The following is a 226920-nucleotide window of genomic DNA, read 5'->3' on the forward strand; positions in this document are numbered from 1 at the left end:
CGTCTCGTCGAGTTGATCGACGAGCGCATCGACGTCGTGATCCGCATCGGCATGCCGCGCGACTCCGACCTGATCATGCGCAAGCTGATCGACAATCACCGCATCATCGCGGCGTCACCGGGCTATGTCATGCGCCACGGCGCGCCAATCACGCCCGAGGATCTCACGCAGCACAATTGCCTGCTCTACAACGGAGGCGCGCAGACGCGGTGGAGGCTGATGCACGGCGACGGCCGCACCGCTGAGATCGAGGTGTCGTCGCGGCTGCGCTGCGACAATGGCGAGGTCGCGCATGACTGGGCGGTCGACGGCGCCGGCCTGATCATGAAGAGCTGGGTCGATGTCGCGCCCGATCTCGCATCCGGCCGCCTGGTGCAGGTGCTGCCGGAGTGGCGCAGCGATCCCGCGCCGGTCTGCGCGCTGTTCGCTCCGGGACGCCAGACGCCGACGCGCGTGCGGCTGTTCCTCGACGCCATCGCAAAGCGGATGGCCGCGTTTCAGGTAGCCGGCGGCGCGTAGCGCGCGGCCATCACGGCGTCGAACGCATTTGCCATCGCTTCATGCCGCGGCGTCATCCCGGTGAACAGCCTGAAGGCGTCGGCCGCGGCGTTGATCGCGAGGTCTCGCCCGGTCAGCACGCTGGCGCCCTTGGCCCTTGCCGCCGTGAGCAGCGGTGTCCAGAGCGGCGTGTAGACCGCGTCGGCGACCCACATCGAGGGATGCAGCAACGCATCCGGCACCGGCGTGTCGCGGCTCGGCAGCATGCCGACCGGCGTTGCGTTGACGAGACCTGCGGCGCCCTGCACCGCGGCGTCGACGCTGGCGGCGTGAACCGCGCGATGATCCTGCAATTGGTCCGCAAGCTGCGCAGCCTTTGCGGCATCGGCATCGAAGATCCTGATCTCGGCAACGCCGAGCCCCGCCAGCGCGAATGCGATCGCCTTGCCAACGCCGCCGGCACCGATCAACGCGATCGGGCCGCGCGGCGCTGACGCAAGCAGCGGTGCAATCGCGCGCACAAAACCTGATGCATCGGTGTTGTGCCCGACCAGACGCCCGCCACTGGCGACGATGGTGTTGACCGCGCCGATCGCGCGGGCATCCCGCGCGAGGTCATCGAGCAGATCGACCACCGCCTCCTTGTAAGGAAAGGTGACGTTGACGCCGGCAAAGCCGAGCCGCCTGATGCCCTCGAGCATCGCGCTGAGATCGTCGCGCCCCGCGCCCTTGACCTCGATGAGCTGGTAGTGCGCGTGAACGCCGAGGGCGGCGGCGGCCTGCTCGTGCATCGCCGGCGCCGCCGAATGCGCGATCGGATAGCCGATCAGACCGGTCAGGAAGCGGTCGCGCATCATCCCTCATGTCGGCAATGGTCAGCTCATGCGGTCGAGCCGAGCATAGCTGTCTTCCATGCCGTGCTCCATGCCGGTCGCGAGCATCGCCGCGCGGGTCTCCGCATCCGGCAGCGTCATCCGCATGGTCATCAGGGTGCCGTCACCGTCGGGCGCAAAGCGCGTCTCGACACGATTGTCCGGCGTCGGATCCGGCAGATGCATGCGCTCGACATGCACGATGCGGCTGAACGGTTCGAGCTCAAGATATTCGCCGGTCAGGTGAAAGCCGTCGCCCTTGCCGTCGGTCCATTCGTAACGGATCTTGCCGCCGGGCCTGAGCTCGCTGATGCAGACCGGCATGGTCCAGCCTTCCGGGCCGAGCAGCCACTTCTGCAACAGCTCAGGCTCGGTATGCGCGCGATACACCGCTTCGGGCGGCGCGCCGAAGCGCCTGGTCACGACGATGTAGCGGTCGCCTTCGGTCTTCAGCGTCAGCTTACTCATAGGGCACCTTTCACTTCTCAGGCTTCATGGCGGCCAGCACTCCGTCCAGCCGGTCGTAATTGGTTTCCAGCGCGCGGCGCAGCATGCCGAGCCATTGATCGATCTCGGCAACCGCCGTCGGCGCCAGCCGGCACGGCCGCTTGGTGCCTTCGACCCGCCGCACGATCAGGCCGGCGCCCTCGAGCACCTTGAGATGGCGGGAGATCGCCGGTTGGGTCAGCTCGAACGGCTCGACCAGCTCCATGACGGTCGCCTCGCCCAAAGCGAGACGCGCCAGGATCGCCCGGCGGGTCGGGTCGGCGAGCGCGGAGAAGGCGGCGTCGAGGTTGGCCATGCTTTATCTCATGTTTGTTATATAAACAGATTGTTATATAATGAGATGTAAATGGTCAAGCAAAATCCGCTGCGGCGGAGGCGCGCAGCGGATTCTGGTGGTTCCTTCAATGCTCGATTGGCGGTCAGCCGCTAGACGTCGAAGAACACCGTCTCGTTGTCGCCCTGCAGGTGGACATCAAAGGTGTAGGCGTTGCCGCCCGTCTTCTTGGCGATCAACGTCGCACGACGATCGGCCGGCACCAGTGCCAGCACGGAATCAGTCGCGTTGCCGGCCTCGTCGTCGAAATAGATCCGGGTGTAGAGGTGCAGCAGCATGCCGCGCGCGAACACCGCGAGCACGATGTGCGGCGCCTGCGGCTTGCCGTCGGCATCAGGCACCACGCCGGGCTTGATAGTGTCGAACGAATAGCCGCCGCTCTTGTCGGTGCCGCAACGGCCAAAACCCTTGAACGAGGAATTCGGCAGTGCCCGCTTGTCCTGCGGGTCGGAGAAGCGGCCCTGGCTGTCGGCCTGCCAGATCTCCAGCATGCAATCCGGGATCACGGCGCCGTCGCCGTCATAGACCTTGCCCTCGACGCGGATCCGTTCGCCGGATGTATCCGGCGTCAGCAGATTGTTGGTGAAGGCGTCGTTCCACTCATACTCGCCGTTCGGCGTCAGGCCGTATTTGAAATAGGGACCGACGGTCTGCGAGGGCGTGATTCCATCAGGACGTGACACTTACTTGGTCTCCATCGGCGTGGCGTTGCGCCCGCGCAGCACGATATCGAAGCGATAGCACAGCGCCCATTCCGGCTTGGTGTTCTCGAGATCGAACGAGGAGATCATCCGCGCCCGCGCCTTCTCATCCGTCACCGAGTTGAAGATCGGGTCGAACGGGAACAGGGGATCGCCGGGGAAATACATCTGCGTCACCAGACGCGAGATGAAGGAGTGGCCGAACACCGAGAAGTGGATATGGGCGGGCCGCCACGCATTGTGGTGATTGCCCCACGGATATGCGCCGGGCTTGATGGTGACGAACTTGTAGTAGCCGCTCGCATCCGATTGGGCGCGGCCGGCGCCGGTGAAGTTCGGATCGAGCGGCGCCGGGTGCTGGTCGACGACATGGATGTAGCGGCCGCAGGCATTGGCCTGCCAGATTTCGACCAGCGTGTTCGGCACGCCGCGGCCGTCCTCGTCGAGCACGTGGCCGTGCACGATGATGCGCTCGCCGAGCGGCTCGCCCTTGGCCTGGATGGTGAGGTCGCTGTCGTGCGCGCGCACCGTCTCGTGACCATAGACCGGACCGGTCAACTCCGAGAGCGTATGCCGCATCGGGATCAGCGGCTTTTGCGGCGCGCGCTTCACGGTGGAGCGATAGTCCGGCGACAGCCGCGCCGGATGAGCCGCAAGCGATTGCAGCGGATACAACAAGGTCATAGCGAAGTCCTCCGCGGCCCACGCGCCCGGTGAGCTCACGTCAGATCATTATAGTGCATAACCAAATTGGGGAAGGGCTGTTTTCAGCCCTTCCAAGCCACTGGACTAATTCAGCTTTTCGATGGCGACTGCGACGCCCTGGCCGACACCGACGCACATAGTTGCCAAGGCAAGCTTCCCGCCCCGCTTCTCCATGCCGTGCACGGCGGTCAGGACCAGCCGCGCGCCGCTCATGCCGAGCGGATGGCCGAGCGCAATCGCGCCGCCATGCGGATTGACGAAATCGGCGTCTTCCTTGACGCCGAGCTGGCGCAGGCAGGCGATGCCCTGCGAGGCGAAGGCCTCGTTGAGCTCGATCAGGTCGAAGTCCGACACCTTGATGCCGAGCCGCTCGACCAGCTTCCTGGTCGCCGGCACCGGGCCGATGCCCATGATGCGCGGCGGCACCGCGGCCGAGGCAAGGCCGAGGATCTTCGCGCGCGGCGTGAGGCCGTGCCGCTTCACGGCGGCTTCGGACGCGAGGATCATCGCAGCGGCGCCGTCGTTGACGCCCGATGCGTTGCCCGCGGTCACGGTGCCCGGATTGCGCACGATCGGCTTCAGCTTAGCGAGACCTTCGAGCGTGGTTTCGGGACGCGGATGCTCGTCCTTGTCGACGGTGATGGGACCGGCCTTGCCGCCGGGCACCTGGATCGGGATGATCTCCTCGGCGAAATAGCCCGACGCGATCGCCGCGCCTGCGCGCTGCTGCGAGCGGATCGCCATCGCATCCTGATCGGCGCGCGACACCTGGAATTCCTCGGCGACGTTCTCACCGGTTTCCGGCATCGCATCGACGCCGTACTGCGCCTTCATCAAGGGATTGATGAAGCGCCAGCCGATCGTGGTGTCATAGATCTCGGACGAGCGCGAGAACGCTTCCGAAGCCTTGCCCATCACGAACGGCGCGCGCGTCATCGATTCGACGCCGCCTGCGATCGCGAAATCGATCTCGCCGGCGCGGATGGCGCGGCCCGCGGCACCGACCGCATCGAGGCCCGAGGCGCAGAGCCGGTTCAGGGTCTGGCCGGGAACCGATTCCGGCATGCCGGCAAGCAGGAGCGCCATGCGCGCGACGTTGCGATTGTCCTCGCCGGCCTGGTTGGCGCAGCCGAAATAGACCTCTTCGACCTCGTTCCAGTTGAGCGTCGGGTGCTTGGCCATCAGCGCCTTGATCGGGGCTGCGGCGAGATCGTCGGCGCGCACCTTGGCGAGCGAACCACCGAAACGGCCGATCGGGGTCCGGACGGCATCGCAAATGAACACATCACGCATTGAATCTCTCCCTGAATGCCGCGACTTAGGCGCTGGATCGGCTGGAACTTGAGATGGGTTTTAGGAGCGTGCCCGCGGCAGGTCAATTGATGCGGCCGCGCGCCCTGCACGCGTTACCGTGAGGGCTGTCATAAAGGCACCGTGGACAGGGTGGAAAACCCCGGCTTCGCGGATAGGACCGCGCCGCGAAATTCTGTAGCTTCCCGGCCCTCATGACCATTCAGCAGCCGATCCCCGTTCCGCCCGAAGCCACTCCCGCCGAGGCGCCGTCGCGCGTCACGCCGATGATGGAACAGTATCTGGAGATCAAGGCCGCCCATCCCGGCCTGCTGCTGTTCTACCGGATGGGCGACTTCTACGAGCTGTTCTTCGAGGACGCCGAGATCGCCTCGAAGACGCTCGGCATCGTGCTGACCAAGCGCGGCAAGCATCAGGGCATGGACATCCCGATGTGCGGCGTGCCGGTCGAACGCTCCGAGGATTATCTGCATCGCCTGATCGGCGCCGGGCATCGCGTGGCGGTGTGCGAGCAGACGGAGAATCCCGCCGAGGCCAAGGCCCGCGGCAACAAGAGCGTGGTCCGCCGCGGCGTGGTGCGGCTGGTGACGCCGGGCACGCTGACCGAGGACACGCTGCTCGACGCCCGCACCAACAATTATCTGATCGCGATCGCGCGCGCCCGCGGCTCGGCCGGCGCCGACCGGCTCGGGCTAGCCTGGATCGACATCTCGACCTCCGAATTCATGGTGACGGAATGTGCGACCGCGGAGCTTGCGGCGACGCTGGCGCGGATCAATCCGAACGAGGCGATCGTCACCGACGCGCTCTATAGCGACAATGAACTCGCGCCGACCCTGCGCGAGTTGCCGTCGGTGACGCCGCTGACCCGCGACGTGTTCGACAGTGCCACCGCCGAGCGGCGGCTGTGCGACTATTTCGCGGTCGCGACCATGGACGGGCTCTCGGCGATGTCGCGGCTGGAGGCAACGGCCGCCGCTGCCGCGGTGACCTATATCGACCGCACCCAGGTCGGCAAGCGTCCGCCGCTGTCGCCGCCGGCGCGCGAAGCCGCCGGCACCACGATGGCGATCGATCCCGCGACCCGCGCCAACCTCGAACTGACGCGAACGCTTGCCGGCGAGCGGCGCGGCTCGCTGCTCGATGCGATCGACTGCACCGTCACCGCGGCAGGCTCGCGCCTGTTGGCGCAGCGGCTTGCCGCGCCCCTGACCGATGTTGCGGTGATCGCGCGGCGGCTCGATGCGGTCTCCGCCTTCGTCGCGGACAGCGCAGCACGCGAGGACATCCGGACCGTGCTGCGCGCGGCGCCCGACATGTCGCGTGCACTGGCGCGGCTTTCGGTCGGCCGCGGCGGTCCGCGCGATCTCGCCAGCCTGCGCGACGGCATCCTTGCCGCCGACCAGGCGCTGGACTTGCTGGCGCAGCTTGCGGATCCGCCGGCCGAGGTTTCGACCGTGATGGCGGCGCTGCGGCGCCCCTCGCGCGACCTGGCGCAGGAATTTTCGCGCGCACTGTCAGAGCAATTACCGCTGATCAAGCGCGACGGCGGCTTCGTCCGCGAGGGCTATGAGGCCGCGCTCGACGAAAGCCGTAATTTGCGCGATGCCTCGCGCCTCGTCGTCGCCGCGATGCAGGCGCGCTATGCCGAGGACACCGGTATCAAGACGCTGAAGATCCGGCACAACAATGTGCTCGGCTATTTCGTCGAGGTCACCGCGCAGCACGGCGACAAGCTGTTCGCACCGCCGCTGAATGCGACCTTCATCCATCGCCAGACGCTGGCCGGGCAGGTCCGCTTCACCACCGCAGAGCTCGGCGAGACCGAGGCCAAGATCGCCAATGCCGGCGAGCGCGCGCTCAATCTCGAGCTCGAGATCTTCGAACGGCTCAGCGCGCTGGCGCTCGCGGCGAGCGATGATCTGCGCAACGCCGCGCATGCCTTTGCGCTGCTCGACGTCGCTACATCGCTGGCGAAGCTTGCGATCGACGACAATTACGTGCGGCCCGATGTCGACGGCTCGCTCGGCTTTGCGATCGAGGGCGGCCGCCATCCGGTGGTCGAGCAGGCGCTGAAGCGCGATGGCCAGCCGTTCATCGCCAATGCATGCGATCTGTCGCCGGCGCCGGGCCAGAAATCCGGCCAGCTCTGGCTGATCACCGGCCCGAACATGGCCGGTAAATCGACCTTCCTGCGCCAGAATGCGCTGATCGCACTCCTTGCTCAGATCGGCAGCTATGTGCCGGCGTCGCGGGCGCGGCTCGGCATCGTCGATCGGCTGTTCTCGCGCGTCGGCGCCGCTGACGATCTGGCCCGCGGCCGCTCGACCTTCATGGTCGAGATGGTCGAGACCGCGGTGATCCTCAATCAGGCCAGCGAGCGGTCGCTCGTCATCCTGGACGAGATCGGCCGCGGCACCGCGACCTTCGACGGTCTGTCGATCGCCTGGGCCGCGATCGAGCACCTGCACGAGAGCAACCGCTGCCGCACGCTGTTTGCCACCCATTATCATGAGTTGACCGCGCTCTCGGCGAAACTGCCGCGGATGTTCAACGCCACGGTGCGGGTCAAGGAATGGCAGGGCGACGTCGTGTTCTTGCACGAGGTGCTGCCGGGCTCCGCCGACCGCTCTTATGGCATCCAGGTCGCCAAGCTCGCCGGCCTGCCGCCCGCCGTGATCACGCGCGCCAAATCGGTGCTGGCGAAACTGGAAGCGCAAGATCGCGGCCAGGCCGCCCGCGCTCTTGCAGACGACCTGCCGCTGTTCGCCGTCCCTTCCCGCGCCGCTGTCGAAGACAAGCCGCCGAGCGAGACTGATTTGCTGGTTGAGGCGGTGAAGGCGCTGCACCCCGACGAAATGTCGCCGCGCGAGGCGCTGGATGCGCTGTATGCATTGAGGGCGAAGCTGCCGAAGGAGTAGCTGCGTAGGATGGGTAGAGCGCAGCGAAACCCAGCGACTTTCCTCCGCACGGGGAGATGATGGGTTTCGCTGCGCTCCACCCATCCTACGCCTTCACTGCGTGCGGAGAGACCAGATCCCCGCTTTGCTCTGACGAGCAAAGCGACATCCCCTTTTTAAGGGGAGGTCTACGCCTTCGCGCTCTTTCTTCGCCCGAGCTGCCACAGCGCCAGATTCCAGATGATGCAGGTGGCGAGCGCACAGCAGAGGCCTACGGCAGAGCCGAATTGCAATACCGCGACATGCAGCACGGCGATGCCGAGGCCGAAGCCGAGCAGGCCCCAGGCGCTGTTGGCGAGCACGGCGGCGGTGGCGGGGCCGCCGATCCGCGGATGCAGGATCAGCATCATCGAGGAGAACACGATCGGGAATAGCGCGATCACGCCGGTGACCCGCGGACCAACCCAGGTCGAGGCGGTGACCACGGTGCCGACAAGGCTCGCGACCAGCGCGGCGCGCAAGGGAATGTCGTACCAGCGCCGCGCGATCAGCGGCATCTTGGCGACGTGGCGATAGGGCTTGAGCAGCGGAATGCAGATTGCGAACGCAATGGCGTTGAGGATCAGCCCGCCGGCCAGCGTCCAGGCGAACTGACGGATGATGGTGCCGAGCACGAGCCACAGCGCGATCGCGCTTCCCGCGCTGACCCACATGCTGAAGCGCTGCGCCAGCACGGCGTAGGTCAGGCCCATGAAGATCGTCGCCGCATTGACCGGCAGGCTCGACAGCGCGCCCTCGGCAATGAAGGCCGCGTCATGGTCGAGCGCAAGGAAGGTGTAGGACGGCCCGGCCGAGATCGGCAGGGTTGCGATCAGCGCACCGATCACCGGCCCCGACCGCTCCGTGATGATGGACGCTGAGACCACGAACGCGGCCGCTACCGCCATGCGCAGCACGAGGAGCAGGATGAAGTGGAGATCGGGGGACATTCTAAGTCGTCCCGGCGAAGGCCGGGACCCATAACCATGACTATTCGTGGGGAGCGAAAGCCGTTGGACAGCGAAGCTTGAGTCGAGAAGACACGGCGTATGGGTCCCGGCTTTCGTGCGCATTTGCACACCGGGCCGGGACGACACCGGTGAAAAGCGGCTACACCCGCTGCATCGTCACCGACACTTTCGGGCCGTTCTTGATGGTCTGATAAACCACGCAGTAACGCTCGGTGAGTTTCAGCAGCAGGTCGAGCTTGTCCTGCGGCGCGTCGGTGCCGACGTCGAAGCGCAGGCGGATCTCGCGGAAGCCGACCGGGGCCTCCTTGTCGACGCCGAGCGTGCCGCGGAAGTCGAGATCGCCCTCGGCGAACACGTTGCCGACCTTCAACGGCACCTCGATCGCGGTCGCGACCGATTTCAGCGTCACCCCGGCACAGGCGACCAGCGCTTCCAGCAGCATGTCACCGGAGCAAAGCTCGAGCCCGGAGCCGCCGGTGGCGGGATGCAGGCCGGCGACCGCGAGCGCGCGGCCGGTCTCGACCTTGCAGGACAGGCTTTCATTGTCGATCGTGCCCTTGGCCTTCAACGTGATCACGGCGGCCTGGGGGTCGGCCTTGTAACGCTCCTTGATCGGAGCCTGCATTGCGCGGAGTTCGGCGGAGTCCATGGGTCTGCTCCCGGCTGTTCTTCTTAGCCTTCGGATGTAAGGCCTTATGGCGCCGATGTCACCACCACATCGCCTCGCCGGCGCTCGATTTGTCCGTGACGTCACGCACCGAGCGATCCAGCGAGCGGTCGAGCGCGGTCAGCACGCGGCGCTTGAACGTGTCGAACAGTTCCGATTTGCGGTCGCGCGGCCGCGCCAGATTGATGGTGATCTGCTCGAACAGCCGCCCCGGTCGCGGCCGCATCACCAGCACGCGGTCGGCCAGCACCACGGCCTCGTCGACATCATGGGTGACCAGCACCAAAGTCGGCCGCGTGTCGGCCCAGAGATCCAGCAAATGATCCTGCAGATCGCGCCGCGTGAAGGCATCGAGTGCCGAGAACGGCTCGTCGAGCAGCAGAACTTCCGGCTGCGGCACCAGCGCACGGGCGATCGCGACCCGCTGCGCCTGCCCGCCGGACAGTTCGCGCGGCCAGGCCGCAGCCTTGTCGGTGAGGCCAACGCGGGCCAGCGCGGCTGCGATCCGCTCGCGCCTCGCCTGCGCCGAAAGGTCGGTGAGACCGAAGCCGATATTGTCGGCGACGCTGAGCCAAGGCAGCAGCCGTGGCTCCTGGAAGATGATGCCGATCTTGGCGTGCGGCGAGCTGATGACAGCATTGTCGAGCGTCACGTTGCCGGTGCTGGCGCGATCGAGGCCGGCGATGGCGCGCAGCAAGGTCGACTTGCCGCAACCGGAACCGCCGATGATGGCGATGATCTCACCGGGCGGGATTTCCGCCGAGAAGCGCTCCAGCGCGTGGACGCCATTCGGATAGGTCTTGCCGACTTCTTTCAGAGCGAGCATCAGGCCCCTCCCCGCGCACCGAACGCATCCTGCCAGCGCAATAGCGGCGCGGCCGCGACCTCGATCAGCCAGTCGGTGAGCTTGCCGAGGATCGCGAAGATCACGATCGCAGCAAGGATCTGCGCCGGCTTGCCGAGTTGCTGGCCGTCAAGCAGCAGATAGCCGAGACCTTCGGAGGCGCCGATCAATTCGGCCGCGACCACGAACATCCATCCCAGGCCAAGCCCGACCCGCAGCGCCACCACATAGGCCGGCAGCACCGCCGGCAACAGGATGCGGCGGATCATGGCCGGCCCGGACAGCCGGAACACACGGCCGACCTCGACGATCTTGCGATCGACCGACAGGATCGCGCCCATCACGCCGAGATAGATCGGAAAGAACACGCCGACCGCGATCAGCGCGACCTTCGAGGTCTCGAAGATGCCGAGCCAGAGCACGAACAGCGGCACCCAGGCGAGCGAGGGGATCGCGCGCAAGGCTTGCACCGTCGGATCAAGCAGCCGCTTGGCGAAATCCCAATAGCCGGAAATCGCCCCCATGATGGTGCCGGTGACGACGCCAAGCGCAAAGCCCGCGCCGACCCGCCACAAGGTCGCGAGGATATGGCGCGACAGCTCGCCGCTCCTGGCGAGCTCGACGATGGTCTGGAACACCTTTGACGGCGGCGGCACCAGCCGGCCGTTGGAGTAGCCGAGATAAACCACCAGCTCCCAGCCGAGCGCACACACCACCGGCACCAGAAGCCCGAGCGCGGGCCGCGCAAAGCGCGACCACCGCGCCGGCGCCGCACGCGGCGCGGCCGTCTGTTCCAGCGCGGGCAGGTCAACGCTCATGGCCATAGCAAAAACGACTCTTCAAGCGGGATTGCAAGGTGGAGGTGCCTCCGCTCTATCCCCCGTCGTCCCGGGCAAGCGAAGCGCGACCCGGGACCCATAACCAAGAAGCGTGGTGATGGAGCAGGCTGGAGCCACAGCGCCTTCCGGCAACAAGACCCTGTGGTTATGGGTCCCGGCCTTCGACGGGACGACGAGGGCAGTTTGTCGGCGCAGTTAGTTGGTGGGCAACGGGACCTGGTCGTCGATCAGCGAATCCAGCGCGGCCTTCACGTCGGTCTTGGCGTCGATCACGCCCGCCTGCTGCAGCGCGAGGCCGGCGGCGAGGATGGATTCGCGCTGCGGGGCACCGATGCGGCTGTGGGTCAGCTCGGTGCGCTCCTTGAGCTGCTTGTCGACCACGGCGTCGGGCAGCTTGGTGACGGCGATGAAGGTCTTCTTCAGCTCGTCATAGTTTGCCAGCGAATACTTCCGTGCTTCTTCATAGGTCGCGAGTACGCGGCGGACGATATCCGGATGCGCTTTCAGGAACTCCTCGCGGACGTTGAGAATGCCCCAGGTGTTGGCGTCGGCCTTGCGGTAGAACAGCTTGGCGCCCTCCTCGACCTCGGCCTGCGCCATCATCGGGTCGAGACCGGCCCAGGCATCGACATCGCCGCGGATCAGCGCGGTCTTGCCGTCGGCGTGCTGCAACAGCACCGGGGTGATGTCCTTCTCAGTCAAACCGGCGCCGAGCAGCGCGCGGACCAGGAAGATGTGCGGGTCGGTGCCGCGGGTCACCGCCACGCGCTTACCCTTGAGATCGGCGACCGAGGCGATCTTGGAGTCCTTGGTGGTGACCAGCGCGGTCCATTCGGGGCGCGAATAAACGTAGATCGACTTGATCGGGTTGCCGTTGATCCGGGCGACCAGAGCGGCCGAGCCCGCGGTCGAGCCGAGGTCGATCGACCCGGCGTTGAGGAATTCGAGCGCCTTGTTGGAGCCGGCCGACTGCACCCAGACGATGCTGATGCCGTCCTTGGCGAACTCCTTCTCCAGCAGGCCCTTCTGCTTCAGGACCATCGACACCGGATTGTAGGTCGCCCAGTCGATCCGGATCTCCTTCAGCGCGTCGGCGGCAAGCGCCGCGCCGGGCAGGAATGTCGAGACCGCGAGCAGCGCAGCGAACGCGCGCCGGGAAAATTTATGCATTCGTCGACCCCCTCGATCAGATTAAGAAACAATCTTTTATTTCAATGAGTTATCCTTGCGGTCAACGAGAAAATCTCTACCCTTTACGCGACGGCGCGAGAACGATCTTGCTCGAAGCGCCGCCAGGAAAGCATGGAGCTGCTGTCGTTATACTTTGGTCCGTGACAGCAACAGCTCCGTCCGATATCGGATGAACCTATGGACAGCGTCGTAGCCGAGGCCCGCCCTGAAGCGGACGATCGTTTCGAGACCGCGCGGATCACCGCGGCGGTCAATGCACTGGCCGAGCAGCATGCCGGCCGCGAGGACCAGTTCCGCGCCGCGATGGCGCAACTGCTCAAGGCCGAACTGATCGCGGCGCGCGCCACGGCGCAGGCGCTGCTGCTGAAGGACCGTCATGGCCGCCGCTGCGCCGAACGGCTCTGCTTCGTGCAGGACGAGATCATCCGCATCCTCTATGCGGCCGCGACCCGGCATCTCTACCACTCGCCGATCCCGTCGGGCGCCGAGCGCATGGCCGTGGTCGCGACCGGCGGCTATGGCCGCGGGCTGATGGCGCCGGAATCCGACATCGATCTGCTGTTCATCCTGCCCTACAAGCAGACCGCGTGGGGCGAGCAGGTCGCCGAAGCCATTCTCTATTGCCTGTGGGACATGGGGCTGAAGGTCGGCCACGCCACCCGCTCGGTCGATGAATCGATCCGCCAGGCGCGCGGCGACATGACGATCCGCACCGCGATCCTGGAGACCCGGTTCCTGACCGGAGACCAGCCACTCTATGACGAGCTGGTCGATCGTTTCGACAAGGAAGTGGTGCAGGGCACTGCGTCGGAATTCGTTACCGCCAAGCTCGCCGAGCGCGAGGAGCGGCATCGCCGCGCCGGCCAGTCGCGCTATCTGGTCGAGCCCAACGTCAAGGACGGCAAGGGCGGCCTGCGCGACCTGCATACGCTGTTCTGGATCGCCAAATACGTCTATCGCGTGCGCGAGACCGACGAACTGCTGGAACGCGGCGTGTTCGACGCACAGGAGTACCGCACCTTCCGCCGCTGCGCCGACTTCCTGTGGTCGGTGCGCTGCAATCTGCACTTCTTCGCCGGGCGCGCCGAGGAGCGGCTGTCGTTCGACATGCAGCGCGAGATCGCGGTTCGCCTCGGCTACACCTCGCATCCCGGCATGCAGGACGTCGAGCGCTTCATGAAGCACTACTTCCTGATCGCGAAGGACGTCGGCGACCTCACAGCGATCCTGTGCGCCAAGCTCGAGGAGGAGCACAACAAGCCGGCGCCGGTGCTGAGCCGGATGGTGGCGCGCTTCCGGCCCGGCACCAAGCGGCGGCGGGTCAACGGCAGCGACGATTTCATCGTCGACAACAACCGCATCAACCTCGCCGCGCCCGACGTGTTCAAGCACGATCCGGTCAATCTGATCCGGATCTTCCGTCTCGCGCAGCAGAACAACCTCGCCTTCCATCCCGACGCGATGCGCACGGTGACGCGCTCGCTGAAGCTGATCAACACCCAGCTCCGCGAGAACGACGAGGCCAATCGCCTGTTCATGGAGATCCTGACCTCCGACAATGCGGAGGTCGTGCTGCGGCGGATGAACGAGACCGGCGTGCTCGGCCAATTCATCCGCGCCTTCGGCAAGATCGTGTCGATGATGCAGTTCAACATGTACCACCACTATACGGTGGACGAGCACCTGCTGCGCTGCATCGGGTTCCTGCAGGACATCGAGCGCGGCGGCAACGAGGAGTTCACGGTCGCCAGCGACCTGTTCCGCAAGATCCGTCCCGAGCACCGTCCGGTGATCTACATCGCGACGCTGTTGCACGACATCGCCAAGGGCCGCCCCGAGGACCATTCGATCGCCGGCGCCAAGGTGGCGCGGCGGCTGTGCCCGCGGCTCGGCTTCTCCGCCGCCGACACCGAGCTGGTGGCCTGGCTGATCGAAGAGCATCTGACCATGTCCACGGTAGCGCAATCGCGCGATTTGTCGGACCGCAAGACCATCGAGAATTTCGCCGCCGTGGTGCAGTCGGTCGAGCAGATGAAACTGCTGACGATCCTGACCACCGCTGACATCCGCGGCGTCGGCCCCGGCGTCTGGAACGGCTGGAAGGCGCAGCTGTTGCGCACTCTGTATTACGAGACCGAGCCGGTCTTGACCGGCGGCTTCTCGGAAGTGAACCGCGCCCAGCGCATCGCGGTGGCGCAAGCCGAATTCCGCCGCGCCTTCACCGAATGGCCGGAGGCCGAGCTCAACGCCTATATCGGCCGGCATTACCCGGCCTACTGGCTCAAGGTCGAGCTGCCGCGCAAGATCCGCCAGGCGCGCTTTATCCGCGCCAGCGAGCAGGCCGGCCACAAGCTGGCGATCAATGTCGGCTTCGACGAGATCCGCGCCGTCACCGAGCTCACGATCCTGGCGACCGACCATCCCTGGCTGCTGTCGATCATCGCGGGCGCCTGCGCCTCCGCCGGCGCCAACATCGTCGACGCGCAGATCTACACCACGACCGACGGCCGCGCGCTCGACACCATCTCGATCTCGCGCGAATACGACCGCGACGAGGACGAGGGCCGCCGCGCCACAAGGATCGGCGAGATGATCGAGCACGTGCTGGAAGGCAAGCTCAGGCTGCCCGAGGCGGTGGCGAAGCGCGCGGTGCGCAGCAAGGCGCGACCGTTCATCGTCGAGCCCGAAGTGACCATCAACAACCAGTGGTCCGACCGCTACACCGTGATCGAGGTCTCCGGCCTCGACCGTCCCGGCCTGCTCTACCAGCTCACGACCGCAATCTCGAAGCTCAACCTCAACATCGCCTCCGCCCATGTCGCGACCTTCGGCGAACGCGCCCGCGACGTGTTCTATGTCACCGACCTGCTCGGCGCCCAGATCACCGCGCCGACCCGGCAGTCGGCGATCAAGAGCTCGCTGCTGCATCTGCTGTCGAGCGAGGACCAGGCGGCGAAGCCGGCGGCGTAGGGACTTTTTCCCCTCGTCATTCCGGGCTCGCGCTGCGCGCGCCCCGAATGACGGGGGATGGGACTGCAGCCTAACCAAACAGCCGCATCAGCAGCGCCTTGCCGACCGGCGCGGCACGCACGCCGTGGAAGGCGCGGACATATTCGCCGGCATAGAATGCGCGCACGACGTTGATCCGCGTCGCGACCGCGTCCTCGAAGCGGACGCCGAAGCCATCTCGGGTGCGACGGACCACGAGCGCGATGACATTCTGGCCGTAGACATTGCATTTGATCGAAACGCCGATCGCCGGCGGCGCCGGATCGATGAAGCGCGCGCCCGATATCGAGATGTCGGCCATCCGCACCAGCCGCGTCTCCGCACCTTCCTGAATCAGGATCGGCTCGTCGCGCTCGAAACGCTCGGCCTTGCGACGCCGCGGCTGCTCGATGCAGATGAAGCAGACGATCGCGAGCACGACGCAATTATACAGGCTCCAGGCGAGCGCCAGTCCGCCATAGGCGATATTCTCGCCGCGCAGATGCAGGATGAATGCGTAGGCGATCGCGAACAGCGTGATCAGCAAGGCAGTGCCATAGAGCCGCAGCAACGGCCACTCGATGAAGCGGCGGTTGCGGTCGCCCCCCTTCGCCGTCACCTTGAACTTGTGGCCCTGCGGCTTGGCGAGCCCGGTCACGACCGCCTTCAGCACCGCGGGGGCCGCGATGTATTGCGAGACGTCGGTCATGATCGCGAGCGAGCGGCCGCGCGAGATCCAGGCCATCGTGAAGGCGTGCCAGACATAGAACGGCATGAAGTATTTCAGGAGCTCGAACAGGTCGGCGTGAACCGCCTTGATGTCGAACAGCAGATAGAGCCATGGCACGATCAGGCCAAGCACCTTGGTGCCGTAGACCGCCGCCCAGCTCATGAAGGCATCGACCAGCGACAGCCGGTCCATGAAGGCAAGCTTCGACTGCCGCGAGAACGGCCCGCTGCGGCCCCTGAAGATCTGCATGAAGCCGAGGCACCAGCGCCCGCGCTGGGTGATGTATTCCTTCAATCCCTCCGGTGCGAGGCCGATGGTCAGGCGCTCGTTGAGATAGACGGTGCGCAGACCCTTCTCCTTCAGGCGCAGCGTGACAAGGTAATCCTCCGTCACGGAATCGGTCGGGAAGCCGCCGATCTGCATCAGGCCGGAGAAACGGATCAGCGACGAGGTGCCGCAGCAGAACGCGGTGTCCCAGGCGTCCTTGGCCGGCATCAGGATGTCGAAGAAGAAACGCTGCTCGTCAGGCCACACGTCGGTGGCGGCGAGATTGGTCTGGATCGGATCCGGGTTGATGAAGTGCTGCGGCGTCTGCACGACGCCGACGGTGCCGTCCTGCATCAGGCTCATGGCCCGGGTCAGGAACTCCGGCATCGGGACAAAATCCGCATCGAGGATCGAGACGAACTCCGGCCGGTCCGGCAGGGCGGACACGTACTGGAGCGCATGATTGATGTTGCCGGCCTTGGCATGGCGGTTGTCCGGACGGGTCAGATAATTGCAGCCGAGTTCCTGGGCGAGCCGGCGCAGCCACAGCCTTCGTCCATCGTCGAGCACCCAGACGCGATAATTCGGATAATTGAGCCCGGTCGCACCGATGATGGTGCGCTCGAGGATCGCCTTCTCTTCGTTGTAGGTGCAGATGAAGACGTCGACGAGCGGCGCATCCGTCGACGTTCTGGATCGGCGCAGGATGGCATTGACCTCGGGCGAGCGGTTGATGGTGCGACTGAGGAACAGCAGCGACAAGCACACTGCGATCATCGAGGCGGCCTCGGCCACCACGAAGGGATAGCCGACCAGCGCATCGGCGGTAAGTGCCAGCGGCGGCAGGGTCTGGGTCACCCGCCAGACGAAGTAATGCAGCAGCAGCAGGAACGACATGCCGGTCATCATGACGCGGGCCGGCGTCTGCTCGCGCCGGAGCAGGGGCAGGATCGCAAGGCAGGCGCCGAAGGCGACCAGCCCGGGCGCAAATGCCGCCATCATGGCTTTGCCGCATCCGTGTTGAACACCACCCGCCCGGTGCGGCCGACTGCGCATTCCTTGCCCGAGGTGTCGAGCTCCGGCATCGAGACCGTCACCCGATAAGGCTCCTTGTTCAGCGCATCCGGATTGATCGCGAGATTCGCGGGCGCGCCCGAGGCGCCGGTGAGGTTGACGATCTCACCCTTGACCGCGGCGCTGCCGTCGTTCGGCTCGAAGCTCGCCTGCTCGCCGAGCTTGAGGCGATTGTAGACGCCCTCGGTGACATTGGCGGTGACAACCGCGCCGCTGCAATCGAGCAGCTTGAGCAAGGGTTGCCCGGCCCGGACATCTTCGCCCGGCGACGTCATCATCTCCCAGATGCGCCCGGCGACCGGCGCCCTGATGTCGGCTTCGGCCCGGTTGATGTAGTGCAGCTGCTCGGAGGCGATCTCGTGGGTCAGCCAGTCGATCTCCGCATCGGCATGCGCCAGATCGGCGCGCAGGTCGCTGACGCGCTGGCGCATCTCCTCTTCACGTTGCACGGAGCTCGGCCGGTCATTGTAGCTGTCGCCAAGATAGGTCCCGTTCCTGGCGGCCGTGAGTTCGACCTTGGCGGCGTCGAGGCGGCGTTGCGCGCCGATCTCGGTCTGCTGGGCGATCGACTGCTCACGCGTCAGCCGGGCCATTTCGACCGTCGAGACGCTGCCGGATTTGATCAGCGACGAGGCGCGCTCGACCGCGGCCGTCGCCTCCTCCCGCCGCGCGGCCGCAGCCTCGATCGCGGTCTGGATTTCGGCGATGCGCGCCTCGAGTTGGAGGATGCGGCCGTCGCGGAACTGACCGGCCTGGCGGGCGAGGTCCTGTTGCGCGGTCTCGGCGGCGGCGAGCTTGGCGGCCAGGCTCGGGCGCTCATTCTCCAGCCGCGACATCTGCCGCCGGAGATCGTCGAGCCGTACCCGATCGCCACGTGCATTGACGACGTGCAGGATCGTATCGCCCTCATGGACCACGCTGAGCTGCGTTGAGCCTTGCTGCGGCTTCGCGCTCACGGTGCCGTCGATCGGCGAGCGCAGGGTCACGATCCTGGCATTGACCACGGCCTCGACACTCGAGGTCTGCAGCACCGCTTTCAGCGGCAGCCACCCGAACACGGCAACGATCGCAAGGCCGATGCCGACCTTGAGCAGGCGCCGAACCCACCGGCCCGAGCCTGCGGGCGCGTCGGCGTGCGGAGCGCTATCGCCGGCGGGCTCGCTGACCGGCTCGTCGTGCGCCGGCTGCAGCCGGTCCTGCAGATCGCGCTGCAATCCGCGTGCGCCCGCTTCCTCATCCCTGGTGACGGAAACATCGCCCTCGGAAGACGGCTTGTGCTGCTGTGCCTGATTCATGATGACCGGCCCCTGATCTGTCAGTGCGCGAACCAACGCACAGCTCACCGGAGCGATGCCGTTGCCGGACCGATCCAATAATCAGGTGCTTCAAAAGCGGCTAAAGCGAACGGAGCATCTTTCGGAAAACTTTCCGCAATTTGCGATGGCCGATAATCCGGCGCGGGGAAGGACGCCGCCGACCTGCCCGGTCCGTCATGCGGGACGCGCCCGAAGAGGCTGAGCCCGGAATCCATCAGGGCTAGAGGGGACTGGATTCCGGGCTCTCTCGGAGGCTGTTATCGGACCCGTCTTGCGCGACCCTGGCGTGAGCAGCCATCGCTCCGGTCCGGCAGCCTGCCGGGGCTAACTCCTGGGGCGGCCTAGGATCCTGGATCCGGCACGCCTGCCTGTGCCTGCAGCGCTGCCAAGCTCGCGCCCAGCAAGGCCAGGAAACTCGCTTGACAGATCACGACGCCCAAATCGAAGACGTCGAGCAGGTCGATCCAGGAACGATCCGACGAAGTGCTCGCGGCTTGCCTGCCACCATCGATAACGGTCGGCTGGAAGCTCCGCGCGGGCCTCTGACGCGCCGCCTCGTGTCCGGCATCCTCGGAGCAGAGGATCAAATGCAGGCGCCTGTTGGACATTTCAATCTCCCGTCTCTGATTGGCGATTGCCGAAGCCCGGAGAGCTCTACTGTCATCGAGTTACCCAATAAGCGTAGTCACCGCGAAGAAACGGGCCATTGAACGGAGGTTGATCCGGCCGTTACATTCGGGTGGGGAGGACCATACTTAGGTTTATCCGCAACCTGGACCTGAGTGCGCCGGCGCGCCTCGCGTTCTGCGCGATATCACGCGTGGATCGCCAAGGCCCGCATGATTTCGTCCCGACGCCGGTAAAGCTGCTAATATCAAGCCTGTTAGGAGGGCGACGTTGTCGCCGCTGATGATAGCGGTCACCTAGCGACGCAGCGCGGCCCGGACGGCCAAGTGCTGGTGCTGCCGATGATGCCGAATCCGACCACGAAGTCCTGGTCAGCCGAACAATGGCTGCTCGGCGGCATGGTGCTGGCCTTGGCCGCAACCTGCATCGGGCTGGTGCTTGGTCCGCAGCCCACAGCGTCCGCCCACCTGGTTGCCCTCGCGCTGCTCATCGCCTCGCTGATCGCTACACTGCTGATGATGCACCTGGTGGGCCGCAGCCACAGGCAGATGGAGGCCATGTTGCGCGGCCGGGCCAGCGGCGAAGAGCGCGCGATCGAGGCGCAACGCAACAGCGAAGCGCAATGGAAGGAGGTGTTCGAGCATAACCCCGTCATGTACTTCATGGTCGACGCAACGGGCCTCGTGCTGTCGGTCAACACGTTCGGCGCGGCACAACTCGGCTACACCGTCGACGAATTGCTCGGACAATCGGTGCTGCGGGTGTTTGACGCCGAAGACCACCCGATGGTTCGGCGCAATGTCGCGGCGTGTCTCGATAACATCGGCCTGACCCACAGCTGGGAAATCCGCAAGGTCCGCGAGGACGGATCAAGGCTTTGGGTCCGCGAGAATGCCAAGGCGGTGCGGCGGCTCGACGATCAGTTGATCGTCCTGATCGCCTGCGAGGATGTCACCGAGCGCAAGCATGCCGAGAATGCGCTGCAGCAGAGTGAAATGTACCTGAGCGAGGCCCAGCGACTGAGCCATACCGGCAGCTTCGGCTGGCATGTCTCCAGCGGCGAGATCATCTGGTCGGAAGAAACCTTCCGGATATTCGGGTTCGACCGAGTTCCATCCATCAAGCACGGTACGGTGCTTCAGCGCGTCCATCCCGATGACCGCGACCGCGTACAACGGACCATCGACCGTGCCTCGCTCGATCGCAAGGACTTCGAGCACGGCTACCGATTGCTGATGCCCGACGGCGCGATCAAATATGTCCACGCCCGGGCGCATGCGGTGACGAACGTTTCGGGCGACACTGAATTCGTCGGAGCGGTCACCGACGTGACCGCCCGCAAGCTGGCCGAGGCGCAACTGCATGAAGCGCAGACCAACCTCGCGCATGTCACGCGCGTGACGGCGCTCGGCGAGCTCGCCGCATCGATCGCCCATGAAGTGAACCAGCCGCTTGCCGCCGTGGTCACCAACGCCGCGGCCTGCCTGCGCTGGCTCGACCGGGCGGCGCCCGATCTGAATGAGGTGCGCGGCGCGGTGAGCTCGATCATCAGCGACGGCAACCGGGCGGGCGAGGTCATCCAGCGCGTCCGCGCGCTGGTGAACAAGACCACCGATCAGAAGGCGCCGCTCGACATCAATGAGGTCATCAACGAGATGATCGGCCTGGTGCAGCATGAAGTGCAGAGCCACCTGATATCGCTGCGGCTCGACCTCGCTCCCGCGCTCCCGCCCGTGGTCGCCGACCGTATCCAGTTGCAGCAGGTCATCCTCAACCTGGTCCTCAACGGCATCGAGGCGATGCAGCCGGTCACGGACCGGCCGCGGCAGCTCGTGATCCGGACCTGCCATGACGACGATGCCGAACAGATCCTGGTCACGGTCACCGATTGCGGCGTCGGGGTTGCGACCGCGAGTGCCGACCGGCTGTTCGACGCCTTCTACACCACCAAGGCCAGCGGTATGGGAATGGGCCTGTCGATCTGCCGCTCGATCGTCGAAGCCCATCGAGGCCGCCTGTCCCTGGTCGAGCATACCGGCCCCGGCGCGACACTCCAGTTCACCCTGCCATTGCGTCAGGAGGAAAATGCATGGTGACCGGGCGCACGGCATCGCCTGCCACGCGGGCAAACGCCGAAGATCCGATCGTCTTCGTCATCGACGACGACGCCTCGGTGCGGGACGCGCTGAGCAATCTGTTCCGGTCCGTCGGCCTGCGCACCGCAGCGTTCGGGTCGGCTCTCGAATTTCTGCAGCACAAGCCGGTGGATGTCCCGAGTTGCCTGATCCTGGACATCCGGCTGCCCCGGCTCAGCGGCCTCGACTTTCAGGCAGAGCTGACGAAGGCCGGCATTCATATTCCGATCATCTTCATGACCGGCCATGGCGATATCCCGATGACGGTCAGGGCCATGAAGGCCGGAGCGGTCGACTTCCTGACCAAGCCGTTCCGCGATCAGGACATGCTGGATGCGGTCACGACAGCGATCGAGCGCGACAGGAATCGTCGCGATGAGGCCAGGGTTCTTGCAAACCTGCGGGCCGCCTTCGCGACCCTGACCCCGCGCGAGCGCCAGGTGATGACACTCGTCACGGCCGGACTGATGAACAAGCAGGTCGCCGCCGAAATCGGCGTGGCCGAGATCACGGTGAAGATACACCGCGGCCAGATCATGCGGAAAATGACAGCGAAGTCGCTGCCCGATCTGGTCAGGATGGCCGAGATTCTCGGGATCGGACAGGCATCCGGCGGGCCGCAAACCTAAGTATGATTCTCCGACCCCGATTGGCGACGCACTGTGCGCCCGCAGCATCGCACAGACCGCGCCCTGACCGACCGCCTCCGGGAAGACCTCTTTGTCCAATCCGCCAGTGATATCAATCATCGACGATGACGTCTCGGTTCGCACCGCGACCCACAATCTCGTCAGGTCGCTGGGCTATGCGGTCGAGACCTACGCGTCGGCCGAGGAATTCCTGCACTCGCCCCGCCTGAATGACACATCGTGCGTGATCACGGATGTCAGGATGCCGGCGATGAGCGGGCTCGACCTGCAGAGTCACCTGATTGCCAACGGACGCCACCTTCCGTTCATTTTCATCACAGCCTTCTCCGTCGAAAACGATCGCGCCCGGGCCCTGAAGGCGGGAGCGATCTGCTTTCTGATCAAGCCCTTCGACGGCGACGTCCTGATCAAATGCCTCGATACCGCGCTCGGCCAGCGCGGCGCCGCGACGGGCGATTGAGTTCAAATCAGGCTGATCGGACCGGTATACGCAAGGATGATGCCGGCAAACATCTGGACAGATTGTGCGGGGACGATGGTGGCGCGAGATTTCGCACCGTCGTTCTTCGAGAAGACCGGCGGCAAGGACCACCTCAGACATTTTGAATGGCAAATGGCAATTCCTCGGAGGGAGGTCGCCATGCGTGCGGAACCGCGCTGCGCCCAGTGCGACAGCGAAGAACCCAAGATCATCTGTTTGCGAAATCCGGCGGGTGAACGCTATTGCGGACGCCTCTGCCTCTACCAAGGTCAGCAGAACTTCATTCGCTGGTTCACGCGTTCGAATGCCGAGGCCGCATCATGACGTGCCGCTGCGGAAATCCCGGATGCAAGCGGCCCTTCGGGTTGATCCGGCACAGCTGGCACTTCGAGCAATTTTGCTCGGTGAAGTGCCGCGAAATCTACAAGCGGCAATTGGAGCGCAACAGGGCCTATTGGAGGTGGCTGTATCCCTTCGCCAGAACCTCCGGCCCATCGAAGAAAATGATCTGACGGCGAGGGGCATTTGTTTTGACGCGCTCAAGGGAGATCCCATGACGACGGTCGATGCGATGCTGGTAGGAGCGATCCTCGCATGGATGCCTTCGCTGATCGTATTCCTCTACATCGTGCGCGATCTGCGAAACATGCCGCGCGAGGATCTCGACTGATCGCCTCACCGGCGGACAATTCGCCCGCTAGACCTCCACGCCCTCGTGGCGCAGCAGCCAGCGTTTGCGCTCGAGGCCGCCGCCATATTTGACCAGCGAGCCGTTGGCGCCGATCAGGCGATGACAGGGCACGACCACGCTGATCGGGTTGGAGCCGTTGGCGTGGCCGACCGCGCGCATCGCATTCGGCATTTTCAGCCTCGCCGCCAGCGCGCCGTAACTCATGGTGGTGCCTGGCGGGATCTTCGGCAGCGCGTGCCAGACCTTCTGCTGGAACGGCGTGCCTGCGACGCGCCATTCGACATCCGCGAGCCGATCGAGATCGCCGCTGAAGTAGTCGCCGAGCGCCTTGCGCATCGCGGCCGGGGCGCGGCCGTCCCGCAGCGTCACGGAGCCGTAGTGCAGCCGCAGCAGGTCGAGCATGCGTCCTTCGTAGTCGTCCCAGTCGAGCGCGCGCAGCACACCATCATCATCGGTCACCAGCAGCGCGGTGCCGATCGGCGTCTTGAGGCGATCGAGGTTGAAGGTCTGGGCGGTCTTGCGGTCGGCCATGGTCGTCGCTCTGGAAACGGGTCGCTCGGCATACAATTCACCGCCCGCGTGGTAGCGTCCACCCGAATTCCGGCAGGAGCGTTTTCGAGCGAGCCTATCCCGCGCTAGATGCGGGATGGACACCGGTTCGCGTGGAGAAAACGCGTCGGAACAAGATCTTGAGCTTCGGTTCTGATTAGATCAGAACCGAAGCTCTTGGGGGGACCGAATATGCTTGTGATTGCCAATTTTCTGGTCGCGGTGGTGGCCGCGCTGCACATCTACTTCCTAATCCTCGAGATGTTTCTGTGGACCAAGCCGCTCGGGCTGAAGACCTTCCGCAACTCGCTCGAGAAGGCAACCGACTCGGCCGTGCTCGCCGCCAATCAGGGGCTCTATAACGGCTTCCTCGCCGCCGGATTGATCTGGGGCCTGATACACGGCAATGCCGCCTTCGCATTCCAGATCAAGACATTCTTCCTGCTCTGCGTGATCGTCGCCGGCGCCTATGGCGCCGCCACCGTGAGCCGCCGCATCCTTTATGTGCAGGCGGCTCCCGCGGCGCTGGCGCTGATCCTGCTGTGGCTCGCCTGACGCGACATCGCGCGCAGGGCGCATCGTCTTGCAATGCCCCTGCCCTTCCTCCATCATCCCTGGCAACGGTGACATCCGCTGGCCCAACGCTTGCGGACAAGATCACCGGCAACATGGGAGGTCACGGACATGAGGAGCGTGCAATTGCTCGCTGCGACAGCGCTTGCCATCGCGTTGTCGGTTACATCGGCCGCCGCACAGAAGAAATACGACATCGGCGCGACCGACACCGAGATCAAGATCGGCCAGACCGTGCCGTTCTCGGGCCCGGCATCCGCCTATGCCGGCATCGGCAAGACCCAGGCGGCCTACCTCAAGATGATCAACGACCAGGGCGGCATCAACGGGCGCAAGTTGAACCTGATCCAGTATGACGACGCCTATTCGCCGCCGAAGGCGGTCGAGCAGGTGCGCAAGCTCGTCGAGGGCGACGAGGTGCTGTTCACCTTCCAGATCATCGGCACGCCGTCAAATGCCGCCGTGCAGAAATACCTGAATGCCAAGAAGGTACCGCAGCTGCTGGCCTCCACCGGAGCCTCGCGCTTCTCCGATCCACAGAACGCGCCGTGGACCATCGCGTTCAACCCGAACTACCAGTCCGAAGGGCGCATCTACGCCAAATACATCCTGGCCAACCACCCCAACGCCAAGATCGGCATCTTCTACCAGAACGACGATCTCGGCCGCGACTACATCACCGGCCTGAAGAGCGGGCTCGGCGACAAGGCCGCCAGCATGATCGTGGCCGAAGTGTCCTACGAGCTGACCGACCCGACCGTCGATTCCCAGATCGTCAAGCTGAAGGCCGCCGGCGTCGATCTAGTCTATGACGCCTCGACGCCGAAATTCGCCGCGCAGGCAATCCGCAAGATCGCCGACCTGGATTGGCACCCGGTCCACATCCTCGACATCAACGCGAGCCCGGTGTCGGCGACGTTGAAGCCGGCCGGCCTCGACATCTCCAAGGGCATCATCTCGACCAATTACGGCAAGGACCCCGCCGATCCGCAGTGGAAGGACGATCCCGGCGTGAAGGCCTATTTCGCCTTCATGGACAAGTATTACCCGGAGGGCGACAAGCTCAACACCGTCAACACCTACGGCTACTCGACGGCCGAGCTCTTGATCCAGGTGCTCAAGCAGTGCGGCGACGACCTCACCCGCGAGAACCTGATGAAGCAGGTGACCAGCCTGAAGAAGTTCGTGCCGTCTCTCGCGCTGCCGGGCATGTCGATCACGACAGGACCGAACGATTATCGCATCAACAAGCAGATGCAGATGATGAAGTTCAACGGCGAGCGCTGGGAGCTGTTCGGCCCGATCATCGAGGACACCGGACCGGCGGGCTAGCACCCGTAACTATCTCCGGCGGCAAGAGCCGGCGCAGCGCCCCCGCTGCGCCGGTCTCTTTTTGCGGTGCCCCCTACTTTGGTTGACTGAAATCGCTCACCTTTTCGGCATTGCTCGTCTTGCGTCGCAGCAAGCGTTCCGCCAGTATCCCGGCCCAGCGATGGCGACCGCGGACCTTGAACCCGCGGACAAGATCATCGGCCAACATCAGTCACGTGAGGGAAACAGCATTATGAGGAACGGGATTTTCCACCTGGTCACGGGAACGGCGCTCGCGATCGCGCTGTCGGCCACGTCGGCCTACGCGCAGAAGAAATACGATCCCGGCGCGACCGACACCGAAATCAAGATCGGCCAAACCGTCCCCTTCTCCGGCCCGGCCTCCGCCTATGCCTCGATCGGCAAGACCCAGGCGGCGTATTTCAAGATGATCAACGACCAGGGCGGCATTAACGGCCGCAAGATCAATCTGATCCAGTATGACGACGCCTATTCGCCGCCGAAGGCGGTCGAGCAGGTGCGCAAGCTCGTCGAGAGCGACGAGGTGCTCCTGACCTTCCAGATCGTCGGCACGCCGTCGAACGCCGCCGTGCAGAAATATCTCAACGCCAAGAAGGTGCCGCAGCTGTTCGCGGCCACCGGCGCCTCGAAGTTCACCGACCCGAAGAACTTCCCCTGGACGCTCGGCTTCAATCCGAACTACTTCGTCGAGGGCCGCATCTACGGCCAGTACATCCTGAAGGAGCACCCGAATGCCAAGGTCGGCGTGCTCTATCAGAACGACGACCTCGGCAAGGACTATCTCAACGGCATCAAGGCCGGCCTCGGCGACAAGGCCGCCAAGATGATCGTGGCCGAAGCCTCCTATGAGGTCTCCGACCCGACCATCGATTCCCAGGTGATCAAGATCAAGGATGCCGGCGCCGACCTGTTCTTCTCGGCCTCGACGCCGAAGCAGGCCGCGCAGGCGATCAAGAAGATCGCCGAGCTCGGCTGGCATCCGGTCCACATCGTCGACATCAACGCCACCTCGGTCGGCGCGGTGTTGCAGCCGGCCGGCCTCGAGGCCTCCAAGGGCCTGATCTCGACCAACTACGGCAAGGATCCGGCCGATCCGCAGTGGAAGGACGATCCGGGCATGAAGCGCTATTTCGACTTCATGGCCAAGTACTATCCCGACGGCGACAAGAACTCGAACTTCAACACCTACGGCTACTCCACCGCCCAGCTGATGGTGCATGTGCTGAAGCAGTGCGGCGACGAGCTGACCCGCGAGAACGTGCTGAAGCAGGCCACCAACCTGAAGAACGTCGACCTCGACATGGCGCTGCCCGGCATCAAGGGCAACACCACGCCGAACGACTATCGCGTCAACAAGCAGCTGCAGATGATGAAGTTCAACGGCGAGCGCTGGGAGCTGTTCGGCCCGATCCTCGAGGACAGCAGCCCGGCGGGCTAGCGGTTCGCGCAGGTTTGAAATGCAATCGGCGGCCTCCGGGCCGCCGATTTGTTTTGGGGAGCACACACTCCCTCACCGTCACCCTGAGGAGCCGCGAAGCGGCGTCTCGAAGGGTCGGCGGCCCGGCTGTGGCCAATTCATCCTTCGAGGCTCGCCCAGCGGCGCAATGCGCCGCAAGGCTCGCACCTCAGGATGACGGGACGAGCATCGCGCTCAACGTCGTGCACCTACTTCGGAATCTCGCCGAAGTTCTTGCCGACCGGCAGCACCGCATGTCGGATCAATCGCGAATCCTCCACCGCGGCCTGGCGGTGCTTGACCGCCTCGCGATAAACGGGATCGCGGATCATTTCGACGAAGGCGGCGACGCTCGGATATTCGGCGATGAAGCAGTGGTCCCAGCGCTCCTCTTGCGGGCCGATCAGCATAAGTTCGAAGCGGCCCTGCCAGACGATGCGGCCGCCGAGCCGCTCGAACACCGGGCCACTCTCGCGGCCATAGGCGGCATAGGCCTCTGCGCCGGTTGCCTTGCGGCCATCGGGATAGGCCGCCCACTCGCGCAAGCGCACCAGATTGAGCATGTGGATCGGGCCTGGCCGGTTGTTGTCCCGGAATTGCGCAAACACGTCCTTGGTCGGATCGATATGGCCCATACGGTGCTCCCTGCTTCTTGTTCCAGCGTCATATAGCAACGCGCCGCCTCACCTCCTAATCCCGCGTTAAGCTTTGCGTAACCGCCCCTTAAACCGGGAACGTTAGCGTGCGCCCCTGTCAGGGTGTGAGCGTTGCGGATGGCGTGGGGACGTAAAAAAGGCGGTGGACGCAAGGAGCCGCTGTTCGGGCTTCCGGCCGCGCTTGCCGACCTCAGGCTGTCGCCGTCCGATCGCATTCCCGGCGGCGGCGACGACGAAAAGCCCGCCAAATCGAAACCCAAGAACAGCGCCGACAAGAGCAGCGATTCCGGTAGCGAGAGACCGCGCCCGTCGCGCAGCGGCAGCAAGCGGCGCAGCAAGTCGCGCGGCTTCGGCATCGGCCGGCTGTTCTACTGGACCGCGGTGCTCGGCCTCTGGACGGGCATTGCGGTGATCGGTGTCGTGGTGTGGGTCGGTGCGCATCTGCCGCCGATCCAGTCGCTGGAAATTCCCAAGCGCCCGCCGACCATCCAGATCGTCGGCATCGACGGCTCAGTGCTGGCGCAGCGCGGCGAAATGGCCGGCGCCAACATCGCGTTGAAGGATCTGCCGTCCTATCTGCCGAAGGCGTTCATCGCGATCGAAGACCGCCGCTTCTATTCGCATTTCGGCGTCGACCCGGTCGGCATTTTGCGCGCAGCCATCACCAACCTGCTGCATCGCGGCGTATCGCAGGGCGGCTCGACCTTGACGCAGCAGCTCGCCAAGAACCTGTTCCTGACCCAGGAACGCACCATGCAGCGCAAGCTGCAGGAGGCCGAGCTCGCGCTGTGGCTGGAGCGCAAGCATTCCAAGAACGAGATCCTCGAGCTCTACCTCAACCGCGTCTATTTCGGCTCCGGCGCCTATGGCGTCGAGGCCGCCGCGCAACGCTATTTCGGCAAGTCGGCGAAGAACGTGACCTTGCCGGAAGCCGCGATGCTCGCAGGCCTCGTCAAGTCACCGTCGCGGCTGGCGCCGAACCGCAATCCCGAGGGTGCCGAGCAGCGCGCGCAGGTCGTGCTGGCGGCGATGGCCGACGCCAAGTTCATCACCGAGGCGCAAGCGAAAGCTTCGATCGGCCAGCCCTCGATCGCGGTGAAGCCGGCGGGCGCCGGCACCGTCAACTATGTCGCGGACTGGATCGGCGAGGTGCTCGACGATCTGGTCGGCCAGATCGACCAAGACATCGTGGTGCAGACCACGATCGATCCGAAGCTGCAAGCCGTCGCGGAAGCCGCCGTGATCGACGAGCTCGCCGCCAAGAGCGTGAAGTTCAATGTCAGCCAGGGCGCGCTGGTGGCAATGACGCCCGACGGCGCGGTGCGCGCCATGGTCGGCGGCCGGAACTATTCCGAGAGCCAGTACAACCGCGCGGTCACCGCGAAGCGGCAGCCGGGCTCGTCGTTCAAGCCGTTCGTCTATCTGACCGCGGTCGAGGCAGGGTTGACGCCGGATACGATCCGCACCGACGCGCCGCTCGACATCAAGGGCTGGAAGCCGGAGAACTACACCCACGAATATTTCGGCTCAGTGACGTTGACCCAGGCGCTGGCGATGTCGCTGAACACGGTCGCGGTGCGGCTCGGCGTCGAGGTCGGCGCCAAGAACGTGGTGCGCACCGCGCACCGGCTCGGCATCTCCTCCAAGCTCGAGCCCAACGTCTCGATCGCGCTCGGCACGTCGGAAGTGTCCGTGCTCGAATTGGTCGGCGCCTATGCGCCGTTCGCCAATGGCGGCTACGCCGTGTCGCCGCATGTGGTGACCAGGATCAAGACCAGCTCCGGCAAGCTGCTCTACGATCGCCCCACCGATCCGCCCAACCAGGTGATCGAGCCGCGCTATGACGCGATGATGAACAGCATGATGCGCGAGACACTGATCTCGGGCACCGCGCGCAAGGCCGAGATCCCCGGCTGGACCGCCGCCGGCAAGACCGGCACCAGCCAGGATTATCGCGACGCCTGGTTCATCGGCTACACCGCCAAGCTCGTCACCGGCGTCTGGCTCGGCAATGACGACAACTCGCCGACCAAGAAGGCGACCGGCGGCGGCCTGCCGGTGGAAGTGTGGAGCCGCTTCATGAAGGCGGCGCATCAGGGCGTGCCGGTCGCGGCGATCCCGAACTCGCAAGGCAGCTGGGCACCGGCGAACCTGATGCAGATCTCGTCGCAGATATCAGCGCCTTCCGCGCCGGCGGCACCGATGCAGATCCAACCGCCGATGCAGGCGCCGCCACCCGCGCCGGTGCCGTCCGGCGGCTATTATCGCCAGCCATCGCCGACACCGGCCCGCGCCGCGGCGCCGCCACCTAACCCCAACGCGCGGCCCGAGGCCGCAGCGGGGCTGGATGGCTGGCTGGCTGATCGGTTGTTTCGGTAGGCGTTAGGCGCACGGTCTCACCACAACGCCAACTGTCATCCCCCGCGAAAGCGGGCGATCCAGTACGCCGCGACTTATCCGTTGAAAACAAGCGCCTCTGGAATACTGGATCGCCCGCTTTCGCGGGCGATGACAGCAGAGGTAGCGGAGACAGCGGCCCGGATGGGTAGAGCGGAGCGACCGCCGCCTACTCCTGGATCCCGTAGCGGTGCAGGTCGTTGCCGTGGGTGTCGAGCCAGTTCTTGGCGCGCGTGACCGAGGCGCAGACCTTGTCGACCACCCGCCAGAACCGCGCCGAATGGTTCATCTCGACGAGATGCGCGACCTCGTGCGCGGCGAGATAATCGAGCACGAAGGGCGGCGCCAGGATCAGGCGCCACGAGAACGACAGCGACCCCGCCGACGTGCACGAGCCCCAGCGGCTCGACTGGTCGCGGATCGAAATCCGCCGCACCCGCACGCCGAGTTCCGCGGCGTGCAGTGTCGCCGCCTTTTGCAGATCCTTGCGCGCCTCGCGCTTGAGGAAGTCATGTACCCGGCGATCCATGTGCTCGACGCCGCCGGCGACGCAAAGGATCTTCTCGCCGCTGTCCCGCGTCTCGGTCCAGACCGTGCCGCGCTCGCCCGAGCGATGCACCAGCCGATGCGGCACGCCGCGCAACGGCACCACGGTGCCGGGCTGAAACGGTGCGGCCTTTGGCAAACGGCCGAGGCGCGCAGCGATCCAGCCGCCATGGACGTTGGCAAACTCCTTCGCCTCGACGATGGTCCCGCGCGGCGGCATGGTCAGGATCGCTTCGCGATCGGTCGGATGGATCCTGAGCGTATAGCGGCGCGCGCGCCGGTGCCGACGCAACCTGACGGTGAAAAACTGGGAGCCGTGTCTGACCAATACGGTCGCGGGTTCGGCAGGCCGCCGATAGAGGAGCGCGCGAGTAGCCATGTCTGAGAGTCCGGGGAGCAGGAGTTCGCCCGAACTTTGCCATATCCGCCGCCAGGGAAAGCGCTCGGCGCAAAAACAAATCATTTGCCCAATATACAGGGGTCGGGCGTTAATTGGCCTCTACCGGCAGGGGTCGGAACCGGAATTTTTCCGATGAATCAAAGTCGCGAAAAAGGCCCAAGAGATGAAATTAAATTCATCACTTGAGCCTTGCCCGATTTGAGATTCTTTTAGCTAAATCAGTGACTTGTGCGACCGCGAAAATCGCGGCCGGGTCGATACCTATTCGGCCGCGGCGACCAGGGAAAGCCGCGTATTGGCCGCCGAAACCATGAAATCGGAGATCCGCGGCACGATTTCGGAGCGGAAACGCGAGCCGTTGAACACGCCATAGTGCCCGACGCCCTTCTGCACGTAGTGGACGCGGCGGTGGTTCGGAATCGCGGTGCAGAGCGCATGCGTCGCCTCGGTCTGACCGAGGCCGGAGATGTCGTCCTTCTCGCCCTCGACCGTCATCAGAGCGACGCGGCGGATCTTCGACGGATCGACCGGCTTGCCGCGATGGGTCATCTCGCCCTTCGGCAGCGCGTGCTTGACGAAGACGAGGTCGACGGTCTGCAGGTAATACTCGGCGGTGAGGTCCATCACCGCGAGATATTCGTCATAGAACTCACGGTGCTTGTCGACGAGATCACCGTCGCCCTTCACCAGATTGGCGAACAGCGCCTTGTGCGCGTCCATGTGCCGATCCAGGTTCATGCTGATGAAGCCGTTGAGCTGCAGGAAGCCCGGATAGACGTCGCGCATCACGCCCGGATGCGGGAACGGCACCTTGGTGATGACATTGTTGCGGAACCAATCGATGCCGCGCTCCGCCGCCAGATCGTTGACAGCGGTCGGATTGCGCCTTGTATCGATCGGGCCGCCCATCAGCGTCATCGACAACGGCACGAACGGGTCGCTGTTGGCTTCCATGACGGAAACGGCTGCCACTACAGGCACCGAGGGCTGGCACACCGCTACAATATGCATGTTGCCGCCGAGCGCGTGCAGCATCTCGATCACGTAGTCGACGTAATCGTCGAGATCGAACCGCCCTTCCGCGAGCGGCACCATGCGCGCATCGGCCCAATCGGTGATGTAGACCTCATGCGTCGGCAGGAACGCCTCGACCGTGCCGCGCAGCAGCGTCGCATAATGGCCGGACATCGGCGCCACGATCAGCACGCGCGGCTGCGGCGCGCGCAGCGGGCGCGTCAGCTTGCGATCGAAATGCAGCAGGCGGCAGAACGGCTTTTCCCAGACGGTGCGAACCTCGACCGCCGTGCGGATGCCGTTGACCTCGGTGGTCGGCAGGTTCCAATCCGGCTTGCCGTAGCGGCGCGTGGTGCGCTCGAACAGCTCACAGCCGGCGGCGACCGACTTGCCGAACTCGGTGTGCGTCCACGGATTGAGCGGGTTCTGAAACAGGATCTTGGTGGCGTCGGTTACGGCGCGTACCGGATTGAGCGACGCATGCGCCATCTCGTACATCCAGTATAGCGGCGTCGTGAGTGCCGGGCTGCCTTCCGCCGCTAGTGGCGGGGCACCGCCAAATTCACCGATGGGCATTGTATCTTCAGACCCCTGTTTGCGCCGCAGCATACTGACCAATGCGTAACATTGCGTCAATGCGCCGCAAACCGAATCTGGGGTCGATATCGGGCTAAAACACCGGGAATCCACGTGAAAGTGACATTTATTCACCACCCCCGAGCAGCGATCCGTTGCGCTTGGCGCTCTGTAAAAGGGCAAGGAAGACCGCAAAAGAGGCAGCGAACAGGATGGCATTGATGACCAGCGCCCACGCCATCAGGTCGGCGCGGAAGACGTGGTCGATCAAGAGCGCGCGCATGCCTTCGAACACATAGGTCGGCGGCAGCGTCCAGGCGACCACTTGCAGCCAGGCCGGCAGCACCTCGACCGGATAGTAGATGCAGGCGAGCGGCATCACCGCGAACATCAGCGTCCAGACGATGCTCTCGGCCCCGAGCCCATTGCGCAGCACGAGGCCCGAGGCGAACACCCCGACCGACCAGCTCGTGAAGATCAGGTTGCAGAAGAACGCGATCAGCGGCAGCCCGATGGCGTAGAAGTTGAAACCGAAAAAGAACAGCGCCATCAGCGTCATCGGGATCACGCCGATGGCAAGCCGGATCAGGCTCATGATCATCAGCGAGAGCAGGAATTCGATCGGCTTCAGCGGGCTCATCATCAGGTTGCCGAGATTGCGCGCCCACATCTCTTCCAGGAACGAGATCGAGAAGCCGAGCTGGCCGCGGAACAGGATGTCCCACAGGATCACCGCGCCGATCAGCGTGCCGCCCGCCTTGGCGAAAAAGCCCGATGCCTGCGAGATGTAGTTCTGCAGGAAGCCCCAGGTGATGATCTGCAAGGCCGGCCAATAGATCAGCTCCAGGAGCCGCGGCCATGACGACATCAGGAGGTACCAATAGCGCAGCACCATCGCGTTGATGCGTTGCAGTGAAATGGCGCGCGGCTGATGGCTGACGATCTCGCTCATGGTGTCTCTTCCCGTACCCGGCCGCGCGCCACGTCGAGAAACACCTCCTCCAGCGTGTCGCGATTGTAGCGCGCCATGATCGCTTCCGGGCTGTCGTCGTCCTGGATCTTGCCGCGCTTCATGATGATGACGCGGTCGCAGAGCCGCTCGACCTCCAGCATGTTGTGCGACGCCAGCAGGATGGTCGCGTTATGGGTCTTGCGGTAGGTCTCGAGATGCTGTCGCACCCAGTCGGCAGTATCCGGGTCGAGCGAGGCGGTCGGCTCGTCGAGCAGCAGCAGGTCCGGCTCGTTGATCAGCGCCTTCGCCAGTGCGACGCGGGTCTTCTGCCCGGCCGAGAGCTTGCCGTTGGAGCGGTCCAAAAATTCCTTGAGATCGAGATCGGCGGCGAGCTGGTCGATCCGCTCGCGCAGCTGCTGCACGGCATAGAGACGGCCGAAAATCGTCAGGTTCTGCCGCACCGTGAGCCGCATCGGCATGTCGACATACGGGCTCTCGAAATTCATCCGGCCGAGCACGTCGTAGCGCTGCTCGGGGATTTTCGCGCCCAGCACGCTGACGCGGCCCGAGGTCGGCAGCACCAGCCCCATGATCATCGCGATCGTCGTGGTCTTGCCGGCGCCGTTGCCGCCGAGCAGGCCGGTGATGCTGCCGCGCGCGATGCGGAACGAGATATCGTCGACCGCGCGGGTGGTCTTGTAGACCTTGACCAGATGCGCAACGTCGATCGCGGCCGACCCGCCCTGATCGGCCGCAGGCGGCTGATTGGGCGCTTGCGCCTGACCTGTCCCGCGCTGTTGCATATGGGCGTCATTGAGCCATTGCGACAATAAGCGCAAGGCTTGGCCCGCATCCTTGCGCTAAGTCGCGAATTTGTGCGCCGCCCACGGCAAAGCTAAAGTCCCTGACATGACCGACGTCGTCTCCGATTTCCGCCAACCCCGCCGCTATGTCCGCCTGGATACGATCCTGCGGCTGCGCTGGCTCGCCGCGCTCGGCCAGCTCGTCGCGATCTTCGTCGTCGCCCAAGGGCTGGAATTCGACGTTCCGATCGTGCCCTGCGTCATCATCGTGACGTTCTCGGCGCTGCTCAATCTGGCGCTGCAGATCGCGTTCAATCCGATGCAGCGGCTGGAGCCGGCCTATGCCGCGGCCCTGCTCGCCTTCAACATCGTCGAGCTCGGTGGTCTCCTGTACTTCACCGGGGGCCTGCAGAACCCGTTCTCGTTCCTGTTCCTGGCGCCGGTGCTGATTTCCGCCACGGTGCTGCCGATCCGGCTGACGATCGCGCTCGGCTGCCTTGCGGTCGCCTGCGCCTCGGCGCTGTTCTTCTATCATCTGCCGCTGCCCTGGGACGGCGACGATCCCCTGGTGCTGCCGCCGATCTATCTGATCGGCGTCTGGCTTTCGATCCTGCTCGCGATCGGCGTCACCAGCCTCTATGCGTTCCAGGTGACCGAAGAGGCCCGCCAGCTCTCCGATGCGCTCGCCGCAACCGAGCTGGTGCTGACGCGCGAACAGCATCTGACCCAGCTCGACGGCCTCGCCGCCGCCGCCGCGCACGAACTCGGCACGCCGCTGTCGACGATCTTCCTGATCTCGCGCGAGCTCGAGAAGACGGTGCACGACCCGGCGATCGCCGGCGACCTCAAGACCGTTCGCGAACAGGCGCAGCGCTGCCGCGACATCCTGAGCAAGATTGCGCAATTGTCATCGAGCGGCGCGCCGTTCGACACCATGAAGCTGTCGACCCTGATCGAGGAGGCGGTGGCGCCGCATCGCGATTTCGGCATCAATATCAAGGTGCGGCTTGCTGTCGCAGCAACGCGCGAACCAGTCGCCGCGCGCAATCCCGCGATCCTCTACGGCGTCGGAAACATTCTCGAAAATGCGGTCGATTTCGCGCACCAGACGGTCGAGGTGAACGCGTGGTGGAACGCCGAAACCATCGAAATCGTCGTCTCCGACGATGGCCCGGGCATCGCGCCGGACATGCTGAAGCGGATCGGCGAGCCGTATCTGTCGCGCCGCCGGGGCGCCGATGAGGCCCAAAATGCACGTGGCGGCTTGGGCTTGGGGGTTTTCATCGCAAGGACATTGCTGGAACGCACCGGAGCCAAGGTCTCGTTTACCAATCGGCCCTTCCCCGATCACGGCGCCGTGGTGCAGATCGTCTGGCCGCGCGAGCGCTTCGAGGAAGCAGCGGGAGACACGGAGACGCCATCTTAAGAACGGTTCTTAATCGTACCTCTGGCATACCGGATGCAGCCACCGCGACTTTCGGCTGCCTTGGCAGCGCCCCAGTGCAACCCCATATTTAGCGGGTCTATCACAGGGAAAAATGGATCGTGAACGCAATCGCTGAACTGAATGACCATGCTGACAAATCGCTCCTCATCGTCGAGGACGACAAGCCGTTCCTGGAACGTCTGTCGCGCGCGATGGAGACGCGAGGCTTCTCAGTGAAGTCATGCGATACAGTGTCCGACGGCATCGCCGAGATCGGCCGCGCCGCCCCCGCATTCGCGGTCGTCGACCTCCGCCTCGGCGACGGCAACGGCCTCGACGTCGTCTCGGCCTTGAAGCGCAAGCGCCCCGAGGCGCGCGCCATCGTGCTGACCGGTTACGGCAACATCGCGACCGCCGTCACCGCAGTGAAGATGGGCGCCGTCGACTATCTCTCGAAGCCCGCCGATGCCGACGACGTCGTCGCCGCGCTGCTGGCGACCGGCACCGAGAAATCCGAGCTGCCGGCCAATCCGATGTCGGCGGACCGCGTGCGCTGGGAACACATCCAGCGCATCTACGAGATGTGCAACCGCAACGTCTCGGAGACCGCGCGCCGTCTCAACATGCACCGTCGCACCCTGCAGCGCATCCTCGCCAAGCGCGCGCCGCGCTAAGCGATCGCTTCATCTGTTTTCGCGATGGCCGGGCTCAGCCCCGGCCATTTGCTTTTGTAGGATGGGTAGAGCGCAGCGAAACCCATCAACTTTCCCCCGCACGGAGACATGATGGGTTTCGCTGCGCTCTACCCATCCTACTCGACCAACCGCAATGACGGATCGAGTGCTCGCATTTAAAACTCATGCCCCTGCGGATCGACGAGGCGGTTGATCCGCTGTGCCGCCGCCATCGCAAACCGTACGGTCATCGCCTTGCGGGTGGCCGCCGGCAGGCGGTGCTCCGGCGCCTCGCAGTGCAGATGCGCGCCATAGGCGTCGGCGATGATCAGGCCGGTGTCGACCGGGAATATCTCGCACGGCAGGTCCTGCGTGAAGGCGAAGAACAGCCGGTCGCAATGCATCCGGTAGTCCTGCCATTTCTGGTCGGCGCGCAGATCCTCGATCGATGACTTGATCTCGACGATCCAGATCTCGCCGCGTTCGTTCAGCGCGACCAGATCGGCCCTGCGGCCCGACGGCAGCGGCAATTCGCTGATGCAGGAAAATCCCAGCGATCGCAGAAGCCGCGCGGTGCCGCGGGCGATCGCAAGCGCGGTCTCCGACTGGCGTCGGTCGGGCGCGGGCACAAGTACGATCTGGCGGGCGGGTGACTCCATCCAAGAAGATTAGCCGATTCCATCATCCAGCGGCAGCGCCGGAATCGGCCGTAAATTCGCGAGGATCGCGCCTTGATTCCGGCCTCAAGCGACCGCGAAGCCGGTGGAACCTCGGTTCCGAGGGACGAAACACTGGAGGAGAGACCCATGCGGTCACGCATCACACTTCGCTCATTCGTCTTCGCTCTCGCAACCCTTCCGCTGTCAGCCGGACTGTCCTCGGCCATCGCCAAGCCCGTGGTCGAGGTCGCCTTCGTGCTCGATACCACGGGCTCGATGGGCGGATTGATCGAGGGCGCCAAGCGCAAGATCTGGTCGATCGCGACCGCGATCGTCGATTCCAATCCCGACGCCGACATCAGGATGGGCCTGGTCGCCTATCGCGACATCGGCGATGACTATGTGACGAAAAAGGTCGAGCTGACCCGCGACATCCAGGACCTCTACGCCAATCTGCTGGAATTGAAGGCGCGCGGCGGCGGCGACTGGCCGGAGAGCGTCAATGAGGCGCTCGACGTCGCCGTCAACAAGATGCAGTGGACCCAGGAACGCGACGGCACTCGCATCGTATTCCTGGTCGGCGACGCCCCGCCGCACATGGACTATGCCCAGGATACCAAGTACCCGGTGACGCTCGCGGTCGCGAAGCAGCGCGACATCATCGTCAACGCCGTGCTCGCCGGCAACGCACAGGATACCGAGCGCGTCTGGCGCGATATCGCGCAGAACGGCAACGGCGAGTTCATCCCGATCCCGCAGGACGGCGGCCAGATCGTCACCATCGAGACGCCGTTCGACGAGGACATCATCATCCTGCAGCGCGAGATCAACGGCACGGTGATCCCTTATGGCCCCCGCGCGCAGCAGAAGCGCACGGAATCCAAGACCCACCAGCTTGCGAGCGTCGCCGCGGCTTCGCCGGCGCGCGCCTCGGAGATGGCAAGCTTCATCAACAAGCGCGCCAAGGTGACGTCGGAGGCGGTCACCGGCGACGGCGACCTGGTTGCCGACATCGCGGCCGGCCGCAACGAGATCGCCAAGGTCAAGGACGAGGACCTGCCCGATAATCTCCGGGCCATGAAACCGGAGGCACGCAGCGCCGAGATCGACAAGCAGATCACCCAGCGCAAGGCGCTGAACGAGAAGCTCGCCGCCCTGGTCGCCAAGCGCGACAAATATGTCGTCGAGCACCGCAAGAGCGCGCCGAAGGCATCGTCGTTCGATCGCGTGGTCGAGGATACGCTGAAGGCGCAGATCAAGCGGTAGCAACAGGGCGAGGAGTGTGGTCCCGCAGCTTGCGGGACCACACTCTGGGCAGGAACCCGTCGCCGCCTCGCCGCTTATCTTCCGGCCCTCACGGGAGAGGATAAAGCCTGGTGATCGACGACCTCTGGTACAAGAACGGCGTGATCTATTGCCTGTCCGTTGGCACCTACATGGATGCCAACGGCGATGGCGTCGGCGACTTCAGCGGCCTCCTGCGGCGCCTGGATTACCTGGACGGGCTCGGCATCACCACGATCTGGTTGATGCCATTTCAGACTTCACCCAACAGGGACGGCGGCTACGACATTTCGGACTATTACGGCGTCGATCCGCGCTACGGCACGCTCGGCGATTTTGTCGAATTCACCCATGGCTGCCAGCAACGCGGCATTCGCGTGATCATCGATCTCGTCGTCAATCACACCTCGGATCAGCACGCCTGGTTCAAGTCGGCACGGAGTTCGAAGGACTCGCCCTTCCGCGACTGGTATGTCTGGTCGGACAGGAAGCCGGCCAACGCCAACACGGGCATGGTGTTTCCCGGCGTTCAGAAAACGACCTGGACGCACGACAAGCAGGCGGGCGCCTGGTACTTCCATCGCTTCTACGACTTCCAGCCGGACCTCAACACATCGAATCCGCACGTGCAGGCCGAGATCCTCAAGATCATGGGGTTCTGGATCCAGCTCGGCGTCTCGGGCTTCCGCATGGACGCCGTGCCATTCGTGATCGCGACCAAGGGCGCATCGGTGCGCAAGCCGGTCGAGCAATATGACATGCTGCGATCGTTTCGCGAATTCCTGCAATGGCGTCAGGGCAACGCGATCATCCTCGCTGAAGCCAATGTGCTGCCCGAGACCGATATGGAGTACTTCGGGCGCGACGGCGACCGCATGCAGATGATGTTCAACTTCCACGTCAATCAACATCTGTTCTACGCGCTGGCATCGGCCGATACGAAGCCGCTGGCGAAGGCGTTGACGGCGACCAAGCCACGGCCGGCGACCGCGCAATGGGGCTTGTTTCTGCGGAATCACGACGAGCTCGACCTCGGCCGCCTCACCAAGGCGCAGCGCGAGACGGTGTTCAAGGCGTTCGGTCCCGACAAGAGCATGCAGCTCTACGGCCGCGGCATCCGTCGGCGCCTTGCGCCCATGCTGGGCGGCGACAGGCGGCGCCTGGAGCTCGCTTACAGTCTGATGTGCACCCTTCCCGGCACGCCCGTGATCCGCTACGGCGATGAGCTAGGCATGGGCGATAATCTCGACTTGCCGGAGCGCACTTGCGCGCGCACGCCGATGCAATGGTCGACCGAGCCTCACGGCGGCTTTACCGAGAGCGACCGGCCATGTGTGCCCGTGATCGACGAGGGTCCCTATGGCTATGAACACGTCAACGCAGCCAAGCAGCGGCGCGATCCGAATTCAATGCTGAACTGGACCGAGCGCATCATCCGTATGCGCAAGGAAGTCCCCGAGATCGGCTGGGGAGACTTCAAGGTCATTAGTACCCGAAACCCTGCCGTGCTGGTCATTCGATACGACTGGCGCAACAACTCGGTATTGTTCGTGCACAATTTCGCGGAAAAGCCGCTCGAGATATCGTTCAACGTGGGGCTGCCTGACGACGCCGGCAAGCTGCGGGTCAATCTCCTGACCGAGGATCACAGCCGCGCCGATGATGGCGGTCGTCACAAGCTCCTGATCGAAGCCTACGGCTATCGCTGGTACAGGGTCGGCGGGCTCGACTACCTGCTCAAGCGCAGTGACATCGACACCAAGACGCCCCGCACGTCGCGCTAGACATCAGTCATCCTGATGCGGCCCGAGGATCATGCCCTCGTTGGCGCGCAGATCGAGGACGCCTTCGACCTTCTCGCCTTGCCGGTCCATGAAAGTCGACAGCAGCACCTCGTTGCTGAAGCCGATCGCACTGGAGGAGACCGACGCGGGAGCTGCGCCGAAATTCAGCGCGATCACGGCCACGCCCTCCGCGCTGCGGCGCCGGAACAGCAGCACATCGCCATGGGCCGCCACAGGCTCGTAGCTGCCATGGATGAGTTGCGGCAGCCTGCGCCGCAGCGCGATCAGCGCCTTGTAGAGGTTGAGGATCGAGCTCCGCTCCGCCTCCAGGCTTGCGACATTGTCACTTGCGAAATCCCGCGCGAGCGGCAGCCATGGCGTAGCCGTCGAGAACCCGGCGTGAGGCTCGGCGCTCCATTGCATTGGCGTGCGGCAGCCGTCGCGACCGACGCCGAGACCGGGCACGTTCTTCTCGAACGGATCGCGCACCTGGTCCGGCGCAATCGCCACCTGGTGCATGCCGATTTCGTCGCCGTAATACAGCGTCGGCGTGCCGCGCAGCGTCAGCAACAGCATCGCCGCCACCGGTGCCTGCGCCGGTCCCACCCGGCTCGCCACCCGTGGCCGGTCGTGATTGCCGAGCACCCAGTTCGGCCATGCACCGGGCGGCAGCGCCTTTTCGTAATCGGCGATGATCTGCTCGACCGCACGCGCGCTCCACAGGGTCGACAGCAGAGCGAAATTGAACGGCATCTGCGCGCCGCGCAGATCGTTGCCGTAATAGGCCACCAGCCGGTGCAGCGGCAGATAGATCTCGCCGATCAGCACGCGGTTGTCGAACTCCTCGGTGACGCGGCGCATCTCGGTGATGACGGCGTGCACTTCGAGCTGATCGGTCGAATATTGCGTCAGCACCTTCTCGTGCGGCGGCCGGCCCTCGCGGTAATGCGGGTTCGGCGGGTTGTCGCGGAATTCGGCGTCCTTGATCAGGTGCCAGATCACATCGACACGGAAGCCGTCGACGCCCTTGCGTAGCCAGACGCGCATCACGTCGTAGATCGCATCCCTGACCTCGCGATTGCGCCAATTCAGATCGGGCTGCTGCGCCAGGAAGGCGTGATAGTAATATTGGCCCGAGGCCTCGTCATAGGCCCAGGCGCTGCCGCCGAACTCCGACAGCCAGTTGTTCGGCGGACCGCCATCCGGCGCTCCATCGCGCCAGATGTACCAGTCGCGCTTCGGGTTGTCGCGCGAGCTCCTCGCCTCGATGAACCAGGGATGTTGGTCGGAGGTGTGGTTCGGCACGAGATCGAGGATCAGCTTGAGGCCGCTATCGTGCGCGGCCGCGACCAGCGCGTCGAAATCCTCCATCGTGCCGAACAGCGGATCGACGCCGGTGTAATCGGAGATGTCGTAGCCGAAATCGGCCATCGGCGAGGTGAAGATCGGCGACAGCCAGACCGCGTCGACGCCGAGCCGGGTCAGATAAGGCAGCCGCGAGATGATGCCCCTGAGATCGCCGACGCCGTCGCCATTGCTGTCCTGAAACGAGCGTGAATAGACCTGATAGAAGATGCCGCGCCGCCACCAGTCCCGCTCGTCCTGATCCATCCCATTCCCCCTCGCTCGTGGCCCCGTGTCCCCGGGGGTTGTCCGCGTTCAGGGATGACGCACAATTCGGGACAGAAAGATGGCGCTGCAGCGCGTCAGTGGCGGGCCATCGCCAGCTGATAGATGGTGATCAGCACCTCGAACAGGATCAGGAAGACGATGATCAGCTCCAGCCGCAGCGAGCGGCTGGTGTCGATGATATCGGTCAGCACCTGTGCGGTCTCGGCCACGACTGCGAGCTTGCGGTTCAGCGATTCCGCACGCTCCTTCAACTCGTACTCGTCCTCGAGCCGGGCATAGAGCCGCTCGAGCTGCGGCTTGTCCCAGAGGATGTCGGGCTTCTCCGAGACCTCGACCGGACCGGCCACGCGATGCCGCACCAGCAGCGCGTTGCCGATGTGCTTGAGGATCGCGACGCGGCCGCCATGCACACGGCCGCCCTTGGCGAGCTCGCGCGCAAGCGGCTCGGTGGTGTCGAAGACGGCGCGGACCTCGCGCTCGTGCCGCGCCAGCACCACGCTCTTGGCCAGCGCCTCGCCGACCAGGATCAAGCGCTCCGGCGACAGGCTTTGCAGATAGATCGGACCGCCCGGCGGTATCTGGTCTTCCCGTTCGGCGGCGAGCTCGATGATCGCGATCTCCTCTTCGCGCCGCGTGAACAGGCCGGTCATGCGCGATTGCAGGCTGCGGAGGAATTCATCCTCCTCCAGCGCATTGAGGCCGATCAGGACGACGACGCCGTAGCGGAACAGGATCGCCACACCATTTTCATTGACGCGAAACGCCAGCGGCGTCGTGGCCAGCACGTCGCCGCGCTCGAGGCCGGACGTGTTGATGCGGTCCGCGACGAAGAAGGCGCGGGCGGTGGTCCGGGGTCCGCCGAGCGGTGAGTTGGGAGCCTGGGTCATGAAATTCCGGACTGCGAGGACTTGACGCATGATCGAGAGCAGCCGCCGACCGGCCTGCTCACGATCCTGTTCTGCTGCGGGCGACCTTATCACGGTCCGTTTTGGGATCACACGCCGGGTCCGGCGCATTTCCCGTGCGTGTTGACGGCACTGCCCGGAAGCCTATGGTGCCCCCATGACCGAGACAACCGACACCAAACCGAAGGCCGGCGCGATCATCGTGCCGGTGACGCTGTTCGAACAGAACTGCACCATCATCTGGCACGAGCCGACCAAGAAGGCCGTGGTGATCGACCCAGGCGGCGACGTGCCGAAGATTCAGGCCGCGATCAAGCAGACCGGCGTGACGGTCGAGAAGATCTGGCTGACCCACGGCCATATCGACCATGTCGGCGGCGCCGCCGATCTGCGCGATGCGTTGCAGGTCAAGATCGAGGGCCCGCATATCGCCGACAAATATCTGCTCGACAACGTCGTCTCGAGCGGCGAGCGCTTCGGCATGACCGGGGTACGCAATTTCGGTCCGGACCGCTGGCTCGACGAGGGCGATCAGGTCTCGATCGGCGATCTGACTTTCGACATCCTGCACTGCCCCGGCCATTCGCCGGGCAGCGTGGTGTTCTTCAACAAGGAGCTCCGCTTCGCCCATGTCGGCGACGTGCTGTTCGCCGGCTCGGTCGGGCGCACCGACCTACCCGGCGGCAGCCACCCGACGCTGATCCAGTCGATCAAGCAGAAGCTGCTGCCGCTCGGCGACGATGTCGGCTTCATCTGCGGCCACGGCGCTGGATCGAGCATCGGCCAGGAGCGGATGACGAACCCGTTCCTGACCGGCGAGATGTAGCCGCGCGCTTCCTGTTTGAGCTTGATCTCAGGGCTGCTTCATCAGCCCCGCGGCGGTCAGCGCCCGCGTGATGACGCGGCTGATATTGACGCCGTTGCTCTGCGGCTTGCCCTGCTGCTTGGCTTGCCCCTTTCCCGGTCGGCCGCTGCTGCGAGCGCTTGCAGGCTCGGGTTTGTCCGCAGGCACGGGTATGGTCATCGAGATCGTGTCGGCGTTCTCGCGCGGCACTCCGGTCGGCGCGATCTGCGGCTGCCGGACCTTGTCGGTCAGGCCGAAGAAGCTCGCGATGTGATAGGACGAGGAGATCCCGGCCTCGATCAGGAACGCGCCCTCGACGCCGTAACGCTCATCATTGCCGGCGAGCCCGAGCGGCGTGCCGTGCGCCATGTCGGTGATCGAGTAGGATTCGACCAGCGTCTCGCCGTCGGCATTCCACCACACCTCGCGCGGATGGCCGTCGACGTCGGCTTTCGACATCGCCGCAAGCGGCAGGTCGTGCAGGTCGAGCCACTGCCGGACAATCGCATCGGCATTGCCCGGATGCACGGTGCGATCGGCGCTGCCGTGCCACACCGAGATCCTCGGCCAATCGCCCTTGTGACTGGACGCCGCGCGCACGAGGTCGCCGAGCTCCGGCGCCGACAATGCGCTTCCCTGCATCATGGCGCCGAGCGCCTCGCGCAGATTGCCGGCAGCGCCGAACGGCAGCCCGGCGATGACGGCGCCGGCCGCAAACACATCCGGATAGGTCGCGAGCATGACGGTCGCCATCGCGCCACCGGCGGAGAGGCCCGTCACGAAGATCCGGCGCGGATCGATCTTGTGCGCCCCGGCGATGTGACCGACCATCTCCCTGATCGATGCGGCTTCGCCCTGGCCGCGCGCGATGTCGTCCGGATCGAACCAGTTGAAGCAGGTGTTGGCGTTGTTGGCGGACTGCTGCTCCGCCATCAACAGCGCGAAGCCGTAATGCTTTGCCAATGTCGACCAGCCGGCGCCGAGATCGTACGACGCGGCGGTCTGGCCGCAGCCATGCAGCACGACGACGAGCGCGGGCGATCGCGCCAGCTGCTCGGGCACGTATGAGAACATCTTCAGCGCGCCGGGATTGGCGCCGAATTCGGTCGTCTCGACGAGCGGCGTCGGCACGGCCGGCGCAAGCGCACCGAGGCCGTTGAACGCGCTCATCTTCGGCAGATGACGCAGAAATTCGATGTTGTTGACCAGCGACAACAGCAACTCCTGAGGTGATTTATTCTTGGGTGTCACCCGATCAGATAATTGCTGCACTGCGAAATAAAAAGGCCGTGTGCTGTCTTTCCCCGCGGAATCCCGCGGAATAGTGAGATTCGGCGTTAACGCGCGATCGGAACCGGCCAAAGGTCCGGATCGCTCGAAATAGTTGCCTCAGCACCTTGTTTGAGCATGAACTTTTCGAAAATAGCGCACCGGCGCCTGCGGATTCATGCGCTGGCGCGGCGCATCCATGACAGAAATACGGCTGAAATTGATATCGACAGCACAAACAATGCGCATGCCGCAAACAACGCCAGATGTGCCGATCTCGCGCTCTCGATGGCGAAGAAAACCGCGCCGATCGCGGCTACGCCGGCCGCATTGCCGATCTGCGTCGTGGTGCCGTACATGCCGGAGCCGGCTCCGGCGCTCGCCGGCTTCACGCTCGACAGCACCGCGCTCGACAGCGGCGCCATCACCAGGCCCTGGCCGTAGCCGAAGATCATCAGCACCAGGGCGAGCAGCGGCGCCGACGGCGCTGCGATCGCCTGAACCGTCGCGACCAGCACGCCGAGACCGACGATCTGCAGCGCGCAGCCCTCGATCAGCACCAGAGTGCCGCGATGCCTGGCGCGCATGCCGCTGTGCCGCGAGGCAATCACGAAGGTCAGCGCCAGCGGCACGAACACCAGTCCGGCCTGCAAAGGCGGAATCTGCAGGCCCTTCTGCATGAACATGGTCATGACCAGGTAGAACGACAGGTTGGCGAAGAAGAAGAAAAACACCGCGACCAGCCCGCGCATGAAGGCAGCATCCGACAGCAGCGACAGGTCGATCAGCGGCATACCGCCGCGGCGCGCAACGCTGCGCTCGAGCTGCACGAAAGCCGCGATCACGGCGACACCCGCCGCCATCACCAGCCAGACCCACGCCGTCCAGTCGAGATCGTGACCGAACAGCAGCGGGCCGATCAGGCACAAGAGGCCCACGAACAGCACGATCGCGCCGGGAATATCGAGCCGCGTGCCGGCACGGCGCGGCATCGTCGGCATGATCCTCAGCGCAGCGGCGATGATGACGACGCCAAACGGCACGTTGACGAAGAACACCGCGCGCCAGCCGAGGCCGCCGAGATCGAGCGTCACCAGCACGCCGCCGAGCATGAATCCGGCGGCGCCGGCGAGCCCCAGCACGATGCCGTAGATTGCGAAGGCCCGCGCGCGGGCGGCGTCGGAGAACAACAGATGCAGCGTCGCCAGCACCTGCGGCACCATCAGCGCCGCGGTCGCGCCCTGCGCAAGCCGTGCGATGATCAGCTCGGGTCCGGACTGCGCCAGACCGCACCACAGCGACGTCACCGAGAAGCCCGCGACGCCGGCGACGAACACGTTCCTGGTGCCGTGGATATCGCCGAGCCGGCCGCCGGTGACCACCAGCGTGGCATAGGCGATCAGATAGATCGCGATGACGGCCTCGATCTGCGCCGGCGTTGCGTGCAGTTCGGCTGCGATCGTCGGGATCGCGACGTTGACGATGAAGGCATCGACGCCGAACATGAACTGGGCGGCGACGACGATCGCCAGCACCCACCAGCGGCGGGAGGTCTCCGCGCGCGTCGCAACGATCTGGTGCATGCCCTGTCCTGCCCGAAATGACGTTACGGCCGACATCAACAGATTCCGGTCATCCCTTCGATTACCTCGGACGTAAGCGTTGGTTCACGGGCGCGTCATCCATCGCCATCCCCCACCTGCCCGCGCTCCGCCGCGCAATTTGCGTTGATGCGCTGGGAAACATTCCGGAGCGCGGCAATCGCCACTGATTTGCGCAACAACCATGCGGGCGCCGCAGGCTCGGAGCATTGCGTTGCCCCGGGGCACCCCGTAGGTTGGCGGAAAGCCCCCGATAACAATAAGTTGGAGAGAACGACCTATGGCGCGCCTCAAGTTCGGAGCCTTCCTCGCCCCGCATCACCCGATCGGCGAGCATCCGATGCTGCAATTCCGCCGCGACCTCGATTTCGTCGAACAGCTCGACAACCTCGGCTATGACGAATTCTGGTGCGGCGAGCACCATTCCTCGGGCTGGGAGACGATCGCCTCGCCGGAAATGTTCCTGGCCGCCGCCGGCGAGCGCACCAAGCGCATCAAGCTCGGCACCGGCGTGATCTCGCTGCCCTATCACCATCCTTTCAACGTCGCGCAGCGCATGGTGCAGCTCGACCACATGACCGGCGGCCGCGCCATCTTCGGCTCGGGGCCCGGCGCGCTCGCCTCCGACGCCCATACGCTCGGCATCGACCCGATGACCCAGCGCGACCGCCAGGACGAGGCGATCGCGGTGATCCGCCGCCTGTTCAACGGCGAGCGCGTCACCGCCAAGACCGACTGGTTCGAGATGCACGACGCCGCATTGCAGATCCTGCCACTGCAGGAGGATATGCCGTTCGTGGTGGCCTCGCAGATCTCGCCGTCGGGCATGACGCTCGCCGGCAAATACGGCATCGGCATCATCTCGCTGGGCTCGATGTCGACCCAGGGCCTGATGGCGCTGCCGCAGCAGTGGCAGTTCGCCGAGGACGCCGCCGCGAAGGCCGGCACCACGGTGAGCCGCGCCAACTGGCGCGTGCTGCTGTCCTGGCACATCGCCGAGACCCGCGAGCAGGCGCGGCGCGAGGCCGGCGCCGGGCTGATGCGCTGGCACAACGAATATAACGTCGGCACCTTGATGCGACCGGGCCTGACTGCGTTCGGCTCGCCGGACGAGGCGGTCGACAAGACCGCCTTCATCGAGGGTGCGGCGTCCACCATCGGCACGCCGGATGACCTGATCAAGATGATCAAGAACCTGGTCGACGTCTCCGGCGGCGTCGGCTCGATCATCGGCTTCGCGCATGACTGGGCCAACATCGAAAACACCCGCCGCAGCTGGGACTTGGTCGCGCGCTACGTGATCCCGGAGATCAACGGCTATATCGACGGCCTGCGCAAGTCGCGCCAGTTCCTGATCGATAACCGCGCCGTGTTCGAACGCGCCGGCCAGGCCGTGATGGCCAAGATCATGCAGAACGACAAGGCCGCCGCCGCACTCCAGCATACCGGCACAGGCCGCGTCGCGATCCCGGCCGTGAACGCGCCTGATCTTGCGAAGGAAGCCGCGAAGCAGAAGGTGTAAGGCCAGGCGTATCTTGCGGCGTGATCGTCGCGCAGCTGTCGCATCCACGATCGTCGTCCTGGCGAAAGCCAGGACCCATAGCCACGACGCCCGATTTTGAACGGGATCGCGGCCACGGCATCGCACAACAATCGGGATTTGGGGTAATGGGTCCCGGCCTTCGCCGGGACGACGCTGAGGATTGCTCGCGCTTCAAGATATCAAATACGCGGTGTCATCACCCGCAAATGCGAATGCTGGATCGCCAGGCCGAGCAGACGCAGCTTTCGCACCCTTGGAAATTCAGCCGAGCAGCCAGTTCGCCTTCGCGAGTAGAGCGGACGAAGCTTGCACGGACTTCGATTGCAGCGGCCGGATCAGCGCCTCCCACAGCTCTGCCTTTGGAGCTTTGATAAACGCGAAACGCACTGCGATTACTTGTGACTTGAAGGAGTTGGCGATTTTGCTGCGCCAATGCAAAGTGTCGGCAAAACCAGAGTCCAGTTGAAAACGCAGCCCCGTCGCGGACTTTCCTCTCCCCAAACCACCGTCAGGGCTGATGTCCCTGATCTCCTTCCAAGGAATCAAATCGTCGGAGGCGAAGCTGTATCGGAACCCTTCAGGCGATATCGTCAGAGCAGGACCGCCTGCCTTTAGTGTCTTGAACAGACTCCCAAAGGCCGCGCACAGGCAAAGCAGGGCGGCACCGCAGATCACGGCCACCACGAAGAACATGGCAGATTCGCCGACGTGGCGCGGGAACTCCATAGCCAAGCCCAATGAAGCCGCGCCGCACGCCAGGAACATGAAAGCAAAAATCAGGATGGCGATCAGGAGCGCGGCCAGCGCGACGGTCGCCCAAAGACGATTTACCGCAAAGCTGCGATCCTGGCTCATTGGACAATCCCGAGCAATTTGCCCTGTCAATGCACTACATTGACACCATATCTCAAGGGTTGTCCGAATCCCAGTCATCAACCCGTCTGGCGGTTTGGCCTCCTCGGAGGTTGATCGGACATCCGCCGAAGGCGGAGACGGCGCCGCCGCTGCGCTTGCCAGGGCGACGAAAGGCTACGCCGCCGCGCCGATCCCGACGACGTCGATGCCGTCGACGCGGCCGCGGATCGGCAAGATGCCGAGATCGCTGACCGGAAACGGCGGCGGCGCGGCAAAGCGGGCCATCGCCGCGCGTGAGGCGAGGAAGCCGCCATCGACCTTGCGGCTCAACTCCTCCAGCCGCGCCGCGGTGTTCATGACATCGCCGTTGAACACGATCGCCGGCTTGACGTCGCCGATCTCACCGACGATCACCGAACCGAAATGCAGGCTGCCGCGGATCTGCGGCACCGCGCCGAATTCGCGCTCGAACTGCGACGCGGCCTTCTGCAGCGCGCTGCGCATCGCCACGAAGCAGCGCAGCGGCCGGCAATCGATCGCGCCACTGCGTTCCGGCCACGTCACGATGATTTCATCGCCGATATAGTTCAGCACCTCGCCGCGATGATCGACGACCGATTCGGTGAGCAGGCGAAAGGTGCGATCGAGAAAGCGATGAATGCCGATGCCGCCGAGCCGTTCGGCCAGCCCGGTCGAACCCGCGATGTCGACGAACAGCACGAAGCGGTTCTCCTCGACCGGGGAATGGTAGCGGCCGGTCACGAAATTCATGAAGACGCGCGGGCCGATCAAGATGGCGATGCTGAAGCCGAAATTCAGCACCAGCGAGATCACGGCGGAATAGGCGATGGAGCGCCAGAAGTCCTCATAGGAGACCTCGAGTGACAATCCTGCGAAGCGCTCGCCCGGCTGCAGCAGCTGGATCGCGATGATGATGACGGCGTAGACCGCACTGCGCACCGTCAGAAGGCCGGCAAAGGACAAGCGATTGAGGCGCTCCGACAGCGGGCCCTGAAACACGAACAACTCGATCCCGCCGAGCGCTACGCAGGATACGAATGCGTAAACAAACCCCACCAGGAACGCCGTCAGCGAATGACGGCCTTGTGCGACATTGATCACGACACTCGCGACGACACCGGCCACGATGACGGCGCCGAGAGTGCGCAGCTTCCGCTCGAGTTTGGCGTTCACGCGAGACTGCTCCTTCCCACGTCATTTGCGAGCCATCCGGTCGGCGCGAAGCGCCGCCGGATGATAGGCTCCTCAAAGCAATCCATCATGCCGCACGAAGGAAGGTGGCTTGCTTCGTCGCTATCGCTCTTCGCAATGACGCTGCAATACGAACTAGCCCCCCTGATCGAACGCCTTGCGCAGCGTGACGTAGCCGGCCTGCTGCTGGCTCCAGTTGCGGCCGCCGGTGATGGCGCCGTCGACGACGAGGTCATGGCCGTTGATGAAGCTCGATTCGTCGCTCGCCAGGAACACCGCGGCATGGGCGATGTCGTCGGGCAGGCCGGCGCGCGGGATCGGCTGCGCCGCCTTGTAGACTTCGCGCATCACGGAAGCGGTCTTCTCGGCCGCATCGGTCGACAACCCGAGCGCCTTGCCGAAAATGCCGGTGGCGATCGCGCCGGGCGAGATCGAGTTGACGCGAATACCGGACTCGCCGAGCTCCATCGCCACGCATTTGGTGAGATGAATCACCGCGGCCTTCGCCGCGCCATAGACCATCGACGAGGAAAAACCGGCGAGCCGTCCGGCAATGCTGCCATTGTTGATGATGCTGCCGGAGCCCTGTTTGCGCATGTACGGCGCCGCATGCTTCATGCCGAGCATGACGCTGCGCACCAGGGTTGCCATCGCGGCATCGAACCGCTCGACGTCGAGGCCCTCGATGCCGCCGGTCTGCGCCGGGCCGCCGGCATTGTTAAACAGGCAGTCGATGCGACCGAACTTCTCGACCGCGAGCGCGATCAGCGCCTGCATCTGCTCCTCGACCGTGACGTCGGTCTGCCGAAACAGGCAATTGCCGCCGAGCTGCTGCGCCAGCGCCTCGCCCTCCGCGGCGCGGCGTCCCGCGATCACGATCCGCGCGCCCTCCGCGACGAAGACCTCCGCCGTGTGTAACCCGATGCCGCTCGTCGCCCCGGTAATCACCGCGACCTTGCCGTCCAGCCGTCCCATGCCGGTCCCCTCAACTTACGTCTGATGTTGCGGATATTCCCCAGCCGCTCCCGACAACGCAAGCACGGGCGCGGTGACCATCCGGCGAGGTCCATATGTGGCCAGAAGGCCACAACTGCGGTTTTTCGGTCGCAGCGGCCTTATTTTGGTTCGCCTGTTCACGTGAACTGGAACGACCGATGGCGAAATGGATCGACGAATTCAGGGCGGGTTGGCGGGGTGATTCCCAGCCTTCGATGCGGCTTGCGGCGAGCTTCGCCGTGCTCTGTCTCGTTTTGGCCACGGCGGCGCGCTTCGGGCTCGCCCAGATCAGGCCGGATGTGTTCTTCACGCCCTATTTCCCAGCGGTGTTCTTCGCGACCGCCCTTGGCGGCTTCCGGATCGGGATCGCGACCGCGCTGGCCAGCGGCCTGCTCGGCGTCGTCATCAATTTCAGCAGCGGGCACGCCGATCCGGCGCGCTTTGCCCTGCTGATGATCTTCTGGGTGGTGTGCGGCATCGCGATCTGGGGCGTGGAGCACTACCGTTCCCTGGTCGCCCAGCAGCGCGAGGTGTCGAAGCGACTGATCGAGGAGGAGCAGTACCGCAAGATCGTGGTCGACGAATTGCAGCACCGGCTGAAGAACAAGTCCTCGACCATTCACGCCGTGCTGCATCAGGCGCTGCAGGACCGGCCCGATGTCTGGCAGCGCATCGACCATCGCATCCGCGCGCTCTCAGCGACCGACGATCTGATCGCGCGGGTCGACGGCTATGGCTGCGATATCAAGGATTTGCTGCGCTCGGAGCTCGGCCCCTACGGCCACGTGCGGTTCAATCTCAACGGCGAGCAATTGTTCCTGCCCGCCAAGCTCGCAGTCTCGTTGGCGCTGATCTTCCACGAGCTCGCAACCAACGCAGGAAAGTACGGCGCCTTCTCCTCGCCGCGCGGATTTCTGCAGGTGTCGTGGACGGTGGACGACGGACGTCTCAATGTGATCTGGGACGAAACCGAGGGACCGGTGGTCGAGGTACTCGGCGAACCCGGCTTCGGCACCAAGCTGTTGAAGTCGGCGCTGCGGCCGTTCGACGGCAAGACCGAGATCAGTTACCTGAAGACCGGCGTTCACTGCACCATGCAGTGCAAGCTTCCCAACTGTTGATAACTGGGCTTTCCGGCACAGGCGCGTTTTCCGGTGCAACCGCGCGCGCCGCAATCGCTTTCACCGGCAGCCGAATCCGTCATTGATACTCTGTTAATGACGATTGCCGCGACGGCTTGCGAAAGCAGCCCGGGTCTCATTCTGTCACGGCATTTCGCAAGTCCGCTTAACCAAAACTACAACGGACTTTGCCAAGGTCGGCACATGCATAGTTTCACCAAGAACGATTTTCAGGCGGGCGCGGCAGCGACCGGCCAAGACGACATTTTCGGAAATGAACTGCGCATCTTGCGCGATCTGCTCCAGCTGCTGCCGGCGGGCGTGACGGTCCAGGACGAGCAGGGCCAGTTCATCCTGGTGAACGAAGCGGCAGCGAGCCAGTTGCAACTGGCCGCGAACGCGAGCCAGCCGGCGCCGGTCGACGACCGCCATACCGCCAACCTTGACCTCCTGCGCAGCGGCCGTCCCGTCGTCCTCGAGGAGGTGCTCTCCTGCGGAGCAGCCAAATACGTGTTTCTCACCTCGCACCGGCCGGTCCAGATCGCCGGCCGCAACCTCCTGATCTCAACCTCGACCGACATCAGCGAGCAGAAGGCGTTCGAGGACCAGCTGTTCCGCTCGGCCTATTACGATGAACTCACCGGCCTGCCGACCCGGCGGGTGATCGAGCATCGGGTCAACGGCCTGATCCGCGACGCCGCGCAGAGCCATTTCGCGCTCGCCTTCCTCGACGTCGACAACTTCAAGCATATCAACGACTATTACGGCCACGCGATCGGCGATGCGCTGCTGGTCGAATTGTCCAAGCGGCTTGGCCACGCGCTGCGCGACACCGATATCCTGTCGCGGATCTCCGGCGACGAGTTCCTGCTGCTACTGAACCCGATCAGCAGCAATGACGAGGTTGCCGAATTCATCCACGTCATGCAAGAGCGGCTGAAGGCGCCGTTCTTCATCGAGGAATCCGAGATCTTCGCCTCGACCTCGATCGGCGTCAGCCTCTACCCGATGCACGGCAGGAGCTACGAGGCGCTGCGCCAGAATGCCGATATCGCGATGTACCGCGTCAAGAACAACGGCAAGGGCTCGACCGCGTTCTTCGACAACAGCATGGAGCGCGAGGCGCTGGCGCGGATGAAGATCGAGCAGTCGCTGCGGCTGGCGATCCTGGAAAAGCGCTTCTGCTGCGCGTTCCAGGCCAAGGTCGATATCCGCACCCACGAGGTCAAGGGCATCGAGGCATTGGTGCGGCTACGCGACGACGACGGCGTGATCCAGGCGCCCGGCACCTTCATCAACCTCGCCGTGGAGCTCGGCCTGATCGACGAGCTGACATTTTTGGTGCTGGCGGAAATCGTCAAGTCGATCGACCTGATCAACGACACGTTCGGCCCGACCGCGACGATCAGCATCAATGTCGCCGCCAAGCAGGCCGGCAATCTCGAATTCATGCGCCGCTTCGCGCGCGCACTCGAGGAAACCGGCTTCCCGAAGCGCTTCATGATCGAGGTTACCGAAGACGCCTTCGTGACCCGGTCGCATTTCCAGGACCAGATCTTGCCGATCCTGCGCGGCATCGGCGTCGGCATCTCGATCGACGATTTCGGCATCGGCTATTCGTCGCTGTCGGCGCTCGCCGACATCACCGCCGACGAGATCAAGATCGACCGATCCTTCATCACCGACATCCATCAACGGCCGCGCAGCCAGGGCATCCTGCGCGCGATCGAATCGCTGAGCGAGGCGCTCGGCATGACGGTGATCGCCGAGGGCATCGAGTCCTACGAGGAGCTCACCTATCTGCAGGCGGCGACCAAGATCCGTTATGCCCAGGGCTATTATTTCGCCAAGCCGATCTTCCTCGAGGACCTGAAGCCCGCGACGCCGGTCGCCAGCGAGAGCCGCGCCAGCATGGCGGCGCGCCCCTCCCAGGACAGCCGCCAGAGCTATTCGCGCGCCAACGGTTTTCGGCGGTAGGCAATCCTCATCCTCTTCACCTCGGCCACTTATGGCGGGGCTGTCGCAGATGGCCTGCCTGCGCAGGGACGCACTGCCAAAACATCGAAAACAACCCCATGCAAAGTAGCCGGCGGCGCGCCGGCCTTCGACATGGCACCTTGACATGTCGGGCAAATCAGCAATATAATTCTATTATTCCGAAATTGCGCGCGCGCCCAACCCTCTCTCCATCAGAACGGCGAGAGGGAGAAGTCCGTCTACTTCTCCAGCACCGGCAACGGCGCGACGCCGTTGTTCGCGGCTCCGGCCTGCATCGTGATCAACGTCATCGAGACCAGGTCGTAGTAGCCCATGATGCCGATGATATCCATGATGCCGCGTTCGCCGAACTTCTCCTGCGCGGCCTTGTAGACGGCGTCCGAGACCTTCCTGTCGCGATAGAGCGCGCTGCCGAGATCGTAGAGCGCGGCTTCGTCGTCCTTCATGCCCTCGGGCCGCGTGCCCTTGGCGATCGCGTCCGCGATCTTCGGATCGAGCCCGCCCTTCATCGCCAGCGGATAATGCGCCGACCATTCATATTGCGCGGTCCAGTGCCGCGCCGTGATCAGGATCGCCATCTCGCTGAGCCGCGCCGGCAGCGAGGTGTTCCAGCGCAGATATTCCGACAGGTTCGACAGCTTCGGCGCCAAATCGGGATTGCGGATATACGCCCGGTAGGGCGGTGCGGTGAATTTGGCGTTGCGCGGCGGCGCGCTGATCATGTCGGCCCAGGCCTTTTGCGGCGGCGACAGCTCCTCGGCCTTGAGTGGCGCGAAGCGCACGGCGTCATCGGCTCGCGCGGCCTGCACTGAAAATGCCAGCAACACCAAACTCCCAGCCGAAAGAATCCCTGCCCCAGATCTTTTTCTCATTGTCGTTCTCCCTTTGGGGCGCAACGCGCCCGGCCCCACCCTACCGCGGCGCCGCGCGCCGGCCTATATTGAGGCCGGTGTTACGCGAAGGTGTCAGCCATGCAGCCTGTGTCTATCCTCCTGAACATCCTCTGGATCCTGATCGGCGGCGCGTGGATGGCGTTCGGCTGGCTGGTCGCCGCTGTCATCATGGCGGTCACCATCATCGGACTGCCCTGGGCGCGCGCCGCCTTCAACATCGCGGTCTATACGCTGCTGCCGTTCGGCTCGCGTGCGGTGCGCCGCGATGAGGTCACCGGCATGTCCGACATCGGGACCGGGCCGCTCGGCGTGATCGGCAATCTGATCTGGCTCATCCTGGCGGGCTGGTGGCTCGCGATCGGCCACGTGATCACGGCCATCCTGCTGGCGGTGACCATCATCGGCATCCCCTTTGCCTGGGCGCATCTCAAGCTCGCCGGCATCGCGCTGTGGCCGATCGGCAAGGTGATCGTGCCGGCGTGACGCCGGCGCGCATTCGCCATCGTTTGCAGAGGCCTGCAAGACCACCTATTTGGCGATCGGCTTTCCAGGCGGCGGGGGCGGCGGATTGGAGATCGCAAATGTCAGCCAGGTATTCCACCCCTTGGGCCGATTTTCGGCGTCGAACTCCCAATAGCCTTTGGCGTTGAGAACGCCCTGCATCGTTCCGAGTGGAAACACGTAGCCGATCTGCGGGCCGATCGATTCGACGCGGGATCTGAACGGCCCGAGCCTGGCGCCAGATCCGCTGTCACCGGTGACCTGCTCGTAGGCGTAGCCGACCGCGCCGACGAACAGCTGCTTGGTCACGAACTGCGAGGTCGCCCAGTCGAGGTGAAAATCGATACCATTCTGATAGTCGGTGACGGTGTTCTTGAAGTTGTAGGTGAAGCCGGCGATCGCGGAAAATTCCGTGCCCGTCTTTGGATTGAAATAAGTGTAGCCGCCGCCGCCATCGATCGATCCGTGGCCGATACCGAGATTGATGATGCGCGTGCGCTCGTATGCGCCGACCGGCGCGTCGCCGCTCGCATACACCATCCAGTTGTTGACTCCCTGATTCCATTTCAGCGTCGCCATCGGATACAGGTCGCCCACACCGGTCACGGCGTCGTTGATCGAGTCGGAGCGGATCAAGGTGAACGGTGGTATCGATGCCGTCAGCGTCCCGTTCAGGCCGGCATTGGCGCGGCCGAAAACGCTTGTGAAGCCGACCGAGGCCTGGCCGCCCAGCACCGGCGTTGCAAAGGTGTAGGTCGGCGCCAGGAAGAAGAGATCGGCGTTGGCGTTCAGGCTGGCCGACAGGCTGGCGGTGGCGGTCGGGGTGAATCTCCCGATCTCGACCTCGCGCGCGGCGGCCACATTGGCGCCTGCATTGACCGACGTGTGATAGTAGACCGCAGCGGCCGACCATCCTGGCGCGGTCGGCACCGCCGACATCGATCCGAATGTGCCGGGAAGCCAGGCGCTGACACCGGCTTCGTCGGACCAGGCGGGTGTTCCGGCAAGCACGACGGCCCCGGCTATCAGCCACCATCCGCCGCGTCTGAAGTTCGCTGCCAGTCGGCTTCCGCTACCTGCCATCTGCGCCCCCGTAAGGTGATTGATTCGCCTAGAGATCGACTCGATCGATGGTCCACTCGATGCGAGGAAGATTCGGCATTTCGCGACCGTCATCGACCCCAATCTCCGCCTTGATCATGCGCTCCAGCTTGTCGCTCATGGTGGTGATCAGTTCGTCCTTGCCTGCCCTGTCGGCCGCCAGGTTCTTCATCTCGGCGGGATCTTCCTTGAGATCGAACAGCTCGACGTCGTTGTGTTTGTACAGATCGGCGAGGTTGACCGGACGATTGCGCTCTCCCGGAGCAAAATAGCGTGTGAACTTGTAACGTCCGTCGAATGTCGTGCGCAGGCTGCCGCGCTTTTTCATGTCGGGCTTGAAGCCCTTCTTGAGGATCGCGACGACCGGATTCTTGCCCGCTGCTCGCGCCTCTCCGACGACCTGCCAGAGGGTGCTGTCGTTGGCGCCGAGCCCGCTATAGGTGAAGAGGATCGCCTCGCGGATGGCGTGAACGTCGGCGGCGCCGGGATTTGTCAGCACCTTGGTCATGTCCTTGCCGGGCAGCGCGCGGCCGGCGATTTCGCTGGATTTCTCTGGCGGAACTCCCGCGATCGAGAGCAGCGTCGGCACAACGTCGATGTGTCCGCTCAGGGCCCGGCAGTCCTGCCCGCCGCGGACATCGGGGTGAACCACGTAGAACGGCAGATGCGTCGTTTCCTCGTAGGCAAACGGGCCCTTGCCGTGCAATCCGTGCGCTCCCGCCATTTCGCCGTGATCCGACGTGAAGCAGATCACGGTGTTGTCGGTCAGGCCGAGCGCATCGATCTCCTGCAGGATTCGGTCGACCTGCGAATCCACGGAACGGATGCAGTTGATGTAGTAGTCGTTGAAGCGCCGCCAGCGCTCCTCCTCGGGCGGGATGTGCCCAAGCACGTAATCCCAAACTTTCAGGAACTCACCATGAGCTGGCGGGCGCGCCGGACTGTCGAACGCCTCGGTGATATTCTTCGGAAGGGAAACGTCCCAGCTGGCTTTGAACAGCTGGTGCTCGGGCGCACGCGCTGCATGCTTGATCAGGCTTCCGGTGTCCTGCACTTTCTGCCCGGGGCGATCGGTGTTGAAGTACATCACGTCGTGCGGGTTGACTAGGCTGACGAACAGGGCCCACGGTTTCCCGTCGTCGCTGAGCGGACGCCCGTTGCGCCGCAGCCAGGTGATCGCGCTGCTGGCGATCAGCGGGTCGAATTGATAACCGCCGAGCGTATGACCGATGATGTCGCCCGGGGAGAAATAATCCGAGAAGCCGTACGCATCCATTTCCTTGGTGAACAGCCGGTCCGGATCCTCGCTGTCGAACTTGCGATTGAGGTGCCACTTGCCCTTGTAGGCCGTGTAGTATCCGGCCTTGCGCAGCATGTGACCAATGGTCGGGACCTTAGTGGACAGGCTCCTCACCCACGGGACGTCGCAGTTCTCGAACATCCGGTTGTCGGCTGTTTGCAGGCCGGTCAGAAGAACGGCGCGCGAGGACGTGCACATCACCGCTGGACAATAATGATTGTGCAATGTCACGCCCGTCTTCTGCAGGCGTTCATGGGCGGGCAGCGACAGGCCCTTCGGCCAGCTGGCCTGATAGCGTTCCTGGTCCGTGAAGATGAAGAGGATGTTGGGCTTTCGACTGCCAGGCGGCTTGCGGGGCAGATCGGCGGCCGGTCGTTGCTGCGCCGCGGCATGCCGTCCACCAAGGCCGAATGTCGGCGCGCCGATACTGGCGGCCGCCGCGGTCGTCAGCGCAAGAAACGCCCGCCGCGACCCGCCTCCTTCGCCCTTGTTGCCCCTATGCATTTCAGCAGCTCCGAACAAGGCGTGACGCGCCGCCTCCTCTGCATGGAACCAAACAGCCGATGGGCCGGCTACTCAAATAGCGCAAGCCTACCGGCGGCAGCTGACACGCCGGCTGGCTATTTTTCGAGATGCTGCCAGACGCCGTTCCAATCCGGCTGCGGCGGCGTCTTGCGCATGAGGCTGATGCGTTCGAGGAACAGCTTCGTCGGCCCGTCGTTCGGTGCGCAACGCTGACACTCCTCGAACCGGGCTTGGGCGTCGTCCCAATCCTGCCTCCGATAGGCTTCGAGCCCGTCGGCGAAGGCCGTTCGAAGCTCATTCTGCGAGGCATCGAGCTCTCCGGCAAACGCCATCAGCTCGTAGATCCGGACCGGCTCTGTCTTGCCTGCCACGATGATCTGGTCGACCTCGCGCGCCTCGACTGCGCCTTGTGCCAGGCGGTGGGTTTCCTCGGTGATCAGAATCAACGTCCCATAGACTTTGTTGATGCTCTCCAGACGCGAGGCGAGATTCACGGTATCGCCAATCACAGTATAAGAGCGCGCCGCTTCCGAGCCGATGGTTCCGACAATCGCTTCCCCCGTGGCGATGCCCATCCGGATCACGACGTCGGGTGTATTGCGCCTGATGCCGGTGATCTCGGGCAGATGTGCGCGCAGCGCTGCGATCGCCTGCTGCTGCGCCAGCGCGGCACGGCAGGCATCGCTAGCGTGATCGTCGCCGGCCGAAAACGGCGGCACCCAGAATGCCATGACGGCGTCACCGATATACTTGTCGATGATGCCACGATGGCGGTGAATGACGTCGGCGACGGCGCCGAAATAGTTGTTCAACAGATGGACCACTGCGCTCGCCGTCAGTTGCTCGCTGATGCCGGTGAACTGCTTGATGTCGGAGAAAAAGACGGTCAGGCTGCGCCGCTCGGCCTGATCGGCGCCGCTGGCAATCAGGCGGCTCACCAGCCTCGGATCGACAAACTTGCCGAACGTGTCCTTCAGGCGATCCCGCTCACGCAGTTCCTCCAGCATCCGGTTGAATGCAAGCGCAAGCTCGCCGACCTCGTCGCGGCTGCGGATCGAGACCGGCACGATATCCTTGCCGGATTCAATGGCCTTGGTGCTGGCAACCAGCTGGCGCAACCCCGACACCACGCGGGTCGACCCGATCGCGCTGACGCCGAGGCCGATGCCACAGGCGGCAATGAACAGGCCGAAGCTCAGATAGGTGTCCAGCTTCCGCCGGGCGAGAACGGAACGGGTCGATCGGCTGGTCAGATCGGCAAGCTCGTGACGGATTTGAGAGAGGTCCGAGCCGAACGCCTGCGCGAACTTGCCAAATCCGAACGATGCCTGACGCGCATCGTCGCGACGGCCATCGGCGAGCGCCGCAAGCGTCGACTCGCCGACTGCAATGAACTCCTCGAGATTGCGGCTTAGATACTGCAATACACCGGTGATCCGCGCGAGTTCGACGCGGTCCTCGGTTTCGTAGCCGGGGTCGCGGATCGCTCTTTGCAGAATCGTACGCCCTGCCCCCACCGTGTTGCGCAACTCGTCGGCCAGCGCCTTTGCGGCGCCAGCCGCAGCCCGACGGCTTGCCGCATCGTGATCCGACCGCACCTCGCGCAGGATCTCAAGCTCATATCTGTCGGTATTGACGTCAAAATCCGCGACCAACTGCATCAGGGGCAACTCGTATTCGTTGATGTTGGCGAGTTGGTCCCGATCGAGCTTCTGGACAAAAGCGAGCACTCCGACGACGGCACCGAACAGTCCGAGCAGAATGCCGGCAAGCAAAAAGAACTTCTTGCGGATTGTCATTGCCGGGACTCCATGCCCCTTGGGTGCGGGGAAATCCAACTATCTGACGGATATACCAACCATCTAATCGGGCAGCGGCCGCGTTTCGCTACTCAGTTTGCGCAATCGGCGCCCCCCCATCTCACGGACGGTTCGGATCGCAGCAGCGGACACGCGCCGCCGCGCGGCTGTCTTCGCAGCAGCCCCGAATTCAGTATTGTTCCGGAATGTACGGCCAACCCCGCCCACTCTAGTCTGAGAGACCGTTGCTCAAATTGCGCAATTGCAGCGGCGTTGAACTTTCCTGGAGCCGAGGGGGTCCATGGCAGGTCCTGCAACAGACTGTGACCGCACTCCGCTGCAATCGTTTCAGCACGTGCGAACCAGCCATGTCGGCGCACTGGAAGCGGCCGTTTGGCGGCACTACCCCGGCGCGAAGTTCGATATCAACGACCGCGACAGGACCCTCGACGCCGTCGCCAATCGCTGCCAGCTCGGCAGCATCGCGCTGGCCTATGCCAGGAATCGCGCACGATTGCGGATCGAAATCCCTTCGCTCGAAGTCTACGCCCTGCTGTTCGCGTTCAAGGGCAGCGCGCGAGGGGTGATCGGCCGCGGCAGCGTCGATATTGATGCCGATCGGGGCCTGATCGGCTCCCCCTTCGAGCGCGCCCATCTCGACTATGGTGCAGAATTTGAACACTTCCTCCTCAGCGTGAACCCCCGGGCGCTGTGCGCGAAGCTGGAAGCGTTGACCGGAGCCCCCTTGAAGGCTCCTCCGGTGTTTGCACCGGCTGCGGATTTCCAGCGTCCTGACACTGAGAATCTCCGAAGACTATTCACGTTTCTTGTCGACCAGCTCGACCGCGGCAATTACCCCCTTCATCCACTGGCATCGGCTGAATTCGAGCAGGCAATGATCGTGTCGTTCCTGATGGCGAACGATAGCAATTACAGCGTTCTGCTGCGTCGCAGTCTCCCGTCTGCGGCTTCCTGGCAAGTCCATCGCGCCGAGGCCTATATCGAGGCAAATTGGCAGCAGCCTCTGACGATCGAGGCACTTGCGGCGGTAACCGGCGTGAGCGCACGTACGTTATTCCATTCGTTCAGGAAGAGCCGCGGCTATTCGCCAATGGATTTCGTGAAGCGAGTTCGACTGAACCACGCCCGACGGATGCTGCAAGACACGCGCAACGCGACCTCGGTAACCGATGTCGCCTTCACATGCGGATTCGGCAATCTCGGCCACTTCTCCGGATACTATCGACGCGCATTCGGCGAGCCGCCATCAGCAACCCTGCGGCACGCATTGAGGGCGTAGCCCGGCGGCGGCCTGCCGTGGGTCGATCGCGTTGATGAGCAAAACGTGCCGGCGTAAGGCGGACCGGTCGGCGCGCGGAAAGCTAGAGCCAATCCTTGGTCGTCTGGGAGCAAGCCTGGTAGTCGCGCCGCCAGGCAAATCCATGGCCGCCGCACGGCGGACGTGGGCGCGTGGTGGCGGGACATTCGTTCCTGACCCGCGCACTGGTGCCCCAGCCGTCGATCACGCAGGCGCCTCCCGAGGTCCTGTGGCAGCCGTCGCCGCATCCCTCCGCGGCGTTGGCCGGAGTCAGGCCCAGGAACGCACCTGTCGTCAGAACCGCGAACAAACATGCTCTCATGATGATCTCCATCGAGCTTTTGGTCGTGATGCTTCATTCGCGACCTGAGCGTAGGCGATCTCGACGCGGCTTGCCACTGACCCGACTCACACATTCCGGTGTGCGTGATGCGATCATGATGCGTTTCCATGGCATCGCATCATGATCGCATCTCATTGTTTGAGCATGATCTCCGCGCAAACGCGTTCCGCGTTGGTCGCGAGGGAAAATCGGCTTCCACGTTTCCGGATCACGCTCAGCGCGCCACCGCGCAGCCGGGAATGTCGAACACCGCGGTCAGGCCGCAGGGCGAGTTGAGCATCTTGCCGCCCTGATGGCCGACGCCTTGCACGTCCCACACGCTGTGGTTCGGCGCGCCGTGGTCGCGGGCCTGCATCGCCGCGACGTAAGAATGCCCGCGCGCGTAGCGATACGGTCCTTCGGCTTCCGCCATGCAGGATTTGTCGAGCGCGGGATGATCGGGGTTGGTGTCGAGCGTGCCCAGCAGATAGATCACGCGGCGCGCGACGTAGGCCTGCTCCAGCGCAGCCGGCGAAGGCGCGGCGAGATAGGGCGGACGATCGTCCATGCCGAATTTCCAGCTGTTATAGCCTTCGCATGTCGCCGCGATCGCGGGCTCCGGCCGCTCCTTGGTGAAATAGGCGTAGGAGGACGGATTTGCGACCACATAGCGTACGCCGACGCCCTCGCGCAGCAGCACCTGATCGCCCTTCACCGCGATTGCATAGCGCTGCACCACCTGGCCGCCGCCGGAATGGCCGAACACGACGACCTGCTTCAGGTTCGGAAACAGCTTGCGGTCGGCGAGCTTCGCCAGGATAGCATCGAGCGCCTCGAACGAGCTCGCCGGATCGGGCGCGAGCGCGGGCTCGCCGCCCTGCCAGCCATAAAGGCTCCAGCGCAGCGTATCCGCCGGCAGCTTGAACGCCTCGACGTCGGGCTCGATCAGGAATTGCGGCGCGATCATCAGCGCGCTCTTGCCGGCGTCGCCGGCCGCAGCCTGTGCGCTCAGCGCCGCGCGAAAATAATCGTCGGCATTGCGCAGCACGCCATGCAGCACGAGCACCGCGCGGGTGACGTCAGGCAGCGGGTTGGACCAATCGGCCGAGAGGTAGACCGGAAAGGTCGCGCTGCCGACCGTGATCCTCCCGCTCGCGACCTGCTTGACCGGCTTCTTGTCACGCTCGATCTGCGCCTGCGTTGCCGCCGCGATCGGTGCGTGCGCGGCCGTCACGACGACCAACGCCAAGGTCGCAAGCCAGGCTCGATGATGCATGGTTCAACTCCGTTGGCGCCGCCGGCAGCGATGCGATCGGCCGCGATCATGGCGCGTTTCGCGTCGGTTCGAGCATGAATATTCGGTAAGCCCCCCCGTATCTTCCGGACGGCGCTCAAGCCGCGAGCCGTCCGCGATTATTCGCGGCAAGGATCGGGCGGATCAGGCGGCCGAACCGCTCGGCCTCCTCGTCGTGCAGATAGCCGGACAGGCAGAACGAGTGGCAGCCGGCGTCGATGAACTGCTGCAACGTCGCGGCGCACTGCTCGGGATTGCCGACCACGGCAATCCCGGCGCCGGGCCGCACCTTGGTGATTCCGGTCCACAGATGCGGCATCAAGAGATCGCCATAGTCGCGCGCGAGCTGCTGCACGCGCTGGTTGGCCTCCGACCTGACGTAGAGCGTCTTCATCTCCTGCTTCTGCCGCTCGGTGGCGTGGCGCACCAGCTGGTCGGCCGCCTCCCAGGCGTCCGCCTCGTTCTCGCGGCAGATCACCTGCAGCCGCATGCCGAAGCCGATCGCATCCTCGCGATCATGCGCCCGCGCCATCCGCCGGATCTCGGCGATATTCTCCGCGATCCGCTCCGGCAGGTCGCCCCAGAACAGATGGACGTCGGAATGCCTGGCCGAGACCTCCCAGGCCTGCCGCGAGCCGCCGCCGAGATAGAATTTCGGAAACGGCTGCTGCAACGGACGCGGCCGGATATGCGCGCCGGAGATGGTGTGAAACTTGCCCTGGAAGGTCACCGGCCCGCGCGTCGTCCACAGCGCCTTCAGGATCGAGACCTCCTCCTCCATCAGCGCGTAGCGTTCCTCTTTCGCGTAGCGCACGCCTTCGGCCTCGACCTCGCTCTCGTTCTGGCCGGCGATCAGGTTGATGCAGATCCGCCCGCCCGACATCTGGTCGAAGGTCGAGATCATCTTGGCCATCAGCACCGGGTTGATGTAGCCGGGCCTCGCTGCGATCAGCGGCTTGATCCGCGCCGAGCGCGCCGCCATGAAGGCACCCGTGATCCAGGCCTCCCAGCACACCGAGCCGACCGGGATCAGCAGATACTCGAAGCCGGCATCCTCGGCCGCCTGAACCACGCGCTCGCAGAGTTCCGGCGACCCGGCAACCTGCGCTTCCATCAGCCCATAGGCCGTGGTGTCGCCATGCGTGGGCAGATACCAGCCGAATTCCAGCGGACGCATGGGCAAACTCCCTCGAAAGACGGCCTTTTTGCTTGGACCTGTCATATTAACGCAGGCAGTTTACAGCCTGGCCCGGCCCCGCCAAGGCCGTTGCCGACAACGGACCAATCAGCTAAATCAACCCCTGCACGCACCCGTAGCTCAGCTGGATAGAGCGTTGCCCTCCGAAGGCAAAGGTCACACGTTCGAATCGTGTCGGGTGCGCCATTAAGACAAGGCCCGTTGAACGGGATCGACGACGATCGCTGATGACGCTCCCGCGGCCATCGCCATTCACAGGCGCCTAGAATTTCCGTCCGCTGGATTCCATTTTTTTGCATTCCCCGCTGATCGTCAGGGATTTCCCCCCCGACGAAAGGGTCTTGGTCGCCTTGCCCGACTGACGGGAAATGGTGATCGAAAGCGAAGCGGCTTGCTCCTTGCCATCGATCGTAACCTTGGTCGGGCCATCGAAGGCGAAGGAATCCTGGCTTACTTTCCAGCCTCCGGCTGTATCGATGTAATATTGCAGGGTCGACGCGGCCATGTTCCAATCGTCAGTTGAAGCAAGCGGAAAATCGCACTCCAGCGCGGCGACCGTGTTTTGTGCGTGACCTTCCAGGGTCAACGCTGCCAAGGCAAGAAGTGATAAAAACCCATTTCGTATGACTTGCACGTAATACCCCTCAAAGCTTCCAATGAGTGACCCCGCAACATAGCCGCTCGGCGCAACCGAGGCGAGCGGCCCACGAGGACGGAATGGCTTCCAAGGGTGACGCTCGTCCGGTGTTCTCTACCGTAAAATCACGGAAGCACCAGCCCGCCGGCCCCTCGCTTCCCCGCCCTCAGCTTCGGTTCAGCAGCTGCCAGGTCGATGTGGCGAACGCGATCGGCTCGCCGGTCGCGTTCGATGCCTCGGATTGGACGAAGAAGGTCTTGCGGCCGCGCTTCAGGAAGGTCGCATGGCAGGTCACGCGCCCTTCGCGGACCGCGGCGAGATATTGCACCTTCATCTCGAGCGTGGTGCCGGCGCCCGCGACATGGTTGACGAGATGCCCCATTGAAATATCGAGGGCGGTCGCGAGCACCCCGCCGTGCAGTGTGCCCTGCGGGTTGAACAGCGGTCGCACGACGTCAAAGGACACGGTGCACGCCTCGCCCTGGTAGACGACATCAAGTCCGAGGAAGCGCGACAGGAAGAACGATCCGAATTCCTGCCGCTCGTCCTCGACGGCGCGGCGCAGCATCTGCTCGGCAATATCTCTCATGACAACACTCACATGGGCGATCGCACGAAGCTCCGTCCATGATCTCCGAACGCGCCTTCGACCGCGAATCTCTCCAGCCGATCGTCGGTCCAGCCAAGCCATTCCGCAAGCACCTCGCGCGTGTGTTCGCCGAGCATTGGCGGCGGAGTCGACGGCGCCGGCGGTTCGTCGCCGAACCGCGTCGGCCTCGCGATGAACCTGACGTCACCCGCCGCCGGATGGCGGACGCTCTGGACCATGCCGCGCTGCGTCAGTTGCGGCGCTTCGCAGACTTCGCCGACCGACTTGATCGCGCCGCAGGGAATGCCGGCCGCGCCCAGTGCTTGCAGCCAATCGGCGCGGCTGCCTTGCGCGAAGATCGGGATGAGGATCGCGACCAGCTCTTTGCGGCTTGCCGCGCGCTTCGGGGCGGTTTCGAAGCGGACGTCTTCGCGCAGATCCGGACGGCCGATCACGTCGCAAAACGCCGCCCAGAACTTGTCGTTCGCGACGCCGACATTGATCCAGCCATCGCCGGTTTCGAACGTTTCATACGGACTGATGGTCGGATGGACGTTGCCGCGGCGCATCGGGCTTTGTCCCGTGGCGAAGTACATGCCGGCGTTGAACGTCAGGAGTGACGCCATCGCGTCGAGCATGGAGACGTCGACCCGGCCGCCCTCACCGGTCCGGCTCTTCCGCATCAAGGCCGCCAGCACCGAATGCGACGCGTAGAGACCGGTGACGAGATCGGCGATCGACGTGCCGACCTTGGTCGGCGGCCCCTTGGGATCGCCGGTGATGTCCATCACGCCGGACTCGCCCTGAAGGATCAGATCGTAGCCCGGGCGTCCGGCATCCGCACCGGTGCGGCCGAACCCGGTGATGCTGCACAGGATGATGTCAGGCCGGCGGGCTCGCAGCGCGTCGAAGCCGAGCCCCCATCTGTCGAGCGTGCCGGGACGGAAATTCTCGATCACGACGTCGGCGGCGGATGCGAGATCAAGCACCACGTCGCGTCCTGCCGGCGACTTCAGATCGACGGCGCAGCTGCGCTTGTTGCGGTTCACCGAGAGGAAATACGCGCTCTCGCCGCCGACGAAGGGCGGCCCATAGCGGCGGCTCTCGTCGCCTTGCCTGGGATCCTCGATCTTGACGATGTCGGCGCCGAGATCGCCAAGCTGCATCGTGGCAAAGGGACCCGAGACCACCCGGCAGAGATCGAGGACCCTGATGCCCGACAGCGGCTCGCGATCAGACGATCGCATCGGCGAGGTCTTTCATCGACGGCACCAGGATATCGGGCTGGTGCGGCGTGACGCCGAACGGACGGCTGCGGCGGTCGATGAAGGCCGTGCGCATGCCGGCGGACTTGGCACCGATGCAGTCGAAGGCATGATTGGCCACGAACAGCACCTGGTCGGGCTTCACGCCCATGATCTCGGCCGCCTTGGTGTAGGTCGCGACATGCGGCTTGAACGAATTGGCCTCTGCCACCGAGATCACGCGATCGAACGGGATCTTGTGGTACTGCTTCGCGGTCTCGAGCATGTCCGGATCGCCGTTCGACAGCACGACGAGCTTGTACTTGCTTTGCAGCCGCGCGAGCGCCTCCGGGACTTCCGGAAACGGCGCCAGCTTCTCGATCTCGCCGACGAGATAGCGTACGTCGTCCATCGTGTAGTCGATCTTGGCGCGGTCCATCACGTGGGCAACCGCGCGGTGCCCGATTTCGCGATAGGGCGTGTGCTCGCGATGCAGCAGCGCATCGATCATCGAGTTCTCGAAATGGGTGCGGCGCCACCAGGTGACGAAGGAATTCGGATCGCCCTTCCAGCCCTTGTTCTGAAGGAATGGTGCCGCGATTTTTGTCAGGCCGCCCTGCATGTCGACGACGGTCCCGTACTGATCGAACATGCAGACCTTCACGTCGCGCTTGATCGTCTCAAAGCTCATTGATGCCTCCTTGGTCGGATCGATTGATACGCCCTGCGCCGTCATGGATGAAATGGATTTGTGATCTTTCGGTATTCACGATATGAATGACCGATGAACCTTCGATCCATCGACCTCAACCTGCTCGTCGCGCTGGACGCACTGCTGGCCGAGCGTCACGTCACCAAGGCGGCGGACCGCGTCGGCCTCAGTCAACCGGCGATGAGCAACGCGCTCAACCGGTTGCGCGCGATGTTCGAGGACGAACTGCTGGTGCGGACGACGAGCGGCATGAAGCCGACGCCGCGCGCCACCGAACTGGCGGAGCCGCTGCGCCAGGTGCTGCGCCAGGTCGAGCGCGTGATGGCAAGCGATGCCGGCTTCGACCCGAGCCGGACGGAGCGCACCTTCACGATCAGGATGTCGGACATTCTCGCCTGCCTGCTGCTGCCGAGGCTCGCGGCGGCACGATCGCCGGACGCGCGGATCTCCTACAACGTCATCCACCTGCCGCCTGCGCTGACGATCGATGCGCTGGAGCGGGACGAGATCGACGTCGCGGTCAGTATGGGGCTCGACCATTCCGCATCGATCCGTTCGGAGACGCTGCTGCGCGACCGCATGGTCTGCCTGATGCGGAGCAGCCACCAGATCAAGCACGGACGGCTGACCTTCGAGCGCTTCATCGCGCAGGAGCACATGAAAGTCTCGATCAGCCCGGCCGATCTTCGTTTCGTCGACGACGTGCTCGCTGAGCGCGGCCACCGCAGACGCATCGCGCTGAATGTACCGCATTGGCTGGTGGTGCCGCATGTTCTGAAGCAGACCGATCTTCTCGCGGTGATGCCGAGGCATCTGGCCGCCGTGCTTATGGATGACGGCCTGCGGATGGAGGACCTGCCGTTCGAGTCCGCCCCGTTCGACTGGATGCTGTATTGGCATCGCCGATACGATCAGAGCAACGCAAACGGCTGGCTCCGCGACCGGATCAAGGCAGCCTGCTCCGGCCTGAGCTAAGCGCCGATATCCGCCGGCCTCCGCGCGATCGACGGCTGGCTTCCCGCTGTGGCTTCCGCGACGGCCGACGCATCCTCCAGCGAGCGTCCTTTGGTTTCGAATCCGAACATGAGGAAGACCACGGCCTGGAACACGAGGATGCCGGCCAGGGTCGTCAGCACGCCGGTCAATCCTTGCCAGGCGAAGATCGCGACCACGACGTACTGGACCAGCGCGGTCGCGATGCGGCCGGACGTGGCGCAGATCGCGGTGCCGCGAAGCCGATAGCGCGTCGGGAACAATTCGGGGACGTGCATCGCGAACCCGGTCGCCAGCATGACATAGATCGCCGTGACGAGCAGGAAGCCCACGCCGGCGAGCGCAGCACCATCCGGCATGTGTGGATAGGCGATACCGAGGATCGCAGCCGCAATCGACGAGCAGACGATCGACAGCCTGCGTCCGAGCCGGTCCGCCAGCACCAGCCCGATCAGCGATCCGACCGGCCCGCCCAGCGCCATCACGGTGGTGTAGCCCAGCGAGGACACCACGCTGTGGCCGCCCTTGACCATGAAGCTCGGCAGCCAGCCGATGAATCCGTAGAGACTGAACCCGACGACGATGTGCAGCAGGCTGCCGAGCAGCGTGCGCGCCAGATACGGCGGCTGGAACAAACGCCAGACCGAACCGGGAGGGTCCTGCGCCGGGGCGCCGGCGACGACAGCAGGCAGCGTCCCCTTGCGCGCGGCCTCCGCCTCGATCGCCGCCAGGATCTTCTCGGCTTCATCGGCGCGTCCGTTGGCGGCCAGCCAGCGCGGCGATTCCGGCATCGACTTGCGCAAGATCCAGACGATCATCGCAAGCAGGCCGACAAGGCCGAACATATAGCGCCATCCAAGCGTCGGGATCACCCACAGGCCGATCATGGAGGACGCGAACAGCGAGAAGTTGGTGATGACAGCCAAGAGCCCGATCCAGCGGCCACGCGATGATGCCGGCACGAACTCCGTCAAGGTCGCGTAGCCGACCACGATCTCCGCACCGAGCCCGATGCCGATGATGAAACGCAGGCCGATCAGCACCGTCATGCTGGGTGCGAAGGCCGCCGCGATCGACGCGAGGCCAAAGATCGCAAGGTTCATCTGGTAGGAGAAGCGGCGGCCGAAGCGGTCGCCGAGGATGCCGGAGAACCAGGCGCCGATCGTCATTCCGACAAAGGTCGCGGAGACGAAGGCAGCATTGAGCTCGAGCGTCGACCAGCCATCCTTCAGCACCGCACCCAGCACGCCGCCGGCCAGATAGATATCGAATGCGTCGAGGAACATGCCGGCACCGATCAGGGCCAGGATGCGCCAGTGGAATCCGCAGATCGGAAGCCGGTCGAGGCGTGCGCCCGCGTTGATGTCGATGTCGGCGGATCGCGCCATGCCAAACCTCCCTGTCGTCTTTGTGGGAACTCGATGCTCCGGTCACCGATTGATGATGCGCAGGGGGTCGCCGTCCAATTCAAAACGAGAATTCGACTATTTGGCGCAGTGATGAAGCGCGCGCCTTGCAGCCCACGATGTCCGCGCAATGTTGCTCAGCCGAGCGTCGAAGCTACGCAGCCTATCGGCAACGGCAACGAAGACACCGCGACGGCAGAGCACGAGGTAGACACGCGGAACTTGCATCTTTCGTGCGAGTCGCCTGGCTCACGTTCCCACTTCGACTGCACAATCGCGTTCCATCCTGACACCAAGCTGACTTGCATCCGTCGCCGTTAACGATCACGCGTCGCGCGATCTCGAAATCACGGTGTCGGCGCAAACATTCACAACGGGTTCATGTCGCCGCCACTATTCGACTCCACCGCTGGGGGAAGAAGATTGGAGTATGTGCCATGCGCCGCATCGCCGGACTGCCTCTCGCCTTAGCTCTCAGCCTCTGCTGTCTCTCGTCGCCCAACGCTGCACACGCACAGCTCGCCATCGGTGTCGGCATCGGCATCACCGTGAATGCGGCGCCGCCGCCATTGCCGGTCTATGTGCAGCCGCCGATGCCCGCGGTCGGCTACATCTGGACCCCGGGCTATTGGGCCTGGAGCGACGATATCGGCTACTACTGGGTGCCCGGCACATGGGTGCAGCCGCCCGCGCCCGAGCTGCTATGGACACCCGGCTATTGGGGCTGGAACGATGGCGTCTACGCTTTCCACGCCGGATATTGGGGAGCGACCGTCGGCTTCTACGGCGGCATCTCCTATGGCTTCGGCTACACCGGCGTCGGCTATGAGGGCGGCTACTGGCGCGGCGGCAGCTTCTTCTACAACAGCTCGGTCAACAACATCTCCAACGTCTCGGTCACCAACGTCTACAACAAGACCGTCATCAACAACACGACCAACGTCAGCTACAATGGCGGCACCGGCGGCACCACGGTGAGGCCGACGCCGCAGCAGGTCGCGGCCGCGAACGGGCACCACGTGGCTGCGACCGCCGAGCAGACGCGGCACGCGGAAGCGGCGATGAAAGATCCGGCGCTGACGCTCGCCAACAACCATGGTCATCCGGCGGTCGCCGCGACGGCACACGCCGCACAATTCAGCGGCGCTGGCGTGATCGCCGCGCGACCGGGCAAGCCGATCGCGGCGCCGCCGCCCCGGCATGCGCAGCCGACGGCCGAGCACGCTCTGCCGACGGGGAATGCCGTGCCGCCTGGACACGCTTTGCCGACCGGAAACGCGCTGCCGCCAGTGCATGCGCCACCCACGGAGCACGCTCAAACGACGGGTCACGCGCTGCCGTCAGGAAATGCTCTGCCGGCAGGACACACGCAACCGGCAGAGAACGCTCCGTCGGCAGGACACGCTCTGCCGACAGGAAACGCACTGCCGGCCGCGCACGCTGCACCGGCAGAACACGCTCAAGCGACAGGACATGCGTTGCCGACAGCCCACGCGCTGCCCGGCGCTGGCAACCACCCCTCGCCGGCGCCACATGCCGCCGCGGCAGCCGTGCATGCGCCAAGGCCGCAGGTCGCACAGCATGCACCGCCTGCGTCACGCCCGGCTGCGCATCCGCCGGCCCCGCACGTCGCGCAAGCGGCCGTACATCGTGCCCCGCCGCCCCGGCCTGCAGCGCCGCACGTGTCGCGGCCGGCCCCGCGGCCTCATCCTGCGCCACGGCCGCAGCATCCCGCTGCGCGACCCGCGCCACACAAACACGCGTGATCGCGCTCGTCGGCGTGCCTGCAAGGGCACGCCGATTTCACATGAGGGCCCATCGCGGACAAAGCGGCGGCGCGCGAGGTGCCGCCGTCAAGCCAACGCGTCGGCCGCATCCCTGATCGCGGCGTAGATTTCCTCAAGGTCCGCTTCCGTCGCGCAGTAAGGCGGCATGAGGTAGATCGTGTTGCCGAGCGGGCGCAGCAACAGATTTCGATGCGCGAAGAACGCTTGAAGTTTTGGGCCGATGCCGGCGAGATAACCGGCGTCACTTGCCTTCAGGTCGAGTGCGGTGATGGTCCCGGTGCGGCGGACGTTTTCGAAACGTGGATCGGCGCGGAACGGCGCAAGCATCCGCTCCTGCATCGCGGCGAGCGCGGCGACGCGCGCGTCCGCGCCGTGTTGCCAGAGCTCGAGGTTGGCCCTTGCGGCGGCGCAGGCGACCGGATTCGCCGTATAGGAACTGGAATGGAAGAAGGTTCGCGAACGATCGCTTGAATAGTGCGCGTCGTAGATCTCGGCGCGGCACAGCGTCACCGCGAGCGGCAGCGATCCGCCGGTGAGCCCCTTGGAGTAGCAGGCGATATCCGGCCTGACGTCGGCCTGCTCGCACGCGAACAAGGTGCCGGTGCGGCCCCAGCCGGTCATCACTTCGTCGGCAATGAACAGCACATCCGCCGCTTCGCAGATGCGCTTCATTTCCTTCAGCACCCAGGGCGAATACATCAGCATCCCGCCCGCGCCGAGGATCAGCGGCTCGACGATGAACGCTGCCGCGCTCTCGTCCTTGCACGCGGCTTCGAGCGCATCGAGCGTTGTCTGCTCGTGGCCAACAGCCGGAAACGGGATCGACACGACGTCGAACAGCAGCGGCTCGTAAGCCTTGTTGAAGACACCGCGCGCGCCGACCGACATCGTCCCTACGGTGTCGCCATGGTAGGAGTGCTCCATGACGATGATCCGCGTGCGCGGCACGCCGATATTGTGCCAATAGCCGAGCGCCATCTTCAGCGCCACTTCCACGCTGGTCGAGCCAGAGTCGGAAAAGAACACATGGTCCAGCCCATCCGGCGCAAGCTTGACGAGCTGCGCTGCGACCGCTTCGGCCGGTTCGTGGGTATGCCCGGCAAAAATGATCTGGTTGAGCTGCTCCGCCTGATCCTGGATCGCGCGCACGATGTGCGGATGGCAATGGCCATGTGTCACGACCCACCAGGACGCGATCGCATCGATGATGCGGCGATCATCCGCGGTGTAGAGATAGGCGCCCTCGCCGCGCACGATCCTCGTCATCTCGCCATGCAGCGCATGCTGCGTGAACGGGTGCCAGATCGGTGACTTGCGTGCGGGCATCATGGATTGAAATCTTCGCGCCGGAATGAATCCCTGAATGCCGCCTGCAGCGTGTCCGGCGCAAGCGGCGACAGCAGCGGCAACCGGCCCAGTCGGCGCACCTGCCCTAACGCGCAGATAGCGCGCTCGCTCTCGGGATTGCTCTCGCCGATGAAGGCCACTCCGACGATGTCGATCCGGCGCTTGCGCAGCGCCTCGACCGACAGCAGCGAATGATTGATGGTGCCAAGTGCCGTCCGGGCGCAGAGCACGACCGGCAACCGCCATCGCTCGAAGATGTCGATGTAAAGCGTGTCGTCATTCAGCGGCACCATCAGCCCGCCGGCGCCTTCGATCACCAGCGGCCGGTTCGAAGTCGCGGGCACATCGAGCGCGCCGGGATCGATGCGCACGCCGTCGATCGCGGCGGCCTGATGCGGCGATGCCGGCGTTCGAAGCCGGTAGCGTTCCGGCACGATGCGGTCGGCCGGGATGCCGCCTAGCCGAGCCACCAGTTGCGCGTCGGTCTCCTCGTCGAGGCCCGACTGAACCGGCTTCCAGTAGTTCGCGCCGAGGAAGCTGGAGAGACCCGCCGAGAAGACGGTCTTTCCAATTCCGGTATCGGTGCCGGTCACCACGATCGCGCTGCTCATTGTGGCCATCCGTTGGTCTCCGCGACCAGCGCGTCGAGCAGCGCGCGCACGTCGTCCTCGTCGACATTGAGGGTGATCGCAATCCGCAGGCGCGCGGTGCCCGCCGGCACGGTCGGCGGCCGGATGCCCCTGACGTCGAAGCCGCGTGACTGCAGTGCGGACGCAAGCTGCATCGCGCGTGCATTGTCGCCGACGATATAGGGCACGATCTGCGAGCGCGACGAACTGCGCCAGCCGCGCAGATCAAGCTCGCGATGGGTGAACGCGACCAGGTTTGCCAGACGCTGTTGATGCTGGGGCTCCTGTTGCAGGATCAGCAGCGCCTCGCGCACGGCAACCGCGGTCAGCGGCGATGGCGCGGTGGCGAAGATGAACGGGCGGCAGCGATTGACCATGAAGTCGCGCAGCACGGTCGGGGCCGTGACCAGCGCGCCCGCCGCGCCCAGCGCCTTGCCGCAGGTATGAACGATCACGAGGTTGTCGCGGCCCTCATAGGGCGCCGTCAGGCCGCGCCCCTGCTCGCCATAGACACCGGTGCCATGCGCCTCGTCCACCATCAGGAACGCGTCGTGCCGATCCGCGATGGCGACGAGATCGTCGAGCGGCGCGACGTCGCCATCCATGCTGTAGACACTCTCGACCACGATCCAGACCCGGCCCGTTCCGCCCTCGCCGCGCCAGCCGCGAATGGTATCCTCGACCGATTGCGGATCATTGTGGGCGCTGAACCTGAATTCCGCCCGGCCGGCCCGCGCACCCTCATGGATGCTCGCATGCACCAGGGCATCGAGCACCAGCAGATCGCCGCGCTGCGGCAGCGTCGTCAGCACGGCGAAATTGGCGACATAGCCGCCGCCGAAGAACAAGGCAGTCTCGGCACGGAAGAACGTGGCGGCTTCAGTCTCCAGCCACTCATGCTCCTCGCAATTGCCGCGCAAGAGCCGCGAGCCGCCGGCGCCGATCGGCGTGCCGGCTTCGAGCGCGGCCGCAACCGCCTGCTTGATGCGCGGCGCGGTCGCGAGCGCCAGATAGTCGTTCGAGACGAAATCGATGCCTGCGCGCGGCTTGAGGCCGCGCAGCCGATCGTCCTTGCTCAGGGCGTGCAAGGCCGCGGCGTAATCAGCGGCCTTGGCCGCATGGATTGCGCTCATGCTTCTCTCTCAGATGCAAGGTTGGTCACGCGCGGACTGTGGCCGCGCGCTCGCGGAAGATTGCGATCAGGCGAGGCGGGAGGTGATGCCGAGCCGATCCAGCAAATCGGCATCACGGTCGCGCTGCGGATTCTTGGTGGTCAGCAGCACATCGCCGATGAAGATCGAGTTCGCGCCGGCGAGGAAGCACATCGCCTGCAGCTCATCGGTCATGTATTGCCGCCCGGCCGACAGCCGCACCACGCTCTGCGGCATCATGATCCGCGCGGTTGCGACCAGCCGCACCAGCGCGATCGGATCGGGACGCTCCGCGGTGTCGTTGACCGGCACGCCCTTGACCTCGTTCCACAGATTGATCGGCACGCTTTCCGGATGGCTGGGGAGATTGGCGAGCAGCATCAGCATGCCGAGCCGGTCCTCGACCTGTTCACCCATGCCGATGATGCCGCCGCAGCAGACCTTGATGCCGGCGTCGCGCACATGCGCCAGCGTATCGATGCGCTCCTGCAAGGTGCGGGTGGTGATGATCTTGTCGTAGAATTCCGGCGAGGTATCGACATTGTGGTTGTAGAAATCGAGCCCGGCCTCGGAGAGGCGCTCGGCCTGCTTCGGCGTCAGCATGCCGAGCGTGACGCAGGTCTCCATGCCGAGCCCCTTCACCGCGCTGACCATGTCGCAGACCTGATCGAGATCGCGGTCCTTGGGACTGCGCCAGGCCGCGGCCATGCAGAAGCGGGTGGCGCCGGCGTCCTTGGCGCGCTGCGCGACCGCGACCACCTCATCGCGGGGCATCAGGCGGGTGGCTTTCAGGCCGGTACCGTAATGCGCGCTCTGGGAGCAGTAACCGCAGTCTTCCGGGCAGCCGCCGGTCTTGATGCTGAGCAGGCTCGCGGTTTCGACGTGGTTCGGATTGAAGTTGGCGCGATGGACGCCCTGCGCCTGAAACATCAGGTCCGCGAACGGCAGATTGTAGAGCGCCTCGGCCTCGGCGCGCTGCCAAGTCTTGCGCGGCGCCGCGCCGGCGCGGTCTTCGGTGCGTTCGATCTCAACGACATCAACCATCGTGCTAACCTTCTCGCTTGTTGTAAATCATAGATAATCTGGTATATTATCTATGATTTCGGACTTAGAATGATGCTAGCCGAGGCTCCGCGTGAGCGCACCCGTTTTTATGATAGATAATCTATGATGGACGAAGGCCAGAACACGACAACTGCCGGGCGCATCGCCGAGGCGATCGGCGAGCGCATCATCAGCGGCACATTGCCGCCGGATGCGCCGCTCCGGCAGGACCGTGTCGCGCACGAATTCCACTCCAGCCACGTCCCGGTGCGCGAGGCCTTCAGGCAGTTGGAGGCGCAGCATCTCGTCGTTGCGGTGCCGCGCCGCGGCGTGCGGGTGGCGCCGCTCGACACCAAATCGGTGAAGGAGATCGCCGAGATGCGCGCCGCGCTGGAGGTGGTCGCGTTGCGCAACGCGGCGCCGAAATTCACGTCGGCGCATCTGGCACGGATCGAGGTCGCGCTGGTCGAAGGCGACAATGCCGAGACGGTCGAGGAATTCGAGATGGCCAATCGCGCCTTTCATCACGCGCTGGTGGCGCCTTGCGCGATGCCGCGGCTGCTCGCCAGCCTCGACGGCCTGCAGCTGGCGAATTCACGCCTGGTATTCGCGATGGCGCGCAACGCCGGCTGGCGGCCGCGGCCGAGCCAGGATCATCGCGTGATCCTGCAGGCGCTGCGCGCCCGCAACATCGAGCAGGCCTGCAGTCTTCTGGCACGGCATATCCAGACGATCGAGCGGCTTGCGCTGCCGGCGGCGTGACAGAAATCTGCGATCCGCTACGCGATCGCCACGATCTCCAGCTCCTGATCGCCTGACCCGACGACGTCGCCCAGCGCCTTGCCCATCAGCGACCTTGCTACGGGCGAAACGAAGGAGATCGAGCCCGCCTTTGGATCGGCTTCGTCCTCACCGACGATGCGGTAGGTCTGCACGCGTCCGTCGGCGCGGCTGAAGGTCACCGTGCTGCCGAAGGCGACGGTTTCGGTCGAGGTCGGATCTGCGACGACCTGCGCGGTGCGGAGCCGCTCGGTGAGATAGCGCGTGTCACGCAACGGAACCGCCGACTGCCGCCGACGCTCGTTGACGTCCTCCAGCTGCTGCGCGGCCTCGTAGGCGGCGCGCGCCTCCTGAAGCTGGCGCTCCAGCGCCTTGCGTCCCGCTTCGGTCACCAGGTTGGGATGTGGCGAGATCGGACGATCCGGCAACAGCGTTTCGGACGCGGTCTCGGCACTTTCTTCCTTGGTGAAGGCAACGCTCAATCTGGAACTCCCTCGATGAGGCAGCCAGTATAGCGCCGCCTCACGCGCCCCGCTAATGCGCGATGGGATTAGGTTGAATCAATGCGACGCCGGCTGTTCCGCCTTGCTCCGCCTGCCGAAGCGGTTCTTCACGCCTTCGCGCCAGCCCTGGAAGGTGACAAAGAGCATCGGCACCAGGAAGATGCCGATCGAGCTCGCGGCCAGCATGCCGCCGAACACCGCGGTGCCGACCGCGCGGCGGCTGATCTCCGCAGCACCGGTCGCGACCACCAGCGGCACCAGGCCGAGGATGAAGGCGATCGAGGTCATCATGACGGCGCGGAAGCGCATCTGCGCGCCCGTCGTCGCGGCTTCGATGATCGGCTTGCCGGCCTCGCGCTGCTCCTTGGCGAATTCCACGATCAGGATGCCGTTCTTGGCGGCGAGCGCGATCAGCACCACGAGGCCGATCTGGCCGTAGAGATCGAGGTTGAGCCCTGCGAGCTTGATCGCGAGATAGGAGCCGAACACGCCGACCGTGACCGACAGCAGCACGGGAATCGGGATCGTCCAGCTCTCATACAGCGCCACCAGGAACAGATAGGCAAACAGCACCGCGAGCGCGAGGATGATGCCGGTCTGGCCGGAAGCAGCCTGCTCCTGATAGGCGGTGCCGGTCCATTCATACGAGTAGCCGGCTGGCAGCGTCGTCTTCGAGAGGTCGGCCATCGTCGCAATCGCGGTACCCGACGACACGCCCGCCGCCGGGCTGCCGTTCACCGTGACCGAGCGATAATTGTTGTAGCGCGTGATCACCTGCGGGCCGGTGACGATCCGCAAGCTTGCGATCGAGCGGATCGGCACCATCTCGCCGCCGGTATTGCGCACATAGATCTGCCAGATGTCGGGAATGTCGCGGCGGTCCGCCGCATCGCCCTGCACGTTGACCTGCCAGGTGCGGCCAAACAGGTTGAAGTTGTTGACATAGATGCCGCCGAGCGTGGCTTGCAGCGCGGTGAAGACGTCGGCCATGTTGAGGCCGAGCGCCTGCGCCTTGGCGCGATCGATGTCGAGATAGACGGACGGATTGGTCGCGGTGAAGGTCGAGAACACGCGGGCCAGGTTCGGATTGCGGTTCGCCGCACCGATCAATCCGCCCATCACGCTGCTGAGCGAAGCCGGGTCCTGCCCTTCCAGCGCCTCGAGCTGATACTCGAAGCCGCCTGACGTCGACAGCCCGATGATCGGCGGCAGGTTGAACGGCAGCACCGAGGCCTGACGGATCTGCGAACCTCCGACGAAGGTCTGCCCGATCGCGGCCTGCACCGAGTCGGTCGTGGCCTTGCGATCGGCGAACGCCTTCATGCGCGCCACCATGAAAGCGGAGTTCGGCTCGCTCGCACCGTCGAGCAGCGAGAAGCCGATGATCGACAGCACGTGGTCGACCGCCGGGTTCTTCTTCAGCAGCGCCTCGACCTGCTTGGTGACCTCGCTGGTGCGCGCCACCGACGCGCCGTCGGGCAATTGCACTGCGATGAAGAAGGCACCCTGGTCCTCCTCGGGCAGGAAGCCGGTCGGCGTGACCTTCGACACCCCGAACACCGCGCCGGCGAACACCAGCACCGCAACCAGCGACAGCACCGCAAGGCGGACCAGCCGCTGCACCACGCCGGCATAACCGTCGCGCACCCAGTCGATGCCGTCGAGCACCCGTCCCATGATGCCTCGCCGCGGTCCGCCATGGCGCAGGAACACCGCGCACAGCGCCGGCGACAAGGTCAGCGCATTCAGTGCCGAGATCACCATCGCAGCGCTGATCGTCACCGCGAACTGGCGGAACAGGGTGCCGGAAATGCCGGGGATGAACGCGATCGGCACGAACACCGAGAGCAGCACTAGCGAGATCGCGATGATCGGCGCCGTGATCTGCGTCATCGCCTTCTTGGTGGCGTCGGCCGGCGACAGCTCAGGCTCCTCCTCCATGACGCGTTCGACATTCTCGACCACGACGATGGCGTCGTCGACCACGATGCCGATCGCCAGCACCATCGCCAGCAGCGAGACCGTGTTGGCGGAATAGCCGAGCGCGAGCAGCACCGCGAAGGCACCGATCAGGCTGACCGGAACCGCGACCGCCGGAATCACGGTGGCGCGCAGATTGCCGAGGAACAGGAACACCACGACCACGACGAGCACGAAGGCCTCGCCGAGCGTCTTCATCACTTCCTTGATCGTATCGGAGACGAAGGTCGTGGAGTCGTACTGCACGAGATAGGTCAGGCCCGGCGGGAACCGCTCCGACAATTTGGCGAGCGTGGCCTGCACGGCCTTGGCCGTGGTCACGGCATTGGCGCCGGGCGCGAGATAGATGCCCATCGGCACGCCGGGATTGCCGTCGATCCGCGACTCCGAATCCATGTTCTGCGCGCCGATCTCGACGCGGGCGACATCCCTGATCCGCAGCACCGATCCGTCCGGATTGGCCCGCAGCACGATGTCGCCGAACTGTTTGGATGTCGTCAGGCGGCCCTGGGTCTGCACGTTGAACTGGAACTGCTGGTCGTTGCTGATCGGACGCGCGCCGATGCGGCCGACCGGCGCCTGCACACTCTGGGCGCGGATCGCCGCGATCACGTCCGACGGCGCCAGATTGAGGCTGGTCAGCCGCTGGGTATCGAACCAGATTCGCATCGAGTAGTTCAGCTTGGCGAACAGCGACGCCTGCCCGACGCCCGGCGTGCGCGAGATAGCGTCCAGCACGTTGATGATGGCGTAGTTGGTGATGAACAGCGGATCCTGCTCGCCGCTCTTGCTGTACAGCACGATGAATTGCAGCACGGCCGAGGACTTCTTCTGCACGGTGAGGCCCTGCGCCTGCACCTCGGTCGGCAATTGCGCGAGCGCGCTCTGCACCCGGTTGTTGACGTTGACGGTGTTGATATCGGGATCGGTGCCGAGCGCGAACGAGACCGTCAGCGTGTAGCTGCCGTCATTGCCGCTGGTCGACTTCATGTAGAGCATCTTGTCGACGCCGACGACCTGCGCTTCCAGCGGCTGGGCGACGCTCGATTCGACCACTTCGGCCGACGCGCCGGGGAACACGGCCGAGACCGTGACCTGCGGCGGCACGATGTCCGGGAACTGGGCGACCGGGATTTGCATCAGCGCCAGCGCGCCCGCGATCGTGATCACGAACGCGATGACGATCGCAAGCCGCGGACGATCGACGAAGACAGCGGAGATCATGGGTTGTTACCCGTCGATTTCGGCGCACCGCCGGCGCCGCCGTCCGCGGAGACCTTCATGCTCGACTGGATCAGCGCGCTGGCCGGCCCCGGCGCGACCGCCTCACCCGGCTTGACCTTCTGCAACCCCTCGACGATGACCTTGTCGCCAAGCGCGATGCCGCTCGTCACCGCCGCAATCGTCGACGTCGATTGCCCGAGCTGGATCCGCTTCTGCTCGGCCTTGTTGTCGGCGCCGACGACGTAGACATATTCGCCCTGCTGATCCGACAGCACCGCCGAGCGCGGGATCGCCAGCACCTCGACCGGCTGCACGCCTTCCAGCAGAACGGTCACGAATTCGTTGTCGGTGAGCTCGCGGACCGCGCCGCCGGCCGCAACGGAGGTGTAGGTCGACGGGTTGGGGATCGTGCCACGCAGCGAGATCGTGTCGGTGTTCTGCGCGATGGTGTTGTTGACGAAGTTCAGTTCGCCGACCTTGTCGTACAGCCGGCCGTCCGGCAGCCGCACGCGGATGACCACCGCCTTGAAGCCGCCGCGCGTCGCGTAGCGCTCGCGCAGATCGAGCGCCTCACGTACCGGTACCGGAAACGTGACATACATCGGGTCCTGGCTGACGATGGTCGTCAGGGTTCCCGAGCTCGGCGTCACGACGTTACCTTCGGTGACCGCGGTGCGACCGATCCTGCCGTCGATCGGCGAGCGGATCATGGTGTAGTCGAGATTGATCTGGGACAGGTCGACCTGCGCCTGCGCGGCCTGCACCTGTGCCTCGAGGCTCTGCTGGTTGGCGACCGCGGCATCGACACTCGATTGCTGCCCAGCCGGGCCACCGAGCAGGGATTTGGCACGGTCGGTGGTCAGCTTGGCGTTGACCAACGTCGCCTGCAGCTGCGCGACCTGCGCCTTCTTCGATGCGAGATCGGCCTCGAACGGGCCGCGCTCGAGTTGATACAAGAGGTCGCCGGCCTTGACCTCGGCGCCCTCGACGAAGTTCCGCTTGTCCAGGAACGCCGTGACACGCGCCACCACATTGACGCGGTTGGGGGCCTCGATGCGCCCCAGAAATTCACTGGTCTCGGTGACCGGCCGCTTCACCGCCTCGAACACGCCGACGGCAGGAGGCCCGGGTGGCCCCGCCTGGGCGTGCGCTGCTGAAATCCCACTGACCGCAAGTCCCGCCGATACCAGAACCCCTGCCAATCCACCGAGCATTCGTTCCGTACCACTCATGCGGTCCAACCCTTCGGCTATCAACAAGCTCTGCGAGACGGATATGACGTCGAGTTCCCTCAGACCGATAAGGCTAGGGATAGGCAAGGTGCGTGACAGGAGATCATAACGCGCCCAATCCGACAATCCTGTAACGTGATCGGCCGGTTGCATGCCACGGACGCCAACCGTTCCCACGAATGTGATGCGCGCAAACGAAGCTTCGTGATCGACGCCAGTCGCGGCTGCTAGCGGCGCAGACGCGCCGATGTATTGCAGCGGGAATAGCCCCCGCCGCTCACAACGCGATGGCGTTCTTCAAGCGCGACGTCTCTTGATAGAGCGGCGACGCCAGATGGCCGTACAGCCACGGCCTTGCACGCTTGCCGCTGACCTCGTGCACACCGTCGAAGACGTCCATCTCGATCAGATGCGGATGCGCCGACGCCGCGTAGACCGACTGCATTTCAGCGAACTTCTCGTCCCGCCCGAGCTCGATCGCGTTTGCACTATCGCGGCTGCCGATCTCGACGAACAGCGGGCAGGGAGAAAGCAGGTATGCCAGCTCCGCGCCGGTGTATTTGGCACGGCTGTTGGCGAAATGAAGATAGGCCGCAAGTTCGATGCCGAGGTTCTTGCTGATGGCGGGTGACATCAGAAATTTCTTCTCGTCACGCATGTATCCCGAGGCGACGGTCGGCCGCATCCGCCCCATCGCGGCCTCCAGATGCAGCGCGAGAAACGCGCCCGACGACACCCCGTAGACACCGATATTCAGACCGGACGCGCCGGTCAGCTTCCGGCAGACGGTTTCGCCGGCATCGAGCGATGCGCACGACACGTTGTGCGCGGAGACACCGTGGGATGCCAGCATCGCTGCGATGTTGTTCTGGCTTTCCTGATTTCCGATCTGGACGATGTAGGGGCACCAGACGACATAACCGTCCTGGCAAAGCCGTTTGCCGAGCGCGTTCATGTAGTCCTTGTCGGCATCATCGAAGCACCGCTCCGGCGTGCTCGCCATGCCGTGAGCGAGCAGGATCAAACCCTTGAACGTGCCGTCGGGGATCCCGAGACATCCGCGCACCGGCACGCCGCATTCCAGATCGAACTCGACCTTCACGACCGAAAATCCGTCCGCCGTGTCGCGCCAGAGAACCCGCATCTCGTCGCGCGATGGCCGATAGAGCCGCCGCGCCCGGAACAACGACCGCATCTCCCGCCGGATATCCGGGCCGGTTGCTGTCGAACGCAGTTTTCCTCTCGCCGCGATGTCGAAGAACGACCGGCAGAACGTATCGTAGCCTAGTGCTGGCAGATCGACATTCGCGCACGATCCCCGGCAATGCCCGAGCATCAGCGCGTTGCCGGCGACCGATGAGGGCCCGACCAGCGTCATCAGCAATCCGGAAAGCGCCCTGCGGCTGATCATCGGTCCTCCTCGAGCCGGCGCTGGCTCGACTGAATGTCACGAGTGACCGCCTAGCAGGCGCGACAAGTCGCGCGGATACAAATTAAAGGATGTCCATGGTCGAACGATCATGCGCAGCGTTGCAAACGAGTGACGCTGCCGGGCTAGGCGCTGCGGCAATTCATTGCGGCTACGTTTCGAGACGCTTCGGAAAGATGTCTGACTGTCACGCGGGTTCAATTTCGCGCGAAGTATTAGAGTAAAAAACTACTTCAAGTTGCACGTAAATTCGAGGCACGGATAGTGGCGGCGACCAAGCAAACGGCTTGGGCTCGATAACAACCGAGGAAGTCATGAAGAAATATATCGTCGCTGTCGCTCTCGCTTCGCCGGTGCCGTCGCGGCGATGGCGGCGCCCGATCGGTTCCGTGATCGCGCCGATCACGACCGCGGTCTCCGCGCTCAACGTCAACGCGCTTAACAACGTCAACGTGCTCGGTCGCGGCGTGAACGTCCTGAACGGCAACGAGACCAACGTCTCGGCCATCCTGCCGATCAGCCTCAAGAACACCAACATCCTGTCCGGGATCCTTGGCGGTGGTCGCACGGCTGCGGCTAAGTGCGGTTGTCGGGAGGGCATCAAGGTGCCCTCCCGACAGCTTTGCACGAAAGCTTTCTGCACTCGTCTCGCCGCTCGGCCAATTCGGCCGCTCCTAAATCCAGCCCTCCCAAGCTCCGGATCGCGTCACGGCCGTTGCCGGTGCGAAAATCGACCGCAAGACCGGCCAAACCCCAGAATTCATCGTGATCCGAGAGGTCGCACCGGAATAGCCCGGACTCGTGGGCCGGACTGAATTGCTCTAGGCAATAATTCCGCGATCGATGGGTTTATCTATTGGGCAACACCGCTTCTGGAATGGCCGATGGCGAACGACCTGCACGAGCATCTGATTGAGCTGGCCTACGAGGCCGCCGTCCTCCCCGAGTTGTGGCCGAACGTTCTGCATCAGGTCGGCAGCATCGCGCGAGCCCGCGGCGTCGTGTTGCTGACGGCAGCCCCCCACGACGTCCGCTGGGTCGCATCCCCCGACATGCACGACGACACGGTTGCCTATGTCGAAGGCGGCTGGCACGAGCGCAACGGGCGGTTGCCCCGCCTGCTCGCGGCCAATCATGCCGGCTTCCTGCGCGACATCGACGTGTTCGATACGCCCGAGGAAGTGCAGCAGGATTTCCAGATCCGCGAGTTCTTCCGTCCGCGCGGGCTCGGGTGGGGCGCCGGCACTGCGATCCCGGTGCCGAGCGGCGACGTGCTGATCTACAGTGTCGAGCGCGAATACCAGCACGGGCCAATCGAGCGCGAGGCGATCGAACAGCTCGATGCGCTGCGCCCGCATCTGGCGCGCGCCGCGCTGCTGTCGGCACGGCTCGGGATGGAGCGCGCGAGGGCGGCAACCGAATCGCTGGCGATGCTCGGCCTGCCCGCGGCGGTGCTGCGGCGCGGCGGCCGCCTGATGGCGGCCAACACGCTGTTCGACCGGCTGGTGCCCGACGTGATGCAGGATCGTACCGATCGCCTGACGCTGGCGGCGCCTGCCGCCGATGCGCTGTTCGCACAGGCCGTCGGCGCACTCGATCACGGCCTCATCAGCGTGGAGGTCCGCTCGGTCCCGATCGCGGCACAGAACGATCGCCCGCCGCTGATCGTGCATCTGGTCCCGATCCAGGGCGCGGCGCGCGACCTGTTCGACCGCGCGCTGGCGATCGTGATCGTGACGCCGGTGGTGCCGGCCGAGGTGCCGACTGCTGAAGTGCTGCAAGGCCTGTTCGACCTGACGCCGGCCGAGGCGCGCGTCGCGCGCGGCATCGGCGAGGGACGAACCGTCGAGGCGATCGCCGTCGCATTCGGGATCTCCCGCGAAACGGTGCGCAACCAGCTCAAGGCCGTGCTGGCGAAGACCGGGCTCGGCCGCCAGGTCGAACTCGCCGGACTGCTCGCCGGCGCCAAGGTGCCGCCGGGTTCGTCCGGGGACTAGGCTTCAAGCCGCGTTCAGACGAGCCTGGAAGAAACCGGTCACCCGGCTGACCGCGTCATTGGTCATCGGATCATTGTCCGCAAAGTCGAAGCCGTGCGCCTTGCCTGGATATCGCACGATCTCCGCCACGGCGCCGACCGATTTGCCGAGCCTGACAAGCTCCTCACCGCTGGCAAGCGGCACGTTGCGGTCAGCCTCACCGTGCAGCTCGATCAGCGGCGGCAGATGTTTCACCTGAGGCGCGATCTTGTCGGGCATGCCGCCATACAGCACCGCCAGCGCGGACACCCGCGCGTCCCGCGCCGCCGCGGCCGCGGCGACGTAACCGCCAAGCGAAAAGCCGAGCAGTCCGATCCGGCCGGAACTGTCCGCGCCCGCCAGCACGGCTGACAGCACCGATGAGACGCGCGCGGCCCAGGCGTCGAAACGCCCGGTCTCATAGGCCTCGCGGCGCTCGCGCGTGTGCAGCGTCTCGAATGCCTGCTCGTCGGCCGGCGTGTAGTAGCGCACGAAACAGGCATCGATGCCGTCCGCCGTCAGCGCATTGGCGTAGCGTTCATAGGCCTGCGGCCTGAGATCGAAGCCGCGCGAGCCGTGCAGGACAAGCACGGCCGGCCGCTTGCCGGTGCGCCCGGAGGCAAACCGGTTGAGCTTGACCGGACCTTCGGCGGCATCGACGCTCAGCGTCTCGGCGGCCAGCGAAGGCGATACCGAAAGCAGGGCAAGGCCGCCCAGCAGGCTGCGTCGGCTGATTGCTTGCATCGAACCCCCGATTGGATCGCGCCGGCTCTGGCCGGGCCGCGCCGCTATATCATGCCGAACCGCGCGCCCGGTAGAGCGCTCGACCGGGCGCGCCGGCCGCCGGCCGCAACGTCGCAAAGGATCGGCATGTTCAAACGGCGCCGGTTACGCTAGTGATAATTCCCCTCCCTGCGCCGCCAGGCGCATGTCCAGTCAATGAGTGTATCTGAATGGCCGAAGCCGACCTCGACGCCGTCATCCGGCAAACCGCAAGAGCGCAGACCAGGGCCGTGATGGCGGCGGCCAAGAAGCGCCAGGCCGTCTGGGTCGCGCGCGCGGCCAAGGCCAAGGACAAGGACACCAAGGCGCGCTTCCGCCACCTCGCCAAGAGCACGATTCTAAACGCGACCGCGACCGCCAAGCGGTTGCAGAATTCGGCCGAGAACGCCGCCGACGCCTATGCCCGTGCCATGAAGAAGGCGATGGAAGAGCCGCCGCCGGTCACGGAATCCAAGAAGAAATCCGAGCAGAAGCCTGAGAAGAAGGCGGCGAAGAAGAAAGCGGACGCCTGATGCGCTTCCATGGAAGCGCATCATGATCATTATTTTCGCATGATCGTTTCGGAAAACCGGTGTCCGCGTTTCTGGATCATGCTTCAGGAGCCTTCATGCTCACCGTTCATCATCTCGGCAAGTCGCAATCGGAGCGGATCGTCTGGCTGTGCGAGGAGCTGGAGATTCCCTACGAGCTGAAGTGCACCACGCGCGATCCGGTCACGATGCTGGCGCCGGCCGACTACAAGGCGCTGCATCCGATCGGCGCTGCGCCCGTCATCACCGACGGTGACCTGGTGCTGGCCGAATCCGGTGCCGTTGTCGAGTACATCGTCGCCAGATACGGCAATGGGCGGCTGACGCTGACATCAGATCATCCAGACTTCGCCCGGTTCCTGTACTGGCTTCACTTCGCCAACGGCACGCTGCAGGCACAGATGGGCCGCAGCATGATCCTGCACCGGCTCAACCTCGCGGCCGACAACCCGATTCTGGCCGCGACCAAAGCGAGGGTCGACCGTTCGTTCGACCTGATCGAGGCGCGGGTGCGCGACGCCCAGTATCTCGCGGGCGATACGTTCACGACCGCCGACATCATGATCGGCTTCTCGCTGACGACGATGCGCTATTTCCTGCCCTATGACCTCGGCGGCCGCCCCAACATCAGGGACTATCTCGGCCGCATCGCGGCACGCCCGGCCTATCAGCGCGCGATGCAGAAGGGCGATCCGGGCATGGCGCTGCTGCTGACGTGAGGCCGTGATGCCGCGCTACGTCGCCCTGTTGCGCGCGGTGAATGTCGGCGGCACCGGCAAGCTGTCGATGACCGAATTGAAGGCGATGTGCGTCGATGCGGGGTTTGCCGACGTCGAGACCTACATCGCCAGCGGCAACGTCGTGTTCTCCTCCAAGCTCGGCGCGGCTAAGGTCAAGGCCGCGCTGGAGCAGCGGCTGCAGGCCTATGGCGGCAAGCCGGTCGGCGTTGCGATCAGGAGCGCAGACGAGATCGCCGCGGTGCTGAAGGCCAATCCGTTTCCGAAAGCGCCGCCGAACTTCACAGTTGCGATCTTCCTCGACGAACCGCCGCCCAAGGACGCGTTGAAAGACGTCAAGGGGCAGCAGGACGAGCAGATGCGGCTCGGCAAGCGCGAGATCTATGTCGCCTATGGCAGCGGCATGGGCCGCTCGAAGCTGAAGATCCCCGCCGCCGCGAGCGGCACCGCACGCAACATCAACACCATCGCGAAGCTCGCCGAGTTGGCGGCGGGTGAGGATTAAGCCCAGTCGGCGAACCTAAGCCCGCGGACGAGTGCTACATTGCTAGCGCTCGTGCACGACAAATCCCTCGGCACCGAGCCTCGTCAGCACATCCTCCAGATGGGCGCGGTCGCGGGTTTCGATCACGAGCTCGAGCAGCGTCGCCTTCGCCGGCAGATCGGAGAAGGTGCGCTGGTGCGAGACCTCGATGATGTTGGCGCCGGCATCGGCAAGCAGGATCGACACCGCCGCGAGCTGTCCGGGCCGGTCGACGATGTCGAGCGCCAGCTGCGTCAACCGTCCCTCGCGCGCGAGCTCGCGGGTCAGGACCGAGGCGATCAGCCTGGTGTCGATATTGCCGCCGGTCAGCACCAGGCCGACGTTGCGGCCGGCAAAGCGCTCGGGCGCTGCGAGCACCGCGGCAAGGCCGGCGGCACCGGCACCCTCGACCACCGTCTTCTCGATCGAGATCAGGGTCGCGACCGCGCGCTCGATCTGATCCTCGCTGACCAGCACGATGTCGTCGACGAGTTCGCGGACGATTTTCGTGGTGATCTGCCCGGGCGCCTTGACTGCGATGCCTTCGGCGAGGGTGTCGCCGCGCATCGGCAGCTGCGTGCCTTTGACGGCATTGTACATCGACGGATAGAGCTGGGCCTGCACGCCGATGACCTGCACCGACGGCTTGATCGCCTTCGCGGCGGTCGCGATGCCTGAAATCAGCCCGCCGCCCCCGATCGGCACCACCAGGATATCGAGCTCCGGCACAGCCTCGAGCATTTCGAGCCCGATCGTGCCCTGGCCGGCGACGATCAGCGGATCGTCATAGGGATGGATCAGGATCAGGCCGCGCTCTGCGGCATGCGTGCCGACGAAGGCGAAGCATTCTTCCAGCGTCTGCCCGGTGATGATGACCTCGGCGCCGTGCCGCCTTGTGTTCTCGATCTTCACCATCGGCGTGCCGATTGGCATCACGATCGTGGCGGGGATGCCGAGCCGCTTGGCGTGATAGGCGACACCCTGGGCATGATTGCCGGCCGACATCGCGATCACCCCGCGCTTGCGCTCTTCGGCGGACAGCGCCCGCAGCCTGTTCAATGCGCCCCGCTCCTTGAAGGTCGAGGTGAATTGCAGGTTCTCGAATTTGAGGAACAGGCGGCAGCCGCAAATCTCGCCCAGCGTGCGGCTCTCGTTGCACGCCGTGACCATGACCGAATCCCTGATGGTTTCGGCGGCACGGCGCACATCGGCAAGCGTGACGCCGGCAGGCGGTACGGCGGTGGTATCGGATGGATGCGGCATCGGGTTTCGCTTTGGACCGTTTCGTCAGACGGAACCTAAAGCATGATCCGGAAAAGTGCGAAGCGGTTTTCCGAAAAGATCATGCTCAAACCACGACCCAAAGCGCCATCACGCTTCAAGTCAATCCCGTCGCGCCGGCCAGTTTCGGTACCGAAGACGACCGGCTATCGCGCGGTCAGCACCCGTTGCTCCGGCCGCGCCGGCGCGGGCAGCTGGGCCTCATCGCATTTGGGGCATACCAGCGCGGTCCGGAAATGCTTGTCGAGCACAATGGTTCGCGTCCTGCCACATTGGCAGCGCATCGGCTTATCCATGGAAGATCGGCCCGGGTTCGAGATGCAAGGAAAGCGTGCGCTTAGCTATCCCGGTCCGGTTAACCCAGTATGACTTGCAGCCGGAAAATCAGAAGAAACCCGCGCTGAGATCGAGGCCATAGCTCGCCCTGAGCACCGCGACGAACAGAACCGCGAAGCCGAACAGCAGGACATGCCGGGCGATGCTGCTCCGAATCGAATTGGCAGGAAACACCCGTGCGATCGATTGAGCCAATGCAGTCATTTGCGACCTCCAGAACCACGTCCCGAACGTAGGTCGCCAGCAACGCTGCGAGGTTCAACGCGGCTCGCGGGACGGCCGGCGACGCATTGATGCGCTCGGTTCCGCATCACGTTGCGGCCGCGTCCTGTTCCTGAAGCGATGACCGACCACGATCAACCTGCCCTCGGCGCGGACCGCGGCCTCGGCCACTGGCTCAGCCGGCAGATTGTCTTGCGTAACCGCTTCCAGCGCGCGCAGGAACTCACGTCCGGCCGGTGTGATCTCCCAGCCTTCGACGTCACGCAGCACATAACCATTGCTGAAGATGTCGAGTTCGGGAACCCGCGACGCCAGACGCTTGATCCGCGCATGCCAATCGTCGCCGCTCGACGAGAGTATAGCGAGGTCGTGCTTGAGGGAATCGAGTGTGGCTCTGCCGCTGACGTGACTGGCCAATATTTTTAGAATCGCAACCTGTATGCTCAACTCGCCGCCTCGACCGCCACGGTTCTTTTTGTTCTGCGCAGTCGATCCGGAAATTATCGCGCTGACGACTCAGGCGTCCAGTCGTCAGCGCCAGTTATCCAGAACCCGGCACGACGGTATCGATTTACGCAGCGCGCGATGTGCCGACGCTGCGCTCGGGCCGCTGCGATGACATCGCTTCTTCTTCACTATCCTGCGGCTCGCCCCAAAATTCCCGCACTGTCGGCCCGTTCTTCAGCCTGCGATCGCGCAGGAAACTGAGAATTTCGTGCGGCCAGACCCGGCGCCCCATCTGCGTGTACCAGCGCATCGCGTGACGAAGTCCGGCGTCGCGATGAAGCAGCACGCGGAGCAAGGCCTTTGGGCGGCATTGCAGCACCATCTCGGTGAACTTGAACCAAAGCAGCACCCGCCATGGCGGCATGTGCCGGGTCGCGAGCACCTGGTGCTTGTAGTCCCAGAGCCTGCGATCGGTCTGGATCACCCGCCGCTCTGCCGCGAGACGGAAATACGGCGTCCAGCGATGCGGCGTGACGTAGAGCATCTGGATCTGATCGGGATCGTAGGACAACAACTGCCGCAAGCCGCGCCAGTGATCGCGATCGGTCTCCTCCTCGAAGCCGACCACCCAGGTCGCCATCGACAGGATGCCGTGCCGGCGCATCAGACGGATGGCCTCGCGGTCGGTCGTGGTGGTCGCGCCCTTGCGGATCAGCTCCAGCTTCTTCTCGTCGGTGTTCTCCATGCCGAGCAGGAAGCGCTGCCAGCCGGCCTTCTTGTAGAGATGCAGGATGTCGGCATCGCGCACGATGTCGTCGGCGCGGGTCGAGCCGACCAGGATCAAATCGACATTCTCCGCGATCAGGGCCTCGAGGAAAGTGCGCCAGGCCTTCTTCGAGACCGTTGGGTTCTCGTCGGCGAAATTGATCACCTTGACGCCGTGCTGGCGATGCAGCCGCGCCAACTCCTTGGCGAAACGCACGGGATCGCGGTGCCGCCATCGTGTCCAGAAGCCGCGCTGGCCGCAATAATTGCAGAGATGCGGACAACCGCGCGAGAACTGCACCACGACGGCACGCAAGCCGCCCCAATAGCTGTAGCGCGCGTGATCGATCAGCTCCCAGCCGACGCGATAGGCATCGAGGTCACGGATGACGGGCGCAGGCGGCGTGACGCGCGGCCCGTAGTCATCGCGGAAGGCAATACCGTTGATGCTGCAGAGATCGTCGCCGGCCTCCAGCGCCCGCATCAGGCGCCGCGCGGTCTCTTCGCCCTCACCGCGCACGATCGCGGTGACGTAGCGTTCCTCGCGCAGGATGTCGCGCCAGTGATAGGTCGGAAACACCCCGCCATAGACGATCCGGACATTCGGCACCGCCTTGACGATGGCCTGCGCCACCTCGGTGATGACGGGATGGCCCGAGGTCGAACCGGAATGGCCGAACAGCACGGCATCCGGCGAAAACCGCGATGCCTCCGCCACGATGGCGGTGAGCGGCATCGGCCCAAACTCGGCATCAAGCAGACAAACGTGATGTCCGTCGTCGATCAGGGGACCGCCGATCGACAGCAGGCCGAGCGGCGGCAGATGGTCGTCAGGAATCCGGCTGCCTATCGCCGGATGCGGCACGTTGATGAGAAGAATGCGCATGGATGATCGCTCCCGCTTTGGTTGGCGTGATCGTTCGTCCCCGCATCTTGTGAAGGAGAGAGCCCAACCCCCCGGCCGGGCTTTTTGGTGTAGCTAGTGCAAGCTCTTTACTTGTTTGGGAATGACCCTTTCGGAAAACCGCTTCGCACTTCTCCGGATCATGCTCTAGAGATTCGCGACCTCCGCCGGTGCGATCGCGGTCAGCCCGCCGAAGCGGCGCTCGCGGCGATGGAACGAGGCGAGCGCGTCGGCGAGATCGTCGGCATCGAATTCGGGCCACATCCGCTCGGTGAAATGCAGCTCGGCATAGGCGCCTTCCCAGAGCAGGAAGTCCGACAGCCGCTTCTCGCCCGAGGTGCGGATGATCAGATCGACGTCGCGCAGACCGGCTTCGCCGGTGATGAGATCGGCGAAGCTCTCACGGCTCAGCTGGCCTGTGCCGGCGGCGCGCACCGCCGCGTTCAGGATCGCGTCGCGTGCCGAATAGTCGATCGCGATGCGCAGGTGCAGCGTGGTGCCGTCGCAGGTCTCGGCCTCGGCGCGGGTGATCGCGGCGGCGATGCCGTCGGGCAGCCGGTCGCGGCGGCCGATCACGGTGAGGCGGACGCCATTGCGCACCAGCGCTGCGATCTCGTTGGCGAGATAGAACCGCAACAGTGCCATCAGCGCCGTGACTTCGGCTTTCGGGCGGCGCCAATTGTCGCTCGAGAATGCATAGAGCGTCAGCGTGCCGACGCCCTGGTCCGGCGCGGCCTCGACGATGCGGCGGATCGCCTCGACGCCCGCTTCGTGTCCGCGCAGCCTCGACAGGCCGCGCCGCGTCGCCCAGCGGCCGTTGCCGTCCATGATGATGCCGACATGCAACCGGGCGTCGGCTTCCGGCTTGAGCGCAACATTGCTTTGCATCACAAAGTCTCCGGGCAAAAAACGGGATGATCAAACCGGCTGGATACCAAGGCCGCCAGACGCGCCTTCGTCCTTGCCGGCGGTCTTTTCAGCCTTGCCGGCCCTCTCGGCCGTGCCGGCCGCCTTGGCCGCGTCGCGCACCAATTGCTCGAGCACGGCGAGATAATCGAGGAAACGGCGGCGGCCGCTCCTGGTCAGACGGCAGGTGGTGTGCGGGCGATTGCCTTCATAGCCCTTGATGACGTCGACCAGGCCGGCCTCCTGCAGCACCTGCAGATGCCGGCTGAGATTGCCGTCGGTCAGGCCGCAGAGCTGCTTGAGGTCGGCGAAGGCGAGCCCCTTCGGATGCGCCATCAGCGAGGTGAGCAGACCGAGCCGCGCCTTCTCGTGGATGACGCGGTCGAGGCCATCATAGGCGAATGGCGCGGTGGTCACGTCAGTCTTCGGCATCATGGCCTCCGGAAGCGAAATACAACAGCGCTGCGAGCAGCAACTGGCCGATCGCGAATGGCAGTCCCATGGTCCAGGGCGACAGCGCGTGGCTCTGGCTTGCGATCAGGAGCACCGTGAAGCCCGACAGGAAATACCAGGCGCCGCCGAGCGCGATCGTGCGCGGCAGCAGGCGGACCGAGGCGAACACCGCGAGGCTGACCAGCACCTGCCACAGGCCCGGCAGCATCCACAGCGTCTCAGGCGCGAATTTCCATTGCAGGACTGCGAGCAACACGCCGGCGATGACGGCGGGAACGAACTGCTCGATCGCCTGCTGCACCATCGCGTCCGCAAGACCGGAATGATGCCGCCGCGAGCGCGCCTGCATCTCGATCCAGATCAGTACCGCCGACAGCAGGGCGGCCGCCGCCCAGCCTGCAAGGAACGCGATCGGATGAGCCGTGGGATCGTCGAGCCAGAGATATTGGGCAAGCGCGGTGACGAGCGCGATGCCGCTGGTGGCGGCGACGGTCGCCGGGCCGTAGCCGCGGAACGCCGTTCCCGCCGCAATCTGGCTGCGGATCGCGAGAATATCGGCCAAGGCCTTGTCGAGGTCGCGCATGGTTTGCCCGCACTTTGTATTGCAAAGTATACGGGATCACCAAGTAAACGCAAGCGGCATCGCGCCGCCTGCCGAGCGTGATGTTTAACGGCTTTCAATTACCCACAAATTCTCCTCCGACCATGGCGCCCAGCGCGATGTCGGTGAGGCGTGACAGCCCGCGCCACATGACAGTATTGCCGGGCGGCGGATCGCTGGCGCGGGCGAGATAACCGCCGAGCCGGGCGATCTTGATCAGATAGTGCGAGAGCGTTTTCTGTCTTGCTTTTGGTTTGTCGTTGACGAGGCGATCGAGCACGCCGATTTCAGTCGCAGTCAACGCGAGGGTTGGCGGCGCGTCTGGGGCGGAACGGTTGAGCATCGTCATCCAGAAGACCCGCCAACTCAGGATGCAAAAGAGCGAGATCAGATTGGTCAGACGCTGGGCGCTCCTGAGCTTCGACTCCTCAGCTTTGCAGCCCGATTTGAGGATCTTGTGGAACACCTCGATCTTCCATCTCAAAGCATACCATTCGAGCTTCTCAATGGCGTCGGTACGGGAACCAACAGGCAGGTCGGTGATCAGCTTCCAATCGATCTTCTTTCTGTTTTTCGGCGTCCCGCGCTCTTCGACATGGATCACCGTCAGGGTCAGAGCGGGATAGCGCTTCTGCTTTCCGATCGGCGGCAGGACGCGAATCTTGCGATACCTGATCTCAAGAACGGCCTGGTCGGGATCGCCGTTGCTGTCTCTGACTTCGATGCGATGGAGCCCTTTGACGGCGACCTCGTCCATTTCGTCGGCGATCGTGTGATCCCCGTCTCCAGCCAAGCGGTCGACGCAGGTCCTGATCAGGAAATGAGTTCCGATCTCCTGTGCTGCGCAGAAAAGCTCGTAGATGTCACTCTCGCGATCACCAATATGGACGCATCGTCCCGGATGATCCAACAGCTGCGTGGACTGCTTGAGATTTTCCAACCACCGGACGCTTTCCTTTTTCTCGATGGGAATCCGGGTCGGATTGATCTTCTTTTTAAGTGCTGCCGTCCCCTTAAATTTCTTCCGGGTCCAGAACTTAACGGCCGCCAATCCCAGCGGCACCCCCTCGATTGTAACTGCGAGGCTCGAATGCATCAGGATGCCGCAAACCGTGTGCGATCTGAGGCGACCCGCCTTATCCCGTCCACTGTTGATACTCTTGGTGATGCCAATCGCTTCTGACTTCTCGCGTTGATAGCTGAACTCGGTTGTATCGTGCAGCACAAGAACGAGACCTTCAGTGGCGGCGGCACGATCACCTGTCGATTGGAAATGACCGCCCAGAATGTCCGCTTCGCTGACCCGGTCGTTAGAGAAGAAGCGGTAGGCTGCCTTGGTATTCGCCCAATCCTGGCAGACGAGCGGAATGCTTTGTCCCATTGCGCTTCCAATCTGCGTGAGCAGTTTGCGGAATCTAGCGCCGAGCCGCGCGTCCCTAAACTCGCATCCGCTACTCTCTCGATCAATCCAACATTCACCTTCCAAGGACCGCAAACAGCCTTTTGCCGATCGATCCCTTAATGTCAGCTCCATAGAGCACCCCTCGCGAATCAGGTGCTCAGAAAGGAATCACAAGTGATTCTTTCGATTCAAGATTTCGCCGATCAGCGGATCAGCCCGAGTGGTCAAAGTTATGGGTAATTGAAAGGTTTAACGGACGGTTACTGCGCGGATTGCGGCGAATCCGTGCCGCCTCAGACCTTCACCAGGCTCGCAAAGCCGCCATAGATCATGCGCTCGAGATCAAACGGCGTGGTTTTCGGATCCATCGACGCGAAGCGCGGATCCGCCATCACCTTCGCGTTGATCCTGTCGCGCTGGGCGCGCGACTTGTAGGTGATCCAGGCGAACACGACGGTTTCGCCGGCCTTCAGTTTCACGCTCTGCGGAAACGAGGTCAGCTTGCCCGGCTTGACGTCATCGGCGACCCACTCGCGATAATCCAGCGCGCCATGTTCGCGCCAGACCTTGCCGGCCATCTTCGAGAGCTTCGCATAGGCATTGAGTTTCTTCTTCGGGACGGCGACGACGAAACCATCGACGTAAGGCATTGGAGGATTCCTGCTGTTGTTTCCCCGTCATTGCGAGCGTCAGCGAAGCAATCCATCCTTCCAGACGTTGAGAAGTGGATTGCTTCGTCGCTGGCGCTCCTCGCAATGACGACATGCGACGCGCTACGCGTCAGGAGTGACAGCAGGATGCCTGAACCGGCGCCGGTTGGTATTGGTCACGTAGCCGCACCCAATCCATCGGATAGGGCAGCCCCTCCTCGTGGCGACCGAGCGGCGTCAGGTCGAGATAGTGATAGGCCGCATTCATCATGTCGAGGCCGCGGGCGAATGTGGAATAGGTGTGAAACACCGCGCCGGCGTCATCGCGGAAGAACACGCTGATCCCGGGCAGTTCGGGCCCGTAGAGCGGGGTCGTTCCATAATTGTATTGCGCGTTCCCGGCGTCGATCTGCTCGGGGGTGAACGAGACCGCATAGTCGTAGTTGAAGTCATTCTCTCCGGACGAGATCCAGTCGAAGGTCCAGCCCATTCGCTGTTTGAAGGCCTCGAGCTTGGCCAGCGGTGCGCGCGAGATCGCGACCATCGTGGTGTCGCGTGCGGCCAGATGCGGAACCATGCGCTCGAATCCGTCGACCCAGAACGAGCAGCTCTTGCACGCCGCGTCCCATTCCGGCGCGAACATCACGTGCTGCACCACGAGCTGCGGCCTGCCCTTGAAGAGATCGCCGAGCGTCACTTTGCCGCCGGGCCCGTCGAACACATAGTCCTTGTCGACCTTGACCCAAGGCAGTTCGCGGCGCTGCCGGCTCAGCGCTTCGCGGGCTTGCGTCAGTTCCTTCTCGCCGACCATCAGCGCCTTGCGGGCCGCGGTCCATTCTTCGCGCGAGACGATCTTGTGCTGAGACATGCGATGCTCCTTCGTTTCAGGCGTCGACGTACTGTTCGAGATTGCCGAGGAACTCGGTCCAGCCGCGCTGGTGGTTGTCGCGCGCGGTCTCGTCGACGAACTGCGCGTGGTGGAAGGTGAGCAACGTGCCGCCGCCGTCGGGCCGGATCGACACCGTCACCTCGGAGACGCGCTCCGGCGTCGAATGCCAGGCCCAGCTGAACACCAGCCGTTCGTTCGGCACCACCTCGCGATAGACGCCGCCGACCTCGTGATACTCACCATTGGTGCCGGTGAACTTGATCCGGTAGCGGCCGCCGACGCGGACATCGAGCTCGGCCTGCGTCGTGCCGGGCTTGACCTGCCCCGGACCGAACCACTGCACTAGGTTTTCCGGCTCGGTCCACGCGGCGTAGACTTTTCCCGGCCGGGCGCTGAGGCGCCGCGTGAGGGTGAGGCTGGGACGCGCGGCAAGGCCGGCGTCGGCTGCGACTGCGGATTTGTTGGCTGCCATGGGTTCTCCTCCACAAAAGCGGCAAGGCGGTCGAGATTGTCGGACCAGAATTGCGCATAGCGATTGAGCCAGTTCATCGCCTGCTCCATCGGCCGCGCGGTGAGCCGGCACGCCACCGTGCGGCCGGTCTTTTCGCGCGCGACCAGACCGGCATCCGTGAGCACGTCGAGATGCTTCATGATCGCCGGCAACGACATCGCGAATGGCTGCGCCAGCTCGCTCACCGACAGGCTCTCCTGCTCGCCGAGCCGCGCCAGCAGCGCGCGGCGGGTGGGATCGGAAAGCGCCGCGAAGGTGCGGTCCAGCGTTTCGTCCTGATACTTAACCATATGGTTTGGTATAAGCGCAAACGGCACGGCGTCAAGCGCGCGTCTTCACGATCGCGCGACGGCGGGTGGACCGCCACGGCGATCGTCGGGAGCGTCTCAAGGCCGTCGCGCGCGGCGCCGGCTTGAAGTTTGCTAGTCTGGGTAGACCGTCCGGTGCCGGCGTTGATGGCGGCGCGGCGGCGGCGGCTCGCTGAACAGAAAGCGCGGATTCTCCCCGCAAGCGAGGAAGCGCCCCGATACGCTCGCGAGGCACTGCTCGTAGGTTCGGTACGCGCATTCGCCGGGATAGCCCAGGCTCGGCCCCTGCGCACACCACGGATAGTCATAAGGATCGGCGGAAGCAGGCGAGATGCTCGTTGCGCCGGCAAGCGTCATCGCTCCCAGGACAAGCATTGCCATTTGCGATGTGCGCACGATCCGCCTCCTTGAGATGCCGCAGTCAAAGCGTGGCATCTTGGGTAAGGTTCCTGAAGGTCGTTTTATTCCGCGTCAAGGCCCCGCAATTTGCCGCGCAGGACAGGCATCGCCGCGCGGATCAGAGCTGTCCGCGCGGTTCAGCAACGCTTCACGTCCGCGGTCTACTCGACCTTGAGGCCGGCGAACTCGACCACTTTCTTCCACTTGTCGGTTTCGGCCTTGATGTCGTTGCCGAACGCCTCCGGGGTCTGGATCAACGAGTCGCCGCCGAGTTCGACCAGGCGCTTCCTCATGTCGGGTTCGGCGAGAACCGCGTTGATCTCGGCGTTCAGCTTGGCGATCAGCTCCTTCGGCGTATTCTTCGGCGCGCCCATGCCGAACAGCGCGCTCGCCTCATAGCCCTTCACGGTCTCGGCGATTGCGGGCACGTCGGGCAGTTGCGAGGATCGCTCGGTGGTCGTCACGCCGAGCGCGCGCAGCGAACCGGAGCGGATGTGCTGGATGATCGAGGGCATGTTGTCGAAGATCACCTGCACCTGGCCGCCGAGCATGTCGGTGATCGCGGGCGCGGCGCCGCGATACGGCACGTGCTGCATCTTGCAGCCGGTCATCGACATGAACATCTCGCCCGAGAGATGCACCGAGGTGCCGTTGCCCGAAGAGGCCATGTTCACCTTGCCTGGATTGGCCTTCACATATTCGATGAACTCGGCGACCGTCTTGGCCGGCACATCCTTGTTGACGGTCATCACGTTCGGCACGCGGTTGAAGGAGGCAACCGGCGCGACGTCGCGCACGAAGTTGAACTTCAGATTGGTGTAGAGCGAGGCGTTGATGTAGTTCGCCGGATTGACCAGCAGGACGGTGTAGCCGTCCGGCTCGGCGTTGATCGCAGCTTCGGTGCCGATATTGTTGCCGGCGCCCGGCTTGTTCTCGATCACGAATTGCTGCCCGAGCTTCTCCGACAGCCGCTGGCCGATCAGGCGCGCGATGATGTCGGTGGCGCCGCCCGGCGGATAGCCCACGATCCAGCGCACCGGCCGCGCCGGATAGTCGGCTGCGGATGCGCGGCCGATCGCGAATGTCGAAATCCCCGACCCGATCAGGCCCAGCGCGGCGCGGCGTGAAAACATGAAGTCTCTCCCAATCCAGCAGGGTTTGGCCCCCTGCCCGTTTCTGTTGCGTTGCGTGCGGCGCCGTTTTAACAAACAATGTCAGATGCGACCAGTGCGACACGTGCGACACTGACCGCGACGAAAGACTAAGCTGCAATCTTGTGATGGCGCGTTTTCTTCACGCGAACCGGTGTCCACTTCGCTCGAAAACGCTCTGGACCGAAGAGGATCGATCATGTCCGTCAAGGTGAATGGGCTCGACCATCTCGTGATCAACGTCACCGATGTCGTGCGCTCGGTTGCCTGGTACAGCAGGATCCTCGGCATGGAAGTAAAGGTGTTCGATCCCGGCAAGGGCAAGGCACCGCGTACCTCGCTGGTGTTCGGCAACCAGAAGATCAACGTGCGGCCACGCTATGCCGACAAGGTGGAGTGGTTCACCGCTGATCACGAAGCGCCTGGCAGCGACGATCTCTGCTTCCTCACTTCGAGCACGCCCGAGCAGGTGGTGGCGCATCTGAAGGCCAACGGCGTGAAGATCGAGGAAGGCCCGGTGGCCAAGCAGGGGGCGCGCGGCACGCTGCGCTCGGTGTATTGCCGCGATCCCGACGGCAGCCTGATCGAGATTTCGTCGTACGAAGACGGCGCGAAGTAGTTTTTTGTTGCGTGCTGCGGCTCGCGCGGATGCGCGGCCGATGACAGGCCCGCGAGGCAATCAGGCCTTCCGCGCGGCGGAACAGATTGCGCCAGCGCGGCGCTTCCGATTTGCGCTCGGCGCACGCCGATGGCAGAACTGCTCCCAACCAAGATCAATGGCGGCCGGCAAGGCTGCGCGGGAGGGCGTATGGCCAGTTCAAATGCAGTGCCGGGTGTCGTGGGTCCATTTGCGGGGCTCGACGTGCCATGGCTGCTCAGGATGCGCGCCGAGGTGCGCCGCGATCATCCATTCCTGATCTGGGCACCGTTCGATGCGCCGGCACGGCGCTGGAGCTACGGCGAATTTCACGAGCGCGTCGGCGCGCTGGCCGCGGGCCTCGCCAAGCGCGGCATCAAGCAAGGCGACTATGTCCTGATCCATCTCGACAATTGCATCGAGGCGATCATGTCGTGGTTCGCCTGCGTCGAGCTTGGTGCCATTGCCGTCACCACCAACACCCGCTCGGCGGCGGCCGAGATCGAATATTTCGCCGGCCATTGCGGCGCGGTGGCCGCGATCACCCAGCCGGCCTATACCGAACTGATTTCGGCCAACTGCAAGGGGCTGCGCTGGATCGCCGTCACCTCGCACGACGCGGGACAGGCGCCGGCCCAGCCGCCCGCGCGCGGCGACAGTTTTGAGGCGCTGTTTGGCGACAGCGCCGACCGGCCGAAGCGTCCGATCGATCCGCTCGCACCGTGCAGCGTGCAATATACCTCCGGCACCACGTCGCGGCCGAAGGCGGTGCTGTGGACGCATGCCAACGCGCTGTGGGGCGCCAAGATCAACGCCGTGCATCAGGACCTGCATGGCTTCGACGTGCACCAGACCTATCTGCCGCTGTTCCACACCAACGCGCTGGCCTATTCGATGCTGGCGAGCCTGTGGGTCGGGGCAACCTGCGTGATCCAGCCGCGCTTCTCGGCGAGCCGGTTCTGGCCGGTGGCACTCGAGCACGGCTCGACCTGGACCTCGACGATCCCGTTCTGCATGAAGGCGCTGCTGGAGCACGAGGTGCCGAAGCATCACGAGTTCCGGCTCTGGGGCACCGCCGTGAACGAGCCGCCGCCATTCGCCGTATTCGGCATCAAGATCATCGGCTGGTGGGGCATGACCGAGACCATCACCCACGGCATCATCGGCGAGGTCGACCAGCCGAACCCGCCGATGTCGATCGGCCGCGCCGCGCCGGAATACGAAATCCGCATCACCAATGATGACGGTACCGCGACCGGCGTCGGCGAGACCGGCAATCTGCTGATCAAAGGCATTCCCGGCCTGTCGCTGTTCGCCGAATATCTGCACAACGAGAAGGCGACGCGCGAGAGTTTTGACGAGCACGGCTACTTCATCACCGGCGACCGCGTCACGATGCTGGAGCGCGGCTATATCAAGTTCGGCGACCGCTCCAAGGACATGCTGAAGGTCGGCGGCGAGAACGTCGCGGCCTCCGAGATCGAGCAGGTGATCGCCGTGGTGCCGGGTGTGCGCGAAGCCGCCGTGGTGGCGAAGAAGCATCCGATGCTGGACGAAGTGCCGGTGGTCTTCATCATCCCGCAAACCGGCGTTGCGGCGCTGCCGGCCGATTTGCACGACAAGGTCATGACCGCCTGCCGCTCCGCACTCGCCGACTTCAAGGTGCCGCGCGAGATCCGCTTCGTCGACGAAATGCCGCGCTCGACACTGGAGAAGGTCGCGAAAGCGGAGCTGAGGAAGATGCTGGAGTGACGTCTCTCCGTCATCGCGAGCGAAGCGAAGCAATCCATTGCTCCGCATATGCCGAAGCATGGATTGCTTCGTCGCTTCGCCCCTCGCAATGACGGATAGAACTCAATTCACCTCGAACCGGATCGGCAGCTTCTTCGGGCCATTGACAAAATAGGCCTGCGTCATCTTCACCTCGCCGTCGAGCGACAGCGACTTCAGATGCGGCAACAGCTCTTCGAACAGGATGCGCATCTCGAGCTTGGCGAGATACTGCCCGAGGCACAGATGCGCGCCATAGCCGAACGCGACGTGGCGATTGGGCTTGCGGTCGCTGCGGAAGCGATCAGGCTCCTCGAACACCTCTTCGTCGCGATTGCCCGAGGCGTAGCACAGCATCAGCCAGTCGCCTTTCGCGATCTTGCGGCCCCCGAGCTCGGTATCGGCGGTGGCCGAGCGCATGAAATGCTTGACCGGCGTCATCCAGCGGATCGACTCGTCGACCAGGCCCGGGATCAGTTCCGGGTTGGCCTTCACCTTGGCGAATTCCGCGGGATCCCTGGCCAGCGCCCAGATCGCACCCGCGGTCGAGGACGAGGTGGTGTCGTGGCCCGCGGTCGCGACGATCATGTAGTAGCTGGTCTGATCGTGCTCCGGCATGTACTCGCCGCCGATCTTCGCATTCGCAATGACGGTGGCGAGATCGTCGCGCGGGTTCTGCCGGCGATCCTCGGTGATCTTGCGGAAATAGGCGGAGAAGTCGGCGATGATCGCCTGCAACATCACCGAGACCTGCTCTGCGCTCAGCGCGTCGCGGACCCGTGCCGTGTCGGGATCCTGCGGGCCGAACAGTTCCTGCGTCAGCTTGAGCATGCGCGGCTCGTCCGCCTCGGGCACGCCGAGGATCTCCATGATGACGTGCAGGGGATAGCCGAGCGCGACGTCCTCGACGAAATCGCAAGCGCCGCCGCGGTCGAGCATGCGCCGCACGGTCGCGCGCGCGATCTCGCGGACGCGGCCCTCGAATTTGCCGAGATTATTCGGCATGAACCAGCCCTGCGTCAGCGCGCGGTATTTCGGATGGTCCGGCGCATCCATCTGCACCAGCGAGCGCACCAGATTGGGGCTGCCGGTGATCTTGCGAACGCGCTCCTCGAGCGCCCGGTTGGTCAGCGTGGTCGGCCGGTCGGCATTGTGGAACAGGTCGTTCTGGCGGCTGATCGCCTGGATATGCGCGTGCTTGGTCACCACCCAGAACGGATCGAACTTCTCGGGACGGGCGATGCCGAGCGGATTGTTGGCGCGCAGCCAGCGATAGCTGTCGTGGATGCGATCGTCGGCATAGGCGACGGGATCAACGAGGGTCGCCGCGATGTCGGCGGGGATGTCGAGATCCCCGGTCGTTGCCGTGTCCATGTTCGTCCTCACCTGTCCCAGCATCGGGTCGCGCCGATGATCGCCGAAATCTAGGCAGGGTTAAGGACAAAGGACTTGCGTTGATTGGCTACAAACCCCGCCGCACACGCTATTGCGAGGCGTGACGGCGCAATGACGGCGGGGGAGGACGTCCTCAATAGTGCCCGAACGCGACCGGGCGGAACGCCTGCAGCAATTGCTGGTCGAGCTTGCCGCCCATCTCCTCCATCATGGAGAACGCCTTGGCATGGGTGAACTGCAGCCGGTAGGCGCGCTTCTCGACCAGGGCAGCATAGACATCGACGATGGTGGTGACACGAACGATGTCGCTGATCTGGTTGCCGCTGAGGCCGTTCGGATAGCCGGTGCCGTCGAGGAATTCGTGGTGATGCAGGATCACGTCGAGCATTTCCGGCGGGAAACCGCCCTGCGCCGACAGCGCCTCATAGCCGCGGCGCGGATGCTCGCGCATCTCGGCCATTTCCTCGACCGTCAGTGCGCCGGGCTTGTCGAGCAGCGCGACCGGAATGAAGGCCTTGCCGACATCGTGCAGCAGCGCCGCGCGCGCGAGCCGCCGCTGGTCGTCCTCGCGCATGCCGAGATGCTGCGCGAACGCAACCGCAAAGCCGGTCACGAACAGGCAATGGCGATAGGTCTCCTGGTGATGGCAGCCGACCGTGGTCAGCCATTCGCGCAGCGAATTGTGCTTGATCGCCTTGAGGATCTTGTTTTCGGCGGCGACGATGTCCTCGAACTTGAGCGGCTCGCCGGCGCGCATCCGCTCGAATATCTTGACCATCACGGCATGCGCGGCCTCGACGCCGCGGTTGAGCGCCTTGCCGCGATCGGTCTCGTCATAGCCGCTGTTGTCGGGGAATGCGGCGCGGATACGCTGCAGCAGGCCGCGCGCATCGAACGGCCGCGAGATCGTGTCGGTGGCGCCGAGCGCCCAGGCCTGCATCGAGGCGTGGTGCAACGCATCTGCCAGCACGAACAGCCGCGGCATTTCGCGATAGGCATCGCCCTGCAGCTTGGCGCGGACCAGCTGCACGGCTTCAGGCGAGCGCAGGTTGATATCGACGACGATGCCGGAGAGATCCTGGGCCGGCTGCTCGGGAATATCCGATGTCAGAACGGTATCGACCTCGCCGACCGAGCGCAGGATGCTGGCGAGTTCGTTGCTTTGATCGCTTCGATCTGACGCCAGCAGGAGACGGCGCTTCGAAGTCTGATTATTGGCCAAGGCAGTCATGGGATCCCCGTCGCGGTAACGACCGACACCGGACGCTACCTGACGATGCGTTCCCTCCGGCTTAATGGGGATGCTGAACGGCGGTTAAGCGCAATGGATACAATTTGATGGACCGCAAATTCCGCCAGCAAGATCAGGCGGCCCGCAAATCAACCCCGATGCGGGCGTCACGGCCGGATGATGAATTTTTGCAGGTTCGAAGATGCTGGTGGCGCCACGGCCTGCTGCCGGCCGGGCGCAAAAAAACGCCGGAGAGCGATCCGCTCCCCGGCGCTGCATTGGTTCAAGCGGTTAAGCCTTCATCGCAGCCTTGACGGCCTCCGCGGTGATCGGCAGACCGCGGACACGGGCGCCGACCGCGTTGAAGACGGCATTGCCGATCGCCGGCGCCACCACCGTCACCGCGGGCTCGCCGACGCCGGTCGCCTTCTCGCCATTGGCGATGACGTTGACCGCGACTTCCGGCAGCTGGCTCATCCGCAGCGGCGTGTAGCTGTCGAAGTTGGTCTGCTCGATGCCGCCGTCCTTCAACGTCGCCTTCTCGAACAGCGCCAGTGACATGCCCCACAGCGCCGCGCCCTCGACCTGGGCCCGGATGCCGTCGGGATTCACCTGCGTACCAACGTCGGTCGCAACCGTCAGCTTCTTCACCGTCACCTCGCCCGACGGGGCGACCGCGACATGAGCGACGCAGGCGGTCCAGCTCGCCGTGGCGCGCTCCTGCGACGACACGCAGGCAACGCCCATGCCTTCGCCCTTGGGCAGTTGCTTGGTGCCGTAGCCGGCAAGACCCATCGCCGCGAGCAAGGTGTTGCGGAGACGCTGCGCGCCGCCGTCATTCTTGCCCTTGCCGTCGAGCAGCTCGACGCGAAGCAGGGCCGGGTCCTTGCCGGTCGCATGCGCGATCTCATCGACCATGCTTTCGACCGCCCAGAACGTCCAGCCCGGCGCCACCGAACGGAGCTGCCCCGAAGGAGTGGCGTTGTGCGCCATCTCGTTCTTGATCGCCCGCACATAGTGGTTGGGTACGGTGTAGAAGAAGTCCGAGCCGTTGACCGTGAACGCGTCGAGCGGTCCCTTCTTGTCGACCGAGGGCGACAGGAAGTCGGGAATGCCCCAACGCTGGGTCGGCCAGGCCGAGACGACATCGTGGCTCAATGCGACGAGCTTGCCGTCGCCGTCCACGCCGGCCTTCACCTTCTGGTAGGTCAGCGGACGCGAGAAATCCATCGTCATGTCGTTCTCGCGCGTGTAGATGACCTTGACCGGCTTGCCGACCGCCTTTGCCGCCTGCACCGCGGGCACCATCATGTCGGCGTCGAGACGCCGGCCGAAGCCGCCGCCCAGCCACATCTGGTGCATCACCACGAACTTCGGATCGATCCCGGCAGCGCCGGCCGCGATTGCGCCGGAGCGCGTCGCGAACTGGTTGCCGGAATAGATGTGCAGGATGTCGCCCTTGAACTCTGCAGTGGCGTTCATCGGCTCCATCGGGGCGTGGATGTTGATGTTGGTGGTGTATTCCGCCTCCAGCACCTTGGCCGCCGTGCCGAAGGCCGCGTTCGGATCGCCGTCCTTGACGAAGAACTGGCCGGAATCGCTCAGGCCCTGCAGCCGCTTGGCTTCGGTGAGCAGCGATTCGCTCGACAGCTTGGCGTTGGGGCCGCCGTCATAGTCGATCTTCAGCGCCGCCGCCGCCTTCTTGGCGTTGGCATAGGTGTTGGCGACTGCGACGACCCAGCCGGTCGTGGTCGTGGTCTTGTCGTCCAGCGTGACGGCCTTGATGTAGCCCGGCACCTTCTTGGCCGCGCTATCGTCGACCGCCTTCACGGTGGCGCCGTAGCGGACCGGCGGGGTGACCAGCGCGCCGTAGACCATGCCCGGCAGCATCACGTCGATGCCGTACTTGGCCGTGCCGTTGACTTTCAACGGGATGTCGAGCTGCGGCACCGAGACGCCGATCATGGTGTACTGATCCGGCGACTTCAGCTTGATCGCCTTCAGATCATCCGCCGTGAAGGTCTTGGTCGCCTTGCCGCTCTTCACCACCTCGGCGAACGACATCGACTTCTTCGACTTCGGATGGCTGATCGTGGACGCACGCACCACCAGTTCGCTGGCCGGCACGCCCATCGAGGCGGCCGCGGCCTCGGTCAATGCGATGCGGCCGGCAGCGCCGGCGCGGCTCATGGCGTCGAAATTCATCATCGTCGACCAGCTGCCGCCGGTGATCTGCGCACCCAGCACGGGGTCGTTGAACTTCGGATCGTTGGAGGCGAGTTGAACCCGCATGTCCTTCCAGTTCGCGCCGAGTTCTTCGGCCACGATCTGCGCCATGGTCGAGGCGACGTGCTGGCCCATGTCGGCCTTGCCGCAGGTCACGGTGACGAGACCGTCGGGCGCGATCGCGTACCAGACGCTCGGCTCGAAATTGGCGGGTGCGGGCGCCGCGAGCGCCTGGTCGATGCCGGACCCGGCATAACCGAGCACGAGGCCGGTTGCAGCGGTGCCGACCAGGAAGGAACGGCGGCTGAGGTCGGTCGTCTCGGGAGCGAGGTTCTTCACGTGCTTGTTCATGTGGCCCTCCGCTCGGATCCGGTGGCCGATGCGGTGCGCATGTCGGACGCAGCGCGCATGATCGCCTTCTGGATTCGTGAATAGGTCATGCAACGGCAGAGATTGCCGTCCATATGCGCGACCACTTCTTCCTTGGTCGGGTTGGTGTTCTTCGACAGCAGCGCCGCTGCCTGCATGATCTGGCCGGACTGGCAGTAGCCGCATTGCGGCACTTGCTCGGCGACCCAGGCCTTCTGCAGGGGATGTTCGCCCTTGGCGGAGAGGCCTTCGATGGTGGTGATCTTCTTGCCGACGGCGTCGGCGACCGAGGTCTGGCAGGACCGCACCGCTTCGCCGTTGAGGTGAACCGTGCAGGCGCCACAGAGACCGGCGCCGCAGCCGAATTTGGTGCCCGTCATCTGCAATTGCTCGCGGATGACCCAAAGCAGCGGCGTGTCATTGGCCGCCTCGACGGACATATTCCGTCCGTTGATATTGAGATTTGGCATCTCTCTCCCCTTCCGGTGTAGGAAGCCGCTTACGGCGGCAACTCACTGTTGGGTCTTGGCTGCCGCCCACCGGGTAAGCGAACAGTTGCCGAAACAATGATCCGGTTCCCGGCTGGAGGCAATCCAATTTGGAATTGCTCGAAAAGAATAAATTTCGGAGACTGCCGGTTGTGCGATGCGGCAACGGCATGAAGCTTTTGAAATGCCAGTAGTGATGCCGTATCGATCACTCCTACCAAGGTCGGTAGCGCTGTCGGACCTGACATCGACAACACAAGGAGCCCGTGAATGGCCAAGCTCAACCGAGGCGGCGTCGACATCTATTATGAGATTCACGGCAGCGGCCCGCCTTTGATCCTCACCCATGGCTATTCGTCGACGTCTGCGATGTGGCAGGGCCAGATCGAGGCGCTGTCGAAGCGGCACAAGCTGATCCTGTGGGACATGCGCGGCCACGGCCAGTCCGACTATCCCGATAACCCGGACGCCTATAGCGAAGCCCTGACCGTCGGCGACATCGCCGCCCTGCTCGACACCGCCGGCGCCGACCAGGCTGTTGTCGGCGGCCTGTCGCTCGGCGGCTACATGTCGCTCGCCTTTCACCGCGCCCATCCGGAGCGGGTGCGTGCGCTGCTGATCATCGACACCGGCCCGGGATTCAAGAAGGACGACGCCCGCGAGGTCTGGAACAAGCGCGCCCGCGACACCGGCGACCGCTTCGACAGCGAAGGGCTCGAGGTGCTGAAGTCGCTCAGCGCCGAGCGCGCATCGGTCAGCCACCGCAACGCCCGGGGCCTCGCGCTCGCCGCGCGCGGCATGCTGGCACAGCGCGATGCCCGGGTGATCGAGTCGCTGCCTGACATCAAGGTGCCGTCGCTGGTCGTGGTCGGCGCCGACGACACGCCGTTCCTGGCGGCCTCCGACTACATGGCGGCGAAGATCCCGGGCGCGCAGAAGGTCGTGATCCCGAACGCCGGCCACGCCGTCAACATCGACCAGCCGCAGGCCTTCATCGATGCGGTGTTGCCGTTCCTCGACGGTCTTGCCGCGAACCCGCCCGGAAAGGCCGCCTCATGAAGACGATTGTCGCAGCCTTGTTGCTGACGCTGGCAGCGACGAACGCGAACGCTCAGAAGCCACGGCTGTTCGCCGACCCGGCGACGCCGACCTTCACCGCGACGTTGTCCAACAACACGCCGCTGGCGTTCGGGATGGGCGTCGCGGACGCGCAGCGCGCACTCGGCACGCCCTTCACCTATGTCAGCGGGCGGCCCGGCAACGAGATCTTCCTGACCTTCCGCGACCTCGGCGGCAGCGGACTGTTCCCGCACCACGACCGCCTCTTCCTCCAGTTCCGCAAACACCGGCTAACCGGCTGGAAGGCCGACTGGGGCGAGAACTGGATGTGGCGCTAGCCCTCGTCAAAGAACTTCATGCAACCCCCAACATGACAAGGATGGACCATGGGACAAGACATCAAACTGAAGGCTTCGGACGGATTCGAACTCGGCGCCTATCGCGCTGAGCCCACCAGTGCGCCGAAGGGCGCTGTCGTGGCGATCCAGGAGATCTTTGGCGTCAACCACCACATCCGCTCGGTCTGCGACCGGCTGGCGAAGGAAGGCTATGTCGCGATTGCGCCCTCGATCTTCGATCGCATCACGCCGAACTTCCAGAGCGGCTATTCGCCCGATGAGGTCGCCGAGGCACGCAAATTCGTCGCCAATCCGGACTTTCCCGCAATGCTGCGCGATAGCCAGGCGGCGATCGACGCGGTGAAATCGGTCGGGCCGGTCGGCATCATCGGCTTCTGCCTCGGCGGCAGCATCGCCTATGCGGCCGCGACCAAACTCTCCGGGCTCTCGGCCGCGATCGGCTATTACGGCGGCGCCATCATCCGCTTTGCCGACGACAAGCCGGCCGTGCCGACGCAGTTGCATTTCGGCGAGAAGGATGCCGGCATTCCCTTGAGCGATGTCGAGACCATCAAGTCGAAGCGGCCCGAGGTCGAGGTCTTCATCTATCCCGGCGCGCAGCACGGCTTCCACTGCGACGAGCGCGCAAGCTACGACAAGGCCAGCGCCGACATCGCCTGGCCGCGCAGCATGGAATTTTTCGGGAAGCATCTGCGGAAATAGAACGCGACTCTCGTCATTCCGGGATGCGCCGCAAGGCGCAGGCCCGGAATGACGAATGATGAGTGATCGTCTTGACTAAAACCAGCGCTCGCCGACGAACACCGTATCGCCCGGGCTCATCGGCGTGCCGAGCGGCACCACGAAGCGACCGGCGCCTGATGCATCGGTGTGGGTCAGCGTCACGCTGTCGCGCTTGGCCCGCGGCGAGAAGCCGCCGGCGATCGCAACTGCGCTCTCGACGGTCATGTTCGGCACATAGGGATATTGGCCGGGGGCCTGGACTTCGCCGAGGATGAAGAACGGCCGATAGGACTCGATCTCGACCGCCACCGACGGCTCGCGGATGAAGCCGTTGCGTAGCCGCGCCGAGATTTCACCGGCGAGGCCTGCCGGCGTACGGCCGCGCGCGGGCACCGAACCGATCAACGGCATGGTGATCGCGCCCGCGGCGTCGATCGCATAGGAGTTGGTCAGGCCCTCCTGGCCGTAGACCACGACGCGGAGCTTGTCGCCCGGACCGAGTTGATAGGAGTTGTCGTAACCGACGGGCCCACCCGGTGCGGCGGCATAGACGACCGGGGCGGCGACCGGCGCGACATAGCCATAACCAGGGGAAGCGCTGGCGAAGGCGGAACGCAATGCGCTGATGGCACCACCGCCTCCGTCGGCGACCGGAGCGGGCGCGTAGGCCGGGCCATAAGTAACGGCATCGACGCCTTGCGGGCCGACCGCGACGGGGCCGGACGTGCTCATGCAGCCAGACAGCGCGAGCGCAGCCACAACGGCAGTGATCGGCAATCGTAACGCGCGTGCAACCGGCACCGGACCTATCCCTCAACGGCGAGACAGGCCCAGTCATGCACCTCTTATGGTTAATAAAGGGTTTGCGCGGCCCCGACTGGGGAGCCGGAAGACCCGCCTCCCCATCGATTTGACGCCGGCCGATGCGATCAGGCCGCGGTGACGCCGACGCCGATCGGGCAGGACACGCCGGTGCCGCCAAGCCCGCAATAGCCCGCCGGGTTCTTGGCGAGATACTGCTGATGATAGTCCTCGGCGAAGTAGAACTCGCCCGAAGGTGCGATCTCGGTGGTGATGGCGCCGAGACCCTTGGCGGCAAGCGCCTTCTGATACATCGCCTGCGATGCATCGGCGGCTTTGCGCTGCGCGTCGCTGAACGTGTAGATCGCGGAACGATACTGGGTGCCGATGTCGTTGCCCTGACGCATGCCCTGCGTCGGGTTGTGATTCTCCCAGAACGTCTTCAGCAATTTCTCGTAGGGGATCTTCTTCGGGTCGAACACGACCAGCACGACTTCGGTATGGCCGGTGCGCCCCGAGCACACCTCTTCATAGGTCGGGTTCGGGGTGTGGCCGCCGGCATAGCCGACCGCTGTGGTGTAGATCCCGTCGCCGAGTTCCCAGAACTTGCGTTCCGCACCCCAGAAGCAGCCGAGCCCGAACACCGCCTGCTCGAGGCCTTGCGGATAGGGCGGCGTCAATCTGCTGCCATTGACGAAATGCGTGGTCGCGGTCGGGATCGGCGTCGCGCGGCCCGGCAGCGCCTCGGCGGCGCTTGGCAACGCGGTGGTCTTGCGCATGAACAACATGGATACCTCCAGGCGGGACATCGGCCGACGCGGGCTGCGGCCTGCGGGCCGGCTGTCACCTATATATGTCCTTACGCAAATGATGGCAGCCCCGTTACTGATGGCTGCGGCCAGTTCAGTCGCGCGCGTAGCCGATCAGAGGCTTGCGCGGCCGGAACAGGATCATCAGCAGGATGCCGACGATGCCGAGCACCGCGAACACCGGCTGCTCCAGCAGCAGCCGGATCACATCGTTCCAGAGCCACGGCGCGAAGCGATCGACCCAGGCATGGAACGCCTGCTGGCTCGACTGGTGGATATCGTTCCAGAACTGGCCGAATTGGGTGAACCGCAGGCTCTGGTCGGCGACGTAGCGGGCTCCGTCATAGACCATGAAGATGAAGCTGCCGGCCAGCAGCAAAAGGCCGATCAGACGGAAAAAGCCGCGGATCATGCGTCACCCAAACTCCCTGTCGCGCCCCACGCGTCGTCAGGCCTTACCGGGCGCCCCCTGGAAATTCAACCTCTTCAGCGGCTTGTCCGGCCCCCGGAGGCCGATTTCAGGCCCTTTTTCGCCCCCGAAAGCGTTGACGCTACCGCCTGCGCCATCTATAAGACCGGCCGATGGCGGCGGGCGCAATCCTGCCGCCGCTGTTCTTTGGACAGTGCCGCATGCGGGGGCAGCAGTTTTGCGCTCTTTGCATGGCCGCCTCAAGGACACCCAAGTCAATACCTTGGACAAATGCATCAGAGTTGAGATTTGAACCGGCCGGTGCGCGCGAAGCCCGACCACCGAGCGATCACCGCCGAAGGACAGTTAGAGAACCATGGCCAACACCACCTCCGCCAAGAAGGCGACCCGCAAGATTGCCCGCCGCACCATCGTCAACAAATCGCGTCGCACCCAGATGCGCGGCGCGGTGCGCACGGTCGAGGAAGCGATCAAGAGCGGCGACCGCGAGGCGGCACTCAAGGCGATGCGCAAGGCCGAGCCCGAACTGATGAAGGCAGCGCAGCGCAACATCATTCACAAGAACCTCGCGAGCCGTAAGGTGTCGCGCCTCACGCAGAGCATCGCCAAGCTCGCCAAGTAACAGGCCGGCCGGCACGCTGGCCAATCGAGCTGACTGAAAAACACATCTGTCACGAAGCCCGGCTCGCGCCGGGCTTTTTGTTTTGTCGCGACTCTAGTCGTGCAGTTTTTTATAGCCCGATAACAATCCGCATTGCTGCGCACCGAACTGCGTGCCATGTTTCGTCGCGCGTCCGTAGTTCTACCGGCAAATATGCTTAACGCACTGCACTCGCGCAGAGATTGTTCTGCGCTAAGCTGGATAGATGGAATAGCGCGGGCATATTTCGCGTTGGAAATCGCGACGCGGGGTTACCCTGCAAAAGTAATCGAGAAAAATGACGTCTCGCGAATTACTTATGCACATAGCGTTGGACAGCGATTGGAAAAATGACCGGCGCGAGACCAAATGTAAATTTTCTATGAAAAATTTTTGGTATTGCACCGTCGTTTGTGACACGCGTGATTCTATGCGCTGATTCAAAAACTTGCTTTCGCAACTCGGCATGAGCAACGCCGCAACAGTCGCAAAGAGTCTCGATCCCCGTCGAATCCACGGATTGTCAGAAAATGCGCTTGGTGTATTTATTTCTTGTTCGCGACGCCCACGGCTCTCCAGATCAGCGCGGTTTGAGACCCAAGGGCGGACGCACAAATCGGCGGCGGTGTGTGCGTTAGCGACGCTCTCCAAGCGAAGCTGGATTGACGGCTCATAGCGATATGAGGATGGTCGGCCTGTGTCAAAATTTCTCCGGCGATGTCCCCGGCAATTTGGGGGATCGAACAAGAGAGGCCAGGACGTCCATCGGAATCCGGCAGCGGGAACGCGGCGCAAGCGAACGGGTTGACGACGACACGCGGCGGCGAAGCGCCGGGCATTTCGGTGTTCGGTAGCGGCAGTTCGAATTTGAAGACACGAGCAAGCTGACAACTTGCCGCGATACGTCGCGGCGGGAGGGGGAGGACTTATGCCTTACGGTATCATCACTGCAGTCGAACGAACGACAGCCGAAGCGCAGATTTCCAGTGGTGCCGTAATCAACCCCTCGGACGTTGGCTCTTACCCGCAGAGACCTTCGAGTATGCGCTGACCTCGCGGGGCGCATCTTCTCCAAACAGCTGATCTGTCGCGTGGCGCATGGCCGCCGCACGGGAGAGCTTTGTCCGGAGCAGACCGCGCCCGCTAGAGGTCGCGTCGTGGCAGCAACTCTGCGCGGCGCTTTCGCAATCATCATCTCTCAGTTTTGGAAAAGTACGAAGGCAATGACGAACACGGAACAGGATCGCTGGTCGCGGGTGAAGGGACGTTTGCGGACGAGCGTTGGCGAGGACGTCTACACGAGCTGGTTCGCACGAATGGATCTGGAAAGCGTGCACGATGAGAGCGTGCACCTGTCGGTTCCGACCCGGTTCCTCAAGAGCTGGATCCAGGCCCATTACGCCGAACGCGTGCTCTCCTGCTGGCAGGCCGAGATGCCCGAAGTGCATCGCATCGACCTTACCGTGCGCTCGGCGATCCGTGCGATGGCGCCAGTGAAGGAGGCGGTTGCACCCGTCGAGATGCGCCGCGTCGAGCGCACCGATGGCCGCCCCGCGCCTGAACTGCGCTCGGTTGCGACCGCGCCGGTGTCGGCCAGCCATGACGCGCTGGGCGGCTCGCCGCTCGATCCGCGCCTGACCTTTGCAAGCTTCGTCGTCGGCCGTTCCAACACGCTGGCCCATGCGGCTGCGCGCCAGGTCGCGGAAGGACGCCGCGGCGATCCCGTGATGTTCAACCCGCTCTACATCCATGCCGGCGTCGGCCTCGGCAAGACGCATCTGCTGCAGGCAGTGACCTGGGCCGGCAATTCCGGCGGCGAGCGCAAGGTGCTGTACCTGACCGCCGAGAAGTTCATGTACGGCTTCGTCGCGGCGCTGAAGACGCAGACGGCGCTTGCCTTCAAGGAAGCGCTGCGCGGCATCGACGTGCTGGTCATCGACGATCTCCAGTTCCTGCAGGGCAAGTCGACGCAGGCCGAGTTCTGCCACACGCTGAACGCGCTGATCGACGCCGGCCGCCAGGTCGTGATCGCGGCCGACCGTCCGCCGTCGGACCTCGAAAGCCTCGACGACCGCGTGCGCTCGCGGCTCGCCGGCGGCCTCGTGGTCGAGATGGGTTCGCTCGGCGAGGAACTGCGGCTTGGCATCCTCAAGTCGCGTGTCGCCGCGGCGCGCGTCCACCACGCCAGCTTCGACGTGCCGGAGGAAGTGCTCGATTATCTGGCGCGCACCATCACCCATAATGGCCGCGACCTCGAAGGCGCGATCAATCGCCTCCTGGCGCACTCCAAGCTCAATAACCAGCCGGTGACGCTGGAGATGGCCGAGCGCGAGGTGCGTGACCTGATCCGCCCGCAGGAGCCGAAGCGGATAAAGATCGAGGACATCCAGCGCGTGGTCGCCCGACAGTACAATGTCAGCCGCTCCGACCTGCTGTCGTCCCGCCGTACCGCCAACGTGGTGCGCCCGCGCCAGGTTGCGATGTATCTGGCCAAGACCCTGACCCTGCGCTCGCTGCCCGAGATCGGCCGCAGGTTCGGCGGCCGCGACCACACCACAGTGCTGCACGCCGTGCGCAAGATTGAGGCACTGGTCGCCAAGGACACGACGCTGTCGGAGGAAGTCGAATCGCTGAAGCGTCAGCTCCAGGAATAAGGCTGCCTCGTCAGGTCGGCTCGTTCCATGGCCCTCCCCTCGACCGGGGGAGGGCCAAACTTTTTCCGACCCAAAACGTGGGGAACGGGGGCCGTTTCACGCCCGTTTCCCTTGCACCGGCCGCCCATCCGCGCCACCTTGCGGTCCCCCCGTGGGTTTGATCAAATCCGGTATTGATCCGACTTTTCGGGTTTCCGACGCCGCGATGCTGCCTGATCGGCTGCCCGGCTTTTCCATCTGAGGGATCTGGCGGGTATTGCAATGAAGGTCACCGTCGAGCGCGCGCAACTCCTGAAATCGCTGGGTCACGTTCACCGCGTGGTCGAGCGTCGCAACACCATCCCGATCCTCGGCAACGTGTTGATCCGCGCCGAGGGCGCCAAATTGTCGCTGAAGGCGACCGACCTCGACCTCGAGGTGACCGAGACCCTGGCGGCCGAGACCGGAACCGCCGGCTCGACCACGGTGCCCGCGCACATGTTCTACGACATTGTCCGCAAGCTGCCCGACGGCTCGCAGATCGTGCTCGAGGCCGATGGCGACCGCTCGGTGCTCGCGGTGCGCGCCGGCCGCTCGCGCTTCACGCTGCAGACGCTGCCCGAGAGCGATTTCCCGGGCCTTGCCGCCGGCGACATGACGCATTCGTTCTCGCTGCCGGCGTCCGACTTCAAGCGCCTGATCGACCGCACGCAGTTTGCGATCTCGACCGAAGAGACCCGTTACTACCTTAACGGCATCTATCTGCACGCCGCAGGCAGCGCCAAGGCAGCGACCCTGCGCGGCGTCGCGACCGACGGCCACCGCCTGGCCCAGATCGACCTTCCGCTGCCCAGCGGCGCAGCCGGCATGCCCGGCGTAATCGTTCCCCGCAAGACGGTCGGCGAGGTACAGCGCCTGATCGAGGGCGACGACGCCGAGATCTCGATCGAGCTGTCGGACGGCAAGATCCGCTTCACGCTTGGCAATGTGGTGCTGACCTCCAAGCTGATCGACGGCACCTTCCCGGACTACGGCCGCGTCATTCCGCAGAACAACGACAAGGAACTGGTGGTCGACAAGAAGGATTTCGAGGCCGCCGTCGACCGCGTCTCGACCATCTCGAGCGAACGCGGCCGCGCGGTGAAGCTCGCGCTGTCCGCGGGCAAGCTCGTGCTCTCGGTCACCAACCCTGATTCCGGCAGCGCCACCGAGGAGCTCGAGGTCGAGTACGCCTCCGACGCGCTCGATATCGGCTTCAACTCGCGCTATCTGCTCGACATCGCTGCCCAGATCGAGGGCGAGGTCGCGGTGCTGAAGCTCGCCGACCCCGGCTCGCCGACCCTGGTGCAGGATCGCGACAGCAAGGGCGCGCTCTACGTGCTGATGCCGATGCGGGTGTGAGCACTTCTCTTCGCGCGCATCAGCACTAGATTGCGTCGTGGCTGGGCACGACTGCCCGGCAATGACGAGCTGAGATGACCCCGTCCCGCATTCATCGCCTGTCGCTGACCCATTTCCGCAATTACCGGGCGGCGACGCTGCAGGTCGCGGGCGACATGGTGGTGCTGGTCGGGCCGAACGGCGCCGGCAAGACCAATTGCATGGAAGCGGTCTCGTTCCTGTCGCCGGGCCGCGGCCTGCGCCGCGCGACGCTGGAGGACATCGCCGACAACCAGGGCGACGGCTCTTGGGCGGTGTCGGCGGAAGTCGAGGGCGCACTGGGGCTCGCCACGCTCGGCACCGGCATCGATCCGCCGACCGGCGAGGCAAGCAACACAAGGCGCTGCCGCATCGATCGCGAGCCGGTGGGTTCCGCGACCGCGTTCGGCGACCATCTGCGCATCGTGTGGCTGACGCCGGCGATGGACGGCCTGTTCATGGGCGCAGCATCGGAACGCCGGCGCTTCTTCGACCGCCTGGTGCTGGCGATCGATTCCGAGCATTCCAGCCGCGTCTCGGCGCTGGAGCGCTCGTTGCGCTCGCGCAACCGGCTGCTCGAGGTGCGCAACTATGACGATCATTGGTGTGACGCGATCGAACGCGAGACCGCCGAGCTTGCGGTCGCGGTCGCCGCATCGCGCGGCCAGACCGCGGCCAGGCTCGCCGTGATGCTGCGCGAACGCGGCGCGGCCTCGGCCTTTCCTTCCGCCGAGATCATGCTCGACGGCTGGATGGAGAATGCGCTGTTGCAGGAGCCTGCGACGGCCGTGGAGGACCGCTACCGCGAGATCCTGCGCAATAGCCGGCCGCGCGACGCCGCCGCGGGACGCACGCTCGACGGCCCGCATCTGACCGATCTGCAGGTGGTCTACGCGCCGAAGAACATGCCGGCGCGCGACGCTTCCACCGGCGAGCAGAAGGCGCTCCTGATCGGATTGGTGCTGGCGCATGCCACGATGGTTGCGCAGATGACCGGCATCGTGCCGCTGCTGCTGCTCGACGAGGTCGTCGCCCATCTCGATCCGAACCGCCGCAAGGCGCTGTTCGAGGAGCTCGGCAAGCTCGGCGCGCAGGTCTGGATGACGGGTGCCGATCCCGCGGCCTTCGTCGATATCGGCCCGACGGGAGAGATTTTCGACGTCGAATCCGGCCGCGCCACGCGGCGCGGCTGAGGACGCGAAATCGCCTCCGGAACGGCTTCGAATCTGCCTTCGAATCGGGCTTTTCAGAGCCTCTTGAATCGGCCTCCCGAGACCTTGAAAAAGGCCTAAAAAATCCTATTTATTCAATAGTTTGTAGACAGAGACTTTGCGCTAGGCGCAACCTCTCTTTCATGGCACAAATAGCGGAATCAGCGCCTCATATTGCGCAGCTGATTCGGGACATCCTCGAAGGCCTCACATGACTGAACCTGCGCGGCAGACCCCTGCCGAATCTGAGCATCCCATTCCGGCCGAATATGGCGCGGAATCGATCCGGGTGCTGAAGGGCCTCGACGCCGTCCGCAAGCGGCCCGGCATGTATATCGGCGACACCGATGACGGGTCCGGCCTGCACCACATGGTCTACGAGGTCGTCGACAACGCGATCGACGAGGCGCTGGCGGGCCATGCGAGCCGCGTGCTGGTCACCCTCAACGCCGACAATTCCGTCACCGTGTTCGACGACGGCCGCGGCATTCCGGTCGACATCCACAAGGGCGAAGGCGTCTCGGCGGCCGAGGTCATCATGACCCAGCTGCATGCCGGCGGAAAGTTCGACCAGAACTCCTACAAGGTCTCCGGCGGCCTGCACGGCGTCGGCGTCTCCGTCGTCAACGCGCTGTCCAGCAAGCTCGGCTTGCGTATCTGGCGCGACGACAAGGAACACTACATCGAATTCGCGCACGGCGATGCCGTGGCGCCGCTCAAGGTGGTCGGCGATGCCCCGGGCAGACGCGGCACCGAAGTGACCTTCCTCGCCTCGACCGAGACCTTCAAGAACATCGAATATGATTTCGCGACGCTCGAGCACCGGCTGCGCGAGCTCGCCTTCCTCAATTCCGGCGTCCACATCGTGCTGTCCGACATGCGCCACGCGGTCGAGAAGCGCGAGGAGATGCACTATTCGGGCGGCGTCGAGGAATTCGTCAAATATCTCGACCGCAACAAGAAGGCGATCGTGCCGGCGCCGATCATGGTGCGCTCGGAAGCCAACGGCATCGGCGTCGAGGCGGCGCTGTGGTGGAACGACAGCTACCACGAGAACGTGCTGTGCTTCACCAACAACATCCCGCAGCGCGACGGCGGCACCCATTTGGCCGGCTTCCGCGGCGCTCTGACGCGCCAGGTCAACGGCTATGCCGAGGCCAATGCCAAGAAGGAAAAGATCGCGCTGACCGGCGACGATTGCCGCGAAGGCCTCACCGCGGTGCTGTCGGTGAAGGTGCCCGATCCGAAATTCTCGTCGCAGACCAAGGACAAGCTGGTGTCCTCGGAGGTTCGGCCTGTGGTCGAGAACGTCCTGAACGAGGCGCTCGCCGCCTGGTTCGAGGAGAATCCGAAGGAAGCCAAGGAAATCGTCGGCAAGGTGATCCAGGCCGCCGCGGCCCGCGAGGCCGCGCGCAAGGCCCGCGAGCTGACCCGCAAGAACCCGCTTAGCGTCTCCTCGCTGCCCGGCAAGCTCGCCGACTGCCAGGAGAAGGATCCGGCCAAGTCCGAACTGTTCATCGTCGAGGGCGACTCGGCAGGCGGCAGCGCCAAGCAGGGCCGCAACCGCGAATTCCAGGCGGTGCTGCCGCTGCGCGGCAAGATCCTCAACGTCGAACGCGTGCGCCCCGACAAGATGCTGTCGTCCGAGCAGATCGGCACGCTGATCACCGCGCTCGGCACCGGCATCAGCGACGATTTCTCGGTCGACAAGCTGCGCTACCACAAGATCATCGTGATGACCGACGCCGACGTCGACGGCGCCCATATCCGCACGCTGCTGCTGACCTTCTTCTATCGCCAGATGCGCTCGATCATCGATGGCGGCTATCTCTACATCGCTCAGCCGCCGCTCTATAAGGTCTCGCGCGGCAAGTCCGAGCAGTACCTGAAGGACGAGCGCGCGCTGGAGGATTATCTGATCTCGACCGGGCTCGACGAATGCGTCTTCAAGCCGGCCTCCGGCGACGACCGTTCGGGCCGCGATTTGCTGTCGCTGGTCGAGGACGCCCGGATCATCCGCTCGGTGCTGCGCAACCTGCATAGCCGTTACAATCGGGCGGTCATCGAGCAGGCCGCGATCGCGGGCGTGCTGAGCCCCAGGATCACCAACGAGATCGCGACCGCCAACTCGGCGGCGGAATACATCGCCAAGCGGCTGGACGCTGTGGCCGAAGAGGTCGAGCGCGGCTGGGTCGGCACCTTCACGGAAGGCCACGGCTTCCAGTTCGAGCGCACCGTGCGCGGCGTCAAGGAAGTGGCGGTGATCGACGACGCGTTCCTCGGCTCGGCTGACGCACGCAAGCTCGATGAATACGCGACCAAGCTGCAAGAGATCTACGTGCGGGCGGGTAAGCTGCGGCGCAAGGATGCCGAGCAGATGATCCATGGTCCGGTCGACCTCTTCGAAGCCGTGACCGACGCCGCCCGCAAGGGCATCTCGCTGCAGCGCTACAAAGGTCTCGGCGAGATGAACCCGGAGCAGCTCTGGGAGACCACGCTGGACACCGAGGCGCGCTCGCTGCTCCAGGTGAAGGTCAAGGAGGTCGACGAGGCCGACGATATCTTCACCAAGCTGATGGGCGACGTGGTCGAACCGCGCCGCGACTTCATCCAGGAAAACTCGCTCAGCGCCACCATCGACACCTGAGTGTCCATTCCGGAAGAAAGCAATTTCCTCCGGAAAAAAAGCAATGGACGGGATGTGCTAGGCCTCGCGCGCGCGCGCGAGGGTCTCCGACGGCATCTCGCCATATGCACGGCCGTAGCATCTGGCGAAGTCGCTCATATGCCAGAATCCGTTGGCATGCGCCGCGGCGGTTACGGTGAGAAGCGGGCCACCTTTGACGAGGAGCTTGCGGACCGACCACATGCGCTTCGACCGAAGGTGTTGATGCAGACTAACGCCGCAAATGTGCTGTACGGCGGTCTGAAGGGTTCGAACGGAAACGCCGAGCGTCTGCGCGAGACTGCTGCTGTAGAGGTCGGCCTCCCCGACGGCGGCCACCAGTTCGTCCAGACGTTCGACAAGCTTGCGATGCCTGTCGAACGAGCCGGGAAGCGCCTGCTTGACGCTGTCCTGGACCAGCGCGCTGTCGAGCCCGGCGACCAGGGTTTCCTGCAGCTGCCCACTCAGCAACTCGAATTCCCTGAGATCCCTGCAGCTGGATGCGAGGCAAAACATGTCCAGAATTGCCGCTCGCACCGCGAGCATCTTCGTCGGCGCCAGCCTGAACAGCTCAATTCCTCGATCGAAGTCGGCCCATCCACGATTGCTCATATCGGAGCCGAATCGCAGCATGAGGTAGGTGTTTGCGTGCCGCTCGACGACATCGACCGGCGCCCGACCGCGGATGACGCCGATGGTGGAATCGCCAACCTCGCCCCCGTTCATCGTTGCATGGAAGGCCAGGGGAATGACGACGCCAACCCCGCGATTTGCACCGAGGTCTCCTTCCATTCGCCGCGCGAACGATCGCTGCAGCACGAGAAGGCAGTCGGGAAGCGCCAGAATGCTCCGCGAAACCGAGATCGGCGACGAGTCCAGCGGCGTGCTTCTCATGCCACCGATGACATCGTTGGGACGAAATTCGTCGAAGCTGTTGAAGCGCTCGACACGCAGCACCGGCGACGGATCGATCCAGCGAACGGGCATCGTGACCTCCTAGGAAATCGGATGATCGAGCAGCGCCTCGCCCGAGCGCGCAATTCCCTTCATCAATTCCACCGCCGACCGCAAGCTGTCCTCGCCGAACTGTGCAGCGAGCTTCGCCTGAACCTCTCTCCAGAGCGGCAGCGCGCGGGACAGGGTTTTCCGGCCCTTGGCGGAGATCGAGATGTCGCGCACACGGCGGTCTGCCCCCGGCACGATCCTGACCAGACCGCGGCGCTCGAGGATCGTGACGTTGCGTGCCAGCGCGCTCGGATCCATCGACATCCTCACCGCGAGTGCTCCCATGGTCGCGGTCCCCTGCCGCGCGCAGGCGGCTAGCAGCATGAACTGGGTCGGCTCCACCCCGACCGGCGCGAAGGCCTCGGCATAGAGGCGGGTGATCACACGGCTGGCCTTCCGGACATTGAATGCGGCGCAGCAACTGCCCACGACAGCCAGTTCCTCGGGCGACGGCGAGACATCGAGCTTCATCGATCATCCATCTATATGCATATACCTGCAATTTATATGTATATGCCGTTTTTGACAGTTAAGCACGAAATTCCCATGATTTGCCGGATTCCGATAATCGGATTGATCCGGCAGTTAAGACACCTTCGCCAATATACCCCTGCAACGAGATCAGCATCGAACGCGCGCCAGGGGAGAAGCCAAAATGCCGGACATCGTGAACCTCGATCGACGCAAGCGTCTCCTGCCGGCACGGCCACTGACATATCGCGCAAGGCCGATCGACCCGTCGGAACTCTCAGGTGCTCGGCGGCAGAAAGCGCGCGAAGCGCTTCAGGAAGCGATTTTCGCTCTCCAGATATGCCACGCCCGAACGTCGCTCGTGATCGAAAACATCGATGACAAAGAGAGCCGTGAAAGGCTGACGTCTCAATCCGCGCGGATCGGCACCTTGATCGACCTCGCCTGGTGCAGACTCGGCGATATCTGAGCATCTTTCCGACGCTGCTTTCGACCACGGTGCGCTGCGCGCGCATGTCAAGCCGCCATCCCATCGCCGACGATCGTCGGCGCCTCAACGGAGAAGATTCGATGTTCCGACGGAAGTCGAAACCCGATTGGTATGCCGCACTGGCGGCCAATACGATCACCGCGAACGTAATGGTAGCCGACGAGAACCTCAACATCGTCTACTTGAACGAAGCGGTGATGGCGTTGCTCCGCGAGGCGGAGGCGGACCTGAAGCGGGAATTGCCGCAGTTTGATGTCGACAAACTGATCGGCACCAACATCGACATCTTTCACAGGAATCCCGGCCATCAGCGCCAGATGCTGGCGAGACTCACGTCCTCGTACCGCGCCGTCATCAAGATCGGCGAACGGACCTTCGACCTCGTCGCAACCCCGCTCGCCGGGCGGGACGGACGAAGGGTTGGAACCGTAGTGGAATGGGCTGATGCGTCGATCCGGCTGCAGAATCTGAGCTATGCTGCGCAGGCAGCCGCGGCGAGCCGGGCGCAGGCCGTGATCGAGTTTGCCCTCGACGGCACGATCCTCACGGCGAACGACAATTTCCTCAAGGCCATGGGCTATTCCCTGGAAGACATCCGTGGCAAGCAGCACAGCATGTTCGTCGATCCCCCCGAGCGCGGGAGTGCCAGCTATAGCGAATTCTGGGCTGCGCTCAACCGCGGCGAATATCAGACCGGCGAGTACCGACGCATCGGCAATAGCGGCAGGGAAGTCTGGATCCTGGCTTCCTACAATCCGGTTCTCGACGAAAGGGGCAAACCGCTCAAGGTCGTCAAGTTCGCGACCGACGTAACGCGGCAGAAACTCAGGAATGCCGACTTCGCCGGACAGATCGACGCGATCAACCGGTCGCAGGCGGTAATCGAGTTCAACCTCGACGGCACGATCATCAATGCCAATGAAAACTTTCAGCGAGCGCTTGGCTATTCGCTCGGCGAAATCCAGGGCCGCCATCACAGCATGTTCGTCGAGCAGGCCGAGCGCGACAGCGCGGCCTATCGCGATTTCTGGGCCGCTCTCAACCGCGGAGAATTCCAGTCCGATGAGTACAAGCGCATCGGGAAGGGCGGCAGGGAGATCTGGATCCAGGCGTCATACAGCCCGATCCTCGACCTCAACGGCAAGCCGTTCAAGGTGGTCAAGTATGCCAGCGACGTCACCCGGCAGGCTCTCGCCCGCATCGGCAATGAGCGTGTCCGCAGCATGATGGATTCAGTCGCAGCCGGCGCCGAGGAACTCAATGCGTCGGTACGGGAAATATCGGAAGCGATGACGAAGTCGAGGCAGACAGCGATGAACGCGGTCGACAGCGTCGCCTCGGCAGACATGCAGGCCAAACGTCTCAACGACGCGGCCCAGGCAATGAGCGGCATCGTTCAAATGATCGGCGACATCACCGGACAGATCAACCTGCTCGCGCTCAACGCAACGATCGAATCGGCGCGCGCCGGCGAGGCCGGGCGCGGCTTTGCGGTGGTTGCCTCCGAGGTCAAGAATCTGGCCAACCAGGCGAAACAGGCGACGGACAAGATCGGGCTCGAGATCAACAGCCTCAACGGTATATCGGCGGACGTGGTCACGGCTCTCGAGCAGATCAAGAAGGCAATTCAGGACGTCAGCGAATATGTCACGTCGACCGCCGCAGCCGTCGAGGAACAAAGCACCGTGACCAGCGAGATGTCCTCAAGCATGCAGCGCGCGGCCGCGGAGGCGAGCGCGATCACAAGTCATTGAGCGGCCCCGGCCTGCCCTTGGGAACGCCGATGACACAGCCCGGCAGGAGACCTCCTGCCGGGCTGTCGTAACAGCGGACGGCAATACTGCTCGATGAATCATCGATCGGTGCTGCAATCGCAACCGATGCTCTGATCAACGAAGCACGAACATCAGAACGGCGGCCAAGCCCATCACGACGGTTGCGATCCAACCGAGGAGTACCGTTACCCGACCCGAGACATATGGCCCCATCACCGAACGCTTCGATGCCAAAAGGATAATGACGGCCATCAGCGGCACCGCGACGACACCGTTGATCACGGCACTCCAGAACAGCGCCTTCATCGGACTGACCGGCGAGTATTGAATGAGCAATCCGGCGATGACGCTGAACGCAATCACGCCATAGAACGCCCGCGCGTCTCGCGCCTCTTTCTCGAGCCCTTCATTCCATCCCATGGCTTCCGAGAGCGCATAGGCCGAAGAGCCTGCCAGCACCGGCACCCCGATCAGGCCGACGCCGACGATGCCTATTGCGAACAGACCGAAGGCAAAGTTTCCGGCCAGTGGCCGCAATGCGCTCGCTGCCTGCGCCGCGGTCTCGATGTTGGTGATTCCCGCCACGTGCAGCGTCACGGCAGTCGCCAGGATGATGAAATAGGCGGTGATGTCGGAATAGAACATGCCGCTCCAGGTATCCCACTGGATACGACGCAACTCCTTCGTTGCGGCGGAGGGATCAGACGCGAGCCCGGCTCTGCCTTGTCCCAGCATATCCTCCACCTCCTCCGAGGCCTGCCAGAAAAACAGGTACGGGCTGATGGTTGTGCCGAAGACTCCGACAACGACAGCCGCACTATCCGCCGTGAATGGCATTCTCGGCCATACCGTATCCCGCAGCACCTGTCCCCAGGGCACGTGAACGGTGAACAGGACGCCCGCATACGCAAGAAGCGAAAGGGTTAGCCATTTCAGGAAGAACACGTAGCGATGATACGGAACGAAGACCTGAAGCAGCAGTGTCGTGACGACAAATACCACGGCCATCGCATGCGCATCGCGCCCGGTCACGAGTTCGCCGACCTCTCCCATGGCCGCGACGTCGGCCCCGATATTGATCGTGTTTGCAATCAACAGGAGGATAACGACGCCCTTGAGAACGATCGGCGGGAATTCGGCCTTGATGTTTGCGGCAAGGCCCCGGCCCGTGACCCGGCCGATCCGCCCACACATGGATTGAATTGCGGCCATGAGCGGAAAGGCCACAGGCATCGTCCACAGCATGCCTGTGCCGAACTGCGCTCCCGCCTGGGAGTAGGTGGCGATACCGCTGGGATCGTCGTCAGCGACGCCGGTAATCAGCCCGGGCCCCAGGCGAACCAGCGGATGGTCCTTGAGCTGCGCGCGGCCAGACTGGAACAGGTCCGACAGGCTTGCGATAGCGCCGCGCTTCGCGGGCAGCTTCGGCCTGCCTCCGTCGATGGTCCCTAGCCTGTCCGCGCGTCGTCGTGCACGCTGCATGCCCGCTCCCAACTCTCGCGGCTTCTATAGCTTGCCGCACCGAGAGAGGAATTGAGCGACGTCAAGCGCCGCCATCCAGTCAACCACGCTCCTTCCGGATTGCGCCAGATCAACGCGCGGACGATCCGTCGTGCCAAAGTTCGCGCCGTTCTTCAGAGGATAGCCGGGAAATGCAGCGGTTCCTTAGCTCAGTCCGACGCTGGTTCAGTGTTTTGGGGTGGCGGGACATTGCGTCCGCCCCGTTCGACTGCGCGATCGAGCTCGCCGTGATCGATGACAAACGACACCCGTTGGGCTTCCCCTGTATCCGGCGCGCGGACGGGTGGCTCAATTTAAGCACAATGCAAGCCGTGTCGGCGTCGCCGACGCACTGGCGCCATTGGCAGCCCGACGTGCTACCGATGTGCTGTTGCTGACCATGGCGCGGCTCGCCTCCATCAGCAAACTGATTTCTGTCTTGAACATGCGGTCGCATGCCGCACGATCCGGCAGGCGAAACGACTGGACGCTGATTCTGGCGCTCGCTAGCACGGCGCTGACTATCGCGTCCGCGATCTCACTGGTGTATTTTCACTATTTGGATCGACCGTGATCGCTTGCCGGCTCGTCATCAGCGATGGCTCGCCAGGCCGCGCCGTCGAGATCGTCATACTGTCCGCTCTTCAGTGACCAGAGGAAGCCGAGCAGGCCAACAAAGCCGAGCGAGAGAGCAAGCGGCACCAGGATGATCAAGACTTCCATCAGACCGCCTCCCGCGCTCGCGCCCTCAGCGCATTGAGCATCACGATGATCGACGAGCCCGACATCGCCGCCGCGGCAATCAGAGGAGTGACCAGGCCGGCGATCGCGATCGGCACGGCCAGCACATTGTAGACCACGGCCAGCCAGAGATTCTGCCTCATGAGACGCAGCGCCTTGCGGGACACCTTGACCGCAGCCAGCACCGGTGCAATGCGCTCGCCGAGGAAAACAGCATCGGCGACCGCCTGACTCATATGCGTGGCCGTAACGGGCGACATCGAGGCGTGCGCCGCGGCCAATGCCGGTGCATCGTTCAAGCCGTCTCCGACCATCAGCACCTTGCATCCCTGACGCGCCAGCTCCTCGATCCGGGCGATCTTGTCGACCGGCGAGACCCCGGCTCGCCATTCATGCACCCCGAGCTGCTCGGCCGCGACCCTGACCGCCGGCTCACGATCACCGGACACGATCTCGACGGCGATGCCCATGCGTGCCAGCTCGGCCACCACATCGGCCGCATCCGCCCGCAACCGCTGCCGAACCGCAAAGACGTATTTGAACTCGCCATACCTGAAAGCGACCACCGAGGCTTCAGGATCGCGACACAGTATCTCGTTGGCGAGATCGTCGACGCCGCAGAAGGATGGACGGCCGAGGCGGATCGGGCTTCCTTCGTGAAGGCCGTAAACGCCCTGCCCCGGCTCTTCCTGGATGTTAGGCAGCGGCGAGGCCGCTCCCGCCTTGCGTGCGACGGCGGCAGCGACCGGGTGGCGGCTCGACAACGCGAGCCGGCCGGCAAGGCCGACGACTTCGCCGGGAATATCGGCGAGATTGGCGACATCGAGCTCAGGCAAGGTCAATGTCCCGGTCTTGTCGAAGATCACGCGGTCGATCTCGGCGATTCGCTCGATCGCATCGCCGGCATTGAGCAGCACGCCCGAACCGAACAGCGCGCCGGAGGCCACGGTCTGTACCGCCGGAATGGCAAGACCCAGCGCGCAGGGACACGTGATGATCAGGACCGCAATCGCCGTCACGATCGAATCATGAAAGCTCGCGCCATAGGCCAGCCAGCCAAGCATCGTCAGAAACGCGGTGGCGTGCACGACCGGCGCGTAAAGCCTTGATGCACGCTCGGCCAGCCGCAGGTAGCGGGAGCGTGCCTGCAGCGCGTGATCGAGCAGCCTGGAGATCTCGTCGAGCAGCGTGCCGCCCGAGGCCGTGGACGCACGGACGCGCAACGTGCCGGAACGAACCAGCGTACCCGCGAACACGGCGCTGCCGGGTGTGACGGTCGCCGGCAAGGTCTCGCCCGTGATGAGGCTCTGATCGACCTCCGAGCGCCCCTCGATCACATTGCCATCGACCGCGCAGCGCTCGCCGGGCCGCAGCAGCACGATGTCGCCCGGCTGGATCGCGGCCGCCGGGACGGTCCTGATCTCGGTCGGGCTGATGAACTTCGTTGCTGTCTCGGACTTCAACGCTGCAAGGTTGCCGGCAAACGCACGCGTACGCCGCCGCATATTCTGATCGAGATAGCGGCCCGCAAGCAGGAATGCGATCAGCATGATCGCCGCGTCAAAATAGGCATGCTCGGCATGATTGAGGGTCTCAATCACCGAGGTCGCCAACGCCAGCACGATGCCGATGCTGATCGGCACATCCATATTGACACCGCGCGCCCGCAGCGCTGACAGCGCCGACGAGAAGAAGGGCTGAGCCGAATATGCGGCAGCCGGCAGCACGATCAGCGCCGACAGCCAGTGGAAGAAGTCGCGCTGCTCCGGCAGCATGTCCGAAACGTTGCCGGACCACACCGGGATCGACAGCATCATCACGTTCATGGCCGCAAAGGCGGCGACGCCCAGCCGGCGCAACAGGCCTTGCGCACGCTGTGCTTCCAGCGTTTCGGCATCATCCCGCTGGAACGGATAGGCCTTGTAGCCGAGTTCGGCGAGCCTGTTCACGAACAACGCCGGATCAACGGCGCCCGCCTTCCATTCCAGTGCGAGACGACTGTCGGTCAGGTTCACGCGGGCCGAGGTGACGTCGGGTATGGTCGACAGGTTGCGCTCGATCTTGGCCATGCAGCCCGCGCAGTTGATGCCTTCGACCGCGAGATCGAGATGGATGAGCCCGGAGCCCGCGCTCTTCAGATAATGTGAAAAATCGATCTCCGCCTGCATGCGGGCACCTTCAGTTCAGGACGATACGGTTCTTCGACAGGAACATGCGCCGGCCGTCGGCATCGCCCTCGATCACGAGATCCCACTGCCCTGCGAGAACGCCATCGGCGTGGCCATGAAAGCTTCCAGGATCGGCTGCCGTGACCTCGATCGTCCGGTCAGCGCGGCGGTCGGTGGGACGTTCGAGACGGGCAAGGAAGTTCATTCCCGTCAGGGGCGCGCCCGCATGGTCGCGCGCCTCGATCGCGACCGCGGCGGCGCCGTCGGGCCGCCGGTCGATATGTGCCTGGACCTGCCAGCCGCGCTCGTTCTGCTGCCGCGCTGCCACGATCTCGCGCTGATAGGCGAGGCTGGCGCTGTAGGCGCTATCGACCTCGGTGCCCGGCAGCGTCGTAATGGCAAGGCGCATCATCACCATATTCACGGTGATGACGACTGCGAAGAATGCGATCGTCGTGATCAGGACAAAACGCCCGGTAATGGGTCGCGTGGCTGGACTTTTGGCTGCCATGATCGAATTCCGCCGTTATGGAAGAACGAAGTGGTCGGTTGCGGACGCGACTTCTCCGAGACCGATGTCTGTGACGCGGAAAGTGACCGGCACGGACTTTTCCGCCTTTTCATCGAACGGCGCCGTCACCAGCACGCGCATCTCGGTGGTCGTGTCGCGCGCAAGGACGATCATCGGCCGGTCCGGCGTCACGGAGTCCGCGCCAATGACGTGAAGCTTGGCATCCGCCGGGCCGTCGACATCGATCGTGATCACACGATCAAAACCGCGCTTGTTGAGGAAGCGCAGCGTATATCCGTTGCGGATTCCGCCGTCGCTGAGCCGCACTGCGATCGGGTTGCGGTCGTGCAGCACATTGACGTCGAGCAAGGTCCGCGACATCAAGGTGTAGAGCATCAATGCGCACACCAAGGCGATCAGGCCGGCATAGACGACCGTTCGGGCCCGAACCGGCTTGAAGATCTCTTCCTGGCCTGCGACGCGGCGCTGAACATTGATATCGTTGTCGTACCCGATGAGGCCGGTCTCGCGACTGACCTTGGTCATGACGGCGTCGCAGGCATCGATGCACAGGCCGCACTGGATGCAGCCGAGCTGTGCACCATGACGGATGTCGATCCCGGTCGGACACACGGCGACACACTGGTTGCAGTCGATGCAGTCGCCCGCCTTGTCGCCGAGCGCGCGGATGTCAAACGCCTTCTTCACCGAGCAGCGCGGCTCGCCGCGATCATACTTGTAGGTGACGTTGAGCGCCCATTCGTCGGTCAACGCCGCCTGAATTCGAGGCCATGGGCACATGTAGACGCAGACCTGCTCGCGCATGTAGCCAGCCAACAAGTAAGTCGACGCGGTGAGGATCGCGATCCAGACATAGGCAATAACCGGAGCGTGAAAGGTCGCCAAATCGCGAACCAGCGTCGGCGCATCGGCGAAATAGAGCACCCAGGCTCCGCCGGTCCACCAGGCAATCATCAGCCAGATCGCGTGCTTCAGTACGCGGCGACCGGCACGCTTTGCGGTCATCGGGCCTGCATCGGCCTTGATCTGGGCGCGGCGGTCGCCTTCAACCAGGCGCTCGACCGCATAGAACAAATCGGTCCACACCGTCTGCGGGCAGAGATAGCCGCACCAGATCCGGCCGCCCAGCGCGTTCATCAGGAACAGGGTCAGCGCAGCCAGCACCAACAGGCCGGTGAAGTAGTAGACCTCCTGCGGCCACAGTTCGATGAAGAAGAAATAGAAACGGCGGTTGGGGAAATCGATCAGCACCGCCTGGTCAGGTGCCCCGAGACCGCGATGCCAACGCACGAAGGGCAACAGGTAATAGACGCCGAGGCAAACGGCCACCAGCCGCCATTTGATCGAGCGGAACCGTCCCGAGACGCTCTGCGGGTACACCTTCTTGCGGGGCGCGTAGAGCGGTCCGTCTTCGTCGGTTATGAGATCATCAGGCAACACGGGCTTGTTCATCGGTCTGCTCGAATGAGGCTTCGGTTGAAGCCTACATCCCTGCGCCGGGGGCCAATTGACCTCGATCAACGGTCCCCGGATGGACTCCGGCGTCGGCTACTTGCCACCACCCAACGAGTGCACATAGACCGCCAGCGCCTTGACGGTGACGGGGTCGAGGCGGCCGACCCAAGCCGGCATGACGCCCGCACGTCCACTGGTGATAGTTTCGACCAACGTCTCCTCGTCGGAACCATAAAGCCAGATCTTGTCGGTCAGGTTCGGCGCACCGAATTCCGGGTTACCCTTGGCGTTGTCACCATGGCAGCTCGTGCAGTTCTCGGTGAAGATCTTCTTTCCTGCAGCGGCGTCGAACTTCGGCGCGGTGGAGAGGCCGGAAAGCGAGCGAACATAATTGGCGACGGTGACGATCTCGTCCTTCTTCAGAACCCCGTCACGACCGAACGCGAGCATCTGCCCTTCGTGCGTCTTTGCGTGTCCGGAGCGGGCACCGAACTGGATCGTCTGCATGATCTGGTCGAGCGAGCCGCCCCACAGCCAGTCGTCATCGTTCAGGTTGGGATACCCCTTCGCGCCGGCGCCGCCGCTGCCATGGCAAGGCGCGCAATTGTCGGCAAACACGGTCTTGCCACGTGCACGCGCCAACGCCAGCAGGGCCGGATCCTTCTCGATGTCGGCCAGCGACGCGTTGCCGAGCACCGCCATCTTTTCGCCGCGCAGCTTCTCGAGATCGGCAAGGTCGGTGACGACACTCGCGCGGGTCGAATACTGGAACAAGCCGGTGGTGTAGCCTGAGACCAGCGGCCAGGCCGGATAGACGACCCAGTAGCCAATCGCCCAGATGATCGTAGCGTAGAACGTCAGGACCCACCACCGCGGCAGCGGCGTATTGAGCTCCTTGATGCCGTCCCACTCATGGCCGGTCGTGCTGCGGCCGGAAACGCGGTCAATCTCGTCGTGCTCGCTCATGATCGGTCAGTCCTCACGCAACGGCATGCGGGCCGCGGCGTCGAATTGGGTTCTGTTGCGGGGCCAAAGCGCGTAGCCGACGATGGCGATGAAGATTCCAACGAAGATCGGCGTCCAAAGCGTGCTGATCAGGCTCGATGCCAAGCTCTCGATTTGAATGATCGCTTTCATGCTCGTCACCTCAGCGCAAATTGGCTTTTTCGTTGTAGAGCTTGAAGTCGACGAGCGTGCCAAGCATCTGCAGATAGGCGATCAGCGCGTCGAGTTCGGTCGGATTGCCGGCCTTGCCGTCGAAGTTGCGGACCAGGGCCTTCGGATAGCGCTTCTGGAACGCGTCCGAGCCGGGGTTGTCAGGATCGGTCTGCGCCTTCAGATCGGCCACCGCGTTGGCGATCTGCTCCTCGGTATAGGGCACGCCGACCGCGCGGCTCGTCCGCAGATGGGCCGCGATATCGGACGGATCGAGTTCCGTCTTTGCCAGCGAAGGATATCCGGGCATCACCGATTGCGGGACAATCGACCGCGGATTGATCAGGTGCGTGACGTGCCAATCGTCAGAATACTTGCCGCCGACACGCGCGAGATCCGGTCCGGTGCGCTTCGAACCCCATTGGAACGGGTGGTCGTACATGCTCTCCGCAGCGAGCGAATAATGGCCGTAGCGCTCGACCTCGTCGCGCAGCGGACGAATCATCTGCGAATGGCAGAGATAGCAGCCCTCGCGAACATAGATGTTGCGGCCGGCAAGCTCGAGCGGCGTATAGGGCCGCACACCGTCGACCACCTCGATCGTGCTCTTCAGGTAGAACAGCGGCGTGATCTCGACGAGCCCGCCAATCGCAATGACGACGAGAATGCCCACGATCAGGATGATCGAGTTCTTCTCAAAGACCTTGTGTCGATTCCAGAGGGACATTGGCTAACCTATTCGGCAGGCTGGAGGGCGCCGGCCCCCTCGGTTTCGCTGGCTTGGCCGGCATTGACCGTCATCCAGAGATTGAAGGCCATGATCAGGGCCCCCACCAGGAACAGCGCGCCGCCGGCGGCACGGATGATGTAGAAGGGATGCATGGCCTCGACGGATTCAATGAAGGAATATTCGAGGAAGCCGAGCGAGGTGTAGGCGCGCCACATCAGGCCCTGCAGGATTCCCGACACCCACATCGCGGAGATGTAAAGCACGATGCCGATGGTCGAGATCCAGAAGTGCCAGTTGACGAGCTTCAAGCTGTAAAGCTGGCGATTCCACAGCCAAGGCACCAGGCAGTAGAGCGCGCCGAACGAGACGAAGCCGACCCAACCAAGCGCACCCGAATGCACGTGCCCGATGGTCCAGTCCGTGTAGTGGCTGAGCGAATTGACCACCTTGATCGACATCATCGGGCCTTCGAAGGTCGACATGCCGTAGAAGGCGACCGACACCACCATCATTCTGAGCACCGGGTCGGTGCGCAGCTTGTCCCAGGCTCCCGACAGCGTCATCAGGCCGTTGATCATGCCGCCCCAGGACGGCATCCAGAGCATGATCGAGAAGGTCATGCCGAGGGTCTGCGCCCAGTCCGGCAGTGCCGTGTAATGCAGATGATGCGGGCCGGCCCAGATGTAGAGGAAGATCAGCGCCCAGAAATGGATGATCGACAGCCGGTAGGAATAGACCGGACGCTCGGCCCGCTTCGGGATGAAGTAATACATGATCGCGAGGAAGCCGGCAGTCAGGAAGAAGCCGACTGCATTATGACCGTACCACCACTGGAACATCGCGTCCTGCACGCCGCCCCAGGCGATGTAGGACTTCGAGCCGAGGAAGGAGACCGGCAATGCGGGGTTGTTGCCGAGATGGAGGACCGCGATGGTGAGGATGAACGCGAGATAGAACCAGTTGGCGACGAAGATGTGGGGTTCCTTGCGCTTCACCAACGTCATCAGGAACACGAGCAGATACGTCACCCAGACAATCGTCAGCCAGAGATCTGCGTACCATTCCGGCTCGGCATATTCCTTCGACTGCGTGACGCCCAACAGGTAGCCGGTGCCAGCAATCAGAATGAAGAAGTTGTAGCCCACTACCACGAACCAGGGCGCAAGGTCGCCGGCGAGGCGCGTGCGGCAGGTCTTCTGCACGACATAGAACGAGGTCGCGATCAAGACATTGCCGCCGAAGGCGAAGATCACGGCAGACGTGTGCAGCGGCCGCAGCCGGCCGAATGTCGTCCACGGCAGATCGAGGTTGAGCACTGGCCACGCCAGCTGCGTTGCGATGATCAAACCCACGGTGAAGCCGGCGATGCCCCAGAACATCGCCATCGCGGAGGCAAACTTGATCGGTCCGAGATTATAGTTGGGGCGTCCACCGATCTCCGCCGGCGGCAGTTCGGCCGGACGATCGAGATAGCGATTGCCGATCACAACCACGGAAACCAGACTGGCGACGCAAGCAAGCGCCGCATGGAAGCTGAACGCCGTGTCGTGCCCCATTGCCGCGCCGAGAAGGCTAACGAACGCAAAGACCGCGAGCCCCGACGCCAAGCCGGCCTCACCCATCGTCATGGACTTCGCAACAGAAGGTGGACTTGTCATGTGGAGGCTTTCTTTGGGGGCGATGACGCCATGGAAATCACGATCTCGCGGGCGGCCGCTTGATCGGCATCAATACCTGCGCCATGCCGCTCTGCGCTGACGTCGCGGGTCAGCGCGACCAGGGTGAATTCGTTCGGACAGTATTTGGCCGGACTGGCTCGCCTTTCGCGCGCAATATCCGCGGCACAGCGCGCCGTTTCGCGGCAAAGGCCGCACACCCGCTGCAGGTCGCGCAGCACATCACTGTTCGATAATGCGAGCGCTTCCTCCGACAAGCCTGCATGCTCGAGACGCTTCTTCAGCAGCTCGGGAGAGCCCCCGCGGCGGGCGAGAGCTCGAAGATCCGACGTAGGAAGATTGAGCTCGTGGGCAATCTCATCGACTTCCCGTGCGCTCATCAGATCGAATTCGCGCTGTCGGCTGAGAAACGCTCGCAAGCGGCTTAGGAGACTCTCGAATTGTGGCGAGCTGTTGCTGTCTGGTCGATCGGCCATTTCCGCACCTCTTTCGGCCAAGCTTTAAGCGGATCGCCGCGAACGTTGGTTGACATGGATCAAGCGCCGTCAGACCGGTTGACGTGTCGTCTGGATGATCAGCCGCCCCACGCGGTGGCTGATGCTGACGGCATGCGAAGCTCCATGGAATCCGCGAAGATCGTCCAATCGCGGATACCCTTCTGTCTGCAGAAGTCGGCCTCGGCCAGCTGCGCCGCGGCGGAGAGCGACGCAGCATCGACTTTGAACGCTGCCTGGCAGGCGCGATGTTCATGGCCGGTGTCGTCGCAAACGGTCTTGATGAAACGAATGTCAAATGATGGCATGGCACCCTCGCATACGGGCTGATCCTTTGATCACTGATGCTGCTATTGAGGCGAGGATCCCGCATTGATCTGCCGCAACGGAATGCAGATCTCGCATCGCGAGGAACGCATCGAAATCACGTGCTGTCCCCCGCGGAACTCCCGTCCATGAGTGCCGAGATGGTTCTATTGCGATGGAGGCGCGAGAGATCGACGGGTATGACGGATCAGGTTGCTCTACTTGCGGAGAGATTATTCGTCGGGGGACGGCGGTCGGGTTGACGGCGGCCATGCCGTACCGCCGCTAACGGTCCATGCCGACGCCGCAACCGCAAAGCCCACGATCACGCAGATCGTGAGCAGCGTTGCAGCTACCCCCAGCGTATCCGCACCGATTGCCGTGATCACAGCCAAGGGAATCAGCACGTATGCGAGGCGAATGGTCAACTTGCCGTCTCGCGCGTTGCTTTTGCGGCAGCCGCCCGCTCGTCTTCGGCTGACTGGATGTAGAACCCGGAATAGGTGTCGACGTAGCACAGATGGTCGTGCACTTCCTTGACGCCAGCAGCATTCTCCGCGGCAACGATGGCCGCCTGCCTTGCTCGCTCGTCCATGATAATCCCGCGAAGATGCACCACGCCGTTGCGCACCGAGACCTGCAGTCCCAGCGGGCACCAGTTCGCCGCGTCAAGCGCACGCACGATGCGATCATGGATGTGCTTGTCATCCGCCGTGGGATCAGGGATCTCGTGAGCGACAGATGCAACCGCCCGCAGCAGATCAGAACGTGTAACAATGCCCACGAGCTGCCTATCGCGCATCACAGGCAGCCGCTTGATGCTCTTCTTTTCCATGAGTTCAACCAGGTCCGGCAGAGGCGTTTGCTCGGTCACGGTGATGGGATCATACGACATGATCTCTCCGACCTTCCGCCCGCGCTCGTGGACGAAATCCGTCGCTGCGCTCCCCGAGCCGAGAAGGAATCGAAGCCAGCGAGGACGGCTGCGCTGCGTACCGATCTCGCTCCGGCGCAAGAAATCAGTTTCCGACAGGATGCCGACCAACTTTCCGGCCGCATCGACCACCGGCAAGCCGCTGATATGGTGATCCATCATCAACTTGGCGGCATCGAGAATCGACGCTTCGGTTCCGACCGTGATGACATGTCTCGCCATGATCTGATGTGCGCGCATCTGCCGTTCTCCCTTCAAGGCCGGGCAGCAAGCTGACATCAAATCGATCCATTCGCTTTGATCTTCCTCAACGCTTGCGGTTGACGGAGATCAAGGCACAGCAACTCCTGGTCTGAGATATGACCATGCCATCAGGAGAAGAAAATCATGCTGCAGAACCTGCTTGCCTCGATCGGCGTCGTCGCGATCGTTGTCGTGACCTTCGCCCGAATGGCCCGGCAGGCACGGCGCCCCCTGCTCAGGCAGCCTGCAAGATCAGGCAACCTGCCATCCCGTCGCCGCCGGCCCTTTTAGCCCGCGCGTGCCGGCTGGTCCGCCCACCCGAAATGGTTGACCTGCATCAATGCGGAGCGGTGCGCTGCCGCTAGACAGTTGTCATTCGTCGGGATCGTGCAAATGGCAGACTCAGGGGCGTGGCGCCCAGTTCTATTCTTGTGTCCAAATACCGGTGATCGAGTTCAGGGCTTGCTTCCCGGCTACGCATCCGAAGCCGCAGCGGACGATCTGCATTCGATCTCCTGCGCAGCGTGCGACGGTGTCCATTTCATCAACTTGAGAACCGGTGCGGTTGTCGGATCCAAGCGCGCTTAGGTTGTTGGCCAGCCGGTGCAGGCTGGATGCTTATCGAGTTGACACATATCAACACACAAGCGCCGTCGGCATGGGAAGCAGAACCTCCCTCAACGAAGGACGTCGAATATGACAGACCGTAGCGAAACCCGTCCCATCGCCGACGCCATCCAAAGCACCGCGAATCGGGCGATGACCGTCCAGTCGGAATTCTCGGAAAAGCTGATCGAGGCGAACCAGCATTGGTTCGAGCAGATCCAGATCGAATCAAACGAAGCTTGGGAGCTGTTCCGCAAGTTCTACTCCACCGCCTCCGTGGCAGAGAAGATCACGGCTCTGCAGGACTGGACCAAGGGCGTCACGGCGCGCACCGCACAGGATGCAACGTACGCGATCGAGACCGCGCGTTCGCTCGGTATCATCGAGCTCAACCTGTTTGGACGACGGACCGGTGGCGCCGACCAAACGGCTCAGAAGGTCGCCTGACGTGCCGGCACGCGATGCTCCAGAGCGCCCGGAGGCCGGCGCCAGCGAGACATGGGAGGGGGTCGCCGTCGCCCCCTTCGATCGAGACCTTGAGCTCGCCGTCATCGAAGGCAACGCCATTCACAAGCTCGTCTTTCCCTGCCGTCGCACCTTGGGTGGCTGGGTGAAGTCAGGGACCGCTGAGCGCATCGTGGTGCAGCCGACGCATTGGCGCCCTTGGGCCAGATAGGTTAGGCCGCTACCGCGTTGGGCCGAGCGGCCAGTGGCTTCCAGCGCTCGAACGTTGTAATGTCGAACGGTTCGAGGGCTTTGCCCGGGGGAATATGTCCGATAGCATCTGGTACCGCTATGGCACTGCCGCGGCAGCGGCCGCCCTCGTATTTGCGATGCGCGCGGGCATGAATAACTATTTCGAGGATCGCACCTTCACGATCATCTATGTTCCTGCCGTGCTGTTTGCCGCTTTTGCCGGTGGCCGCGGTCCGGCGATCCTGACCACGCTTCTCTGCCTCCTCATCAGCGCCGAATTTCTGGGCAAAGATCTGGTGACCGAGCCCGGAAATCTGATCGATATCGGTTGCTTTGCAATCCTTGGTCCGATCCTTGGCTTCATGGGTGACCGGCTGATGAGGGAGAGCGATCAGGCCCGAAATCGCCAAGCCCATCTGCAGTCGATCCTGGATACGGTCCCTGACGCCATGATCGTGATCGACGACCACGGCAGCATTCGTTCGTTCAGCGCGGCGGCCGAGCGCCTATTTGGCTGGAAAACGGACCAAGTCATCGGAAAGAACATTTCGAGTCTGATGCCGCAACCTTACCGCGGCGAGCACGACCGGTATCTCGAACGCTACCTTACAACTGGCGAGCGACGCATCATCGGCATCGGCCGCATCGTGGTCGGAGAGCGAAGTGACGGCTCGACCTTTCCGATGGAACTCGCCGTCGGCGAGGCCAAAGTACGCGGTGAGCGCTTCTTCACCGGCTTTATCCGGGATCTCACCGAACGCCGTGCGCAGGAGCGGCGGCTCCAGGAACTGCAATCGGAGCTGGTCCACGTATCGCGATTGACCGCAATGGGCGAGATGGCATCGTCCATCGCTCATGAGATCAACCAGCCGCTGTCAGCCATCACCAACTACATGCGCGGCGCGAAGGCGCTACTGGTCCCGGAGATGCCGGACGCGACGCGAATTCGAGACGCGCTCGAGCGCGCCGCACAGCAGGCTCTGCGGGCCGGCGACATTATCAAGCGCCTGCGCGAGTTCGTTGCCAAGGGTGAAACACAGCACTCCGTGGAGAGCCCGGTCACGCTCCTCGAGGAGGCCGTCGCGCTGGCGCTGCTTGGTGCCAAGGAGCAAGGGGTCCGGGTGACGATCCGCAGCGACCGTGACATACCGCCGATCATCGTCGACAAGATCCAGATTCAGCAGGTGGTGCTAAATCTGGTTCGCAATGCGATCGAGGCGATGGCTTCCAGTCCACGCCGCGAGCTGACGGTCGGAGTCACCAAGACGGATGGCGTTGCGACATTCATCGTCGCCGACACGGGCCCTGGTATCAGCCCTGATATTGCAGACCGCTTGTTTCAGCCATTCATCACGACGAAAGAACACGGTATGGGCGTAGGCCTCTCGATCTGCCGGACGATTGTCGAATCACACGGTGGACGCATCGTTGCGTCGCCGAATGCCGGCGGCGGCACGGTTTTTCAGTTTACCCTCCCGTTTGCGGAGGATGGAGAAGAAGCATGACGATGCGTCGCACAATCCTTGTTATCGACGATGACCCCGCGATGCGGGATTCACTCGCGTTTCTCCTCGACGTCAACGGCTTTGCCGTGACGGCTTTTGAGACGGCGGCTGATTTTCTCGATCAATTGGGGAGCGGCGCGGTCGACTGCGTCGTATCCGATATCCGCATGCCCGGCATGACCGGGCTCGAACTGGTCCGCAAGCTCAAGGCCGACGCAGTGGCGTGTCCCGTTATCCTGATGACAGGCCATGGCGATGTCGCGCTCGCGGTCGAGGCAATGAAGGCTGGCGCGGTCGATTTTATCGAGAAGCCGTTCGAGGATGAGGTCCTCTTGCGCTCAATCCGCGATGCCCTGGAGACGCAGCCGGCCAAACCGGCGGACGACGCCGCCAAGCGCCAGGCCGAGGCCCGTCTTGTCGACCTTACGCCGCGCGAGCGCGACGTTCTCAGGGGGTTATTGGCAGGGAAGATCAACAAGGTGATCGCCCACGACCTCGGCATCAGCCCGCGGACGGTCGAGGTCTATCGGGCCAACTTGATGGCCAAGACCAATGTCCGAAGCATGTCGGAACTCATGCGGATCGCCATCGCCGCGGGCCTCTAAGACATGCTTTGTGGGCGGCTGCGCGGTGGGTCACGAAGGCCGCGGGCTTAGGCCACGGCCATCATAGGCTGCCTTGTCGAAAGTAACGAACTTAGCCTCTGTTTCGCATCGCCAGCCAGATCGAGGCTAATGAGCGCGGTCTCGTGGTCCTTACGAGCAATGGCGCCGACGAGTTCGACCGGTATCCCATCAATTGTTAGTCGAACTGGTTCGCCGATCTCCGCATTTGGCAACGCACATTCGATGAGCGTTGCCTCGAGCGAAATGTCTCGAACACGGACTGGCTTTCTCTCACCTCGAAGCAACAGGCTGCCAGGACAATGCAGCTCCAGCCGGGACGAATGCCGACGATCCACGTCGGAAGTAGAGGTGCGAATGACCCGGATGAGAGTAGCGCGCAATTCGTCTACCTTTTCCGATATGGTCATGGAGCCATCGCGGATCTCCGCCGCTCGGCGCCCCGTTTCCGTTGCCTCGGCCGAAACGGACGCAATTTGCGACGCGACCTCGCGCGCGGCATGCGACGTTTCCGCAACCGTTCGCGAGATATCCGCGGTAACTATGTTCTGCTCTTCAATCGCCGACGAGATCGTCGAAGACACCGTTTCGACATTCCGAATGACCTCGCCGATCGTAGACATCGACACCACGGAAGCGTGGGTCGCTTCCTGGATCTCGGAGATCTGCTGCGCAATTTCGCTGGTCGCTCTTGCAGTCTGCTCCGCAAGCGATTTGACCTCCGCGGCGACGACGGCAAATCCCCGGCCTGCGCTGCCCGCCCTGGCGGCCTCGATCGTCGCGTTCAATGCCAGGAGGTTCGTCTGGCCAGCGATCTCGCTGATCAGATTTGTCACCACGCCAACCTTCGATGCAGCCTCCGACAACTTGCTCATCGTCGCCTGAGCTTTCGTTGATGCGGTCACCGCCTCCAACGTCAATGATCGTGACGCTCCTACCTGGTCGGCGATCTGCGCAATAGACGCAGCAAGCTGCGATGAAGCTCTCGCCACGGTCTGCGCGTTGGTCAGCGCCTCCTCAGCCGCCGCCGCGACGCTGCTGCTGTTTCTTTCCAGGGTCATCGCCGTGTCGGTCATCATTGATGCGTTCCTCGCCATCCGATCCGTGCCGGCAGCGACCTCTCCGACCGCAACATTCGTCGCACTCTCGACATTCTCCGCCATGTCTTGCAGTGCCCTGGCCTTGGCGATCTCAGCGAGGTGTCGTCTTTCGTGATCTTGCTCAATCTCCTGGCGCGCCTTTTCGGCAGCCTTGACCCTGAACTGATCGATCGAGCGCGCCATATCGCCCAGCTCGTCTCCGCGGCCGATGCCAGGGAGCTTCATATCAAAGTCGCCCTCACCCAATCTATTCAGCCCGCTGGTCATCGCCAGGAGCGCCCTAGAGACGCGCCTGGCAAGCAACAGCGTCACTGCGCCTAGAGTGATCAGGATTGCTGCAGCAACTATCAGCACACTCCGAACTTGATCCCATATCTGAGCTTGGAGATCGTCGATATAGACACCGGTCCCAATGACCCAATTCCAAGGCAGAAAGCCGGCGACGTACGATAGCTTGGGTTGAGGAGCATCCTTCCCAGGCTTTGGCCATTGATAGTCCACAAAGCCTTGGCCTTTGAGCTTAACGACCTCAGTGAACTCGACGAAAAGCCTCTTGCCTGCAGGATCCTTTATGTCGCGCAGATCCTGCCCATCCAGCTCTGGTTTGATTGGGTGCATGATCATGGCAGGACGGAGATCGTTGATCCAGAAGTAATCCCCATTCCCGTACCTCAGCGTTCCAATTCTGGCTGCGGCATTCTCGCGAGCCTTGCTGTCGGATACGACGTTCCGCGCCGCCGCCTCGTGCTCCTCGCGGGCGATACTCAACGCAACCTCTGCAAGATGTTTCAGCTCGCTCTGACGTTGCTCGCGCAATGATGTCGCCAGGTTGCCTGTCTGCGTGACGGCGAGGCCTAGTAGTCCGCAAAAGCTGAGTCCAATGATCGCGTATATGCGATGTGCAAGAGAGATTCTTAGCTTCATTCTGCAGTATCACCAGATTTGATCAGGCGCCCGGCTTTGGCCGTGCATGGTATCGCTGGGACTGCGCGCATCCGAGGCGCGTGCCATGAAGCGGAGTATCTATTGGCTCAAATGTAAGGTCGGTAAACTCGCCTATCGGAATCCGGCATCCCGCAGAATATCGAGGCGCTCCGCTATTACCTGGATCTCTCCAGGACGCTGCCTCACCGGCCAACTTTTCCGCGCAGCATCGGCTGCTGGCCGCCGAAGCCGGGTCGTTGAGTTAAGTCAATATCTGCTCGCGAATTCGCTCATAGCATTGAAACCATAAGAGTGATCACGGCGAGATCTGTCGGCACGCGAGTTTTGCAGTACCGCCTGCTCTTCTCGATCGTTTCGTGATCAGCGGAAAATATTCTCGGAGGAACGTCCATGGATGAAATCACCCACTTTATTGTTATACCGTATGATCGCGCCGATCAGGAGCTGGTCGCGGGTCAACAGCTCAAGTGCGCTACTCCTTCCTCAGCGATAGAGCACGCGAAGCATCTTTGGAAAACTATCGGGCATGCCGGCGCCGTCGCATTGGTCAGCACCGGCTACCCGGAGCGCAAGACCACCGTGCTCAGGAAGTTCGGCATGGTGCCGGACGATCAGATCGACGAAGCGTGTCAGCTCGTCGCATCGGCATGATTTGTACGAGGCAACTCGCCGGCTGAAGCGGCAGCTCCCCCCGGAACACGTATCTCGGTCTCATGTGGCGCGGGCCGTTCCCGCCGACCCGCTTCATCTGGTTCGCGCTTGATGCCATTCACGCATCAAGCGCTTCGTTGAGCGACGCCGTCACCTCGTCCATCGATCGCAAGCCATCGACGTCCCTCAGAATTCCTTGTGCGCGGTAGTAGGTAATCAGTGGTTCGGTTTGTGCCCGATATTCCGCCAAACGAACTCTCAGCGCAGATTCGTTATCGTCCGCCCTCACATTGCCGCTGGCCATCGCTTCGGTTGCTCGGTTGAGAATGCGTCCCAGAAGCGATGCTTCGTCGACTTTCAACTGCAATACCCAGTCAAGCCTAAGACGGTCCGCCCGCAAGAGATCGTCCAGCGCTTCGGCCTGGGCAACGGTGCGTGGAAAGCCGTCCAGAATAAATCCGAATCTCGCGTCGGGACGGCGGATACGTTCGGCAACTATGGCGACGACGAGCTTATCGGAAACGAGTTCACCGCGTTCCATGGTCGCTTTCACCTGCATGCCAACCGGTGTCCCTGCCGAGACAGCAGCGCGCAGCATGTCCCCCGTCGACAATGCAGGAATGTCCAACTGTTTCGCCAAGCGGACCGCCTGAGTTCCCTTCCCGGACCCAGGGGGCCCCAACAACACGAGTCTCACTCTCGTTTCTCCTTCGATAGCGATAGTCAGATATTTTGCCCGATGCGTTCGGCTGCGGCAGTTCGGACCTACGCGCCCTTCTTGTTCTGCCGGTTCTGCACGAGGTCGTCGACCACGGCGGGATCGGCCAGCGTCGAGGTGTCGCCGAGGCTCGACGGCTCGTCCTCGGCGATCTTGCGCAGGATGCGGCGCATGATCTTGCCGGAGCGGGTCTTCGGCAGGCCGGGCGCGAACTGGATCAGGTCCGGCGAGGCGATCGGGCCGATGTCCTTGCGGACCCAGGCGACCAGCTCCTTGCGCAAGGCCTCGGTCGGCTCGGTGCCCTTCATCAGCGTGACATAGGCGTAGATGCCCTGGCCCTTGATGTCGTGCGGATAGCCGACCACGGCGGCTTCCGACACCGCCTCGTGCGCGACCAGCGAGCTCTCGACCTCGGCGGTGCCCATGCGGTGGCCGGACACGTTGATGACGTCGTCGACGCGGCCGGTGATCCAGTAGTAGCCGTCGGCATCGCGCCGGCAGCCGTCGCCGGTGAAGTACTTGTTCTTGTAGGTCGAGAAATAGGTCTGCTCGAAGCGGGCGTGGTCGCCATAGACCGTACGCATCTGGCCCGGCCATGACCTGGTCAGGCAGAGATTGCCCGAGGTCTCGCCCTCCAGCGTCTTGCCGTCGGCGTCGACGATCTCGGGCACCACGCCGAAGAACGGCCGCGTCGCCGAGCCCGGCTTCAGCTTGGTGGCGCCCGGCAGCGGCGTGATCAGGATGCCGCCGGTCTCGGTCTGCCACCAGGTGTCGACGATCGGGCAGCGGTCGTCGCCGACCACGCGATGGTACCACTCCCAGGCTTCCGGATTGATCGGCTCGCCGACCGAGCCGAGCAGCCGCAGCGACTTGCGCGAGGTCTTCTTCACCGGCTCGTCGCCGCCCTGCATCAGCGCGCGGATCGCGGTCGGTGCGGTGTAGAAGATGTTGACCTTGTGCTTGTCGACCACGTTCCAGAACCGCGAATTGTCCGGGTAGTTCGGCACGCCCTCGAACATCAGCGTGGTCGCGCCGTTACAGAGCGGCCCGTAGAGGATGTAGCTGTGGCCGGTGACCCAGCCGACGTCGGCGGTGCACCAGTAGATGTCGCCGTCGTGATAGTCGAACACGTATTGATGCGTCATCGACGCGAACACCAGATAGCCGCCCGAGGTGTGCAGCACGCCCTTCGGGGTGCCGGTCGAGCCCGAGGTGTAGAGGATGAACAGCGGGTCCTCGGCATGCATGTGCTCGGCCGGGCATTCCGTCGTCACCATGGCGGCGGCCTCGTGGTACCAGAGGTCGCGGGTCGGGTTCATGTCGATCTTGCCGCCGGTGCGCTTCACCACCACGACCCAGTCGACGCCGCCGGTCTTGGCGATCGCGGCATCGACATTGGCCTTCAGCGGCACCTTCTTGCCGCCGCGCAGGCCCTCGTCGGCGGTGATGATCACCTTGGAATCGCAGTCCTTGATGCGCTGGGCGAGGCTGTCCGGCGAGAAGCCGCCGAACACCACCGAGTGAATCGCACCGATCCGCGCGCAGGCCAGCATGGCGTAGGCCGCTTCCGGAATCATCGGCAGATAGATCGTGACGCGGTCGCCCTTCTTGACGTTCCGGGTGCGCAGGATGTTGGCCATCCTGCAGACTTCGTCATGCAGCTGGCGGTAGGTGATGTGCTTGGACTCGGAGGGATCGTCGCCCTCCCAGATGATCGCGGTCTGGTCGCCGCGCTTCTCGAGATGGCGGTCGATGCAGTTCCAGGCGACGTTCAGCACGCCGTCCTCGAACCATTTGATCGAGATGTTGCCGGGCGCGAAGGAGACGTTCTCGACCTTGGTGTAGGGCTTGATCCAGCCGATCCGCTTGCCGTGCTCGGCCCAGAAGCCGTTCGGGTCCTTGACCGAGTGCGCGTACATCTCGCGATATTTGGCGTCGTTGACATAAGCGCGCTTGGCCCACTCGGCCGACACGTCATATGTCGTTTCCAGTGCAACGGGCTCTGCGTAGTTCTTTTTCATAAGACAGCCTCCCTGAGGGCGACCCAATACCTCATACGGTCGGCGCCGGTTTGATCCCCGTCAAAAACAGCGCTCGCATGGGCTCCCCTGTGGCTACAGCTCCCTCGTTGCGCTGCTACGGACGCCAACCGTTTCCCATTTTTGACCTGCATCAAGACCTTCCCGGCCCCGTCGTACATACCTAGTGCCGCTTCAATAGCGCCTTGTCGTGAGCGAGATCGCCTCACGATCACATGTACCCGACTTTCACCATGCAGGAATATCGATCCGCTCAGCGCGGATTCGACATTCTTCTACAACGCTGAGGGGACCGTGAAGTGAGCAACTACAAAACGATAGAGCAAGACCCAAACTATCAGGAACTCGTTCGTCGACGTTCTTCGCTTGGGTGGACGTTGTCTCTGATCATGTTGATCATATACTTCGGCTTCATCCTCCTCGTCGCATACGCGCCAAAATTCCTGGGCACCCCAATTGGCGCCGGCGTGACGACCATCGGCATCCCGATCGGCCTCCTGGTTATCCTTTCGGCGTTTCTCCTGACCGGCATTTACGTCAACCAGGCCAACTCCAAATATGACTCACTGATCCGTCAGATCGTCGGGGCGCGCCGCTCATGAAGAAGCTCACTTACCTGTTCATCGCTCTATCAGTCTGCTTTCCTGCGGTCGCGCTCGCGGCCGGGACCATCGATGGCGGCACCAAGCAAGCCGTCAATTGGGCGGCCATCGGCATGTTCATCGGCTTCGTCTCCCTGACGCTTGCGATCACCTACTGGGCGTCAAAACGGACGGTGTCGGCTGCCGACTTCTACTCTGCCGGCGGCGGCATCTCGGCTGGACAGAATGGCCTTGCGATTGCCGGCGACTATATGTCCGCGGCTTCGTTCCTCGGCATTTCGGGCCTTGTCTACACGTCAGGGTACGACGGCCTGATCTACTCCGTGGGTTGGCTGGTTGGCTGGCCCGTGGTCACGTTCCTGATCGCCGAACAATTGCGCAACCTTGGCAAGTTCACATTTGCAGACGTCGCCTCGTTTCGACTCGGACAGACGCGAATCCGGATCCTTGCTGCATGCGGCTCGCTGGTCACCGTCGCCTTCTACCTGATCGCGCAGATGGTCGGCGCCGGCAAGTTGATCCAGCTGCTTTTCGGACTGGACTACTGGATCGCCGTCATCCTGGTCGGCGGCCTCATGATGATCTACGTGACCTTTGGCGGCATGAAAGCCACGACCTGGGTACAGATCACCAAGGCGATACTGCTCTTGTTCGGCGCGACGTTCATGGCCGGCGCCGTACTCTACAGGTTCGGATTCAGCCCGGAAGCGCTGTTTGCCAAGGCAACCGTGGTGCATCCGAAGAAGGTCGCCATCATGGAGCCGGGAAGCCTGATTTCGAATCCATTGTCGGCGATCTCGCTTGGCATCGCCCTCATGTTCGGAACCGCCGGTCTTCCGCATATTCTGATGCGTTTCTTCACTGTGAAAGATGCTCAAGCCGCGCGAAAATCGGTGTTCTATGCGACTGGCTTCATCGGCTATTTCTATATTCTGACCTTCATTATCGGCTTCGGCGCCATTACGCTGGTCTCGACCGATCTGACATTCCTCGATGCGGGCATTCTTGAGAAGACCAAGAGCGGCATTGCCGCCATCAGGGGTGGATCGAATATGGCCGCCATCCACCTTGCCGATGCAGTTGGCGGCAACATGTTCCTCGGGTTCATTTCTGCAGTCGCATTCGCGACCATTCTCGCGGTGGTCTCGGGGTTGGCTCTCGCCGGCGCATCCTCCATCAGTCATGACATCTACGCGATGGTGATCAAGGGAGGCCACGCCAATGAGCAAGACGAGGTTCGCGTCTCAAAGATCGCGACGCTGTTCCTGGGCGTGCTGGCGATCATTCTTGGCATAATCTTCGAGAACCAGAACGTCGCCTTCATGGTCGGCCTGGCCTTCGCCATCGCGGCGTCCTGCAATTTCCCGGTCCTGGTGATGTCGATCTTCTGGAAGGATCTCACGACCAGAGGCGCATTGGTCGGCGGTTTCCTCGGCCTGACGAGCGCGGTCGTCGGCGTGCTGTTGTCGCCCGCAGTCTGGGAGGCGACATTCGGATTCGCCAAGGGATCGGCGCCGATCAAGTTGGACAATCCAGCCTTGTTCTCGATGTCCATTGCGTTTGTCACGATCTGGCTGGTCTCGATCCTGGACCGCAGCATGCGAGCCGGCGCGGACCGCAGGGGCTTTGACGCGCAGTTTGTACGGAGCCAGACCGGCATTGGTGCAGCCGACGCCACCACGCACTGAGATACGGACCGGCGAGTTGATGCATCGCGCAAGCGCAAAGGCACCATGGTGAATGCCCAAGGCTTTCGATGCTGCAAATCCACCGTTCGATCGTCTGACGCTGCACGAAGTGGAAACACTTCGTGCGGCGTTGGACATCATATACTTTAGCCCTGACGAACTGATTATCGGGCAGAATACTCCGGCTGAATTCCTCTTCGTCGTCATCAAGGGCACAATTGAAGTGCGAGACGGCGGCGATCTGCTGGCCCTGCTCGGCCCCAAGGATAGTTTTGACAGCCGAGCACTCGTTCATGGAAGGAGCGGTCACGCGTTCGTCAGTCGCGACGAAACTCTGTGCTACGCCGTTCCAAAAGCCACTATCCTTGACCTGATTCAGAGCAACCCGCGATTTGCTTCATTTTTCTACCGCGACATCTCGCTGAAACTCGACAACTTCGTCAAAGACCAGGAGGAGCAGCGCTACGGATCAACGATGCGGGCGCGCATCTCCGAGCTGTTCATGCGCCCTGCCACCTTTATCGACGCGGGGGATACCATCGAGACCGCGGGCCATGTGATGCATGACGCCGACAGCAATGCATTGCTCGTTCGCGATGGGGAACGCACAGGCATCGTCACCGGCATGAACCTATCGAAAGCCGTGGTTCTCCGTCGCCAGTCGATTCGAGCCCCCGTGCGTGACCTCGCGCATTTTGATCTGGTCACACTGAAGTCTGACGACCTAGTATCCACCGCACTCGTCTTGATGACCAAACTGAACAAGCGGCGCATTGCGATTCGCGAAGGTGACCGCTTCATTGGAATCCTGGAAGATATCGACGTACTCGGATTCCTTGCCGGCAGCGCGCAGCTTCTGGCTGGACGCATCGAGCGCGCCGCGTCTCGCGACGATCTACTGGTCGCGGCGCGCGAAACCGCGGCCCAGGTACGTACCCTGCGTCGTCAAGGCGTCGCTGTCGAATTGATCGGCGAAATCATATCCGACCTAAATCAACGGCTGTTTTCCAAGCTATTCGAGATGCTCGCCCCGGCAGAGTTTCGCAGCAGCGGCTGCCTCATCGTTATGGGCAGCGAAGGACGCGGCGAGCAAACAATACGCACAGACCAGGACAATGGCATCATCCTGCGCAATTCCGTCGATCAAGCGCAATTGAATACGTTCCGATCCCAGTTCTCCGGTGCGTTGGCCGAATTTGGCTTCCCACCGTGCCCCGGACAGGTCATGGTGAGTAACCCCACCTGGTCGAAGCCGCTCTCGGAGTATCTGGCGGACTTTCGCAGCTGGCTCGCGCTACCCGACGCGACATCTCATTTGAACCTTGCGATCTTTTATGATGCGCGATGCGTCGCGGGCGATCCTGCGCTGCTGGCGGAAGCCAAGACAAGTCTGATTGAGCTGGTACGTGGCGAGCAGGCATTCCTCGCGCACTTCGCCCGCGCGATCGACCTGTTCGCCACACCGATAGGCCTGTTCAAGAACTTGATCACGTCCGAGGCCAATGGCGACGCGCTTGATCTCAAGAAGGGCGGCATTTTCCCGGTCGTCCACGGCGTTCGCAGTCTCGCCCTCGAGCAGGGCTTGATGGAAACCGCCACTGACAGGCGCATCGCGCGGCTGCGCGATATGGGCGTCTTGCGCGACGACTTCGCTCGCGAGCTCACCCAGGCCTTTCGATTCATGCTGATGCTGAGGCTCGATGGGCAGCTGGCGGCATCGGCCGGCGCCTCCGGCACGCTGGTGCGGCCATCATCGTTGTCGAGCATGGAGCGTGACCTCCTGCGCGATGCGTTCCATATCGTTAAAGAGTTTCGCGACCAAATTAGCCGTCATTTTAACCTTGGTATGTTTTGACGTGATCCCTCGCGCGATCAAACGTCTGTTTCACCAGGCTTCGATAGGTGACCAGTCCTATCGGTTCATGTTCGAGCGTGACACCACGGATGAGGTCGTCGCGATCGATTGCGAAACGACCGGCTTGAGCATTCGTTCGGCCGAGATCGTAAGCGTCGCTGCAATCAAGATCAGGGGCAACACGATCCTGACCAGTGAGCGCTTCGAGGAGGTCGTGCAGCCCGATGCAGGCATGCAGGCCGATGCAATCCGGGTACATCGCCTCCGCCTGGCCGACGTTGCAATGGGACATCCAATCCGGAAGTTGCTGCCGCGCTTCCTGCACTTTGTCGGTGGCCGCCCCCTCGTCGGTTACTACCTGGACTTCGACATTGCGATGCTGAACAAGTATATCCTACCCTTTCTTAGCATCGAACTGCCGAATCCCCGCATTGAGGTCTCCGAGCTTTACTACGAACGGAAGTACGGCGACGCGCCGCAGAACACTTCCATCGATCTCGCGTTTGCCTCAATCCTCAAGGACCTCGACATCCCGCAGCTTGACCAGCACGACGCCTTCAATGACGCTCTGATGACGGCCATGATGTATGTCGCACTACGTGACAAGAAGAGGAGAGGAAGTAGAATTCCCCGCTTGCGCACCCACACCGTATTCGATCCAACCGGCGGTTAGGTCGACGGTCGGGTCACGGCGGGCCGGAGGAGCCGGATTCGGCTGTCGGAACCACGCAAGTAAGACTCGCCTGCGGCGGCAACGATTCAGCATCGTCGGGAGGGAGCTGGCACTGCTTGCCTGGCAATTGAGATAGCGCAAAGCCGGAGCGCCGAAACCGGGATAGCCAACCCAGATGCGGAGGGATGGTGAATGCGACCGGACTTAGCAATTGCCTACGGACAGGATCGGCTGCCCCGCTATACGAGCTATCCGACCGCGCCGCACTTCGGCTCCGCGATCGGTGTTGCAGATTATCGGAGATGGCTCAGATCCATTCCCACGCGGCTCCCCGCCTCGATCTACCTGCACGTACCATTCTGCCGATCCATGTGCTGGTACTGCGGCTGCCACACCTCGGTGACAAGGCGAGATGATCCAATCGCTCTTTATGCTTCCGGCTTGCGCACCGAGGCACACCTGGTCGCCGAAGCCGTCGGCCAGCGCCTTCCGGTCTCGCACATCCACTTCGGCGGCGGCACGCCGACGATCATGGCGCCGGAAACCTTCGCCGATCTCGTCGGCGCGTTGCGCTACTCCTACTTCGTGCTGCCTGATGCCGAGATTGCGGTCGAGATCGATCCGCGCACCCTCACAGAGCCGATGGCCGAGGCGCTCGGCTTCAGCGGCGTCAACCGCACAAGCCTCGGCGTGCAGAGCTTCGATCTCGATGTCCAACGCGCCATCAACCGCATGCAAAGCTTCGAGCAGACCGCAACATGTGTCGAACGGTTACGGCGGGCCGGCATCGACAAGCTCAACTTCGATCTCCTCTATGGGCTGCCGCTCCAGACCGTGGATTCGTGCCTGGATACGGTCGCCAGATGCATCAAACTCCGTCCCGACCGCTTCTCGGTGTTCGGCTACGCGCACATCCCGTCGTTCAAGAAGCATCAGCGCGCGATCGATGAAAGCACGCTGCCTGGCAGCGCCGACCGCCATCTGCAGTCAGCAGCGATTGCGGATGCCCTCGTCAGCGCCGGCTATGTGCGGATCGGTCTCGATCACTTCGCTCTTCCAGATGACAGTCTTGCCGTGGCAAAGCGGGACGGCCGGCTGCGCCGCAACTTCCAGGGTTACACGGACGATTGCGCCGAAACGCTGATCGGCCTCGGCGCCAGCGCCATCGGCCGCACGCCACATGGCTTCGTGCAGAACGTCGTTGCGACGCGCGATTATCTGGCTCGCGTCGCCGAAGATCGGCTCGCCACCGTCAAGGGCTACGCGTTCACGGAGGACGATCGCTTCAGAGCCGACATCATCGAGCGCATCATGTGCAATATGGCCGTCGACCTGTCGGAAATCGCTCGATCGCACGGCCGCGATCCGCAGAGCGCAATCGTCGATCGAAAGCGGCTCGAGAGCTTGATCGCGGACGGCGCGATCACCATGGACGACGACCGGATATTCGTGAGCGGCGGCGCGGAATTCCTGGTCCGCAGCGTTGCGTCCGCGTTCGACGCTCATCTGGGACGGGCTGTGGCCACGCACAGCCGGGCTGTCTGACAGCATCCAGAAAACCAGCACATTTCCACGAAGTTGCGCTGGCTCAAATCGCAAGAGCGCCCGACATGCTCGAATGCTCTTGTTAGGACGAGCGACCCATCTTCCCCAGGGGTTATCTCGATACTCGATGCCCGGCCGCTTCGGCCGGGCTTCTTTTTTGGATTACTGCGCCAGCGACGTGGTTTTGACATAGCCGGGGTCCACTTTCGCGTGACGCCGCCCGATGGCCCGGATTGGTACGCATCTTTGCGCTGGCTCAAGCCATCCCGGTCATATTGGCTCCTTAAGATGGAACGGATGGACGGCGTTCGAGGTCATCCCTGAACTCCTCGGGAGAGCGACATGCAATTGACGACGGCTCCAAACGAACAAGCACGTACGGATGATCTTGAGTTGCTCGACCGCTACTGGCGGGCCGCCAACTACCTTTCCGTCGGCCAGATCTACCTGCTTGCGAACCCCCTGCTGAGGGAACCGCTGAAACCCGAGCACATCAAGCCGCGTCTCCTTGGACATTGGGGCACGACGCCGGGGCTCAACTTCATCTATGCTCATCTCAATCGCGTGATCCGCGGCTCCGATCTCAACGTCATCTACGTCTGCGGGCCCGGCCATGGCGGCCCCGGCATGGTCGCCAACACCTATCTCGAAGGCACCTACACGGAAATCTATCCGGAGGTTACGCGCGACACGGATGGCCTGCGAAAGCTGTTCCGTCAGTTTTCCTTCCCCGGCGGCATTCCCAGCCACGCCGCGCCGGAAACGCCCGGATCAATCCATGAGGGTGGCGAGCTCGGCTATGCACTGGTCCATGCTTTTGGTGCGGCACTCGACAACCCTGACCTGATCGTCGCCTGCGTGGTCGGCGACGGCGAGGCCGAGACCGGCCCGCTCGCTGCGTCCTGGCATTCCAACAAGTTCCTCAATCCGGTAAATGACGGCGCGGTGCTGCCGATCCTCCACCTCAACGGCTACAAGATTGCCAATCCGACAATATTGGGCCGGATGACCGACGAGGAAGTCCGCAGCCTGTTCGCCGGTTATGGCTACGCGCCGTTGTTTGTCGAAGGCGAGGACCCGCATGCGATGCATCGGCTGATGGCCGACACGCTCGACAGCGCGCTCGCGAGCATCCGTGCGATCCAGCAACCAGCACGCCAAACAGCTTCGGGCTTGCAGCGCCCGAAATGGCCGATGATCGTGCTGCGAAGCCCGAAGGGCTGGACCGGACCGAAGGAAGTCGACGGATTGAAAGTCGAGGGATTTTGGCGCGCGCACCAGGTGCCGATCGCCGACCCGCGAGGCATTCCTGAGCATCTGAAATTGCTCGAACACTGGATGAGGAGCTACGAACCGGACCAATTGTTCGACGCCGACGGGCGGCTTGTACCGCAGCTACAACAACTCGCGCCGCTGGGCGACCGCCGGATGGGTGCCAATCCACATGCCAATGGCGGACTGCTCAAGCGCGAGCTCAAACTGCCGGATTTCCGGGCCCATGCCGTCGACGTTCCGCGTCCCGGCGGGGTCGTCGCCGAAGCGACCCGCGAGCTCGGCAAGCTCCTGCGCGAAGTGGTCGCGCTCAATGCGGGCGCACGCAATTTTCGCATCATGGGTCCCGATGAAACCGCCTCCAACCGGCTCGATGCGGTCTTCGAGGTCACCGACCGGGTCTGGATGGAAGGGATCGAGCCTTACGACGTTCACCTCGCGCATGACGGGCGTGTGATGGAAGTATTGAGCGAACATCTCTGCCAAGGCTGGCTTGAGGGCTATCTGCTCACCGGGCGTCACGGCTTCTTCTCCTGCTACGAGGCCTTCATCCACATCGTGGATTCGATGTTCAACCAGCACGCCAAATGGCTGAAAGTGTCACGCGCGCTGCCATGGCGGCGTCCGATCGCCTCGCTCAACTACCTCCTCACCTCGCATGTCTGGCGGCAGGATCACAACGGTTTCAGCCACCAGGATCCGGGCTTCGTCGATCTCGTCACCAACAAGAAGGCCGACATCGTGCGTGTCTATTTCCCGCCCGACGCAAATACCCTGCTCTGGGTCGCCGATCACTGCCTGCGCACCTATGACCGCATCAATGTCATTGTCGCCGGCAAGCAGCCGTCGCCGCAATGGCTTCCGATGCGCGAAGCGATCACCCATTGCGAGGCCGGCATCGGCATCTGGAAATGGGCCGGCACCGAGGCGCCGAATCGCGAGCCCGACGTGGTGATGGCCTGCGCCGGCGACGTTCCCACACTGGAAACGCTCGCCGCTGTCGATCTCCTGCGCAAGGCGCTGCCTGATCTCAGGATCCGCGTGGTCAATGTCGTCGACCTGATGACGCTGCAACCGCAGGAGCAGCATCCTCACGGCCTGTCCGATCGCGACTTCGACGGCCTGTTCACGCGGGACAAGCCGGTGATCTTCGCCTATCACGGCTACCCCTATCTGATCCATCGCCTGACCTACAACCGCGCCAACCATGCCGGCATGCATGTGCGCGGCTTCGCCGAGGAAGGCACCACCACGACGCCGTTCGACATGGTCGTCTTGAACCAGCTCGATCGTTTCCATCTCGCGATCGAAGCGATCGAGCGGGTGCCGCGCCTCGACATTGCTGCCGCCCACGTGAAACAACAATTCCGCGACAAGCTCATCGAGCACACGCGCTATGTGCGCGAACATGGCGAGGACATGCCGGAGATCCGCGACTGGGTTTGGCCGGGCCGCGCAGACGGCGAAGCGTCGCAGTAAGCGCGAGGAAGGCCGCCGATGTCCGACAATGTCCTGGTTCTCAACGCCGGTTCATCCAGCATCAAGTTCGGCCTGTTCGACATCGGAGCGGCCGACCCGGAGCTGAGGTGCAAGGGCTTGCTCGACGAGCAGGAGAAGGCGCCGCGCATCGTGGTGACCGACCCATCGGGCAAGCAGTTGTTCGAGAAACGCCGCTCCGGCGACGAAATGACCGATCACGGCCTGCTCGCCGATATCTTCAGCTGGCTCGATGATTATCGCGGAACCGAACAACTCGTCGCCGCGGGCCATCGTATCGTGCATGGCGGGCGCGAGTTTTCCGGTCCCGTCATGCTTGATGAACGAATCATCACGGCGCTCGACGCACTGACGCCGCTGGCGCCGCTGCATCAGCCACGCTGTCTCGCCCCGGTCCGGGCAGTGCAATCCCTGCGGCCCGGACTAACGCAGATCGCCTGCTTTGACACCGCCTTTCATCATGGCCTGGTGCCGCCTGCCAGCCGCTTCGCCGTTCCTCGGAGCCTCGAAGAGCGCGGTATCCGCCGCTACGGATTCCACGGACTTTCCTTCGAATATGTCGCAGACCGCCTCGCAACGCTCGCGCCGACGCAGACACGTACGGTGGTCGCGCATCTCGGCAACGGCGCCAGCCTCTGCGCCCTGCACCATGGCAGGAGCGTCGACACTACGATGGGTCTAACTCCACTCGACGGCCTTGTGATGGGGACGCGCTGCGGAACCATCGATCCTGGGATTCTGCTCTACTTGATGCAGGAAGAGAGGATGTCGGTCGATGCGGTGCAGCACCTGTTGTACGAAGGCTCGGGCCTGCTCGGTGTCTCAGGGGTGTCGGCCGACATGCGCACCCTGCTAACAAGCCGCGAGCCTGCCGCGCGCGAAGCCATCGAGCTCTTCACCTTCCGTGTTGCCGCCGAAGCCGCCGTAATGGCAAACACGATGGCCGGCCTCGACGGCTTGATATTCACCGGCGGCATCGGCGAACACGCGGCCGAGATCAGGCAGCAAATCTGCGACCGCCTTGCCTGGCTCGGTGTCCGGCTCGATCCGGCGGCAAATGCGAAGGGGGCGGCGCGCATCACAGCTCCAGGCAGCCTGATGGACGTGTTGGTCGTTCCGACCAACGAGGAGGCGAGTATTGCGCGGCACTGCCGCCGATTGCTCGTTGCTGGCCTCTAACCTCTCACCCGGCTTCCCGGCGGCGCCGCCACGAGCCGCCGGCCTCCGCTCGCTCAGGCTCCGGATTCCTGCATGATGCGGTCAATCTCGGCGAGGAGCTGGCGAAGCTCATCGACTGAGAAGGTTTCAAGGATGTCCGCGATCTGCTCCCGCAATTTGATTTGCTCGTTTACTAGCCTGAAACTGTCCCGGTCATTCTGTGCCATTGCTCCCCTCGGCGTAATCGGGCCGGGAGCGTCCCGGCTGTCGGCCGCCGGCATGTCATCATGATGCAGCGGCGCCAGCGCCGACGTAGCGCAGCTGAATGCGTTTATCACTTAAGGGAAAGTACTTAGTTCCCGCGTCCAATGCGACGTACCCTGGCACTCATGCCGCCGACGATGTCCACGTGACGAGCTTGCGCGCCAATGCACCGAAAGCATTATCGAAGGCGGTCGCGGCACTCTCGGGCGAGAGAGCCGCGAGGGGGGCGCTTTCCTCGAACAATTGTGCCGCCTTGATCTGCCCGTCGGGGCCCACGATTTTCGCCGACAGCGCCATAACCGCCTTCGGCTGCGGCCCGAGCGCGATCTCGAAGCGCCGCAGGTCGATCAGCAGGCGCGGGACGCCTTCAACGGAACTGTCGGCGCGCAACGGCGCGTGAGAAATGTCATAATTTTCAAAGCTCTGCTGGAGGCGCGCCTGCAGCAGCACCGGCAAGCTGTCGCTCCATTGTGCGTCCGCGAAGCCGGCGACGTCCTCGTCGGGCGTAAACAGGAAGCGCTGCGTTTGCAGGCGCGCGATCGCGGTCGGCTCCGCCATCGCCATGGGGGAAGGCAACGATCCGCCGTGCTGCGGACCGAATTCCGCAACGGCGTGAAGATCGTAGACAACCTTGCGGGGCGCGACGGCTCCGCTCGTCATGCGCTCCAGCCCCGCCACTATGCCGTCGAGCTTCGGGGTGTTGCGTGCCAGGCCTTCGGCGAAAGTGCCGAGGTTCTCAATAGTGCTGTGCAGCGGCGCGGAATTCTCCGACAGGACGGCATCGACCCGGCGTAGCGCATCGCGCGCCGCCTGCGTCATGCTCCGCCCGGCGCCCTTTTCGGCCACCAGCGGTGCGCGCGCCGGCGGTGCCGCGGGATCGTCACCTCCCTCGAGCGCGATCACCGGAACGCCGGTCAGGCCTTGGAAATCAACACCGACGCGCGTGTCGCTATGCACCGGCGTGCGCTCGGCGACGGCGATCGTGGCGTGAACCTCGCGAGGGCGTTCCGGCACCAGTTCGAGCGCAGTCACCTCGCCAACACGGATGCCGTTGAAGAGCACGCCTGCACCCACGAGAAGCCCGGGCACGGGATCCGTGAAGACGAGGTGGTAGCTCTCCCGCTTGCCGATACCTCCGACGTTGTTCAGCCAGTAGACGAAGCCAAACACGGCGACGATCGCCGACAATACGAATGCACCGACGACAATATAGGGCGCGCGAATTTCCATATCTATCTCTCTTGCCTAGGTGCCAAAGCCAAGCGTCTGGGCCCGGGCACCGTGAAAGTAAGCCTTGACCCAGGGATGGTCGGATTCGAGCACTGATGACAGCGGCCCGACCGTTACGATCCGCCCGTCGGCGAGTGCGGCGACCCGATCGCAAATAGCCTGCAAACTGTTGAGGTCGTGCGTGACCATGAATACGGTGAAGCGCAGCGTACGGTGCAATGTTCGAATCAGGGCGTCGAACTCGCCCGCCGCGATTGGATCGAGGCCCGAAGTCGGCTCGTCCAGGAACAGCAGGGCAGGATCCAACGCGAGCGCCCGGGCGAGCGCGACCCGCTTGGTCATTCCGCCGGAAAGTTCGGAAGGAAACTTGTCGCCATCCGCTCGGGAGAGGCCCACCATCTCCAGCTTCGCATCTGCGATCTCATCGAGAAGCCGTGGCGAAAGGTGCGCATTCTCACGCAGAGGAAACTGAACATTCTGTCGCGCCGTCAAGGCGGAGAAGAGCGCCCCTTGCTGGAACAGGATTCCCCAGCTGCGCTCGCCCTTCCTGACATTTGCGAAGTCGATCTGTCCGCCGCGCCTCGGCAGCAGCCCGACCAGGGTTCGCATCAGCACGGATTTACCGCCGCCCGACGCACCGACGAGGCCGAGGATCTCCCCTTCCCTCACGTCGAGATTGAGATGGTTGAGGATCGTCTTGTTGCCGAAGCCGACCACCAGATTGCGGATATGAATCGCGGTCGAGCCGGTCATGACTACATCCCGATCGAGGCAAAGAAGACGGCGAACAGCCCGTCGAGCACGATGACCAGGAAGATCGATTTCACGACCGATGCAGTCGTCTGCTGCCCCAGCGACTCCGCGCTTCCCTTGACACTCAAGCCCTCCATCGCCGCGACGAGCCCGATCACCAGCGCCATGAATGGCGCCTTGATGATGCCGACCTCGAAATGCGTGACGGAAACCGCCTCATGGAGGCGTGCGATGAAGATGGCGGGACTCATGCCGCCGTAGAGCCAAGCGATAAGTCCGCCGCCATAGAGGGCCGCGAGCGAGCCGATAAAGGCAAGGACAGGCAGCGCCACGACGAGCGCCAGTACCCGCGGCAGGATTAGCACCGCGATCGGATCGAGCCCCATGGTGCTCAGCGCGTCGATCTCCTCGCGCATCTTCATTGCACCGATCTCGGCCGTGTACGCACTGCCCGATCGTCCGGCCACCATGATGGCGACGATCAGCACGCCGATTTCGCGCAACACCAGGATGCCGACCATGTCGACGACATAGGATTCGGCGCCGAAACGGCGGAAATGGAAGATTCCCTGCTGAGCGATGATGGCGCCGATCAGGAACGTGATCAGCGCCATGATCGGCACGGCTTGCCATCCCACCCGACCGAGCTGATACACGGTCGACGTCAGTCGAAACGACCGGGGATGCTTGACAACGCCGAATAACGCCGCGCTGAACGCACCAAGCATGTGCAGGAAGCCAGCCGAATCGGTCACAAGCCGCCTGCTCCCGCGGCCGAGTTGATCGAGCCTTTCCAGCAGAGGATTGACCGATCCGTGGTCGGTGGGCTCGGAACGGTTTAGCCCTCGCACCTCATCCAGCAGATCGCCATACGCACCGTCCGCGCCAGTCAGTGCGGCTCTGGTCGTGCCGCCGCGGGCCAGCCTTTCAAGCAGCCAGGCCCCGACGGTGTCGAGCGCAGTGACGCGGCTTAGATCGATCGCTCCGATGTCCGCCCCTGCCGCGCGCGCACACACCCGCTCCAACACCTCGACATTGGCAACGTTCCAGGCCCCGCCTGCCGCAAGCACGCGCGGATCGTCTTCATTCGCTGTCAATACGGGTACGTTGAGCAACAGGCCGCCTCCGACTTAGAAGGTCAAGTATAGGAGGCCGAAGCCGGCAGAGTTTGACCCAACGCAATTGGCTCGCGGCTCGGAGCCGTTCTTGATGCAAATCAACGGCTTGTTGAGCCACAGGATTATTTGTTGCCGGATTGGCCCGGCAGCAAGGGCCCGTTAGGGAGATTGCAATGAACCGTCCAGCCTTCAGACCCCTGCAGAATACAGCATTGCCGCACTCGTTCAGGATGATCCGCCTGGAACGCGCGCGTGAACACGATCATCCCGAGGGCGAACCTGCGATCGGCTATGTTATCGTTGCTCCGCTCGACGCCGCGTCGCAGATCGATGTCGAGACCTGGAAGGCCTATCGCGAGGCCTGCCGCGTCGTTCGCCAACGGCCCGCCGAGGACGATCAGCTCGGCCACCTCGTGCATGGTCCGGGCGGCAGCTGGCGCTTCCACTATGACGTGACCGGCACGGCCGCCGACGAAGCGGGACATCATTTCGGGGACGAGCGCTTCACGCTCGGCGAATATGTCTCTGTCCGCGAGGCGGACGGCATGCATCCCTATCGTGTCGTCGCCGTCACACCGCTTTGATCGGCCCGTGCCTGATCAGGATGTCGGTCCCTACGGCATCCGCCACCGGAAGGGAAAGGTCGAGGACGACATTGACGACCCCGCGATCGTGCGGCTCCCTCGCGGCAGAGAATCCGAGCTCGTGACACATGCTCAGCATGGTCGTGTTCTCAGTCAGCACTCCACCGGACAGCCGCTTCAGTCCTTCCGACCTCGCATAGCGGATCAGGAGCTGCATGAGCGCCCATCCAAGGCCTTTGCCCTTGAGGTCGGACTGCAGCAGGATGGCGTATTCGGCGGTCTGGTAGAGTGAATCCGAGTGAAGCTGGACCGTGCCCAGCATCTCGCCGGTTTGCGAGTCCAGCGCGACGAAAGCCATCGCGCGGGCATAGTCGAGCTGGGTCAGGCGCGCAATGAACGAATGGGAGAACTTCTTCACCGCATGGAAGAAGCGCAGCCTGAGGTCCTCGATGGTCACGCGCTTGAAAAAGGATTCGACCATGGGCTCGTCTTCCGGCCGCATCGGCCGAACCGCGACACGTGAACCATCTCGCAGGCTGAGCTCGCCTTCCCATTGCGATGGGTAGGGCCGCACGGCGAGCCGGGTCTGACCGGCAAACAGCCGCACCGGCTTGCGGACCGCCACGCGCGCGTCAAGCGCCAGCACGCCCGTTTCGTCCGCCAGCAATGGATTGATGTCGAGCTCGGCAATCTCTGGAATATCGGCAGCCATCTGCGCCAGTTTGACGAGCGTAAGCGGCACGACGTCGGCAGGAACCGCGGGCACATCGCGATAGGCTGCCAGCAGTCGCGAGACCCGCGTCCGCCCGACCAGGTCACGGGCCAGGTTCATGTCGAGCGGCGGCAGCGCCAGCGCCTTGTCGTTGATCACTTCGACCGCCGTCCCGCCGCGACCAAACACGATCACCGGGCCGAAGGTGGGATCGTCGGCAATTCCGAGGATCAGTTCCCGAGCCGCACGCCGCACGATCATCGGCTGGATCGTCACCCCCTGCAGGCTGGCATCCGGGCGAGCGCTCCGGGCGCGCGCCAGCACCGTCCTCGCTGCCTCGGCGACACTTTCGCGGGTCCGTAAACCGAGGATGACGCCACCGATATCCGACTTGTGCGTGATGTCGCGCGAGAACAGTTTGACGGCGACCGCCAGCCCCCTTGCCAGGAACGGTTCAGCCTTGTCTGCGGCATCGTCGGCGTCGCAGGCAGCGACCGTGGGCACAATCGGAATACCATACGCTTCGAACAGCGCGACGATTTCGACCGGATCGAGCCATTGGCGTCCGTCCGATAACACCTGCCCGATCACGCGCTTCGCTGCCGCCGTGTTCGGCGTGAATGCCGAGGTAACGCTGGGCGGAGTTGCGGCAAGCGCGAGAGACGCTTCGTGATAGCGCACCAGATACATGAAGGCACGCACCGCATCATCCTCAGTCGGAAAATGCGGAATACCGGCAGCCTCGAAGGTCGCACTGGTACGTTTATCGGTGCCGGCCCACGCGGCAAGCACCAACGGGGCGACCGCACCGCTTTTGGCACGGCGGTCACCGACACGCCGTGCCACGGCTTCGGCGATGCTCTCAGCCGACGCGACAGCCGTTTCCACATTCATGACCAGAATGGCATCGCCATTGGCGTCCTCGAGCAGCCCGTCAAGTGCCGCGATGTAGCGCGCAGCATTCGCATCGCCGGCAATGTCGACGGGATTGCCGCGCGACCAGCTGGGCGGCAGCACCTTGTCGAGCGACGCAACCGTGTCCGCGGACAAGCTGGCGGCCTCACCACCCAGCTCCGCGAGCCGGTCGATCGCAAGGATGCCGATCCCGCCACCATTGGTCAGAAGCGTGAGGCGGTTGCCGCGCGGGACAAAGCCGCGTCCGAGGAGCTCGGCGCAATCGAACAGCTCACGCAGGTCGTATACGCGAAGCATGCCGGCGCGGCGAAAGGCTGCGTCGTACACGGCATCCGATCCGGCCAGCGCGCCGGTATGGGTGGCCGCAGCCTTGGCACCCACCGCCATCCGCCCCGATTTGACGACGATCACCGGCTTCAGCCGCGCAGCGGCGCGCGCCGCCGACATGAACTTGCGCGCATCCTTGACGCTCTCAATGTAGAGCAGGATCGCCTTGGTATGGTCGTCCTGTGCGAAATAGTCGAGCAAGTCGGCGACGTCGACATCGAGCTGATCGCCGATCGACACGATGCCTGAAAAGCCAAGCCGCCGTTCGGCCGCCCACTCGATCATCGCCGCCGCAATAGCGCCGGATTGCGAGATCAGAGCCACTCGACCGTCGGACGGGTGATCGGCCGCAAAGCTGGCATTGAGCTTGGCGCGGGGTATCATTACCCCCATGCAATTTGGTCCAATCAAGCGCACGCCGTGCATGCGCGCGATCCGCGAAATCGTCTCGGCAACCGAGCCCGGGCCATGGCCAAGGCCTGTCGACAGAATCACCGCACCAGCGATGCCGACCGCGGCGCCATCCGAGATAATCCCGGGGATCGCCGCAGCAGGCGCGGTTATGACGATAATATCTGGAACGAATGGAAGCGATTTTATGTTCGGAACGGTCTCCTCGCCGTCGATCATGGCGTAGTTTGGGTTGACCACGGCGATCCGACCGGCGAAGCCGCTCGCCTTGAGGTTCATGAGAACGGCCAAGCCAAGCGACGCTGGACGCGAACTGCCACCAACCACCGCGATAGTCCGAGGCGAAAAAACCCGCTCTAGACCAAACGTAGACATCGAACAGTCTCGCAGGGAACGAGCGGAGGCGTCTGCCGCTTCGTGCAGCGCGCCAAGGCTCGCATGACATCCTCGCGAGCAATGATACCGAGCAGATGGTGATATTTGTCGATCACGGGCAGGCTTTTGAGACGATGGGTGACCATCAGTTGCAGAACGCGCTGCAGATTGGTGTCCGGTTCGACCGAGATCACGTCGGACGACATGATCTCGTCGACTGTTGTTCCCATGCGATCGTCGTAGTGCGGCAGTATGTGATCAGTCGTGCAGGTGAACACCTTCAGCGCATCGAGCTTGGTGACGAACCCGACCACGGCATCATCACGCAAGACGGGATAGGCGTCATAATCTTCCTGTGCGAACAGGCGGTACAGATCGCCTACGGTCATTTCGGGAGCGACGCTTCGCACCGACTTCGTCATGTTGTTCGCGACAGTTTCCTGGAGGAATTCGTACATGATTGATCCCTTTGGGCTTACGACATCCGGCGGACGCGTCGCCATCTAAGGAGCAACGCGTCCGCGACGCGCTCACGCCGCCGTCTTGATGTCGATCTGCTTGCTCTGCTTGGGAGCCGGCTTCTTGACCGTGACCTTGAGCACGCCCTTGGCGATTTCCGCGCTCACGTCCTCAGCCTTGACGCCGTCGGGCAAGGCAACCGACCGCGCGAACGAGCCGAAGCTGCGCTCGATCAGATGATAGTCCTTGTCCTTTTCCTCACGCTCACTCTTCTTCTCACCACGGATCGTGAGCATGTTGTCGGCGAGGTTGAGCTGAACGTCCTTGGTCTCCAGGCCGGGCAGCTCGGCGGAAATCTCGACCGTCTTGTCGGTCTCGCTGACGTCCATGCGCGGCATCATCGCCGCCGGCGCGGCGAACGTCGAAAAATTGCGGCCGAAGCCATCGAACAGCCGGTCGATTTCCTGTTGCAGGACTGTGAAGGGGTTGGTTTCGCGCCGTGCCACGGCTCGCTCGGTTCCAACGGGAATTAGATCTTTGATCATCGGTGCCTCCTGTTGAGTCTCAGTTGCGAGGCAAACCTAGACGGGAACGCCCGATCGGCGTTGACGAGGATCAAAACAGGACCAATGCGACGTGATCAAAGAGAGGTCACGAACCTCAGCGAGTCCCCTCATGCACGCGATGATCCTGCCCGCACGCGGCGAAAGGCTGCAATATGTGGAACGGCCGGATCCCGTTCCCGGCCCGGGCGAAGTGCGCGTCAAGATCAGCGCCTGTGGAGTTTGCCGCACCGACCTTCATGTGGTCGACGGAGAGCTGCCCAACATCGCTTATCCGATCGTTCCCGGCCATGAAGTGGTTGGCCGCATCGACGCGCTGGGTCACGGCATAAGCGAAGCGCTTCTCGGTACGCGCGTCGGCGTTCCCTGGCTCGGTTCAACCTGCGGACACTGTCCGTACTGCCGAGAGGGCAAGGAAAACCTCTGCGACAATCCCATCTTCACCGGCTACACCCGGGACGGCGGCTTTGCGACCCACCTGGTGGCGGACGCGCGCTACTGCTTTCCGCTCGGCGAGCACGGTGAAGATGTCGAGCTGGCGCCCCTGCTGTGCGCAGGCCTGATCGGCTGGCGCTCGCTTGTGATGGCCGGTCGCGGCCGCAAGCTCGGCATTTACGGCTTTGGCGCGGCGGGGCACATCGCAGCGCAGATGGCTCGCTGGCAAGAGCGAGATGTCTACGCCTTCACCCGCACAGGCGACGTCGAGGCTCAGCGTTTGGCATTGTCGCTCGGCGCATGTTGGGCCGGCGCCTCCGAGGATCGGCCGCCGGTGGAGCTTGACGCCGCAATCATCTACGCGCCGGCCGGCCCCCTCGTCCCGCTTGCTTTGCGTGCGCTGCGCAAAGGCGGACGGGTGGTCTGCGCCGGCATCCACATGTCGGATATTCCAAGCTTTCCATACAGCATTCTCTGGGGCGAGCGGCAGATCGTGTCGGTCGCCAATCTCACCCGGCAGGACGGCACCGACTTTCTCAAGAGTGCAGCAAAGGCCGGCGTTCGAACACACGTCACCGTTTTCCCACTGGACCAGGCGAACGAAGCGCTCTCGCTCCTGCGTGACGGCCAGCTTGTCGGCGCGGCCGTCCTGAAGCCATGACGACGCCGGCGCCATCAGCCGACCTGAGCGCGGACGAACTTGACCAAGCCGCCGTGTTGACGTTCCTGGCCGGATCGGGCCGGTCGAACGAGGCCGTGCAGCGGATCGATACGCATTGTTCGATCATTTTCCTCGAGCCATCGCGCGCCCTGAAGATCAAGCGCGCGGTCAAGCTCCCATATCTGGACTTCTCGACGTTGGAGAAGCGCCGGCGTGCTTGCGAAAGCGAAATCACCGTCAACAAGCGCCATGCACCGTCAATCTATCGTGGGGTCGTCCCGATCACGCGTGAGCGCAATGGCCTGGCGATCGGAGGGGCGGGCCCCGTCATTGAATGGGCGGTTGAAATGGCTCGTTTTGACGAAAGCAAGGCCCTCGACCGCCTTGCGACGGGTGTCCTTGAACCCGAGCTCGGCGACGACTTGGCCGCCGTGCTGCTCGATTCTCATCGGGCTGCTGTCATCAGCGAGGGAGCGAGCTGGCTTGCCTCGCTTCCCGTGATCGTTGGTCGCAACACGGAACAGTTCCGCAGCATACCAAGCCTCGCCCGCGACCGAATCGACAAACTGCACGAGCTAAGTCATCGCGAAATGGCACGAAATCGCGAGCTCTTGCTTGCCCGTGCAGCGTCGGGGCAGGTGCGGCACTGCCACGGCGACGCACACCTCGGCAACATCGTCATGATTGAGGGCAGGCCGGTCCTGTTCGACGCGATCGAGTTTGACGCGAATATCGCGACGACGGATGTTCTGTACGATTTCGCGTTCCCTCTGATGGATCTGCTCGCGTTTGGGCGCGATGCTGTCGCCAACAGACTATTCAACAGCTACATGCAGGCCGCCTGGGCCGCACAGTCAACCGCGCTGTCCCTGCTGCCACTGTTTCTCTCAATTCGCGCTGCAATTCGTGCCAACGTGCTCTTCACCAAACAGCAGCAACATCCGCACGACCGAACAATCGCCACGATCGCGACCAGATATTTCGACCTCGCACTGCAGCTCATCGCACCTCGGCGCCCGACCCTTCTCGCGATTGGTGGAAGATCAGGCACAGGCAAGAGTGTGCTGGCACGTGACATGGCTCCCTTGATCGGGCCGCCACCTGGCGCGCTGGTCTTGCGATCAGACGTCATTCGCAAGCAGCTTCATAACGTGAGCGAGCACACGGCGCTGCCCGCGGCGACCTATACCCCCAAGGCTTCCGATCGCGTCTATCAGGTTATGCTGGAGCAAGCCGCGAAAACGCTGGCCCAAGGGGTCTCGGTAACCCTCGATGCGGCATTCCTGAACCGGGCCGAGCGTGATGCCGCGGAAGTCGTCGCCCGCAACGCTCAGGTCGAATTCCACGGCATGTTCCTGACCGCGGATCTTGCCACACGGCTGCATCGCGTGACATCGCGGCGACACGACGCCTCGGACGCGAACGCCGACGTCGTCCTGCTTCAGGAGAACATCGAGACTGGATCTATTGGTTGGAGCGTTGTCGACGCGTCCGGCACACCGGCGACCACGCTTGAACGCAGCAAGTCCCGTCTGTGAACGGTTTTACGGCGCGGATTGGCAATCGACTACCTAAGGGAAACTCCTGAATTGGTTGATGCCGTCGCGTCTGGCACCATTCCTCCGCCAACAGGAGGATTTCCATGAAACGCCGATTGACCCTTATCTTCGTCGGCAGTGCGATCCTCGCGGTCGCACTCGCTTTGTTCTGCAACTGGTACTTCCCGGACGTGATGCCGCTTGCCACGACCGAGCCGACAGTCCATGGCTGGCGGCTGGATGCCGCATTTGCTGTCTCCGCAGTCAGGTGGACTGCGGCATTTGTTGCTGCGGCATCCGCAGTGGCATTGATGCTGATGAGCGTCAGCAAGCGCCCTACAAAGCTCGAAGGGCGCTAGACGCTTCCTTTCAAAAGCGCTCGCGGCATTCGCCATCGACTCTCCAAGGGCCGGCCTAGAGCCGGCCTTTGGCTATTGGATCGTCGCGAAAATTGCTCGGATGGATCATCTTGAATCCACATCGATCCGATCGTGTCGTGACGACGACCGGTGGATGCCCTTGACTCCAGTCGATCGAACGATGCCGCGCTGCATGTCCGGGTACATGCGACAGGACGATGCGGGCACGCGTCGTGGATCCGTGAGCCATGGTGAACGGCGCATCAACCAAACCTCTCGAAGCGGTAGGCTGTCAGGCTTGTCGTCGCCATAAGCTCCAGAGACTGCCGATCAGCAAGACCCCGGTCACGAGCAAGATAGCCACAAACATTTGCACGATGTCGAACTTCAGGGAGTCACGAGCGACTAACAACGCGGTGATGAGTCCCGCGAAGGCAAGAAAAATACGAAGGATCAGACTCATGACTTCCTCCTGGAGCCGCGGGGGCCTGGCGCCGACGACCATGGCGGCGCCCATCTCATAGGCTTGGTAGTGGTTCTCGCCAGCGAGGAATTGCGACGGATCAATGCTGCAGAACATACTGTCCGGGTGCATCCTCGAGCGGCGGTCCGCCTTCTGGCGCATGAAGCGACGGCTGCGCCGGTATCCAGGCGTCTGAATGCGCCGTGAGGAAGCGAACCCATTCCAGCCACCAAGATCCCTCGCGATGCGCCGCCTTTGCGAGCCACTCGTCGGGGCCGACATAGGGCTGATCCCTCTTCTTCTCCAGGACCTGATAGGTGTGCCCCGGCTCCGAAGGCGGGGCCACTATGCCGGCATTGTGGCCACCGCTCGCCAGCGCGAAAGTGATATCGGCGTCCGCGAGCAGATGGATCTTGTGAACCGACCGCCACGGCGCCACATGATCGCGCACCGTGCCGACCACGAACATCGGAGCACGGAGATCGGACAGCGCGACCGGATGCCCGTCCACCGCATAGCGCCCCTCGGCGAGGTCATTGTCGAGAAACAGCTTGCGCAGATAGTCCGCATGCATCCGGTAAGGCATCCGCGTGGCGTCAGCATTCCACGACATCAGGTCGCTCGGAGCGGTTCGCTCGCCCATCAGATAGTCGCGGACCAGGCGCGACCAGATCATGTCGTTCGATCGAAGCAGTTGGAACGCACCAGCCATCTGCGCCGCCTCGAGCACGCCGCGTCGCCACATCATGTCTTCGAGGAACGCAACCTGGCTCTCGTTGATGAACAGCGTCAGCTCACCCGCCTCAGTGAAATCGACCTGAGCAGCCAGCAGCGTCACTGATCGCAGGCAGCCGGGCCGCTCCTCCTGCAGGCGGGCCGCGGCGATCGCGAGCAGCGTACCGCCGAGGCAATAACCCGTGGCGTGAATCGCGCGCCCGGGAGCGATCTGATTGATCGCCTCGATTGCCGCTTCGACCCCGAGCTTGCGATAATGATCGAAACCAAGATCACGGTCGGCCGGCCCGGGATTGCGCCATGAGATCGCAAACACGGTGAAGCCGCGTTCGACCATGAAGCGTATCAGGGAATTCTGCGGGGAGAGGTCGAGTATGTAATATTTCATGATCCAGGCCGGTACGATCAGCACGGGCTCCGGGCAGACATCCGCGGTCACGGGCGCGTATTGTATGAGCTCGATCAGTTCGTTTCGGTAGACGACCTTGCCCTCGGTCGTGGCGACGTCCTTGCCGACTACGAACTGAAGGGGCTCGGACGATTGGCCTCCGAACCACTTTCTGCAATCATCCAGCCAGTTGTGCCAACCCGATACGAAGTTGCCCCCACCCGAATCCATCATCTGGCGCAGCACTTCGGGGTTGCTGAGCGAGAAATTGGACGGCGCTGCGGCGTCGAGACACTGGCGGACAACGAAATCCACGATCGCTGCGTTTCCCTTCGAAACGCCATGCAATCCGCTTGCCGCCGAATGCCACCACTGCTCGCCGAGCAGGAACGCCTGGGCCATGACATTGAAGGCCGGCAATGCCCAGTCCGCGCCGGAAAACCGGTTGTCTCCCGGCTGAGGCCTGACCATGAACCAGGGCTGCCACGCAGCATGCGGCGTCGATATCATGCGCGCGAACCGCGAACCGTCGCCCAATGCCTTGAGGGCAAGCTCAAGCCGCTTGCCTGGCGACGCGGCGAGATGCAACTGCCAATCGGCGAAAGCAAGCGCGAGGCTGGCGGGAGAAAGTCCGCCGGTCCACTGCGCCATCGCCGCATGGACCAAATGGTCGATCGATCGGGCGTTGGTCAACGCCTCGCGCTCGGACAGCACGGGAGCCGATGCTCCGGCCGCAACCGAATCGTCATTGGCAGGGGCCGCCGATTGGTCGAGAATTGCATTGACTGTCACCGCTCGCCTCCTTGCCCGCGCTCGTCAGCACGAGCCTCATGCTGCCCCGGCCACCGGAACCACTCCGGCACCAAACATCGCCCGCTTAGCTGAGACGGAACCGCTGCCGACCCAGCGCCACGATCTCGCAGTCGGTCGGATGATCGCTCGCCTCGACATGCAGATTGAGATCAGGCCTTTCCGCCTTCAGGTAGTGCACCAACTCCGTCTTCTCGGTACCCGGGCCGATGATCAGCAGGTCGGTGCAACTGCCCAAGGCCTCTACAACCCTGGCGAGAAATGTCGGGTCAACCTGGACGCGACCATCGCCAATCGTGTTCGCCTTATGATGAAGATGCTGCGACGGCAAATGAGCATGCACGGCAGCCGCACTGACGCCCGTAAGCCCCACACCGAATATCTTCGCAACGAGGTGATCGATCCAGACGACCGCGCGTGTATGCGTTTGAACGGTGATCTCGCTCATGAATGACCTCCAGTGCCTGCTTTCTCTGCGTTCTCTCTCAATCGCAACGCCAGGGCCGCAAGCAGTTCCCTGCGGCTGACAATGCCGACGACAACTCCGGCGCAAATCACCGGAACCTGTGACACGTCGTAGATATCCATCTGAGCGACGACGTCGCCGATCGAGGCTTCCACATCGACGGTGATCGGCGCAGGGCTCATGATCGTCGCGACACGCAACGAGCGCATACGTTCGCGCTCCGGCGTGTTCTCCGCGATTCCGAGCAGCGATTCCAACCAGTTTCCGGATGGTGGGTTGACGCCAAGCTCATCGCGATGAAGGAAGTCGCCCTCTGAGATCATGCCGACGAGATCACCGTCATCGTTGATGACCGGCAGGCCGCGCTGATCGGTTTCGAGCAGCAGCTGGACGGCATCGAGTACGGCAGCAGTGGGCTTGATCGTCGCGAACGAACTGCGCATCACATCGGTTGCAAGCATTGTCGCTCCTCCCATTCAGCACATATGCTGGCCGCCATTGATCGAAAGCGTCGATCCGGTAATGAACCCCGCTTCATCTGCGGCAAGGAAGACGACGGCTCGGGCGATCTCTTCCGGCTCGCCCAACCGCCCGACCGGAATCTGCGGGAGGATCGCGCCCCGCATGACGTCTGTCGGCACGGCAGCGAGCATCTCTGTGTTGATGTAGCCCGGACAGATCGCGTTGACCGTAATCCCCGACCGCGCACTTTCGAGGGCAAGCGCACGGGTGAAGCCGAGCTCGGCGGCTTTCGCCGCGGCATAATTCGTCTGGCCGATCTGGCCCTTCTGTCCGTTGATGGACGAGATGTTGATGATCCGCCCGAACTTGCGCGCCCGCATACCCTCGATGAGCGGCCTGCACATATTGAACAGTGAATCCAGATCGGTCCGGATCACCGCATCCCATTGCGGCTTGGTCATTCGATGCAGCGTGGCGTCGCGCACGATGCCGGCGTTGTTGACCAGAATGTCGATCGGCCCGAGAGACGCTTCCACCTTGCGGACACCCGCCGCACAGGCTTCGAAGCTCGCGACGTCCCACTGGAAGACGCCGATTCCGGTCTGATCATGAAACTGACGCGCGGCCTCGGTATTCCCTGCGTAGCTGGCCGCCACCTGATATCCCGCCCCGGCGAGGGCCCGCGAAATTGCAGCGCCAATTCCCCGGCTCCCACCCGTTACCAATGCGACGCGTGCCATGCCCGCTCCTCCAACGTCTCGGCAAGACAAATGGGCGAAATTCGCATCCGGCGGATTGATCTCGCTCAAACGGGGGCAACAAGCGCGTATGAGGCAGATCAAACTGTGCCGTGCGGGCCTGTGCTTTGATGGACCTATCGCTTCCACGCTTCAGGAGAACGGCTCATGTTCAAGAACATCCTGGTCCACATTCCCACGGAACTGTCGCCGCGTCCCGCGGTGGACGGATCGGTTTCGCTCGCACTCGATACGGGCGCGCATCTCGATGCAGTTGCGATCGGCTACGAGACGTCCAGCATCCCGTTCGTCACCGAAGGCGGTGCGGCCGTCGCCTCCCTCTTCGAGGTCGAGCGTGCACAGGCGCTCGAACGCGCGGAAGCGGCGTTGCGCGTCTTCGATATTGAGGCCCGGAATGCGGGAATCTCGTACACGACCCGCGCCGCGGCTGCCATTCCGATCGATGCCCGCGAGATCGTCTGCGCGAACGCGCGACTGCACGACCTGACTGTGGTGATCCAGCCGCAGCGTGAGCACGACAGCTACGACAACGTCATCCCGCGGGAGCTCCTGTTTGAAGCCGGGGGGCCGGTCCTGTTCATGCCCTACACGTTCCACGGCGCATTCTCCGCCAAGCGGATCGGAATCTGCTGGGATGGCAGCCGGCTTGCCGCTCGGGCGTTGCATGACGCGATGCCGCTGCTGCGCGCGGCTGACGCCCTCATCATCGTCACCATCGACGGCCCTGACCCGATGCCCGAGGAGAGTTCCACGGATCATCTGGTGCGATACCTTGCCAAGGCAGGTCTTCCGGCCAAGGTCACGTCGCTGCCCGCGTCCCGTTCGGAAGTCCAGTCGATCCTGCTGTCGATCGCGGCAGACGAGGGCCTCGACCTCTTGGTGATGGGCGGATACGGCCACTCCCGGCTGCAGGAGACCCTGCTCGGCGGCGTAACGCGCGACATGCTTCGCGCGATGACCGTTCCAGTCCTGATGTCCCATTGAACGCGAGTCGGATCGTGAGACATCCCGCCAGGACACTCCTCCATTGCGCCGGTTACGGCGCCGTCGCCATCAGCATGATCTGCGCCGTGCCCGCTCCGGCGGTAGCGGATCAGGAACAAGGCCGGCGCCTTGCACAGCTCTACTGCGCCCGTTGCCACGCAATCGACAAGGTCAGCCCGAGCCCATTGAAGATCGCGCCGCCGTTCCGAACCCTGCACGAGCGCTATCCGGTCGAGATGCTGCAGGAAGCGCTGGCGGAGGGAATTGTGACGGGGCACCCGACCATGCCCCAGTTCAGCTTCGAACCAGACCAAGTCAACGACTTCATCCTGTTCTTGAAGTCGCTGGAGACCGGCAAAGCCAACCGTTGAGGCAGGTCAACATGCCGTGTGAGCAAAGGTCTTAGATTTCAATTTTCAACCCGGAGGTCCATATGCGCGCGCATCAGGTCATGACCAAGCATATCATCGCGGTCAGCCCGCACACGAAGATCATGGATGCTGCCAACATCATGCTGCGATGTCACCTCAGCGGGCTGCCGGTGATGGACGAGGACGGCACGCTCAAGGGTATGGTGTCGGAGGGAGATTTCCTGCAGCGCGCCGAGATCGGAACAGGACACAAGCGCTCGGCTTGGCTGGAACTGTTCACGGGCGTCGGTCGCGCTGCGACCGATTTCGTGCACGAGCGCGGCCGCAAGGTCGAGGACGTCATGACCACGAATCCAATCACCGTCGGAGAGCAGACGCCGCTCGATGAGATCGTGCATCTGATGCACAAGCACGGCGTGAAGCGCGTGCCGGTGGTGAACGGAAAGACCATGGTCGGGATCGTCACTCGAGCGGACATCTTGCAGGCCGTCGCGTCGCTGGCCCGCGAGGTTCCGGACCCGACGGCCGATGACACTCACATCCGTGAACGGATCATGCGCGAGATCAACGCGACCGGCTGGCGACCTGCCGGCTTCCAGGTCTGGGTGCGCAATGGCGCCGTACACCTGCATGGCCTGATCTTCGACGACCGCGCCCGCCAGGCAGCGATGGTGCTCGCGGAAAACACCTCGGGCGTCAAGGAAGTGCATGATCATCTTTGCTTCGTCGACGGCTACTCCGGCTACTACGTCGAATCGCCGGAGGACATCAAGGCAGCCGGCTGATCGGATATGAGGAGACCTAAAGATGGCAATGGATACGCTGTTCATCGTCTCGGTCGTCGGCCTCATCTTCTCGTCTTTTGCGCTGGTGCTCGCCCTGACTGATCACAGCACGACGCGCTGGCAGCGTCTGGAGAAGGACGAGGATCGATCCAGCATACGCGCCTCCTTTCCCGACAAGCACATCGCCTGATCCGGCTGTTGATACGCGCGTCCCGGAAGCCGGCGTCTCGCAGCGCGCGCGAGTTTGCCTTGCCCCCAGATTTCGGACCTACGTACATATACGTAAGTGGTTTCTACTTAGGTGAAATATCCAAATTTCCGCGCCCGTTAGTTGCGGTCAATGTGCCTCCATCGATCTTCCCTTCAATGGAGCGTCGCCGTGTTGACCCAGACCGTTGTTTCCTCCGCAATTAGCCATCATCCGACCAGCATCCTTGACCGGCAGGCTCGTGCCGAAGGGCCCTTTGGCATGATCGGGACCCCGATGCGGTTCGCACGCAACAGCGAGATCTACGGCGAGGACGAAGCCGCGGAATATCTTTATCAGATCGTCTCCGGCGCCGTCCGGACCTACAGGATCCTGGATGACGGACGCCGCCAGATCGGCGCATTCTATCTGCCCGGTGATATCTTCGGCTTCGAGGCCGGCGAAACCCATATCTCCTCGGCCGAGGCGATCTGCGAGACGCGGGTCATCGTGGTCAAGCGCTCCGCGCTCATGGTCCGTGCGGGTCATGAAAAGGATCTGGCGCGCCAACTCTGGGACGCGACGGCCCAGGAATTGCGCCGGTTTCAGGAACACCTGATGCTCCTGATCTGCAGTGCGGAGGAGCGGGTCGTTGGCTTCCTGCACGAGATGGCGCGCCGCACCGTCAAGAACGCCGCCATCGAGCTTCCGATGTCGCGGCAGGATATCGCCGACTATCTGGGCCTGACGATCGAAACGGTGTCGCGCACCTTTACCCAGCTCGAGCAGACCGGCGTAATCTCCCTTCCGACCTCGCGCCGGGTCGAACTGCGCAGGCGCGCGAACTGCAATCGGATTTTGGTGGGTTGAGGTTGTTGCAGGCCTTGTCGGCGAGAGTCTCGGAATGCGGGTTACTATTCGGAGCGGCGCGACCGATTGTCGACGATCGCGCCCTCCGGAATCGCCAATCCGAAACTGCGTTCGTTGACGATCTTGCCGGCGCCCGTGCACCCTACGACGATGAACCATCAACCGCCGTAGGCATATGGGTTCGGGTAGGCGCGCCATCGGCGTGCTAGACCCCTCCAGGATAGATCGCCTGCCGGTGGATCTCCTTGCCCAAATCGTCCACAATCACAATATGACGGTCAACATCACCGATCGGTTGTCGATCTCGAATTTGTTTGGCCATTAGCTCGCTGTGCCTGATCGCGTCGGCATCGCTTGCGAACGCGAGCCCGACGCGATCACGGGCAGGAACACCATCCTTCATGTCGAAGTAATAGGTTCTCATAAGCGCCTCTCGTGCATCGTCGCCATGGACATCTTCCTTGTTCAGTGAGCCGGCGCCGGAACGATCTTCAAACGAATCCTGGACTGAAGGCCCGTCGAACGGATTTTGTTCAACTTGATATCGTGCTGTCGTCCGGAACAAGCTGGGGAGAGCGGCGCGTGTCCGCGTCCCACTTTCGGAAATACACGGCATGCGCTCCCGGGATGCTTACGCAATGATGCATCTTGGCAAATTCCGCAACGTTCGCGGCGGCTATCTCGTTGATCCCAAACAGCCGTTCATAATCATGTTCGGAGATTTTCAGAACGGTGCCAGTCTCGAGACGATTGAGCCGCGATCGCAACGCGGCAAGAGTGAAGTTCGTGTCCATCAAAATTGCAAAGACCTCAAGCCGGGCTCGATCTATGAACGTTATCGGAAATCCAAGTCGCCTTGCCGTGGGTTCTCCATTCAACCCGCAGCGGCATTCCGCGCGAGCTACCCCGGTCCTCGCCCCACGCTGCGAGCCGATGCTGCCAACGCCTCATATCCGGCCGCGATCTTCATGAAGTGCTCGCGAGTGGCCTGGTCCCGATATCGACCGGCCTGACGCCTCGTCCGCTCAGCGCGGGCCTCCCAATAGGTCGCGTCGTCCTGTGGTTTCTTCCGCGCTGACCCCGCAGCATTCTCGGCCGGTCTTCTCGACGGCCGCAAATCCACGGCAGCATCGCGCTCACATCGCTTCGGCTGCGGCTTTGCATGTTCTGAGCGCTTCACGAAGACACCCAACGACAAGGCTCCCTAGGCAGGCTCTTTGCGGATCAGTCCATCGCCGGTTCGGGAACGATCGCGCGCTCCTGGAACTGATCATACGCCTCCAGCGCGTCGGCGGCATACATCAGGGACGGCCCACCGCCCATGTAGATCGCCATTGCGAGCGTCTCCTCGACCTGCTTGCGACTGACCTTGAGTTTGACCAGCGCTTCGGCATGGAAACCGATGCATCCGTCGCAGTGGGCGGCGACGCCGAGAGCAAGCGCGATCAATTCTTTTGTCCTGGTGTCCAGAGCACCATCTTTCGTTGCCGCCTGCGCCAGGGCCGAGAACGCGCGCATGGTTTCCGGAATATCGCGGCGCAAGTCGCCGAGGTTACCGGAAATATGCTTGCAGAGGTCGGAATAGTCTTTTCTCATATCAATTCCAGTCTTCGGCATAGAGGTTAGCTAGGAAGCGCGGGTCTGCCGACGCGCATGTCGGCAAACGCCACCTTTCACCAACGCAGCCCACGAAACACGATCCCTCTGAAGGACGTGGCCTGCAGGAATGCTCTCATCTGACGTGCGCCTCATTCCTGTTCATTGCGCCAGATCAAACCAGGTGCACTTTCTCGGCTTGCGTCAGACCGACAACAATTTCCGAAGGGCAGCCGTCTTCAGCGGTATCCGGCGCATCGGCGGCAGCGACCTGTTCATCGAGTCAGAACCTGCTGACGAACTCGCCGAACTGGGCGAGATCGAACGGCCGCGCCGGCTGGCAAGCCGCGGGGCCTTCCGCCACCAACGGTGCTGGATGTCGCTACCGAGCAACGGTGGGCGGGGTGACATATCCGTGACAGCGCACTCGGCGCTGTTGCGCCGCTACCTTTCGTGTGGATGCCGCGCTGGGAATTGTGTTACGGTGCCGGACAGCCATTGATTCCATTGCGGAATTTCGAATGGGCCAGTCTGGATAATGCGTTAGGGGACATTCCGCGTGCCGCCGATCCAATACATCGTCGAAGGCGGCCGCCGCCTCTCGGGCACCATCGAGCCGTCGGGCAACAAGAACTCAGCGCTGCCGATCATCGCAGCCGCCCTGCTCACCGAGCACCCGGTTACGCTGACCAACGTGCCGCGCATTCGCGACACCGAAACCCTGGTCGAGCTCTGCCGCTCGGTCGGCGCCACCGCCGAATGGACCGAGCGCAACACGCTGCAGATCCACGCCAAGGAAATCCGCGCCGCCGATCTCGATCCGGCGCTGTGCGCGCGCATCCGCGCCTCGATCCTCTTGGCAGGCCCGCTGCTGGCCCGCTGCGGCGAGGTCGCACTGCCGCCGCCCGGCGGCGACGTGATCGGCCGCCGCCGGCTTGACACGCACTTCCTCGCCTTCGAGCAGCTCGGCGCCACGGTAACTGCGACGCACCGGCTGGAATTCCGCGCCTCGAAGCTGAAGGGCGCGGACGTGTTCCTCGACGAGCCCAGCGTGACCGCAACGGAAAACGCGCTGGTCGCCGCCGTCGCCGCCCGCGGCACCACCTACCTGCGCAACGCGGCCTCCGAGCCGCATGTGCAGGACCTCGCGAATTTCCTGATCGCGCTCGGCGCCAGGATCGAAGGTGTCGGCACCAACACCATCATCGTGCACGGGCCCGCGACGCTCGGCAGTACCACTTTCGCGATCCAGCCCGACCATATCGAAGTCGGATCGCTGATCGGGCTTGCCGCGGTGACCCGATCTCCGCTGCGCATCGCCCGCGCCGGCGTCGAGCATCTGCGCTCGATCCGGATGGGCTTTGAGCGGCTCGGCATCGTCTGCGGCGTGGAGGGCGACGACCTCGTCGTGCCGTCGAACCAGACCATGAAGATCCACGACGATTTCGGCGGTCACGTGCCGAAGCTCGAGGACCAGCCCTGGCCGGCGTTCCCCGCCGACCTGATGTCGATCGCGATCGTCACCGCGACGCAGTGCGATGGCGTCATCCTGATGCACGAGAAGATGTTCGAGTCGCGGATGTTCTTCGTCGACAATCTGATCGCGATGGGTGGCCGCATCGTGCTGTGCGACCCGCACCGCGCGATCGTGGCCGGCCCGAGCCGGCTGCGCGGCGCGCCGATGAATTCGCCCGACATCCGCGCCGGTATGGCGATGCTGCTGGCTGCGGTGTGCGCCAACGGCACCTCCACCATCAACAACGCCGACCAGATCGAGCGCGGCTATGAGCGGATCGACGAACGGCTCAATGCGCTCGGCGCCAAGATCAAGCGGATACCCGCGCGAACATAACCCCCTGCGGCAGCTTGGCCATCCTTCCGGCCGGTTTGCCGTGCTAGACGTGCCGTCATGACCTGCATCGACAAGATCGACCCGGCCGCGTCGCGCGCGGCCGTCGTCCCCTCTCGCAAGCTGCTCACGGCCGAGCTCGCGGAAACGCTGAAGCTCGCGGTGCCGCTTGCGCTGACGCAGCTCGGCCAGATCGCGATGATGACGACCGACCTCGCCTTCATCGGCCGGCTCGGCAGCGAGAACGTCGCCGCGGCGGCGCTGGCGCATACCGTGTATTTCGTCAGCTTCACCATCGGCATGGGCATGATGTCCGCGGTCTCGCCGCTGGCCGCGCAGGCGTTCGGCGCACGCGACCCGCGCGTGATGCGGCGCGCGCTCCGCGTCGGGCTGTGGGCCGGCTTCTTCATGGTGCTGCCGCTGATGGCGCTGCCGTTCCACGGCGAGCGCATCCTGCTCGCGCTTGGCCAGACCCAGGCGACCGCGCATCTGGCGCAGCAATATCTGTTCGGACTCGGCTGGGGCATTTTGCCGGCGCTGTGGTTCATCGCGATCCGCGGCTTCATGAGCGCGGTGAACCGGCCAGAGCCGGTGCTCTGGATCACGCTTGCGGCGATTCCGGCCAACGCGCTGATGGTCTATCTTCTGCTCTATGGCAAATGGGGCATGCCCGAACTCGGCATGTTCGGCGCCGGACTTGCGACCACGATCGTCAATCTCGGCACCTTCCTCGCCGGCGCGTGGTTCGCGGCGCGGCGGCGTCCGTTCCGCAAGTACCATGTGTTCAGCCGCGTCTGGCGCATCGACTGGCCCTTGATGGGCAAGCTCGTCGCGATCGGCGCACCGATCTCGATCGCCTTCCTGCTGGAATACGGCCTGTTCGGCGCGGCCGGCCTCTTGATGGGGCTGATCAGCACCACGGCGCTGGCGGCGCACCAGATCGCGCTGCAGATCGCGGCGATCCTGTTCATGGTGCCGTTCGGCGTCAGCATGGCCGCCACCGTGCGGGTCGGCCAGGCGGTCGGCCGCCGCGACACCGACGCGGTGCAGCGCGCCGGCTTCGTCGCGGTCGCGCTCTCCGGCGTCTTCATGAGTGTGATGACGCTCGCGGTGATCCTGGCGCGCTTCGAGATCGCGGCGCTGTTCCTCGGCGAAGCCTCAGACGCCACCGCGCAGCTCACCGCGATGCTGCTGCTGATCGGCGCGACGTTTTTCATCGCCGACGGCGTCCAGACCACCAGCGCCGGCGCGTTGCGCGGCATGAACGACACCCAGGTGCCGCTGCTGTTCGCCGTCATCAGCTATTGGCTCGTCGGCTTCGCGTCGGCCTCCGCCCTCGCCTTTTCGGCCAAGCTCAATGCCCCCGGCGTCTGGATCGGATTGTCGCTCGGCACCGCGGTTTATGCGACCCTCCTGATCTTGCGTTTCCGCCTGCTGGCACGCAGACTGGCGGGATGAGGGTCGACGAGGTCACGCCGAACGTGGATTCCGACGCGCTGCTAACCGGCGCGCAATTCATCGACGCGTTCCGGATCGCGACCACGCAACCGGACCTCGATGCGCGGCGCGCCACCGAGACGATGTTGGGCCAGCAGCCGCGCTGGGCCAAATGGCTGATTGCCTTGCGAAACGTTCTGGTCACGCCGCTCGGCCTGAAGACCTCGGGCGCGGCCGACGGCGTGGGGCGCGACATGATCGGGCTATTCCCCGTGGTCAGCGAGACGCCCGAGCGGCTGGTCGCCGGCTTCAACGACAAGCATCTCGACTTCCGCCTGGTGGTCGACGTCACCAACACCGGCGCCGCGCGCAGCATCACCGCCACCACGCTGGTGCTGACCCACAATTGGCTCGGCCGCACCTATCTCGCGGTGATCATGCCGTTCCACCGGCTAATCGTGCCGGCGATGCTGCGCAAGGTGGGAGAGTAGCGCGTGGCGTTGGCGGTCGACCTGTTCTTCTCGTTCCGCAGTCCCTACAGCTATCTGGCGCTGCCGAAGACGTTGCAGATGGTGTCCGACTACGACGTCGAGGTTACTTTGCGGCCGGTCTATCCGCTCGCGGTGCGCGTGCCCGGCTTCTTCAAGAAGACCAATCCGCAGTTCGCTCGCTATGTCGTGCTCGATTCCCGCCGCGTCGCCGAGCACGAGAACATCCCGTTCCGCTTTCCGCGTCCCGACCCGATCGTGCAGGACATGACGACGCTCGACGTCGCCGCGCATCAGCCCTACATCCATCGCCTGACCCGGCTCGGCGCCGCAGCCCAGCTCGAAGGACGATCGCTTGTCTTCACCTCCGCCATCAGCCGCGTGCTATGGGACGGCTCGGTGAAGGGCTGGAACGAGGGCGATCATCTGGCGCAAGCGGCTGATGCCTCAGGCTTCGATCTCGCCGCAATGGATGCGGCCGTCGCCGCCGATCCCGATCGCTACGAAGCGGTGATCAAGGGCAATGAGGACGCGCACGCGGCGTCCGGCCATTGGGGCGTGCCGACCTTCGTATTCGCCGGTGAGCCGTTCTTCGGTCAGGACCGCATCGACCTCCTGATCTGGCGCATGGAGAGCAAGGGCCTGACCCGGCGCAGCGCCTAGCTCAGGCTCATGCCGCGTTCTTCTCCGGCGTGTCGGCGACGATCTTCTCCGCAGCCTCGGCGTTGGTGCACCAATTGCCGTGACAGCGCTTGAGGTCGTTGAGATTCTGCCGCATCTGGTCGAGCGAGAAGCCGAGTGCGTAGAAGCGTTCGGCGGCATCGACCGGCAGGCCGCGGATCAGGCCATCCCTGCGCACCGCGGCGACCTCCTCGCTATAAGCATGCAGCGCCGCGTCGACCGGCGCTATGTCGGCAGGGCCGCTGCCGGCGCGCAAGGCGGCCGCGACTGCCACCATGTAGGTCACGATCGCCTTGCTGACCTCGGCCAGCGGCCGCGCCAGCCTGGCCTGGATGTCGGCCGGCAGCGGCACGACGCAGGCCCGCCCGATCATCACGACGTCATGCCGCAGCCGCTGGATGGTCCGCAGCAGCGGGCCGGTATCCGGCCCCGATGATAGATGCATCGAGCGCTCGCGCTCGGCCTCGAGGCCGGTCGCGTGCAGATTCGTCACCGCGCTGCCGATGCCGTCCTGGATCCGGTGCAGCGCGTCGTTGTCGAGACCGCGGGTCAGGCCGGCGAGCAATTCGGCGAACGCCGCCGAGAGCAGTTCCAGCAGCTTCGATGCATTGACCCTGATCTGGCTGACCGCTCGCGACGGCAGCACCAGGAACGAGATCACAAGGCCGGTGAGCGCGCCGACCGTAACCTCGAGCACGCGGTCGATCGCCGAATCCAGCGGGTTTGAGTGATGCATCGTCGGCAGCAGCAGCACGATCACTGCCGTCACCGTCGCCGAGTTCAGGCTGGGATTGAGCGCGGCGATGAAGGCCAGCGGCACGATCGCCAGCACCAGCAGCGCCAGCAGGCTGCCCTCGCCGGAATGCGGGATCAGCACGGCGATCGCGCCGCCATAGATGGCGCCGCCGATGGTGCCGAGCATGTAGTCGCGGGTTGCCTTCAGTGAGCGGCCGACGCTCATCTGGGTCACGATCAACGAGGTCAGCACCGCCCAGAGCGGCAGCATGAGGTTGAGCGCCAGCGCGACGGTATAGGCCGCGACGCCGGCGGAGGCGATCCGGACCGCCAGCGCCAGCTGCGTCTTGCGGGTCCAAAGCCTGTCGAACATGCGTTTTGCGAAGGTCCTCATGCACCCTGATCCGCAATCAATGGAAAGGCCTATGTTAAAGGACGTCGAGCATGGCTGCTGCCCGCGGCGGCAAGGTGGCTTGAAAGGCCAAACCTGCCCGCCTACCCTGCGCCGCAAGATTGAGGAAACACGATGGCCCACGAAACCGCAACGCTCGCCGCCTACGTCGCCGACCTGAAATTTGCCGACATCCCGCCGCAGGTGCTGGAGCGCGCCAAGGTTTTGACGCTGGATTTCCTGGGCAGCACCATCCGCGCCCGCCGCGATGCGGAATCGACCCCCTCGCTGATGAAGATGCTGGAAGCGCTGGCGCTGGACGGCAAGGGCGAGGCCACCGTGTTCGGCGACAGCAAGACCTGGACGCCGGCGGTCGCGGCGCTGCTCAACGGCGCGCTCGGCCATTCGCTCGATTTCGACGACACCCACGCCGATTCCTCGCTGCATCCGAGCGCGCCGGTGGTGCCCGCCGCGTTCGCGGTCGGCGAGATGGTCGGTGCCTCCGGCCGCGACGTGCTGACGGCGATCGTCGCCGGCTATGAAGTTTGCTGCCGGCTCGGCAACGCGCTCGACCCGACCTCGCATTATGCCCGGGGTTTCCACCCGACTGCGACGGCCGGCACCTACGGCGCCGCGGCGGCGGCGGCCAAACTGTTCGGACTGTCGAAGGAACAGATCATCTCGGCTTTCGGCGTCTCCGGCAGCCAGGCCGCGGGCTCGCTGCAATTCCTGGTCAACGGCGCCTGGAACAAGCGCTACCAGGTCGGCGCCGCCGCAATGAACGGCGTGATCGCGGCGACCCTGGCGCGTAACGACTTCATCGGTTCGAGCGACTCGGTCGAGGGCAAGCATGGCCTTTTGGTCGGCTATACCGATGACCCGCATCCGGACAAGGCGGTGGCCGGGCTCGGCAGCACCTACGAGACGCTGAAGATCGGCGTGAAGCCGTATCCGAGCTGCCGCTACACTCACGCCGCGATCGACGCGCTGATCGCGATGCGGCGCGAGCACAATCTGACCCCGGACCAGATCAGGAAGGTCGAGATCGGGCTGCACCGCAACGGCATCACGCTGACTGGCGACGCCGCCACCAAGCGCCACCCGACCTCGGTGGTCGGCGGCCAGTTCTCGATGTTCTTCACCGGCGCGATCGCGCTCGACCAGGGCCATTTCGGCTGGGATGATTACGACCGGCTGGGCGACAAGGCGATCGACGCGCTCGCCGACAAGTTCGACGTGGTGCAGGACGACCGGCTCGAAGTCGGCCGTACCCATCCGTTCGGCGCCCGCGTCTCGATCACGACCGATGACGGCGTGCACGAGCGCCTTTACGCCGATCCCTCCGGCGAGCCGACCTCGTTCCCCGACGCGCAGGCGATGCAGCAGAAGTTCCTGACGCTGGCCCGCCCGGTGCTCGACAAGCGCGCCGACCAGCTGGCGGATGCGATCCTCACGCTGGAGCGCTTCGATCGCGTCGAGCAGGCGACGCAGCTGGGGCGGCAGTAGGGGCGGCGGCGCGCGGTCGAAGCGACAAATACCACTGTCGTCCCTGTGAAAGCAGGGACCCATACTCCGCAGCTTGTGTTGTGACCGGGACTCGTCGGTTCGCCGCTACTTAACGATAGGCGTCTGTGGTTATGGGTCCCTGCTTTCGCAGGGACGACACTGAGTTTGCTGCGCTATCAGTAAGTCTCACCTTAATGTCATCAGCTGCTACTCCTCCGGCCCATCAATAATCACAAAATCCCCGTCCGAATATTTCTGCCGGATCGCCTTCGCAGCCTGATAGTCCGCGCAGGTGTAGCATTCCATCGCGGTGGCGCGATCCTTGAACTCGATGACGAAATTGCGCTGGCGCGTCGCGCCTTCCATCACCTCATAGGGGCCGTTGCGCACGATGAAATTGGCGCCGTATTTCTCGAATACCGGCATCGCGGCAGCGAGGTATTCGGGGTAACGGGCTTCATCGTGCACCGTAACGTGCACGATCCAGTAGGCTTTCGGCATGATGGTCTCCGCCTGACGCGCGTTTCAAGGAACCGTGGCGCACCTCCTGCGAGACGCGCCACTGCATCAGAAAATTCCTCACGCCGAGATTCAATTCACGATCGCGCGGGCGGTGTGTGACGTGCCGGTCAATTGCTGCCCGCGAGCCGCGCGCCTGTCGCGGTCGCCGCGACGACATCGCTAACGAGGTCAAACACACCGTCCGCCTTGGGCGGCGCGTTCGGCGAACGGCCGAGCCGCACGATGACCAGTCGCTGTGACGGCACGATAATCACATACTGCCCGATCGTGCCTTTGGCGAAGAAGGCGTCGCGCGGCCAGCCGTGCTCGACGCGATACTTGGCGCCAAAGCTGTCGCCGAGATTGGTCCAGAAGCCCGCGCCGATGCCGACCCAGGCGTTCGGCGTCGGCGATGCCGAGTATTTCACCCAGCCCGCAGGCAGGATGCGCCGGCCGCCGACCACGCCGTCATCGAGATAGAGTTGGCCAAACCGCGCCCAATCGCGTGCGCTCGCCATCACGGCGCCTGATCCTTCCGGCGTGCCCATCGCATCGAACTGCATGACGACGTTGTGCATGCCGAGCGGATCGAACAACTCAGTCCGCGCGAAGCGCAGCACGTCGGCGGCATAGCCGCCGGCCGCGTCGCGGATCAGATGCGAGAGGATGACGTAATTGCCGTCGTGATAATTCCAGACCTGGCCCGGTGCCGTTTCGAGCGGAATGCTCTCGGCATAGCTGGCCATATCCGACTCCATGTACTTCATCCGGTTGACCGGTTCGAGCGTGGAGGCGAGCGAGGCCTGCAGCGAACTGCCGAGCGCAAGGCCCGCAGTGTGACGCAACAGCTGATCGACCGTGATCGCGTGCCTGGGATCCTTCGGGTCCCGCCAGGCCGCGATCGGGACCGGGCGATCGACCGCAAGCTTGCCGTCGCGCACCAGGATTCCGATCAGCGCCGAGGTCACCGATTTGGTCGCGGAGAAGCCGAGCAGCGGCGTGTCGGTGCCGATGCCGTAGGCGTAGCGCTCGGCGACGATGCGGCCATCCTTCATCACGACAACCGCGCGGGTGCGGCGGAATGGCGGCTCGGCCGGTTCGGCAAAGGCGCGATCGAGTGCGACTGCGAGCTGTGGGCTCTGCGGCGCGACAAGCGCCGGGCCGGCGATCTCGGGCTGTAGCGCCGCCTGTGGCCGCGCAGGCGGCAGCGCGATGTCGGCCAGCGCCTCGCCATGTTCGAGGGTGCAGCCGACGCCTTCACGATAGACCGCGTGGCTGCGGCCGAACCCGAACAGCGTCACGGTGACGTCCCTGCGGTCGAGGTCGACCTCGGTGTCCATCGCCCAGGTGATCAGGCCGGTGCCCGGCATCGCATCCGTGGTCTCGGTGAAGTTCCGCTTCGGGTCGAGCCTGCTGACGAATGTTTCGGAACAGATGGTGCTGGCGACAAAGCCGGTCGCGACCTTCGGCACGTCGCGGGCGCGGGCGGCAGACCAGCCCAGCACGCCGAGGGCGGTGCTGGCGGCGAGAATGAAGATGAGCTTTCGACGAGTCACTTGTGTCCTCCGGCATGTGAGAATGCGTGGTGGAAGGAAGCCGGAGCGGACGCGGATGGGCTCGCCGGATTTGGAAATCGCGCTAGTCGAGGATTGGGGGCGGCTGGTCGATTCTGGAATTCTCCTGTGATTACAGCGGCATCCTGGAATCGCCACGCCCCTTCGTGAGGTGAGCAGGAAGGTCGGGCTCCCTCCCCCTTGCGGGGGAGGGCTGGGGAGAGGGGTGGCCCCGGGCGAGAACCCTGCCGCCGGTCCGTCCCTCACGGCAGCGGCCCCTTACGCCGCCGTCGCCTTCAGTTTCCGGTACTCGGTCGGGGTCACGCCTGTTGTCGCCTTGAAGGCGCGGTTGAAGGGGCCGAGCGACTGGAAGCCGGCATCCATCGCAATGGTGATCACCGGGACTTCGGCCTGTGCGGGATCGGCGAGCGCGGCCTTGGCCTCCTCGATCCGGTGGTTGTTGAGAAAGACGTTGAAATTGCGATAGCCGAGCCGCTGATTGATCAGCCGCCGCAGCCGGTATTCGGGAATCTTCAGCCGGGTCGCCAGCGTGCCGATGGTGACGTTGTCCTGGCGGTAGATCCGCTCGTCCGCCATCAGGCGCATCAGGGCATTGACCAGCTTCTGGTCGGCTATCTCCTCGATCGCGGCCGGCGGCGCATTGGCAATGACGGGCTCGACCGGCGTCGCGAACAGATCGGCGCCATCGACGCGCATCATTGCCCAGGTGATGCCAGCGACGATGCCGGCGAGCACGCCCGCGTTGAGCAGGTTGGCCCACTCCACGGTCACGCGGCTGCCGGCATACGCGATCTGCAGCAGGGCGTTCATTCCGCCATACAGCGCCGAGGCCGCGACGATGAAGACACGGACACGGCGGCGGCGTTCGACCAGATCCGCCGACCATGATCCGATGGTCTGCGCCACGGCAAGCACGATGAAGACGACCGACAGCAGATTGACCGTGGTGATCGCCGCTTGCACATGGCCGCTCGGCGCGATCCACATGCAATTGACGAAACTGAACGTCACCACCGCGGTCCAGATCAGACCGTGCCACCAGCGCAGGACGAAGGCGTCATCGAACAGCGCGCGGGTGAACAGCCAGAACACCACGATGTCGCCGGTCGAAAGCGCGATCAGCGGCGCGTGCCAGACCGAGATCGCCGGCCCGGCGCCGATCGACGCGGTGACCGCATGCGCGGCCGTGCCGAGCGCGAAGGCGATCACGAGCTGCCCCGCCAGCACGTTGCGGAAATCCGCGAACATCGAGGCCGCAAGCACCAGCAGCAGCGTCACGGCGGCGGCGCGCAGGCAGAGTTCGGTTGCGGCCAATGTCATCGGTCGAAAGGATCTCCGGGTCAGCCGAACAATCGTCGCTCAGGCGGCGTTTTTCAAGCCGGATCGCGGCGCCAGCGCTGGCGCGTCGTGACCCAGATATCGACGATATCGCCCTCGAGCTTGCCCGGCCCCTCGTTGTCAGCGCCGAGCCGCCGCGCCACCGCCTGGGACGCGACATTGGCCGGATCGATGCAGTGGATGATGCGGTCGAGCGCGAAATTGTCGAACACAAAGTCGATCGCAGCGCGCGCCGCCTCCACCGCATAGCCCTTGCCGCGATACTCCCGGGCAATGCCCCAGCCGACCTCGAAGCCTGGCCATTCCGGCGGACAATACGGCCCGACGCGGCCGATGTAGCGGCTGGAGGATTTCTCCTCCACCGCGAACATGCCGAAGCCGTGCAGCGCCCAATGGCCCGAGATGACCGCGGCATTGCGCCAGCCCTTCAGCTCCGATGTGACCGGCTGATGATCCGGCGTGATGAAGCGCGCCGTCTCGGGATCGGACAGCATCCGCGTATTCTCGGCGATATCGGATGCGCGCCATGGCCGCAGGATGAGCCGCGCGGTCTCGATCACGGGACCATCGATACGCAACAGATTTGCATCGGGCTTGATCAGAGAAACCATCATCGCCTCCGGTTTCCAAGATTATGCTGTTATCACGCGCCCGCACGCGCCAGAAGTACTGCGTCGTCCCTGCGAAAGCAGGGACCCATAACCGCTGAGTTTAGTTGGTCCGCAGGGCTGGGGCCCCAGCCTTCGTAACATAAGCATTTGTGGTTATGGGTCCCGGCTCGCGCTTCGCTTGGCCGGGACGACGAACGGAGTATGATCGGAATGAAGTACAAAGGAGTATTGCGATGAGCTGGCAGCCCTCGACCGATCCCGAACTCGGCGATCCCCAAACCTGCGACGCGCTGGATCTGATCATCGTGCCGCGCACCCGCGATCTCGGCGACGGCTTTGCGGTGCGCCGCGCGCTGCCGCACGGCAAGCGACAGATGGTCGGGCCGTTCATCTTCTTCGACCATTTCGGCCCGGTGCAGTATCTCGCCGGCAAGGGCATGGACGTGCGGCCGCATCCGCATATCGGGCTCGCCACGGTCACCTATTTGTTCGACGGCAGCATCATGCATCGCGACAGCGAGGGTAACATCCAGGAGATCCAGCCGGGCGCCATGAACCTGATGACGGCGGGCCGCGGCATCGCGCATTCCGAGCGCACCCCCGACGTGCAGCGCCGCGACGGCCAGAAGATGCTGGGCCTGCAAAGCTGGATCGCGCTGCCGGCAGGCAAGGAAGAGATCGCGCCGTCGTTCCAGCATTACGGCGCGGGCGACCTGCCGATGATCTCCGAGCGCGACTTCACCGCGCGGGTGATTGCCGGCTCGGCGTTCGGCATCACCTCGCCGGTCAGCATGGTCTCGCCCTGGTTCTATACCGAGGTGACCGCGCAGGCCGGCACCAGCGTGCCGCTCGATCCTGACCATGAGGAGCGCGCGATCTACATCGTCGACGGCGAGGTCGAAATCGCGGGCGATCGCCACGAGGGGCCGCGGCTCCTGATCTTCCGGCCCGGCGACCGCATCACCGTGAAGACGTTGCGGCCGACCCGTATGATGTTCCTCGGCGGCGACGCGCTGGAAGGGCCCCGCCACATCTGGTGGAATTTCGTCTCGTCTTCGAAGGAGCGGATCGAACAGGCCAAACAGGACTGGAAAACCGGCCGTTTCGCCCAGGTTCCGCAGGAACACGAGTTCATTCCGCTGCCGGAGTGAGCTATTTGATGTGATATCCCTTGATATCCTTGGCAGCCCGCACGCCGCGTGCGGGCGCCCTGCTTTCGAAAGATCACGCCCATGACCGCGATGCTCTCCAGCGATTTGCCCCTGCCCCGGATCGGCCGCGGCAAGGTGCGCGACATCTACGCCGTCGGCGACGATCGCGTGCTGCTGCTCACGACCGACCGCATCTCGGCATTCGACGTGGTGATGGCGGAGACCATTCCGATGAAGGGCGCGGTGCTGACCCAGATCAGCGCCTGGTGGTTCCGGCAGCTCGAGGGCACCGTGCCGCATCACATGATCAGCGCCGATGCCGATGAGATCATCCGCGCGGTGCCTGAACTGAAGAACCATCGCGCCGACATTTTGGGACGCGCGATGCTGTGCAAGCGCACCATCGTCTTCCCGATCGAATGCGTGATCCGCGGCTATATCTCCGGCTCGGCGTGGAAGGAATACGCCGCCGAGGGCACGCTCGCAGGCGAGAAGCTGCCGGCGGGGCTGCTCGAGAGCCAGAAGCTCGAGCCCGCGATCTTCAGCCCGGCCACCAAGGCCGAGGCCGGCCATGACGAGAACATCACGGTTGCGCGCGTGCGCGAGATCGTGGGCGCCGACGTCGCCGCGACGCTGGAGAAGATGGCGCGCGATGTCTATAGCTACGGCGAGCAGACCAGCCGCGCCCGCGGCATCATCATCGCGGATACGAAATTCGAGTTCGGGCGAGAGAAGGACGGCCGCATCATCCTGATCGACGAGGTGATGACGCCGGATTCCTCGCGCTTCTGGGCGGTCGATTCCTACAAGCCCGGTCAGCCGCAGCCGAGCTTCGACAAGCAGCCGCTGCGCGACTATCTCGACGTCGAGCGCCGCGCCGGCCGCTGGAACGGCGACGCCCCCGCCCCGCCGCTGCCCGCGAGCGTGGTGGATGCGACGAGCAAGCGGTATCTGGAAGCGTATCGCCGCGTCACGGGGACCGAGCTGAAGGTTTAGCAATGCAGACCGAGGCAGAGGTGAATTCCATTCACCCTTGTTGAAGACAAACCTTTTGTCGCCGCCCCTGCCTCCCTGCACTCTCCGCCCAAAGCGGAGAGCACGCGATGCGACAGTTGACTTATATCGGCGGCAACAAGATCGAATGGTGGGACGTTCCCGCACCCCGCCTGCAAGATGACCGCGACGCGCTGGTGCAGCCGCTGGCGGTGACGCGCTGCGATCTCGACCTTGCGATCGTCCACGGCCGATCAGGCCTCGCTGGCCCGTTTGCGCTCGGACATGAGACCGCAGGCCGCATCGTCGACATCGGCGGCGCAGTGAGGAATTTCGCGCCCGGCGATCTCGTCATCGTTCCGTTCCAGATCAGCTGCGGTGTTTGCGACCGCTGCCGGCGCGGCCACACCAATGCCTGCACCGCCGTGCCGTTCCGGTCGTCTTACGGATTGAAGCCGGTCTGCGGCGTCGAATATGGCGGCGGCCTGTCCGACCTGATCCGCGTGCCGTTCGCCGATCACATGCTGGTTCGCCAGCCCGAAGGTCATCCCCTCTCGCAAACCGCGGGGTTGGCCGACGGCGCGACTGACGGCTTCAGCGCGGTGGCGCGCTGGCTCCAGCAGCGGCCCGGCGCGGATGTGCTGGTGATCGGCGGCTTCGCGCAATCGCTCGCGATGTTCGCGGTGCAGGCGGCGGTGGCGCGCGGCGCGGGCCGCGTCGTCTATCTCGACGATCATGCGCCGCGCCTCGCCAAGGCGAAGTCGCTCGGCGCCGACGTCGTCGAAGCGCCGGCCGGGCTCATGATGGAGCCGCCCGGCCTGTTTCCAATCGTGATCGATGCGGCCGCGACTGACGCCAGCATCCTGCCGGCATTCCGCGCGACGGAACCGAACGGCATCTGCCAGCGCATGTACGGCGACTTCGCCGAGACCACGCCGGTGCCGCTCCGGCACATGTACGGCGTCGGCATCACGTTGAAGGTCTCGCGTGTCAATGTCCGCGCCGATTTGCCCGAATGCGTCGCCCATGTTGCGGCGGGCCATTACCACCCGGAGCATGTGATCACGCGCCGCGTCCGTTTCGAGGATGCACATGAGGCGATCGGCGACCCGACCATTCGCGTCGCCTTCGTTCGCGATGGCATTGCCTGACGGGCGACGCTAGAGCGCGATGAGATTGGGATGAATCGTTATCGTGCTCCGGCTCATTGTTTGAGTATGATCTCTTCGGAAAACCGCTTCGCACTTTTCCGGATCATGCTCTAGGCTGGCTCCAACCAACAAACCCAGGGAGCGACCCATGTCCGATGCCGATACCGTGCTCGTCGAGCGCGATGGTCCCGTCACCATCATCTCGATCAACCGCCCGCACAACCGCAACGCCGTCGACGGCGCCACCGCGCGCAAGCTGTACGACGCATTCCTCGCCTTCGACGCCGACGCCAGCGCATCGGTCGCGGTGTTCACCGGCACCGGCGGTTACTTCTGCGCGGGCGCCGATTTGAAAGCGGTCGCGGCCGGCGATCCCAACAAGAAGCGCGAGGTCGGCGGGCACAACACGATCGCGCCGATGGGACCGAGCCGGCTGCGGCTCTCGAAGCCCGTCATTGCCGCGATCGAGGGCTTTGCGGTCGCCGGCGGCATGGAGCTTGCGCTGTGGGCCGACATGCGCGTGGTCGCCGAGGATGCGACCTTCGGCGTGTTCTGCCGCCGCTTCGGCGTACCGCTGATCGACCTCGGCACCATCCGCCTGCCGCGATTGATCGGCCATTCGCAGGCGATCGATCTGATCCTCACCGGACGCCCGGTCGACGGGCCCGAGGCGCATCGCATGGGGCTCGCGAACCGGCTGGTGCCGAAGGGCGAAACGCGCGCGCACGCCATCGCGCTCGCCAAGGACATCGCGAAATTCCCGCAGACCTGCATGCGGGCCGACCGGCTGTCGGCGCTGCGGCAATGGGACCTCGACGAGGAAGAGGCCATCAGGAACGAGATGCGCGGCGGGTTCGACGTGATCGCCTCGGGCGAAACCTTGTCAGGGGCGACGCGCTTCGCCTCCGGCGTCGGCCGTCACGGCGCGTTCGGCAACGAGGTCGGGAACGGGTAGGCCACGACGGCGGCCTTTGCATTCCCGACGCGGCCATGCTGAGCTGTCGTCCTCATTCCGGAAGCAGAAGAATGCCCACACAACCGATCGCAACCGAGCTGAAGACCTTCACCACGTCAGATGTCCGCCTGGCGAACGGCGGCGTGCTGCCGGAAGTCACGATCGCGTACCGCACCGTCGGTACGCTGGCGCCGAACCGTGACAATGTCGTGCTGGTCACCCACGGCAACACCAGCGGGCCGCAGATGATCGATCCCGGCGGATCGACCGGCGAAGGCAGCTGGTGCGAGATCGTCGGCCCCGGCAAGGCAGTCGACACCAACCGCTACTTCGCGATTTGCCCGAACATGCTGGGTTCGTCCTACGGTTCGACCAACCCGGCGAGCATCGACCCGCGGACCGGCCGGCGCTACGGGCCGCGCTTTCCCGATATCACCGTCGGCGATATCGTCGCGACCCAGCGGGCACTGCTCGATGGTCTCGGCATCCAGCGGCTGGTTGCGATCGTCGGCCCGTCCTATGGCGGCTTCCAGGCACTGCAATGGGCGGTGAGCTATCCCGATGCCATGCGCGGCATCGCTGCTGTGGTCACCGCGCCGCTGGTGCCACGCGAACGCTCCGAGGGCAATGTCGCGCGCCTGATGGCGACGCTGTCGCAGGATCCGAACTGGAACGGCGGCGATTACTACGATCACGGCGGCGTGCTCGAGAGCATGATCCAGATCCGCACCGCGACCTTGAAGACCTACGGCATTGAAACACGGCTGCGCGATACGCTGACCGATCCCGCGGACATCGAGGCCGCGATCCGCGCCGAGGCCACCGGATGGGCCAGGGGGTTCGACGCCAACTCGTTGCTGACGCTCGGCAAGGCGCTGCGCGGCTTCGACGTGACGGCACAGTTCGGACGGATCAAGGCAAAGGTGCTCTATGTGCTGTCGCGGACCGACAGGCTGTTTCCCCCGGAGCTCGGGCAGCAGGTGATGCCGGCGCTGAAGGCCGCCGGCGTCGACGCCGATTATTTCCTGCTCGACAGCGACTACGGCCATTCCGCATCGGGCCGCGACGCACACAAATGGGCGCCGCGGTTGCGCGCGTTCATGGACAGTCTCGGTTAGGCAATCGGATCGCGTCAGTCGATCCGCTTGGGCGCTCACCCTGGCCTTCCCTGCCAGCGGGAGGGCAAAAATGCGCGCGTTGAGAACCGGTTGTCACAAAAATCCTGTTGTCGTCCTGCGCCGGGCTCGTCTACGACTGGCGGCATAGGTTCAGGACATTTTTCAACGTGATTAGTCGGTCGCTCTATTTCGGCTCGCGGGCGCGGCGGGCCATGCACGACATTCTCGGCGGCGGTGCGGCCAGCGTGCTCGGCATCACCTTCGGCCTGTCCTACGCGCTGCTGATCTTCGCCGGACCATTGTCGCCATATCTGTCATACGGCGTCGCGGCGACATTCATTTCATCGGCGGTGCTCGCGACCTTCATCGCGCTCGGCAGCTCGCTGCCGTTCGCGGTCGCCGGCCCCGACACCTCGACCGCGGCGGTGACCGGAATCCTGATGGCCGCACTGGTCGAGCGCATCGGTGCCGCCAACCCGACCGCGCCGCTGCTCGCACCGGCGCTGATCACGCTGGGTCTCTCGACCATCGTCACCGGCATCGTGCTGTGCTGCCTCGGGCTGACACGGTTCGGCCGCGCCATCCGCTACGTGCCTTACCCCGTGGTTGGCGGCTTTCTCGGGGCAACCGGCCTGTTGATTGTGCTGGGCGCAATCCGGGTGATCACCGGCTACCCGGTGCAGCTCGGCACCCTGTTCCACTTCACCAACATGATTACGTTCTCCGAGCTCAGTGCCGCCTGCGCGATGGCGCTGGTGCTGTACCTGACCTGGCATCGCTCGCGTACCCCGTTTGGCCTGCCGATCATCCTGGTTGGCGGCGTGATCGTGGCGCACCTTGTGTTCTGGATCATTGGCCTCACGCCCGAGGAAGCTCACCTCACCGGCTGGACCTTCGAGCCGCCGCCGGCGTCGACCTTCATGCTGCCGTGGCATACTGCCGACCTCGCGCAGTATCCGTGGTCGACGGTGCCGGACCTGCTCGGCAACATGATCGCGGTCGTGTTCGTCACGGCCGCGAGCACGCTGTTCAACACCACCGGCATCGAGGTCGCGGTGCATCGCGAGGCCAATCTCGAGCGCGAGCTCAACATCACCGGTTTCGCCAATATCCTGACCGGCGCGCTGGCCGGCTACGCCGGCTGCATCTCGGTCAGCCGCTCAATCCTCAATTTCTCCAGCGGCGGGCGCGGCCCGCTGTCGGGACTGACGGTCGCCGCGATCTCGCTGCTGATGCTCGCCGTGGCGCCGCAGCTGCTCGGCTACATGCCGAAATTCGTGCTCGGCGGACTGCTGATCTATCTCGGCGCCGACCAGCTGCACAAATGGATGATCGAATCTCGCAAGCGGCTGTCGACGACTGAATATGTCTCGCTGCTCGCGATCATCGTCATCATCGTGGCCTGGGGCTTCGTGCCCGGCATCCTGATCGGCGTCATCATCGGCTGCGCCACCTTTGCGCTCAGCGCAGCACGGGTCGAGGCGATCAAATACGGATTCGACGGTTCGGAGTACCGCAGCTCGCTGGATCGATCGCGCGACGACCGGAACGTGCTGCTGGCGCACGGCGGCAAGATCCAGGGGTTGACCTTGCAGAGCTATTTGTTCTTCGGCTCCGCCAACCGGCTGTACCAGCACGTCAAGGCGCTGCTGCGCGAGCATCCGGAGTGCCGCTATCTGCTGTTCGACTTCAAGCTCGTCACCGGCGTCGATTCATCGGCGGCCTACAGTTTTGCGCAGATCAAGCGCAGCGCGCACGAGGTCGGCGTGGAGCTGGTTCTGGTGCACCTGTCGGCCAAGGCCGAACAGGTGCTGCGCGCCAGCGATTTCATCACCGCGGGCGTCTCCGTGATCGACGAGCTCGATCATGCGCTGGAATGGTGCGAGAATCAGATCATCGCGCAGCACCAGGAACTGGCGCAGGAGGAAGCCGATCTGCGCGGCTGGTTCACCGGACTGCTCGACAGCGAGGGCGATGCCGACGCGCTGATCCGGCGTTGCCAGCGCATCGAGGTCGACGCAGGCGAGGTCATCGTGCACGCCGGCGACGCCGCCGATTCCATGCACTTCATCCTCGACGGCCGCGTCGGCATCATGGTGCCCGCCGACGACGGCCGCACCACGCGCGTGCGCAGCCTCGGCCGCTACACCACGATCGGCGAGATGGGCCTCGTCGCGAACACCCCGCGCAGCGCGACCATCCAGGCCGAGATGGCGAGCGTGCTCTACGTGCTGAACACCCACCAGTTCGCGGCGATCCGCGACGAAGACCCCGAACTCAGCCACAAGCTGCTGACCTATTTCGTGTCGGTCATGGCGGAGCGGCTGACCTTCGCGAACCGCACGATTGCGGTGCTGCGACGCTAAAGCAGCCCCCGGCTCTCACTCGCAGCGAGTTCGTCCATCAGCGCCTTGTCCTGATAACGCGCAAGCGAGAGGCTGCGGGCGAAGGCGGGCACCGGCGCGCCGACCACGGCGCGGGCGCAGAGATCGCCAGTGGCGCAGGCACCCATCGTGCCGTAGCCGGACAACGCGGTGGCGAGGAACACGCCCGGTGTCTTCGCGGCGCCGATCAGCGGCCAGTTTTCCTTCGTCATCGGATAGTAGCCGCCGTAATGCACCCGGTCGCGCGGCAGCGCGCCGAGATACTGCGCAAGCTTTGGCTGCAGCCGGCTCGCCGCGCGCAGCACGACTTCGGGGAAATAAGGGTTCAGCTCCGGCTCGCGGACCGGCGCCGTGATCTGCTCTTCGTTGAAGGCCCAGCCGAGCTTGATCCATTCGCCATGATCGCCGCCGTCCGGCCGGCAATGGATGCTGCCCGGCATCGGCGCCAGCAGGCGCGCGAATTCCGGCGCCGCCGCTAGCGCCTCGCGCTCGTCGTCGGACCAAGCCAACGTCTGGCCGTCGAGATCGATCGCGAACGGCATTTTGCGATCGACCGCACGGTTGCGGTCAGCGAACGCGATCTTCTGCTGCAGCACATTCACGATCGGCAGCGTCTCACCGTGCATGGCCGCGACCTGCGCGGCGAACGGACCCGCAGCATTGACGATGATGTCGGCGCCGATGGTCTGTCGCACGCCATCGGCCAGCACCTCGACGGCGAAGCGATCCGTCTTCACGATGCCGAGCACTCTGGCCTGCTGGAACTGCGCGCCCAGCGGCCGCATGGTCTCCAGCATGTACTGGCCAAGCTGCTGGCCGCTGATGTCGCCCGCCCTGCGGATATGCAGCGCGGTCGAGACCTCCTTGTCGAAGGTTGGGTAATGCGCCTGAATAAGATCGCGGCCGAGCAGGACATCGACACCGTCGGGCGCGCCCTGCCAGTCCGCCGAATGCGGCGGCACATAGCCGCGGCTTGCGCTTTCATGCAGACGGATCAGCTTCGCGGCCTGCTCGCCGTAGCCGGCATAGAGTTGCTGCAAGAGCTCCGCCGGCCTCTCCTCGCGTGTAACCAGAAGATAGCCGCGCCGCGTCATGTGGATGCGGTTGTCGCTGCGGCGCGCGATCTCCTCCATCAGGTCGGTGGAATGGTTGGTGAAGTCCGCCATCGTCGGATGTGGCCACCAGTTGCGGTAGTTCTCGCCCGACTGCGCCGAGGTCAGCGCCATCGGCTGGCCTTCGTCGACGATCAAGAGGCGCGAGCGCCCGTGCTGGACGGCGAGGTAATAGGCCGTGGCGATGCCGACGATGCCCGCGCCGATCACCAGGATTTCGACGTCATTGGTTTTCACGCATAGTCTCCATAGCTCCACGCGGAGCCGCGATAATTCATATTGTCCTGTCGATCAGACCGGGCGCATGTCGCCCGCATCGCGCAACGCCTGGCGCTGCGCCGAACGCAGCGTCTTCTGCGTCTCCTCGATGTGGTCACGCAGCAGCCGAACCGCTTTCTTGACCTCGCCGTCACGGCAGAATTCGAGCAGCCGGTAGTGCTCGCGCTGCGGACGCTCCTTGCCGGTCGCCTGCGACACCAGCGCCCGGGTGAAACGGCCGACATGGCCGTAATTCGCTTCGATCATCGAGAGCAGCCGCGGGCGATTGCACGGCGCGTAGAGCGTAGCGTGGAATTTCCAGTTGAAGGCGCCCCATTGCGCTGGATCGGGCTCGGCATCATAGGCGCGGAGGATCTGCGTCGCCTCTTCGAGATCGATCTCGCCCATCGCGGGGATCGCCAAACGCAAGGCGTGGCATTCAAGCGCGATGCGGATCTCGAGCAGCTCGATCACCTCGTCGACCGACAAATCGGAGACGACGGCGCCGCGATTCGGCAGGAAGGTGACAAAGCCTTCGGCCTCGAGCTGGCGCAGCGCCTCGCGCACCGGGATGCGGCTGGTCCCGAACCGGGCAGCGAGTTCGTCCTGGCGCAGCTGCAACCCGGGCGCCAGTTCGCCGGAGCTGATCGCGGCCCGCAGTGCCTCGCGCACGGCATCCGGAGCGGAACCGTGGGGTCCGGCTACTCGAAGGCTTGCGGCGGGTGCAGGGTCCATCCGGCTTCTCTCTCGCTCGCGGGCCGCCATGAATATCCAGCCGGGCCATGATTATATAAAATCGATTGGCCTATTATGCAATGCCGTGTATAAAATCTACGTCTATCGTATCCAGAACTACCAGCATCCGCGAGCGCCTGATGAAAAAATCCGCCAAGGGATTGATCTACCTAACTTTTCTTGCGATCGCGGCTCCCGCCCCGGCGCTGGCTCAATCACCCAATGGCACACTGGCCAAGATCCGCGACGCCGGCGAGATCAGGCTCGGACACCGTGACGTCTCGGTCCCGTTCTCCTATCTCGACGACAACCAGAAGCCGGTGGGCTTTGCGATGGACCTCTGCGCGCGGATCGTCGAGGCAGTGAAGATCGAGCTCAAGCAGCCCTCGCTGCAGACCAGGCTGCAGCCGATCCAGCTCTCCACCCAGATACCGCTGATCGAGAACGGCACCATCGACATCGTGTGCGGTCCCGCCACCAACACGCTGGAGCGGCAGAAAGTCGTCGCCTTCAGCGACACGATCTTCGTGTCGAGCATCCGCGCCGTGGTGCGGAAGGACGCGCCGATCAAGACCTTCGAGGATCTCGGCGGCCGGCCGGTCTCGCTGACCTCGGGCTCGACCTCGATCGGGCTTCTGAGTGCGCGCGCCCAGGAGAAGAACTTTCAGACCAAGAACATCCTGACGCCGGACCATGCTGCGTCGTTCCTCGCACTGACCACCGGGCGCAGCGAGGCCTTCGTGATGGACGACATTCTGCTGGCGAGCCTGATCGCCGGCAGCCCCAATCCGTCCGATTGGCGCATCATCGACGATAGCCTGCGCACCGAGCCCTACGGGCTGATCCTTCGCAAGGGCGATCCGGAGTTCAAGGCGCTGGTCGACAAGACGCTGGTCGCCATGATGAAGGGCGGCGAATTCCAGGAGCTCTATGCAAAATGGTTCACGCGGCCGATTCCGCCGAAGAACGTGAACCTGAATTTCCCGATGACGGCAGCGCTGAAGGACGCCGTCGCCAATCCGAACGACAAGGGCGTGTGATCAAGCAAGAAGCCCGGCCCTGATTCAATCAGAGCCGGGCTTGAGCGAACAGACGGTGATGACGGCGATCAGACGCCGGCCATCATCACGTATTTGATCTCGACATACTCATCCATGCCGTGGCGTGAGCCTTCGCGGCCGAGGCCACTTTCCTTGACGCCGCCGAACGGCGCGACCTCCGTCGTGATCAGGCCCGAATTGACGCCGACCATGCCCGACTCCAGCGCTTCGGCGACGCGCCAGACCCGGCCGATGTCGCGCGAATAGAAGTAGGAGGCAAGGCCGAACGGCGAGGCGTTGCACATCGCGATCACGTCGGCCTCGTCCTTGAAGCGGATGACAGGCGCGAGCGGCCCGAACGTTTCCTCCTGCGCCACCAGCGCATCCGGCCGCACGTCCGACAGTACCGTCGGCTCGAAGAAGCTGCGGCCGAGCGACGAGCGCTTGCCACCGGTCACGATCTTGGCGCCGCCCTTCACGGCGTCCGCAATGTGACGCTCGACCTTCTCGATTGCCTTCATGTTGATGAGCGGGCCCTGCGTCACGCCCTGTTCGGTGCCGTCGCCGATCTTCATCTCGGCGACCTTCTTCGACAGCTTCGAGACGAACTGGTCGTAGATCTTGTCCTGGGCGTAGAGGCGGTTGGCGCAGACGCAGGTCTGACCCATGTTGCGATATTTCGAGACGATGGCGCCTTCGACGGCCGCATCGATATCGGCATCGTCGAACACCACGAAGGGCGCGTTGCCGCCGAGCTCGAGGCCGAGCTTCTTCACGCCGACCGACGCCTGACGATACAGGATCTTGCCGACATTGGTCGAACCGGTGAAACCGACGAAGCGCACCGCCGGATGCTCACACAGCACCTGGCCGATCGGCGGCGCATCGCCGGTGATGATGTTGAGCACGCCCTTCGGCACGCCGGCCTTCTCGGCAAGCACGGCGAGCGCGAGCGCCGACAGCGGCGTCTCGTTGGCGGGCTTCAGCACCACCGTGCAGCCGGCCGCAAGCGCCGGCGACACCTTGCGCGTGATCATCGAATTCGGAAAGTTCCACGGCGTGATGGCGCCGCAGACACCGATCGGCTGCCGGATCGCGAGCAGGCGCGCGTCGGCACGCTGGGTCGGAATGGTCTCGCCATAGACGCGGCGCGCCTCCTCGGCGAAGAATTCGACATAGGCGGCGCCGATGTCGACCTCGCCGAGCGCCTCCGCCAGCGGCTTGCCTTGCTCGGAGGTCAGGATCAGCGCGAGGTCTTCGCGGTTGGCGATGATCAGATCGAACCATTTGCGCAGGATGTTGGAACGCTGCTTGGCGGTCAGCTTGGCCCACGCCGGAAACGCGCGCTGCGCGGCCTCGACGGCCCTGGTTGCATCATCGGCGCCCAGCTGCGCGATCTTGATCAGTTCGACGCCGGTCGCCGGATTGTTGACGGCGAACTCGGGAGTGCCGACCCAGGCGCCGTCGATATAGCAGCGATCGCGCAACAGCGACGGGTCCTTCAGACGGTCGTGGAGGGACGTTGCGGATTGTGTGGCGCGTGCGGCAACGGGCGGGGTCATGGGTTACTCCTGGAATGTCTTTGGAGGGTCTTCGCCGCCTATATAGGCGGAAAGCCACTGTGATGCACTGGCCGCCGGCGCGACCCTGCTTGGACGCAAACGCGACGCCGTTGCGAGCTGATGTTACCCGGCAATGCAGAGCATCCAACCGCAGCTGCGCAATTTGCGCACCGGGGAATCTCGTCAGATCGCGCCGCCGGACATGTAGGTTTCACGACGGCCGATCATGCGCTCGGCCGCAGCCTTGGCATCCGCCTTAGTCGAGGTCGCGCAGGTACGGTATTCGAGGTCGGCCTGCGCCCGCGCATCGCGGCGGCCGAACCAGGATTTGGTGCCGGTCTGCAGCATGGCCAGCGCATGGGCGACATTGTCGACTGCCTCGAATGAGTGCAGCGCGCCGGTACCCGCGTAGCGGACTTCGTAAAGGCCTGGGCTGATCGGCGCCTCGATATTCTCGCCGCGGCCCGGCCGCGGATAGCGCTTCCATTCACTCCATGTCGAAATCATTGCTGCGTCCCCGCAAGGCGCGAAATGACGAATCTTTTCGTCAAATCCATCCCAATTCGCCACACCTTTTGTGCAGCGATCTGAATGCGTTAATGCAAAAAAACAGGTACGAAAATCAATCTGCCGATCACGTTACCGTGGCCCTCCACGAGCGTCCACCTCGGACATGTCCGGAGTCCACCGCAAAATCCGCTGGTAGTGAACATTCGTTGAACGGCGCCTTTCCTGCGTCCCCGTCCTTCACGACATCGCGACATCATCGTTTCGCGGCCGCCTTGCGGGAGCAGAAAAGCGGGAGGATGATCCCCGCACTTCAAAACAATAAACCCCACCGGAGGACGCCCCCAATGCAGAGCAAGGCTCAGATCGATCAGGTATTGCGGCAGAAGAGCGAGGCAAAGGAGATTCCCGGCGTGGTCGCCGTCGCGGCCACCGGCAAGGACGTGATCTACGAAGGCGCGTTCGGCAAGCGCGACCTCTCCAAGAGCGATCCGATGACGGCCGACAGCGTGTTCTGGATCGCCTCGATGACCAAGGCGGTGACGTCAGCGGGCGCGATGCAGCTGGTCGAGCAGGGCAAGCTGTCGCTCGACGAGCCGATCGGCAAGCTGTTGCCCGATCTCGCCGCGCCGCAGGTGCTCGACGGCTTCGACGCCAAGGGCGAGCCGAAGCTGCGGCCGGCGAAGGCGCCGATCACGCTGCGCAAGCTCATGACCCACACCGCAGGCTTCTGCTACGACCTGTGGAACGCCGACATGGGGAAATACATGGAGAAGACCGGCACGCCCGGGATCATCTCCTGCCTGAACGCCGCGCTGAAGACGCCGCTCGCGAGCGATCCCGGCACGCGCTGGGAATACGGCATCAATATCGACTTCGTCGGCAAGGCCGTGGAAGCCGCATCCGGCAAGAAGCTCGATGCCTATCTGCGTGACAACATGTTTGCGCCGCTCGGCATGAGCGACACCGGCTTCAAGATCACGGACAACATGCGCAAGCGGCTGGTCGGCATGCATGCCCGCGGTGAGGACGGCACGCTCGCCGCGATGCCGTTCGAGCTCGAGCAGAATCCGGAATTCCACATGGGTGGCGGCGGGCTGTATTCGACCGCGGCCGACTACATCAAGTTCTGCCAGATGATCCTCAACAAGGGCAAAGGCAACGGCAACCAGCTGCTGAAGCCCGAGACCGTCGCGGCGATGGGGCAGAACCAGATGGGCGATCTCAGCGTCAGCAAGATGACGACCGCGGCGCCGCCGTACACCAACGACGTCGACCTCTATCCGGACCAGGTGAAGAAGTGGGGACTGAGCTTCCTCATCAACACCGCCAAGACGCCGGAAGGCCGCAGCCCCGGCAGCCTCGCCTGGGCGGGCCTCGCCAACACCTATTACTGGATCGATCCGTCGCGCGACGTCTGCGGCGTGATCCTGACCCAGCTGCTGCCGTTCGCCGACAAGCATAGTCTCGAGGCCTTCGCAGGCTTCGAGAAAGGCATCTATGCCGGTCTCGACGCCGGCAGCGGGCAAAGGGCGGCGTAAGGTTCCAGCCGAGCAACGCGAAATCCCTCTCCTCGCGGGGAGGGATTTTTCATACCCGCCATAGGTCGGGCCTGTGCCGTCGACGCCAAACGACTAAGATCGCGCAAAAAAGCGCGACACGAACACGACCACGAGGAGGACGAACTTGGCACCCACCCCCAAGGCAGACAGCTATGTCTGCGGCATTTCCGATACGCCGCTGCTCGGTGAAACCATCGGCCGCAGCCTCGATCGCGCCCGCGCGCGCTGGGGTGAGCGCGAGGCACTGGTCTCGCCCAGCCACAATGTGCGCTGGACCTGGAACGATTTCGCTGAGCGGGTCGAGGCGCTGGCGGCGGGTTTCCTTGCGCTCGGCCTGCAACGCGGCGAGCGGATCGGCATCTGGTCGCTGAACCGGCCGGAATGGACGCTGACGCAATTCGCCGCCGCAAAGGCCGGGCTGATCCTCGTCACCATCAATCCGGCGTATCGCTTGAGCGAGCTCGAATTCGCGCTCGGCAAGGTCGGCTGCGCCGCGATCGTGACGACGACCGCGTTCAAGACCTCGGCCTATATGGAGATGCTGAACACGCTGCTGCCCGAGCTTGCGAGCGCCACACCCGGCCAATTGCGATCGGCGCGGCTGCCGCAACTGCGCGCCGTGATCCAGATCGGCGGCCCGGCGGCGCCGGGCACAATTCCGTTCGATGCGGTCGCGCAGATGGGCGGGGAGCGTCATCGCGAGCAGCTTGCGGCGCTCGGCGCGAGCTTGCAATTCGACGACCCCGTCAACATCCAGTTCACCAGCGGCACCACCGGCTCGCCGAAGGGCGTGACGCTGACCCATCATAACATCCTCAACAACGGCTACTTCACCGGCCGCGCCATGCGGCTGACCGAACAGGACCGCATCTGCATTCCGGTGCCGCTCTATCATTGCTTCGGCATGGTGATGGGCAACCTTGCCTCGGTCACGCTCGGCACCACCATGGTGTATCCCGGCGAAGGTTTTGATCCCTTGGCGACGTTGACGACGATTGCGCAGGAGAAATGCACGACGCTGTACGGCGTGCCGACCATGTTCATCGCCGAGCTCGATCATCCGGAGTTCTCTCGCTTCGATCTCTCCTCGCTGCGCACCGGCATCATGGCCGGCGCGCCCTGCCCGATCGAGGTGATGAAGCGCGTCAACACCGAGATGAACATGCGCGAGGTGACGATCGCCTACGGCATGACCGAGACCAGCCCGGTGAGCTTCCAGAGCGCTACCGATGATCCCTTGGAGCGCCGCGTCTCCACCGTCGGCCGCGTCCATCCGCATGTCGAGGTCAAGGTGGTCGATCTCGACGGCAAGGTGGTGCCGCGCGGCGAACGCGGCGAGCTCTGCACCCGCGGCTACAGCGTCATGCTCGGCTATTGGGACGAGAAGGAAAAGACCGGCGAGGTGCTCGACGCCAATGGCTGGATGCACACCGGCGATCTCGCCGTGATCGACGACGAGGGCTATTGCAACATCGTCGGCCGCATCAAGGACCTCGTGATCCGCGGCGGCGAGAACCTTTATCCCCGAGAGATCGAGGAATTCCTCTACCGCCATCCGAAGATCCAGGACGTGCAGATCTTCGGCGTCGCCGACCAACGCTACGGCGAGGAGCTGTGCGCCTGGGTTCGCGTGCGGTCAGGCGAAACGCTCACGGCAGACGAGGTCCGCGACTTCTGCCAGGGCCAGATCGCCCACAACAAGATCCCGCGCTATGTCGAGTTCGTCGAGGAATTCCCGATGACGGTGACCGGGAAGATCCAGAAGTTCGTGATGCGCGACGCGGTGGAAAAGCGGCTGGGATTGAAGGCGGCGAAGACGGCGTGATGCTTCGTCTCCCTCTCCCGCTTGCGGGGGAGGTTCGGGGTGGGGGCTCTCTCCATGAGTCATTCTATGGAGAGAGCCCCCACCCGGCGCTACGCGCCGACCTCCCCCGCAGGCGGGAGAGGTGAAGAAAGTGAGCCGCGCCTTAAACCAGCAGCCCCTTCGCCTTCGCCAGATCCTTGAGCGACACCAGCGGGCGGGCGCCGATGTGCTGGATCACCTCGGCGGCGGCGAGCGCGCCGAGACGGCCGGCATTTTCGTAACCGACATTGCGCACGAGACCGACCAAGAAGCCGGCCGCGAACAGGTCGCCGGCGCCTGTGGTGTCGACGAGCTTGTCGATCGGAGAGGCCGACGCCGAAGTAACCTCATTCCCGGAGATCACGACGCAGCCCTTCTCGCTGCGGGTGACGACGCCGAGCTTCGTATCCTTGCCGAACTGCTTCAGCGCGGTGTCGAAATCCGAGGTCTGGTACAGCGAGTGCAACTCGGACTCGTTTGAAAACACCAGGTCCACGATGCCCTTGCGCATCAGATCGAGGAATTCGTCGCGGTAGCGATCGACGCAGAACGAATCCGACAGCGTCAGTGCGACCTGGCGGCCGGCGCCATGCGCAATCGTCGCCGCCTTCACGAAAGCGTCCTTGGCGTTCTTCGGATCCCAGAGATAGCCTTCGAGATAGATGATGCCGGCGGCTTCGATCTGCGCCGGAACGATGTCGTCGGGCGTCAGGTCCTGCGCGGCGCCGAGATAGGTGTTCATGGTGCGCTCGCCGTCCGGCGTCACCAGCACGTAGCAGCAGCCGGTGGCCGGGCCGGACTTGGCCGGCGCGGTGTCGAAGGTGACGCCGGCGGCGCGGATGTCGTGGACGTAAAGCTTGCCGATCTGGTCGTCCTTGACCTTGCCGACATAGGCGGCGCGGGCGCCGAGATTGCCGACGCCGACGATGGTGTTGGCAGCCGAGCCGCCCGACATCTCGGTCGCCACGCCCATGTCGCTGTAGATCGCGGTGGCGCGCGCCTCGTCGATCAGCTGCATCGAGCCCTTGGTCATGCCGTGACGGGCAAGGAATGCCTCATCTGTTTGCACCAGCACGTCGAAGATCGCGTTGCCGATCCCGAGAACGTCATATTTTGCGTCAGCCATAGACCTGCCCTGTGTTAACGCCACCCAACAAGAGCCGCGACCTATCACGTTACACCTAGCGCCAGCAAGGGAAGCGGCTGCTATACAGATCCGATGTTCCGCTCCTTCCTCACCGTCTCCTCGGGAACGCTGGCCTCGCGACTGCTCGGCTTCGTGCGCGATTCCGTGATCGCGGCGCTGCTTGGCGCGGGGCCGGTGGCGGATGCGTTTCTGGCGGCGTTCCAGCTTGTGAACGTGGTGCGGCGGCTGCTGGCCGAGGGTGGGCTGAACGCTGCCTTGGTGCCGGCATGGCTGAAGGCGCGCGATGCGGACGGCATGGACGCGGCAACCGCGTTTGCCGGTCGCGTGCTCGGCACCGTCAGCGCCGCCGTGATCGCGGCCGCGCTCGTGATCGGCGTTTTGATGCCGCTGGTGATCGCGGCGATCGCGCCCGGCTTTGTCGGCCGCGACACGCTGCAATTCGCCGTCGACGATGCAAGGCTGATGCTGCCCTATCTCGCCTTCGCCGGCCCGGTCACCGTGATGATGGCGCTGCTCAACGCGCAGGGGCGCTTTGCGCTGACGGCGTTCTCGCCGCTGCTGTTCAACATCACGCTGATCGCAGTCATGGCGGTGCTGCTGATGCGGCAGCAGGATCCGGTGCAGGCCGCGCTTGTCATGGCGGCCACCATCGGCGTCGCCGGCTTCCTGCAACTGTCGATGCTGGCGCTGCGCGGCGCAAAGCTCGCGGCGCCGCTGCGCGTCTCCTTCGATCCCGAGATGCGCGGCTTTCTCGGCCGCGCGGTCCCCGGCATGGTCGCGAGCAGCGCGCCGCAATGGCTCATGGTTGCTGGCGCGGTGATCGCGTCCACCTCGCCATCGGCGGTGTCCTGGCTCTATTTCGCCAACCGCCTGCTCGAGCTGCCGCTCGGCATTGTCGGCGTCGCGATGGGTACCGTGCTGATCCCGGAGATGACGCGCGCCGTGCGCAGCGGCGAGCATGCGGCGATCGCGCATGCGGAATCGCGCGCCCTCGAGCTTGCGGCCGGGCTGGCGCTGCCGGCGACGCTCGGTCTGATGGTGCTGAGCGGACCGATCGTGCGGATGCTGTTCGAGCACGGCGCGTTCACCGCGGAGGATAGCGCGGCAACCGCACAGGCCCTGATCTGGCTGACGCTCGCGCTGCCGGCGCATGTGCTGGTGAAGGCGCTGTCGCCGGCATTCTTTGCCCGCGAGGACACGCTGACGCCATTGTTTGCGACGCTGAAGGCGGTCGTGGTGGCGATCGCCGCGGCCTTCCTGCTCCGCCATCTCTTCGGCGCCAGCGGCATTGCCGCAGGGATCGCGCTCGGCGCCTGGAGCAATGCGCTGGCGCTGATCCGCAAGGGGGCCGCGACCTTCGGCTTTTCAATCGATGCCGATGCCCGCCGCCGGCTGCCGCGTATCCTGGTCGCGGCGCTCGCGATGGGCGCCCTGCTGTGGCTTGCGGAAGGCGCGCTGCCGGCCGAAGGCGCGCACGGTCTGGCGCGGGCGGCTGCCCTCCTCGTGCTGATCGCGGCCGGCATCGCCACTTACGGGCTGTTTTTGCAAGCTTTCGGCGTCACCGGCTGGCGCGCGGCGGTTAACGCCATCAGGCAAAGACGCCCCGCCTGACTTGCGCGCGCGGGGCTTAAGTGGCAAACGACGCCGCAAAAGCGATCTTTTCCGGGAATCGAGACCATGGCGTTCGTTGAACGGGTTTTCTCAGGCGTCCAGCCGACGGGCAATCTGCACCTCGGCAACTATCTCGGCGCCATCGTCAACTTCGTGAAGATGCAGCAGACCCATAACTGCATCTATTGCGTCGTCGACATGCACGCGATCACGCAGGGCGTCGAGGTCTGGGGCGGCCCCGCCGAGCTCGCGCGCAACACCCGCGAGGTGACCGCGGCCTTCATCGCCGCGGGCATCGATGCCAAGAAGCACATCGTGTTCAACCAGAGCCAGATCGCCGGCCATGCCGAGCTGACCTGGATCTTCAACTGCGTCGCGCGGATCGGCTGGCTGAACCGCATGACCCAGTTCAAGGAGAAGGCCGGCAAGGACCGCGAGAACGCTTCCGTCGGGCTCTACGACTATCCGGTGCTGATGGCGGCCGACATCTTGCTGTATCGCGCCACCCATGTGCCTGTGGGCGAGGACCAGAAGCAGCATCTCGAGCTGTCCCGCGACATCGCGCAGAAGTTCAACAACGACTTCGGCGATTCGATCCGTGGCCATGGCTTCGCCGACGGCCTGTTCTTTCCGCAGCCCGAGCCGCTGATCACGGGGCCCGCGACGCGGGTGATGAGCCTGCGCGACGGCACCAAGAAGATGTCGAAGTCGGATGCGTCGGACAATTCGCGCATCAACCTCACCGACGACGCCGACACCATCGCGCAGAAGATCCGCAAGGCGAAGACCGATCCGGAGCCGCTGCCGTCGGAGGAAAAGGGCCTCGAGACGCGCCCGGAGGCCGACAATCTGGTCGGCATCTACGCAGCGCTCGCCGGCATCTCCAAGCAGGAGGTGCTGACGCAGTTCGGCGGCGGGCAGTTCTCCAGCTTCAAGAACTCGCTGGTCGAGGTTTGCGTTGCAAAATTGGCGCCGATCGCCTCCGAGATGAAGAAGCTGGTCGCCGATCCCGGCCATGTCGACTCGATCCTGGTCGACGGCGCCAACCGCGCCCGCGGCATCGCCGACGAGACCATGCGCCTCACCAAGGATATCGTCGGCTTCATTCGCCAGCGCTGACGTCACCGGCAGCCTGCGCGCTCCCTCTCCCCAACGGGGAGGGAGTGTGGCAGCATGGGTTGGTTTGGTTCAGCACCGGGACATGCATGACCACCCAGCGACGAAGCTACGAGACAGGTCACAAGCCGAAATGCCTCGTCATCGTTGACGACACTGCGGAATGGGACCGCGCGGTGTATTACGCCAGCCGCTGGGCGATCCGGGTCGGCGGCGGCGTCGTGATGCTGCGGGTGATCGAGACCGAGGATCAGAACCAGCAATGGCTCGGGGTCGCCGACATCATGCGCGCGGAGGCCGAGGAGGCCGCCAATGAGGCGCTCGACCGCGCCGCCGGCCGCGCCAACGGGATCGCCGCGATCACCCCGGAGCGGGCGATTCGCGAGGGCGACCCGACCGAGCAGATCCTCGACGTGATCGACAAGGACGTCGATATCGCCATGCTGGTGCTGGCCGCCAATCCCGGCGCGGAGGGCCCCGGGCCGATCATCACCACCATGGCCAAGACCATGGGCACGTTCCCGATCCCGGTGACCATCGTGCCCGGCGGCCTGACCGACGCCGAGATCGATGCCCTGTCATAGGGGTTATCGACCTCGAAACCCCTCCCAAGGCATGGATCGCGGCCCGGAACCGCGGTTTTGCGGCTTGATCGGCGGCTTTTTAGTTGCCATTTGGTAGGGGAACCCAACGCGCCGGCCTTGAACCGGCGACGCCGGAGAGAGCAAATGTTCATTCAGACCGAAGCCACACCCAATCCCGCCACCCTGAAATTCATCCCGGGCCGCCTGGTGCTCGACAGCGGGACCATGGAATTCTCGTCGGCCGAATCCGCCGCACGCTCGCCGCTCGCCGAACGGCTGTTCGCCGTAGCCGGTGTCACCGGCGTGTTCTACGGCGCCGACTTCATCACCGTGACCAAAGCGGACGGCGACTGGCAGCACCTCAAGCCCGCGATCCTCGGCGCCATCATGGAGCATTACATGTCCGGCGCACCGCTGCTCGCCGACGGCACCGCGGGTAGCGACGATGCGCGTGACGAGGAAGACGAGTTCTTCGACGAGGCCGACGCCGAGACGGTCGAGCAGATCAAGGACCTGATCGAGACCCGGGTCCGTCCGGCCGTTGCCAATGACGGCGGCGACATCACCTTCCGCGGTTTCAAGGACGGCATCGTCTATCTCAACATGAAGGGCTCCTGCGCCGGCTGCCCGTCATCGACCGCCACCTTGCAGCACGGCATCCAGAACCTGCTCCGGCACTTCGTGCCCGACGTGCAGGAAGTCCGGCCGATGTAATTTGCGCAGGGTGGGTCGCCAAGCGCAGCCCACCTTCGATACGACACGGTTGATGGTGGGCACAGCATTGCGCTTTGCCCGCCCAAGAGGGGGGACGAACGGTGAGCCGGCGAATCGGAAATGGTGCTGACCTTCCGTTCGCCCTGACGTTTGCCCCATGATGATTCTCGCCATTGATACCGCACTCGACGCCTGCTCCGCGGCGGTGCTCGACACCACCTCCGGCAACACCATCGCGATCGAATCGCAAGCGATGCAGCGCGGCCATGCCGAGGCGCTGATGCCGCTGATCGCGCGGGTGATGAAGGAGAGCGGCATCGGCTTTGCCGGCCTCGACCGCATCGCAGTCACCACCGGCCCCGGCAGCTTCACCGGCCTGCGCGTCGGCCTCTCGGCGGCGCGCGGCATCGCACTCGCCGCCTCGAAGCCGATCGTCGGACTGTCGACGCTCGCTGCCTACGCCGCGCCCGTGGTTGCCGAGAATGGCGAGAGCCCGATCCTGTCGGCGATCGATGCGCGGCACGATCACGTCTATTTCCAGCTCGTCGGCGGCGACGGCAGCTTGATGCTCAAGCCAAAGGTGGCGCCGATCGCGGAGGCGCTCGATGCCTCTCAATTCGGTGCGCTGCATCTGGTCGGCAACGCCGCCAACATTCTCGCCGAGCGCTGGCCTGCGGATGCACCGCCGCCGGTCAAGGTCGACAGGCAGCCGGCACCCGATATCACCTGGGTCGCCTGGGTCGGCGCCGCCGTGGATCCCGACACTGCGCCGCCGCGTCCGTTCTATCTGCGCGCACCCGACGCGAAGCCGCCGAAGGATCGCCTCGTCATCAGCGCGCCGCCATCGACATGACCGGTTGGCTGTCGCGCTGGTGGGGTGGCGGTCCGCCCGCGGTCGAGCCCGCATCGCTGCGGGACGCGGCGCGGCTCGCCCAGTTGCACGGCGCCTCGTTTCATCGTGGCTGGGGCGAGGGCGAATTCGAGACGATGCTGACCGAGCGCAACACGCTGGTGCACCGGCTGCGCCAGGGAAGCAAGGTGATCGGCTTTGCGGTCTCGCGAATGGCGGCAGACGAGGCGGAAATCCTGTCGATCGCAATCGATTCCAATCAACGCGGCCGCGGCCTGTCGCGCGACCTGCTGCTGACCCATCTCGGCCACCTTGCCGGCCGTGGCATCCGCACCATCTTCCTCGAAGTGGAAGAGAACAATGCGCCGGCGCGACGGCTGTATGAAAGGGCCGGATTCGCCGTGATCGGCCGCCGCGAACGCTATTACAAGCAGCCCGGTGGGGAACATTTGAACGCGCTTCTGATGCGGCGCGACTTGTCGTAACATCGGCGCGATGGCAGAACAGCGCCCTGCTCTGTTACCCAAGGTTTGAAGAATACGGCCTGAAACCCATGACCACGGTGAAAATCCCGCCTGCGCAGAAAAATACCGGCATCGAGGCGCGCTGCGCCGCGACCGGCATGCGCATGACCGAACAGCGCCGCGTGATCGCGCGGGTGCTGGCGGAGGCGATGGATCATCCCGACGTCGAGGAACTGTACCGCCGCTGTGTGGCGGTCGACGACAAGATCTCGATCTCGACGGTCTATCGCACCGTCAAGCTGTTCGAGGATGCCGGCATCATCGAGCGTCACGACTTCCGTGAGGGCCGTGCGCGCTACGAGCAGATGCCCGAGAGCCATCACGACCATCTGATCAATCTGCGCGACGGCAAGGTAATCGAATTCACTTCCGAGGAAATCGAGAAGCTGCAGGCCGAGATCGCGCGCAAGCTCGGCTACAAGCTGGTCGATCACCGGCTCGAGCTCTATTGCGTCCCGCTCGACGACGACAGCAAGTCGTAGGCGCGCGCCACGCATCGAAAGACCATGAGCTTCGATCTCGTCATCTTCGATTGCGACGGCGTGCTGGTCGACAGCGAGGTGATCTCCTGTCGCGCGCATGCGGACACGCTGACGCGGCACGGCTTTCCGATCACCCCCGACGGCGTGCTGAAGCGTTTCCTCGGCGTGTCCGATCGCGAGGCCCGGCGGATCGTCGAAAGCGAGATCGGCCGCGCGTTGCCCGATACGTTCGAGGCCGAGGTCAAGCACGCGACGCTGAGCTTCTATGCCGACGATCTCAACGCCATCGCGCATGTCGGCGATGCGATCACAGCGCTCACCTTGCCGAAATGCGTGGCCTCCAGCGGCACGCCGGAGAAGATCCATCACGGCCTGACCTGCGTCGGGCTCTACGACCAGCTCGCGCCGCATATTTTCTCCGCCACCCAGGTCCAGCACGGCAAGCCCGCGCCAGATCTGTTTCTGTTTGCGGCCGAACAGATGGGCGCACGGTCGGAACGCTGCGTCGTGATCGAGGACAGCGTGGCCGGCGTCACCGGCGCCTGCGCCGCCGGAATGACCGTGCTCGGTTTCTACGGCGGCAGCCATTGCACGGCGGAACACGAGGCCATGCTGCGCCGGGCCGGCGCGGCCATAACCTTCGCCGATATGCGCCAATTGCCCGATTTGATCGCCCAGGCCGGCCAAAAACACGGCTCGATCGCTGGATTTTCCCCGGTTTAGGCTATATTTCAGCCCCGGCGCCCCGATGGCGCCGTTTCCTTTTCGTATTCAGGGTTCCATGACGACGCCGCGCAAGCTGCACATCAAGTCCTATGGCTGCCAGATGAACGTCTACGATGCGCAACGCATGGTGGACACGCTGGCCGGCGAGGGCTTTGTCGAGACCGCGAGCGCCGAAGACGCCGACCTCGTGATCCTCAACACCTGCCACATCCGCGAGAAGGCGTCGGAGAAGGTCTACTCCGAGCTCGGGCGGCTCCGCGTCGCCAAGGACGAGGCCGCGCGGGCGGGCCGCGAGATGAAGATCGCGGTCGCCGGCTGCGTCGCGCAGGCCGAAGGCGCCGAGATCATCCACCGCGCACCGACCGTCGATATCGTGGTCGGGCCGCAGAGCTATCATCACCTGCCTGAACTGCTGAAGCGCGCCAAGGAAAACGGCCGCGCGCTCGAGACCGAATTCCCGGTCGAGGACAAGTTCGGCTTCCTGCCGCAGCCGAAGCCGGATGCGATCCGCGCCCGCGGCATCTCCGCCTTCGTCACGGTGCAGGAAGGCTGCGACAAGTTCTGCACCTTCTGCGTGGTGCCCTATACGCGCGGCGCGGAAGTCTCGCGTCCGGTCGCCAGGATCATCGAAGACGTGAAGCAGCTCGCCGACAACGGCGTGCGCGAATTCACGCTGATCGGACAGAACGTCAATGCCTATCATGGCGAAGGCCCCGACGGCCGCACCTGGCCGCTCGGCAAATTGTTGCAGCGCCTCGCGGAGATTCCGGGCGTTACGCGCCTGCGCTATTCCACCAGCCATCCGCGCGACGTCGACGATTCGCTGATCGCGGCGCATCGCGATTTGCCCGCGCTGATGCCGTTCGTGCACCTGCCGGTGCAGTCGGGGTCGGACCGTATCCTTGCAGCCATGAACCGCAAACATACCGCCGATGACTACCGCCGTGTCATCGACCGGTTCCGGGCGGCGCGGCAAGACATTGCTTTTTCATCAGATTTTATCGTGGGCTTTCCCGGCGAGACCGCGGAAGAATTTTCCGCCACCCTCGCGCTTGTCACGCAAATCGGGTACGCTGCGGCGTATTCATTCAAGTATTCGTCACGGCCAGGCACGCCGGCGGCGGAGATGCGGGAGACGGTGTCAGCAGCCGAGATGGACGAGCGCTTGGGGCGGCTTCAGGAATTGATCGACAGCCAGCAATCGGCCTTCAACCGTGCTGCGATCGGCACAACGGTCGATGTGCTGTTCGAGCGCGCCGCGCGCAATCCGGGCCAGATCGTCGGCCGTACCGCCTATCTGCAGCCCGCCCATGTGATGGCATCGCCCGACATCATCGGCCAGGTCCGCCCCGTGCGGATCGACAGCCTCGAGCGCTACAGCCTGATCGGCGAACTCGCAACGCAATCCGCACCCGGCCTCATTTCGCAGACCATTGGAGCCTGAAATCCTTGCCCAAAAGCGCATCGGATTCGCCTTCGCTTGCTCCCAGCCGCAAACCTGACCGCGACATGCAAATACCCCCTGAAACTCAGGTCGTCATTGATTTCGACGACAACCGTGCCGCATCCGCGCTGGTCGGCCCCTATGGACAGAATCTGGCGCTGATCGAGCGGCGGCTCGGCGTCGTGGTCGATTCCCGCGGCAACCACGTCACCATCGCAGGCTCCCGCGACGGCTGCGACGCGGCGCGGCGCGTCCTGGAGACGCTTTACGCCCAGGCCGTCGCAGGCCATGACCTCGATCAGGGTGAGGTCGAGGGCGCGATCCGTGCCGTGATCGCGCAGGGCTCGCTGTTCGAGTTCGACAACAAGACCGCCAAGCCGACCTTCGAGACCATCAATCTGCGCAAGCGTCCGGTGCGCGCCCGCACCGCGGCGCAAGACTCTTACATCCGCGCGCTGAAGCGGCATGAACTCGTGTTCGGCATCGGCCCGGCCGGCACCGGCAAGACCTGGCTCGCGGTCGCCCATGCGGCTCAGCTGTTCGAACGCAAGGAAGTCGATCGCATCATCCTGACGCGGCCCGCGGTCGAGGCCGGCGAACGGCTCGGCTTCCTGCCCGGCGATCTCAAGGAGAAGGTCGATCCGTATCTGCGCCCGATCTATGACGCGCTGTACGATCTGATGGATGCCCGTGTCGTCGAGCGCGCGCTGCAGGGCAACGAGATCGAGATCGCGCCGCTCGCCTTCATGCGCGGCCGCACCCTGACCAATGCCGCGATCATCCTCGACGAGGCGCAGAACACCACGTCGATGCAGATGAAGATGTTCTTGACCCGCCTCGGCGAGAACAGCCGGATGATCGTCACCGGCGACCCTTCGCAGATCGACCTGCCGAACGGTCAGACCTCCGGCCTCGCGGAAGCCGTGAAGCTGCTCGATGGTGTCGAGGGCATCGCGCAGGTGCACTTCAAGGCCGAGGACGTCATCCGCCATGAATTGGTGGCGCGCATCGTGGCCGCCTATGAGGGATTGCCGCAAAAGCCGGCAAACGCCAGATCTTGAGACCAATAGCTTCGGCCGCGAGCCCGCGCGATGCGGGTTCCGGCCATAACGCAGATTTTGAAACGAACGTGTCCGCTTTTCCTGCAACCGAGGTTCTCGTCACCGCCGAATGCTGGCAGGCCGAGCCTGATGCCGACGCGGTGATCCATCGCGCCATCGAGGCTGCCGCCGCAATCGCCGATGCCGACGTCGCCGATGCCGAGCTTGCGGTGATGCTGACCGACGATTCCGGGATCCGTACCCTCAACGCCAACTGGCGCAGCATCGACAAGCCGACCAACGTGCTGTCGTTTCCGGCATTGCAGCCGGAAGGCAGTGGCGGCCCCGACGACGCCCCGCGCATGCTCGGCGACATCGCGATCGCCTATGAGACGACGCGGCGGGAGGCCGATGACGAACAGAAACCGTTCGACCATCATTTGAGCCACCTTGCGGTGCATGGCTTCCTGCATCTGATCGGTTACGACCACGAGAACGATGACGATGCCGAGGACATGGAAGCGCTCGAGCGCGAGATCCTGTCCTCCCTCGGCATTCCCGACCCCTATGCGGATCGGATCGCCTGACATGCCGGATTCCGACCCAACCCACGACAATCCGCGCAACGTGAGCAACCTGCCCGCCGTCGTGCACGAAGGTGAGGTGCAGCGCCCGGCCGCCGAGGGCTGGCTGGTGCGCGCGATCCGCACGCTGTTCGGCTGGAAGGCCGGCTCGGTGCGCGACGATCTGCAGGTGGTGCTCGACGCCTCGACGCCCGACGATGTCGGCTTCTCGGCGATCGAGCGCACCATGCTGCGCAACATCCTGTCGCTGAACGAGCGGCGGATCGCCGACGTCATGGTGCACCGTGCCGACATCGTCGCGGTCAAGCGCGACATTCCGCTCGGCGAATTGATGAGCCTGTTCGAGAGCGCGGCGCATTCGCGGCTCGTCGTCTACAATGAAACCCTCGACGATCCCGAGGGCATGGTGCACATCCGCGACCTGCTTGCCTTCATGACCGCGAAGGCGCGCGTCACCGATGCGACCAAGACGAAGCGCAAGAAGCCGTTTCCGGCCGGGCTCGACCTGCGCAGTGTCGATCTCGCGCTGCCGCTGGCGGACGCCCATATCATCCGCAAGCTGCTCTATATCCCGCCGTCGATGCGCGCGATCGACCTGCTGGCGCAGATGCAGGCCTCACGGATCCATCTCGCGCTGGTGGTCGACGAATATGGCGGCACCGACGGGCTGGTGTCGATCGAGGACATTGTCGAGCAGATCGTCGGCGAAATCGACGACGAGCACGATTCCGACGAGCCGCCGTCGATCGTCCGCCAGCCGGACAACTCCTTCATCGCCGACGCGCGCGCCAGCCTCGACGATGTCCGTTCGGTGATCGGCGAAGATTTCGTGACCGGCGAGGCCGGCGAGGAGGTCGAGACGCTGGGCGGCTATCTCGTCTCGTTCGTCGGCCGCCTGCCGGTGCGCGGCGAGGTGATTTCCGGTCCCGGCAATTACGAGGTCGAAGTGCTCGACGCCGATCCGCGGCGGGTCAAGCGCGTGCGGGTCACGACACGCAAGGAGCGGCCGGCGCCGCGCAAGGAACGCGAGCGGCGCCGCGAGCAGGCACCGGACTCCGGAAACCCGCAGGCGAATGACAACATGCCGCCGCCCGGCGATGGAGCCGGTCCGCAGTGAGGCTGTCAGACAAACTCCGCTCGGTCGGGCTTGCGATCATTTTGACCTGGGGATGGAAGCGCGCGGTGCTCGCGCTCGCAGCCGGCGCATTGTCCTCGCTGGCGATGGCGCCGTTCAACGCCTGGCCGGTGCTGTTCCTGACCTTCTCCATCGCAGTCTGGCTGATCGACGGCGCTGCTGCCGGGCGTTGGCGCGGCGTGCCGGCCGCAGCGCTGTCCGGCTTCTGGTTCGGCCTCGGCTATTTCGTGCCGGGACTGTACTGGATCGGCTACGCCTTCTTCGTCGATGCCGACACCTTCGCCTGGCTGACGCCGTTCGCGGTGCTCGGCCTGCCCGCCTATCTCGCGCTGTTCACCGCTTTCGGCTTCGCGCTGGCGCGGCTGATCTGGCCGCGCGACGTCTCGCGCGTGCTGGCGCTGGCCGTCGGCCTGACGATCTCGGAATGGCTGCGCGGCCATCTGCTGAGCGGCTTTCCGTGGAATGCGTTCGGCTATGCGCTGACCGAGCCGCTTGCGCTCGCGCAGACCGCATCGCTGATCGGGCTGTGGGGCATGACGTTCCTGAGCGTCGCGATCTTCGCAAGCCCGGCCGTGCTGATCGACGGCGCCTCACGCGGCCGCAAGCCGTGGCGCGCGCCGGTGGCGGCGGTGCTGGTCCTCGCCGCGATGCTGGCATTCGGCGCATTCCGCCTCGCCCAGCAGCCGACCAGCATAGTCGCCGGCGTCAAGCTGCGCATCATGCAGCCCGATTTGCAGCAGGACGCCAAGTTCAACTACTCCGCCAAGGCGGCGGTGATGCAGAAATATCTCACTCTGTCGGATCGCGCGTCCGGGCCGCATTCGACCGGCGTGAGCGACTCCACCATCCTGATCTGGCCGGAATCCGCGTTTCCGTTCTTCCTGACCAAGGAGGCCGACGCGATGGCGCAGATCGCCGATCTCCTGCCGAAGGGAACCGTGCTGATCACCGGCTCGGTGCGCGCACCCGATCTGCCGCCCAACGTCCGCATCACGCGCGCCTATAATTCGATCTACGTCATCGACCATGACGGCAGCGTGCTCGCGGTCTACGACAAGCTGCACCTCGTCCCATTCGGAGAATATCTGCCGTTCCAGGACTGGATGGAGAAGCTCGGCCTGGTGCAGCTCACCAAGGTGCAGGGCGGCTACATTCCCGGCACGATCCGCCGCCCGCTCGACATTCCGAATGCACCGCGCGCGCTGCCCCTGATCTGCTACGAGGCGATCTTCCCCGGCAATGTCGTGAGCCGCGACGATCGTCCCGGCTGGATCGTCAACGTCACCAATGACGGCTGGTTCGGAATCTCGACCGGCCCCTATCAGCATCTGCAGCAGGCCCGGCTGCGCTCGATCGAGGAAGGCCTGCCGCTGGTGCGTGCCGCGAACACGGGCATCTCGGCCGTCATCGATCCGCTCGGGCGGATCGTCGCGCGACTCGGGCTCGGCACCGAAGGTGTGCTCGATGCCGGCCTGCCGGCAGCGATCGCGCCGACGATCTACGCGCGTGCCGGGAACATCCCGGCCGCTGTGATTGTGTTGGTTGCCCTCGCAATCGTATTGCGGAGACGTTTTGTCAGGCGAAAAGCCTGATCCTGCATATCGCCGGTTGTCGCCGAACCCGAAAAAACGTCGAAATTTACCTCAGCGCGATTCCACCAGTTGACAGATCGACCGTGCACTTCGCATTGTACGGGTCCACGCGAAATCACAAGCCAAGTCAGCCCCTTTGCGCAAATTGTCCGCATTTCGTCCCGATCCTCCTTGCAGGATTTGACGGCACCGGCGCCTGAGGCATACTCCACGTCCAACTTGCCTCACCCCCCGGGCGCGCAATCCCTTAGGAGAGTTGGAGATGTCCACCAAAGCGCCCAATCCTGTTGACAAATATGTCGGCAGCCGCGTCCGTATGCGACGCATCATGCTCGGCATGAGCCAGGAAAAACTGGGCGAGGCGTTAGGCCTGACGTTCCAGCAGGTGCAGAAATACGAGAAGGGCACCAACCGTGTCGGCGCGAGCCGGCTGCAGCAGATCTCCGAAATCCTGCAGGTGCCGGTCTCTTTCCTGTTCGACGGCGGCCCGAGCGGCGTCAAGACCGCTGACGGCTTCAGCGAGGGCTCCTCGCCGGCCTATGTGTCCGATTTTCTGGCAACCGCCGAAGGCCTGGCCCTGACCCGTGCGTTCACGCGGATCGCGGACGCCAAGCTCCGCCGCAGCATCGTCGAACTGGTCGAGCAGATCGCGGCGCGCGAGGCGGCTGAACAGGTCTGATCCTGCCTTATCCGTTTGAGAGATCGTCAAATCTGGAATATGTCATTCCGGCGCACGCTGAGGCGTGACGAGTTCCGGTCGAATCGTCGTCGCGCTTCAGCTCCTTGTTTGAGCATGATTCTTTCGGAGAACCGCTGCGCGCTGTTCCGGATCGTGCCTTGGCGCGTGCGCTGAATGACAAAGCGAATTCACAGGCCAAAATTCACAGGCGTCGACAACAGCATGTCCAGCAACCCGTTCGAAACCGCAGCTATCCTCGACGGCATTCGCCGCTGGGTCGAGATCGAATCGCCGACCGAGCGGCCGGACCAGGTCAACCGACTGGCTGACCTCGTCGCGTCCGAATATCGCGACCTGCCGGCCACGGTCGACCGCGTTGCGGGGCGCGAGGGCTGCGGCGATCACCTGGTGACGCGCTCGTCCTGGGGGCAGGACGCCCCGGGGATTCTGGTGTTGAGCCATCTCGACACAGTTCATCCGATGGGATTCATCGAACGGTTACCATTCAAGATCGAAGGCGACAGCGCGTTCGGCCCTGGCATCTACGACATGAAGGGCGGCGCCTACCTCGCCTTTCATGCATTCCGGCAGATCTGCGCCGATGACGCGCGCCCGCCGCTCGGCATCACCCAGCTCTACGTATCGGACGAGGAAATCGGCAGCCCTACCTCGCGCGCGCTGATCGAGGCCGAGGGCCGCAAGGCCAAATACGTGCTGGTGACCGAGCCTGCGCGCGACGGCGGCAAGATCGTCACCGGGCGCAAGGGCGTCGCGCGCTTCGATGTGCACATCAAGGGCGCACCGGCGCATGCCGGCACGCGCCCCGAGGATGGCCGCAGCGCGATCCGGGAACTCGGCAATGTGATCCAGACGCTGGAGGCGATGAACGATCTCAAGCGCGGCGTCACCGTCAATGTCGGCGTGGTCCGTGGCGGCACCAAGCCGAACGTGATCGCCGAAGAGGCCTATGCGGAAGTCGACATGCGCGTGCCGTCCATGGCCGACGCCGACGAGCTGGTGCCGAAGATCCTCGGCATCACCTCGCGCACCGAGGGCGTCAGCGTGAAGGTGACCGGGGAACTGAACCGTCCGCCCTATGAGAAGAGCAATGCCGGCGCAGCGCTCTACGAACACGCCCGCGAGCTTGCCACTGAACTGGGCTTCGAGCTGCTCGATGTGTTCACCGGCGGCGGCTCCGACGGCAATTTCACCGCACCGCATACTGCAACCCTCGACGGCCTCGGCGTCGACGGCAAGGGTGCGCATACCCATTACGAGCAGCTCTACATCTCCTCGATCGAGCCGCGCGCGCGCCTGCTCTACCGGCTGTATCAGACGCTGCGATGACACCTGCTCCGAACGACACCAGCGATCGCGATTCCCCGGAGGACGGCGCGATGGCCCATTCGCGCGGCTCGTTCTTCGGGCGGCGCAAGGGCCACAAGCTACGTTCGCACCAGGCCGACCTGATCGACAATCTGCTGCCGCATCTTTCAATCGACATCGCGGCGCCCGCGCCCGAGGCGCTGACCGAATTGTTCGATGACGGCATCGAGAATGTCCGGCTCGAGATCGGCTTCGGCGGCGGCGAGCATCTGATCGCGGAAGCGCAGGCCTTCCCCACGACCGGCTTCATCGGCTGCGAGCCCTACGTCAACGGGATGGCGAAGATCCTGACCCAGATCGAGGCGCAGAATATCGGCAACATCCGCCTGTTCGCCGGCGACGCCGCCGAGCTATTGGCCTGGGCGCCGGCGCGCTCGCTCGCACGCATTGACCTCATTCATCCCGATCCCTGGCCGAAGCGGCGGCACTGGAAACGGCGCTTCGTGCAGGATGCCACGGTCGCTGCAATGGCGCGATTGCTCCCGCCGGGCGGTGAATTCCGCTTCGTCAGCGACATCGACGATTACTGCGCCTGGACGCTTGCGCATCTGATGCGCTCGCCGGATTTCGCCTGGCTCGCCGAGCGCGCAATCGACTGGCTCGAGCCGTGGCCGAACTATACGATGACGCGCTACGGCGCCAAGGCCGAGCGAGAGGGGCGTAAGGCCGCGTATCTGAGGTTCAGGCGATTGCCTTGACGGTGTCATTCCGGGGCGTGCGAAGCACGAACCTGGAATCCATCAGGCCACATGTGCCGACGGAGAAATGGATTCTCAGATGCGCAATTGCGCATCATGGCTCTCGCTACGCGAGCCCCGGAATGACGCAGGAGACTATCCCTTCGCTTCCGCCACCCGCGCCTTCCTGACGTCGGTCGCCTCCCACACCATGCGCTTGCCGCGCTCGCGGCCGAGCAGCTCGATCGGATCGTGGTTGTCGATGTGGCCGAACTGGCCCTTGTAGACGCTGTAGCCGCACAATTCCTGCAGGCGGCGCGGGAAGCGCGCCGCGGTCTCGCGCGGAATGCCGAGCTGCAAATTCTCCTGCTGCCGCATCCAGCCCCAGCAATAGGCGCAGGAAAACGCGAAGCGCCTGGTGTCGCTGGTGTTGGCGCCGCCGCCATGCCACAGCGCAGAGTCGAACAGCATCACGCTGCCCGCCCGCATGGTCGCGGTGACCGCGTCGTAGTCCTTGCCGTATTCCGGCGACGAATCGAATTTGTGGCTCGCCGGAATGATCCGCGTCGCGCCGTTGTCGTCGCGGAAATCGGACAGCGCCCAGATCGCATTGATGGTGATCGGGATGTGCGGCCGCGGCAGCGGGATCAATTGGGTGTCTTCATGGATCGGCTGCGCCTCCTGGCCGGGGCCGAGCACCAGCGAGCAGTACGACGACAGCAGGCACTCCCGGTCCAGCACGCGCTCGACCACCGGCAGCACGTTCTCATGCAGCGGCACCTCCCAGAACAGATCGTCATAAGTCAGGAGGTTGTTGATGCGCAGCGTCTTGAAGCCTTCGAACGATGTCCGGGCAAGGCCGAGATTGTGCTCGCGCTCGATCCGCTCGACCGCCGTCTTCAATCCCTCGACCAGATCCGGCGAGGCGGCGCACTCGATCACGGTGTATCCGTCGTCGCGAATCCGCTCGGCGTGCGATTGGATGTCGGCGTCCGTCAGCATGGCGATCTCCCCGTTGGCGCTGTGTCGCGCCTTGCGGAAAGCATAGCTGTCAGCGTGGAGGCTTGGAAAGCGCCTTGATGGAGGCAATCGATTTGTCGCCGCGCGGAAAAATGGATTTCGACGCGAACGACTATCGCGACTTCCAGAAGTCCACGACGCGTTGCGCAGTCGACGGCATCAGGCGAACGAAGTTCACCCGCGCGCCTTCGATATCGGCCGGCGACGGCACCCGGTTCGGCCCGAGCCGCATCAGGATCAGCGCGCGCACGGTCGGCCATTCGAAGCCGACCGTCTTGCTGGCGATCAGGATCGGGTCGTAGCGGTCGCCGGCGATCAGGCGATCGAGCGTGACGATCTTCACGGCGGTCATCGCGGCGAGCGCGGCCACGCATTCCTCGTATTTGAAGGCCTTTGCGAAGCCTGCCACCGCGGCCTCGTTCAATTCGCCGGCACGATGCAACGCCAGGATCGTGCGCTGCGCGGCGGCGAAATCGCGGCCCTCGACCTGCGCGACGACACCCTCGATCTCGCTCATCGCCAGTTTGATCTGGGCTTGCCGTTCCGGCTTGGCGACGACTTGCAGCCGGCGGCGGATCACGTCGATCGAGCCGGCCAGCAGGTTCTTCAAATGCGCGGGCGGGAGATCGTCACGGCGTCCGATCCGCAGTGTCAGCACGCCGTCCTGGCTCGCGCGACGCACCATCGTCGTAAAGGATGTGTCGGAGAATGCGGCGCCGGCATTGCCGGCCGCGCATCGGATCACGTCACGATCACCGCGACGGACGAGCACGTCGGTCAGCGCGGTCGAAAGCCTTGACCGCTCGGCCATTGCCAGCAGATGACCCTGGCCCTTGGCATTGGCGATCTCGACCAGCACCTTCTCGTCAATCACCGGCGAGCGGCGCAGCACCGGGCCCGCGATCGCGACCTCGTCCTCGCGGGCGAGTTGCCCGACCAGATGGCGCGGCGCGTTGGCGAGCGGCGCGAGCCGTTCGGCAAGATCGATCCGCGCCGCAAGCTCGGCGTGCGGCACCAGGCTGGTCAGCACCCCGTCGAACAGGTCGATATGGTCGGGACGAAAGCTCGCGGCGCCCTGCAGGAACAGCTCGCCGAGCCGCCGTGCAGCCTCGGCGCGGCGCTTGGGGTCGCCGCGGCGAACGATGTCGTCGAGTTCCGGGATCAGCGCGGGGGCTGTCGTCATGGGCCTTGTCCAACCGGCGACTTCTGCCGATTTTCGGCAATCTATGGTCCTGTTCGTAAACGGAGGGTTAGGTCAAACCTGCACCCGGAGAGTGCCAAAATCGCCCTCAGCCGGGACAGGAGGCCTTGCCGGACCCCGGCAAAAGGGCTATATCCAGCGCAACTTATGGTATCTCATACGATCGCGTAGGAGAGTGGGCCCCCCGGGACCCGCTCTTTTTTATTACCTGACGGGACCCGGCCAGGCCGGATCCAGTTTGGGTAGCGTTAGCGGCCCCTTAAGGCCACCTGAACAACACAACAGACCTCAGACAACCCTTAGATCCAGACAGCCTTTGACACTTGATATGACCGATCCGACCGCCACGTCCGTGGACACCGAACTGCTCGCCGAGCCCAGGCTCGTCGTCGAGCCCGGGGTCGCGGCGCGCGTCGCCGCGGTCGCAATGCCGGTGCTGCAGGGCATGGGCTATCGCCTGGTGCGCATCAAGGTCTCGGGCGATGCCGGCTGCACCGTGCAGATCATGGCGGAACGTCCCGACGGCTCGATGCAGCTCGAGGATTGCGAGGCGATCTCGCGCGCGCTGTCGCCGGTGCTCGATGTCGCCGACCCGATCGAGCGCGCCTACCGGCTGGAAATCTCGTCGCCCGGCATCGACCGGCCGCTGGTGCGCCGCTCCGACTTCGAGCGCTACACCGGGCATCTCGTGAAGATCGAGATGGCGGTGCCGCATCAGGGCCGCAAGCGGTTCCGCGGCCTGCTCGCCGGCGTCGAGGGCAACGCGGTGCGCATCACGCGCGACGATCCGCGTCCGACCGAGGATGCTGAAGTCCTGCTGGTGATGGAAGACATCTCGGACGCGCGGCTGGTGCTGACCGACGAGCTGATCGAGGAATCGATGCGCCGCGGCAAGGCCGCCGAGCGCGAGCTGCGCCGCGAGCTCGGCCTCGCGCCACCGCAGCCGGCCCACGCCAAGAAGAGCGATCCGGCGAAGAGCCAGAAGCCGAAACCCAAATCCGATCACAAGGCTGGTCACAAGCCCGGCAACAAGCCGGCCCCGACCAACACGAAAAAGCACCGCCTGGCCGCCGAGCGCGCGCGCCGCGGCGAGATCGATCCATTCGAAGGAGACTAAGCCATGGCAGTCAGCGCCAACAAACTCGAACTGCTGCAGATCGCAGACGCAGTTGCGCGCGAAAAGTCGATCGACCGCTCCATCGTGATCGCGGCGATGGAAGACGCCATCGCCAAGGCGGCGCGCGCCCGCTACGGCAGCGAGACCGACGTCCATGCCGAGATCGACGCCAAGAAGGGTGAGCTGCGGCTGACCCGCCACATGCTGGTGGTCGACGTCGTCGAGAACTCCTCCAACCAGATTTCCCTGTTCGACGCCCAGCGCGCTAATCCGGGCGCCCAGGTCGGCGACACCATCGCCGACACGCTGCCGCCGCTGGAATATGGCCGCATCGCCGCGCAGTCCGCCAAGCAGGTCATCGTGCAGAAGGTGCGCGAGGCCGAGCGCGACCGGCAATACCAGGAATTCAAGGACCGCATCGGCGACATCGTCAACGGCATCGTCAAGCGCGTCGAATATGGCAGCGTGATCGTCGACCTCGGCCGTGGCGAGGCGATCGTGCGCCGCGATGAGATGCTGCCGCGCGAAGTGTTCCGCAACGGTGACCGCGTCCGCGCCTATATCTTCGACGTCCGCCGCGAGACCCGCGGTCCGCAGATCTTCCTGTCCCGCACCCATCCGCAGTTCATGGCGAAGCTGTTCGCGCAGGAAGTGCCGGAGATCTACGACGGCATCGTCGAGATCAAAGCGGTCGCCCGCGATCCCGGCTCGCGCGCCAAGATCGGCGTGATCTCGCGCGATTCCTCGGTCGACCCGGTCGGCGCCTGCGTCGGCATGCGCGGCTCGCGTGTGCAGGCCGTGGTGAACGAGCTGCAGGGCGAGAAGATCGACATCATTCCGTGGTCGCCCGACATCGCGACCTTCGTCGTCAACGCGCTGGCGCCCGCTGAAGTCGCCAAGGTCGTGATCGACGAAGACCGCGAGCGCATCGAGGTCGTGGTTCCCGACACCAACAACCAGCTCTCGCTGGCGATCGGCCGCCGCGGCCAGAACGTTCGCCTCGCCTCGCAGCTGACCGGCTGGGACATCGACATCCTGACCGAGCAGGAAGAGTCGGAGCGCCGCCAGGCCGACTTCGAGAACTCGACCCGCGTGTTCATGGAAGCGCTCAATGTCGACGAGGTGGTCGGCCAGCTGCTCGCCTCCGAAGGCTTCACCTCGGTCGAGGAACTCGCGCTGGTCGATGTCAAGGAACTCGCCGGCATCGAAGGTTTCGACGAGGAAACCGCGACCGAGCTGCAGACCCGCGCCCGCGAATATCTGGAACAGCTCGAGGCCGAGCTGGAAGCCAAGCGCAAGGAACTCGGCGTCGAGGACGCCATGAAGGATGTTCCCGGCATCACCGGCAAGATGCTGGTGAAGCTCGGCGAGAACGACGTGAAGACCGTCGAGGATCTCGCCGGCTGCGCCACCGACGACCTGGTCGGCTGGACCGAGCGCAAGGAAGGCGGCGAGCCGACCAAGCATGCCGGGTTCCTCGATGGCATCGAGATCTCGCGCGACGAGGCCGAGGCCATGATCATGCAGGCCCGCCTCAAGGCCGGCTGGATCACGGAGGCCGACCTTGCCAAGCCTGCCGAGGAGGCCGAGGCCGCCGACGCAGAAGCGGCGTCGTAAGGAGATGGCCTACGGATGCTCGCTCAGGCTGACCCCGATCTCGACGATGGGCCGCGGACGCAGAAGTCCGCGACCACGCGGATGTGCGCGGTCAGCCGCGAGGTGCGTCCGATCGACGAGCTGATCCGGTTCGTCGTCGCGCCCACGGGCGAGGTGATCCCGGATCTCAAGCGCAAGCTGCCCGGCCGTGGACTATGGATTTCCGCATCGCGGCGCAGCGTTGCGGAAGCGGTCCGCCGTCACCAATTTAGCAAGGGATTCAAGCGCGATGTCCGTGTCGCGCCGACCCTTCCCGCCGACACCGACGCACTCCTGGTGCGCAGCGCCACCGAGGCCCTGGCGATGGCCGCCAAGGCCGGCCAGGTGGTCGCGGGCTTCGGCAAGGTCGAGGACGCACTCAACCGGAACGAAACTGCAGCCCTGATCCACGCTTCCGACGGCGCCGCGGACGGAATCCGCAAATTGGACGCGATCGTCAGGCAAAGGGGCGAAAAACGTGGTGAATCGCCGGTAATCGCCGTCGTCAATGTTTTGACGTCGGAAGAATTGGATTTGGCACTTGGGCGGTCAAATGTGATACATGCTGCGCTGCTCGCGGGCCCAGCGAGCAAGACGTTCCTGTCGCGCTGCCAGATGCTGGTCCGATACCGGATGGCCGACGACGACAAGACCGCCGAAGCGGCCAGAAATTCCAGAGCCTGATCCAGGAAGGCGGACGCCGTCTTTCCGACCGGATCATGCTCAGCAAACGACGACACGTTGAAGGATTTGTGCGGCAACCGCACAGCGAAACGAGATTAGGACTGCTGAATGGTTGATACCAAGACCCCTGGCGACAAGACTCTGAGTGTCCCGAGCAAGACGTTGTCGCTGAAGCCGCGCGTCGAGACGGGCACCGTGCGCCAGAGCTTCAGCCACGGCCGGACCAAGCAGGTCGTGGTCGAGAAGCGCGGCAAGCGCCGCGTCGGTGGCGAAGGTCCCGGCGAGGCGCATGCGCCCGAACCCGTGGTTGCAAAGCCTGTGGCGCCCGCCCCCCGGCCTCCGCAGGGCCGCCCTTCGGGCCCGCCTCCCGGCCAGCAACAGCGCAACACCCGCTCCGGCGTGGTGCTGCCGACCCTCACTGAAGACGAGCGTTCCGCGCGTGCCAGCGCGCTGGCCGATGCACGGCAGCGCGACATCGAGGAGCGCCGCCAGGCCGAAGAGGAGGCCAAGCGCCGTGCCGTCCGCGAAGCTGCGGAGAAGGCAGAGCGCGAGGCCGCCGAGGCCCGCCGCAAGGCGGAAGAGGAACGTCACCGCCACGAGGAAGAGGCCAAGCGCAAGGCCGAGGTCGAGGCCAAGCGCCGCTTCGGCGAAGGCGAGGCCAAGCCCGGCGCGGCGCCCGCCGCTGCACCGGCCAGGCCCGCGACACCCGCACCTGCTGCATCTGCTCCGGCCGCCCGTGCACCTGCAGCACGCCCGACGACCACGACAACCGCGCGCACACCGGCCTCTGCGCCGAGACCGGCGGCGGTTGCGGCCGGGCCCGACGAAGACGAAGGTCCGCGCATGGTGCGCCGCCCCGGCGGCGCCGTGCGCCCCGTCGCGGCTCCGAAGACCACCCACAAGCCCGGTCCGCAGAAAGAGCGCGGCCGCCTCACCCTGACCACTGCGCTCAACGCCGACGACGTCCGCGAGCGTTCGATCGCCTCGTTCCGCCGCCGCACCCAGCGCCTGAAGGGCCATGCGTCGAACGAGCCCAAGGAAAAGCTGATCCGCGAAGTCACCATCCCGGAAGCGATCACGATCCAAGAACTGGCGAACCGCATGTCGGAGCGTGCGGTCGACGTCATCCGCATGCTGATGAAGCAGGGCGCGATGCACAAGATCACCGACGTGATCGATGCCGACACCGCGCAGCTGATCGCCGAAGAGCTCGGCCACAGCGTCAAGCGCGTCGCCGCGTCGGACGTGGAAGAAGGCCTGTTCGACGTCGTCGACAATTCCACCGATACCGAGCCGCGTTCGCCTGTCGTCACCGTCATGGGTCACGTCGACCACGGCAAGACCTCGCTGCTCGACGCGCTCCGCCACGCCAACGTGGTCTCGGGCGAAGCCGGCGGCATCACCCAGCATATCGGCGCCTATCAGGTGACCTCGCCGGAGACCGGCACCAAGATCACCTTCATCGACACGCCCGGCCACGCCGCCTTCACCGCGATGCGCGCCCGCGGCGCCAAGGTCACCGACATCGTCGTGCTGGTGGTCGCGGCGGATGACGGCGTGATGCCGCAGACTATCGAGGCGATCAACCACGCCAAGGCGGCCAAGGTGCCGATGATCGTGGCGATCAACAAGATCGACAAGCCCGATGCGCGGCCGGAGCGCGTGCGCACCGAATTGCTGCAGTACGAGGTACAGGTCGAATCGCTCGGCGGCGACGTCGTCGACGTCGAGGTCTCGGCCAAGAACAAGACCAATCTCGACAAGCTGCTCGAGATGATCGCGCTGCAGGCCGAAATCCTCGACCTGAAGACCAATTCGGAGCGTCCGGCGGAAGGCACCGTGATCGAAGCCAAGCTCGATCGCGGCCGCGGTCCGGTCGCGACCGTGCTGGTGCAGCGCGGCACGCTGCGCGTCGGCGACATCATCGTGGCCGGCGCCGAGATGGGCCGCGTCCGCGCGCTGATCTCGGACCAGGGCGAGAATCTCGAAGAGGCCGGTCCGTCCGTGCCGGTCGAGGTGCTCGGCTTCAACGGTCCGCCGGAAGCCGGCGACCGTCTCGCCGTCGTCGAGAACGAAGCCCGCGCCCGCCAGGTCACGAGCTACCGCGCGCACCAGAAGCGCGAGAACGCGGCTGCCTCGATCTCCGGCATGCGCGGCTCGCTCGAGCAGATGATGTCGCAGCTCAAGACCGCGGGCCGCAAGGAGTTCCCGCTGATCGTCAAGGCCGACGTGCAGGGCTCGCTGGAAGCAATCCTGGGCTCGCTGGAGAAGCTCGGCACCGACGAGGTCGCCGCCCGCATCCTGCATGCCGGCGTCGGCGGCATCTCGGAGTCCGACGTCACGCTGGCGGAAGGCTTCAACGCCGCGATCATCGGCTTCTCGGTCCGCGCCAACAAGGAAGCGGCGGCCGCGGCCAAGCGCAACGGCATCGAGATCCGCTACTACAACATCATCTACGACCTCGTGGATGACATCAAAAAGGCGATGTCCGGCCTGCTCGCGCCCACGCTGCGCGAAACCATGCTGGGCAACGCGCAGATCCTGGAAGTGTTCAACATTTCCAAGGTCGGCAAGGTCGCGGGCTGCCGCGTCACCGACGGCACCGTGGAACGCGGCGCCAACGTTCGCCTGATCCGCGACAACGTCGTGGTGCACGAAGGCAAGCTGTCGACGCTGAAGCGCTTCAAGGATGAAGTGAAGGAAGTGCAGTCCGGCCAGGAGTGTGGCATGGCATTCGAGAACTACGGCGACATGCGTGTCGGCGATGTGATCGAATGTTACCGCATCGAGACGATCCAACGCTCTCTGTAAGTCCAAATCTTACAAAGCGCCTGGATCCATTTGATTGAAAATGCGACGGCGTGGCCGGACTTTGGTCCGGCCACCAGCGCATTGTCTGATTGAAAGCAAAGTCAGGACATTGATGCCCGCGGCCACGGCCTGCGGGCGCGACGGTTTTGGAAGAAGGTCATGCCCCGTCAAAAGAAGAGTTCCAGCCCCGGCGGCTCGCAACGTCAGCTGCGCGTCGGCG

216 protein-coding genes and 1 tRNA gene (2 of these 217 cut by a window edge) are annotated in these 226920 nt (G+C 64.1%); 102 read left to right on the forward strand and 115 right to left on the reverse strand.

Annotation, left to right across the window (positions count from 1 at the left end; all coding sequences use genetic code 11):
* Positions 1-519 carry the 3' portion of a LysR family transcriptional regulator gene (locus CK489_RS06740; RefSeq protein ID WP_095731710.1) on the forward strand. The gene continues 390 nt to the left of window position 1, outside the view, so 519 of the gene's 909 nt are visible here — the last part of the coding sequence; its start codon lies beyond the left edge, outside the window; its stop codon occupies positions 517-519.
* Here the strand turns inward: CK489_RS06740 and CK489_RS06745 are convergent.
* The 6 genes from CK489_RS06745 to pcaF all read right to left on the reverse strand — a co-directional run bounded on the left by CK489_RS06745 (position 498) and on the right by pcaF (position 4910).
* A complete protein-coding gene (locus tag CK489_RS06745) occupies positions 498-1352 on the reverse strand; it encodes a shikimate dehydrogenase (protein WP_094194413.1) in 855 nt (284 codons plus the stop codon). The two genes, CK489_RS06740 and CK489_RS06745, sit on opposite strands and share 22 nt — an antisense overlap.
* A gap of 21 nt (positions 1353-1373) precedes the next feature.
* On the reverse strand, positions 1374-1838 hold the full coding sequence (locus tag CK489_RS06750) for an SRPBCC domain-containing protein (RefSeq protein ID WP_050631930.1): 465 nt from the start codon (positions 1836-1838) through the stop codon (positions 1374-1376).
* A gap of 10 nt (positions 1839-1848) precedes the next feature.
* On the reverse strand, positions 1849-2172 hold the full coding sequence (locus CK489_RS06755) for an ArsR/SmtB family transcription factor (protein ID WP_050631929.1): 324 nt from the start codon (positions 2170-2172) through the stop codon (positions 1849-1851).
* A 131-nt stretch (positions 2173-2303) separates the two neighbouring features.
* Positions 2304-2894: a protocatechuate 3,4-dioxygenase subunit alpha gene (gene pcaG, locus CK489_RS06760; RefSeq protein ID WP_095731711.1), complete on the reverse strand. Its 591-nt coding sequence runs from the start codon at positions 2892-2894 to the stop codon at positions 2304-2306.
* Positions 2895-3596, reverse strand: coding sequence for a protocatechuate 3,4-dioxygenase subunit beta (gene pcaH / locus CK489_RS06765; protein WP_095731712.1), 702 nt, complete (start codon positions 3594-3596; stop codon positions 2895-2897).
* A 105-nt stretch (positions 3597-3701) separates the two neighbouring features.
* The gene (gene pcaF / locus CK489_RS06770) at positions 3702-4910 is read right to left on the reverse strand and encodes a 3-oxoadipyl-CoA thiolase (protein WP_095731713.1); all 1209 of its coding nucleotides are present in this window, start codon (positions 4908-4910) and stop codon (positions 3702-3704) included.
* A gap of 212 nt (positions 4911-5122) precedes the next feature.
* On the opposite strand from pcaF, the gene mutS reads away from it, so the two are divergent.
* Positions 5123-7849: a DNA mismatch repair protein MutS gene (gene mutS / locus CK489_RS06775; RefSeq protein WP_095731714.1), complete on the forward strand. Its 2727-nt coding sequence runs from the start codon at positions 5123-5125 to the stop codon at positions 7847-7849.
* Between the two features lie 167 nt (positions 7850-8016).
* Here the strand turns inward: mutS and CK489_RS06780 are convergent, their stop codons facing one another.
* The 5 genes from CK489_RS06780 to CK489_RS06800 all read right to left on the reverse strand — a co-directional run bounded on the left by CK489_RS06780 (position 8017) and on the right by CK489_RS06800 (position 12358).
* Positions 8017-8817, reverse strand: coding sequence for a hypothetical protein (locus CK489_RS06780; RefSeq protein ID WP_050628794.1), 801 nt, complete (start codon positions 8815-8817; stop codon positions 8017-8019).
* Positions 8818-8977: 160 nt separating this feature from the next.
* Positions 8978-9487 carry an OsmC family protein gene (locus CK489_RS06785; RefSeq protein ID WP_095731715.1) on the reverse strand — a complete coding sequence of 170 codons (510 nt, stop codon included), beginning with the start codon at positions 9485-9487 and terminating at the stop codon, positions 8978-8980.
* A gap of 58 nt (positions 9488-9545) precedes the next feature.
* Positions 9546-10331, reverse strand: coding sequence for an ABC transporter ATP-binding protein (locus tag CK489_RS06790; RefSeq protein ID WP_095731716.1), 786 nt, complete (start codon positions 10329-10331; stop codon positions 9546-9548).
* A complete protein-coding gene (locus CK489_RS06795) occupies positions 10331-11167 on the reverse strand; it encodes an ABC transporter permease (RefSeq protein WP_050628807.1) in 837 nt (278 codons plus the stop codon). Before CK489_RS06795 ends, CK489_RS06790 begins: the two co-directional genes overlap by 1 nt.
* Before the next feature lie 216 nt (positions 11168-11383).
* A complete protein-coding gene (locus CK489_RS06800) occupies positions 11384-12358 on the reverse strand; it encodes an aliphatic sulfonate ABC transporter substrate-binding protein (RefSeq protein WP_095731717.1) in 975 nt (324 codons plus the stop codon).
* A gap of 198 nt (positions 12359-12556) precedes the next feature.
* Here CK489_RS06800 and CK489_RS06805 point away from each other — a divergent pair, with 198 nt between their 5' ends.
* On the forward strand, positions 12557-15349 hold the full coding sequence (locus tag CK489_RS06805) for a [protein-PII] uridylyltransferase (RefSeq protein WP_095731718.1): 2793 nt from the start codon (positions 12557-12559) through the stop codon (positions 15347-15349).
* A 70-nt stretch (positions 15350-15419) separates the two neighbouring features.
* Here the strand turns inward: CK489_RS06805 and CK489_RS06810 are convergent, their stop codons facing one another.
* The 3 genes from CK489_RS06810 to CK489_RS06820 form a co-directional block, all read right to left on the reverse strand.
* Positions 15420-17366, reverse strand: coding sequence for a glycosyltransferase (locus CK489_RS06810; RefSeq protein WP_095731719.1), 1947 nt, complete (start codon positions 17364-17366; stop codon positions 15420-15422).
* Positions 17363-18733 (reverse strand): HlyD family secretion protein, encoded by a 1371-nt coding sequence (locus CK489_RS06815; RefSeq protein ID WP_244486173.1) that lies wholly within the window; start codon positions 18731-18733, stop codon positions 17363-17365. Before CK489_RS06815 ends, CK489_RS06810 begins: the two co-directional genes overlap by 4 nt.
* Before the next feature lie 362 nt (positions 18734-19095).
* The gene (locus CK489_RS06820) at positions 19096-19362 is read right to left on the reverse strand and encodes a hypothetical protein (RefSeq protein WP_095731720.1); all 267 of its coding nucleotides are present in this window, start codon (positions 19360-19362) and stop codon (positions 19096-19098) included.
* Positions 19363-19707: 345 nt separating this feature from the next.
* On the opposite strand from CK489_RS06820, the gene CK489_RS06825 reads away from it, so the two are divergent.
* The 5 genes from CK489_RS06825 (at position 19708) to CK489_RS40620 (ending at position 23317) form a co-directional block, all read left to right on the forward strand.
* On the forward strand, positions 19708-21477 hold the full coding sequence (locus CK489_RS06825) for a PAS domain-containing sensor histidine kinase (protein ID WP_245350272.1): 1770 nt from the start codon (positions 19708-19710) through the stop codon (positions 21475-21477).
* Entirely contained in the window at positions 21471-22145 is a 675-nt protein-coding gene (locus CK489_RS06830; protein WP_095731721.1) for a response regulator transcription factor, read from the forward strand. The genes CK489_RS06825 and CK489_RS06830 overlap by 7 nt, the downstream gene beginning before the upstream one ends.
* A gap of 91 nt (positions 22146-22236) precedes the next feature.
* A complete protein-coding gene (locus tag CK489_RS06835) occupies positions 22237-22626 on the forward strand; it encodes a response regulator transcription factor (protein ID WP_244486171.1) in 390 nt (129 codons plus the stop codon).
* 36 nt (positions 22627-22662) lie between these two features.
* A complete protein-coding gene (locus CK489_RS41235) occupies positions 22663-22971 on the forward strand; it encodes a hypothetical protein (protein ID WP_158226413.1) in 309 nt (102 codons plus the stop codon).
* Between the two features lie 22 nt (positions 22972-22993).
* A complete protein-coding gene (locus CK489_RS40620) occupies positions 22994-23317 on the forward strand; it encodes a hypothetical protein (protein ID WP_128089540.1) in 324 nt (107 codons plus the stop codon).
* Between the two features lie 27 nt (positions 23318-23344).
* Here CK489_RS40620 and CK489_RS06840 read toward each other — a convergent pair whose 3' ends face one another.
* On the reverse strand, positions 23345-23869 hold the full coding sequence (locus CK489_RS06840; protein WP_050628784.1) for a methylated-DNA--[protein]-cysteine S-methyltransferase: 525 nt from the start codon (positions 23867-23869) through the stop codon (positions 23345-23347).
* Positions 23870-24079: 210 nt separating this feature from the next.
* Between CK489_RS06840 and CK489_RS06845 the strand changes: the two genes are divergently transcribed.
* The 3 genes from CK489_RS06845 to CK489_RS06855 all read left to right on the forward strand — a co-directional run bounded on the left by CK489_RS06845 (position 24080) and on the right by CK489_RS06855 (position 27251).
* Positions 24080-24442: a DUF1304 domain-containing protein gene (locus CK489_RS06845; RefSeq protein WP_095731722.1), complete on the forward strand. Its 363-nt coding sequence runs from the start codon at positions 24080-24082 to the stop codon at positions 24440-24442.
* Between the two features lie 129 nt (positions 24443-24571).
* A complete protein-coding gene (locus CK489_RS06850; RefSeq protein WP_050628782.1) occupies positions 24572-25792 on the forward strand; it encodes an ABC transporter substrate-binding protein in 1221 nt (406 codons plus the stop codon).
* Positions 25793-26024: 232 nt separating this feature from the next.
* Positions 26025-27251 carry an ABC transporter substrate-binding protein gene (locus CK489_RS06855; RefSeq protein WP_050628781.1) on the forward strand — a complete coding sequence of 409 codons (1227 nt, stop codon included), beginning with the start codon at positions 26025-26027 and terminating at the stop codon, positions 27249-27251.
* A gap of 227 nt (positions 27252-27478) precedes the next feature.
* Here the strand turns inward: CK489_RS06855 and CK489_RS06860 are convergent, their stop codons facing one another.
* Positions 27479-27904, reverse strand: a complete 426-nt coding sequence (locus tag CK489_RS06860; RefSeq protein ID WP_050628780.1) for a DUF1330 domain-containing protein — start codon at positions 27902-27904, stop codon at positions 27479-27481.
* A gap of 138 nt (positions 27905-28042) precedes the next feature.
* Between CK489_RS06860 and CK489_RS06865 the strand changes: the two genes are divergently transcribed.
* Positions 28043-30304 carry a transglycosylase domain-containing protein gene (locus tag CK489_RS06865; RefSeq protein WP_095731939.1) on the forward strand — a complete coding sequence of 754 codons (2262 nt, stop codon included), beginning with the start codon at positions 28043-28045 and terminating at the stop codon, positions 30302-30304.
* A gap of 187 nt (positions 30305-30491) precedes the next feature.
* Here the strand turns inward: CK489_RS06865 and CK489_RS06875 are convergent, their stop codons facing one another.
* The 4 genes from CK489_RS06875 to CK489_RS06890 form a co-directional block, all read right to left on the reverse strand.
* Positions 30492-31331 carry a M48 family metallopeptidase gene (locus CK489_RS06875; protein WP_095731723.1) on the reverse strand — a complete coding sequence of 280 codons (840 nt, stop codon included), beginning with the start codon at positions 31329-31331 and terminating at the stop codon, positions 30492-30494.
* 198 nt (positions 31332-31529) lie between these two features.
* Positions 31530-32858, reverse strand: a complete 1329-nt coding sequence (locus CK489_RS06880) for a polyhydroxyalkanoate depolymerase (protein ID WP_095731724.1) — start codon at positions 32856-32858, stop codon at positions 31530-31532.
* A 127-nt stretch (positions 32859-32985) separates the two neighbouring features.
* A complete protein-coding gene (locus CK489_RS06885; RefSeq protein ID WP_050628777.1) occupies positions 32986-33810 on the reverse strand; it encodes an ABC transporter permease in 825 nt (274 codons plus the stop codon).
* Positions 33807-34613, reverse strand: a complete 807-nt coding sequence (locus CK489_RS06890) for an ABC transporter ATP-binding protein (protein WP_050628776.1) — start codon at positions 34611-34613, stop codon at positions 33807-33809. The genes CK489_RS06885 and CK489_RS06890 overlap by 4 nt, the downstream gene beginning before the upstream one ends.
* Before the next feature lie 106 nt (positions 34614-34719).
* On the opposite strand from CK489_RS06890, the gene CK489_RS06895 reads away from it, so the two are divergent.
* The gene (locus CK489_RS06895; protein WP_095731725.1) at positions 34720-36039 is read left to right on the forward strand and encodes an ActS/PrrB/RegB family redox-sensitive histidine kinase; all 1320 of its coding nucleotides are present in this window, start codon (positions 34720-34722) and stop codon (positions 36037-36039) included.
* A gap of 119 nt (positions 36040-36158) precedes the next feature.
* Positions 36159-36713 (forward strand): ActR/PrrA/RegA family redox response regulator transcription factor, encoded by a 555-nt coding sequence (locus CK489_RS06900; RefSeq protein WP_021077587.1) that lies wholly within the window; start codon positions 36159-36161, stop codon positions 36711-36713.
* A gap of 176 nt (positions 36714-36889) precedes the next feature.
* Here CK489_RS06900 and CK489_RS06905 read toward each other — a convergent pair whose 3' ends face one another.
* Positions 36890-37372 (reverse strand): MmcB family DNA repair protein, encoded by a 483-nt coding sequence (locus CK489_RS06905; RefSeq protein ID WP_095731726.1) that lies wholly within the window; start codon positions 37370-37372, stop codon positions 36890-36892.
* Between the two features lie 147 nt (positions 37373-37519).
* Between CK489_RS06905 and CK489_RS06910 the strand changes: the two genes are divergently transcribed.
* Positions 37520-38638, forward strand: a complete 1119-nt coding sequence (locus CK489_RS06910) for a vWA domain-containing protein (RefSeq protein WP_050628774.1) — start codon at positions 37520-37522, stop codon at positions 38636-38638.
* A gap of 110 nt (positions 38639-38748) precedes the next feature.
* A complete protein-coding gene (locus tag CK489_RS06915; RefSeq protein WP_095731727.1) occupies positions 38749-40440 on the forward strand; it encodes an alpha-amylase family protein in 1692 nt (563 codons plus the stop codon).
* Positions 40441-40443: 3 nt separating this feature from the next.
* Here CK489_RS06915 and CK489_RS06920 read toward each other — a convergent pair whose 3' ends face one another.
* Both CK489_RS06920 and CK489_RS06925 read right to left on the reverse strand, forming a co-directional pair.
* Complete coding sequence (locus CK489_RS06920) at positions 40444-42051, reverse strand: alpha-amylase family glycosyl hydrolase (RefSeq protein ID WP_095731728.1); 1608 nt, start codon at positions 42049-42051, stop codon at positions 40444-40446.
* Between the two features lie 95 nt (positions 42052-42146).
* Positions 42147-42959: an RMD1 family protein gene (locus CK489_RS06925; protein WP_050628806.1), complete on the reverse strand. Its 813-nt coding sequence runs from the start codon at positions 42957-42959 to the stop codon at positions 42147-42149.
* A 175-nt stretch (positions 42960-43134) separates the two neighbouring features.
* On the opposite strand from CK489_RS06925, the gene CK489_RS06930 reads away from it, so the two are divergent.
* On the forward strand, positions 43135-43803 hold the full coding sequence (locus tag CK489_RS06930) for an MBL fold metallo-hydrolase (RefSeq protein ID WP_021077592.1): 669 nt from the start codon (positions 43135-43137) through the stop codon (positions 43801-43803).
* Between the two features lie 27 nt (positions 43804-43830).
* Here the strand turns inward: CK489_RS06930 and CK489_RS06935 are convergent, their stop codons facing one another.
* Positions 43831-45036, reverse strand: coding sequence for an extracellular catalytic domain type 1 short-chain-length polyhydroxyalkanoate depolymerase (locus tag CK489_RS06935; RefSeq protein ID WP_198960847.1), 1206 nt, complete (start codon positions 45034-45036; stop codon positions 43831-43833).
* Positions 45037-45266: 230 nt separating this feature from the next.
* Complete coding sequence (locus CK489_RS06940) at positions 45267-46673, reverse strand: MFS transporter (protein ID WP_095731730.1); 1407 nt, start codon at positions 46671-46673, stop codon at positions 45267-45269.
* 298 nt (positions 46674-46971) lie between these two features.
* Here CK489_RS06940 and CK489_RS06945 point away from each other — a divergent pair, with 298 nt between their 5' ends.
* Positions 46972-48213, forward strand: coding sequence for an LLM class flavin-dependent oxidoreductase (locus CK489_RS06945; protein ID WP_095731731.1), 1242 nt, complete (start codon positions 46972-46974; stop codon positions 48211-48213).
* A gap of 282 nt (positions 48214-48495) precedes the next feature.
* On the opposite strand, the gene CK489_RS06950 is transcribed toward CK489_RS06945, so the two are convergent.
* The 3 genes from CK489_RS06950 to CK489_RS06960 all read right to left on the reverse strand — a co-directional run bounded on the left by CK489_RS06950 (position 48496) and on the right by CK489_RS06960 (position 51276).
* Positions 48496-49089 (reverse strand): hypothetical protein, encoded by a 594-nt coding sequence (locus CK489_RS06950; protein ID WP_095731732.1) that lies wholly within the window; start codon positions 49087-49089, stop codon positions 48496-48498.
* 174 nt (positions 49090-49263) lie between these two features.
* The gene (locus CK489_RS06955; protein ID WP_095731733.1) at positions 49264-50283 is read right to left on the reverse strand and encodes an adenylate/guanylate cyclase domain-containing protein; all 1020 of its coding nucleotides are present in this window, start codon (positions 50281-50283) and stop codon (positions 49264-49266) included.
* A gap of 153 nt (positions 50284-50436) precedes the next feature.
* Positions 50437-51276 (reverse strand): SDR family NAD(P)-dependent oxidoreductase, encoded by an 840-nt coding sequence (locus CK489_RS06960; RefSeq protein WP_095731734.1) that lies wholly within the window; start codon positions 51274-51276, stop codon positions 50437-50439.
* Positions 51277-51455: 179 nt separating this feature from the next.
* Here CK489_RS06960 and CK489_RS06965 point away from each other — a divergent pair, with 179 nt between their 5' ends.
* Both CK489_RS06965 and CK489_RS06970 read left to right on the forward strand, forming a co-directional pair.
* Positions 51456-52418, forward strand: coding sequence for a sensor histidine kinase (locus tag CK489_RS06965; protein WP_050628766.1), 963 nt, complete (start codon positions 51456-51458; stop codon positions 52416-52418).
* 204 nt (positions 52419-52622) lie between these two features.
* Positions 52623-54395, forward strand: a complete 1773-nt coding sequence (locus tag CK489_RS06970) for an EAL domain-containing protein (RefSeq protein WP_198960848.1) — start codon at positions 52623-52625, stop codon at positions 54393-54395.
* A gap of 239 nt (positions 54396-54634) precedes the next feature.
* On the opposite strand, the gene CK489_RS06975 is transcribed toward CK489_RS06970, so the two are convergent.
* The gene (locus tag CK489_RS06975) at positions 54635-55240 is read right to left on the reverse strand and encodes a carboxymuconolactone decarboxylase family protein (RefSeq protein WP_245350273.1); all 606 of its coding nucleotides are present in this window, start codon (positions 55238-55240) and stop codon (positions 54635-54637) included.
* Positions 55241-55387: 147 nt separating this feature from the next.
* Here CK489_RS06975 and CK489_RS06980 point away from each other — a divergent pair, with 147 nt between their 5' ends.
* A complete protein-coding gene (locus tag CK489_RS06980) occupies positions 55388-55792 on the forward strand; it encodes a YccF domain-containing protein (protein WP_050628763.1) in 405 nt (134 codons plus the stop codon).
* Between the two features lie 45 nt (positions 55793-55837).
* On the opposite strand, the gene CK489_RS06985 is transcribed toward CK489_RS06980, so the two are convergent.
* The 3 genes from CK489_RS06985 to CK489_RS06995 all read right to left on the reverse strand — a co-directional run bounded on the left by CK489_RS06985 (position 55838) and on the right by CK489_RS06995 (position 60535).
* The gene (locus tag CK489_RS06985) at positions 55838-56821 is read right to left on the reverse strand and encodes a SphA family protein (protein WP_347336304.1); all 984 of its coding nucleotides are present in this window, start codon (positions 56819-56821) and stop codon (positions 55838-55840) included.
* Positions 56822-56921: 100 nt separating this feature from the next.
* Positions 56922-58715 (reverse strand): sulfatase family protein, encoded by a 1794-nt coding sequence (locus CK489_RS06990; RefSeq protein WP_095731736.1) that lies wholly within the window; start codon positions 58713-58715, stop codon positions 56922-56924.
* Positions 58716-58831: 116 nt separating this feature from the next.
* Positions 58832-60535 (reverse strand): adenylate/guanylate cyclase domain-containing protein, encoded by a 1704-nt coding sequence (locus tag CK489_RS06995; protein WP_095731737.1) that lies wholly within the window; start codon positions 60533-60535, stop codon positions 58832-58834.
* Between the two features lie 301 nt (positions 60536-60836).
* Here CK489_RS06995 and CK489_RS07000 point away from each other — a divergent pair, with 301 nt between their 5' ends.
* On the forward strand, positions 60837-61835 hold the full coding sequence (locus tag CK489_RS07000) for an AraC family transcriptional regulator (protein ID WP_095731738.1): 999 nt from the start codon (positions 60837-60839) through the stop codon (positions 61833-61835).
* Between the two features lie 82 nt (positions 61836-61917).
* Here CK489_RS07000 and CK489_RS07005 read toward each other — a convergent pair whose 3' ends face one another.
* The 3 genes from CK489_RS07005 to CK489_RS07015 all read right to left on the reverse strand — a co-directional run bounded on the left by CK489_RS07005 (position 61918) and on the right by CK489_RS07015 (position 64646).
* Positions 61918-62175, reverse strand: coding sequence for a GCG_CRPN prefix-to-repeats domain-containing protein (locus tag CK489_RS07005; RefSeq protein ID WP_245350274.1), 258 nt, complete (start codon positions 62173-62175; stop codon positions 61918-61920).
* A 235-nt stretch (positions 62176-62410) separates the two neighbouring features.
* A complete protein-coding gene (locus CK489_RS07010; protein ID WP_095731740.1) occupies positions 62411-63451 on the reverse strand; it encodes an alpha/beta fold hydrolase in 1041 nt (346 codons plus the stop codon).
* 115 nt (positions 63452-63566) lie between these two features.
* Positions 63567-64646: an LLM class flavin-dependent oxidoreductase gene (locus tag CK489_RS07015; protein ID WP_095731741.1), complete on the reverse strand. Its 1080-nt coding sequence runs from the start codon at positions 64644-64646 to the stop codon at positions 63567-63569.
* Between the two features lie 130 nt (positions 64647-64776).
* Here CK489_RS07015 and CK489_RS07020 point away from each other — a divergent pair.
* Positions 64777-64853: transfer RNA gene (locus CK489_RS07020), tRNA-Arg, on the forward strand.
* A gap of 76 nt (positions 64854-64929) precedes the next feature.
* Here the strand turns inward: CK489_RS07020 and CK489_RS07025 are convergent.
* The 4 genes from CK489_RS07025 to CK489_RS07040 form a co-directional block, all read right to left on the reverse strand.
* Entirely contained in the window at positions 64930-65301 is a 372-nt protein-coding gene (locus CK489_RS07025) for a hypothetical protein (protein ID WP_143278104.1), read from the reverse strand.
* Positions 65302-65470: 169 nt separating this feature from the next.
* Positions 65471-65893 (reverse strand): PaaI family thioesterase, encoded by a 423-nt coding sequence (locus tag CK489_RS07030; RefSeq protein WP_095731742.1) that lies wholly within the window; start codon positions 65891-65893, stop codon positions 65471-65473.
* A gap of 8 nt (positions 65894-65901) precedes the next feature.
* On the reverse strand, positions 65902-67140 hold the full coding sequence (locus CK489_RS07035) for a CaiB/BaiF CoA transferase family protein (RefSeq protein WP_095731743.1): 1239 nt from the start codon (positions 67138-67140) through the stop codon (positions 65902-65904).
* Positions 67127-67828 carry a haloacid dehalogenase type II gene (locus CK489_RS07040; RefSeq protein ID WP_095731941.1) on the reverse strand — a complete coding sequence of 234 codons (702 nt, stop codon included), beginning with the start codon at positions 67826-67828 and terminating at the stop codon, positions 67127-67129. Before CK489_RS07040 ends, CK489_RS07035 begins: the two co-directional genes overlap by 14 nt.
* A gap of 93 nt (positions 67829-67921) precedes the next feature.
* Here CK489_RS07040 and CK489_RS07045 point away from each other — a divergent pair, with 93 nt between their 5' ends.
* On the forward strand, positions 67922-68824 hold the full coding sequence (locus CK489_RS07045; protein ID WP_095731744.1) for a LysR family transcriptional regulator: 903 nt from the start codon (positions 67922-67924) through the stop codon (positions 68822-68824).
* Here the strand turns inward: CK489_RS07045 and CK489_RS07050 are convergent.
* On the reverse strand, positions 68821-70230 hold the full coding sequence (locus CK489_RS07050) for an MFS transporter (protein ID WP_095731745.1): 1410 nt from the start codon (positions 70228-70230) through the stop codon (positions 68821-68823). The two genes, CK489_RS07045 and CK489_RS07050, sit on opposite strands and share 4 nt — an antisense overlap.
* Positions 70231-70685: 455 nt before the next feature.
* On the opposite strand from CK489_RS07050, the gene CK489_RS07055 reads away from it, so the two are divergent.
* A complete protein-coding gene (locus CK489_RS07055; RefSeq protein ID WP_095731746.1) occupies positions 70686-72014 on the forward strand; it encodes a YXWGXW repeat-containing protein in 1329 nt (442 codons plus the stop codon).
* Between the two features lie 87 nt (positions 72015-72101).
* Here the strand turns inward: CK489_RS07055 and CK489_RS07060 are convergent, their stop codons facing one another.
* From CK489_RS07060 to bioB, 4 genes are all read right to left on the reverse strand, one after another.
* Positions 72102-73364, reverse strand: coding sequence for an adenosylmethionine--8-amino-7-oxononanoate transaminase (locus CK489_RS07060; RefSeq protein ID WP_095731747.1), 1263 nt, complete (start codon positions 73362-73364; stop codon positions 72102-72104).
* Complete coding sequence (gene bioD / locus CK489_RS07065) at positions 73361-73993, reverse strand: dethiobiotin synthase (protein WP_050628748.1); 633 nt, start codon at positions 73991-73993, stop codon at positions 73361-73363. The genes CK489_RS07060 and bioD overlap by 4 nt, the downstream gene beginning before the upstream one ends.
* Complete coding sequence (locus CK489_RS07070; protein WP_095731748.1) at positions 73990-75144, reverse strand: 8-amino-7-oxononanoate synthase; 1155 nt, start codon at positions 75142-75144, stop codon at positions 73990-73992. Before CK489_RS07070 ends, bioD begins: the two co-directional genes overlap by 4 nt.
* Positions 75145-75210: 66 nt before the next feature.
* Positions 75211-76206 (reverse strand): biotin synthase BioB, encoded by a 996-nt coding sequence (gene bioB / locus CK489_RS07075; RefSeq protein WP_095731749.1) that lies wholly within the window; start codon positions 76204-76206, stop codon positions 75211-75213.
* A 123-nt stretch (positions 76207-76329) separates the two neighbouring features.
* Here bioB and CK489_RS07080 point away from each other — a divergent pair, with 123 nt between their 5' ends.
* Positions 76330-76968, forward strand: coding sequence for a GntR family transcriptional regulator (locus tag CK489_RS07080; RefSeq protein WP_198960849.1), 639 nt, complete (start codon positions 76330-76332; stop codon positions 76966-76968).
* A 17-nt stretch (positions 76969-76985) separates the two neighbouring features.
* On the opposite strand, the gene greA is transcribed toward CK489_RS07080, so the two are convergent.
* From greA to CK489_RS07105, 5 genes are all read right to left on the reverse strand, one after another.
* The gene (gene greA, locus CK489_RS07085; protein WP_095731751.1) at positions 76986-77468 is read right to left on the reverse strand and encodes a transcription elongation factor GreA; all 483 of its coding nucleotides are present in this window, start codon (positions 77466-77468) and stop codon (positions 76986-76988) included.
* A 78-nt stretch (positions 77469-77546) separates the two neighbouring features.
* Complete coding sequence (locus tag CK489_RS07090) at positions 77547-80693, reverse strand: efflux RND transporter permease subunit (RefSeq protein ID WP_050628743.1); 3147 nt, start codon at positions 80691-80693, stop codon at positions 77547-77549.
* A complete protein-coding gene (locus tag CK489_RS07095) occupies positions 80690-81925 on the reverse strand; it encodes an efflux RND transporter periplasmic adaptor subunit (RefSeq protein ID WP_245350275.1) in 1236 nt (411 codons plus the stop codon). The genes CK489_RS07090 and CK489_RS07095 overlap by 4 nt, the downstream gene beginning before the upstream one ends.
* Positions 81926-82202: 277 nt before the next feature.
* Positions 82203-83336: a hypothetical protein gene (locus CK489_RS07100; protein WP_095731752.1), complete on the reverse strand. Its 1134-nt coding sequence runs from the start codon at positions 83334-83336 to the stop codon at positions 82203-82205.
* 205 nt (positions 83337-83541) lie between these two features.
* Entirely contained in the window at positions 83542-83892 is a 351-nt protein-coding gene (locus tag CK489_RS07105; protein ID WP_095731753.1) for a hypothetical protein, read from the reverse strand.
* A 346-nt stretch (positions 83893-84238) separates the two neighbouring features.
* Here CK489_RS07105 and CK489_RS07110 point away from each other — a divergent pair, with 346 nt between their 5' ends.
* Entirely contained in the window at positions 84239-85351 is a 1113-nt protein-coding gene (locus tag CK489_RS07110) for a helix-turn-helix transcriptional regulator (protein WP_095731754.1), read from the forward strand.
* A gap of 3 nt (positions 85352-85354) precedes the next feature.
* Here CK489_RS07110 and CK489_RS07115 read toward each other — a convergent pair whose 3' ends face one another.
* A complete protein-coding gene (locus tag CK489_RS07115; RefSeq protein ID WP_095731755.1) occupies positions 85355-86113 on the reverse strand; it encodes a dienelactone hydrolase family protein in 759 nt (252 codons plus the stop codon).
* A 209-nt stretch (positions 86114-86322) separates the two neighbouring features.
* On the opposite strand from CK489_RS07115, the gene CK489_RS07120 reads away from it, so the two are divergent.
* From CK489_RS07120 to CK489_RS07130, 3 genes are all read left to right on the forward strand, one after another.
* A complete protein-coding gene (locus CK489_RS07120; RefSeq protein WP_095731756.1) occupies positions 86323-86664 on the forward strand; it encodes a hypothetical protein in 342 nt (113 codons plus the stop codon).
* 95 nt (positions 86665-86759) lie between these two features.
* Positions 86760-87401 carry a glutathione S-transferase family protein gene (locus CK489_RS07125; protein WP_095731757.1) on the forward strand — a complete coding sequence of 214 codons (642 nt, stop codon included), beginning with the start codon at positions 86760-86762 and terminating at the stop codon, positions 87399-87401.
* 7 nt (positions 87402-87408) lie between these two features.
* Positions 87409-87924: a DUF1697 domain-containing protein gene (locus CK489_RS07130; protein ID WP_095731758.1), complete on the forward strand. Its 516-nt coding sequence runs from the start codon at positions 87409-87411 to the stop codon at positions 87922-87924.
* 42 nt (positions 87925-87966) lie between these two features.
* Here CK489_RS07130 and CK489_RS07135 read toward each other — a convergent pair whose 3' ends face one another.
* The 14 genes from CK489_RS07135 to CK489_RS07200 all read right to left on the reverse strand — a co-directional run bounded on the left by CK489_RS07135 (position 87967) and on the right by CK489_RS07200 (position 99149).
* Complete coding sequence (locus CK489_RS07135) at positions 87967-89205, reverse strand: threonine ammonia-lyase (protein ID WP_095731759.1); 1239 nt, start codon at positions 89203-89205, stop codon at positions 87967-87969.
* A gap of 402 nt (positions 89206-89607) precedes the next feature.
* Entirely contained in the window at positions 89608-89763 is a 156-nt protein-coding gene (locus CK489_RS07140; protein ID WP_167350155.1) for a response regulator, read from the reverse strand.
* Between the two features lie 54 nt (positions 89764-89817).
* Positions 89818-90198 (reverse strand): aminoacyl-tRNA deacylase, encoded by a 381-nt coding sequence (locus CK489_RS07145; protein ID WP_095731760.1) that lies wholly within the window; start codon positions 90196-90198, stop codon positions 89818-89820.
* Between the two features lie 154 nt (positions 90199-90352).
* Complete coding sequence (bchE, locus tag CK489_RS07150) at positions 90353-91879, reverse strand: magnesium-protoporphyrin IX monomethyl ester anaerobic oxidative cyclase (protein ID WP_095731761.1); 1527 nt, start codon at positions 91877-91879, stop codon at positions 90353-90355.
* Between the two features lie 165 nt (positions 91880-92044).
* Positions 92045-92785 carry a di-trans,poly-cis-decaprenylcistransferase gene (locus CK489_RS07155; protein WP_050628731.1) on the reverse strand — a complete coding sequence of 247 codons (741 nt, stop codon included), beginning with the start codon at positions 92783-92785 and terminating at the stop codon, positions 92045-92047.
* Between the two features lie 30 nt (positions 92786-92815).
* On the reverse strand, positions 92816-93235 hold the full coding sequence (locus CK489_RS07160; RefSeq protein ID WP_198960850.1) for a transcriptional regulator: 420 nt from the start codon (positions 93233-93235) through the stop codon (positions 92816-92818).
* The gene (locus tag CK489_RS07165; protein WP_050628729.1) at positions 93222-93839 is read right to left on the reverse strand and encodes a hypothetical protein; all 618 of its coding nucleotides are present in this window, start codon (positions 93837-93839) and stop codon (positions 93222-93224) included. Before CK489_RS07165 ends, CK489_RS07160 begins: the two co-directional genes overlap by 14 nt.
* A gap of 94 nt (positions 93840-93933) precedes the next feature.
* The gene (locus CK489_RS07170) at positions 93934-95391 is read right to left on the reverse strand and encodes an IS4 family transposase (RefSeq protein WP_095731763.1); all 1458 of its coding nucleotides are present in this window, start codon (positions 95389-95391) and stop codon (positions 93934-93936) included.
* Positions 95392-95552: 161 nt separating this feature from the next.
* The gene (locus tag CK489_RS07175) at positions 95553-95909 is read right to left on the reverse strand and encodes a DUF1428 domain-containing protein (RefSeq protein ID WP_095731764.1); all 357 of its coding nucleotides are present in this window, start codon (positions 95907-95909) and stop codon (positions 95553-95555) included.
* Between the two features lie 130 nt (positions 95910-96039).
* Positions 96040-96777, reverse strand: a complete 738-nt coding sequence (locus CK489_RS07180; RefSeq protein ID WP_050628727.1) for a DUF899 domain-containing protein — start codon at positions 96775-96777, stop codon at positions 96040-96042.
* 16 nt (positions 96778-96793) lie between these two features.
* A complete protein-coding gene (locus tag CK489_RS07185; protein ID WP_198960851.1) occupies positions 96794-97141 on the reverse strand; it encodes an SRPBCC family protein in 348 nt (115 codons plus the stop codon).
* Positions 97141-97599, reverse strand: a complete 459-nt coding sequence (locus tag CK489_RS07190; RefSeq protein ID WP_095731765.1) for an ArsR/SmtB family transcription factor — start codon at positions 97597-97599, stop codon at positions 97141-97143. The genes CK489_RS07185 and CK489_RS07190 overlap by 1 nt, the downstream gene beginning before the upstream one ends.
* 132 nt (positions 97600-97731) lie before the next feature.
* A complete protein-coding gene (locus tag CK489_RS07195; RefSeq protein WP_349626919.1) occupies positions 97732-98013 on the reverse strand; it encodes a DUF3551 domain-containing protein in 282 nt (93 codons plus the stop codon).
* A gap of 164 nt (positions 98014-98177) precedes the next feature.
* Positions 98178-99149 (reverse strand): Bug family tripartite tricarboxylate transporter substrate binding protein, encoded by a 972-nt coding sequence (locus tag CK489_RS07200; RefSeq protein ID WP_095731766.1) that lies wholly within the window; start codon positions 99147-99149, stop codon positions 98178-98180.
* A gap of 217 nt (positions 99150-99366) precedes the next feature.
* Here CK489_RS07200 and CK489_RS07205 point away from each other — a divergent pair, with 217 nt between their 5' ends.
* Complete coding sequence (locus CK489_RS07205) at positions 99367-99786, forward strand: VOC family protein (RefSeq protein ID WP_095731767.1); 420 nt, start codon at positions 99367-99369, stop codon at positions 99784-99786.
* 189 nt (positions 99787-99975) lie between these two features.
* Positions 99976-101556: an AMP-binding protein gene (locus CK489_RS07210; RefSeq protein WP_095731768.1), complete on the forward strand. Its 1581-nt coding sequence runs from the start codon at positions 99976-99978 to the stop codon at positions 101554-101556.
* Positions 101557-101658: 102 nt separating this feature from the next.
* On the opposite strand, the gene CK489_RS07215 is transcribed toward CK489_RS07210, so the two are convergent.
* Together CK489_RS07215 and CK489_RS07220 are read right to left on the reverse strand one after the other, a co-directional pair.
* Positions 101659-102948: a cytochrome P450 gene (locus tag CK489_RS07215; RefSeq protein WP_095731769.1), complete on the reverse strand. Its 1290-nt coding sequence runs from the start codon at positions 102946-102948 to the stop codon at positions 101659-101661.
* Positions 102949-103102: 154 nt separating this feature from the next.
* Positions 103103-104200: an HD domain-containing protein gene (locus CK489_RS07220; RefSeq protein WP_095731770.1), complete on the reverse strand. Its 1098-nt coding sequence runs from the start codon at positions 104198-104200 to the stop codon at positions 103103-103105.
* A 107-nt stretch (positions 104201-104307) separates the two neighbouring features.
* On the opposite strand from CK489_RS07220, the gene CK489_RS40625 reads away from it, so the two are divergent.
* A complete protein-coding gene (locus CK489_RS40625) occupies positions 104308-104514 on the forward strand; it encodes a hypothetical protein (protein WP_143278105.1) in 207 nt (68 codons plus the stop codon).
* Here CK489_RS40625 and CK489_RS07225 read toward each other — a convergent pair.
* Together CK489_RS07225 and CK489_RS07230 are read right to left on the reverse strand one after the other, a co-directional pair.
* A complete protein-coding gene (locus CK489_RS07225) occupies positions 104492-106777 on the reverse strand; it encodes a xanthine dehydrogenase family protein molybdopterin-binding subunit (protein WP_095731771.1) in 2286 nt (761 codons plus the stop codon). The genes CK489_RS40625 and CK489_RS07225 overlap by 23 nt on opposite strands.
* Complete coding sequence (locus CK489_RS07230) at positions 106774-107265, reverse strand: (2Fe-2S)-binding protein (protein ID WP_050628720.1); 492 nt, start codon at positions 107263-107265, stop codon at positions 106774-106776. The genes CK489_RS07225 and CK489_RS07230 overlap by 4 nt, the downstream gene beginning before the upstream one ends.
* Positions 107266-107553: 288 nt before the next feature.
* On the opposite strand from CK489_RS07230, the gene CK489_RS07235 reads away from it, so the two are divergent.
* Genes CK489_RS07235 through CK489_RS07245 form a run of 3 tightly spaced genes read left to right on the forward strand, consistent with a single transcriptional unit; the run spans position 107554 to position 109403 of the window.
* Positions 107554-108342, forward strand: a complete 789-nt coding sequence (locus tag CK489_RS07235; RefSeq protein ID WP_095731772.1) for an alpha/beta fold hydrolase — start codon at positions 107554-107556, stop codon at positions 108340-108342.
* Positions 108339-108680: a hypothetical protein gene (locus CK489_RS07240; RefSeq protein ID WP_095731773.1), complete on the forward strand. Its 342-nt coding sequence runs from the start codon at positions 108339-108341 to the stop codon at positions 108678-108680. The genes CK489_RS07235 and CK489_RS07240 overlap by 4 nt, the downstream gene beginning before the upstream one ends.
* Positions 108681-108728: 48 nt before the next feature.
* Positions 108729-109403 carry a dienelactone hydrolase family protein gene (locus tag CK489_RS07245; RefSeq protein ID WP_095731774.1) on the forward strand — a complete coding sequence of 225 codons (675 nt, stop codon included), beginning with the start codon at positions 108729-108731 and terminating at the stop codon, positions 109401-109403.
* 75 nt (positions 109404-109478) lie between these two features.
* On the opposite strand, the gene CK489_RS07250 is transcribed toward CK489_RS07245, so the two are convergent.
* The 3 genes from CK489_RS07250 to CK489_RS07260 form a co-directional block, all read right to left on the reverse strand.
* The gene (locus CK489_RS07250; protein ID WP_050628716.1) at positions 109479-110225 is read right to left on the reverse strand and encodes a polysaccharide biosynthesis/export family protein; all 747 of its coding nucleotides are present in this window, start codon (positions 110223-110225) and stop codon (positions 109479-109481) included.
* Positions 110226-110353: 128 nt separating this feature from the next.
* Complete coding sequence (gene msrA / locus CK489_RS07255) at positions 110354-111013, reverse strand: peptide-methionine (S)-S-oxide reductase MsrA (RefSeq protein WP_050628799.1); 660 nt, start codon at positions 111011-111013, stop codon at positions 110354-110356.
* Between the two features lie 115 nt (positions 111014-111128).
* The gene (locus tag CK489_RS07260) at positions 111129-111446 is read right to left on the reverse strand and encodes a hypothetical protein (RefSeq protein WP_095731775.1); all 318 of its coding nucleotides are present in this window, start codon (positions 111444-111446) and stop codon (positions 111129-111131) included.
* Positions 111447-111819: 373 nt separating this feature from the next.
* Here CK489_RS07260 and rpsT point away from each other — a divergent pair, with 373 nt between their 5' ends.
* The 5 genes from rpsT (at position 111820) to gyrB (ending at position 120014) form a co-directional block, all read left to right on the forward strand.
* Entirely contained in the window at positions 111820-112086 is a 267-nt protein-coding gene (rpsT, locus tag CK489_RS07265) for a 30S ribosomal protein S20 (RefSeq protein ID WP_021077661.1), read from the forward strand.
* A gap of 1241 nt (positions 112087-113327) precedes the next feature.
* On the forward strand, positions 113328-114758 hold the full coding sequence (gene dnaA / locus CK489_RS07270; protein WP_050628714.1) for a chromosomal replication initiator protein DnaA: 1431 nt from the start codon (positions 113328-113330) through the stop codon (positions 114756-114758).
* 261 nt (positions 114759-115019) lie between these two features.
* Positions 115020-116138 carry a DNA polymerase III subunit beta gene (dnaN, locus tag CK489_RS07275; RefSeq protein WP_050628713.1) on the forward strand — a complete coding sequence of 373 codons (1119 nt, stop codon included), beginning with the start codon at positions 115020-115022 and terminating at the stop codon, positions 116136-116138.
* 74 nt (positions 116139-116212) lie between these two features.
* Positions 116213-117349, forward strand: coding sequence for a DNA replication/repair protein RecF (gene recF / locus CK489_RS07280; RefSeq protein WP_050628712.1), 1137 nt, complete (start codon positions 116213-116215; stop codon positions 117347-117349).
* Positions 117350-117578: 229 nt separating this feature from the next.
* Entirely contained in the window at positions 117579-120014 is a 2436-nt protein-coding gene (gyrB, locus tag CK489_RS07285; protein WP_050628711.1) for a DNA topoisomerase (ATP-hydrolyzing) subunit B, read from the forward strand.
* Between the two features lie 57 nt (positions 120015-120071).
* Here gyrB and CK489_RS07290 read toward each other — a convergent pair whose 3' ends face one another.
* Positions 120072-121019: an AraC family transcriptional regulator gene (locus tag CK489_RS07290; RefSeq protein WP_050628710.1), complete on the reverse strand. Its 948-nt coding sequence runs from the start codon at positions 121017-121019 to the stop codon at positions 120072-120074.
* A gap of 9 nt (positions 121020-121028) precedes the next feature.
* A complete protein-coding gene (locus CK489_RS07295; protein WP_095731776.1) occupies positions 121029-121508 on the reverse strand; it encodes a MarR family winged helix-turn-helix transcriptional regulator in 480 nt (159 codons plus the stop codon).
* 184 nt (positions 121509-121692) lie between these two features.
* Between CK489_RS07295 and CK489_RS07300 the strand changes: the two genes are divergently transcribed.
* Together CK489_RS07300 and CK489_RS07305 are read left to right on the forward strand one after the other, a co-directional pair.
* Entirely contained in the window at positions 121693-121977 is a 285-nt protein-coding gene (locus tag CK489_RS07300; RefSeq protein WP_095731777.1) for a hypothetical protein, read from the forward strand.
* Between the two features lie 101 nt (positions 121978-122078).
* Complete coding sequence (locus CK489_RS07305) at positions 122079-123752, forward strand: methyl-accepting chemotaxis protein (RefSeq protein WP_095731943.1); 1674 nt, start codon at positions 122079-122081, stop codon at positions 123750-123752.
* A 135-nt stretch (positions 123753-123887) separates the two neighbouring features.
* On the opposite strand, the gene CK489_RS07310 is transcribed toward CK489_RS07305, so the two are convergent.
* Positions 123888-125255 carry an NRAMP family divalent metal transporter gene (locus tag CK489_RS07310; RefSeq protein WP_095731778.1) on the reverse strand — a complete coding sequence of 456 codons (1368 nt, stop codon included), beginning with the start codon at positions 125253-125255 and terminating at the stop codon, positions 123888-123890.
* A gap of 322 nt (positions 125256-125577) precedes the next feature.
* Between CK489_RS07310 and CK489_RS07320 the strand changes: the two genes are divergently transcribed.
* Positions 125578-125847 (forward strand): hypothetical protein, encoded by a 270-nt coding sequence (locus CK489_RS07320; RefSeq protein WP_245350290.1) that lies wholly within the window; start codon positions 125578-125580, stop codon positions 125845-125847.
* Here the strand turns inward: CK489_RS07320 and ccoS are convergent.
* The 12 genes from ccoS to CK489_RS07375 form a co-directional block, all read right to left on the reverse strand.
* Positions 125829-125996 carry a cbb3-type cytochrome oxidase assembly protein CcoS gene (gene ccoS / locus CK489_RS07325; RefSeq protein ID WP_050628706.1) on the reverse strand — a complete coding sequence of 56 codons (168 nt, stop codon included), beginning with the start codon at positions 125994-125996 and terminating at the stop codon, positions 125829-125831. The genes CK489_RS07320 and ccoS overlap by 19 nt on opposite strands.
* Positions 125996-128182, reverse strand: coding sequence for a heavy metal translocating P-type ATPase (locus CK489_RS07330; RefSeq protein WP_095731779.1), 2187 nt, complete (start codon positions 128180-128182; stop codon positions 125996-125998). Before CK489_RS07330 ends, ccoS begins: the two co-directional genes overlap by 1 nt.
* A 10-nt stretch (positions 128183-128192) precedes the next feature.
* A complete protein-coding gene (locus tag CK489_RS07335) occupies positions 128193-128693 on the reverse strand; it encodes a FixH family protein (protein ID WP_095731780.1) in 501 nt (166 codons plus the stop codon).
* 15 nt (positions 128694-128708) lie between these two features.
* A complete protein-coding gene (gene ccoG / locus CK489_RS07340; protein ID WP_095731781.1) occupies positions 128709-130166 on the reverse strand; it encodes a cytochrome c oxidase accessory protein CcoG in 1458 nt (485 codons plus the stop codon).
* A 96-nt stretch (positions 130167-130262) separates the two neighbouring features.
* Complete coding sequence (gene ccoP / locus CK489_RS07345) at positions 130263-131135, reverse strand: cytochrome-c oxidase, cbb3-type subunit III (RefSeq protein WP_095731782.1); 873 nt, start codon at positions 131133-131135, stop codon at positions 130263-130265.
* A gap of 6 nt (positions 131136-131141) precedes the next feature.
* The gene (locus CK489_RS07350; protein WP_050628701.1) at positions 131142-131306 is read right to left on the reverse strand and encodes a cbb3-type cytochrome c oxidase subunit 3; all 165 of its coding nucleotides are present in this window, start codon (positions 131304-131306) and stop codon (positions 131142-131144) included.
* A gap of 10 nt (positions 131307-131316) precedes the next feature.
* Positions 131317-132051, reverse strand: coding sequence for a cytochrome-c oxidase, cbb3-type subunit II (gene ccoO, locus CK489_RS07355; RefSeq protein WP_095731783.1), 735 nt, complete (start codon positions 132049-132051; stop codon positions 131317-131319).
* Between the two features lie 8 nt (positions 132052-132059).
* Positions 132060-133682, reverse strand: coding sequence for a cytochrome-c oxidase, cbb3-type subunit I (gene ccoN / locus CK489_RS07360; RefSeq protein WP_050628699.1), 1623 nt, complete (start codon positions 133680-133682; stop codon positions 132060-132062).
* 26 nt (positions 133683-133708) lie between these two features.
* Complete coding sequence (locus CK489_RS41240) at positions 133709-134206, reverse strand: hypothetical protein (protein ID WP_158226414.1); 498 nt, start codon at positions 134204-134206, stop codon at positions 133709-133711.
* Between the two features lie 98 nt (positions 134207-134304).
* On the reverse strand, positions 134305-134532 hold the full coding sequence (locus tag CK489_RS07370) for a hypothetical protein (RefSeq protein WP_050628697.1): 228 nt from the start codon (positions 134530-134532) through the stop codon (positions 134305-134307).
* A gap of 231 nt (positions 134533-134763) precedes the next feature.
* A complete protein-coding gene (locus tag CK489_RS40635; protein ID WP_143278107.1) occupies positions 134764-134958 on the reverse strand; it encodes a hypothetical protein in 195 nt (64 codons plus the stop codon).
* Entirely contained in the window at positions 134955-135704 is a 750-nt protein-coding gene (locus tag CK489_RS07375) for a CBS domain-containing protein (protein ID WP_050628696.1), read from the reverse strand. The genes CK489_RS40635 and CK489_RS07375 overlap by 4 nt, the downstream gene beginning before the upstream one ends.
* Before the next feature lie 147 nt (positions 135705-135851).
* Here CK489_RS07375 and CK489_RS41245 point away from each other — a divergent pair, with 147 nt between their 5' ends.
* The 4 genes from CK489_RS41245 (at position 135852) to fixJ (ending at position 139119) form a co-directional block, all read left to right on the forward strand.
* Positions 135852-135998: a hypothetical protein gene (locus tag CK489_RS41245; protein WP_157860918.1), complete on the forward strand. Its 147-nt coding sequence runs from the start codon at positions 135852-135854 to the stop codon at positions 135996-135998.
* A 405-nt stretch (positions 135999-136403) separates the two neighbouring features.
* On the forward strand, positions 136404-136760 hold the full coding sequence (locus CK489_RS07380; protein ID WP_094193976.1) for a hypothetical protein: 357 nt from the start codon (positions 136404-136406) through the stop codon (positions 136758-136760).
* A gap of 323 nt (positions 136761-137083) precedes the next feature.
* The gene (locus CK489_RS07390) at positions 137084-138514 is read left to right on the forward strand and encodes a PAS domain-containing sensor histidine kinase (RefSeq protein WP_050628694.1); all 1431 of its coding nucleotides are present in this window, start codon (positions 137084-137086) and stop codon (positions 138512-138514) included.
* Positions 138511-139119: a response regulator FixJ gene (gene fixJ, locus CK489_RS07395; protein ID WP_050628693.1), complete on the forward strand. Its 609-nt coding sequence runs from the start codon at positions 138511-138513 to the stop codon at positions 139117-139119. The genes CK489_RS07390 and fixJ overlap by 4 nt, the downstream gene beginning before the upstream one ends.
* Before the next feature lie 47 nt (positions 139120-139166).
* On the opposite strand, the gene CK489_RS07400 is transcribed toward fixJ, so the two are convergent.
* Positions 139167-141161, reverse strand: a complete 1995-nt coding sequence (locus tag CK489_RS07400; RefSeq protein ID WP_095731785.1) for a cache domain-containing protein — start codon at positions 141159-141161, stop codon at positions 139167-139169.
* A 411-nt stretch (positions 141162-141572) separates the two neighbouring features.
* On the opposite strand from CK489_RS07400, the gene CK489_RS07405 reads away from it, so the two are divergent.
* A complete protein-coding gene (locus CK489_RS07405; RefSeq protein ID WP_050628691.1) occupies positions 141573-141833 on the forward strand; it encodes a hypothetical protein in 261 nt (86 codons plus the stop codon).
* Positions 141834-141951: 118 nt separating this feature from the next.
* Here CK489_RS07405 and CK489_RS07410 read toward each other — a convergent pair whose 3' ends face one another.
* Both CK489_RS07410 and acs read right to left on the reverse strand, forming a co-directional pair.
* Positions 141952-142530: an adenylate kinase gene (locus CK489_RS07410; protein WP_095731786.1), complete on the reverse strand. Its 579-nt coding sequence runs from the start codon at positions 142528-142530 to the stop codon at positions 141952-141954.
* A 68-nt stretch (positions 142531-142598) separates the two neighbouring features.
* Positions 142599-144572 carry an acetate--CoA ligase gene (acs, locus tag CK489_RS07415; protein WP_095731787.1) on the reverse strand — a complete coding sequence of 658 codons (1974 nt, stop codon included), beginning with the start codon at positions 144570-144572 and terminating at the stop codon, positions 142599-142601.
* Positions 144573-144889: 317 nt separating this feature from the next.
* Between acs and CK489_RS07425 the strand changes: the two genes are divergently transcribed.
* The 7 genes from CK489_RS07425 to CK489_RS07455 all read left to right on the forward strand — a co-directional run bounded on the left by CK489_RS07425 (position 144890) and on the right by CK489_RS07455 (position 154901).
* On the forward strand, positions 144890-145192 hold the full coding sequence (locus tag CK489_RS07425; RefSeq protein ID WP_095731789.1) for a DUF485 domain-containing protein: 303 nt from the start codon (positions 144890-144892) through the stop codon (positions 145190-145192).
* Positions 145189-146880, forward strand: a complete 1692-nt coding sequence (locus CK489_RS07430; RefSeq protein ID WP_095731790.1) for a cation acetate symporter — start codon at positions 145189-145191, stop codon at positions 146878-146880. The genes CK489_RS07425 and CK489_RS07430 overlap by 4 nt, the downstream gene beginning before the upstream one ends.
* Before the next feature lie 52 nt (positions 146881-146932).
* Complete coding sequence (locus tag CK489_RS07435; protein ID WP_198960852.1) at positions 146933-148735, forward strand: putative nucleotidyltransferase substrate binding domain-containing protein; 1803 nt, start codon at positions 146933-146935, stop codon at positions 148733-148735.
* A gap of 1 nt (position 148736) precedes the next feature.
* Positions 148737-149408: a 3'-5' exonuclease gene (locus tag CK489_RS07440; protein WP_095731791.1), complete on the forward strand. Its 672-nt coding sequence runs from the start codon at positions 148737-148739 to the stop codon at positions 149406-149408.
* A gap of 192 nt (positions 149409-149600) precedes the next feature.
* Entirely contained in the window at positions 149601-150953 is a 1353-nt protein-coding gene (gene hemN, locus CK489_RS07445; protein WP_095731792.1) for an oxygen-independent coproporphyrinogen III oxidase, read from the forward strand.
* Positions 150954-151295: 342 nt separating this feature from the next.
* Positions 151296-153704 (forward strand): phosphoketolase family protein, encoded by a 2409-nt coding sequence (locus CK489_RS07450; protein WP_095731793.1) that lies wholly within the window; start codon positions 151296-151298, stop codon positions 153702-153704.
* Positions 153705-153722: 18 nt separating this feature from the next.
* Complete coding sequence (locus tag CK489_RS07455) at positions 153723-154901, forward strand: acetate/propionate family kinase (RefSeq protein ID WP_095731794.1); 1179 nt, start codon at positions 153723-153725, stop codon at positions 154899-154901.
* 53 nt (positions 154902-154954) lie between these two features.
* On the opposite strand, the gene CK489_RS41250 is transcribed toward CK489_RS07455, so the two are convergent.
* The 4 genes from CK489_RS41250 to CK489_RS07475 form a co-directional block, all read right to left on the reverse strand.
* On the reverse strand, positions 154955-155107 hold the full coding sequence (locus CK489_RS41250) for a hypothetical protein (RefSeq protein ID WP_158226415.1): 153 nt from the start codon (positions 155105-155107) through the stop codon (positions 154955-154957).
* A 160-nt stretch (positions 155108-155267) separates the two neighbouring features.
* A complete protein-coding gene (locus tag CK489_RS07465; RefSeq protein ID WP_050629107.1) occupies positions 155268-156374 on the reverse strand; it encodes an ABC-type transport auxiliary lipoprotein family protein in 1107 nt (368 codons plus the stop codon).
* Between the two features lie 15 nt (positions 156375-156389).
* Positions 156390-157127, reverse strand: a complete 738-nt coding sequence (locus CK489_RS07470) for an ABC transporter ATP-binding protein (RefSeq protein ID WP_050629106.1) — start codon at positions 157125-157127, stop codon at positions 156390-156392.
* Positions 157128-157129: 2 nt separating this feature from the next.
* Positions 157130-158242, reverse strand: coding sequence for an MlaE family ABC transporter permease (locus CK489_RS07475; protein WP_502694104.1), 1113 nt, complete (start codon positions 158240-158242; stop codon positions 157130-157132).
* Between the two features lie 176 nt (positions 158243-158418).
* Here CK489_RS07475 and CK489_RS07480 point away from each other — a divergent pair, with 176 nt between their 5' ends.
* The gene (locus CK489_RS07480; RefSeq protein ID WP_050629104.1) at positions 158419-158829 is read left to right on the forward strand and encodes a hypothetical protein; all 411 of its coding nucleotides are present in this window, start codon (positions 158419-158421) and stop codon (positions 158827-158829) included.
* Here CK489_RS07480 and CK489_RS07485 read toward each other — a convergent pair.
* The 3 genes from CK489_RS07485 to CK489_RS07495 all read right to left on the reverse strand — a co-directional run bounded on the left by CK489_RS07485 (position 158816) and on the right by CK489_RS07495 (position 162573).
* Complete coding sequence (locus CK489_RS07485) at positions 158816-161569, reverse strand: bifunctional acetate--CoA ligase family protein/GNAT family N-acetyltransferase (protein ID WP_095731796.1); 2754 nt, start codon at positions 161567-161569, stop codon at positions 158816-158818. The genes CK489_RS07480 and CK489_RS07485 overlap by 14 nt on opposite strands.
* Entirely contained in the window at positions 161551-162027 is a 477-nt protein-coding gene (locus CK489_RS07490; protein ID WP_050629102.1) for a CBS domain-containing protein, read from the reverse strand. The genes CK489_RS07485 and CK489_RS07490 overlap by 19 nt, the downstream gene beginning before the upstream one ends.
* A 72-nt stretch (positions 162028-162099) precedes the next feature.
* Complete coding sequence (locus tag CK489_RS07495; protein ID WP_095731797.1) at positions 162100-162573, reverse strand: Hsp20/alpha crystallin family protein; 474 nt, start codon at positions 162571-162573, stop codon at positions 162100-162102.
* A 130-nt stretch (positions 162574-162703) separates the two neighbouring features.
* On the opposite strand from CK489_RS07495, the gene CK489_RS07500 reads away from it, so the two are divergent.
* From CK489_RS07500 to CK489_RS07510, 3 genes are all read left to right on the forward strand, one after another.
* Positions 162704-163687, forward strand: coding sequence for a zinc-dependent alcohol dehydrogenase family protein (locus CK489_RS07500; RefSeq protein ID WP_095731798.1), 984 nt, complete (start codon positions 162704-162706; stop codon positions 163685-163687).
* On the forward strand, positions 163684-165225 hold the full coding sequence (locus tag CK489_RS07505) for a bifunctional aminoglycoside phosphotransferase/ATP-binding protein (RefSeq protein ID WP_095731799.1): 1542 nt from the start codon (positions 163684-163686) through the stop codon (positions 165223-165225). Before CK489_RS07500 ends, CK489_RS07505 begins: the two co-directional genes overlap by 4 nt.
* A 104-nt stretch (positions 165226-165329) precedes the next feature.
* The gene (locus CK489_RS07510; RefSeq protein WP_050629100.1) at positions 165330-165584 is read left to right on the forward strand and encodes a hypothetical protein; all 255 of its coding nucleotides are present in this window, start codon (positions 165330-165332) and stop codon (positions 165582-165584) included.
* A 292-nt stretch (positions 165585-165876) separates the two neighbouring features.
* Here the strand turns inward: CK489_RS07510 and CK489_RS07515 are convergent, their stop codons facing one another.
* The 5 genes from CK489_RS07515 to phbB all read right to left on the reverse strand — a co-directional run bounded on the left by CK489_RS07515 (position 165877) and on the right by phbB (position 169648).
* A complete protein-coding gene (locus tag CK489_RS07515) occupies positions 165877-166164 on the reverse strand; it encodes a hypothetical protein (protein ID WP_095731800.1) in 288 nt (95 codons plus the stop codon).
* Entirely contained in the window at positions 166148-167962 is a 1815-nt protein-coding gene (locus tag CK489_RS07520; protein ID WP_095731801.1) for a PHA/PHB synthase family protein, read from the reverse strand. Before CK489_RS07520 ends, CK489_RS07515 begins: the two co-directional genes overlap by 17 nt.
* An 85-nt stretch (positions 167963-168047) precedes the next feature.
* Positions 168048-168428, reverse strand: coding sequence for a hypothetical protein (locus tag CK489_RS07525; RefSeq protein WP_050629098.1), 381 nt, complete (start codon positions 168426-168428; stop codon positions 168048-168050).
* On the reverse strand, positions 168425-168907 hold the full coding sequence (locus CK489_RS07530; RefSeq protein WP_050629097.1) for a CBS domain-containing protein: 483 nt from the start codon (positions 168905-168907) through the stop codon (positions 168425-168427). Before CK489_RS07530 ends, CK489_RS07525 begins: the two co-directional genes overlap by 4 nt.
* A 15-nt stretch (positions 168908-168922) precedes the next feature.
* Positions 168923-169648 (reverse strand): acetoacetyl-CoA reductase, encoded by a 726-nt coding sequence (gene phbB / locus CK489_RS07535; RefSeq protein ID WP_095731802.1) that lies wholly within the window; start codon positions 169646-169648, stop codon positions 168923-168925.
* A 165-nt stretch (positions 169649-169813) separates the two neighbouring features.
* Between phbB and CK489_RS07540 the strand changes: the two genes are divergently transcribed.
* The 5 genes from CK489_RS07540 to CK489_RS07555 all read left to right on the forward strand — a co-directional run bounded on the left by CK489_RS07540 (position 169814) and on the right by CK489_RS07555 (position 172863).
* The gene (locus CK489_RS07540; protein ID WP_095731803.1) at positions 169814-170650 is read left to right on the forward strand and encodes a universal stress protein; all 837 of its coding nucleotides are present in this window, start codon (positions 169814-169816) and stop codon (positions 170648-170650) included.
* A 74-nt stretch (positions 170651-170724) separates the two neighbouring features.
* Positions 170725-171021, forward strand: coding sequence for a c-type cytochrome (locus CK489_RS07545; protein ID WP_094194018.1), 297 nt, complete (start codon positions 170725-170727; stop codon positions 171019-171021).
* A 62-nt stretch (positions 171022-171083) separates the two neighbouring features.
* Complete coding sequence (locus CK489_RS07550) at positions 171084-171806, forward strand: CBS domain-containing protein (protein WP_050629095.1); 723 nt, start codon at positions 171084-171086, stop codon at positions 171804-171806.
* Between the two features lie 22 nt (positions 171807-171828).
* A complete protein-coding gene (locus CK489_RS41255; protein ID WP_157860929.1) occupies positions 171829-171996 on the forward strand; it encodes a hypothetical protein in 168 nt (55 codons plus the stop codon).
* A 189-nt stretch (positions 171997-172185) separates the two neighbouring features.
* Positions 172186-172863: a helix-turn-helix domain-containing protein gene (locus CK489_RS07555; protein WP_063781859.1), complete on the forward strand. Its 678-nt coding sequence runs from the start codon at positions 172186-172188 to the stop codon at positions 172861-172863.
* 205 nt (positions 172864-173068) lie between these two features.
* Here the strand turns inward: CK489_RS07555 and CK489_RS42760 are convergent, their stop codons facing one another.
* Positions 173069-173479, reverse strand: coding sequence for a DUF6894 family protein (locus tag CK489_RS42760; RefSeq protein ID WP_349626920.1), 411 nt, complete (start codon positions 173477-173479; stop codon positions 173069-173071).
* Between the two features lie 22 nt (positions 173480-173501).
* Here CK489_RS42760 and CK489_RS41260 point away from each other — a divergent pair, with 22 nt between their 5' ends.
* Positions 173502-173876: a hypothetical protein gene (locus CK489_RS41260; protein WP_158226416.1), complete on the forward strand. Its 375-nt coding sequence runs from the start codon at positions 173502-173504 to the stop codon at positions 173874-173876.
* Positions 173877-174087: 211 nt separating this feature from the next.
* Here the strand turns inward: CK489_RS41260 and CK489_RS07570 are convergent, their stop codons facing one another.
* Complete coding sequence (locus tag CK489_RS07570) at positions 174088-174459, reverse strand: carboxymuconolactone decarboxylase family protein (protein ID WP_050629091.1); 372 nt, start codon at positions 174457-174459, stop codon at positions 174088-174090.
* A gap of 130 nt (positions 174460-174589) precedes the next feature.
* On the opposite strand from CK489_RS07570, the gene CK489_RS40640 reads away from it, so the two are divergent.
* From CK489_RS40640 to CK489_RS07590, 5 genes are read left to right on the forward strand one after another with little or no spacing between them, the layout of a single operon-like run.
* The gene (locus CK489_RS40640) at positions 174590-174961 is read left to right on the forward strand and encodes a hypothetical protein (RefSeq protein WP_143278108.1); all 372 of its coding nucleotides are present in this window, start codon (positions 174590-174592) and stop codon (positions 174959-174961) included.
* A 57-nt stretch (positions 174962-175018) separates the two neighbouring features.
* Positions 175019-176311 (forward strand): UDP-N-acetylglucosamine 1-carboxyvinyltransferase, encoded by a 1293-nt coding sequence (gene murA / locus CK489_RS07575; protein WP_050629089.1) that lies wholly within the window; start codon positions 175019-175021, stop codon positions 176309-176311.
* Positions 176312-176368: 57 nt separating this feature from the next.
* Complete coding sequence (locus CK489_RS07580) at positions 176369-177766, forward strand: MATE family efflux transporter (protein ID WP_095731804.1); 1398 nt, start codon at positions 176369-176371, stop codon at positions 177764-177766.
* Positions 177763-178236 (forward strand): DUF2867 domain-containing protein, encoded by a 474-nt coding sequence (locus tag CK489_RS07585; protein WP_095731805.1) that lies wholly within the window; start codon positions 177763-177765, stop codon positions 178234-178236. The genes CK489_RS07580 and CK489_RS07585 overlap by 4 nt, the downstream gene beginning before the upstream one ends.
* 3 nt (positions 178237-178239) lie before the next feature.
* Positions 178240-178896: a 2-hydroxychromene-2-carboxylate isomerase gene (locus CK489_RS07590; RefSeq protein WP_095731806.1), complete on the forward strand. Its 657-nt coding sequence runs from the start codon at positions 178240-178242 to the stop codon at positions 178894-178896.
* 7 nt (positions 178897-178903) lie between these two features.
* Here CK489_RS07590 and CK489_RS07595 read toward each other — a convergent pair whose 3' ends face one another.
* Entirely contained in the window at positions 178904-180043 is a 1140-nt protein-coding gene (locus CK489_RS07595; RefSeq protein ID WP_095731807.1) for an FUSC family protein, read from the reverse strand.
* 132 nt (positions 180044-180175) lie between these two features.
* Here CK489_RS07595 and CK489_RS07600 point away from each other — a divergent pair, with 132 nt between their 5' ends.
* The gene (locus tag CK489_RS07600) at positions 180176-181546 is read left to right on the forward strand and encodes an MmgE/PrpD family protein (protein ID WP_050629084.1); all 1371 of its coding nucleotides are present in this window, start codon (positions 180176-180178) and stop codon (positions 181544-181546) included.
* 207 nt (positions 181547-181753) lie between these two features.
* On the opposite strand, the gene CK489_RS07605 is transcribed toward CK489_RS07600, so the two are convergent.
* The 4 genes from CK489_RS07605 to CK489_RS07620 form a co-directional block, all read right to left on the reverse strand.
* Positions 181754-182047 carry a DUF1330 domain-containing protein gene (locus tag CK489_RS07605; RefSeq protein WP_095731808.1) on the reverse strand — a complete coding sequence of 98 codons (294 nt, stop codon included), beginning with the start codon at positions 182045-182047 and terminating at the stop codon, positions 181754-181756.
* A 128-nt stretch (positions 182048-182175) separates the two neighbouring features.
* Positions 182176-183603, reverse strand: coding sequence for a serine hydrolase domain-containing protein (locus tag CK489_RS07610; RefSeq protein ID WP_095731809.1), 1428 nt, complete (start codon positions 183601-183603; stop codon positions 182176-182178).
* A gap of 276 nt (positions 183604-183879) precedes the next feature.
* Positions 183880-184941 carry a helix-turn-helix domain-containing protein gene (locus CK489_RS07615; protein ID WP_198960853.1) on the reverse strand — a complete coding sequence of 354 codons (1062 nt, stop codon included), beginning with the start codon at positions 184939-184941 and terminating at the stop codon, positions 183880-183882.
* 53 nt (positions 184942-184994) lie between these two features.
* Positions 184995-185573, reverse strand: a complete 579-nt coding sequence (locus tag CK489_RS07620) for a GNAT family N-acetyltransferase (RefSeq protein ID WP_245350277.1) — start codon at positions 185571-185573, stop codon at positions 184995-184997.
* A gap of 230 nt (positions 185574-185803) precedes the next feature.
* Between CK489_RS07620 and CK489_RS07625 the strand changes: the two genes are divergently transcribed.
* From CK489_RS07625 to CK489_RS07650, 6 genes are all read left to right on the forward strand, one after another.
* Entirely contained in the window at positions 185804-186721 is a 918-nt protein-coding gene (locus CK489_RS07625) for a pirin family protein (RefSeq protein ID WP_024584569.1), read from the forward strand.
* Positions 186722-186802: 81 nt separating this feature from the next.
* Complete coding sequence (locus CK489_RS07630; RefSeq protein ID WP_095731810.1) at positions 186803-187717, forward strand: phosphoribosylaminoimidazolesuccinocarboxamide synthase; 915 nt, start codon at positions 186803-186805, stop codon at positions 187715-187717.
* Between the two features lie 107 nt (positions 187718-187824).
* Entirely contained in the window at positions 187825-188865 is a 1041-nt protein-coding gene (locus tag CK489_RS07635; protein WP_095731811.1) for a zinc-dependent alcohol dehydrogenase, read from the forward strand.
* A 148-nt stretch (positions 188866-189013) separates the two neighbouring features.
* Positions 189014-189820: a crotonase/enoyl-CoA hydratase family protein gene (locus CK489_RS07640; protein WP_095731812.1), complete on the forward strand. Its 807-nt coding sequence runs from the start codon at positions 189014-189016 to the stop codon at positions 189818-189820.
* A 71-nt stretch (positions 189821-189891) separates the two neighbouring features.
* Positions 189892-190938, forward strand: coding sequence for a homoserine O-acetyltransferase family protein (locus CK489_RS07645; protein ID WP_158226417.1), 1047 nt, complete (start codon positions 189892-189894; stop codon positions 190936-190938).
* Positions 190939-191150: 212 nt separating this feature from the next.
* Positions 191151-193304 (forward strand): SLC26A/SulP transporter family protein, encoded by a 2154-nt coding sequence (locus CK489_RS07650; RefSeq protein ID WP_095731814.1) that lies wholly within the window; start codon positions 191151-191153, stop codon positions 193302-193304.
* On the opposite strand, the gene CK489_RS07655 is transcribed toward CK489_RS07650, so the two are convergent.
* Together CK489_RS07655 and CK489_RS07660 are read right to left on the reverse strand one after the other, a co-directional pair.
* Positions 193301-194671 carry an NAD(P)/FAD-dependent oxidoreductase gene (locus CK489_RS07655; RefSeq protein ID WP_095731815.1) on the reverse strand — a complete coding sequence of 457 codons (1371 nt, stop codon included), beginning with the start codon at positions 194669-194671 and terminating at the stop codon, positions 193301-193303. The genes CK489_RS07650 and CK489_RS07655 overlap by 4 nt on opposite strands.
* A 54-nt stretch (positions 194672-194725) precedes the next feature.
* Complete coding sequence (locus CK489_RS07660; RefSeq protein ID WP_050629077.1) at positions 194726-195427, reverse strand: GntR family transcriptional regulator; 702 nt, start codon at positions 195425-195427, stop codon at positions 194726-194728.
* Positions 195428-195567: 140 nt separating this feature from the next.
* On the opposite strand from CK489_RS07660, the gene CK489_RS07665 reads away from it, so the two are divergent.
* Positions 195568-196467 carry an amino acid ABC transporter substrate-binding protein gene (locus tag CK489_RS07665; protein WP_095731816.1) on the forward strand — a complete coding sequence of 300 codons (900 nt, stop codon included), beginning with the start codon at positions 195568-195570 and terminating at the stop codon, positions 196465-196467.
* 68 nt (positions 196468-196535) lie between these two features.
* On the opposite strand, the gene CK489_RS07670 is transcribed toward CK489_RS07665, so the two are convergent.
* Positions 196536-198029, reverse strand: coding sequence for an NAD-dependent succinate-semialdehyde dehydrogenase (locus tag CK489_RS07670; protein ID WP_050629075.1), 1494 nt, complete (start codon positions 198027-198029; stop codon positions 196536-196538).
* A 183-nt stretch (positions 198030-198212) separates the two neighbouring features.
* The gene (locus tag CK489_RS07675; protein WP_050629074.1) at positions 198213-198536 is read right to left on the reverse strand and encodes a hypothetical protein; all 324 of its coding nucleotides are present in this window, start codon (positions 198534-198536) and stop codon (positions 198213-198215) included.
* A 347-nt stretch (positions 198537-198883) separates the two neighbouring features.
* On the opposite strand from CK489_RS07675, the gene CK489_RS07680 reads away from it, so the two are divergent.
* Both CK489_RS07680 and CK489_RS07685 read left to right on the forward strand, forming a co-directional pair.
* Complete coding sequence (locus tag CK489_RS07680) at positions 198884-200077, forward strand: serine hydrolase domain-containing protein (protein WP_050629073.1); 1194 nt, start codon at positions 198884-198886, stop codon at positions 200075-200077.
* 145 nt (positions 200078-200222) lie between these two features.
* Complete coding sequence (locus tag CK489_RS07685) at positions 200223-201923, forward strand: AMP-binding protein (protein WP_095731817.1); 1701 nt, start codon at positions 200223-200225, stop codon at positions 201921-201923.
* 142 nt (positions 201924-202065) lie between these two features.
* Here CK489_RS07685 and CK489_RS07690 read toward each other — a convergent pair whose 3' ends face one another.
* Entirely contained in the window at positions 202066-203067 is a 1002-nt protein-coding gene (locus CK489_RS07690) for an adenosine kinase (RefSeq protein ID WP_095731818.1), read from the reverse strand.
* 93 nt (positions 203068-203160) lie between these two features.
* Between CK489_RS07690 and murJ the strand changes: the two genes are divergently transcribed.
* The 16 genes from murJ to trmB all read left to right on the forward strand — a co-directional run bounded on the left by murJ (position 203161) and on the right by trmB (position 218253).
* Complete coding sequence (gene murJ, locus CK489_RS07695) at positions 203161-204699, forward strand: murein biosynthesis integral membrane protein MurJ (RefSeq protein ID WP_095731819.1); 1539 nt, start codon at positions 203161-203163, stop codon at positions 204697-204699.
* A 66-nt stretch (positions 204700-204765) separates the two neighbouring features.
* Positions 204766-205818 carry a tryptophan--tRNA ligase gene (trpS, locus tag CK489_RS07700; protein ID WP_095731820.1) on the forward strand — a complete coding sequence of 351 codons (1053 nt, stop codon included), beginning with the start codon at positions 204766-204768 and terminating at the stop codon, positions 205816-205818.
* A gap of 86 nt (positions 205819-205904) precedes the next feature.
* On the forward strand, positions 205905-206399 hold the full coding sequence (locus CK489_RS07705; protein WP_050629068.1) for a universal stress protein: 495 nt from the start codon (positions 205905-205907) through the stop codon (positions 206397-206399).
* A gap of 144 nt (positions 206400-206543) precedes the next feature.
* Positions 206544-207113 carry a NifU family protein gene (locus CK489_RS07710; RefSeq protein WP_050629067.1) on the forward strand — a complete coding sequence of 190 codons (570 nt, stop codon included), beginning with the start codon at positions 206544-206546 and terminating at the stop codon, positions 207111-207113.
* A gap of 157 nt (positions 207114-207270) precedes the next feature.
* Entirely contained in the window at positions 207271-207966 is a 696-nt protein-coding gene (tsaB, locus tag CK489_RS07715) for a tRNA (adenosine(37)-N6)-threonylcarbamoyltransferase complex dimerization subunit type 1 TsaB (protein WP_050629066.1), read from the forward strand.
* Complete coding sequence (gene rimI / locus CK489_RS07720; protein ID WP_050629065.1) at positions 207963-208448, forward strand: ribosomal protein S18-alanine N-acetyltransferase; 486 nt, start codon at positions 207963-207965, stop codon at positions 208446-208448. The genes tsaB and rimI overlap by 4 nt, the downstream gene beginning before the upstream one ends.
* Before the next feature lie 68 nt (positions 208449-208516).
* Positions 208517-208969 carry a Fur family transcriptional regulator gene (locus CK489_RS07725; protein WP_050629064.1) on the forward strand — a complete coding sequence of 151 codons (453 nt, stop codon included), beginning with the start codon at positions 208517-208519 and terminating at the stop codon, positions 208967-208969.
* A 24-nt stretch (positions 208970-208993) separates the two neighbouring features.
* The gene (locus CK489_RS07730; protein ID WP_050629063.1) at positions 208994-209692 is read left to right on the forward strand and encodes an HAD family hydrolase; all 699 of its coding nucleotides are present in this window, start codon (positions 208994-208996) and stop codon (positions 209690-209692) included.
* A gap of 58 nt (positions 209693-209750) precedes the next feature.
* Complete coding sequence (gene miaB, locus CK489_RS07735) at positions 209751-211139, forward strand: tRNA (N6-isopentenyl adenosine(37)-C2)-methylthiotransferase MiaB (protein WP_095731821.1); 1389 nt, start codon at positions 209751-209753, stop codon at positions 211137-211139.
* A gap of 65 nt (positions 211140-211204) precedes the next feature.
* Positions 211205-212200 carry a PhoH family protein gene (locus CK489_RS07740; RefSeq protein WP_198960854.1) on the forward strand — a complete coding sequence of 332 codons (996 nt, stop codon included), beginning with the start codon at positions 211205-211207 and terminating at the stop codon, positions 212198-212200.
* A 68-nt stretch (positions 212201-212268) separates the two neighbouring features.
* A complete protein-coding gene (ybeY, locus tag CK489_RS07745) occupies positions 212269-212766 on the forward strand; it encodes an rRNA maturation RNase YbeY (RefSeq protein ID WP_095731823.1) in 498 nt (165 codons plus the stop codon).
* 1 nt (position 212767) lies between these two features.
* Positions 212768-213880, forward strand: a complete 1113-nt coding sequence (locus CK489_RS07750) for a hemolysin family protein (protein ID WP_198960855.1) — start codon at positions 212768-212770, stop codon at positions 213878-213880.
* Positions 213877-215490, forward strand: coding sequence for an apolipoprotein N-acyltransferase (gene lnt / locus CK489_RS07755; protein ID WP_095731825.1), 1614 nt, complete (start codon positions 213877-213879; stop codon positions 215488-215490). Before CK489_RS07750 ends, lnt begins: the two co-directional genes overlap by 4 nt.
* A 262-nt stretch (positions 215491-215752) precedes the next feature.
* Positions 215753-216169, forward strand: a complete 417-nt coding sequence (locus tag CK489_RS07760) for a helix-turn-helix domain-containing protein (RefSeq protein WP_021082652.1) — start codon at positions 215753-215755, stop codon at positions 216167-216169.
* Between the two features lie 222 nt (positions 216170-216391).
* Positions 216392-217516, forward strand: a complete 1125-nt coding sequence (locus CK489_RS07765) for a M20 family metallopeptidase (RefSeq protein WP_198960856.1) — start codon at positions 216392-216394, stop codon at positions 217514-217516.
* Positions 217513-218253 (forward strand): tRNA (guanosine(46)-N7)-methyltransferase TrmB, encoded by a 741-nt coding sequence (gene trmB / locus CK489_RS07770; protein ID WP_050629057.1) that lies wholly within the window; start codon positions 217513-217515, stop codon positions 218251-218253. The genes CK489_RS07765 and trmB overlap by 4 nt, the downstream gene beginning before the upstream one ends.
* A 135-nt stretch (positions 218254-218388) precedes the next feature.
* On the opposite strand, the gene CK489_RS07775 is transcribed toward trmB, so the two are convergent.
* A complete protein-coding gene (locus CK489_RS07775) occupies positions 218389-219234 on the reverse strand; it encodes a phytanoyl-CoA dioxygenase family protein (protein ID WP_095731827.1) in 846 nt (281 codons plus the stop codon).
* Between the two features lie 130 nt (positions 219235-219364).
* Positions 219365-220435 carry a DUF2336 domain-containing protein gene (locus CK489_RS07780; protein WP_095731828.1) on the reverse strand — a complete coding sequence of 357 codons (1071 nt, stop codon included), beginning with the start codon at positions 220433-220435 and terminating at the stop codon, positions 219365-219367.
* A 346-nt stretch (positions 220436-220781) separates the two neighbouring features.
* On the opposite strand from CK489_RS07780, the gene rimP reads away from it, so the two are divergent.
* The 5 genes from rimP to rbfA form a co-directional block, all read left to right on the forward strand.
* On the forward strand, positions 220782-221570 hold the full coding sequence (gene rimP / locus CK489_RS07785) for a ribosome maturation factor RimP (RefSeq protein ID WP_095731829.1): 789 nt from the start codon (positions 220782-220784) through the stop codon (positions 221568-221570).
* Positions 221571-221573: 3 nt separating this feature from the next.
* Positions 221574-223187, forward strand: coding sequence for a transcription termination factor NusA (nusA, locus tag CK489_RS07790; protein ID WP_095731830.1), 1614 nt, complete (start codon positions 221574-221576; stop codon positions 223185-223187).
* A gap of 15 nt (positions 223188-223202) precedes the next feature.
* A complete protein-coding gene (locus tag CK489_RS07795) occupies positions 223203-223889 on the forward strand; it encodes an RNA-binding protein (protein ID WP_095731831.1) in 687 nt (228 codons plus the stop codon).
* Positions 223890-223997: 108 nt separating this feature from the next.
* Positions 223998-226700 (forward strand): translation initiation factor IF-2, encoded by a 2703-nt coding sequence (gene infB / locus CK489_RS07800; RefSeq protein WP_095731832.1) that lies wholly within the window; start codon positions 223998-224000, stop codon positions 226698-226700.
* A gap of 159 nt (positions 226701-226859) precedes the next feature.
* On the forward strand, positions 226860-226920 hold the beginning of the coding sequence (gene rbfA, locus CK489_RS07805; RefSeq protein WP_095731833.1) for a 30S ribosome-binding factor RbfA. It continues 353 nt past the right edge of the window; the window shows 61 of its 414 coding nt (coding positions 1-61); it begins with the start codon at positions 226860-226862; the stop codon falls past the right edge of the window.

It is taken from the genome of Bradyrhizobium sp. UFLA03-84, from assembly GCF_002289535.1.
Taxonomy (GTDB): Bacteria; Pseudomonadota; Alphaproteobacteria; order Rhizobiales; family Xanthobacteraceae; genus Bradyrhizobium; species Bradyrhizobium viridifuturi.

What these genes read in the sequence shown, in the direction of transcription:
- CK489_RS06745 (WP_094194413.1), bottom strand. Translation starts at nt 1,352, where the DNA reads ATGCGCGACCGCTTCCTGACCGGTCTGATCGGCTATCCGATCGCGCAT.
- CK489_RS06750 (WP_050631930.1), bottom strand. Translation starts at nt 1,838, where the DNA reads ATGAGTAAGCTGACGCTGAAGACCGAAGGCGACCGCTACATCGTCGTG.
- CK489_RS06755 (WP_050631929.1), bottom strand. Translation starts at nt 2,172, where the DNA reads ATGGCCAACCTCGACGCCGCCTTCTCCGCGCTCGCCGACCCGACCCGC.
- pcaH (WP_095731712.1), bottom strand. Translation starts at nt 3,596, where the DNA reads ATGACCTTGTTGTATCCGCTGCAATCGCTTGCGGCTCATCCGGCGCGG.
- pcaF (WP_095731713.1), bottom strand. Translation starts at nt 4,910, where the DNA reads ATGCGTGATGTGTTCATTTGCGATGCCGTCCGGACCCCGATCGGCCGT.
- mutS (WP_095731714.1), top strand. Translation starts at nt 5,123, where the DNA reads ATGACCATTCAGCAGCCGATCCCCGTTCCGCCCGAAGCCACTCCCGCC.
- CK489_RS06780 (WP_050628794.1), bottom strand. Translation starts at nt 8,817, where the DNA reads ATGTCCCCCGATCTCCACTTCATCCTGCTCCTCGTGCTGCGCATGGCG.
- CK489_RS06785 (WP_095731715.1), bottom strand. Translation starts at nt 9,487, where the DNA reads ATGGACTCCGCCGAACTCCGCGCAATGCAGGCTCCGATCAAGGAGCGT.
- CK489_RS06790 (WP_095731716.1), bottom strand. Translation starts at nt 10,331, where the DNA reads ATGCTCGCTCTGAAAGAAGTCGGCAAGACCTATCCGAATGGCGTCCAC.
- CK489_RS06795 (WP_050628807.1), bottom strand. Translation starts at nt 11,167, where the DNA reads ATGAGCGTTGACCTGCCCGCGCTGGAACAGACGGCCGCGCCGCGTGCG.
- CK489_RS06800 (WP_095731717.1), bottom strand. Translation starts at nt 12,358, where the DNA reads ATGCATAAATTTTCCCGGCGCGCGTTCGCTGCGCTGCTCGCGGTCTCG.
- CK489_RS06805 (WP_095731718.1), top strand. Translation starts at nt 12,557, where the DNA reads ATGGACAGCGTCGTAGCCGAGGCCCGCCCTGAAGCGGACGATCGTTTC.
- CK489_RS06810 (WP_095731719.1), bottom strand. Translation starts at nt 17,366, where the DNA reads ATGATGGCGGCATTTGCGCCCGGGCTGGTCGCCTTCGGCGCCTGCCTT.
- CK489_RS06815 (WP_244486173.1), bottom strand. Translation starts at nt 18,733, where the DNA reads ATGAATCAGGCACAGCAGCACAAGCCGTCTTCCGAGGGCGATGTTTCC.
- CK489_RS06820 (WP_095731720.1), bottom strand. Translation starts at nt 19,362, where the DNA reads ATGTCCAACAGGCGCCTGCATTTGATCCTCTGCTCCGAGGATGCCGGA.
- CK489_RS06830 (WP_095731721.1), top strand. Translation starts at nt 21,471, where the DNA reads ATGGTGACCGGGCGCACGGCATCGCCTGCCACGCGGGCAAACGCCGAA.
- CK489_RS41235 (WP_158226413.1), top strand. Translation starts at nt 22,663, where the DNA reads ATGATGCCGGCAAACATCTGGACAGATTGTGCGGGGACGATGGTGGCG.
- CK489_RS40620 (WP_128089540.1), top strand. Translation starts at nt 22,994, where the DNA reads ATGCAAGCGGCCCTTCGGGTTGATCCGGCACAGCTGGCACTTCGAGCA.
- CK489_RS06840 (WP_050628784.1), bottom strand. Translation starts at nt 23,869, where the DNA reads ATGGCCGACCGCAAGACCGCCCAGACCTTCAACCTCGATCGCCTCAAG.
- CK489_RS06845 (WP_095731722.1), top strand. Translation starts at nt 24,080, where the DNA reads ATGCTTGTGATTGCCAATTTTCTGGTCGCGGTGGTGGCCGCGCTGCAC.
- CK489_RS06850 (WP_050628782.1), top strand. Translation starts at nt 24,572, where the DNA reads ATGAGGAGCGTGCAATTGCTCGCTGCGACAGCGCTTGCCATCGCGTTG.
- CK489_RS06855 (WP_050628781.1), top strand. Translation starts at nt 26,025, where the DNA reads ATGAGGAACGGGATTTTCCACCTGGTCACGGGAACGGCGCTCGCGATC.
- CK489_RS06860 (WP_050628780.1), bottom strand. Translation starts at nt 27,904, where the DNA reads ATGGGCCATATCGATCCGACCAAGGACGTGTTTGCGCAATTCCGGGAC.
- CK489_RS06865 (WP_095731939.1), top strand. Translation starts at nt 28,043, where the DNA reads ATGGCGTGGGGACGTAAAAAAGGCGGTGGACGCAAGGAGCCGCTGTTC.
- CK489_RS06875 (WP_095731723.1), bottom strand. Translation starts at nt 31,331, where the DNA reads ATGATTTGTTTTTGCGCCGAGCGCTTTCCCTGGCGGCGGATATGGCAA.
- CK489_RS06880 (WP_095731724.1), bottom strand. Translation starts at nt 32,858, where the DNA reads ATGCCCATCGGTGAATTTGGCGGTGCCCCGCCACTAGCGGCGGAAGGC.
- CK489_RS06885 (WP_050628777.1), bottom strand. Translation starts at nt 33,810, where the DNA reads ATGAGCGAGATCGTCAGCCATCAGCCGCGCGCCATTTCACTGCAACGC.
- CK489_RS06890 (WP_050628776.1), bottom strand. Translation starts at nt 34,613, where the DNA reads ATGCAACAGCGCGGGACAGGTCAGGCGCAAGCGCCCAATCAGCCGCCT.
- CK489_RS06895 (WP_095731725.1), top strand. Translation starts at nt 34,720, where the DNA reads ATGACCGACGTCGTCTCCGATTTCCGCCAACCCCGCCGCTATGTCCGC.
- CK489_RS06905 (WP_095731726.1), bottom strand. Translation starts at nt 37,372, where the DNA reads ATGGAGTCACCCGCCCGCCAGATCGTACTTGTGCCCGCGCCCGACCGA.
- CK489_RS06910 (WP_050628774.1), top strand. Translation starts at nt 37,520, where the DNA reads ATGCGGTCACGCATCACACTTCGCTCATTCGTCTTCGCTCTCGCAACC.
- CK489_RS06920 (WP_095731728.1), bottom strand. Translation starts at nt 42,051, where the DNA reads ATGGATCAGGACGAGCGGGACTGGTGGCGGCGCGGCATCTTCTATCAG.
- CK489_RS06925 (WP_050628806.1), bottom strand. Translation starts at nt 42,959, where the DNA reads ATGACCCAGGCTCCCAACTCACCGCTCGGCGGACCCCGGACCACCGCC.
- CK489_RS06930 (WP_021077592.1), top strand. Translation starts at nt 43,135, where the DNA reads ATGACCGAGACAACCGACACCAAACCGAAGGCCGGCGCGATCATCGTG.
- CK489_RS06940 (WP_095731730.1), bottom strand. Translation starts at nt 46,673, where the DNA reads ATGCACCAGATCGTTGCGACGCGCGCGGAGACCTCCCGCCGCTGGTGG.
- CK489_RS06945 (WP_095731731.1), top strand. Translation starts at nt 46,972, where the DNA reads ATGGCGCGCCTCAAGTTCGGAGCCTTCCTCGCCCCGCATCACCCGATC.
- CK489_RS06950 (WP_095731732.1), bottom strand. Translation starts at nt 49,089, where the DNA reads ATGAGCCAGGATCGCAGCTTTGCGGTAAATCGTCTTTGGGCGACCGTC.
- CK489_RS06960 (WP_095731734.1), bottom strand. Translation starts at nt 51,276, where the DNA reads ATGGGACGGCTGGACGGCAAGGTCGCGGTGATTACCGGGGCGACGAGC.
- CK489_RS06965 (WP_050628766.1), top strand. Translation starts at nt 51,456, where the DNA reads ATGGCGAAATGGATCGACGAATTCAGGGCGGGTTGGCGGGGTGATTCC.
- CK489_RS06970 (WP_198960848.1), top strand. Translation starts at nt 52,623, where the DNA reads ATGCATAGTTTCACCAAGAACGATTTTCAGGCGGGCGCGGCAGCGACC.
- CK489_RS06980 (WP_050628763.1), top strand. Translation starts at nt 55,388, where the DNA reads ATGCAGCCTGTGTCTATCCTCCTGAACATCCTCTGGATCCTGATCGGC.
- CK489_RS06990 (WP_095731736.1), bottom strand. Translation starts at nt 58,715, where the DNA reads ATGCATAGGGGCAACAAGGGCGAAGGAGGCGGGTCGCGGCGGGCGTTT.
- CK489_RS06995 (WP_095731737.1), bottom strand. Translation starts at nt 60,535, where the DNA reads ATGACAATCCGCAAGAAGTTCTTTTTGCTTGCCGGCATTCTGCTCGGA.
- CK489_RS07000 (WP_095731738.1), top strand. Translation starts at nt 60,837, where the DNA reads ATGGCAGGTCCTGCAACAGACTGTGACCGCACTCCGCTGCAATCGTTT.
- CK489_RS07005 (WP_245350274.1), bottom strand. Translation starts at nt 62,175, where the DNA reads ATGAGAGCATGTTTGTTCGCGGTTCTGACGACAGGTGCGTTCCTGGGC.
- CK489_RS07010 (WP_095731740.1), bottom strand. Translation starts at nt 63,451, where the DNA reads ATGCATCATCGAGCCTGGCTTGCGACCTTGGCGTTGGTCGTCGTGACG.
- CK489_RS07015 (WP_095731741.1), bottom strand. Translation starts at nt 64,646, where the DNA reads ATGCGTCCGCTGGAATTCGGCTGGTATCTGCCCACGCATGGCGACACC.
- CK489_RS07030 (WP_095731742.1), bottom strand. Translation starts at nt 65,893, where the DNA reads ATGAGAGATATTGCCGAGCAGATGCTGCGCCGCGCCGTCGAGGACGAG.
- CK489_RS07035 (WP_095731743.1), bottom strand. Translation starts at nt 67,140, where the DNA reads ATGCGATCGTCTGATCGCGAGCCGCTGTCGGGCATCAGGGTCCTCGAT.
- CK489_RS07040 (WP_095731941.1), bottom strand. Translation starts at nt 67,828, where the DNA reads ATGAGCTTTGAGACGATCAAGCGCGACGTGAAGGTCTGCATGTTCGAT.
- CK489_RS07045 (WP_095731744.1), top strand. Translation starts at nt 67,922, where the DNA reads ATGAACCTTCGATCCATCGACCTCAACCTGCTCGTCGCGCTGGACGCA.
- CK489_RS07050 (WP_095731745.1), bottom strand. Translation starts at nt 70,230, where the DNA reads ATGGCGCGATCCGCCGACATCGACATCAACGCGGGCGCACGCCTCGAC.
- CK489_RS07055 (WP_095731746.1), top strand. Translation starts at nt 70,686, where the DNA reads ATGCGCCGCATCGCCGGACTGCCTCTCGCCTTAGCTCTCAGCCTCTGC.
- CK489_RS07060 (WP_095731747.1), bottom strand. Translation starts at nt 73,364, where the DNA reads ATGATGCCCGCACGCAAGTCACCGATCTGGCACCCGTTCACGCAGCAT.
- bioD (WP_050628748.1), bottom strand. Translation starts at nt 73,993, where the DNA reads ATGAGCAGCGCGATCGTGGTGACCGGCACCGATACCGGAATTGGAAAG.
- CK489_RS07070 (WP_095731748.1), bottom strand. Translation starts at nt 75,144, where the DNA reads ATGAGCGCAATCCATGCGGCCAAGGCCGCTGATTACGCCGCGGCCTTG.
- bioB (WP_095731749.1), bottom strand. Translation starts at nt 76,206, where the DNA reads ATGGTTGATGTCGTTGAGATCGAACGCACCGAAGACCGCGCCGGCGCG.
- CK489_RS07080 (WP_198960849.1), top strand. Translation starts at nt 76,330, where the DNA reads ATGATGGACGAAGGCCAGAACACGACAACTGCCGGGCGCATCGCCGAG.
- CK489_RS07090 (WP_050628743.1), bottom strand. Translation starts at nt 80,693, where the DNA reads ATGATCTCCGCTGTCTTCGTCGATCGTCCGCGGCTTGCGATCGTCATC.
- CK489_RS07095 (WP_245350275.1), bottom strand. Translation starts at nt 81,925, where the DNA reads ATGAGTGGTACGGAACGAATGCTCGGTGGATTGGCAGGGGTTCTGGTA.
- CK489_RS07100 (WP_095731752.1), bottom strand. Translation starts at nt 83,336, where the DNA reads ATGATCAGCCGCAGGGCGCTTTCCGGATTGCTGATGACGCTGGTCGGG.
- CK489_RS07105 (WP_095731753.1), bottom strand. Translation starts at nt 83,892, where the DNA reads ATGTTGGTGTTCTTGAGGCTGATCGGCAGGATGGCCGAGACGTTGGTC.
- CK489_RS07110 (WP_095731754.1), top strand. Translation starts at nt 84,239, where the DNA reads ATGGCGAACGACCTGCACGAGCATCTGATTGAGCTGGCCTACGAGGCC.
- CK489_RS07115 (WP_095731755.1), bottom strand. Translation starts at nt 86,113, where the DNA reads ATGCAAGCAATCAGCCGACGCAGCCTGCTGGGCGGCCTTGCCCTGCTT.
- CK489_RS07120 (WP_095731756.1), top strand. Translation starts at nt 86,323, where the DNA reads ATGGCCGAAGCCGACCTCGACGCCGTCATCCGGCAAACCGCAAGAGCG.
- CK489_RS07125 (WP_095731757.1), top strand. Translation starts at nt 86,760, where the DNA reads ATGCTCACCGTTCATCATCTCGGCAAGTCGCAATCGGAGCGGATCGTC.
- CK489_RS07130 (WP_095731758.1), top strand. Translation starts at nt 87,409, where the DNA reads ATGCCGCGCTACGTCGCCCTGTTGCGCGCGGTGAATGTCGGCGGCACC.
- CK489_RS07135 (WP_095731759.1), bottom strand. Translation starts at nt 89,205, where the DNA reads ATGCCGCATCCATCCGATACCACCGCCGTACCGCCTGCCGGCGTCACG.
- CK489_RS07140 (WP_167350155.1), bottom strand. Translation starts at nt 89,763, where the DNA reads ATGACTGCATTGGCTCAATCGATCGCACGGGTGTTTCCTGCCAATTCG.
- bchE (WP_095731761.1), bottom strand. Translation starts at nt 91,879, where the DNA reads ATGCGCATTCTTCTCATCAACGTGCCGCATCCGGCGATAGGCAGCCGG.
- CK489_RS07155 (WP_050628731.1), bottom strand. Translation starts at nt 92,785, where the DNA reads ATGCAAAGCAATGTTGCGCTCAAGCCGGAAGCCGACGCCCGGTTGCAT.
- CK489_RS07160 (WP_198960850.1), bottom strand. Translation starts at nt 93,235, where the DNA reads ATGCCGAAGACTGACGTGACCACCGCGCCATTCGCCTATGATGGCCTC.
- CK489_RS07165 (WP_050628729.1), bottom strand. Translation starts at nt 93,839, where the DNA reads ATGCGCGACCTCGACAAGGCCTTGGCCGATATTCTCGCGATCCGCAGC.
- CK489_RS07170 (WP_095731763.1), bottom strand. Translation starts at nt 95,391, where the DNA reads ATGGAGCTGACATTAAGGGATCGATCGGCAAAAGGCTGTTTGCGGTCC.
- CK489_RS07175 (WP_095731764.1), bottom strand. Translation starts at nt 95,909, where the DNA reads ATGCCTTACGTCGATGGTTTCGTCGTCGCCGTCCCGAAGAAGAAACTC.
- CK489_RS07180 (WP_050628727.1), bottom strand. Translation starts at nt 96,777, where the DNA reads ATGTCTCAGCACAAGATCGTCTCGCGCGAAGAATGGACCGCGGCCCGC.
- CK489_RS07190 (WP_095731765.1), bottom strand. Translation starts at nt 97,599, where the DNA reads ATGGTTAAGTATCAGGACGAAACGCTGGACCGCACCTTCGCGGCGCTT.
- CK489_RS07200 (WP_095731766.1), bottom strand. Translation starts at nt 99,149, where the DNA reads ATGTTTTCACGCCGCGCCGCGCTGGGCCTGATCGGGTCGGGGATTTCG.
- CK489_RS07205 (WP_095731767.1), top strand. Translation starts at nt 99,367, where the DNA reads ATGTCCGTCAAGGTGAATGGGCTCGACCATCTCGTGATCAACGTCACC.
- CK489_RS07210 (WP_095731768.1), top strand. Translation starts at nt 99,976, where the DNA reads ATGGCCAGTTCAAATGCAGTGCCGGGTGTCGTGGGTCCATTTGCGGGG.
- CK489_RS07215 (WP_095731769.1), bottom strand. Translation starts at nt 102,948, where the DNA reads ATGGACACGGCAACGACCGGGGATCTCGACATCCCCGCCGACATCGCG.
- CK489_RS07220 (WP_095731770.1), bottom strand. Translation starts at nt 104,200, where the DNA reads ATGACTGCCTTGGCCAATAATCAGACTTCGAAGCGCCGTCTCCTGCTG.
- CK489_RS40625 (WP_143278105.1), top strand. Translation starts at nt 104,308, where the DNA reads ATGGACCGCAAATTCCGCCAGCAAGATCAGGCGGCCCGCAAATCAACC.
- CK489_RS07225 (WP_095731771.1), bottom strand. Translation starts at nt 106,777, where the DNA reads ATGAACAAGCACGTGAAGAACCTCGCTCCCGAGACGACCGACCTCAGC.
- CK489_RS07230 (WP_050628720.1), bottom strand. Translation starts at nt 107,265, where the DNA reads ATGCCAAATCTCAATATCAACGGACGGAATATGTCCGTCGAGGCGGCC.
- CK489_RS07235 (WP_095731772.1), top strand. Translation starts at nt 107,554, where the DNA reads ATGGCCAAGCTCAACCGAGGCGGCGTCGACATCTATTATGAGATTCAC.
- CK489_RS07240 (WP_095731773.1), top strand. Translation starts at nt 108,339, where the DNA reads ATGAAGACGATTGTCGCAGCCTTGTTGCTGACGCTGGCAGCGACGAAC.
- CK489_RS07245 (WP_095731774.1), top strand. Translation starts at nt 108,729, where the DNA reads ATGGGACAAGACATCAAACTGAAGGCTTCGGACGGATTCGAACTCGGC.
- msrA (WP_050628799.1), bottom strand. Translation starts at nt 111,013, where the DNA reads ATGTTGTTCATGCGCAAGACCACCGCGTTGCCAAGCGCCGCCGAGGCG.
- CK489_RS07260 (WP_095731775.1), bottom strand. Translation starts at nt 111,446, where the DNA reads ATGATCCGCGGCTTTTTCCGTCTGATCGGCCTTTTGCTGCTGGCCGGC.
- rpsT (WP_021077661.1), top strand. Translation starts at nt 111,820, where the DNA reads ATGGCCAACACCACCTCCGCCAAGAAGGCGACCCGCAAGATTGCCCGC.
- dnaA (WP_050628714.1), top strand. Translation starts at nt 113,328, where the DNA reads ATGACGAACACGGAACAGGATCGCTGGTCGCGGGTGAAGGGACGTTTG.
- dnaN (WP_050628713.1), top strand. Translation starts at nt 115,020, where the DNA reads ATGAAGGTCACCGTCGAGCGCGCGCAACTCCTGAAATCGCTGGGTCAC.
- recF (WP_050628712.1), top strand. Translation starts at nt 116,213, where the DNA reads ATGACCCCGTCCCGCATTCATCGCCTGTCGCTGACCCATTTCCGCAAT.
- gyrB (WP_050628711.1), top strand. Translation starts at nt 117,579, where the DNA reads ATGACTGAACCTGCGCGGCAGACCCCTGCCGAATCTGAGCATCCCATT.
- CK489_RS07290 (WP_050628710.1), bottom strand. Translation starts at nt 121,019, where the DNA reads ATGCCCGTTCGCTGGATCGATCCGTCGCCGGTGCTGCGTGTCGAGCGC.
- CK489_RS07295 (WP_095731776.1), bottom strand. Translation starts at nt 121,508, where the DNA reads ATGAAGCTCGATGTCTCGCCGTCGCCCGAGGAACTGGCTGTCGTGGGC.
- CK489_RS07300 (WP_095731777.1), top strand. Translation starts at nt 121,693, where the DNA reads ATGCCGGACATCGTGAACCTCGATCGACGCAAGCGTCTCCTGCCGGCA.
- CK489_RS07305 (WP_095731943.1), top strand. Translation starts at nt 122,079, where the DNA reads ATGTTCCGACGGAAGTCGAAACCCGATTGGTATGCCGCACTGGCGGCC.
- CK489_RS07310 (WP_095731778.1), bottom strand. Translation starts at nt 125,255, where the DNA reads ATGCAGCGTGCACGACGACGCGCGGACAGGCTAGGGACCATCGACGGA.
- ccoS (WP_050628706.1), bottom strand. Translation starts at nt 125,996, where the DNA reads ATGGAAGTCTTGATCATCCTGGTGCCGCTTGCTCTCTCGCTCGGCTTT.
- CK489_RS07330 (WP_095731779.1), bottom strand. Translation starts at nt 128,182, where the DNA reads ATGCAGGCGGAGATCGATTTTTCACATTATCTGAAGAGCGCGGGCTCC.
- CK489_RS07335 (WP_095731780.1), bottom strand. Translation starts at nt 128,693, where the DNA reads ATGGCAGCCAAAAGTCCAGCCACGCGACCCATTACCGGGCGTTTTGTC.
- ccoG (WP_095731781.1), bottom strand. Translation starts at nt 130,166, where the DNA reads ATGAACAAGCCCGTGTTGCCTGATGATCTCATAACCGACGAAGACGGA.
- ccoP (WP_095731782.1), bottom strand. Translation starts at nt 131,135, where the DNA reads ATGAGCGAGCACGACGAGATTGACCGCGTTTCCGGCCGCAGCACGACC.
- CK489_RS07350 (WP_050628701.1), bottom strand. Translation starts at nt 131,306, where the DNA reads ATGAAAGCGATCATTCAAATCGAGAGCTTGGCATCGAGCCTGATCAGC.
- ccoO (WP_095731783.1), bottom strand. Translation starts at nt 132,051, where the DNA reads ATGTCCCTCTGGAATCGACACAAGGTCTTTGAGAAGAACTCGATCATC.
- ccoN (WP_050628699.1), bottom strand. Translation starts at nt 133,682, where the DNA reads ATGACGATGGGTGAGGCCGGCTTGGCGTCGGGGCTCGCGGTCTTTGCG.
- CK489_RS41240 (WP_158226414.1), bottom strand. Translation starts at nt 134,206, where the DNA reads ATGGCCGATCGACCAGACAGCAACAGCTCGCCACAATTCGAGAGTCTC.
- CK489_RS07370 (WP_050628697.1), bottom strand. Translation starts at nt 134,532, where the DNA reads ATGCCATCATTTGACATTCGTTTCATCAAGACCGTTTGCGACGACACC.
- CK489_RS07375 (WP_050628696.1), bottom strand. Translation starts at nt 135,704, where the DNA reads ATGCGCGCACATCAGATCATGGCGAGACATGTCATCACGGTCGGAACC.
- CK489_RS41245 (WP_157860918.1), top strand. Translation starts at nt 135,852, where the DNA reads ATGCTGCAGAACCTGCTTGCCTCGATCGGCGTCGTCGCGATCGTTGTC.
- CK489_RS07380 (WP_094193976.1), top strand. Translation starts at nt 136,404, where the DNA reads ATGACAGACCGTAGCGAAACCCGTCCCATCGCCGACGCCATCCAAAGC.
- CK489_RS07390 (WP_050628694.1), top strand. Translation starts at nt 137,084, where the DNA reads ATGTCCGATAGCATCTGGTACCGCTATGGCACTGCCGCGGCAGCGGCC.
- fixJ (WP_050628693.1), top strand. Translation starts at nt 138,511, where the DNA reads ATGACGATGCGTCGCACAATCCTTGTTATCGACGATGACCCCGCGATG.
- CK489_RS07400 (WP_095731785.1), bottom strand. Translation starts at nt 141,161, where the DNA reads ATGAAGCTAAGAATCTCTCTTGCACATCGCATATACGCGATCATTGGA.
- CK489_RS07405 (WP_050628691.1), top strand. Translation starts at nt 141,573, where the DNA reads ATGGATGAAATCACCCACTTTATTGTTATACCGTATGATCGCGCCGAT.
- acs (WP_095731787.1), bottom strand. Translation starts at nt 144,572, where the DNA reads ATGAAAAAGAACTACGCAGAGCCCGTTGCACTGGAAACGACATATGAC.
- CK489_RS07430 (WP_095731790.1), top strand. Translation starts at nt 145,189, where the DNA reads ATGAAGAAGCTCACTTACCTGTTCATCGCTCTATCAGTCTGCTTTCCT.
- CK489_RS07435 (WP_198960852.1), top strand. Translation starts at nt 146,933, where the DNA reads ATGCCCAAGGCTTTCGATGCTGCAAATCCACCGTTCGATCGTCTGACG.
- hemN (WP_095731792.1), top strand. Translation starts at nt 149,601, where the DNA reads ATGCGACCGGACTTAGCAATTGCCTACGGACAGGATCGGCTGCCCCGC.
- CK489_RS07450 (WP_095731793.1), top strand. Translation starts at nt 151,296, where the DNA reads ATGCAATTGACGACGGCTCCAAACGAACAAGCACGTACGGATGATCTT.
- CK489_RS07455 (WP_095731794.1), top strand. Translation starts at nt 153,723, where the DNA reads ATGTCCGACAATGTCCTGGTTCTCAACGCCGGTTCATCCAGCATCAAG.
- CK489_RS41250 (WP_158226415.1), bottom strand. Translation starts at nt 155,107, where the DNA reads ATGGCACAGAATGACCGGGACAGTTTCAGGCTAGTAAACGAGCAAATC.
- CK489_RS07465 (WP_050629107.1), bottom strand. Translation starts at nt 156,374, where the DNA reads ATGGAAATTCGCGCGCCCTATATTGTCGTCGGTGCATTCGTATTGTCG.
- CK489_RS07470 (WP_050629106.1), bottom strand. Translation starts at nt 157,127, where the DNA reads ATGACCGGCTCGACCGCGATTCATATCCGCAATCTGGTGGTCGGCTTC.
- CK489_RS07480 (WP_050629104.1), top strand. Translation starts at nt 158,419, where the DNA reads ATGAACCGTCCAGCCTTCAGACCCCTGCAGAATACAGCATTGCCGCAC.
- CK489_RS07485 (WP_095731796.1), bottom strand. Translation starts at nt 161,569, where the DNA reads ATGTCTACGTTTGGTCTAGAGCGGGTTTTTTCGCCTCGGACTATCGCG.
- CK489_RS07490 (WP_050629102.1), bottom strand. Translation starts at nt 162,027, where the DNA reads ATGTACGAATTCCTCCAGGAAACTGTCGCGAACAACATGACGAAGTCG.
- CK489_RS07495 (WP_095731797.1), bottom strand. Translation starts at nt 162,573, where the DNA reads ATGATCAAAGATCTAATTCCCGTTGGAACCGAGCGAGCCGTGGCACGG.
- CK489_RS07500 (WP_095731798.1), top strand. Translation starts at nt 162,704, where the DNA reads ATGCACGCGATGATCCTGCCCGCACGCGGCGAAAGGCTGCAATATGTG.
- CK489_RS07505 (WP_095731799.1), top strand. Translation starts at nt 163,684, where the DNA reads ATGACGACGCCGGCGCCATCAGCCGACCTGAGCGCGGACGAACTTGAC.
- CK489_RS07510 (WP_050629100.1), top strand. Translation starts at nt 165,330, where the DNA reads ATGAAACGCCGATTGACCCTTATCTTCGTCGGCAGTGCGATCCTCGCG.
- CK489_RS07515 (WP_095731800.1), bottom strand. Translation starts at nt 166,164, where the DNA reads ATGTTCTGCAGCATTGATCCGTCGCAATTCCTCGCTGGCGAGAACCAC.
- CK489_RS07525 (WP_050629098.1), bottom strand. Translation starts at nt 168,428, where the DNA reads ATGAGCGAGATCACCGTTCAAACGCATACACGCGCGGTCGTCTGGATC.
- CK489_RS07530 (WP_050629097.1), bottom strand. Translation starts at nt 168,907, where the DNA reads ATGCTTGCAACCGATGTGATGCGCAGTTCGTTCGCGACGATCAAGCCC.
- phbB (WP_095731802.1), bottom strand. Translation starts at nt 169,648, where the DNA reads ATGGCACGCGTCGCATTGGTAACGGGTGGGAGCCGGGGAATTGGCGCT.
- CK489_RS07540 (WP_095731803.1), top strand. Translation starts at nt 169,814, where the DNA reads ATGTTCAAGAACATCCTGGTCCACATTCCCACGGAACTGTCGCCGCGT.
- CK489_RS07545 (WP_094194018.1), top strand. Translation starts at nt 170,725, where the DNA reads ATGATCTGCGCCGTGCCCGCTCCGGCGGTAGCGGATCAGGAACAAGGC.
- CK489_RS07550 (WP_050629095.1), top strand. Translation starts at nt 171,084, where the DNA reads ATGCGCGCGCATCAGGTCATGACCAAGCATATCATCGCGGTCAGCCCG.
- CK489_RS41255 (WP_157860929.1), top strand. Translation starts at nt 171,829, where the DNA reads ATGGCAATGGATACGCTGTTCATCGTCTCGGTCGTCGGCCTCATCTTC.
- CK489_RS42760 (WP_349626920.1), bottom strand. Translation starts at nt 173,479, where the DNA reads ATGCCGTGTATTTCCGAAAGTGGGACGCGGACACGCGCCGCTCTCCCC.
- CK489_RS41260 (WP_158226416.1), top strand. Translation starts at nt 173,502, where the DNA reads ATGATGCATCTTGGCAAATTCCGCAACGTTCGCGGCGGCTATCTCGTT.
- CK489_RS07570 (WP_050629091.1), bottom strand. Translation starts at nt 174,459, where the DNA reads ATGAGAAAAGACTATTCCGACCTCTGCAAGCATATTTCCGGTAACCTC.
- CK489_RS40640 (WP_143278108.1), top strand. Translation starts at nt 174,590, where the DNA reads ATGCTCTCATCTGACGTGCGCCTCATTCCTGTTCATTGCGCCAGATCA.
- CK489_RS07580 (WP_095731804.1), top strand. Translation starts at nt 176,369, where the DNA reads ATGACCTGCATCGACAAGATCGACCCGGCCGCGTCGCGCGCGGCCGTC.
- CK489_RS07585 (WP_095731805.1), top strand. Translation starts at nt 177,763, where the DNA reads ATGAGGGTCGACGAGGTCACGCCGAACGTGGATTCCGACGCGCTGCTA.
- CK489_RS07595 (WP_095731807.1), bottom strand. Translation starts at nt 180,043, where the DNA reads ATGAGGACCTTCGCAAAACGCATGTTCGACAGGCTTTGGACCCGCAAG.
- CK489_RS07600 (WP_050629084.1), top strand. Translation starts at nt 180,176, where the DNA reads ATGGCCCACGAAACCGCAACGCTCGCCGCCTACGTCGCCGACCTGAAA.
- CK489_RS07605 (WP_095731808.1), bottom strand. Translation starts at nt 182,047, where the DNA reads ATGCCGAAAGCCTACTGGATCGTGCACGTTACGGTGCACGATGAAGCC.
- CK489_RS07615 (WP_198960853.1), bottom strand. Translation starts at nt 184,941, where the DNA reads ATGACATTGGCCGCAACCGAACTCTGCCTGCGCGCCGCCGCCGTGACG.
- CK489_RS07620 (WP_245350277.1), bottom strand. Translation starts at nt 185,573, where the DNA reads ATGATGGTTTCTCTGATCAAGCCCGATGCAAATCTGTTGCGTATCGAT.
- CK489_RS07625 (WP_024584569.1), top strand. Translation starts at nt 185,804, where the DNA reads ATGAGCTGGCAGCCCTCGACCGATCCCGAACTCGGCGATCCCCAAACC.
- CK489_RS07630 (WP_095731810.1), top strand. Translation starts at nt 186,803, where the DNA reads ATGACCGCGATGCTCTCCAGCGATTTGCCCCTGCCCCGGATCGGCCGC.
- CK489_RS07635 (WP_095731811.1), top strand. Translation starts at nt 187,825, where the DNA reads ATGCGACAGTTGACTTATATCGGCGGCAACAAGATCGAATGGTGGGAC.
- CK489_RS07640 (WP_095731812.1), top strand. Translation starts at nt 189,014, where the DNA reads ATGTCCGATGCCGATACCGTGCTCGTCGAGCGCGATGGTCCCGTCACC.
- CK489_RS07645 (WP_158226417.1), top strand. Translation starts at nt 189,892, where the DNA reads ATGCCCACACAACCGATCGCAACCGAGCTGAAGACCTTCACCACGTCA.
- CK489_RS07650 (WP_095731814.1), top strand. Translation starts at nt 191,151, where the DNA reads ATGCACGACATTCTCGGCGGCGGTGCGGCCAGCGTGCTCGGCATCACC.
- CK489_RS07660 (WP_050629077.1), bottom strand. Translation starts at nt 195,427, where the DNA reads ATGGACCCTGCACCCGCCGCAAGCCTTCGAGTAGCCGGACCCCACGGT.
- CK489_RS07665 (WP_095731816.1), top strand. Translation starts at nt 195,568, where the DNA reads ATGAAAAAATCCGCCAAGGGATTGATCTACCTAACTTTTCTTGCGATC.
- CK489_RS07670 (WP_050629075.1), bottom strand. Translation starts at nt 198,029, where the DNA reads ATGACCCCGCCCGTTGCCGCACGCGCCACACAATCCGCAACGTCCCTC.
- CK489_RS07675 (WP_050629074.1), bottom strand. Translation starts at nt 198,536, where the DNA reads ATGATTTCGACATGGAGTGAATGGAAGCGCTATCCGCGGCCGGGCCGC.
- CK489_RS07680 (WP_050629073.1), top strand. Translation starts at nt 198,884, where the DNA reads ATGCAGAGCAAGGCTCAGATCGATCAGGTATTGCGGCAGAAGAGCGAG.
- CK489_RS07690 (WP_095731818.1), bottom strand. Translation starts at nt 203,067, where the DNA reads ATGGCTGACGCAAAATATGACGTTCTCGGGATCGGCAACGCGATCTTC.
- murJ (WP_095731819.1), top strand. Translation starts at nt 203,161, where the DNA reads ATGTTCCGCTCCTTCCTCACCGTCTCCTCGGGAACGCTGGCCTCGCGA.
- trpS (WP_095731820.1), top strand. Translation starts at nt 204,766, where the DNA reads ATGGCGTTCGTTGAACGGGTTTTCTCAGGCGTCCAGCCGACGGGCAAT.
- CK489_RS07705 (WP_050629068.1), top strand. Translation starts at nt 205,905, where the DNA reads ATGACCACCCAGCGACGAAGCTACGAGACAGGTCACAAGCCGAAATGC.
- CK489_RS07710 (WP_050629067.1), top strand. Translation starts at nt 206,544, where the DNA reads ATGTTCATTCAGACCGAAGCCACACCCAATCCCGCCACCCTGAAATTC.
- tsaB (WP_050629066.1), top strand. Translation starts at nt 207,271, where the DNA reads ATGATGATTCTCGCCATTGATACCGCACTCGACGCCTGCTCCGCGGCG.
- rimI (WP_050629065.1), top strand. Translation starts at nt 207,963, where the DNA reads ATGACCGGTTGGCTGTCGCGCTGGTGGGGTGGCGGTCCGCCCGCGGTC.
- CK489_RS07725 (WP_050629064.1), top strand. Translation starts at nt 208,517, where the DNA reads ATGACCACGGTGAAAATCCCGCCTGCGCAGAAAAATACCGGCATCGAG.
- CK489_RS07730 (WP_050629063.1), top strand. Translation starts at nt 208,994, where the DNA reads ATGAGCTTCGATCTCGTCATCTTCGATTGCGACGGCGTGCTGGTCGAC.
- miaB (WP_095731821.1), top strand. Translation starts at nt 209,751, where the DNA reads ATGACGACGCCGCGCAAGCTGCACATCAAGTCCTATGGCTGCCAGATG.
- CK489_RS07740 (WP_198960854.1), top strand. Translation starts at nt 211,205, where the DNA reads ATGCAAATACCCCCTGAAACTCAGGTCGTCATTGATTTCGACGACAAC.
- CK489_RS07750 (WP_198960855.1), top strand. Translation starts at nt 212,768, where the DNA reads ATGCCGGATTCCGACCCAACCCACGACAATCCGCGCAACGTGAGCAAC.
- CK489_RS07760 (WP_021082652.1), top strand. Translation starts at nt 215,753, where the DNA reads ATGTCCACCAAAGCGCCCAATCCTGTTGACAAATATGTCGGCAGCCGC.
- CK489_RS07765 (WP_198960856.1), top strand. Translation starts at nt 216,392, where the DNA reads ATGTCCAGCAACCCGTTCGAAACCGCAGCTATCCTCGACGGCATTCGC.
- trmB (WP_050629057.1), top strand. Translation starts at nt 217,513, where the DNA reads ATGACACCTGCTCCGAACGACACCAGCGATCGCGATTCCCCGGAGGAC.
- CK489_RS07775 (WP_095731827.1), bottom strand. Translation starts at nt 219,234, where the DNA reads ATGCTGACGGACGCCGACATCCAATCGCACGCCGAGCGGATTCGCGAC.
- CK489_RS07780 (WP_095731828.1), bottom strand. Translation starts at nt 220,435, where the DNA reads ATGACGACAGCCCCCGCGCTGATCCCGGAACTCGACGACATCGTTCGC.
- rimP (WP_095731829.1), top strand. Translation starts at nt 220,782, where the DNA reads ATGACCGATCCGACCGCCACGTCCGTGGACACCGAACTGCTCGCCGAG.
- nusA (WP_095731830.1), top strand. Translation starts at nt 221,574, where the DNA reads ATGGCAGTCAGCGCCAACAAACTCGAACTGCTGCAGATCGCAGACGCA.
- CK489_RS07795 (WP_095731831.1), top strand. Translation starts at nt 223,203, where the DNA reads ATGCTCGCTCAGGCTGACCCCGATCTCGACGATGGGCCGCGGACGCAG.
- infB (WP_095731832.1), top strand. Translation starts at nt 223,998, where the DNA reads ATGGTTGATACCAAGACCCCTGGCGACAAGACTCTGAGTGTCCCGAGC.